Source organism: Leptolyngbya subtilissima AS-A7, from assembly GCF_039962255.1.
Classification (GTDB): Bacteria; Cyanobacteriota; Cyanobacteriia; order Phormidesmidales; family Phormidesmidaceae; genus Nodosilinea.
The window spans coordinates 285,873-480,466 of sequence record NZ_JAMPKY010000004.1; the positions used below are offsets into that span (position 1 = coordinate 285,873).

At 56.0% G+C, this 194,594-nt stretch carries 176 protein-coding genes and 1 riboswitch (1 of these 177 only partly in view); of the genes, 93 read left to right on the top strand and 83 right to left on the bottom strand.

Going from position 1 to position 194,594, the window contains the following annotated elements:
- Window positions 1–377, bottom strand: partial view of a sulfite reductase, ferredoxin dependent gene (gene sir / locus NC979_RS10935; protein WP_190520562.1) — the 5' end (the start) only. 1,564 nt of this gene lie to the left of the window's left edge; 377 of the gene's 1,941 nt are visible here — the first part of the coding sequence; it begins with the start codon at window positions 375–377; the stop codon falls past the left edge of the window.
- Window positions 378–703: 326 nt separating this feature from the next.
- Between sir and NC979_RS10940 the strand changes: the two genes are divergently transcribed.
- On the top strand, window positions 704–961 hold the full coding sequence (locus NC979_RS10940) for a CRR7 family NDH-1 assembly protein (protein ID WP_190520564.1): 258 nt from the start codon (window positions 704–706) through the stop codon (window positions 959–961).
- Window positions 962–1,170: 209 nt separating this feature from the next.
- Here the strand turns inward: NC979_RS10940 and NC979_RS10945 are convergent, their stop codons facing one another.
- Window positions 1,171–3,402, bottom strand: a complete 2,232-nt coding sequence (locus tag NC979_RS10945; protein ID WP_190520566.1) for a PhoX family protein — start codon at window positions 3,400–3,402, stop codon at window positions 1,171–1,173.
- Between the two features lie 410 nt (window positions 3,403–3,812).
- On the opposite strand from NC979_RS10945, the gene NC979_RS10950 reads away from it, so the two are divergent.
- Entirely contained in the window at window positions 3,813–4,835 is a 1,023-nt protein-coding gene (locus NC979_RS10950; RefSeq protein WP_190520568.1) for a cysteine hydrolase family protein, read from the top strand.
- 231 nt (window positions 4,836–5,066) lie between these two features.
- Here the strand turns inward: NC979_RS10950 and NC979_RS10955 are convergent, their stop codons facing one another.
- Complete coding sequence (locus NC979_RS10955; RefSeq protein ID WP_190520570.1) at window positions 5,067–5,675, bottom strand: cytochrome b/b6 domain-containing protein; 609 nt, start codon at window positions 5,673–5,675, stop codon at window positions 5,067–5,069.
- 415 nt (window positions 5,676–6,090) lie between these two features.
- Between NC979_RS10955 and NC979_RS10960 the strand changes: the two genes are divergently transcribed.
- Window positions 6,091–6,714, top strand: a complete 624-nt coding sequence (locus tag NC979_RS10960) for a TMEM165/GDT1 family protein (protein WP_190520571.1) — start codon at window positions 6,091–6,093, stop codon at window positions 6,712–6,714.
- 35 nt (window positions 6,715–6,749) lie between these two features.
- Here the strand turns inward: NC979_RS10960 and NC979_RS10965 are convergent, their stop codons facing one another.
- The 8 genes from NC979_RS10965 to NC979_RS11000 all read right to left on the bottom strand — a co-directional run bounded on the left by NC979_RS10965 (window position 6,750) and on the right by NC979_RS11000 (window position 13,755).
- Window positions 6,750–7,190 carry a YbjQ family protein gene (locus NC979_RS10965; RefSeq protein ID WP_190520573.1) on the bottom strand — a complete coding sequence of 147 codons (441 nt, stop codon included), beginning with the start codon at window positions 7,188–7,190 and terminating at the stop codon, window positions 6,750–6,752.
- Between the two features lie 2 nt (window positions 7,191–7,192).
- Window positions 7,193–7,540: a YbjQ family protein gene (locus tag NC979_RS10970; RefSeq protein WP_199308895.1), complete on the bottom strand. Its 348-nt coding sequence runs from the start codon at window positions 7,538–7,540 to the stop codon at window positions 7,193–7,195.
- A 265-nt stretch (window positions 7,541–7,805) separates the two neighbouring features.
- Window positions 7,806–8,084, bottom strand: a complete 279-nt coding sequence (locus NC979_RS10975; protein ID WP_190520908.1) for a GIY-YIG nuclease family protein — start codon at window positions 8,082–8,084, stop codon at window positions 7,806–7,808.
- Window positions 8,085–8,086: 2 nt separating this feature from the next.
- Entirely contained in the window at window positions 8,087–8,413 is a 327-nt protein-coding gene (locus tag NC979_RS10980; RefSeq protein ID WP_190520575.1) for a hypothetical protein, read from the bottom strand.
- Between the two features lie 9 nt (window positions 8,414–8,422).
- On the bottom strand, window positions 8,423–9,082 hold the full coding sequence (locus NC979_RS10985; RefSeq protein WP_190520577.1) for a hypothetical protein: 660 nt from the start codon (window positions 9,080–9,082) through the stop codon (window positions 8,423–8,425).
- A gap of 314 nt (window positions 9,083–9,396) precedes the next feature.
- The gene (ftsH3, locus tag NC979_RS10990; RefSeq protein ID WP_073610447.1) at window positions 9,397–11,238 is read right to left on the bottom strand and encodes an ATP-dependent zinc metalloprotease FtsH3; all 1,842 of its coding nucleotides are present in this window, start codon (window positions 11,236–11,238) and stop codon (window positions 9,397–9,399) included.
- Between the two features lie 165 nt (window positions 11,239–11,403).
- A complete protein-coding gene (locus NC979_RS10995; RefSeq protein WP_190520579.1) occupies window positions 11,404–12,204 on the bottom strand; it encodes an aminotransferase class IV in 801 nt (266 codons plus the stop codon).
- Between the two features lie 6 nt (window positions 12,205–12,210).
- Window positions 12,211–13,755, bottom strand: coding sequence for an N-acetylmuramoyl-L-alanine amidase (locus NC979_RS11000; protein ID WP_190520581.1), 1,545 nt, complete (start codon window positions 13,753–13,755; stop codon window positions 12,211–12,213).
- 139 nt (window positions 13,756–13,894) lie between these two features.
- Here NC979_RS11000 and NC979_RS11005 point away from each other — a divergent pair, with 139 nt between their 5' ends.
- Together NC979_RS11005 and NC979_RS11010 are read left to right on the top strand one after the other, a co-directional pair.
- A complete protein-coding gene (locus NC979_RS11005; protein WP_190520584.1) occupies window positions 13,895–15,112 on the top strand; it encodes a DNA double-strand break repair nuclease NurA in 1,218 nt (405 codons plus the stop codon).
- A 201-nt stretch (window positions 15,113–15,313) separates the two neighbouring features.
- Complete coding sequence (locus NC979_RS11010; RefSeq protein WP_190520586.1) at window positions 15,314–16,327, top strand: WD40 domain-containing protein; 1,014 nt, start codon at window positions 15,314–15,316, stop codon at window positions 16,325–16,327.
- Window positions 16,328–16,395: 68 nt separating this feature from the next.
- Here the strand turns inward: NC979_RS11010 and NC979_RS11015 are convergent, their stop codons facing one another.
- Window positions 16,396–17,139: a succinate dehydrogenase/fumarate reductase iron-sulfur subunit gene (locus tag NC979_RS11015; protein ID WP_190520588.1), complete on the bottom strand. Its 744-nt coding sequence runs from the start codon at window positions 17,137–17,139 to the stop codon at window positions 16,396–16,398.
- Window positions 17,140–17,379: 240 nt separating this feature from the next.
- Between NC979_RS11015 and NC979_RS11020 the strand changes: the two genes are divergently transcribed.
- Both NC979_RS11020 and NC979_RS11025 read left to right on the top strand, forming a co-directional pair.
- Complete coding sequence (locus NC979_RS11020) at window positions 17,380–17,724, top strand: translation initiation factor (RefSeq protein ID WP_190520590.1); 345 nt, start codon at window positions 17,380–17,382, stop codon at window positions 17,722–17,724.
- 5 nt (window positions 17,725–17,729) lie between these two features.
- Window positions 17,730–19,853 carry a glycoside hydrolase family 10-like protein gene (locus NC979_RS11025; RefSeq protein ID WP_190520592.1) on the top strand — a complete coding sequence of 708 codons (2,124 nt, stop codon included), beginning with the start codon at window positions 17,730–17,732 and terminating at the stop codon, window positions 19,851–19,853.
- A gap of 44 nt (window positions 19,854–19,897) precedes the next feature.
- On the opposite strand, the gene NC979_RS11030 is transcribed toward NC979_RS11025, so the two are convergent.
- Complete coding sequence (locus tag NC979_RS11030; protein WP_190520594.1) at window positions 19,898–20,308, bottom strand: cupin domain-containing protein; 411 nt, start codon at window positions 20,306–20,308, stop codon at window positions 19,898–19,900.
- Between the two features lie 216 nt (window positions 20,309–20,524).
- On the opposite strand from NC979_RS11030, the gene NC979_RS11035 reads away from it, so the two are divergent.
- The 3 genes from NC979_RS11035 (at window position 20,525) to NC979_RS11045 (ending at window position 22,832) form a co-directional block, all read left to right on the top strand.
- Window positions 20,525–21,142 carry a hypothetical protein gene (locus NC979_RS11035; RefSeq protein ID WP_190520596.1) on the top strand — a complete coding sequence of 206 codons (618 nt, stop codon included), beginning with the start codon at window positions 20,525–20,527 and terminating at the stop codon, window positions 21,140–21,142.
- Between the two features lie 136 nt (window positions 21,143–21,278).
- Window positions 21,279–21,563: a DUF3493 domain-containing protein gene (locus tag NC979_RS11040; protein ID WP_190520598.1), complete on the top strand. Its 285-nt coding sequence runs from the start codon at window positions 21,279–21,281 to the stop codon at window positions 21,561–21,563.
- A 276-nt stretch (window positions 21,564–21,839) separates the two neighbouring features.
- Window positions 21,840–22,832 (top strand): ligase-associated DNA damage response exonuclease, encoded by a 993-nt coding sequence (locus NC979_RS11045; protein ID WP_190520600.1) that lies wholly within the window; start codon window positions 21,840–21,842, stop codon window positions 22,830–22,832.
- 47 nt (window positions 22,833–22,879) lie between these two features.
- Here NC979_RS11045 and NC979_RS11050 read toward each other — a convergent pair whose 3' ends face one another.
- Window positions 22,880–23,494: a hypothetical protein gene (locus NC979_RS11050; protein WP_190520602.1), complete on the bottom strand. Its 615-nt coding sequence runs from the start codon at window positions 23,492–23,494 to the stop codon at window positions 22,880–22,882.
- A gap of 171 nt (window positions 23,495–23,665) precedes the next feature.
- The gene (locus tag NC979_RS11055) at window positions 23,666–24,322 is read right to left on the bottom strand and encodes a HupE/UreJ family protein (RefSeq protein ID WP_242024068.1); all 657 of its coding nucleotides are present in this window, start codon (window positions 24,320–24,322) and stop codon (window positions 23,666–23,668) included.
- 52 nt (window positions 24,323–24,374) lie between these two features.
- Window positions 24,375–24,546, bottom strand: a riboswitch (cobalamin riboswitch).
- Window positions 24,547–24,663: 117 nt separating this feature from the next.
- On the opposite strand from NC979_RS11055, the gene NC979_RS11060 reads away from it, so the two are divergent.
- Complete coding sequence (locus NC979_RS11060; RefSeq protein WP_190520606.1) at window positions 24,664–26,310, top strand: ABC1 kinase family protein; 1,647 nt, start codon at window positions 24,664–24,666, stop codon at window positions 26,308–26,310.
- 157 nt (window positions 26,311–26,467) lie between these two features.
- Here NC979_RS11060 and NC979_RS11065 read toward each other — a convergent pair whose 3' ends face one another.
- Entirely contained in the window at window positions 26,468–27,898 is a 1,431-nt protein-coding gene (locus tag NC979_RS11065; RefSeq protein ID WP_190520608.1) for an FAD-binding domain-containing protein, read from the bottom strand.
- A 122-nt stretch (window positions 27,899–28,020) separates the two neighbouring features.
- Between NC979_RS11065 and NC979_RS11070 the strand changes: the two genes are divergently transcribed.
- Together NC979_RS11070 and NC979_RS11075 are read left to right on the top strand one after the other, a co-directional pair.
- Window positions 28,021–28,185: a hypothetical protein gene (locus NC979_RS11070; protein WP_190520610.1), complete on the top strand. Its 165-nt coding sequence runs from the start codon at window positions 28,021–28,023 to the stop codon at window positions 28,183–28,185.
- A 512-nt stretch (window positions 28,186–28,697) separates the two neighbouring features.
- Window positions 28,698–28,997: a ferredoxin gene (locus NC979_RS11075; protein ID WP_035992149.1), complete on the top strand. Its 300-nt coding sequence runs from the start codon at window positions 28,698–28,700 to the stop codon at window positions 28,995–28,997.
- A gap of 125 nt (window positions 28,998–29,122) precedes the next feature.
- On the opposite strand, the gene NC979_RS11080 is transcribed toward NC979_RS11075, so the two are convergent.
- The 3 genes from NC979_RS11080 to NC979_RS11090 form a co-directional block, all read right to left on the bottom strand.
- Window positions 29,123–29,632: an inorganic diphosphatase gene (locus tag NC979_RS11080; protein ID WP_190520611.1), complete on the bottom strand. Its 510-nt coding sequence runs from the start codon at window positions 29,630–29,632 to the stop codon at window positions 29,123–29,125.
- Between the two features lie 248 nt (window positions 29,633–29,880).
- Entirely contained in the window at window positions 29,881–30,069 is a 189-nt protein-coding gene (locus NC979_RS11085) for a TLTLP motif-containing protein (RefSeq protein ID WP_190520614.1), read from the bottom strand.
- A 588-nt stretch (window positions 30,070–30,657) separates the two neighbouring features.
- Window positions 30,658–31,074, bottom strand: a complete 417-nt coding sequence (locus tag NC979_RS11090) for a resolvase (protein WP_242021595.1) — start codon at window positions 31,072–31,074, stop codon at window positions 30,658–30,660.
- A gap of 137 nt (window positions 31,075–31,211) precedes the next feature.
- Between NC979_RS11090 and NC979_RS11095 the strand changes: the two genes are divergently transcribed.
- The gene (locus tag NC979_RS11095; RefSeq protein WP_190520615.1) at window positions 31,212–33,167 is read left to right on the top strand and encodes an FAD-dependent oxidoreductase; all 1,956 of its coding nucleotides are present in this window, start codon (window positions 31,212–31,214) and stop codon (window positions 33,165–33,167) included.
- Between the two features lie 102 nt (window positions 33,168–33,269).
- Here NC979_RS11095 and NC979_RS11100 read toward each other — a convergent pair whose 3' ends face one another.
- Window positions 33,270–33,746: a hypothetical protein gene (locus tag NC979_RS11100; RefSeq protein ID WP_190520617.1), complete on the bottom strand. Its 477-nt coding sequence runs from the start codon at window positions 33,744–33,746 to the stop codon at window positions 33,270–33,272.
- A 111-nt stretch (window positions 33,747–33,857) separates the two neighbouring features.
- The gene (locus NC979_RS11105) at window positions 33,858–34,433 is read right to left on the bottom strand and encodes a hypothetical protein (RefSeq protein ID WP_190520619.1); all 576 of its coding nucleotides are present in this window, start codon (window positions 34,431–34,433) and stop codon (window positions 33,858–33,860) included.
- Between the two features lie 442 nt (window positions 34,434–34,875).
- On the opposite strand from NC979_RS11105, the gene NC979_RS11110 reads away from it, so the two are divergent.
- Together NC979_RS11110 and NC979_RS11115 are read left to right on the top strand one after the other, a co-directional pair.
- On the top strand, window positions 34,876–36,054 hold the full coding sequence (locus tag NC979_RS11110) for a histidine kinase (protein WP_190520621.1): 1,179 nt from the start codon (window positions 34,876–34,878) through the stop codon (window positions 36,052–36,054).
- A gap of 74 nt (window positions 36,055–36,128) precedes the next feature.
- Window positions 36,129–37,040 carry a YihY/virulence factor BrkB family protein gene (locus NC979_RS11115; protein WP_190520622.1) on the top strand — a complete coding sequence of 304 codons (912 nt, stop codon included), beginning with the start codon at window positions 36,129–36,131 and terminating at the stop codon, window positions 37,038–37,040.
- A gap of 162 nt (window positions 37,041–37,202) precedes the next feature.
- On the opposite strand, the gene NC979_RS11120 is transcribed toward NC979_RS11115, so the two are convergent.
- Window positions 37,203–37,331 carry a hypothetical protein gene (locus NC979_RS11120; RefSeq protein ID WP_255524838.1) on the bottom strand — a complete coding sequence of 43 codons (129 nt, stop codon included), beginning with the start codon at window positions 37,329–37,331 and terminating at the stop codon, window positions 37,203–37,205.
- Between the two features lie 357 nt (window positions 37,332–37,688).
- Here NC979_RS11120 and NC979_RS11125 point away from each other — a divergent pair, with 357 nt between their 5' ends.
- A complete protein-coding gene (locus NC979_RS11125) occupies window positions 37,689–38,276 on the top strand; it encodes an SRPBCC family protein (RefSeq protein ID WP_190520626.1) in 588 nt (195 codons plus the stop codon).
- A gap of 174 nt (window positions 38,277–38,450) precedes the next feature.
- On the opposite strand, the gene NC979_RS11130 is transcribed toward NC979_RS11125, so the two are convergent.
- Entirely contained in the window at window positions 38,451–38,642 is a 192-nt protein-coding gene (locus NC979_RS11130) for a hypothetical protein (RefSeq protein ID WP_190520628.1), read from the bottom strand.
- A gap of 165 nt (window positions 38,643–38,807) precedes the next feature.
- Between NC979_RS11130 and NC979_RS11135 the strand changes: the two genes are divergently transcribed.
- Window positions 38,808–39,473 (top strand): class I SAM-dependent methyltransferase, encoded by a 666-nt coding sequence (locus NC979_RS11135; protein ID WP_190520629.1) that lies wholly within the window; start codon window positions 38,808–38,810, stop codon window positions 39,471–39,473.
- Window positions 39,474–39,588: 115 nt separating this feature from the next.
- Here NC979_RS11135 and mnmE read toward each other — a convergent pair whose 3' ends face one another.
- Window positions 39,589–41,004: a tRNA uridine-5-carboxymethylaminomethyl(34) synthesis GTPase MnmE gene (gene mnmE / locus NC979_RS11140; protein WP_190520630.1), complete on the bottom strand. Its 1,416-nt coding sequence runs from the start codon at window positions 41,002–41,004 to the stop codon at window positions 39,589–39,591.
- Between the two features lie 245 nt (window positions 41,005–41,249).
- Between mnmE and NC979_RS11145 the strand changes: the two genes are divergently transcribed.
- Window positions 41,250–41,822 carry a DUF2062 domain-containing protein gene (locus NC979_RS11145; protein ID WP_242024069.1) on the top strand — a complete coding sequence of 191 codons (573 nt, stop codon included), beginning with the start codon at window positions 41,250–41,252 and terminating at the stop codon, window positions 41,820–41,822.
- Here NC979_RS11145 and dapB read toward each other — a convergent pair.
- Both dapB and ilvN read right to left on the bottom strand, forming a co-directional pair.
- Window positions 41,793–42,617 carry a 4-hydroxy-tetrahydrodipicolinate reductase gene (gene dapB, locus NC979_RS11150; protein WP_190520632.1) on the bottom strand — a complete coding sequence of 275 codons (825 nt, stop codon included), beginning with the start codon at window positions 42,615–42,617 and terminating at the stop codon, window positions 41,793–41,795. The two genes, NC979_RS11145 and dapB, sit on opposite strands and share 30 nt — an antisense overlap.
- Before the next feature lie 126 nt (window positions 42,618–42,743).
- Window positions 42,744–43,316 (bottom strand): acetolactate synthase small subunit, encoded by a 573-nt coding sequence (ilvN, locus tag NC979_RS11155; RefSeq protein ID WP_199289820.1) that lies wholly within the window; start codon window positions 43,314–43,316, stop codon window positions 42,744–42,746.
- Window positions 43,317–43,691: 375 nt separating this feature from the next.
- Between ilvN and NC979_RS11160 the strand changes: the two genes are divergently transcribed.
- The 5 genes from NC979_RS11160 to rpmB all read left to right on the top strand — a co-directional run bounded on the left by NC979_RS11160 (window position 43,692) and on the right by rpmB (window position 50,570).
- Complete coding sequence (locus tag NC979_RS11160) at window positions 43,692–46,697, top strand: HEAT repeat domain-containing protein (RefSeq protein ID WP_190520634.1); 3,006 nt, start codon at window positions 43,692–43,694, stop codon at window positions 46,695–46,697.
- Window positions 46,698–46,749: 52 nt separating this feature from the next.
- On the top strand, window positions 46,750–47,280 hold the full coding sequence (locus NC979_RS11165; protein WP_084173493.1) for a Crp/Fnr family transcriptional regulator: 531 nt from the start codon (window positions 46,750–46,752) through the stop codon (window positions 47,278–47,280).
- A 296-nt stretch (window positions 47,281–47,576) separates the two neighbouring features.
- Window positions 47,577–48,167 (top strand): LemA family protein, encoded by a 591-nt coding sequence (locus NC979_RS11170; RefSeq protein WP_190520636.1) that lies wholly within the window; start codon window positions 47,577–47,579, stop codon window positions 48,165–48,167.
- A 2-nt stretch (window positions 48,168–48,169) separates the two neighbouring features.
- Entirely contained in the window at window positions 48,170–50,104 is a 1,935-nt protein-coding gene (locus NC979_RS11175; protein ID WP_190520639.1) for a M48 family metallopeptidase, read from the top strand.
- A 229-nt stretch (window positions 50,105–50,333) separates the two neighbouring features.
- Window positions 50,334–50,570: a 50S ribosomal protein L28 gene (gene rpmB / locus NC979_RS11180; protein WP_190520641.1), complete on the top strand. Its 237-nt coding sequence runs from the start codon at window positions 50,334–50,336 to the stop codon at window positions 50,568–50,570.
- A 16-nt stretch (window positions 50,571–50,586) separates the two neighbouring features.
- On the opposite strand, the gene NC979_RS11185 is transcribed toward rpmB, so the two are convergent.
- Window positions 50,587–51,438 carry a PEP-CTERM sorting domain-containing protein gene (locus tag NC979_RS11185; RefSeq protein ID WP_190520643.1) on the bottom strand — a complete coding sequence of 284 codons (852 nt, stop codon included), beginning with the start codon at window positions 51,436–51,438 and terminating at the stop codon, window positions 50,587–50,589.
- A 341-nt stretch (window positions 51,439–51,779) separates the two neighbouring features.
- Between NC979_RS11185 and map the strand changes: the two genes are divergently transcribed.
- Window positions 51,780–52,634 carry a type I methionyl aminopeptidase gene (map, locus tag NC979_RS11190; protein ID WP_190520644.1) on the top strand — a complete coding sequence of 285 codons (855 nt, stop codon included), beginning with the start codon at window positions 51,780–51,782 and terminating at the stop codon, window positions 52,632–52,634.
- On the opposite strand, the gene NC979_RS11195 is transcribed toward map, so the two are convergent.
- The 4 genes from NC979_RS11195 to NC979_RS11210 form a co-directional block, all read right to left on the bottom strand.
- A complete protein-coding gene (locus NC979_RS11195) occupies window positions 52,631–53,623 on the bottom strand; it encodes an energy transducer TonB (RefSeq protein WP_190520646.1) in 993 nt (330 codons plus the stop codon). The two genes, map and NC979_RS11195, sit on opposite strands and share 4 nt — an antisense overlap.
- Window positions 53,624–53,735: 112 nt before the next feature.
- Entirely contained in the window at window positions 53,736–54,599 is an 864-nt protein-coding gene (locus tag NC979_RS11200; protein ID WP_190520648.1) for a hypothetical protein, read from the bottom strand.
- 162 nt (window positions 54,600–54,761) lie between these two features.
- Window positions 54,762–55,688 carry a PstS family phosphate ABC transporter substrate-binding protein gene (locus tag NC979_RS11205; RefSeq protein ID WP_190520649.1) on the bottom strand — a complete coding sequence of 309 codons (927 nt, stop codon included), beginning with the start codon at window positions 55,686–55,688 and terminating at the stop codon, window positions 54,762–54,764.
- Between the two features lie 345 nt (window positions 55,689–56,033).
- Window positions 56,034–56,426, bottom strand: a complete 393-nt coding sequence (locus tag NC979_RS11210; RefSeq protein ID WP_190520651.1) for a tetratricopeptide repeat protein — start codon at window positions 56,424–56,426, stop codon at window positions 56,034–56,036.
- A 128-nt stretch (window positions 56,427–56,554) separates the two neighbouring features.
- On the opposite strand from NC979_RS11210, the gene NC979_RS11215 reads away from it, so the two are divergent.
- The 7 genes from NC979_RS11215 (at window position 56,555) to NC979_RS11245 (ending at window position 61,045) form a co-directional block, all read left to right on the top strand.
- Window positions 56,555–57,196, top strand: coding sequence for an L-threonylcarbamoyladenylate synthase (locus NC979_RS11215; protein ID WP_190520653.1), 642 nt, complete (start codon window positions 56,555–56,557; stop codon window positions 57,194–57,196).
- 74 nt (window positions 57,197–57,270) lie between these two features.
- Entirely contained in the window at window positions 57,271–57,990 is a 720-nt protein-coding gene (locus NC979_RS11220) for a sensor histidine kinase (RefSeq protein ID WP_190520655.1), read from the top strand.
- Between the two features lie 185 nt (window positions 57,991–58,175).
- Window positions 58,176–58,364 (top strand): hypothetical protein, encoded by a 189-nt coding sequence (locus NC979_RS11225; RefSeq protein WP_190520657.1) that lies wholly within the window; start codon window positions 58,176–58,178, stop codon window positions 58,362–58,364.
- A 33-nt stretch (window positions 58,365–58,397) separates the two neighbouring features.
- Window positions 58,398–58,583 (top strand): chlorophyll a-b binding domain-containing protein, encoded by a 186-nt coding sequence (locus tag NC979_RS11230; protein WP_190520658.1) that lies wholly within the window; start codon window positions 58,398–58,400, stop codon window positions 58,581–58,583.
- An 82-nt stretch (window positions 58,584–58,665) separates the two neighbouring features.
- On the top strand, window positions 58,666–59,274 hold the full coding sequence (locus NC979_RS11235; RefSeq protein WP_347403948.1) for a DUF3318 domain-containing protein: 609 nt from the start codon (window positions 58,666–58,668) through the stop codon (window positions 59,272–59,274).
- A gap of 6 nt (window positions 59,275–59,280) precedes the next feature.
- The gene (locus NC979_RS11240) at window positions 59,281–60,141 is read left to right on the top strand and encodes an urease accessory protein UreD (protein WP_190520662.1); all 861 of its coding nucleotides are present in this window, start codon (window positions 59,281–59,283) and stop codon (window positions 60,139–60,141) included.
- A gap of 259 nt (window positions 60,142–60,400) precedes the next feature.
- Complete coding sequence (locus NC979_RS11245; RefSeq protein WP_190520664.1) at window positions 60,401–61,045, top strand: helix-turn-helix domain-containing protein; 645 nt, start codon at window positions 60,401–60,403, stop codon at window positions 61,043–61,045.
- Between the two features lie 12 nt (window positions 61,046–61,057).
- Here the strand turns inward: NC979_RS11245 and arsS are convergent, their stop codons facing one another.
- The gene (arsS, locus tag NC979_RS11250; RefSeq protein ID WP_190520666.1) at window positions 61,058–62,062 is read right to left on the bottom strand and encodes an arsenosugar biosynthesis radical SAM (seleno)protein ArsS; all 1,005 of its coding nucleotides are present in this window, start codon (window positions 62,060–62,062) and stop codon (window positions 61,058–61,060) included.
- Between the two features lie 283 nt (window positions 62,063–62,345).
- Window positions 62,346–64,367, bottom strand: a complete 2,022-nt coding sequence (locus NC979_RS11255; protein ID WP_190520668.1) for a sensor domain-containing diguanylate cyclase — start codon at window positions 64,365–64,367, stop codon at window positions 62,346–62,348.
- Between the two features lie 313 nt (window positions 64,368–64,680).
- On the opposite strand from NC979_RS11255, the gene NC979_RS11260 reads away from it, so the two are divergent.
- The 4 genes from NC979_RS11260 (at window position 64,681) to NC979_RS11275 (ending at window position 69,478) form a co-directional block, all read left to right on the top strand.
- Complete coding sequence (locus tag NC979_RS11260; RefSeq protein WP_190520922.1) at window positions 64,681–67,281, top strand: endonuclease MutS2; 2,601 nt, start codon at window positions 64,681–64,683, stop codon at window positions 67,279–67,281.
- A gap of 264 nt (window positions 67,282–67,545) precedes the next feature.
- The gene (locus NC979_RS11265) at window positions 67,546–68,289 is read left to right on the top strand and encodes an SIMPL domain-containing protein (protein WP_242024071.1); all 744 of its coding nucleotides are present in this window, start codon (window positions 67,546–67,548) and stop codon (window positions 68,287–68,289) included.
- 86 nt (window positions 68,290–68,375) lie between these two features.
- Entirely contained in the window at window positions 68,376–68,750 is a 375-nt protein-coding gene (locus NC979_RS11270; RefSeq protein ID WP_190520670.1) for a group I truncated hemoglobin, read from the top strand.
- 53 nt (window positions 68,751–68,803) lie between these two features.
- A complete protein-coding gene (locus NC979_RS11275; protein ID WP_190520673.1) occupies window positions 68,804–69,478 on the top strand; it encodes an MOSC domain-containing protein in 675 nt (224 codons plus the stop codon).
- Here NC979_RS11275 and NC979_RS11280 read toward each other — a convergent pair.
- The 4 genes from NC979_RS11280 to NC979_RS11295 form a co-directional block, all read right to left on the bottom strand.
- Window positions 69,456–69,722: a hypothetical protein gene (locus NC979_RS11280; RefSeq protein WP_190520675.1), complete on the bottom strand. Its 267-nt coding sequence runs from the start codon at window positions 69,720–69,722 to the stop codon at window positions 69,456–69,458. The genes NC979_RS11275 and NC979_RS11280 overlap by 23 nt on opposite strands.
- The gene (locus tag NC979_RS11285) at window positions 69,722–69,949 is read right to left on the bottom strand and encodes a hypothetical protein (protein WP_190520676.1); all 228 of its coding nucleotides are present in this window, start codon (window positions 69,947–69,949) and stop codon (window positions 69,722–69,724) included. The genes NC979_RS11280 and NC979_RS11285 overlap by 1 nt, the downstream gene beginning before the upstream one ends.
- 284 nt (window positions 69,950–70,233) lie before the next feature.
- Window positions 70,234–70,461, bottom strand: a complete 228-nt coding sequence (locus tag NC979_RS11290) for a PucR family transcriptional regulator (RefSeq protein ID WP_199308898.1) — start codon at window positions 70,459–70,461, stop codon at window positions 70,234–70,236.
- On the bottom strand, window positions 70,439–71,419 hold the full coding sequence (locus tag NC979_RS11295) for a PucR family transcriptional regulator (RefSeq protein ID WP_199308899.1): 981 nt from the start codon (window positions 71,417–71,419) through the stop codon (window positions 70,439–70,441). Before NC979_RS11295 ends, NC979_RS11290 begins: the two co-directional genes overlap by 23 nt.
- Before the next feature lie 553 nt (window positions 71,420–71,972).
- On the opposite strand from NC979_RS11295, the gene NC979_RS11300 reads away from it, so the two are divergent.
- From NC979_RS11300 to waaF, 8 genes are all read left to right on the top strand, one after another.
- Window positions 71,973–73,040, top strand: coding sequence for a glycosyltransferase family 9 protein (locus NC979_RS11300; RefSeq protein WP_190520678.1), 1,068 nt, complete (start codon window positions 71,973–71,975; stop codon window positions 73,038–73,040).
- Window positions 73,030–73,446: a glycosyltransferase family 9 protein gene (locus NC979_RS11305; protein WP_190520680.1), complete on the top strand. Its 417-nt coding sequence runs from the start codon at window positions 73,030–73,032 to the stop codon at window positions 73,444–73,446. Before NC979_RS11300 ends, NC979_RS11305 begins: the two co-directional genes overlap by 11 nt.
- A gap of 25 nt (window positions 73,447–73,471) precedes the next feature.
- On the top strand, window positions 73,472–74,458 hold the full coding sequence (locus NC979_RS11310) for a glycosyltransferase (protein WP_190520682.1): 987 nt from the start codon (window positions 73,472–73,474) through the stop codon (window positions 74,456–74,458).
- Window positions 74,459–74,592: 134 nt separating this feature from the next.
- Window positions 74,593–76,542: a glycosyltransferase gene (locus NC979_RS11315; protein ID WP_190520684.1), complete on the top strand. Its 1,950-nt coding sequence runs from the start codon at window positions 74,593–74,595 to the stop codon at window positions 76,540–76,542.
- Between the two features lie 49 nt (window positions 76,543–76,591).
- Complete coding sequence (locus tag NC979_RS11320; RefSeq protein ID WP_190520686.1) at window positions 76,592–77,347, top strand: SDR family oxidoreductase; 756 nt, start codon at window positions 76,592–76,594, stop codon at window positions 77,345–77,347.
- Window positions 77,348–77,573: 226 nt separating this feature from the next.
- On the top strand, window positions 77,574–78,158 hold the full coding sequence (locus NC979_RS11325) for a D-glycero-alpha-D-manno-heptose-1,7-bisphosphate 7-phosphatase (protein ID WP_190520688.1): 585 nt from the start codon (window positions 77,574–77,576) through the stop codon (window positions 78,156–78,158).
- Window positions 78,121–79,623, top strand: coding sequence for a D-glycero-beta-D-manno-heptose 1-phosphate adenylyltransferase (gene rfaE2 / locus NC979_RS11330; RefSeq protein ID WP_190520690.1), 1,503 nt, complete (start codon window positions 78,121–78,123; stop codon window positions 79,621–79,623). The genes NC979_RS11325 and rfaE2 overlap by 38 nt, the downstream gene beginning before the upstream one ends.
- Window positions 79,623–80,747 carry a lipopolysaccharide heptosyltransferase II gene (gene waaF / locus NC979_RS11335; protein ID WP_190520691.1) on the top strand — a complete coding sequence of 375 codons (1,125 nt, stop codon included), beginning with the start codon at window positions 79,623–79,625 and terminating at the stop codon, window positions 80,745–80,747. The genes rfaE2 and waaF overlap by 1 nt, the downstream gene beginning before the upstream one ends.
- Here waaF and NC979_RS11340 read toward each other — a convergent pair.
- Window positions 80,735–81,106 (bottom strand): sensory rhodopsin transducer, encoded by a 372-nt coding sequence (locus NC979_RS11340; RefSeq protein WP_190520693.1) that lies wholly within the window; start codon window positions 81,104–81,106, stop codon window positions 80,735–80,737. The genes waaF and NC979_RS11340 overlap by 13 nt on opposite strands.
- Window positions 81,107–81,357: 251 nt before the next feature.
- Here NC979_RS11340 and NC979_RS11345 point away from each other — a divergent pair, with 251 nt between their 5' ends.
- Window positions 81,358–82,236 carry an SDR family NAD(P)-dependent oxidoreductase gene (locus NC979_RS11345; protein ID WP_190520695.1) on the top strand — a complete coding sequence of 293 codons (879 nt, stop codon included), beginning with the start codon at window positions 81,358–81,360 and terminating at the stop codon, window positions 82,234–82,236.
- Between the two features lie 129 nt (window positions 82,237–82,365).
- A complete protein-coding gene (locus NC979_RS11350; protein WP_199308900.1) occupies window positions 82,366–83,214 on the top strand; it encodes a glycosyltransferase in 849 nt (282 codons plus the stop codon).
- A gap of 99 nt (window positions 83,215–83,313) precedes the next feature.
- Here NC979_RS11350 and NC979_RS11355 read toward each other — a convergent pair whose 3' ends face one another.
- The gene (locus NC979_RS11355) at window positions 83,314–84,420 is read right to left on the bottom strand and encodes a spore photoproduct lyase family protein (RefSeq protein WP_242024073.1); all 1,107 of its coding nucleotides are present in this window, start codon (window positions 84,418–84,420) and stop codon (window positions 83,314–83,316) included.
- A 293-nt stretch (window positions 84,421–84,713) separates the two neighbouring features.
- Here NC979_RS11355 and NC979_RS11360 point away from each other — a divergent pair, with 293 nt between their 5' ends.
- Window positions 84,714–87,005 (top strand): glycosyltransferase family 9 protein, encoded by a 2,292-nt coding sequence (locus NC979_RS11360; RefSeq protein ID WP_199308901.1) that lies wholly within the window; start codon window positions 84,714–84,716, stop codon window positions 87,003–87,005.
- A gap of 3 nt (window positions 87,006–87,008) precedes the next feature.
- On the top strand, window positions 87,009–88,229 hold the full coding sequence (locus NC979_RS11365; protein WP_190520697.1) for a glycosyltransferase family 4 protein: 1,221 nt from the start codon (window positions 87,009–87,011) through the stop codon (window positions 88,227–88,229).
- A gap of 90 nt (window positions 88,230–88,319) precedes the next feature.
- Here the strand turns inward: NC979_RS11365 and NC979_RS11370 are convergent, their stop codons facing one another.
- From NC979_RS11370 to NC979_RS11385, 4 genes are all read right to left on the bottom strand, one after another.
- On the bottom strand, window positions 88,320–88,901 hold the full coding sequence (locus NC979_RS11370) for a hypothetical protein (RefSeq protein ID WP_190520699.1): 582 nt from the start codon (window positions 88,899–88,901) through the stop codon (window positions 88,320–88,322).
- Window positions 88,902–89,064: 163 nt separating this feature from the next.
- The gene (locus NC979_RS11375; protein ID WP_190520700.1) at window positions 89,065–89,709 is read right to left on the bottom strand and encodes a response regulator transcription factor; all 645 of its coding nucleotides are present in this window, start codon (window positions 89,707–89,709) and stop codon (window positions 89,065–89,067) included.
- Window positions 89,706–90,539, bottom strand: coding sequence for a S1C family serine protease (locus tag NC979_RS11380; RefSeq protein WP_190520702.1), 834 nt, complete (start codon window positions 90,537–90,539; stop codon window positions 89,706–89,708). The genes NC979_RS11375 and NC979_RS11380 overlap by 4 nt, the downstream gene beginning before the upstream one ends.
- The gene (locus tag NC979_RS11385) at window positions 90,536–91,468 is read right to left on the bottom strand and encodes a S1C family serine protease (protein ID WP_190520704.1); all 933 of its coding nucleotides are present in this window, start codon (window positions 91,466–91,468) and stop codon (window positions 90,536–90,538) included. The genes NC979_RS11380 and NC979_RS11385 overlap by 4 nt, the downstream gene beginning before the upstream one ends.
- Window positions 91,469–91,570: 102 nt before the next feature.
- Here NC979_RS11385 and NC979_RS11390 point away from each other — a divergent pair, with 102 nt between their 5' ends.
- From NC979_RS11390 to NC979_RS11400, 3 genes are all read left to right on the top strand, one after another.
- Entirely contained in the window at window positions 91,571–91,720 is a 150-nt protein-coding gene (locus NC979_RS11390; RefSeq protein ID WP_190520706.1) for a hypothetical protein, read from the top strand.
- A gap of 277 nt (window positions 91,721–91,997) precedes the next feature.
- Window positions 91,998–92,483 (top strand): VOC family protein, encoded by a 486-nt coding sequence (locus NC979_RS11395; RefSeq protein WP_190520708.1) that lies wholly within the window; start codon window positions 91,998–92,000, stop codon window positions 92,481–92,483.
- Between the two features lie 116 nt (window positions 92,484–92,599).
- Entirely contained in the window at window positions 92,600–93,184 is a 585-nt protein-coding gene (locus NC979_RS11400) for a GNAT family N-acetyltransferase (RefSeq protein WP_190520710.1), read from the top strand.
- A gap of 88 nt (window positions 93,185–93,272) precedes the next feature.
- On the opposite strand, the gene NC979_RS11405 is transcribed toward NC979_RS11400, so the two are convergent.
- A complete protein-coding gene (locus tag NC979_RS11405; protein WP_242024074.1) occupies window positions 93,273–93,755 on the bottom strand; it encodes a nucleoside deaminase in 483 nt (160 codons plus the stop codon).
- Window positions 93,756–93,985: 230 nt separating this feature from the next.
- Between NC979_RS11405 and NC979_RS11410 the strand changes: the two genes are divergently transcribed.
- Window positions 93,986–94,297 (top strand): WGxxGxxG family protein, encoded by a 312-nt coding sequence (locus NC979_RS11410; RefSeq protein ID WP_190520712.1) that lies wholly within the window; start codon window positions 93,986–93,988, stop codon window positions 94,295–94,297.
- A 215-nt stretch (window positions 94,298–94,512) separates the two neighbouring features.
- Here NC979_RS11410 and NC979_RS11415 read toward each other — a convergent pair whose 3' ends face one another.
- From NC979_RS11415 to NC979_RS11425, 3 genes are all read right to left on the bottom strand, one after another.
- Window positions 94,513–95,205, bottom strand: a complete 693-nt coding sequence (locus NC979_RS11415; protein WP_190520714.1) for a manganese catalase family protein — start codon at window positions 95,203–95,205, stop codon at window positions 94,513–94,515.
- Window positions 95,206–95,803: 598 nt separating this feature from the next.
- Complete coding sequence (locus NC979_RS11420; RefSeq protein WP_190520716.1) at window positions 95,804–97,876, bottom strand: hypothetical protein; 2,073 nt, start codon at window positions 97,874–97,876, stop codon at window positions 95,804–95,806.
- Between the two features lie 462 nt (window positions 97,877–98,338).
- The gene (locus NC979_RS11425; protein WP_190520718.1) at window positions 98,339–98,827 is read right to left on the bottom strand and encodes a hypothetical protein; all 489 of its coding nucleotides are present in this window, start codon (window positions 98,825–98,827) and stop codon (window positions 98,339–98,341) included.
- Window positions 98,828–99,387: 560 nt separating this feature from the next.
- Between NC979_RS11425 and NC979_RS11430 the strand changes: the two genes are divergently transcribed.
- The gene (locus NC979_RS11430) at window positions 99,388–99,855 is read left to right on the top strand and encodes a WGxxGxxG family protein (protein WP_199308902.1); all 468 of its coding nucleotides are present in this window, start codon (window positions 99,388–99,390) and stop codon (window positions 99,853–99,855) included.
- A 473-nt stretch (window positions 99,856–100,328) separates the two neighbouring features.
- Here NC979_RS11430 and NC979_RS11435 read toward each other — a convergent pair whose 3' ends face one another.
- The 5 genes from NC979_RS11435 to NC979_RS11455 form a co-directional block, all read right to left on the bottom strand.
- Window positions 100,329–101,411, bottom strand: a complete 1,083-nt coding sequence (locus NC979_RS11435; protein WP_190520720.1) for an amidoligase family protein — start codon at window positions 101,409–101,411, stop codon at window positions 100,329–100,331.
- 3 nt (window positions 101,412–101,414) lie between these two features.
- Window positions 101,415–101,951: a hypothetical protein gene (locus tag NC979_RS11440; RefSeq protein WP_190520722.1), complete on the bottom strand. Its 537-nt coding sequence runs from the start codon at window positions 101,949–101,951 to the stop codon at window positions 101,415–101,417.
- 108 nt (window positions 101,952–102,059) lie between these two features.
- Window positions 102,060–102,959, bottom strand: a complete 900-nt coding sequence (locus tag NC979_RS11445; RefSeq protein ID WP_190520724.1) for a polysaccharide deacetylase family protein — start codon at window positions 102,957–102,959, stop codon at window positions 102,060–102,062.
- Between the two features lie 172 nt (window positions 102,960–103,131).
- Window positions 103,132–103,524, bottom strand: coding sequence for a hypothetical protein (locus NC979_RS11450; protein WP_190520726.1), 393 nt, complete (start codon window positions 103,522–103,524; stop codon window positions 103,132–103,134).
- 263 nt (window positions 103,525–103,787) lie between these two features.
- Window positions 103,788–104,132: a hypothetical protein gene (locus tag NC979_RS11455; RefSeq protein ID WP_190520728.1), complete on the bottom strand. Its 345-nt coding sequence runs from the start codon at window positions 104,130–104,132 to the stop codon at window positions 103,788–103,790.
- A gap of 1,402 nt (window positions 104,133–105,534) precedes the next feature.
- Between NC979_RS11455 and NC979_RS11460 the strand changes: the two genes are divergently transcribed.
- The gene (locus NC979_RS11460; RefSeq protein WP_190520730.1) at window positions 105,535–106,254 is read left to right on the top strand and encodes an endonuclease III domain-containing protein; all 720 of its coding nucleotides are present in this window, start codon (window positions 105,535–105,537) and stop codon (window positions 106,252–106,254) included.
- Window positions 106,255–106,271: 17 nt separating this feature from the next.
- Here the strand turns inward: NC979_RS11460 and NC979_RS11465 are convergent, their stop codons facing one another.
- A complete protein-coding gene (locus NC979_RS11465) occupies window positions 106,272–107,822 on the bottom strand; it encodes a GTP-binding protein (RefSeq protein WP_190520732.1) in 1,551 nt (516 codons plus the stop codon).
- 78 nt (window positions 107,823–107,900) lie between these two features.
- On the opposite strand from NC979_RS11465, the gene NC979_RS11470 reads away from it, so the two are divergent.
- Window positions 107,901–108,320 carry a hypothetical protein gene (locus NC979_RS11470; RefSeq protein WP_190520734.1) on the top strand — a complete coding sequence of 140 codons (420 nt, stop codon included), beginning with the start codon at window positions 107,901–107,903 and terminating at the stop codon, window positions 108,318–108,320.
- Between the two features lie 65 nt (window positions 108,321–108,385).
- On the opposite strand, the gene NC979_RS11475 is transcribed toward NC979_RS11470, so the two are convergent.
- Together NC979_RS11475 and NC979_RS11480 are read right to left on the bottom strand one after the other, a co-directional pair.
- Window positions 108,386–109,345: a 3'(2'),5'-bisphosphate nucleotidase gene (locus NC979_RS11475; RefSeq protein ID WP_190520736.1), complete on the bottom strand. Its 960-nt coding sequence runs from the start codon at window positions 109,343–109,345 to the stop codon at window positions 108,386–108,388.
- A gap of 57 nt (window positions 109,346–109,402) precedes the next feature.
- Window positions 109,403–110,314 carry a PfkB family carbohydrate kinase gene (locus NC979_RS11480; protein ID WP_348253598.1) on the bottom strand — a complete coding sequence of 304 codons (912 nt, stop codon included), beginning with the start codon at window positions 110,312–110,314 and terminating at the stop codon, window positions 109,403–109,405.
- 90 nt (window positions 110,315–110,404) lie between these two features.
- Between NC979_RS11480 and NC979_RS11485 the strand changes: the two genes are divergently transcribed.
- Window positions 110,405–110,590, top strand: coding sequence for a hypothetical protein (locus NC979_RS11485; RefSeq protein WP_190520740.1), 186 nt, complete (start codon window positions 110,405–110,407; stop codon window positions 110,588–110,590).
- The gene (locus NC979_RS11490; protein ID WP_431191055.1) at window positions 110,587–111,834 is read left to right on the top strand and encodes an MDR family MFS transporter; all 1,248 of its coding nucleotides are present in this window, start codon (window positions 110,587–110,589) and stop codon (window positions 111,832–111,834) included. Before NC979_RS11485 ends, NC979_RS11490 begins: the two co-directional genes overlap by 4 nt.
- Window positions 111,835–111,902: 68 nt before the next feature.
- On the opposite strand, the gene NC979_RS11495 is transcribed toward NC979_RS11490, so the two are convergent.
- From NC979_RS11495 to NC979_RS11505, 3 genes are all read right to left on the bottom strand, one after another.
- Window positions 111,903–112,244, bottom strand: a complete 342-nt coding sequence (locus NC979_RS11495; protein ID WP_190520748.1) for a type II toxin-antitoxin system PemK/MazF family toxin — start codon at window positions 112,242–112,244, stop codon at window positions 111,903–111,905.
- Between the two features lie 15 nt (window positions 112,245–112,259).
- Entirely contained in the window at window positions 112,260–112,511 is a 252-nt protein-coding gene (locus NC979_RS11500) for an AbrB/MazE/SpoVT family DNA-binding domain-containing protein (protein WP_190520750.1), read from the bottom strand.
- Between the two features lie 101 nt (window positions 112,512–112,612).
- Window positions 112,613–113,230: an Npun_F5749 family FMN-dependent PPOX-type flavoprotein gene (locus NC979_RS11505; RefSeq protein ID WP_190520752.1), complete on the bottom strand. Its 618-nt coding sequence runs from the start codon at window positions 113,228–113,230 to the stop codon at window positions 112,613–112,615.
- A gap of 151 nt (window positions 113,231–113,381) precedes the next feature.
- Here NC979_RS11505 and NC979_RS11510 point away from each other — a divergent pair, with 151 nt between their 5' ends.
- From NC979_RS11510 to NC979_RS11535, 6 genes are all read left to right on the top strand, one after another.
- Window positions 113,382–114,971, top strand: coding sequence for an Hsp70 family protein (locus tag NC979_RS11510; protein ID WP_190520753.1), 1,590 nt, complete (start codon window positions 113,382–113,384; stop codon window positions 114,969–114,971).
- Between the two features lie 20 nt (window positions 114,972–114,991).
- A complete protein-coding gene (gene pyrC / locus NC979_RS11515) occupies window positions 114,992–116,020 on the top strand; it encodes a dihydroorotase (protein ID WP_190520756.1) in 1,029 nt (342 codons plus the stop codon).
- 280 nt (window positions 116,021–116,300) lie between these two features.
- Window positions 116,301–116,822 (top strand): RusA family crossover junction endodeoxyribonuclease, encoded by a 522-nt coding sequence (locus NC979_RS11520; RefSeq protein ID WP_488656485.1) that lies wholly within the window; start codon window positions 116,301–116,303, stop codon window positions 116,820–116,822.
- Between the two features lie 282 nt (window positions 116,823–117,104).
- Complete coding sequence (gene trmFO, locus NC979_RS11525; protein ID WP_190520760.1) at window positions 117,105–118,490, top strand: FADH(2)-oxidizing methylenetetrahydrofolate--tRNA-(uracil(54)-C(5))-methyltransferase TrmFO; 1,386 nt, start codon at window positions 117,105–117,107, stop codon at window positions 118,488–118,490.
- Window positions 118,491–118,621: 131 nt separating this feature from the next.
- A complete protein-coding gene (locus NC979_RS11530) occupies window positions 118,622–118,870 on the top strand; it encodes a DUF7219 family protein (RefSeq protein WP_190520762.1) in 249 nt (82 codons plus the stop codon).
- Between the two features lie 326 nt (window positions 118,871–119,196).
- Window positions 119,197–119,886 (top strand): PD-(D/E)XK nuclease family protein, encoded by a 690-nt coding sequence (locus NC979_RS11535; RefSeq protein WP_199308904.1) that lies wholly within the window; start codon window positions 119,197–119,199, stop codon window positions 119,884–119,886.
- Window positions 119,887–119,915: 29 nt separating this feature from the next.
- On the opposite strand, the gene NC979_RS11540 is transcribed toward NC979_RS11535, so the two are convergent.
- Window positions 119,916–121,094: a benzoate/H(+) symporter BenE family transporter gene (locus NC979_RS11540; RefSeq protein ID WP_190520764.1), complete on the bottom strand. Its 1,179-nt coding sequence runs from the start codon at window positions 121,092–121,094 to the stop codon at window positions 119,916–119,918.
- Between the two features lie 141 nt (window positions 121,095–121,235).
- Window positions 121,236–122,090 carry a helix-turn-helix transcriptional regulator gene (locus NC979_RS11545; protein ID WP_190520766.1) on the bottom strand — a complete coding sequence of 285 codons (855 nt, stop codon included), beginning with the start codon at window positions 122,088–122,090 and terminating at the stop codon, window positions 121,236–121,238.
- On the opposite strand from NC979_RS11545, the gene NC979_RS11550 reads away from it, so the two are divergent.
- Complete coding sequence (locus NC979_RS11550) at window positions 122,089–122,382, top strand: hypothetical protein (RefSeq protein ID WP_190520768.1); 294 nt, start codon at window positions 122,089–122,091, stop codon at window positions 122,380–122,382. The two genes, NC979_RS11545 and NC979_RS11550, sit on opposite strands and share 2 nt — an antisense overlap.
- Window positions 122,383–122,443: 61 nt before the next feature.
- Here NC979_RS11550 and NC979_RS11555 read toward each other — a convergent pair whose 3' ends face one another.
- Both NC979_RS11555 and NC979_RS11560 read right to left on the bottom strand, forming a co-directional pair.
- Entirely contained in the window at window positions 122,444–125,989 is a 3,546-nt protein-coding gene (locus NC979_RS11555; RefSeq protein ID WP_190520769.1) for a hypothetical protein, read from the bottom strand.
- A gap of 367 nt (window positions 125,990–126,356) precedes the next feature.
- Window positions 126,357–126,743: an endonuclease domain-containing protein gene (locus tag NC979_RS11560; protein ID WP_190520771.1), complete on the bottom strand. Its 387-nt coding sequence runs from the start codon at window positions 126,741–126,743 to the stop codon at window positions 126,357–126,359.
- A gap of 397 nt (window positions 126,744–127,140) precedes the next feature.
- On the opposite strand from NC979_RS11560, the gene NC979_RS11565 reads away from it, so the two are divergent.
- Entirely contained in the window at window positions 127,141–128,472 is a 1,332-nt protein-coding gene (locus tag NC979_RS11565) for an MFS transporter (RefSeq protein ID WP_190520773.1), read from the top strand.
- A gap of 53 nt (window positions 128,473–128,525) precedes the next feature.
- On the opposite strand, the gene NC979_RS11570 is transcribed toward NC979_RS11565, so the two are convergent.
- The 4 genes from NC979_RS11570 to NC979_RS11585 all read right to left on the bottom strand — a co-directional run bounded on the left by NC979_RS11570 (window position 128,526) and on the right by NC979_RS11585 (window position 130,783).
- Window positions 128,526–128,840, bottom strand: coding sequence for a dienelactone hydrolase family protein (locus tag NC979_RS11570; protein WP_190520775.1), 315 nt, complete (start codon window positions 128,838–128,840; stop codon window positions 128,526–128,528).
- 100 nt (window positions 128,841–128,940) lie between these two features.
- A complete protein-coding gene (locus NC979_RS11575) occupies window positions 128,941–129,216 on the bottom strand; it encodes a CP12 domain-containing protein (protein WP_190520777.1) in 276 nt (91 codons plus the stop codon).
- 347 nt (window positions 129,217–129,563) lie between these two features.
- Entirely contained in the window at window positions 129,564–130,163 is a 600-nt protein-coding gene (locus tag NC979_RS11580) for a Uma2 family endonuclease (protein WP_190520779.1), read from the bottom strand.
- Between the two features lie 203 nt (window positions 130,164–130,366).
- Entirely contained in the window at window positions 130,367–130,783 is a 417-nt protein-coding gene (locus tag NC979_RS11585) for a YciI family protein (RefSeq protein ID WP_190520781.1), read from the bottom strand.
- Between the two features lie 712 nt (window positions 130,784–131,495).
- On the opposite strand from NC979_RS11585, the gene NC979_RS11590 reads away from it, so the two are divergent.
- The 3 genes from NC979_RS11590 (at window position 131,496) to NC979_RS11600 (ending at window position 137,128) form a co-directional block, all read left to right on the top strand.
- Window positions 131,496–132,359: a YMGG-like glycine zipper-containing protein gene (locus NC979_RS11590; protein WP_199308905.1), complete on the top strand. Its 864-nt coding sequence runs from the start codon at window positions 131,496–131,498 to the stop codon at window positions 132,357–132,359.
- Window positions 132,360–133,151: 792 nt separating this feature from the next.
- Window positions 133,152–134,534, top strand: coding sequence for a 3' terminal RNA ribose 2'-O-methyltransferase Hen1 (locus tag NC979_RS11595; RefSeq protein WP_190520783.1), 1,383 nt, complete (start codon window positions 133,152–133,154; stop codon window positions 134,532–134,534).
- Window positions 134,531–137,128: a polynucleotide kinase-phosphatase gene (locus NC979_RS11600; protein ID WP_190520785.1), complete on the top strand. Its 2,598-nt coding sequence runs from the start codon at window positions 134,531–134,533 to the stop codon at window positions 137,126–137,128. Before NC979_RS11595 ends, NC979_RS11600 begins: the two co-directional genes overlap by 4 nt.
- A 167-nt stretch (window positions 137,129–137,295) precedes the next feature.
- Here NC979_RS11600 and NC979_RS11605 read toward each other — a convergent pair whose 3' ends face one another.
- Entirely contained in the window at window positions 137,296–137,961 is a 666-nt protein-coding gene (locus NC979_RS11605) for a GIY-YIG nuclease family protein (RefSeq protein ID WP_242024075.1), read from the bottom strand.
- 295 nt (window positions 137,962–138,256) lie between these two features.
- Window positions 138,257–139,567 (bottom strand): FAD-dependent oxidoreductase, encoded by a 1,311-nt coding sequence (locus NC979_RS11610; RefSeq protein WP_190520787.1) that lies wholly within the window; start codon window positions 139,565–139,567, stop codon window positions 138,257–138,259.
- Window positions 139,568–139,853: 286 nt separating this feature from the next.
- Here NC979_RS11610 and NC979_RS11615 point away from each other — a divergent pair, with 286 nt between their 5' ends.
- The 5 genes from NC979_RS11615 to NC979_RS11635 all read left to right on the top strand — a co-directional run bounded on the left by NC979_RS11615 (window position 139,854) and on the right by NC979_RS11635 (window position 153,641).
- Window positions 139,854–143,804 (top strand): EAL domain-containing protein, encoded by a 3,951-nt coding sequence (locus NC979_RS11615; protein WP_190520789.1) that lies wholly within the window; start codon window positions 139,854–139,856, stop codon window positions 143,802–143,804.
- Window positions 143,805–145,311: 1,507 nt separating this feature from the next.
- Complete coding sequence (locus tag NC979_RS11620; protein WP_199308906.1) at window positions 145,312–147,366, top strand: AMP-dependent synthetase/ligase; 2,055 nt, start codon at window positions 145,312–145,314, stop codon at window positions 147,364–147,366.
- A gap of 157 nt (window positions 147,367–147,523) precedes the next feature.
- Entirely contained in the window at window positions 147,524–149,896 is a 2,373-nt protein-coding gene (locus NC979_RS11625) for a 3-hydroxyacyl-CoA dehydrogenase/enoyl-CoA hydratase family protein (RefSeq protein WP_190520791.1), read from the top strand.
- Between the two features lie 113 nt (window positions 149,897–150,009).
- A complete protein-coding gene (locus NC979_RS11630; protein WP_190520793.1) occupies window positions 150,010–151,194 on the top strand; it encodes a thiolase family protein in 1,185 nt (394 codons plus the stop codon).
- A 107-nt stretch (window positions 151,195–151,301) separates the two neighbouring features.
- On the top strand, window positions 151,302–153,641 hold the full coding sequence (locus NC979_RS11635) for an acyl-CoA dehydrogenase (RefSeq protein WP_190520795.1): 2,340 nt from the start codon (window positions 151,302–151,304) through the stop codon (window positions 153,639–153,641).
- 115 nt (window positions 153,642–153,756) lie between these two features.
- Here the strand turns inward: NC979_RS11635 and NC979_RS11640 are convergent, their stop codons facing one another.
- Window positions 153,757–154,821: a hypothetical protein gene (locus tag NC979_RS11640; RefSeq protein ID WP_190520797.1), complete on the bottom strand. Its 1,065-nt coding sequence runs from the start codon at window positions 154,819–154,821 to the stop codon at window positions 153,757–153,759.
- Window positions 154,822–155,271: 450 nt separating this feature from the next.
- Here NC979_RS11640 and NC979_RS11645 point away from each other — a divergent pair, with 450 nt between their 5' ends.
- A complete protein-coding gene (locus NC979_RS11645; RefSeq protein WP_190520799.1) occupies window positions 155,272–155,751 on the top strand; it encodes a hypothetical protein in 480 nt (159 codons plus the stop codon).
- A gap of 119 nt (window positions 155,752–155,870) precedes the next feature.
- Here the strand turns inward: NC979_RS11645 and NC979_RS11650 are convergent, their stop codons facing one another.
- Window positions 155,871–156,788 (bottom strand): HNH endonuclease, encoded by a 918-nt coding sequence (locus NC979_RS11650; RefSeq protein WP_190520801.1) that lies wholly within the window; start codon window positions 156,786–156,788, stop codon window positions 155,871–155,873.
- 293 nt (window positions 156,789–157,081) lie between these two features.
- Here NC979_RS11650 and NC979_RS11655 point away from each other — a divergent pair, with 293 nt between their 5' ends.
- Entirely contained in the window at window positions 157,082–158,299 is a 1,218-nt protein-coding gene (locus tag NC979_RS11655) for an ATP-dependent 6-phosphofructokinase (RefSeq protein ID WP_190520803.1), read from the top strand.
- Between the two features lie 117 nt (window positions 158,300–158,416).
- Here NC979_RS11655 and NC979_RS11660 read toward each other — a convergent pair whose 3' ends face one another.
- Both NC979_RS11660 and NC979_RS11665 read right to left on the bottom strand, forming a co-directional pair.
- Window positions 158,417–158,866, bottom strand: a complete 450-nt coding sequence (locus tag NC979_RS11660; RefSeq protein ID WP_190520805.1) for a hypothetical protein — start codon at window positions 158,864–158,866, stop codon at window positions 158,417–158,419.
- Window positions 158,859–159,545 (bottom strand): DUF5671 domain-containing protein, encoded by a 687-nt coding sequence (locus tag NC979_RS11665; protein ID WP_190520807.1) that lies wholly within the window; start codon window positions 159,543–159,545, stop codon window positions 158,859–158,861. Before NC979_RS11665 ends, NC979_RS11660 begins: the two co-directional genes overlap by 8 nt.
- A 221-nt stretch (window positions 159,546–159,766) precedes the next feature.
- On the opposite strand from NC979_RS11665, the gene NC979_RS11670 reads away from it, so the two are divergent.
- The gene (locus tag NC979_RS11670) at window positions 159,767–160,315 is read left to right on the top strand and encodes a transposase (protein ID WP_190520809.1); all 549 of its coding nucleotides are present in this window, start codon (window positions 159,767–159,769) and stop codon (window positions 160,313–160,315) included.
- A gap of 155 nt (window positions 160,316–160,470) precedes the next feature.
- On the opposite strand, the gene NC979_RS11675 is transcribed toward NC979_RS11670, so the two are convergent.
- On the bottom strand, window positions 160,471–162,528 hold the full coding sequence (locus tag NC979_RS11675; protein ID WP_190520811.1) for a prolyl oligopeptidase family serine peptidase: 2,058 nt from the start codon (window positions 162,526–162,528) through the stop codon (window positions 160,471–160,473).
- A 238-nt stretch (window positions 162,529–162,766) separates the two neighbouring features.
- Here NC979_RS11675 and ligA point away from each other — a divergent pair, with 238 nt between their 5' ends.
- Window positions 162,767–164,920 carry an NAD-dependent DNA ligase LigA gene (ligA, locus tag NC979_RS11680; protein WP_431191056.1) on the top strand — a complete coding sequence of 718 codons (2,154 nt, stop codon included), beginning with the start codon at window positions 162,767–162,769 and terminating at the stop codon, window positions 164,918–164,920.
- Window positions 164,921–165,430: 510 nt separating this feature from the next.
- Window positions 165,431–166,636, top strand: coding sequence for a sensor domain-containing phosphodiesterase (locus NC979_RS11685; protein ID WP_199308907.1), 1,206 nt, complete (start codon window positions 165,431–165,433; stop codon window positions 166,634–166,636).
- 115 nt (window positions 166,637–166,751) lie between these two features.
- Here NC979_RS11685 and NC979_RS11690 read toward each other — a convergent pair whose 3' ends face one another.
- Complete coding sequence (locus NC979_RS11690) at window positions 166,752–167,144, bottom strand: endonuclease domain-containing protein (protein ID WP_190520815.1); 393 nt, start codon at window positions 167,142–167,144, stop codon at window positions 166,752–166,754.
- A 284-nt stretch (window positions 167,145–167,428) separates the two neighbouring features.
- Here NC979_RS11690 and glmS point away from each other — a divergent pair, with 284 nt between their 5' ends.
- From glmS to NC979_RS11710, 4 genes are all read left to right on the top strand, one after another.
- Window positions 167,429–169,336, top strand: a complete 1,908-nt coding sequence (gene glmS, locus NC979_RS11695; protein WP_190520817.1) for a glutamine--fructose-6-phosphate transaminase (isomerizing) — start codon at window positions 167,429–167,431, stop codon at window positions 169,334–169,336.
- A gap of 220 nt (window positions 169,337–169,556) precedes the next feature.
- A complete protein-coding gene (locus NC979_RS11700; protein WP_190520948.1) occupies window positions 169,557–170,516 on the top strand; it encodes an HNH endonuclease in 960 nt (319 codons plus the stop codon).
- A gap of 48 nt (window positions 170,517–170,564) precedes the next feature.
- Complete coding sequence (locus NC979_RS11705; protein WP_190520819.1) at window positions 170,565–170,864, top strand: hypothetical protein; 300 nt, start codon at window positions 170,565–170,567, stop codon at window positions 170,862–170,864.
- A 273-nt stretch (window positions 170,865–171,137) separates the two neighbouring features.
- Complete coding sequence (locus NC979_RS11710; RefSeq protein ID WP_190520820.1) at window positions 171,138–172,310, top strand: AIPR family protein; 1,173 nt, start codon at window positions 171,138–171,140, stop codon at window positions 172,308–172,310.
- Window positions 172,311–172,598: 288 nt separating this feature from the next.
- On the opposite strand, the gene NC979_RS11715 is transcribed toward NC979_RS11710, so the two are convergent.
- Window positions 172,599–172,820, bottom strand: a complete 222-nt coding sequence (locus NC979_RS11715; protein WP_190520822.1) for a hypothetical protein — start codon at window positions 172,818–172,820, stop codon at window positions 172,599–172,601.
- Window positions 172,821–172,851: 31 nt separating this feature from the next.
- Window positions 172,852–173,088: a helix-turn-helix domain-containing protein gene (locus NC979_RS11720; protein WP_190520825.1), complete on the bottom strand. Its 237-nt coding sequence runs from the start codon at window positions 173,086–173,088 to the stop codon at window positions 172,852–172,854.
- A gap of 102 nt (window positions 173,089–173,190) precedes the next feature.
- On the opposite strand from NC979_RS11720, the gene NC979_RS11725 reads away from it, so the two are divergent.
- Together NC979_RS11725 and NC979_RS11730 are read left to right on the top strand one after the other, a co-directional pair.
- A complete protein-coding gene (locus tag NC979_RS11725; protein ID WP_190520826.1) occupies window positions 173,191–173,553 on the top strand; it encodes a hypothetical protein in 363 nt (120 codons plus the stop codon).
- Window positions 173,554–174,152: 599 nt separating this feature from the next.
- Entirely contained in the window at window positions 174,153–174,518 is a 366-nt protein-coding gene (locus NC979_RS11730; protein ID WP_190520829.1) for a hypothetical protein, read from the top strand.
- Window positions 174,519–174,538: 20 nt separating this feature from the next.
- Here NC979_RS11730 and NC979_RS11735 read toward each other — a convergent pair whose 3' ends face one another.
- The gene (locus NC979_RS11735; RefSeq protein ID WP_190520831.1) at window positions 174,539–174,712 is read right to left on the bottom strand and encodes a hypothetical protein; all 174 of its coding nucleotides are present in this window, start codon (window positions 174,710–174,712) and stop codon (window positions 174,539–174,541) included.
- A 94-nt stretch (window positions 174,713–174,806) separates the two neighbouring features.
- Window positions 174,807–176,732, bottom strand: coding sequence for a heavy metal translocating P-type ATPase (locus tag NC979_RS11740; protein ID WP_190520833.1), 1,926 nt, complete (start codon window positions 176,730–176,732; stop codon window positions 174,807–174,809).
- Window positions 176,733–176,813: 81 nt separating this feature from the next.
- Between NC979_RS11740 and NC979_RS11745 the strand changes: the two genes are divergently transcribed.
- Together NC979_RS11745 and NC979_RS11750 are read left to right on the top strand one after the other, a co-directional pair.
- Window positions 176,814–177,923 (top strand): precorrin-8X methylmutase, encoded by a 1,110-nt coding sequence (locus tag NC979_RS11745; protein ID WP_190520835.1) that lies wholly within the window; start codon window positions 176,814–176,816, stop codon window positions 177,921–177,923.
- 25 nt (window positions 177,924–177,948) lie between these two features.
- Window positions 177,949–178,455 (top strand): 2'-5' RNA ligase family protein, encoded by a 507-nt coding sequence (locus NC979_RS11750; protein ID WP_190520836.1) that lies wholly within the window; start codon window positions 177,949–177,951, stop codon window positions 178,453–178,455.
- Between the two features lie 166 nt (window positions 178,456–178,621).
- Here NC979_RS11750 and NC979_RS11755 read toward each other — a convergent pair whose 3' ends face one another.
- Both NC979_RS11755 and NC979_RS11760 read right to left on the bottom strand, forming a co-directional pair.
- The gene (locus tag NC979_RS11755; RefSeq protein ID WP_190520838.1) at window positions 178,622–179,215 is read right to left on the bottom strand and encodes a response regulator; all 594 of its coding nucleotides are present in this window, start codon (window positions 179,213–179,215) and stop codon (window positions 178,622–178,624) included.
- 117 nt (window positions 179,216–179,332) lie between these two features.
- Window positions 179,333–180,049: a Crp/Fnr family transcriptional regulator gene (locus NC979_RS11760; protein WP_190520840.1), complete on the bottom strand. Its 717-nt coding sequence runs from the start codon at window positions 180,047–180,049 to the stop codon at window positions 179,333–179,335.
- A gap of 397 nt (window positions 180,050–180,446) precedes the next feature.
- Here NC979_RS11760 and topA point away from each other — a divergent pair, with 397 nt between their 5' ends.
- Entirely contained in the window at window positions 180,447–182,633 is a 2,187-nt protein-coding gene (gene topA / locus NC979_RS11765) for a type I DNA topoisomerase (RefSeq protein WP_190520842.1), read from the top strand.
- A gap of 139 nt (window positions 182,634–182,772) precedes the next feature.
- On the opposite strand, the gene NC979_RS11770 is transcribed toward topA, so the two are convergent.
- Window positions 182,773–183,438 carry a DJ-1/PfpI family protein gene (locus tag NC979_RS11770; protein ID WP_190520844.1) on the bottom strand — a complete coding sequence of 222 codons (666 nt, stop codon included), beginning with the start codon at window positions 183,436–183,438 and terminating at the stop codon, window positions 182,773–182,775.
- Between the two features lie 99 nt (window positions 183,439–183,537).
- Between NC979_RS11770 and NC979_RS11775 the strand changes: the two genes are divergently transcribed.
- The 3 genes from NC979_RS11775 to NC979_RS11785 all read left to right on the top strand — a co-directional run bounded on the left by NC979_RS11775 (window position 183,538) and on the right by NC979_RS11785 (window position 188,729).
- Window positions 183,538–184,236, top strand: coding sequence for a LuxR C-terminal-related transcriptional regulator (locus NC979_RS11775; RefSeq protein ID WP_190520846.1), 699 nt, complete (start codon window positions 183,538–183,540; stop codon window positions 184,234–184,236).
- A gap of 496 nt (window positions 184,237–184,732) precedes the next feature.
- Window positions 184,733–184,900 carry a hypothetical protein gene (locus NC979_RS11780; RefSeq protein WP_190520848.1) on the top strand — a complete coding sequence of 56 codons (168 nt, stop codon included), beginning with the start codon at window positions 184,733–184,735 and terminating at the stop codon, window positions 184,898–184,900.
- Between the two features lie 979 nt (window positions 184,901–185,879).
- A complete protein-coding gene (locus NC979_RS11785) occupies window positions 185,880–188,729 on the top strand; it encodes a PAS domain S-box protein (protein ID WP_190520850.1) in 2,850 nt (949 codons plus the stop codon).
- A 352-nt stretch (window positions 188,730–189,081) separates the two neighbouring features.
- Here the strand turns inward: NC979_RS11785 and NC979_RS11790 are convergent, their stop codons facing one another.
- Together NC979_RS11790 and NC979_RS11795 are read right to left on the bottom strand one after the other, a co-directional pair.
- Window positions 189,082–189,399 (bottom strand): hypothetical protein, encoded by a 318-nt coding sequence (locus NC979_RS11790; RefSeq protein WP_190520853.1) that lies wholly within the window; start codon window positions 189,397–189,399, stop codon window positions 189,082–189,084.
- A gap of 569 nt (window positions 189,400–189,968) precedes the next feature.
- The gene (locus NC979_RS11795) at window positions 189,969–190,889 is read right to left on the bottom strand and encodes an AraC family transcriptional regulator (protein WP_190520855.1); all 921 of its coding nucleotides are present in this window, start codon (window positions 190,887–190,889) and stop codon (window positions 189,969–189,971) included.
- 660 nt (window positions 190,890–191,549) lie between these two features.
- Between NC979_RS11795 and NC979_RS11800 the strand changes: the two genes are divergently transcribed.
- The 3 genes from NC979_RS11800 (at window position 191,550) to NC979_RS11810 (ending at window position 194,592) form a co-directional block, all read left to right on the top strand.
- On the top strand, window positions 191,550–192,980 hold the full coding sequence (locus NC979_RS11800) for an FAD-binding oxidoreductase (RefSeq protein WP_190520857.1): 1,431 nt from the start codon (window positions 191,550–191,552) through the stop codon (window positions 192,978–192,980).
- A 31-nt stretch (window positions 192,981–193,011) separates the two neighbouring features.
- Complete coding sequence (locus NC979_RS11805) at window positions 193,012–193,512, top strand: cupin domain-containing protein (RefSeq protein WP_190520859.1); 501 nt, start codon at window positions 193,012–193,014, stop codon at window positions 193,510–193,512.
- A 249-nt stretch (window positions 193,513–193,761) separates the two neighbouring features.
- On the top strand, window positions 193,762–194,592 hold the full coding sequence (locus tag NC979_RS11810; RefSeq protein WP_190520860.1) for an oxidoreductase: 831 nt from the start codon (window positions 193,762–193,764) through the stop codon (window positions 194,590–194,592).
- Window positions 194,593–194,594: the final 2 nt, after the last annotated feature.

Below are 194,594 nucleotides of genomic sequence, written 5' to 3' on the forward strand. Positions count from 1 at the left end.
AGGTTTTGCTTCAGCACGCCGTGGAGCTGTATGCCCTGGCGGGTGGTGGCCCGCAGGGTGCCGTTGCCGTACTCATCGGACAGGCGATCGAGGGTGAGATAGAGCTCAGGAGAGAGGTACCCGCCGGGGTTGCGGGTGCGCAGCATCATCTGGTAGTCCTTCTCTTGGCCCTTGGCGCGGTTGTCGCGGTTGTCTTGCTGATACGAGCCGTGGAACTTGAGAATTTGAGTGGCTTGTTCGGAGAAGTGCGTGGTGTCTTGCAGCAGCTCGCTGGCTACGGGCTCGCGCAAAAAGCGGCTGTTCTCTTTAATGCCCTCCATCTTGGAGGGGGTAGGCCCAGGGGCGGCGGAGTTGGGTTTGATAGGAGTCTGAACCATAGCGGCAGGCAATAACCGTTAAAACAGAAAAATCCAGGCAATGGCACCGCAGAGCGGCCTATTCCCGGAAAGCTCGGACAGTGACAAAAGCGAAAATTCACCGGTAATCCGGTCGGGATTTCGGTGAATGCTTCATTATCCTACCATCGGATCCAAAGATTCGGGCGATTTACCCACGGAAGTTCACAGTTTCCTTTAGAACTCCTGTCCGCTTTTGAAGCGTTTGAGCTGAAAGGTTTAGGGAGGGGTGGACAAACGCGCTCGCCACCGCCGTTCAAGGGAGCCAATCCGTTTAGGATCAAACTAAATTCCCCAGGAGCAACACTATGCCCGATGTCATTATGTACCAGGAAGAGATGTTCGTCGTGCTGATGCCCGGTGACGCCGAAGAATTTCTCTCCCCCGAGGAGCTGCTAGAGCGGTTGACGGAGTTGCTGGGCGATCGCCAGCACGATTTACCCCGCGACCTTCAGCGCTTCACCACCGTTGCTGAGCAGGCTCTACACCTGCGCGATACCGCCTGCGAGCTAGAGCTCAGTCCCGGTGAAGCCATGCAGTGGTATGTCGTGCGTCTAGAGAAATAGAGTTTGTCAATCAGAAAACTCAGCTCAACGGTGGCAGGTATAAGGGCAAACGGCATTTGCCTATATGGATTTGAGCCCAAGTAAATAGGATTTGGCAAGACAATCTGCTGCGGAACAAAGGGGAACGTGGTGTTAGCCAGGCTCCCCTTTGCGCCATTACTGACCTGATACTGCTCTAACAGACAGCGTTAGAAATCAGCTAGCACTCGCTAAACAGCAATTTTGCCGCCGTCGTTGCGAGTGATTATCACCGTTGCTGAGCGAGGGCGAGCGGTGCCGCCATCGGGCCAGTGGCTCGTAAACTGCGCCGGGTCAGTGACTGACTCACTGCTCTCACCCGGATGCTGGATGTTGACGAAGATCACCTTGCCATCAGGTGACTCGGTAATGCCGGTGACTTCACAGTCGCGCGGCCCCACCAAAAAACGACTCAGCACCGTGGGGCTAGCCGCTTGGCCCACGTAGGTCTTGACCTGTTGGTCGGCATTGGCGTTGCTGGGCACCGCTTTGTTGGCCACCATCTTAGGCTCACCGTCGCCCACAGTTCCCGGCAGGGCGGCCAGCATCATGCAGTTGGTGGCATCGGTGTAGTAGCCGTCATCGGTTTGCACCCACAGCAGACCGGGGGTCGCCTGGCTAAACCAGATGCCGTCCGGGCTAGAGAAATCGTTCTCGGTGGTTAGTCCCGACAAATTGATATTCTCTCCCGCGTCGGCCTGGGCACCAAAGAGGTAGACATCCCAGTTAAAGGCCATGGCGGCGGGGGTGTTGTCCGACTCGCGCCAGCGAATGATATGGCCGTTGACGTTGCCCTGGCTGACGGTGGTTTCTTTTTCTTCGGCATAGTACCGGGGGTTAGCGGCATCTAGGGGAGTTTTGACACCCCGACCGTTGCTGCTCGACACGTTGTTGGTGAGGGTAATGTATACCTCACTAGTGGCCGGGTTGACCCCGCCCCACTCGGGCCGATCCATTTTCGTTGCTCCGGCGGCATCGGCGGCGATGCGGGCGTTGATCACTACATCGGCCTGGTCGGCAAAGTCGTAGCTGGCGTAGTTGGCAATATTGGGGTTATCCAAGGTGAGGGGCAGCCATTCGCCGGTGCCGTCATCGTTGAACTTCGCCGCGTACAGTGTGCCCTCGTCAAGATACTTGTCGCCCGCAGCGGCACCCCGATTGGCATCCCGGGGGTCCCAGGCGGCGGCGGTGACGAACTTGTAGATGTACTCGTTGCGGGCATCGTCGCCCATGTAGAACACCAGCGGTTGGCCAGCTACCGGTGTGGCTGACCAGCAACCTTCGTGGGCAAAACGCCCCAAGGCGGTGCGCTTTTTGGTGGTGGCGTTGGGGTTGAAGGGGTCAATTTCGACTACCCAACCGAAAGTGTTGGCGACGTTGCGAAAATCTTGCTCGGCCCGGCTGCCGGTTTTGCTAACATCCCAACGCTTGTAGAGGTCGGTGTTGCCAGTAGCGTCGGCCCGCGACCAGTTATAGCGACCCGAGGTAGCCCCACCAATGCCGTAGCGCTTGAAGGCGGCCACCTCCTTAGCGGTGCGGACAGCATCGTCTTCGCGCCGGTTGAAGTAGCCGGCCCAGTTTTCTTCGCCGCTGAGGAAGGTACCCCAGGGAGTGTAGCCGTGGCCGCAGTTGTTGAGGGTGCCACGGGTTTGCTGACCGCTGGGCGAAAAGGCCGTAGCCATCATGGGGCTGCGGCGAGCGGGGCCAGCGATATCAAACGTAGTGGTGGCAGTGATGCGGCGGTTGAAACGGGAGTCGCGGTTGAGATCGTAGGTAGACCCCTGCTTAGCGATTTCGACGATGGTGACTCCGTGGGCGGCAACTTCTTTGTCGATTTCAATAGCGGGGCGGGCCTCAGTGCTCTCGGGGCCGTAGTTGGTGGGGCCGCTGGGGTGCACAAAACCCAAGTCTTCGCAGACTTCGTTGTTGATGCAGAGCAGGGCACGATCGCTGCTGTTGGGGTCCCAGCCATTGCCGGCGCGGTTCATGCCGAAGTACTGCATGGCATCGTGGTGGTCGCCCGCCCGCACCTCAAAGTCGTTATCGGTGCCGTCGTTTTTGTAGGGGGTGACGTTGCTTTTAATCGGGTCGCCCGTGGCCAGCAGCACGCGAGCGGTGTAGCCTTCGGGCACAACCAGAGTGTCGGCGGTGCTTTTGGCCACGGGACTAAAGTTGAAGCGCAGATTGGTAGCGGCTTTGGCAGCTTTTTGAGTCTGCTTGGTGGAGTCGGCTGCTAAAGCTAAGCCTGTCCCCAGCATGGCGGCCGCGGCTAAGGATGAACTGCCCTTGAGAAATCCCCGGCGGCCTAGGCGGGCGCGGTCTAAAACCTGGTTGAAGGAGTCGTTGTTTGAGGGGTTGTGGTTTTCATCCTCAAAGTTGACCACTTTCTTAAGAATGGTGCGGATATCTTGCTTCTTTGCCATGGTCAGGGCTCCCAATCGGCTTTTTTGAGTAACGAGAAAATATTATGTGGCCCTGGTAACGACGAGTTTAACGAGTGTTTAGCGGTTATTTAAGAAATAGTGAAAGAAGAGTAATCAATTGGCTAGACAACACCTTAAAATAGATTTAAGAAAAGACTAAGAAAGTTCAAGTTTTTTGATTGTTGTTGCCATCCACAGAAAGCATAGCGTCAGGAAAAACGGCAGCTTGCCCCTATAAGAGACGCTGCAGTTTTATTCATACCTGCATCCAGCAACGCCTTTAACTAACCAGTGAGCCATGGCATGTATGAAGCTTAATAAGCCACAAGCCCCCACCCAGTGCCGCACCTCCGCTATTGAGCATAAAATTAGAGCATCTGACTTGTGATAGTTTGCGGAGCCCCAAGCCGATGACCGACTCAGCCCTGCTGCCAGTGCCTGATTTTTATAACCCTAGCCGGGTCGGTGAGGTGTGGTCGGTGCCCTATCAGCAGCGCGCCGCTGAGGCCAAAGCCTGGGCCAAAGCCCATCACATTGCCCCCGCTGCCGAGGATGATCGTCGCCTCTGCCTGCTGCTGATCGATGTACAAAATACCTTCTGCATTCCGGGCTTTGAGCTGTTTGTGGGTGGGCGATCGGGCCAGGGAGCTGTGGACGATAACCGCCGCCTAGGCGAGTTTATTTACCGCAATCTAGGGCAGATCACCACGATCACCGCCACCCTCGATACCCATCAGGCGATGCAGGTGTTTCATCCCCTATTTTGGGTCGACGCTGAGGGCGAAAATCCGCCGCCGATGACCATGATTCACTACGACGACGTGGTGCAGGGCAAATGGCGGGTCAACCCAGCGATCTCCGCCAATCTCACCGCCTCCCGCGACCTGCAAGAATACGCTCTGCACTACACCAAAACCCTGGATGACCGGGGTAAGTATCCCCTCACCGTTTGGCCCTACCACTCGATGCTGGGGGGCATTGGTCATGCGCTGGTGCCTGCGATCGAAGAGGCCTGTTTTTTCCACACCATTGCCCGCCAGAGCCAGACCCGCTTTGAGCTGAAGGGCAGCAATCCCCTCACGGAGAATTATTCGGTGCTCAGCCCCGAGGTGATAGAGGATAGTCAGGGACAGGCGATCGCTCAAAAAAATGCCCCCCTCATTCAAACCCTGCTGGAATTTGATGGGGTGATTGTCGCTGGTCAGGCCAAGAGCCACTGTGTCGCCTGGACGGTGGCTGACCTATTGAGCGACATTGAGGCTACTGACCCTGCCCTGGCCCAAAAGGTTTACCTGCTTGACGACTGTGCTTCCCCCGTAGTTGTCCCCGACGTGGTTGATTTTACTGATCAAGCCGAAGACACCTATCAGCGCTTTGCCGAGGCTGGTATGCACCGGGTGCAGTCAACCACGGCGATCGCAGACTGGCCATAGCCTGCGATCGATGCCATCGAGTCATGGATTAGTGAGTTTTGTGAGTAGTGGCGATCGCTAAATTTAGCCTGCTGCTCAGCAACTGCCTAGCCCCTACAGTTTAGCTAAATAGGCTAATAGCGGCAAAATAAATGCAGCAAAAATGCCACCAATGACTACCCATTCAACAACCTTCAATGGAGCGTTTGCTTTTTTCATAACTATCGATTTTTGAGAATTATCAATTAATAGCTAACGTCCAAATCGCTCGTGAAATTTTTCTCGAAGATATCCCATCCATAGGGACGGGGATTCCTCAGGACGGTACTTGGTTTGAACCATTGAAAGCAGCAAGGGCACTCCGCCGACCTTGAGGCCCATAGCAACATGGCCCAACAAAGTTATTAGCAGCACCAGCCACGCCGTCAAATGCAGCCTGTACCAAATGTGGTGCAGTTCGCCACCGGGCAACCAGGCCTCTTGCATCATTCTGCCGGTAACCACGGACAAGGTAGCGGCTAAGAGCATGGCGGTGTTTAAGAGGCGCTGAAGATTGACCCACCAGCCGGGCTTACCCACTTGATGGGTAAGTCGAGGCCAAAAGTCAGGAAACAATAATCGCCGATATCCCCAATGAAAGCTATAAATGGCGAGAGCGGGAAATATCAATAAAAAGAATAGGCCAAACGTACCATGAATGCCTTGAATGTCTGGTAGCAAGGGTAAAGGAATAGAGCCAAACCGACCGTCATAGGTGTTGTAAACCAGAAAGCCGGTAATCAAGGCACTAATTGCCAGCAAGCCAGCGATGCCGTGTAAAAGCCTTAAAACTAAAGGCTGATAGGGAATTAATTTAGACATTTCACTCGCCAACCGAGGTAATTTTATTCATTAGAGAAATATAATAGGTCAGAAAATACTTCTGTGGCAAACAGTAGAAGATGAACAAAAAGTGAAATAGAGTCACCTCAAAGATGATTAAATTATGAAATAAGAGTTTGTTTCTTGTGGTTTTAATCAGTATTTTTAATTAGGCTCAAATCCCCTGTTCGTGATATGGTTTAAGTCATGAAGGGGAGTAGCTTTGGGTTTTAACCCAATCATCTGAATCAACATACTGGCGATGAGCCTGGTTCAGATGGTGAATTAGCACTGTGAAGTAGAACTGTGCGTTCGCAAGCGAGACCTTCACTGAGTCCACAACTGATGTGGGCTTGGTGGAGTTCTTGTGAGCATCCATCATGCCCGCTCAGGCTTAATAATCCTGGAGACGAGCATGCATCCACTGACCGGATTTACCGCTGGCTTACTATTCATCACCCTATCCGAGTTAGGGGATAAAACCTTTTTTATCGGCATGATTTTAGCCACTCGGCACCCCCGTCGCTGGGTGTTTGTGGGGGTTACCGCCGCGCTATTTGTCATGACGGTTTTGTCGGTAGCGATCGGTCAGGCAGTCACTATTTTTCCTGAGCACTACGTTCAGGGGTTGACCGTAACCCTGTTTCTAGGATTTGGCCTCAAGCTGCTGTACGACGCTAGCCGCATGGTCGGGGGTGGTAGCTTAGCCGATGAGCAGGCCGAGGCCCTAGAGGCTGTCGAAGAAAGTGAGGCTGAGGTCAAAAAATGGTCGGTCAAAGCCGTGCTGATTCAATCCTTTAGTCTGACCTTTGTAGCGGAGTGGGGCGATCGCACTCAGTTTGCCACCATTGCCCTGGCGGCGGCTAACCATCCGGTGGGCGTGGTGCTGGGGTCAACCCTGGGACATGCGGTATGTGCTGCGATCGCCGTTGCCTGTGGCAAACTCGTTGCTGGCCGCATTTCAGAGCGCTGGCTGACGACCGTTGGCGGGCTGTTATTTGTCATCTTTGGCCTAGTTGCCGCCGTGGAGATGGTTTAGGGCAAGCTAGCGGTGAGGCCAACTTGTCCAGCAGGCTAGCGAACGCCTGTGCCGTAGGCAATCACCTCAATGGCAATAACGCCTTGGCCGTTGTTGCCGCTCAGCTCAGCGGTTTGAATGCGGATGTTGACCACCTGGTCTGCGCCCCAGCCCAGGGCTGACTCTTCCATCCGCAATATGGCTTCGCGGCGGCCCCTTTCAAGCAGGCTTTCGTAAACCGTGATGCGTCCGCCAAAGAAACTAAATACCCCCGCGATGAACGTCTTAAAAAAGTCGGATGATATGACTACGCTGCCGGTGAATAGTTGTGCCTGATGGGCTTTAGGCAGAGACACTTTAGCCCCAGCCGTGCTGAGCATCAGCCCTTGAATAGCCTGTTCTCGCTGTTGTAACTGACGAAAGTGCTGCTTTTCAGTTCGGGTACCAAAAAAGTAGCCGATCCCTAGCAATACCGCAAAAACAATTAGCTCCTCCATAGCTATTCAACCCGCACGGCGGTGCCGTATGCAAACAGTTCTGCTGCGCCCTGGGTCAGCGATGCAGTGGCAAAGCGGACGTTGACAATGGCATTCGCGCCCCGCTTTTGGGCCTCTTGCACCATGCGACTGGTGGCCTCTTCGCGGGCTTCTTGCAGCAGTTCGGTGTAGCCCTTGAGCTCGCCGCCTACGATATTTTTGAGTCCAGCAGCAATGTCGCGGCCGATGTGTTTGGCTCGCACGGAGCTGCCCTGTACCAAGCCCATGTGTTGTGTAATGGTTTTGCCAGGAACGGTTTCGATGTTGGTGAGAATAATGTTAGGTGCAGAAGATCGAGGTTGAACGGTCATCTCGCGGCCTGAGGCTCTATAAAACAACGACAACCCTAGCCTTTGCGATCAGCGGCGTCGATGTTTCCTAACGGTTTGCCCACTATTGCTTGCAAACCGTTACACATAGCCTTGATGAAAAGCCATAGTGCAAGCTATTAGCGAATCCAAAATTACAATACTGAAACCCGTGCTTAGCGCTTCTGAAAATTCAGATTGCTATTAGGAAAACAAAAAAATTATGTACTTGAGGAGAAAAATCTGCCATTCCCATGATGAGGAGTCGCTATACTATCGGAGGCGACTTCAAATTGAGAACAGGTTTATAAGAATCAAAAGCTGCGCTTTCAGCACGATTTAATAGCCATTCGGGTACTTCGACCCAGTGAATATAAATATCGTTGCCATAATTAGCTACAAGTTGAGCAAGCTTATGATGGCCTCCATTCCAACGCTGGTAAAGGTTTTTAGACTGGCCAACATACAAAACAGTACCATCCTGATGAAGAACCAGGTAGATGCCACTTGTTTTAGGCAGCAGTGATAGCTGGCTAAGAGAGATTATGACTACAACTCCTCAATATGAATATCTGCTATTTGAGCTTCTAGCTGAATCCGCTTCCAATCAATCTCTATCTCATCTTGCGTCAATCCAGCTATAGCACCAACCGTGAGTAGGGATCCTTTAAGCATTTTTTCGGACTCTTCTAACTCAGTCAGGCTTATGTCGGGCGTTTGTTTCAGAGCACGGACTTGCTCCAGAATTGTTACCCAATGAGCTTTGTATCGTAAGTCGCGTCCTTCTGTTAGTTCAGGATGCCCTTTTCTGAGTTCTTGAGTTGTTTCTGTCTTAGTCAGCTTGTAAACTTCTTGCTTAACCTCAAGCATTTTCATACTGCCCCTTTACAACTTGGTGTAGTGGACAACAGTTTTAACTAACTTTAAAATTTCAGACTTCTCGATATTAAATAGATCAGATCCCAAATCAATTGCCTTATTAGATGACTTTGTACTATAAATAAGCTTAACTTTTTCTTGAATTTCCTTTGAGGCATTTTCTTGCTTCAGTACAGCCTTCACTAATTCCCGCTGTACTCGGTAAGTATCATTCCAAGTTTGTAGAGAGCGCTGACTATTTTCTAAATGTCCAATCTGCTTGATCTTTTCAGACCACGAATCTAATAACTGAGATAGAGCCGATGCTGTACTGACTCCAGCCTTCTCAAACAGAGACTTAAGTACTTGCCCTTTCTTTTGGCTGTCCTGAATAACTTTGACGTGCTCATCACGATATTTTTGCAGAATATTTTCTGCCGCTGCTACCGCAACCTGCTTTTCTTGCCTGCCAGTGATCTGACCTTGCTGCTCTGAACGAATTTGATCTAACACCTGATCATAGTTCGTCATTCGATGGCGGTAGTGATTGAATAGCTGCCGACCATCCGCTAAATCATATGGTATTTGGGATCCATTTCCATCCTGAACATTGTAGAGCTGTTCAGGATTCGTTAGTTTCACGCGCTTGCGGAGACCAGCTTTATACTCATCGTTCTCAGTACCCAAGGCTCATTCCTCAACTCGAAATAGACATAGGCTTCTCTTTGTACTCTACCCATGAATCTTTTAGGATCAATATTCTTCGGTGGATCTTGATACAATCACCAAAAATTGAACATCGATATCTTGTGAGCTAGTCAAATCAGCAAAATGAAGCACCACACATAGCATTCAGCAGGTAGCTGGTTACTAAAGCATTGTTAGGTGGCCTGTTCGGGAATGAGTTAGTTGGCAATACCCAACGGCCTACAAGAGTCATATAAAAAGGGGATGCCCAGTGGACATCCCCTTTTTATGAACTACGCAAACTTCAACGTGATTTACACAATTGATGCCATGCTCACATCGTTGGTGGCAAGCAGCTGTTGTAGCTCTTCAGAATCCACAGTTTCCTTATCCACCAGCATTGTGGCCAGTTGGTCGAGCACGTGGCGGTTATTGGTCAGCACCTGCTTAGCGCGGGTGTAGGCCTGGTCAACCAAACCCCGCACTTCGGAGTCGATGGTGGCAGCGGTCTCTTCAGAGAAATCGCGCTCGGCGGCGATATCGCGACCCAGGAACATGTTGCCCTGTTGGCGACCGAGGGCGACGGGGCCGAGCTTGTCGCTCATGCCGAAGCGGGTCACCATCTGACGAGCAACGCGAGCCACCTGCTGCAGGTCGTTGGAAGCACCAGTGGTAACTTCCTCTTCACCAAAGATGATCTCTTCAGCGATGCGGCCACCGAGGGCCACAGCCATCTGGTTTTGCAGGTAGGAGCGGGAGTAAAGGCCCGACTCTAGACGATCTTCGCTGGGGGTGAACCAAGTCAGACCACCGGCGCGACCGCGGGGAATGATGCTGATTTTCTGCACAGGGTCGTAATCGGGCATCAGGGCACCGACTAGGGCGTGCCCAGCTTCGTGGTAGGCGACCAGCTCTTTGCGCTTTTCGCTCATGACGCGGTCTTTCTTCTCGGGGCCAGCGAGGACGCGATCGATCGCATCGTTAACCTCATCCATGGAGATTTCGGTCAAGTTGCGGCGGGCGGCGAGAATGGCGGCCTCGTTCAGCAGGTTCGACAGGTCGGCTCCAGTAAAGCCGGGGGTACGACGAGCGATCTTTTGCAGATCGACATCCTTGGAGAAGGTCTTGCCGCGGGCGTGGACGTTGAGGATTTCGAGGCGACCGGCGTAATCGGGGCGATCGACCACCACCTGGCGGTCAAAACGACCGGGGCGCAACAGGGCCGCATCGAGCACGTCGGGGCGGTTGGTAGCGGCAATGATGATGATGCCGGTGTTGCCCTCGAAACCATCCATCTCGGTGAGCAACTGGTTGAGGGTTTGCTCACGCTCGTCGTTGCCGCCGCCGAGGCCTGCGCCTCGCTGACGACCGACGGCGTCAATCTCGTCGATAAACACGATACAGGGAGCGTTGGCCTTGGCCTGCTCGAACAGGTCGCGGACGCGAGAGGCACCCACACCGACAAACATTTCGACGAACTCAGAACCGGATATGGAGAAGAAGGGCACGCCCGCTTCGCCCGCAACGGCCTTGGCCAGCAGAGTTTTACCAGTACCGGGAGGGCCCACCAGCAGCACACCCTTGGGAATCTTGGCACCGACGGCAGTGAAGCGATCGGCATTCTTGAGGAAATCAACGACCTCGGTCAGCTCTAGCTTGGCCTGCTCAATACCGGCTACATCGCCAAAGGTGACTTGGGTCTGAGGCTCCATCTGCACACGGGCTTTGGACTTGCCAAAGTTCATGGCCTGGTTGCCAGGACCACTCTGGGCGCGGCGCAGCACAAAGAACAGTACCCCCAGCAGCAAGATAGGAATCAGCAGGGTGCTAAAGGCGCGAACCCAGACGCTGTCATCGCTCTGGGGCATGACGACGATGTCGACATTGTTGGTTTCCAGGGTGCTGATTAGCTCCTGGTCGTTGGGCAGGTTAACGATGATCTGACCGTTACCCTCGGGGTCTGTGAAGCGAGCGCGGGTGCGATCGGCGCTGATGTTGACGCGCTCGATCTGGTTATTTTGCACCGCGTCTAAAAACTGGCTGTAACGCCAGGTCTGGGTTTCAGGGCCAGAGCCATCAAAAATTGCGGTCGCCAGGGCAATGACTACAACGACCAGCAGGGCATATAGACCTGCATTTCTCCACCGTTTGTTCACCGGGCTATTGCCTCCACTTACTTCTTGGGATGAACTGTTGCTTAGAAACCGTTTCTAATGAAACCAATTTGGGGCTAATGCTTAAATAAGCCGCAAGATTAGAGAGATATTAACTTATGTTAACGTCATCTGTGAGAATGGGCTAATCGATAATTGGGATAGGTGCTAATTTTCGCTAAAAGCAGCCCGCAAAGCCGCTAGGGCTGGGTGCTGTGGGTTAACCTCCAGTCTACTGCGATCGCCCAAAACTGTGTGAATAGGTACTACCTGCACCCCTGAGTTGCTATAGGCCAACGCCTCAAAGCGCTGAATCACCCCCGGCGGCCAGGGGGATTGGTTGACCTGTTCCCCTTGTCGCTTCAAATATTCAATGAGATGTGAACGAACAATTCCTGGCAGTAGGCCAGCTCCCAAGCCGGGCGTGTGCCACTGACCATTGGCCCAGCCCCAGAGGTTGCCGGTGCTAGTTTCTAGCCATTGGCCTCGGGCATTCACCAGGATGGCCTCGCGTGCACCGTGCCGCTGGGCAGCCTGTAGGGCCAGCCAGGCCCCGAGGTAATTGCCGGTTTTGTAGGCGGGCTGCGATCGCCCATACATCTCCCCCCGCGCCACCCAGGCGGCAATGCCCTGGGTCTGCATCGTCTCTAGGTCTAGAGGCAGACTGCGCCCAGTCACCAGCTCACGACCGTCGGGAAGGCAGGTAATCCGCAGAACAGGATGGTCCTCTAACAATGCCTCGGCCCCCTGCCGCACCCGATCCCATGAGGGGCTGGGCCAGCCAAAATCGGTCAGGCCATGAACTAGACGCTGCTGGTGGGCCGCCCAGTGGGTGAGGGGGTGGTCAAGGCTCTGGCCATAGATTCGCAGGGTGGTAAACACTGTGGCCCCGTAGATTAGGGTGGGGTCGTTGACGGCGAGGACAATATCGCTGCCCTGGCAGAGCTGCCCGTCGAACCAGTAGGCCATTTGCCGCTACAGCCCCTGCTGGATGTATTGCAGAATGCCGCGGGCGATCGCCTGGGCCATGGATTCGCGCCAGGCGGGGTCAGCTAGGCGGGGAGCATCTTGAGCGCCGGTAACAAAGCCAATTTCGAGTAGGGTGGCGGGCATGGTGCTTTGGCGCAGCACCGCAAAGCGGGCTTGCTTGACGCCGCGATCGCGCATGCCCGTCGCTGCTAGCATGCTGGCTTGGAGGGTAGCCGCCAACCTGCGCCCGGTTTCGGAGGAATAGTACGACTCAATACCGTTAACGTCAGGGCGACTGAGGCTGATGGCGTTGGCGTGAATGCTGACAAATAGATTTGCCTGGGCACGGTTAGCGATGTCGGCTCGGGCCTGTAAATCGACGGCAACGTCCTCGCGCCGAGTCATCACCACCACAACTCCCTGGCTTTCGAGCAGCTCAGCCACCCGCAGGGAGATGGGGAAAATCACCTGCTTTTCTTGCAGACCGCCAATGCCTACTGCCCCGGGGTCACGCCCGCCGTGGCCGGGGTCAATGGCTACGACCACTCGGCCGCTCGGCACTGAGGGCAGTGGCTCTGCGGAGCGCGTAGGTGGCGGTGTGGGATTGGGCGGTGGGGAACTGGGCGGAGTTTGGGCCTGGGGCGGAGGCGTTTGAGCTTGGGGCGTCTGAGCCTGAGGCGGCCTGGCTGGAACCGCCGCGAGGGGAGCCGGTTCGTCGGCAATACTGCTGATAGGCACGCCGCTGGGGGGCAGCACAATCACGCCGCTGTTGTTGCGCAGGGCGCGCCAGTCAGGACTGGTGGGGGCGAGCCGGAGCGTGATGCGGGTAGATGGAGGATTGGTGGGCTGCTGGGCAATATTCCAGGCGATGATGCTGTAGCGGTAATTGGGCAAGTCATCGGGGCGCAGGTTGCCCGCTACGGCAGTGTTAGGTAAATCAATGATGGCAAAGCGGTTGTCGGCATCGTCGCTGGTAATTTGCACCGTGGGGGTGGGCGCCGTGCCGCTGAGCCGAACCAGGAAGCCGTCGCCGGTAGTGACCACGCCACTGAGAATGGAGCCAGCGCCAGTGCCGGTGTTGCCCTGCACTCGATTGGCCGTGGCAGTGGGAGGTGGTAAAGCCCCCGAGGCTGGCGCCGCGCCCTGGTTGAGGGTGGGCAGCTGCACCGCCCACTGGTTGGGGCGAACCCCCTGAACCCGCACATCCTGAGGGTTCAGGCTGTAGCCGGTTGCAAGCTCGATGACTAGGCGGGTGGTTTGGCGATCGAACTGGCCCGCTCGCACTTCTCGCACGGCACCGCCGACGGACTGGCTGGCATTGGTGCTGCCCATCTGAGTGTTGGGCAGGTCAACCACGATGCGGGTGGGGTTAACCAGCAGTTGAGCCCGAGGCTGCACTTGGCCGTCGGTGGTGAATACCAGCTGATTGGTTTCAGCATTAAACCACCAATATTGCAGGGTTGCAGCCCTAACGGGGGCAGCCACAACTAGGGCACCCAGGGTTGCTAACGCTCCCGAGGTGAGCCCCAAGGTGAGCCATCTTGACTCCATAAGCACGACCAAAACACGACCAAGACCTAAGCCACCCGACAGTATAACGATGAGAACCGAAGTGGCATCCGTAGGCCATAGGTTCTAGCGAAAAATTTGAAAGGGGATGTTAGTATGAGCGTACCAAATTGACTCTGCCATGCTCGACCTGATGAAGCTGGCCCGGCAGATGCAGGGCATTAGCCAGCACCTTAGCCAGGAGGCTGCTGCCGCCCAGGAGCGCATAATGGCAGCCCGCCAGCTGTTGGCGATCGCCGCCACCCATCAGCCCGATTTGGTTGCCAAGGCCGAAATTTGGGGCGATCGCGCTCCCTTCACCGCTGCCCAGCCTACCGAATCCCTTACTATTCGCAGCGTCATCGCCGCCGCCCCCGAGGCCCACACCGTCATTGCTACCGACGGGTCGCAAATTTCGCCCAGCCACCACGAGATCGCCTACTGCTATTTGATTAATGTGGGCCGCGTCGTGCTCCACTATGGCCAGAGCCGATTCCCAATGCTCGACAGCCTGCCAGAGGTTGTGTACCGCGCCGAAGATCTCTACCTGTCGCGTCAGTGGGGCATTAGCACCGAAGAATGGATGGGCCATCGCCGCACCGTGGCCGAGGCCGTGGTGCTGGCCGAAGTGGGGGAAGCCGTTCACAATAGCCTAGTTGAAGCCAACCCTAAGGCAGACAGGGTGCCTGTGCTGGCCTTAGTCGATGGGTCGCTGATCTACTGGTTTTTGGAGGCGCTGCCCGGGGATGCGCGCGATCGCATCCTTCCTCCCATCCTTGACTCGTGGGAGCGGCTGCGGCGGCAAAACATTCCGCTGGTGGGCTATCTCAGCGCTAGCCGCAGCGGCGAAGCGATGAACTTTTTGCGATTTGCGGCCTGCCCGTTCCTGCAGCCCGACTGCCAAACCCATTGCAGCAGCGAGGAGGGCAATCAGGCTGACCGGGCCCCCTGCGGTCGGTTTTTGCCGCTGCGGGATGCGACGTTTTGGGCGACAGAATTAGCCCCTGGGGAACGCAGCCCCTTCTGGCGCAGCACCGCCAGCATTTTGGATCTCTACGGCGATCATCGAGTGTACTTTTGCTACCTCAATGTCGGCCCTGAAGTGGCGCGGGTGGAAGTGCCCCAGTGGGTGATGGCCGATGAAGTGCTGTGTGAAATGGCGCTCAGAATGGTGCTCACCCAGGTGCAAAAAGGGTATGGGTATCCGGTGACGCTAGCGGAAGCGCACAATCAGGCGGTGGTTAAGGGGGGCGATCGCAGCCGATTTTTTGCCCTGCTGGAGCAAGAAATGATTCGCGCTGGGCTCAAGAATGTTGGCACCTCCTACAAAGAGGCCCGCAAGCGTGGCAGCATTGCCTGAGCCTGACTATTCTAAAAACCATAAAAACCCATAACAAACCGATCGGTAAACCAATCGGTCAGAACCTATGTTAAGCAGTATTTCGGAATAGGATGCTGTCAGGGTGTAGTCGACGGTGAATTTGCAGGCTGGGGTCAGTCTGCGCCTGCGTTTGCCGTCGCTAACGACCGATAGAGCTCTATGCCGATGCGTACCCTTGCCATGCCCCCCCAGCCCCCCAACTCTCTCTCTCAGGGCGATCCGGATGGCGATCCCTCTGCCTTTGAACTGGTGGATATGGCCGCTGCCCTTGACCAGGGCACGGCCGCTGTGCCGCCGCGCCGGGCCACCAAATGGGTTTGTACGCGAGTGCTGACGGGCCACAGCAGCTGGGTGCGATCGGTAGCCGTGAGCTCTGACGGCAACTTTATCGTCAGCGGCGGCGGTGACAAAACCGTGCGGGTGTGGAACCTGGCCACGGGTCACACCATGCGGGTGATCGACAACCATCGGGCCTGGGTGCGGGCTGTCGCCGTGAGCCCCGATCGCACCTGCTTTGCCAGCGTCAGCAACGACAACACCATTCGACTATGGGATTTCACCACCGGAGAAGCCTGGGGCGAGATGGAGGGGCACACTAACTGGGTGCGGGCCGTCGCCTTTAGCCCCAACGGCAAGTACCTATTTAGCGGCGGCCAAGACCACAAAATTTGCGTTTGGCGGCTGCGCGATCGCACCCTCGTGCACCAATTCAACGGCCATACCCACTGGGTGCGCTCCATCGCCGTTAGCCACGATGGCACTACGGTGATTAGCGGCAGCCAAGATCAAACTATTCGCCTGTATCGCATTCAGGGTAAGGGGCACAACCACGTGCTCACGGGTCACACCGGCGAGGTGCTGGCGGTGGCGGCCAGCCCCAACAACTGGCTGCTGGCCAGCGCCAGCGCCGACTGCACCGTGCGTTTTTGGAAACTCAACAGCGGTCGCCAAACTACCTGCTTTAAGGCCCACCCGGCCCCGGTCAATAGCCTCGCCTTTAACCCTAATGGCAAGCTGCTGGCCACCGCCAGCAACGACAGCACCATTCGCCTGTGGAACATGGAGCAGGGCCGCCTAACGACCATTTTGCATGGCCACGAGGGCTGGGTTTGGGGAGTAGATTTTGCCCCCAACGGCAAAACCTTGGTCAGCGCCGGATGGGATGGCACCGTTCGTATTTGGCAAGAAGAGTGATGGTTTGAGAAGTTCTTAGTTTTGAGTGCGGCGCTTAACTCAACACTCAAAATTCAACACTCAAAACTCTAAAGGCCTACCGTCGCTCGCACATACTCTCGGCGCATGGAGGCGATCGCATCGATCGAGATTCCTTTAGGGCACACCGCCTGGCATTCGCCGTGGTTAGAGCAGTCGCCGAAGCCTTCGGCGGCCATCTGGTTGCTCATGGCTAGCACCCGCTGGTGACGTTCGGGATGACCCTGGGGCAACAGGGCCAAGTGGGCTACTTTGGCGGCCGTAAACAGGGATGCTGAGGCGTTGGGACAGGCCGCGATACAGGCCCCGCAGCTAATGCAGGCGGCGTAGTCAAAGGCGGCATCGGCGTTGGCCTTAGGGACAGGGATAGCGTTGGCCTCTGGAGCTGAGCCAGTTTTGACGGAGATGTAGCCCCCGGCCATAATGATGCGATCGAGCGCGGCTCGTTCTACAACCAGATCTTTAATGACGGGGAAGCCCTTGGCCCGCCAGGGTTCAACGGTGATTTCGTCGCCATCTTTAAAGTGGCGCAGGTAGAGCTGGCAGGTAGCGGTCTGGGGCAAACCACCGTGGGCTTTGCCATTAATCATCACGCCGCAGGAACCGCAGATGCCCTCGCGGCAGTCGTGGTCAAATTCCACCGGCACTTCGCCCGCGTGAATCAGCTGCTCGTTGAGCACGTCGAGCAGCTCTAAAAACGACATATCCGGGTGGGCATCGGCCACGGTGTAGGTGCGGAACTGGCCAGGAGTGCCGGCATCGGTCTGGCGCCAAACCTTGAGGTGAAGTTGCATGGGAAGGCTGCTGCGGGGGGAATAAGGCTGCTGATTCTAGTGTAGTCCTCCCATCGGGTGGACGCCTTGCTGAAGTTCGGTTAGGAGGTTACCGCCTGCGCGCTTCAAAGTTTGGGGATGGATCTAACAATTTTTGTGAGGCCACTGGTTCCGAATCCTTCTCCCTAGGAACTGGCCTACTGCAATGCCCCGAGTTGCCCCCGCCAGTGGTATAAATCATGCAGTTTTAACAAAGCGGCTATGGGCAAGAAGGCTGGCAATAGTTCTGGAAGTGACCGTCACGCCTATCGTGAGTTTGGCCCTGCCGACCCCATGGCGCGGGGCGTGCCCGATCGCGCCCCCAATCAGCAAACCGTGCGGGTGCAGGTCAGCCGCAAAGGGCGCGGCGGTAAAACCGTCACCATCATCAACGGGTTTCAGCATAGCCCCGACCAGCTCACGGCCCTGGCCAAGCAGCTCAAGGCTCAGTGTGGCACTGGCGGCACCGCCAAAGATGACACTATTGAAATTCAGGGCGACCATGCCCAAAAGCTAGTCGAACTCCTGGTAGCCAAAGGCTATCAGGCCAAACGGAGCGGAGGTTGAAGGGTATGGGCAGGATAGGTAGGGGGTGGCGGCGATCGCTGCTAAATTTCGGTGCAGCGCTAATTTTGGTGTTGGGCAGCTCAGGGTTACTGCCTCTGCTTCCCAACACAGCGGCAGCGATAGTTCCGGCTGAGGCAGTGGCTCAGGCTCCTCGCCCTAAGCAGGAGTTAGGTGACGAGACGGATCCTAGGCCCACCTTGCCGCGGCCCGCTCTCCCACGGCCCGTGATCCCCACTGATATTCAAAGCCACTGGGCAAAGGACTGCATCACGGCCCTGGCTGAACAGCGCCTGATTACCCCCGACGCCACGGGGCTGTTTTACCCAGATGACCCGATTCTCTGGGGCGACTACGTGACGCTGTTGAACCTGATTTCGCCCGCAGGGCCAGCTCAGGAATGGGCTAACCCGCTAGAGCGGGCACTGGGGGCTCAGACTGCGCCCACGGTGGCGGCCCACTACCCCGACGCTTACTTTCAGCGCGACCGCCCCCTGGTGCGTGCCGAGGGCATTATGGCCCTGGCTACCAAGCTGGGCGGCAGCTACCAAATTGCCGCCAACACAATCATCAACGCCAACCTAGAGGACGGCCGCCAGGTGCCCCCCTACGCCCGCGAAGGGGTGGCCGCTGCCCTCACCCAGGGCGTGGTGGTGAACTATCCCCAGGCCAACCGCATTAACCCCACCCAGCGGCTCACCCGCGGCGAAGCGGCAGCTCTGTTGTGCCGTGCCGCACCCAATCCTGCCCTGCGTCAGACGATTGACCCCGCCTGGGTGGCCCAGGCCCAGACCCCCGCTGTGGTTTCCCCTGCCCGTGAAACGCGCGGCGTGTGGCTGACCAATGTGGATAGCCAAGTGCTGTTTTCTACGGAGGCGCTGCAAGCAGCGGTAACCCGCCTGGCCGACCTCAACTTCAACACGATTTACCCGGTGGTGTGGAACTACGGCCACACCCTTTACCCCAGCGCCACCGCCCGACGCGAGTTGGGGGTGAGTCAGCACCTCTACGGCGACTTGCGCGCTCCCGGCCCCGCCAGCGAAAGCGATCGCGACATGATGCGCGAGGCGATCGCCATGGGCCACGCCCGGGGCATGGCCGTGGTGCCCTGGTTTGAGTTTGGCTTCATGGCCCCCGCCAACTACGAACTCTACCGCCGCCACCCCGACTGGTTTACCCAAAAGCGAGTTGAGCCAACACCCCCTGAGCCTGAGCCCCTTGCGCCCCGTGATTCCACGCGACCGGGGGATGTGCCCAAGCTGGCCGCTGGTCTAGACGCTAAACAGGCTGCCAAGCTAACTCCTGCTTTGGATGTCCCCAAGACGGGGGATCTGGCCCGCGAAAAGCAACGGGCCGACCAGTGGCTTGCCCAAGACGACTTTCTTCCTGACCCTGACGTAGTAAACGACCCCGGCATTTGGGTGGAGGGCAACGTGATTCCGCGCCGTTGGATGAACCCCTTCCATCCCCAGGTGCAGAAGTTTCAGCTAGAGCTGATTAACGAGCTGGTCTCGAACTACGAGGTGGATGGCTTTCAGTTCGACGACCACCTGGGCCTGCCGGTGGACTTTGGCTATGACCCTTTCACCATCAACCTGTACCGGGCTGAGCACAACGGTCAGGACCCGCCTAACGACCCTCAAAACGCCGAGTGGATGACCTGGCGGGCCAACAAAATTTCTGACTTCTTGGCCGAAGTTCACAAGCTGGTGAAGGCGCGGCGGCCCAACGCGGTGGTGTCGATTTCGCCCAACCCCTACCCGTTTGCCTTTACCAACTACCTGCAAGACTGGCCCACCTGGGTTAACCGAGGCATTGTCGATGAGCTGGTGATTCAGGTCTATCGCAGCGACCAAAACCGCTTTATGTGGGAGATGAACAAGCCCTCAATTCAGGCGGCGCGGCGCAGAATTCCGGTAAACATCGGCATTCTCAGCGGCCTGCGGGCGGCTCCGGTAAAGATGGACTTTATCACTGACCAGATGGCGGCGGTGCGCGATCGCGCCTACTCCGGCATGTCGTTCTTCTTCTACGAGTCGCTGTGGATTTCGCCACCGCCAGAGACCGCCGAGCAGCGGGTGGGCAAGCTCCAGCAGGCCTTTGCTACGCCGGCTGCTCGTCCTAGTCGGTAGAGAGTAGGAGGGTAGGGAGTGGGCGGGTAAAGGACGGTGAAATATCACGGGTTATAGAGCACTACGTTCTCCTGCTCGTTGGGGTCGTTGCGAGACACGATCGCCTGCGCCGGTTCACTGTCGCTCAAATTTGTCGGCTGGTGGGGCACCCCCGCCGGAATATAGAGAAAGTCGCCCGCCTCGTTGACAATGGTTTTCTTCAAACCCTCGCCGTAGGCTGTTTTGACCCGCCCTTGAAGAATGTAAATCGCGGTTTCGTAGTCTTTGTGGAAGTGGGGCTCTGCCGAGGCCCCAGGGGGAATAATCACCAAATTCATCGAAATGCCTTGCGAGCCCGCTGTAGCTTCAGAAATGCCGACAAAGTAGGGCAGCTTTTGCAGTGTTGCGGTGTCGTGCTGGGGGCGCACGGTGACAATTTCGGCATCGGCGGGAGTGAAAGCGGCTGAGTCAGCCATGGCGGTTTCCTCAAAAATGCGGTTTCAGAAGGGGTGGGTCAGGGGAGCGGGGCAATGAGACTTAACTTTCTCGTCACCCACCAACACGTATCCTGAGGTTGCGTGGGGTCTAAGCGCCCAACGCAGCTTGTTCAATGGGTAGACAGCAGCTAACTTCTGCGCAGACCCCTCTGCCTAAGCTCTATTTCCCAGTCATAACCCAAAATTCTTAGAGCTATGCCTAAAAAAAATCATTTTTCTCAAACCCTTGCGCTGCTGGGGCTGTCGTTACTTATTGCCGCCACTGCTTGCACTAGTGAGACTACCGCTCCAGCCCCAACTCCCCCTGACGTAGAAACCCCTGCCGAAACCTCTACCGAAACGCCTCAGTCTGAGGAAGTTGGCCTGACGCTGACAGATGAAGGGCTACAGGTGATAGATTTGCAAACGGGCTCGACCACCCCCCTGGCCTTTGACAGTGACATGGCCGTTACGCTAGATGCTGTGACCCAGATTTTGGGCGAACCTGAGGAAGTCGGCGAGAACAGCGAGTGTCCCTCTGGCCCGCTGACGATCGCTAGATGGTCTAATGGTTTGGCGTTAAATGCTGCTGACGATACCTTTGTGGGCTGGGCTATGCAGTCTGGTGACGATGACACCGCCCTGACCACCGTCTCAGGCATTGGCATTGGCTCCACCCGCCAGGAGCTAGAAGAGGCTTACACCGTCGAGGTGATGGACAGTTCTCTCGGGGTCGAGTTTTCGGCAGGGAATCTCTTTGGGCTACTCACCTCACCCGAACCCACCGGCACCATTACCAATCTGTGGGCTGGGGTAGCCTGCAATTTCCGGTAGCGCGACCCACCAGAAGCCAATTGGGGGGAGCAACTTCTAAGGTGACTGTCGAGGCGCAGGGCGGCTGACTCAGCCGTCACTGCGCAGGGAATGCCTTGTAGGATGACAGTATGCTCTCCTGATTAAGGCCCGATTGATGCGCCCTGAATATAGCCGCCCCGACCAACTGCCGGATAAGCCCCCTCCGGGCATGAGCCCTGAGAAATATGCCCGGCTCAAGGCCGAAGCTCAAGCGCCCTACAAAAGCTTGCGTAAGTTTGTCTATGTCGCTGTAGGGGCCTCTGGAGCGATCGGGGCGTTTGTCTTTTTTACCCAGCTGTTGGCCGGGCGCGATGTGGGCAATGCTCTGCCCAACCTGGGGGTGCAGCTTGGGGTGATTGGGATCGTAGTGCTGCTATTTCGCCTCGAGAAAAAGGATTAATACTCAACCAGGCTCGGTAGATCGAAAACAATCCTTTCTGACGAGATCTAGCCCTCTCCCTAAATCCCTCTCCCAGGTTGGGAGAGGAACTTTGAAAGGTCCGGATTCCCTCTCCCAGAGAGGAGAGGAGCTGGGGGAGAGGGCTAACAGGAACTTTGCGATCTACTGAAGCTGTTGTAACAAGCTCTAGCGGTCTAGGGTTCAGGGTTTAAGGCAAGTCGTGCACCTGAACCCTAGCCAACCTGTCAACCCCTATCCTGCCAATTTCTTTAACCAATGACATTGATTACCGTGCGCCCTGAGGGGCTCTACTGCGAAAAAGGCGGTTTCTATATCGACCCCTGGCGCGGGGTTGAGACAGCGCTGATTACCCATGCCCACAGTGATCATGCGCGATCGGGCTCGGCTCAGTATATTGCCACGGCTCAATCAGAGGGTATTTTGCGCCGGCGGCTGGGGGAAGACATTCAGCTCCAGGGAGTTGCCTATGGAGCACCGATTAAGCTGGGCGAAACTTGGGTGTCGTTTCACTCGGCGGGGCATGTGTTGGGCTCGGCTCAGATTCGCGTTGAGCATCAGGACGAAGTCTGGGTTGTGTCGGGCGACTACAAGCGCGGTGCCGACCCATCCTGCGCCCCTTTTGAGGTGGTGCCCTGCGACACGTTCATCACTGAGGCCACCTTTGGCTTGCCGATCTACCGGTGGGAGAGTGGCGCTGAAACCACACGCCAGATCTATGACTGGTGGCAAGGCGATCCTGAGCGGCCATCAATTTTGTTTTGCTATGCCTTTGGTAAGGCCCAGCGGGTGTTGAGTGAATTGACCCAGCTCACCGATCGCCCCGTCTACGTCCACGGTGCAATCCACGTGCTGACTGAGATTTACCGCGAGCAGGGCGTGGCCATGGTGCCTACCATCTGTACCTCAGAGATGCCCCGTACCCACAGCTTCACGGGCGAGCTGGTGCTGGCGCCGCCTTCGGGCCATCGCTCTAGCTGGATGAAGCGGTTTAAGCATCCCCAAACGGCCTTTGCTTCGGGGTGGATGGCGGTGCGGGGAGCGCGACGGCGACGGGGCTACGAGCGCGGTTTCGTGCTCTCTGACCACGCCGACTGGCCAGGGCTGATACAAACGGTGAAGGATACAGGAGCCAAAACGGTGTACGTCACCCACGGTCAGTCAGACGTGGTGTCGCGCTATCTGCAAGAATCGTTAAACCTAGAGGCTATGCCTCTGGAGACGCTGTTTGAGGGAGAAGGAGATATTTAATGGCCGCAACCCCTTGGCTGGACGGAGCGATGGGCGGGCTAGCGCTGCTAATTTTGCTGGGAGGTCTGTGGATGCTCTTGAGCGGCGTGGGAGACATGGACCGCTGAACCTGAGTGCAGGGCGGCGGTGACGTAGGCCACTAGTTTGCTGCCGCCGTAGAGCACGGTAATGGCAAACAAGCCTCCAGCTACCCAACCTTGGACCCGCTGGGCAATCCACACCAGGGCTAGGACGAGGGCGATCGCATCTAACCCAAGCACATCAAGACGCGATCGCCAGCCTGCGGGCTGAATCGGTTTCGGGCTAGCAGGCTCTAAGCGAATGGAGGCTGCCAGGTTAAACCCCAGCAGGCTGACCAAGATTAGCCCCATCCCCCAACCGAGATGGCCCAGGGCGGCTATGGAGAAGCCTGCCACTTGACCAGCTATTGTCAGCATGACCACACGACTAAAGTGGCCCAGGCGCGGATCGCGCGATCGCTGGCCCACTATATCTCCATGGCGCAGGTCTACCCGAGCCATATGGGCCTGCTCTAGACTCATCAACATCAGCGACAGAGCCAGCAGGCGATAGGGCCAGGGATGGGGCTGCAATGCCTGGTATAGCAGCCCAACCGTTGCGGGCATGAACAGGGCCGCGGCCCAAGTTGGAGATAGGGTCATAGGGAATGCACCGCTGGCTCAACCAAACGGATTAAGCATACCGCCAGACCGAGAAGTTAGACCTAGCTCTTGTGCCTATTTCGCAACAGGCTCAGCCTAAGAAAGGGAATTTGGCAGGATTTGGGAATGACAGACGCTCAACGGCGTTGTGCCAACTCCCGCCTCACGATCCTAGGTGGGCAGCAAACCGTTGAGGAGCGCGGTGGCAAGAAACGTGGCTCCAATACCGCAGATCACTAGACCGGCCCGCTGTACGAAAAGAGTTGTAGACCGTTGGGTGAGCTGTCGCCCGACCAAAAAGGCAGCGATCGCAAGCCCCATCTGCACTGCTGTAAACCCAGCGAGATAGGCCACCAACGGCATGGATTCTGCACCAAAAATGGCCTCGCCGTAGGCAAACCCATGGAACAGCCCAGCTAGCACTGCCAAGCCTGTGATGGCGCTACTTTGAGGACGGTTGCGTAGCGCAAGCAGCACCCCAAACCCAAGCACTGAGCCAGCAATCACAAACTCCACTGCCGGTAACGTTAGCTCTGCCAGGTGCAGCCCTGTGCCAACCATAGCCGCCAGCACAAAGGCAGCAGGAATGACGATTCCCCAGGTGCTAACGGCTGCCAGTAGGCCCACAGCAACCACAAAGGCCACATGGTCGAGGCCAATAATGGGGTGAGCCAGTCCCGACAAAAACCCCTCAGCAAAGTTAGCGGGCACTCGGCCCCCGAGCGGATGGTGGGCCAGGCTGGGCAGGGGCAGCAGCAGGGCGGCGATCGCGCCCCCGATGCTACGACCTATCCGCTTCTGCGAAAAACCAGTCTTAATTGATTCCAAAGCAGTAAAGCGATAATTCATCCGTACCTCGCAGACGAAGAAAGAACAGTGGAAAACAGACCTGCGATCGGCGGGCATTCTGGCTCAGCGTCTTGGTGTTGGGCGAATACCCCCTCAACACCAAAACAGCTTTACAGCTGCGGGACAGCGGCAGACTTGCACTGCACTTTCCCCCTTGCCTCCAGTGGCTGATCCCCACCGGAACCGACAACGCCCAAGCATCATAGCATCGGGTGAATCTGGCCCCGCCGCTGGTTTATCAATAGTCATCTGGCGCACCACACGCAGCCAACGCCTTACCTAGGTGCGCTAGCATCGAGCAAAACCTACCCCTGCCCCCAATGGTTTCATCGTCTCGTCTGGCTCGGCAAAAAGAAATTATTGAAGTGGTGCTCGGCAACGGCTGGGACTACATGCGGCAGCTATTGGTGGGAGGCAAAGCCGATGAGCCCGAGATTCCGCCCCCCGCGGTGCTGCGCAACATTCTCACTGACCTGGGGCCGGTCTACGTCAAGCTAGGGCAGTTGTTGAGCACCCGCCCCGACCTCATGCCCCCGGCCTACATTGAGGAGCTCAGCAGCCTACAAACCACCGTACCGCCGGTAGACCCTAAGGAGATCGAAGCTTACATTCGCCAGCACCTGGGCAAGCCTCCCGAGGAGCTGTTTGAACGGCTGGACTATCAAGCGATCGCCGCCGGTTCCATTGCCCAAACCCACAAGGCGCTGCTCAAAGATGGTCGGCAGGTCGCTGTGAAGGTGCAGCGCCCCGGCATCGAGCGCCAGGTCGAGCGCGATATGACCCTAATTCGCGACGTTGCCCGGCTGGTGTCGGCTACCCAGTTTGGCCAGCGCTACAACGTAGTCGATTTAGCTGAAGAGTTTGCCGATGCCATCAATGCTGAACTCGACTTCACCACGGAGGCGGGCTACACTGACCAGCTGCGCCGCAACCTGTCTAAAAGCGCCTGGTACGACGCCAACCAGCTGATCGTGCCACAGATCTACTGGGATCTGACCAACACAAAAATTATGACCATGGAGTGGCTGGAGGGCACCCCTCTGCTCAAGGCCGATTTGCTGGCCGAAGATGCCCACAGCGATGCCGTTGGTCTGCGATCGGCCGCTACCACGCTGCTGTTTCGAGCCTTCTTCAAACAGTATTTTGTGGACGGGTTTTTCCACGCCGATCCCCACCCTGGCAACATTTTTTACTTGGAAGATGGTCGCCTAGCCCTGCTCGACTGCGGCATGATGGGCCATTTGGATCCCCGTACCCGTAACACCATAACCGAGATGGTGCTGGCGATTGTTAACTGCGACGCCCAACGCTGCTGCCAACTCACCCTACAGCTGGCCGAACCCCTCAAACCCGTCAACCTGGCTCGCCTAGAGAGCGACTATACCCGTCTGCTAGGCCGCTATTACGGGCTCAGCCTAGAGCAGATCAACACCGCCGAAATTTTTGGCGAAATCTTGGCGGCGGGCATTCGCAACAACCTGCGCTGGCCCGCCAACGTGGGGTTGTTCACCAAATCCCTCGCTAACCTAGAGGGAGCGGTCCGGCAGTTCAATCCCGGCGTCAACCTGCTCGAGGAGGTGCGCCCGCTGATGGCCGATCTGTTTCGCCAGCAAATGGTGGGGGATGACCCCTTGCTGGCGCTGCTGCGCACGGGGCTAGAGTTTCGTAACCTGTCACTGAGTTCGCCGCGCCAGCTAGGCTTTTTGCTCGATCGCCTCAGTTCAGAGCAGCTCAAGTTTAGCCTCAGCATTCAGGGTGTAGACGACCTGCGCCGCAGCCTGGATGAATCTTCTAACCGCCATTCCTTTAGCACCGTAGTGGCAGCGCTGATCATTGGGGCGGCGATCGTGTCCACGGGGCAGCAGACATCCCAGGGGCAGATCTTGAGCATTATCTTGTTTGCGGCGGCTAGTTTCTTTGGGCTGTGGCTGCTGTTTAGCATTGTGCGACCGCGACGGCGACGTTAGGCCCGCTCAGCGGTTAAAGCGTCTGCGGTTATGAGTCTGCTAAGCCAAGATGACAGATCAGCGAAGGTTTAAGGTGTACGGTTCAAGGTAGGTCGTGAACCATACACCTTAAACCCTGAACCTATGTGGCTCCTGTCACAATCAACTTGGTCACGTGTTAAGCCCTCTGAGCTTTGTACTTATCTTTAAACAGCGCCTGCTGAATTTTGTGATCGACGATGGGGGCAGGGTAGTCGCCGCGATCGCGCTCCGCAATCTTTCCCATCACTAGTGCCCCCGTATCTAGCGACCTGAGCTCCGGCACCCATTGGCGAATGTACTCGGCTTCGGCATCAAACTTTTGGGCCTGGCTGGCGGGGTTAAAAATTCGCAGCGGTTTGGGATCCATGCCGCTAGAGGCGCTCCACTGCCAGCCGCCGTTGTTGGACGACAGGTCACCGTCCACCAAATGCTGCATAAAGTATTTCTCGCCCCACTGCCAATTGACAATCAGGTCTTTGGTGAGAAAGCTGGCCACAATCATACGGCAGCGGTTGTGCATCCAGCCCATTTCGTTGAGCTGGCGCATAGCGGCATCGACAATTGGATAGCCGGTGCGCCCCTCACACCAGGCGGCAAACTGCTCTTCATCGTTCACCCAGGGAAAGTCCTTCAACTGGGCTCGGTAGGGGCCCTTGGCCAGCTCCGGGAAAAAATACATCACGTGCTGGTAAAACTCGCGCCAGGCTAGCTCCTGCTGCCAGGTTTGCACGCCGCTACGGGTTTCATCGCTGCGACTTTGTTGGTAGGCGGCCTCGGTGGCGGCCCACACTGTGCGAATGCCCACGGCCCCAAACTTCAGCGCCGCGCTGAGCCGCGAGGTGCCATTTACAAAAGGAAAGTTGCGCTGCTCGTCATAGTCGTCAATAGCGCGGCTGCCATCGCAAAACTCCTCAAGCCGCTCCAGGGCACCCTGCTCCCCCGGTTCAACGGGAAAGCCATTTTCCCAGGTAAAGCCTAAATCTGCGGCGCTAGGCAGGTCGATACAGCCCGCTTTTTTGGCGGCATCTACTTGCTCGGCACTGAGAGGTTGCAGCCCCTCCGGTGCCGGCAGGGGCGCTGCCTTAGAGCGCTTCACCCAGTTGCGCCAGAAGGGGGTATAAACCGTGTAGGGTTCGCCTGCCCCAGTTTGAATGTCTCCAGGCTCGTGCAGCAGCTGATCCCAAAAGGTGGTGCGAAACTCAATGCCGGCTTCTTTGAGAGCCTCGACAACCGCCGTATCGCGCTGGCGTGAGTAGGGCTCTACATCACGGTTCCAGTGAACGGCATCGACTGCTAGCGCTTTGGCTAGAGCCGGAATCTGTTGGCGGGGATCGCCCTGAAGAATGAGCAGCTGGCCGCCTGCTTGGGCGTAGCTATCCCGCAACCGCTCTAGACAGCCAATCATGTAGGCTACCCGCGCCGGGGCGACATCACCGTTGTCGAGAATGCCGGGATCTAGGCAGAATACACCGACCACCTGGGGGGTGCGATCGCGGGCCGCTGCCAGTCCCACATTGTCCCCTAGGCGCAGATCGCGGCGGTGCCAAAACAACAGTAAATCGACCATGAATGCAGCTCACCCTTGCTCAGCAAACCGATTCAGTATAACGACATTAGCTCCTCGGGTTAGGCAGCTTTTATCATGGGGCAGCACCCGTTTGTAGGCGGCTCACTTTAAGGAGATTAACCATGCTGCAAAATAAGCAAATCATTATGCGCACCTTCAATGGCTACCTCGACTTTGTTACCGAGAGTCAGCCGGCCGTGTCGCCCGATGTGGCCTGTCAAGTGGCAGCCCTGCTGACCCAGGCCGAGTTCAATCTGCAAATGTCTGAAAATAGCCGCAAGTCTTAGGTCGTAGCAAAGAGGATTTTGACGGGTTTTGACGAGTTGGGTTTAGGGTCTAAGGTTCAGGGTTTAGGGCAGGTCATGCACCTTAAACCCTAAACCTTGCACCTTGAACCTCGACTGACCAGTCGTCTTTAACTTGACAGACTACTTCTTTGGCTAAGGGCATCGGTGTCACTGAGCTGCTGTTTGATTTCGCTGCTGGGGTGGCCCGAGCGTTGGGCTGCCCTACTTTTTGTGAACAGTTATTAGAAAAGCTATGCGCGTTTGATCGGGCGATCGCCACTGTCTGACGTTTGGGATCCTAACAGGGTATAAGCAAATCAACCCATTACTTATCGGTTTGATTACGAATCCCGTTCAACCAGGGGCGAAAAAGGCAAGACAGGCTTCAGGTTTTCCCGTAGTATCAAAGTTGTGTTAGGTCTGCTCAGAGCAAATCCTGGAAACCTTATCCGAAGGGTGTTCTGTAGCCTAAAGATCGATCTGCAATCTGTATTTGACGAGAGGATAGCACCATGGCAACCTACAAGGTTACGTTGATTAACGAGGCTGAAGGGCTCAACCAAACCATCGACGTCGATGACGATACTTACATTCTTGACGCTGCTGAAGAGCAGGGTCTAGACCTGCCCTACTCCTGCCGGGCTGGAGCTTGCTCCACCTGTGCTGGCAAAATCACCGCTGGCACCGTTGATCAATCTGATCAGTCCTTCCTGGATGATGACCAGATTGGCGCTGGGTACGTGTTGACCTGCGTTGCCTACCCCACCTCCGACTGCACCATCTTGACCCACCAAGAAGAAGAACTCTACTAGGTCTGAAGTGCCTAGCCTCGCGCGGCGGGGTTAGGCCTCCAAAGGGTTTTCCTAATTAAAGAGGGATGCTTCGTCGACGAAGCATCCCTCTTTTGTGTAATTGGTACTCTAGGCGGGTCGGAGGGTTACTTCGCCGCCGCGATACACTGCTCTACCAGAGCAGACACCTTATCGACATTCTGCCAGCCGAGAATTTCGGTCACCTTCTTCTCCAGATTTTTGTAGGAGCGGAAGAATTCAGCGATTTCGTCGAGGCGGTGGGGAGCCACATCGTCCAGCGATTTGACGCTGGTGTAGCGGGGATCGGCAGCGGGCACGCAGAGAATTTTCTCGTCGCGATCGCCGCCGTCAATCATCTCCAGCATGCCGATGGGCCGCGCTGCTATCACACAGCCGGGGAAAGTGGGCTCATCCATCAGCACCATGCCGTCGAGGGGGTCGCCATCGTCAGCTAGGGTATTGGGCACAAAGCCGTAGTCGTAGGGATATTTCACCGACGAAAATAATACCCGGTCGAGAATAAACGCGTTTAAGTCTTTATCAAACTCGTACTTGTTTTTGCTGCCGCCGGTAATCTCCACCAGCACGTTGATCAATCCAGGCTCAGGCTGAGCTGGAATACGAGATAGGTCCACAACACTACTCCAATCAATAAAAAGCTGAATGTACAGGACAGAAGAAGGCTCAAGCCTCCCCAGCGCACTGCTAAGTACGGTCGCCAGGCTTCCGCAAATGCCCTTCCGACATAGTATTTTACGGGGCAGTGGCCCCTTTTCCGCATGGTTTAGCCTACCGACCCCAAACAAATCAGCGGCTTTAACGGGAGCGACTCCCCTGCGTGAACGCCCCAACAGTGCGTCCTAACTATGCTCTGGGCATTGCCCTAGCGCCCCGCTGAGGCTGGTACCGAGAAGGTCGGGGGCTGTTCTAGTTCTGCCGTCGCCGCTGAAAAATGGGCGACTACAAACAGTGGCAGAGTTAGGGTTAGTACCGCAATTAAAACGCCCAACACGTTAGATGAAGGACTAGGAGGTTCCCCCGCAGGGGTATCCGGTTGACTGACAGAATCCATACAGTGAAATAACAGAATTCAACAAGGGATACAAATCTGAGGTCGAGGCCAAGGCCTAGAAAGCTCAGACCGTCCCATATATCCAACCCTCGTAGGTAGACTCGGTTGAGACTACCACCGGCGTGTACTCATCTTGGATGAGAGTATCGACGATCTCGAAGTGGAAAACGGTTCCATCGAAACTATATGCAAGGTTATAGCAATCGATCCATGACATTGATCACTCCAAAGGCTTAACCTTTGGCCAAACCAAGCCCACAGGTTTAAACCAATTCTGAATCTAGCATTCCCGACGGTTGAGGGAAATTACGGATATCCCTCTGAGGGTAGAGAGAGGGATGGGGGGATGAGGAGGGTAGGGGAGGTAAGGAGGACGAAGGCCAGGAGGTTAGAGGGTTTGAGTCAACAATGTAACGTTTTTGAAGAGGGGTCCAGATTGGGGAGAGCGTCCTACTTTTTATATAGATTTCATAGATAGGAACAGAAAACTTGAGCATTTGGTTATGACTTTAAGTTTTTAGACAACGCCAATTTACATAAATCCTAAATATTGAGCATTAAATTCAAAGGTTTAGCTGAACTAACCCCTTACTCCCCACTCCCCCGCTCCTCCAACAGCAGCCGAATCGCTCGCAGTTCCTGCAACATCTGCCGCATTAGGTCATGGGTCAACGTCTCCTCCGGAGGCTGCACTTGAATGGTGGGGTGCAGGCCCAGCACTTCTTCAGCGAAGCGGCGCACTTCCTGGGGGCGAAACTCGAGGGGATCGTCTTTGTCGCGGCGCACCTCAGGATTGAGCTTAGCTTTGTCGTAGGGGGGGTTGAGAGTTGCGGAATCGGTGTTGGCGTAGCGGTATACCGAAGCCCGCGATCGGTTGAGGTACTTTTGCACCGCGTCTACCGACAGCAGCGCCCCAGTGTCTTCGGCGGTTCCCGTCCATCCGTAGGCTGAAGCAGAGCTGGCACCGTCAGCAGAGTTGGAGACAAAGGGCGAATCGGGGATCATAGGGCAGAACGTAGCGGATCTGTGGCTACTGTATCAGGTTCATCCTGGTCTGGATTGCCTGTAACAGAGCATGCCAAGGGCGATCGCTGGTGGGAAAGGTGTGCTAAAACCTTGGCAGCGTTAACCAGGATTTAGGTGTGAAGGGCGATCGCAGGCAAACTCAGCGGCGAATCTGGCGACGGTGGCGGCATTTGCCAGGGCTGGCCGCTCTTATGTTTGGGGCGGGGGCGATCGCCGGGCTTACCGCATCGCGCTGGTCGCCCACTCCAGCACCGGGGGCTGGGGGCGACATTACCCCTGCCCTGCGGCTGCAGGGCATACCGCAGCCCATTGTGTTCAACGGTCGCCCGCGCATCGATCCGATGCCCCAATTCAAAGAGGTTTGGGAATGTCAGGTGGTGGTGGTGGGCGGTTCCCTCGGTGGAGTCGCCGCCGCTGGCCACGCTATGGCCAGCGGTGCCACTACCTGCCTAATCGAAGTTGCCCCTTGGTTGGGGGGACAGATTAGCTCCCAGGGTGTCTCTGCCCTTGATGAGTCGCTGCGCATGCGCCAGGCTAACAATCTGTCGCCCAGCTGGCAGCGGTTCCGACAGATTATTAAGCAGCAGGTGGTCAACTTACCAGCCTGGAGCCCAGGCGGTAGCCCGCGATCGGTGGCCGACATCAACAGCTGTTGGGTGGGCACCCTGTGCTTTCCGCCCCAGGCTGGGGCCAAAGCCGCCGAACAGTTTTTAGCCGACACTAACCCCGGCGCCCCAGCGAGCCGCTGGGCTGCGATGACAGCGTTCAAGGGGGCTGAGTTTGACGCCACGGGCCGCCGCATCACCGCAGTATACGGAGTACGGCGCATTCCTAAAGACCCTAGCTATCGGCCTATGGGGCGACTGTCGGCAGAGCTGGCAGACTGGTACAGCTGGTCGCCCACCGCCGAGTTTGAGCGAGTGCCCGTCAAGCTACAGCCGCCTCCCGGCCAGTCAATGATTGTGATTGACGCCACCGACACTGGCGAACTGGTGGCCTGGGCTAAGGTGCCCTATCGCGTGGGGTCCGAATCAAAGGCAACCACAGGGGAACCCAACGCCGCCGCCTTTGACAACCCTGACTGTACCCAGGCCTTTACCTACCCTTTTGCTCTCGGCATTCACAATGATGGGGGCGACAGTCTGGCCGCTCTGGCACGGCTTCAGCCCACCTACGGCATCCATGAGCACCAAGCCTCGTTTAATTTGGAGGGATTTCCGTTTTTTGCGGGCAAGAGCGTCTTTCATTACCGGCGCATCGTCAGCCAAAACCGGGGCAACCCCTACGTCGGCTCTCCCGTCGCTGGCGATATTTCTATGATCAACTGGAACCAGGGCAATGACTGGAACTGGATGGATCCACCGCTACTGCTCAAAGCCGCTGAGCTGGAGGCCGCTGGCCAGCACCAGAACTGGATGGGAGGCCTATCATCGTCAGCGCTGAAATTTGGCGAAGAGAACGCGCTGATGTTTGCTCGCTGGCTGCTTGAAACCCAGTCTGGCCCCAGCTATCCTCTAGCCTACCTCTACGGGGCTGATGGCCCTATGGGCACGCTGTCGGGCCTCAGCATGGTGCCCTACTTTCGCGAGGGGCGGCGGATTGTGGGCCGCGCCGCCTATGGCCAAGATGAGTTTATGATTCGCGAAAACGATCTGCGCTACGGTTTCCCCGGTCAGCGCGACTTTAGCCCTACCACTGTTGGGTTAACTCACTATGCAATCGATATCCACGGCTGCCGCTACCGCAACTGGCTGCCCTCAGGAGAAGCCGTTGCTGCTCCGGCCCAGGAACCTCGAGTCAAGCCTGTGCAGCTTCCGTTAGAAAGTTTAATTCCCCAAGGGGTCGACAATTTGCTGATGGGCGGTAAGGCCCTGGCGGCCACCCATATCGCTAGCGCCTCAACCCGCATCCATTACGGCGAGTGGCAGGTGGGAGCCGCCGCCGGGGTCACCGCAGGCTGGTTGGTGTCACCTGGCGCACCCGTCAATGACCCAGCTGACGTGATCCCTAGCGGTTCTATAGGATCGCTACAGGAGGTGATGCGGTTGCAAGGGCTGAAGACCCATTGGTAAACGATGGACTCAGGTATACGTCACGGCCTGTACAGGCTATGCCGCTTGAGTTGAGCTGCGATTGCCCCATCAATCTCCTAAAGACTCAGAACTAGCGATGCTCTAGAAGCAGTCTGGCTCAGAAGTAGTTGGAGAAGCGTTAAACAAGGCAAACACCTGCCGACAGCAACGCCTTAGCCGTTCGCGACAGGTGGGATCGGGAGTAACCTCGCCCGAAAATGCCCAGTTGTCGATAGTAGATAGGCTCCAGCGCTTGCCGCGGTGGTCAAACCCGGCAAGGTCAAGACCAATCACCCGGCATTTTTCCTGGGGCGACAGGTTTTGGTTGGCATCATTTTCAAAATCGCTGTGTAAGCGAATCTGCACCAGCAAACTGCGGCACTGAAACAACCGACTCACCCCAGGAAAATGGAACCCCACATCGATGGAGTCAGGGTCGACTAGGTCACGGGTGTCAGGGTCATTGGCCCAGGGCTTAAGGTCGGCTCGCAGATCGGGAAACTCGGTCTTGAAGAGACCCACTACGGCGGCAATTTTGCTGGCAAACTCAATGCTGCTGGCCTGTTCTGCTGCGTTCACGCGACCTACAACGATAATAGGGGAGCTTTAAGCATAAACTAGCGCTCCCCTTTCAACAGTTAACTGGGTAACGGCTGAACCAACTTTGGACAACTTCAACCTAGCTCGCAGTTACTGAGCTGAGCTGACAACCCCACTGCACATTTCGATCATGCGGTGGTCGTTTTCGCTCAGGTCGCCAATGGCGTGGAAACCATCGAGACCAAAGGGAACTAGCTCACCAGAGGCATTGCTAGACGCTACCGCTGAATCTCCAACCATGGCAAGGCTGTAGGGGTAGGTGTCGGCTTGGTCGTAGCTGTTAATGACAGTCATGGCGATCTCAGTACCCTGTACCTGACCTTCAAAGCAGTCGAAGGACGAGCTGGGGTAGTACAGCGCGCCATAAACGCGATTGCCCGTGCGCTCTAGCACCACATAGCCTTGACCAATTTGATCAGGCTCGGGAACTTGGCCAAATAGATAGCGCTCGCCCACGGGCTCTGCAGCCGTCTGAGCAACCGCTAGTGCCTCGGGGGAGATGTGACTATCTACAGTTTGAGCTTGAGCGGCAGTACCTAATGCCGCAACAGTAGCTGCACCTAACAACACGTAGGATAAAGAGCGGCGATCGCAACTCCGGCCCTGGCCTGCAACTCGGTTTACCAGGGAAGAAAATAGGGTGGATTGAAACGTTTTGATACCCATTTTATTGCCCCCTTTTGTTTAATCTTTATAAATAGCTAATCGATCATTGAGAAAACTCAGTTCTCGCTTTAGCTCAAAGCTTCAATGCGCCGCTCCATGCCCCTTTCGGGTTCTGTGACTTGAACTCAATGTAGTAGACCTCAGCAACCAGATTTTCACCCTAACGGCGAACCGTAACAACTCTTGTTAGTGGTGGTCATTTGTTTGCAATTGGTCCAATTTAGCTATGAGTTTCGCCATTCGCCGAGGAGCGATCGCGCTACACACAACTTGTCTTGCCACTGGGTATAGTTTCGGGCCAATTCCTCAATTAAACATCTGCCGATGGGCCAGCTTGGCAACTGGTCAGAATTGGTAGAGGTCCTCAGTTAGGCTGTAGAGACTTGAGAGTCAGGGTAAAATCGTAGGTAGAAACCGGTTTTCAGACTTGCAGGAGACAGCAATGGAGGGTTCCTCCACTTCCTTTGATGACATTCGAGTGCCCCTCAAACTGCTGTTATTTATTGACAAGCGGCCCAGCCTGGCTCGGCAAATGCGCCAGATTAAGCAGTATCTGAAAACCCTAGAGACTCATTTTGAGTTCAACCTCGATGTGGTTGACATCGGTGAACAGCCCTACCTCGCCGAGCACTACAAGCTGGTCGCCAGCCCTGCGCTGATCAAAATTTCCCCAGCACCCCAGCAGATGCTGGCTGGTAGCGACATTATCAATCAGCTAGAACGCTGGTGGCCTAAGTGGCAGCAAGAGCATCTCGATACCCTCAATTCGCTGGGAGTGGAGGCCGAAACAGCCCTACCAGCCGACCCCTTGGCACAGCAAGCCGATCTCTTGACCACCTCTGCCGAACTCATAAAACTCTCCGATGAGATTTTTCGGCTCAACCAGACCCGTGAAGAACTAGAGGCCCAGCTGCGCTTCAAAGATCGCATCATCGCCATGATGGCCCACGACCTGCGCAATCCCCTCACTGCCGCCTCCATTGCGGTTGAAACCCTGGAGTTGGGCTACGCCCCTAATCAAACCCGCAACATCACTTTGAGCCCTGAGCTCACAGGCCAGCTGCTAAAACACGCCAAGACTCAAATTCGAGCCATCAATCGGATGATTACCGATATTCTTAAGGCGGCTCGGGGGGCCTCTATGGAGCTTCAAATTGTGCCTCAGGAGCTCAACCTGCCTGCACTGTGTATGGAGGTGGTGGATGCTTTTCAAAACCGGCTTCAGGAAAAGCAGCAAAGTTTAACCACCGAAATTCCTCAAGATCTGCCCACGGTCTATGCCGACGGTGCTCAGGTCAAGCGCGTAGTCACCAACCTGCTTGACAACGCCATTAAATACACGCCTCAGGGGGGACAGGTCTCGATTATTGCGCTACATCGCACCACCCAAAAGGTACAGGTGGCTGTGGTAGATACCGGTCCTGGAATTCCGCCCGAAAACCGCGACAAAATTTTTGAGGAAAGCTACCGCCTCCAGCGTGACGTTACTCAGGATGGCTACGGGCTAGGGCTGGCTCTCTGCCAACGAATTGTGCGCGCTCACTACGGTCAAATTTGGGTTGACTCGGCCTCTGGGGCGGGCAGCTCTTTTTTCTTTACCCTGCCGGTCTATCGAGCCTAGATTGAATTGACCGATCGCCTGCCGCTAACTTCCTACGCGCCCTAAACACGGAGGCCTATGGCAAGATAGGGGCCATGATGAAGCGGTTTTTGCATTATCTAAGCCCTGCCCTCTGGGGCAGAACTCTTTCCCTCTACGGCAGCGGGAAACTCTGGCGTGAGGTGCGGCAACAGGCCGCCCGATCGCGCTGGGCGGAGGTCACCGCTGCGATCGCATTTCTCTGGCTGCTGGGCCTACTGGGATTCAGTTTTGTGCTGCTCCACAGCGAGCAAAGTCTATTGCTTCCCCTCGGTGCGCTGGCCCACGGCCTCAAAACCATGCTGGGGATGGCTGCTACCTCACCCACCCCTGCTCCTGGGCTCTGGGGTTTAGGTCTGGTTGGGTTGGGGGCTTGGCTTTGTCTAGTTGCCGGCACTCAAAAGCTGATGCAGCTGGTGGCAGTGGCCGCGGGCAGTAGTCTCACCCCCCTGGCTCGCTGGCGCGACCGACTGCTGCCCTGGGGAATCACTTTACTAGGTCTAGGAGTAGCGGGGCTAGTGTTTAGCTTAGTAGGCAGTACGGCCGACGCGGCAGCGGTTGCTAGCCGATGGAATGCCTTAACTTGGCTAGGGCGTTGGCTGTTAGCTGTTGGGGTTGAGGTCGCTGGTCTGGCGTTGGTATATAAACTTGTCCCGCAGCGCAGGCTACCCGGTCTAGGGCTATGGCCTGGCGTCAAGGTCGTCTTAGTCCTGGGTTTAGGGATTTTGGGGCTGCGGCACTGGGGACTAAGCTGGCTGAACCAACAGGCGATCGCCTACGACCTCCTATTAGTGCTTGGTCTCAACCTGGGGACGCTGTATGGGCTGATTCTGCTGGTGCCGGTAGGAGCTCAGGTCAACCTCAGCGTTCTGCGCCATCGGGGATTCGTTCATCGCCCTCGGGAGCGGTCTATACCCACACCGCCGCTACCATCTTTCGATTCCTTTAAAATCAAGCGTCGGAATTGAGCCATACCGATTCCGATGGGGGTGTGCCAGTTTGTTGGGAGAGCTGGACGTAATTTTTCGAGCTCCAGGCCTTTCGTTTATCTGTATTTTGATGCTTTGATTGCCAAATCTTTTCAGGCTTATATAAAGAGCCATGCGATCGCTACAACGCGCTGCTAGCCACTAACGAATTCGCTGAAGGCTGCTGACAATGCCTAGACCAAAGCACAGCAAAATTAGTAGCCAGATCACCAGACCCGGCAGAAAAGCCAGCAGCGACAGGCCCCGTAAAACCCATACAATGGCGGTCACGCCTAAGGCTGCTAAAAAGAGTTTAGTTAGAGGTTGTAGTGGGTAGCGACGACGGCCCATGGCGGCAATGTCTCCGTTTGTAAAGCTATGACTAGGCTACGGGGGAATACTGAGGGGCATTGGTAAAAGCCCCGTAATGATACTACCGTCCCCCCTACGCTACAAAACTGTCTGACCTTTAATAGGAAAGCAAGCGATACAGCGCTAGCATGGGCCAGATGCCGCAGCCCTTATTAGGGTAGCGGGCAGGACCGGGGTTTGCGATCGCTCCGGGTCAGACAGCCACCGACAGCCTATGCAGGCGCTCACAGGCTGTTGATATCAACACCAGATCGCATCGTTAGGAGGAATAGAGCAATGGTTACTAGCAAAGCTCAAGGTATCCACGAGGTCAGGCAGGATGGGTTTCTCGCCCAGTTTTCTCCCAGTGACCAAGTGGCGCTGCTTCGGGGAGACGTATTGCTCCAGTCGCCAATCGGCAATACCAGCGGCGCTGTCACCGCTCACATGTACGTGCCTTTAGCGCGCCCTCAGATTTGGCCTCAGGTAACCAACTACAGCTGCTGGACTCAATATTTTCCTAACATTGTGCACAGCGAAGTTCTAGAGACCGTAAAAACCGCCACCCAGCGCTATCGCCGTCTCTACCAAGTGGGACGCAAGGGGTTTATGCTGCTGACGGCCCAAGTCGAAATTTACCTTAAGGTAGTTGAAACGGCCTGCGAAGCTATTCAGTTTCGCCTAGAGCAGGGCACCTTTTCCCATTTCGCGGCGGATCTGCACCTGCAAGATTTTAACCAGGGCACTTTGCTGACCTACTCGGTGCAAGCCGCGCCGACGATTCCGGTACCAACATTTTTAATTGAGCAGGCAATTAAAACCGACCTACCGGGCAACATGCGGCAAATGAGACGGGTGCTATGTGCCCGCTACGGGGTGGCGTGAGCAGCAGTGGCGCAGAGATAGGGGGGAAGTTTGCGATCGCAGTAAATCTATCCTAAAAACCACCGCCTAAAACCTGCGGAATGGACATGACCTTCGCTTGCCGAGAGGTCGCGTCAGGGATTATTGCTCTCTAGCAAAATCCTGTGTCTGCCCAATGGGTTAAAGCTTGGTCTGCTAGCGGTAGCGCTCCACAAAGGATCGCCCGGCCGACATGGCTGCACTGCTGGTGGTGTAGAAAGTGCCGTCACTGAGCACATCCAGGTCAGGCTTCACAATCCAGCACTGGTAGCCTCGGTCTTTGTTGTGGCTGACGCCAATAATCCAGCCGGTCATGGCTGAAACTTGCACGACCGAATCCGCGTCCATCGCAGTATCCTCCCGTGGGCCTAGGACCTATCCCAACGTGAGGGCGAGGGCCAGAGCTGTGCGGTGCTATGGTAAATCAGATTGCGACCTGGGTTAACAAAACCCCTGACTTTCTTCTCAATTTCTCAGGTCGATGCTGTACTTTTGCGCCCCTGCCTAGTTGCTATGAGCAATCAAACTCTGCCCCTCGACGATCGCCTCTACCGCTACTTGATTGATCACTCGGTACATGAACCCGAAGTGCTCGTTGCTCTGCGCCAGGAAACCGCTCAGCACCCCATGGCCCAGATGCAGATTGCCCCCGAGCAGGGGCAGTTTATGGCGCTGCTAGTGCAGCTTTTGGGGGTAACCAAGGCGCTAGAAGTCGGCGTTTTTACGGGCTATAGCGCTCTGCGAGTGGCGCTGGCGATGCCTCCGGAAGGCAAGCTGGTGGCCTGTGATGTGAGTGAGGAGTACACAGCGATCGCCCGCCGCTACTGGGAAAAAGCTGGGGTCGCCCACAAAATTGACCTGCGCATTGCCCCCGCCACCGAAACTCTAGATCAGCTTATTCAAGCGGGCGAAACCAACAGCTTTGACTTTGCCTTTATCGACGCCGACAAAAGCGGCTACCCCACCTACTACGAGCAGGTGCTCCAGCTGGTGCGCCCCGGCGGCCTCATTGCACTGGACAATGTGCTGTGGTCGGGCCAGGTAGCCGACCCCGCTGTGCAGGACAGCCGCACTAACACCCTGCGCCGCCTCAATGAGGCGATCCACAACGATAATCGCGTCGTCGCCAGCTTAGTTCCCATCGCCGATGGTCTGACCCTGGCGATGAAAAGGCGGTAGGGCTTAATCCCGCAGGACTCGCTTGGGAAGCGTAGCTAACGCATTGAGCCAGGAGTAGCTGAGCGTAGGGACGACCGTGATAGCTATAACAGAATAATTCCTCAAGGTTACGGAATTACTTGCCAATGCAGAACCGGCTGAAGATTTCATCCAGCATAGATTCGGTAATTTCATCGCCGGTAATGCTACCTAGGGCCGCGATCGCAGTCCTTAAATCAATCGTCCAAAAATCTAGTGGTAGCTGATTCTCAATGGTTTGCTGCACCTGATGGAGCGCATTGCGGGCCGCAGTCAAGGCGGCTCCCTGGCGCTGGTTAATGGTGAACTCTAAATTGGATGTAGTGAGCTGGTCGGCGTGGATCGCGTTGAGAATTGCGCGTTCTAGGGCATCAATGCCCTGTTGCTGGGCTGCAGCGGTATGGACCACAGGCAAGTTCCCCGGAAAAACGAGATCTGTCACAACATCGGCAGTGACTAGATCTACTTTGTTAACAACCAGAATTAGAGAAGTTTTCTGTACCGACTCGTAGAGCTGTTGGTCGGCGCCCGTCCACCCGGCGGCAGCGTCGATGGTAAGCAGCACTAGATCTGCGCCCTGGGCCACCTGGCGCGATCGCGCAATACCCATTTGTTCTACTGGGTCGCTGGCCTCGCGAATGCCCGCCGTATCCAACACCTGAATGGGGATACCGCCCACCACTAGCTGCGACTCCACCACATCGCGGGTGGTGCCGGGCAGGTCGGTGACAATGGCACGATCGCAGCGGCTCCAGGCATTGAGCAGACTTGACTTGCCCACGTTGGGACGACCCACAATCGCTACCTTGAGCCCAGTACGCAGCAGTTCTCCCGATTCTGCTGTGGCCAGTATGCGCTCGATCTCTGCCAGCACGGCGGTTAACTGCGATCGCACCGTCTTCTCATCTAGCGGCGGCAGGTCGTCTTCAAAGTCGATGCGGGCCTCTACCTCGGCTAGCACGTCGAGGCAGGTCGAGCGCAGCTGGCAAATGGGCTGGGTGAGCTTGCCCTGCACTCCGGCCAGGGCTGTCTTCGCCGCCAGATTTGACTGGGCCGCCACCAGATCGGCTACCCCCTCTGCCTGAGTGAGATCGAGCCGCCCATTCAGAAACGCCCGCAGGGTAAATTCGCCCGGTTCTGCCAGCCTGGCCCCTTGGCTCAGACAGAGTTGGAGCACCTGCTGCACCGCCATCAACCCGCCGTGGCAGTGAAACTCCACCACATCCTCGCGGGTATAAGAACGAGGGGCCAGCATGAGCAGCAGCAGCGCTTCATCCACTGGCTGCCGAGTGCTGGGGTCGCGCACCTGGCCATAGAGAATGCGGTGGCTTTCCCAGGGTTGTTTGCCGGGGGCATGGAATAGTTCGCGGGCGATCGCCACGGCCTTTGCTCCAGACAGCCGCACAATGCCGACGCTGCCCTGCTGGGGGGCAATGGCAGTAGCGATCGCCGCGATTGTCTCGCCCTGAACTGTTGAGGGTAACGCCCTTTGCTGAGCGGCAGCGCCATTCATAGCATCTATCCTGCAAGGTGAAGTGATGTTGAAGCCTGGGGCGAGTCTGATAAAGCGCCGATCTACTGGGTAGAATAGAAAAGAATCTTTACGTGCCTCTAAGATTCTACCGCTGAGTTTTTCTGCTTACTAAGGGGTAGCCTACCAAGCCTTGAGGAATGGCTACCCACCTGACCGTTGAGCTGTCCCTATCTTTTTCTTCCCCTGGGTTCTTGGGGAATTTAGCCTCTGGTATACCCCCGTCTATGATCACTACGCCTACAACCGAATCGACCCCCGACCCCAAACCCGTGATGCGAAAAACGACTCAACCACAGTGGCGGCGGCAGCTCCGCTATCTATACCTGCGGTTTTTGCGGCTCCAGGGCACTTCCGAACAGCTGGCTCGGGGTATGGCCTCGGGAATATTTTCTGGCTGCTTTCCTCTATTTGGCTTTCAAATCCTCATTGGGGTGGCCGTAGCTACGGTGCTAAAGGGCAACCGCATGATGGCGGCAGCGGCCACCTGGATCAGCAACCCCTTCACCTACGTGCCTATTTTCGCTTTTAACTATCAGGTGGGGCTGTGGCTTCTGGGGGGCAGTGCCACCCAGGCTTTTGATGACCTCGACACCCTCAAAAGCTGGATGGATATGGGCACTGAAGTGTCGGCGCGGCTGATGTTGGGCAGCACAGTAGTGGGTTTAGTGGCGGGAGTGGCAAGCTATTTTGTGGGTCTGCCGCTGATTCAACGGGTGCGATCGCGCCAGAACGTCCGGCAGCAGCGCCAGCTAGCAAACCCCTCTGGGTTAGAGAACCTTGTCCAGCCCGTAGATTAGCGATTTTAAGGCGATTACTCGGCGAATACAGAGCAGCACACCGGGCATAAAACTGGCGCGATCGCTGGTGTCGTGGCGCAGAGTGTAGAGCTGCCCTGGGGAGCCAAACAAGATTTCCTGGTGGGCAATCAGCCCCGGCAGCCGCACGCTGTGGATGTTGATGCCCTCGGGAGTCGTGCCACCTCGGGCTCCGGGGATAGTCTCAGTTTCTTTAACCAACGGAGTGTTGAAGGTTTTTTGGGCCTCCGCCAGCATTTGGGCGGTCTGTACGGCAGTGCCGCTGGGGGCATCGGCCTTTTGGTTGTGGTGCAGCTCAATGATCTCAACATGGTCGAAGTACTGAGCGGCCTGCTGAGCGGCCTGCTGCATCAGCACCACCCCAATGGAAAAGTTGGGCACGATTAGGCAGCCAGTGCTGGCTTTGTCGGCAAACTCTGCCAGGTCGCGAATTTGCGCGTTGCTCAGGCCGGTGGTGCCAACGACAGGACGCACTCCGTAGGCGATCGCTGCCCGCACCGACTCATACACGCTATCGGGATGCGAGAGGTCAACCATCACCGCCAAGCCCTCGCTCTGAGCGGCAACCAGGGTTGCCTCCAGGTCATTCATGATCGGCACTTCTAGGGGCTTGTAACCAATTACTTCGCCAATGTCTTGGCCCATCAGCTCAGGATTTCTGCCGATCGCCCCCACCAGAGTGATGTCTGGGGCTTGATCAATAGCTTTGATGACCTCGCGGCCCATTTTGCCGTAGGCTCCGTTGACCACGACGGGAATAGCTGATTGGGTAGACATAGGAATTCGTTTGGCGAACAAGGGAACTAGCCGGTCAGCGAGTCTGACGGTCAATAAGCTACCAGTCATGAAGTTTTTAACGCTTCAACCTGCCGGCAGCTCAACCTTCAGACCCGCCTTACTTCACTACTGAAACTTTCGTTCCAAAGACTTGAGATACTCAGTGTTGACTCCCGACTCGCGGGGCAGAGAGATTTTGCCGGTGCGAGCAATTTCGCGAATGCCGAAGCGGTTGAGCACCTGCACGATCGCTACCATCTTGCCGGGGTCGCCCACCACCTCTAGGGTGAGAGAGTCTTCAGACACATCTACCACCCGCGCCCGAAAGATTTGGGCAAACTCAATGATCTCAGAGCGGCTGGTACTGGTCGCATTGACCTTGAGCAGCATCAGTTCCCGTTCAACGCAGGGCGTATCGGTGACATCATTGACCTTGAGCACGTTGATCAACTTGTAGAGCTGCTTGGTGAGCTGCTCAATTACCGCATCGTCGCCGGGCACCACCATGGTGATGCGAGAGATGCCTGAGGTTTCGGCCGGCCCCACCGCCAAGCTCTCAATGTTGAACCCGCGCCGGGCAAACAGACCGGCGATGCGGCTCAGCACCCCAGCCTCGTCTTCAACCAGTACAGAGAGGGTGTGTTTGATGGCCTGCTGAGGAGCCACAGCCGAACTGGGGAGAATAGAAGGGTTAACCATAGGGCCTGGGGATGTAAAAGGTTTCAGCACCAGCGCTGATTCGCGAGACTTTCAAAACTAACAAACCTCAATACTATCCCGAAAATCCCTGCCTTAAAAACATCCCTCCTGCACCTATCCACCCTTTCTCCTAACAAAACGCTGAGCTTCCTCACCCTTTTCTCTTTAGAGACGTTTTGCATAGGCGATCGCCTGGCTGAGAGGCAAACAACGCCGTTGCTCCTTTAGTGCCGATAATGCAAACAGGCACTGGCTCCCTCCGCCCATCTCATCCTTACATCTCTATTTAGCTTGGCTTCACAAACCCCCAAAGCCCGCCTACATCCCCCAGATTGGGTATCCTTGAGGCACTAGCCTACCGTCACTGCATTTGGCATGAGCTTATCTGGCCCCGCTAAAGAGATTCAGTCCCTAAAGGGGCGCTTTCTCGACCTGATCAACTTGCGCCCTGGGGAAGAAGAGCGCACGCTGCTCATGTTTGCCTTTTACACCGCCACCTCCATGGGCATTTTGTGGCTAGAGGTAAGTTCGGCAGCGTTATTTTTGGATGCCTATGGGGCAGCCAGTCTGCCGTGGATCTATATCTTTAGCGCTGGGGTGGGGCTAGGGCTAAGCGTGGTCTATTCCTGGCTACAGCGGTTGTTTCCGCTGCGCCGGGTAATTGTAATTATCGCCATGCTGATGGCCGTGCCAATTTTGGGGTTTCGCTGGGGGCTAACGGTGCCCTTGTTGGCAGCCCCCATGGTGTTTTCGATGCGGCTGTGGATTGAGGCTATCTATGGGCTTAACGACCTCAACCTATCAGTGACCGCCAACCAGCTGTTCAATATTCGCGAAATCAAGCGGGCGTATCCGATCATCAGCAGCGGCAACCTGGTGGCTGATGTCATTAGTGGTTTTTCGGTATACCTGCTGCTCAAGCTGATTGGGCTGCAAAACGTTATGCTGCTTGCTTTTGTGGTGATGGTGGCGGGGGCGGCTATTTTGTACCACCTCAGCCGCAGCTACGAGCACGCCTTTCCCGATTCACCCCGCCGTCAAGCAGAAGACGCTGAGTCAGTGGAGAGCTTCCGATCGCGTCAGCGGCTCCAGGGGCCAATCCAGCAGTACGTGGTGCTGCTGTTTTCGTTTTTTGTGTTGGCCCAGATGCTGCTGTTCTCCATTGAGTTTCAGTTCTTCAACCAGCTAGAAACCAGCCTCGATGTCGATGCGATCGCGGTCTTTTTGGGCTTCTTTAGCGGCCTGCTGGGGCTGATTGAGCTGTTCACCCAGTGGTTTACCTCCAGCCGATTGATCGAGCGGGAGGGGGTGTTTAAGGTGGCCCTGGTGCTGCCCTCGGTGATTGTAGCGATTGGCGTGACTACGCTGGTGGGCAGCTACCCTCTGCGGCTAGGCTTGGTGGTCATGTTTATCGGGCTGATCGTGCTGAAATTTTTTGATGAGTGGCTACGGTATACGTTGGTAGCTACCACACGCCCGATTCTGTTTCAGCCGATTCCTGACCAGGTGCGCAGCACGGTGCAGTCGTGGGTGGGTGGGATTGCTGAGCCGCTGGCGATGGGGGGCACGGGGGTGGCCATTTTGGTCACCATCGCCGTTTGCAATCGCGTTGGGCTGGTGGATACCCTAGTGCAGGCGCGGCTGTTTTTGCTGAGCACAGTGGTGGCGGCGCTGGTGTGGTTTGCGATTATGGTGATGCTGCGATCGCGCTACCTCAACCTGCTGGTGCGGGGAGCCGAGCGCGGCCTGCTGACCTTCTCTGACGCCAACCTGCGGGTGCTGAAGCGCGCCTTTATTGAACAGCTCGAAAAGCCTGGATTGGACGCCAACAAGCGATCGTGCATTGAGCTGCTAAGCCACATTGACCCCAAAAACGTGGGCGAGATCTTGGCGCCTCGCCTGGCCGAGTTACCTCCGGCCCTCCAACGCCAGAGCCTGGAAGCGATGCTGGAGTATCCCAACCCCGCCTACACCGTCCAGGTGCAGGAAATGCTAGAGGTGCCCAACCAGGCTCCCGAAATTTTGGCCCTGGCCCTGCGCTACGTGTGGCTGGCTCAGGAGCGCTTTGACATCAACGATCTGCGCCCCTACCTGCCGCCGGAGGTGGATGCGGTAGTGCGGGGCACGGCGGCCTCTCTCATGCTGCGGCGGGGCAACCTACAGGAGCGGGCCGAGGCCACCGCCACCCTGCGCAAAATGCTGGTGCACGACGAAGAGCGGGAGCGGGTAATGGGCTGCCGCGCCCTGGGTGAGGCCGACTATATGGAATCACTCAGCATTTATATTGACGATCTGCTGCAAGACTCCTCGCTGCGGGTGCGGCGGGCGATTTTGGAGGCGATCGCCGCTACCCAATACAAAAAATATTACCCCTCGCTGCTTAAGGCGCTCCAATACAAGTCAACCCGCGAAGCCGCTGTTACCGCCCTCACCCGCCTGGGCAACGAGGCTCTGCCCATGCTGCAAGAACTGGCCCTCGACAGCTACCGTCCCGAAATTCTGCGCAACCAGGCTTGGCAGGTAATTGGCAACATTGGCACCGTACCTGCCCTGGAATTTTTAATTCAAAACCTAGTCACCACCTGGGGCAGCACCCGCCGCCATATTCTGCGGATTTTGCTCAGCTTGTACCAGGAGTCTGGGGTGAAGCGATCGGCTCTGATCGACGAGGCGTTGGATCGCATGCTGGGCCGCAGCGGCATCGAAGAGCTGCTGAATACGGAGCTGGCCTTTGCCGGGCAGATGCTGGCTGCCAAGGTCGATTTGGCACCCAGCCGGGTTGAGGGGATTGAGGCTGACCTGCTGCGCAAGGCCCTCGACGGGCTGCAGGCCGATGCCACCGAGCGGCTATTTATGCTGCTGCGGTTTGTGTCGCCCGCCACTGCCATTCAAGCGGCCCAGGTAAGCCTCAGCGGGTCGGCTGCCCAATGGGCCAGGGGCATCGAAATTCTCGATAACGTGGTGGATGTGGCCAACAAACGGTCGATTCTGATCTTGCTCGATCGCCGTTTAGATGCCGACAAGCTGAAGCTGCTGGCCCTATCTACACCGCTGATAGCCTACGGGCCGATGCCGCCCCGCGATCGCTTGCGTCAGCTGCTCGACTTGCGCAACTTTTTGTCAGACTGGGCGATCGCCTGCTGCTTTCACCTGGCCCGCGTGCAGCGGTGGAATCTCACCGCCGAGCATACTCTGGCTTCGCTTCAGCACCCCACTGGCTTTGTGCGCGAGGCTGTGCTGACCTACTTAGCCGTGGCGTCGCCCCGCGCCCTGCGGGAGCTGCTGCCCCTGATGGAGCAAGACGCCGACCCGCTGGTGCTAGCTCAGGTCAAACAGCTGATCAATACTTATAATCTGGAGCCGAGCCCTTCCGCTAGCTGACGCATCCTGCCCCGTTCCCCCGCCGTCGCCCCCCTAGGTCAAGCAGCCCCGTATGTTAAACAGCGTCGAACGTCTCCTATTTATTCGCAACGTCCCCATGTTCAAGGAGCTGCGGGACGACTTTTTGGTGCGGCTGGCCTCGGTAATGGATGAGGTGTTCTACGACAGCAACTACACCATCATCACCGAAGGCCAGGAGGGGCGATCTATGTACATTGTGGTGTCGGGCCGCGTCAGTGTGCATATCGGCGGTCAGGAAGTAGCCCAGCTCAAAGAAGACGAGTGCTTTGGCGAAATGTCGGTGTTTGATGCCGAGCCGCGATCGGCCTCGGTTACCACCCTAGAGCCCTGCGCCTGCCTGGTGCTTACCCAGCAGCAGCTCTACGACGCCATCGACGAAACCCCCGGTATTGCAGTTAACGTGATTCGCCTGCTCTCGCGCCGCATTCGCGAGCTCAACCAAGACCTCAACCAGGTCAAACAGCAGCTGACGCAGCCTTCACCGTTCCCCCAAACCCGGCCCCAGTGGTATCGGCCGCTGCCATTTCCGCCGTCGGAACCCCTAGCGCGATCGGGCAGTTAGGAGCGAAGACGCTGGGGTGAAAGGTTCAAGGTTTAGGGCTAGAAAAATAATTTTGAGATGTTTCCAGGAAAGAGTGACTTCTGGGCGTCGGATGAGTTTATCGTCAGGCTTCTGTTGAATAGGTGCGCAAACTTTGCCCATTCAACTAGGGAGTGTTCTTGATTCAAAAATCACCTTCACCCTTGAGCCTAAAATCTTCAATTCATCCCTCTTAAACACAATTTTTCTTAACTCTGCGACGCGTCCTTAGGGCCTGGGCAAGCTAACGGTACGATGCCGTTTTTGAGGACTTGCCCATGGGGGTACTGATATTGCTGGTGACTGTCCTACTGATTGGGGCGGTCTTTTTTGTCAATCTCTATAACCGCTTGGTGACTGGGCGCAATCGCTACCAAAATGCCTATGCCCAAATCGATGTGCAGCTGCGCCGCCGCTACGATCTAATTCCTAACCTGGTGGAGAGCGTCAAGGGCTATATGTCCCACGAGAAAGAAACCCTGACGGCGGTCATCAACGCCCGCAACAGTGCTATGAGTGCCAGCCGTCAGGCAGCTCAGGCTCCCGGCGATCCGCAAGCGATGACTCAGCTGGCAGCAGCCGAGGGCATGCTCGACAGCACCCTGGGTCGATTTTTTGCGCTGTCGGAAGCCTACCCCGACCTCAAGGCCAACCAAAATATGGCCCAGCTAATCGAAGAACTGCGCTCCACTGAGAACCGCATCGCCTTTGCTCGCCAGGCGTTTAATGACGCTGTCACCCTCTACAACACCCAGCGGGAGATGTTTCCCGGCAATCTGATCGCGGGCAGCTTTAATTTCAACTCGGCTCAGCTGCTTGAAGAAAGCACTCCCGAAGTCAAAGAAGTCCCCCGCGTATCCTTTAGCTAGTCATGAATTTCTTTGAGCATCAAGACCAGGCCCGCCGCAACACCACCAAGCTGCTGCTGCTGTTTGGGCTATCAATCGCAGTGATGATCGCAGCATTTTATGTCGTTGCGATCGCGGTTCTATCCACCCAAGCCACCTCAGAGCTTGGTGGTTTATCGCTCTGGCAGCCCGGTATCTTGTTTTGGGTGACCAGCGGTACCCTGGCTTTTATGATGGTGGGCAGCTCGACTAAGATGGCCCAGCTCAGCCAGGGGGGCCACAGTCTGGCCAAAGGCTTGGGCGGGCGAGAGCTAAACCCCCTCACCGATGACCCTGATGAGCAGCGGTTGATCAATGTAGTCAGCGAGATGGCACTGGCCTCGGGCACCCCCATCCCCGCTGTGTACTTGCTGGATGACGAGCCGGGCATCAACGCCTTTGCGGCAGGTCACACCGCTGACAAAGCCGTGATTGGAGTGACCCGTGGCTGTCTCGACCAGCTCAACCGCGATGAGCTGCAAGGGGTGATTGGCCACGAGTTTAGCCACATTCTCAACGGCGACATGGGCCTCAACCTCAAGCTAATTGGGGTAATTCACGGTCTGCTGCTGATCTATATTGCTGGGCGGGTGGTGCTGCGCTTGAGCTGCTACTCCGACGGATCGTCGCGCCGATCAAAGGACGACAAAGGGGCAGGGGCGGTGTTGGCAGCGGCTCTGGCCATGGTGGTGATTGGCTACCTGGGGGTGCTGTGCGGACGGTTGATCAAAAGTGCTGTATCGCGGGAGCGAGAGTTTTTAGCCGATGCCTCAGCGGTGCAGTTTACCCGTAACCCTGAGGGTTTGACTGGGGCGCTGCGCAAAATTGGCCAGATTTCGGCGGGGTCAACGATGGTTTCCCCTATGGCCGAAACCACCAGCCACCTACTGTTTGGCGAGGCCAACGGCAACTTGTCGTTCTTGGGGGAGTGGTTTGCCACCCATCCGCCCCTGGGCGAGCGACTGCGACGCCTAGGCCAGGTACCGATCCCCCAGGGAAGTTCTCCCCTGGCCGCCGAGGCATCGGTTAGCTCCCCAGACGAATCGCTGGTGATGGGGCTGCATGGGGGCACAAGTACCGCCGTACAGCAAGGGATTGTTGCGATCGCCTCCCCCGCCCCCAGCCAGTTTATGACCGCCATTGGCACCACCGATGCCCGACGGTTGGAGCAGGTGCGATCGCTGCTAAGCGAGCTACCCGCCGAAGTCAAGGCGGCCCTGCAAAACCCTACTGCTGCTGCCGAGGTAGTTTATGCTCTGCTGGTGCGAACCAAGCCCGCCCTACAAACTCAGCAGCTCGAGTACCTGTCCAACACCTATGGCCCAGATTGCAGGGAACGAGTAGGACAGATTTACAATCGGGTTCGCGCCCTCAAGCCAGGGCAAGATTTGCTGTTGCTAGAGGCGTTAGTTCCTGCCCTCCAGCAGCTCGACTCCGAGGCGGGGCAAAAGTTTGTTCAAACGGCCCAAGCCCTGAGCCAGCCGGGGGGCCGCCTGCTGCTCTCGAACTATCCACTGCAGCTGATTCTGCGTAAACGGTTGTCGAGTCATTCAGCTCAACCTGCGACCATCACCGACATAAACGATCTCTGGAGTGACGCCCTTGTGGTGCTGGCCCTGCTGGCGCGGGTCGGCCACGCTCGCCCAGAGGATGCCATCTACGCTTTCAAGCTGGGTATTTCGCAAATGCCGGGGGCCAAAACGCAGACCTCGCCAAACCAACTGCCGCCGATTAACAGCGCTGATATCAACGCTAGCCTCAGCCGTCTAGAACAAGCTGCCCCCAAACTCAAACAGACCATTGTTGATGCCTGTGCCCATACGGTGCTGGCCGACAACGATGTTACTCCCGCCGAGATGGGGCTGCTGCGGGCGGTGGTGATTACCCTTGACTGCCCGGCCCCACCTTTTCTTACCTAGCACCTGACTGAGCTAGTTGTGGCAGGCTTGAAGAGCTAGGGTTCAAGGTATAAGGTGTAGGGCGGGTCGTGAACCTTGTACCTTCTTGTTGATTCACTGCGCTCAGAAAGCCTATTCGGTCGGCAGTTTCGGCAAAACTCGCTGCATTCTGAAGGTTGATTGCTCCAAGATTTCTGCTACAATTCAAAGTTGCGCTATTGTGCCGTTTGATTACCGTTGGAGAATATTCATGGCTCGTCATTGTCAACTCACCGGGAAGAAGGCCAACAACGCCTTTTCGATCTCTCACTCTCACCGCCGCACTAAGCGCCTGCAAGAGGCCAACCTGCAAGAAAAGCGCGTGTGGTGGCCCCAGGGCAAGCGTTGGGTCAAGCTGCGCCTGTCGACTAAAGCGATCAAAACCCTTCAAACCAAGGGGCTTGAAGCTATGGCCAAGGAAGTTGGCCTCAACCTGAACAAGTGCTAGTTTGGCTTCTGGTCAGCTAATTTCGGCGGCGCAGTAGCGCCAGCCCCGCCGCTACAATACCGATCGCAAAGGCCGTTCCTGGTTCGGGGACGGCCTTTGATGTTGTCTGGCGCTGCACTTCCATCACAAACTTAAACACCACCGATTCGCCGGGGGCCAGAGAGCGGTCAAACTGAACGGCGGCAGTGATATCAGCATCGACTAGGGGGCCGGGGGTATTTTGCAACCCCGTAGCTGGGACATTGTAGAGCTGAGCCAATAGCGGACCGTAGGGACTAATCTGCACTGCCGTTGGGGCCTGGTCGACGCTGAGAGTGGCCCGGGCACCGTTGGCGTCGGTTTGGGTAAGGGTATTGTTTGTAAAAAAAGCGGTGTTGTTGGTGAGCGCGCCGTCAAACTGAAGGTCGTAGTCGACGTACTTAAACAGGCTGACATCAAGCCAGTCGCTACCCGTGTTGGTTAGGGTCACGGTTTCGTGGCGAGCGGCGCGATAGCTGCCTGGGGCACCCCCTAACAGCACAGAATCGAGGGAAAAGGCCAGATTAGTCCCCAAGAAACTCGCGCTGAGGCGATCGGGGCTGGGTTGGCTAAATGCGGTGGGCTGAAAATCTTCGAGCCGCAGCTCCTGGGGGGCAGCTAGGTTGCTGAGGTTGAGAAAGTATAGGTCTGTGAACAGCGTTTCGATGCCGTCAACGAGCCAGGATTGCTCCTCGCTAAAACGCAGCAGATCGGCGCGGTAGGTTGAGTTGCCCTGGGTGAGTTCTAGTAGTCCGGAGGGCAAGGGGTCTGCAGCCGCAGCCAAACTAGGGCTGGCCAGAGCCAGGGCTAAACCCAGACATGGAACGGTAATGGCAGACCAATGTTTCATGAACTGTGATGATAGGGCAATAGGATACAGAGAATTGACTGCGGTAGAAGAAACGAGAAAGCCGATGGGGCGATGGCCCTCTGGACCGGTCTTTAACCATTGCACCATCAGTTAATCCTCACCCAGGTTAGCCGGGCAACCCCATCGCTGGAACCGGTCCCCTAGGTGTATTTACGGAATCCTTAAGCGAACTTTACGGACTTCGTAGAGCCGCCGCTGCTCCTAAGGAACCGAACACTCACCCGCTAGGCCATGACCGACCCCAGCGTAGGCAAAAGCGCTAGTTTCCCCATTACACTGAGTAAGGGGCTGAGGCCTCTAAATTCCGTCACCCATCACCTATGAACTTTTTGGCGAATCTGATTCCCGGTCGAGCTGACCAGGATACCCTGCCCAAGCGCAGCCGTCGGGTGCGGGGGGTAGAGCTGAAGACCGAGGCCGAGCTAGAGATTATGCGCGGAGCCGCCCGCATTGTGGCCACGGTGCTGAAAGAAATCGAGGCCCTGGTGCAGCCGGGGATGACCACCGCCGATCTAGACGCCCATGCCGAGAAGCGGATTCGCGAGCTGGGCGCAACGCCTAGTTTTAAGGGTTACCACGGCTTTCCGGCATCGATCTGTGCTTGTGTCAATGACCAGGTGGTGCACGGCATTCCCCACAAGCGTCAGGTAATTCGTCGGGGTGACCTGCTCAAGGTTGATACGGGGGCTTACTACAATGGCTTCCACGGCGACTCCTGCATCACCATTGCGGTGGGCGAGGTATCGGCACAGGCTCAGCAGTTGATGACGGCAGCGGAAGCAGCTCTCTATGCAGGCATTGCTCAAGTAAAGCCGGGAAATACGCTGCTAGACATCGCGGGAGCAATTGAAGACTGTATCACCAGTTCTGGCTTCACGGTGGTTGAAGATTTTACTGGCCACGGGGTGGGGCGTAACCTGCACGAGGCTCCGTCTGTGTTTAACTTTCGCACCCGTCAGCTGCCCAACATGAAGCTGCTACCAGGGATGACGCTGGCGATCGAGCCGATTTTAAACGCTGGGTCTAAGCAGACCCGCACCTTGAAAGATCAGTGGACGGTGGTGACGGTGGATCGATCGCTGTCAGCCCAGTTTGAGCACACGGTGCTGGTGAGCGAGACCGGCTATGAGATTTTGACCGATCGCAGCTCGATCCCAGTGGCCCTAGCTTCCTAAGGGACTGGATTGGGCTCTAGGCAAGGGCGATCGCCGTAGTCAACGCTGGTGTCGATGGTGAGCACGTAGGCTTTGATGCCTTCGGCCGGCGCAAAGCGGTGGCGCTGAATTTCTTGCAGGGCTTTGCGATCGAGGATGCCGTAGCCCGAGCTGCGCAACAAAGCAGGCTCACCTCGCCAAGACCCGTCGGGGTTCACCACAGCCCCAACGTTGATTTCGCCCGGTGAGTCCGCTAGGCACACTCGCTGGGGATATACCGTAGAAAACTCGGAACGATTGATTTCTGACAATAGATCTGCCTGGCCGGTCTCCTGCCGCAGAGTGCTGACCCAAGTACTCTGGTTCGCGTTGAAGGCGTCATTGGTGACGGCAGCGGCATTAAAGACAAACCGGTTTTGAATAGACTCTGCCGCCCGGTCAACCTTGGCTTGGGGCAGGTTGAGGGTGGACACGTAGGCCAACAGTTGTGGGCCTAGCTCGGCGTCAAACAGGGGTTGAGTGGATGGCGGAGCGGAAGGAGTGGCGGGCGTAGGGGTGACAGCACCCGCAGTCGGTGGGTTGGCAGGTGCGGGTGGGAGTTGAGTGGGCTGAGCACGCGTGGGTGAGGCAGTTTGGGAGCGGGGTTGCGACGGTGGGGTACCTGCTCTAGAGCGGGCTTGGGGGCGGGCCGACCGAACAACAGGATCATTCGCTCGAGCTACAGGTGCCACTGAGGCCGTTGAAGGCCGCTGCAGCGGCGTGGAGGGGGAGGCAATTGCGCCTGCGCCTGTGCCTGCGATCGCGGCTACGTTTGCCTCGCCTGCGGGGGGCACGCGGGTAATGGCCACGCTGTCTTGCTCCGGGTCCGGAGGGGGAACCGGGACATCATCGGTGCCCGTTGGCAGCAGCAGCAGCAGCCCGTGCAGGCCCAGGGATGCTAGCAGCATGGGGGCTAACAGCTTTTGCCACAGGGGCCTAGAACGCTCAGGGGGAGCAAAACGAGTCGTCATACCAAATCTACGAGGAGAACTATGCTACTGGCCTACGCTTTAAACTACCCGTTAACCACCTACTATGCAGCCATAGAACTGGGTTGCCGTGGCCAGTTCTCTAACTGGGTTGCTAGCGCGAGCGGGGGTCACTGGCCCAGATAATTACCAGTCCGGAGGCCTGTTGCCCAGGGGCTCCTACGCCAATGCCCACCAGGGAGATAAACAGGTAGGGCTGCCCTTCCTGAAACACCTCAAACAGCGGGCGATCGCAGTAGCCGTTGGCCACACGATTCACAGCATACTGCGGTGCTGGAAAGGTGCGGGGAATATCCTGCTCTTCGATGAACTGAACGTTGCGGGTCAGGTAGCGCAGCGACACCACGCTGGGCAGAGTGCTGTAGGTATCGGCATTAATTTGCGTAAAAAAGCAGGCCTGCTCCTGGGGCGACCAGGTCGCAATGCCCTGGGGGATCAGGTAAGCGATCGCCGGAAATGAGGTTTCAGTAGAGTCAAAATCGCTGTCGCCTGACCCACGGGTGAGGCGGGTAAAAATTTCGGCCACGGCCTCATTGGGCACTACGGCTGTAGCAGCTGCTGGCTCGGCGGCGGGCTCTGGCGGAGGTGGGCTATTGCTCGAGACCGGCTCGGCGATAGCTGGAGTGGGGGCGGGAGGCGGCGCGATCGCTTGGGTCGGCGGGGAGGCGGGGGCCAGAGGCGATGGGGCAGCTGCTGACGGGGTCGGGGCTGCCTCAGGCTTGGGGGTGTTGAGAGTGCCGATGCTCAGCAGATCGACAAACTCGTCTTCGGCAATCGCATCCTCAGCCTCGGGAATCGGTTGCGGCGAGGGGGCTGGGGCCAGCAGCACCAGCCCGTGAAGCACTAGCGATAGGCCGAACAGTGGCGCTAATAGTAGCTTGGCTCGATGCTGCCATGGCGTTGGTCGCTTCGGGGGCGATACCGGCCGAGGTGATGTTACAGATTCCCCAATGGTCATAGGTGCTAAGGATAGTGGCAGCGTTAAAACACTGATACAGGGTGAGTTAGCTTCAGTGGATAGGCGCAGCCAGCCCTCGGGAATGAACGGTCTCCCCGAGGGTTGGCTGCTCTAGTGGTCAGGCTCTGCCCGAGAGGGCGATCGCGTCAAGCTAAGCGCAACCTACAAACCTGATAGCTCAGCCAGAATGTCGGCGTAGCGCTGCTCAGACAGCGGCACATAACCCACTTCAGGCACAAGCTCAGGCCCGTTTTCGAGCATGAACTCGACAAAGGCGCGCACCTCGGGGCGGCTCTCTAGGCTGCTCTTCTTGACGTAGACAAAGATGGGCCGAGATAGAGGCGCGTAGGTGCCATTCTCGACATTCTCCGGAGTGGGCTCAACGCCGTTGACGGCGACTGCTTTGAGGGTGTCCTGGTTTTCGAGGTAGTAGGCCAGACCAAAGTAGCCAATGGCGTTGGGGTCGCGGCTGACGCCAATCACGAGAATGTTGTCGTCTTCGCTGGCGGTGTAATCGGCGCGGCTAGAACCTGCCTCACCCACGATCGTTTCAGTGAAGTAGTCGAAGGTGCCCGAATCGGTACCAGGGCCAAACAGCTCGATGGGCTCGTTGGGCCAGCTGGGGTCGATCTGATTCCAGCGGGTAACGGTGTCCTGGGATTCAGGGCTCCACAGCGTTTGCAGCTGCTCTACGGTCATTTCGTCGGCCCAATCGTTTTCGGGGTTAATGACCACCGTCAGCGCGTCGGTGGCGACGGGCACTTCAATGTATTCAATGCCAGCGGCGGCGCAGGCTTCGACTTCGGAGGCTTTGATGGGGCGCGAAGCACCGGTGATGTCGAGTTCGCCAGCGCAAAATTTGCTAAAACCGCCGCCAGTCCCCGACACGCCCACGGTTACCTGAGTGCCACGATTTGCGGCCATAAATTCTTCGGCCATGGCCTCAGATATGGGGTAGACAGTGCTAGACCCATCAATCTGAATAATGGAATTTTGAGAAACCGCGCTGGGGACGCCAATGCCTAGCGCTACTGCGGTGGTTACCGCTCCAGCTAGAATATAGCGATTAAATTTCTGTCTGCTCGTCATACAACACTCTCCATAGCGTCCTAAACATGGTCAAATCCGCCATGGTAAACGCTACAGACTCAACCCTAAGAAAGCCTAATGGCAACAATAAGCCTAGGGAGAAAATGAATTAAGAGTCCTTTAAGAAGCCAATAAACCTACTGTTCAAGGAATAGCTTAAATATCTTGGGCAGTAAGAAAAATTCAGCTTTTTGCAGTCTTAATTGCTCTAGGCTTAGGACATTAAAGCTCTTTGTGGATTAATAGTTTATCCGCAATTAAGACTGAGCAAACAACACCATCAACATGTCAACAGCGTCCTTAGCTCTGAATCTTTGATCTACTTAAAAGCACGTTGAATTATAGCTAAACCGTGGCAATCAACTGCTTTTTGACCCAAATGTCTTCTCTTGAGTGGATATAGACGGGATCGGCATGGAGAGCGATCGCCCGGTTATATGACTCCACCGCGTTGCCGTAGGCACCCATTTCAGCTAGCAGCTTGCCTCGGTTAAACCAGGCCTGGTGATACTGGGGGTTGAGGGCGACGGCTTTGTCATAGGCAGCTAGGGCTTCGGCCTGGCGATTAAGGCCACAGAGGGCATTGGCACGATTGTTCCAACCGGTGCAGTAGGTGCTGTCTAGGGCTAACGCCTGATCAAAGATCGCTAGCGCCTGAGCAAACTGGCTCTGTACGCAAAGGGTGCAGCCTTGGTCATTGAGGGCGGCGCTGTGGTCATGGCTGGAAATGGGATTCATGGGCGATCTCCTAGGCGACAGTTCCCATTGTGGAGTTGGCGAAGGTGAGGCGATCAGGGGGGGTGTCACCCGCTGGGGGTACGGGTTTACAATCCGTTGGGGAAAAGTTGATTAATTTAGTGCAGCCTATGCCACAGGTAGCGTTACGAGAACTGGTTGCAGCGGTGCAAGCGGGGGAACTGATCAGCTTTCCCACCGATACGGTGCCAGCGCTGGCGGCGTGGCCCGAGGCAGGCGATCGCATCTACACCGCCAAAGAGCGCAGCCCCGACAAGCCGCTGATTCTCATGGGGGCCAGCCTTGAGGATCTGCGGCCCTACGTTGACGGAACTGAGGATGAGTTAGCTCAGTGGAGTGCGATCGCAACTCAGTATTGGCCCGGCGCGCTAACCCTGGTGCTGCCCGCTAGCGATCGCTTGCCCCCGGCTATGAACCCTCAGCAGACAGGCACCGTGGGGCTGAGAGTTCCTAACCATCCCTTAGCGAGGCATCTGCTAGGCCACACCGGGCCGCTGGCCACCACCAGCGCCAACCGTTCGGGGGAGCCGCCCTTGGAGACCATGACGGCGATCGAGGCCAGCTTTCCCCAGGTGTTTACTCTAGATCAGGCGACCCAGGCTGAGATCTACGCCTTCCTCCAGGTTGAGGTTCCCCCCCCAAATCAGCCCCAGGGCTCAGGGCTGCCCTCGACCGTAGTGCGCTGGCAAGAGGGTGGCTGGACAGTGCTGCGATCGGGCGCAGTAGCTTTGCCTAAGGTCGAAACTGCTTAAAAGCGGTTTCGACCTGTCGCCCAGAGTTAGGCTAGCAGAGGCGAACTCATCTATCGCAATGGACAGCTGCCGCAATGGACTATCCCCAAGGTCAAGACTTTACCGATCTCGAAACGCTACAGCTGGCCTACGATCGCCTGCAACACCAAGCACAGCAGCAGGCGGCCTTCTTGGGTACGGCCTCCCACGAGCTCAGGTCACCCATTAACCAAATCATCAGCCTGCACCAACTAATTCTCGAAGACCTGTGCGAAAGCCCCGCCGAAGAGCGCGAGTTCATTGCCCAGGCCAATCAGGCCATTCAAACCGTGCTCAAGAATCTCGATCTGCTGATCACTCTCTCCAAATTCGATATTGGTGCTCTGCACCCCCGGCTCGCCACCACCTTGCTCCAGCCGCTGATCACCCGCGTACAGCGCATGATCGAAATGCAGTGCATCAACCGCCACTGCCGGTTAATTGTGGGGCCGGTAGAGGCCAATCTACAGGTTCAAGCTGATCCGGCATGGTTAGAGCAAGCCCTAGTCATGCTGATTGAAGCTGCCCTGGCCCAAGGAAGTCCGCAGATCAGCCTGACAGTGTCTGAAGACCCCACCACCGGTAACATTGCTTTGCATTTGGGGGCAAACCCTGGCGAGGCTCCACCGTCCGCCATGGCTGCCCTATCGCCTGAGTTTCGCTACCAGCTAGCTGCTCGTCTAGCGCTCCACCTAGGGGCCACCTTAGAGTTTTTAGGTGCCGCAGAAAATCCCAAAAGTCTTTTGTGCCTAAAGCTGTCGCGCCCTACTAACTAACGTTTAATTACCGCCATTTCATTGAACATTTGAATTAACCGTGCCGTTTCAGGATCTTTCGATATAGTTTGGGCAAATTGCTTCCGGAACTCAGCGCTGCTTCCCTGTAGCTAACTTAAACCCCCACTCTGTATGCATTGAAACGCAGCCTGCCGGATCCCTGAAACTAAGTCACCGAAACAATTATGGAATTTGTCATCGTGCTCATTCTGGTCTTCATTGTGTGGACCAATGAAGCCCTATTGGGGAAATCATTAATCAAAGAGCCTAAGCCCAAAACCGCAGAAGATAAGTTTACCGCTGCTCTAAAAGAGTATTTGGATAGTGGTATTCCTGTCCGCATTGTCGAGAAAAAAGACGGGGGAAAAAAGTAAGATGCTCTTACACAGACGTTACTTGCTCCAACCATGACTCACGACTCAAATCCTACTGTCCCTATTCCTGAGGCCGCTGCCGAGCCCGCGCCTGCCTTTGGTTGGAATCGTTATGCTGAGCGCATCAATGGCCGATTTGCCATGGTGGGCTTTGTGGCACTGCTGCTGCTAGAGCTGGTCACTGGCCAGACATTTTTTAGCTGGTTGGGCTGGCGCTGAACCCAGGCCCAACCCAGGCATGACGTGCGGTCTAGCCCTTAGAAGTGGTAGGCTTGGAGGTGATTTTTGGGATGGTGTGACTGTGGTTAACCCCAATGCAGAAATTGGTCGACTGCGGGAGCTGATGCCCGCCACCGCCCGCATGAAAACTAAGCTGATGCTCAGCGATCGCCAGCTGAACGTCATTAAGGCTGAGTTTCCGCGCCCTTGGCAGTCGGCTCACACCGTCTCAATCAACCTTGATTTGTGGCATCAGCTGGCCGTGGCCGAGCGCGATTTGCTGTTTTTGCGCACCGTGAGCTGGGTGACCATGACTAACGTGCTCAAGCCCAACTGGTATCAAGCCATGGCCGGGGCTGGACTAGTTGGCAGCGTGGTAGAGCTGCTCCAGGGCGACGCGGTGGGTGTAGTGGCCGCCGCTGGGGTCACAGCCCTGGCTAGCTGGCAAATTTGGCGTGGTGTCACTGGCCCCCAAATCGAGATTGCTGCCGATGATAAGGCGGTGCAGGTAGCCTTGCGGCGTGGCTACGACCAGGCCGACGCCGCTGCGGCTCTGATTCGTGCCATTGAAGCAGTGCCCCCCTTGGAGGGTCGGCGGGTGCTCACCGTTAACGAGTTGCTGCGCTGCCAGAACCTGCGCAGGCAGACCGGGCATTCAGAATTTTCGGTGCCCAAGAGCTACCGGCGTTAGAAATCTATGGTTCAGTCATCGGCTCAGACTTCTGAGGCTCACCCGGGCTGGCGAGGGTTAGCCCGGCTCAGCTATGCCATGGAGTCGGGTCGGTGTGTGCCGACCCAGACCTATACCCGTGCCCCCTTGCGAGTGCAGCGCCCCCTATATCCCGAAGGGGAAGGGCTGTGCCATACCGTGCTGGTACATACCGCTGGGGGCCTGGTGGGAGGCGACAGCCTGATGGTGGAATTGGCCGTCGCCCCGCGTGCCCAGGCGCTTATAACCACCGCCGCCGCCAGTAAGGTCTACGGCAGCGCAGACACCGCTAGCAGCAACCAGCAGGTAAACATCACCCTCGCGCCAGAGAGCTGTCTGGAATGGTTCCCCCAAGAAACCATTGTGTTTAACCAGGCTCACTACAGCCAAGCGCTGCGGGTTGACCTGGCCCCTGGAGCCATCTGGGCTGGTTGGGAGATCACCCGCTTTGGCCGTAGCGCCCGAGGAGAGACCTTTGAGCAGGGCCAGTGGCGATCGCGCCTCGAAGTCTGGCAAGCTGACCAGCCCCTATGGCTCGATCGCCAGCACTTAACCGGGGGCAGTGCGGCCCTTTACAGCGCTAACGGCTTGGCGGGGCACCCGGTGGTGGGGAGCTTTGCCGTGGTGGGGCACTCGTTTGACAGTGACGCTGTGGGTGCTCTGCGCCAGCTGTGGCCAATAGACCAACCTGGTGACATCGGCGTCACCCGGCTGCAATCGGGGTTGCTGTGTCGGTATCGAGGCCCGTCAAGTCAGACAGCGCGGCGATGGTTTGTGGCTGCCTGGCAGCACTTGCGTCCTCTCTACCTAGGGCGCTCGGCCACCGTGTCACGGCTGTGGCCTCGGTAAAGGTCGCAACTCGAGCAGAGATCCCTGGTTTTCTCGGAACCAGTCACGTCCCATGCTTAAGTGTTTCAAAATGTTGGGGCTCAGCATGCTGAGTTCCTAAAGGAACTGGCCTAGATATAGAGGTGATTGGAATAGAGAGCATCCTCTAGCCGTCGTCCTCTCTAGCAGGAATACCGTTAGGAGGACTTTAGCGCTCCTTCCGGATGAGGGTCTGACGCCAGCGAAAGGATAAAAATCATGAGACTTCTCAAAAGGTGCTATGAAGACTCCTCACTTTTCTGGCTCTAAGCTACCCCCTGCTTCAGAATACGCGCTGATTATTGGGGCCGGGGCGACGGCAGCCATGTCGATGGCGGCGCAACAGGTGGCAGTAGCAACTCTGCCCGTAACTACCCTGGTGGCCTTGGGCCTGCTCAATCGCTACCGGCTTGACCAGCGACTGCAAGACAGCGAGACCAGCGGACCTACCCAAGAAGAAGCTACCCATAAGCAGGCTCCAGCTGCACCCCAGCGAGTTACTGCTCAACCTCGACCAGACGCAATTTCGGCTCGGCCCCAGGTGGCAACCACGCCAACTACCTCAGCCCGTTTCTCTGAGCAGCGCGCCTACATTCACGAAACGTTAGCCAAAAAGATGCAGGCTAGGGCCGACTTTGCGTCGGTGCAGCAAGCCAGTTTGAAAAAGGTGGGGGCCTACCTCCAGCAGACTCGGCAAGAGAAGTCGCTGTCGCTGGAGGATGTTTACCAGCGGACGTTCATTCAAACTTATACCTTGAGGGCGCTCGAAACCGGCAATTTGAATCAGCTGCCAGAACCGTTTTATATTCGCGCCTTCATTCAGAAATATGCCTCAGCTCTGGGGTTAGAGGGGGCTGCTCTGGCGGCAGATTTCCCGATGCCCTAGTTCTCAAACCGCCTAGGTGAGAGCACCGCCACAGCTAGACCCGCTGCCGGCGGTGCAGCCATAGCAGTAGGGCCGGGTTTGCACGGTCTCGATCGCATCGAGGGAGTTAGCTGCAAGCAAGTCGGCCACGGTCAGCGGTTGACCACTGCGCCCCAGACTGGGCACGGCTTCCATTTGATTGAAGTCGCAGTCGTAGATGTGGCCTTCGTAGTCGATGGAAAGCTCTTGGCGACACATCAGATGGGGCACAGTGGCAGGGTTGTGATGGTGAGCCAAAAATTGCAGGTAGGGCACATAGAGATTTTTGCCCTCCAAATATTGCTTAACCCGGCCAATGGGCAAGTTGGTGATGGTGTAGAGCTGGTTAAAGGCGATGTCAAAGTGCGATCGCAGATAGGCTTCATAGTCACTCTGCAACACCGCCTGGCTGGGGGTCAGCGAAAACTCGGCACTTCGGGGCACGGGCGGATTGTAGACAAGGTCTAAGCGCAGGGCTGGGTCATGGCCGTAACCCAGCTGGTTGAGCCGCTGTAGGGCGCGGATAGACTCGGTGTAGACCCCAGAACCCCGCTGTTTATCGACGTTGTCTTCGAGATAGCAGGGCAGCGAAGCCACCACATGCAGCTGATGGCGAGCAAAATATTCTGGCAGGTCTTCAAGCTCAGGCACAAAGAAAATGGTCAGGTTCGATCGCACCATCACCGTTTTGCCCAGCTGCCGCGCCGCTTCCACTAGGGGGCGAAAGCCATAGTTCATTTCGGGGGCACCGCCGGTCAGATCAACGGTAGCAATCTGTGGAAACCGTTGGATCAGCTCGATTAACTGGTCGCAGACTTCGGGTGAAAGTTCTTCGGTGCGCTTGGGCCCAGCCTCCACGTGGCAGTGGGTACAAGCCAGGTTGCACTTGCGGCCCAGATTCACCTGCAACACGGTAATCGGCAGCTTGGTGAGAGGCTGCCCCAGCCGCTGAGCAAAGGGGGTAACGGCGATCGCTGGAGAGGGAGGAGACTGAACCATGGACCCTAGGTAGGTAAAACAGCATTCATCAATACGGTTGCCGAGGCAATTGAGTTGCCTCAGCTCAGGCTCAACACGCCTTGTTATTACAATCTACAACCCTGAAAATTTTCTGAGAGCGGGGAGCGGTCTAATTTTGAGGAAAGGTGGGCGGCTCGGGTGATTTTAACGAGTCATGGACGTTTGGGGTGCAAGGTTTAGGGTATAAGGTGCACAATTACCTTGAACCGAACCTTATAGTTAAAACTCTTTCCGCAACCTGTCGTCTTCGTTGGCTAGAGCTTTAGTGCGATCGCTTGGGAGAAGCTACTCTTACCTGGTCGCGCCCCTCATTTTTGGCCGTATAGAGGGCTTCGTCAGCCTGCTTAATCAGGTCGGCAGAGCTGCCGTCGCTGGCAGGTTGGGCGCTTGCCACCCCCAGGCTTAGGGTAACCACCCTGGCCACGACCGACTCCTCATGGGGAATGCGGTGACTACGAATCATCAGGCGAATGTCTTCAGCGACGGTTTCGGCTCCCTCAAGGTAAGTATTGGGCAGTACGATCACAAATTCTTCTCCCCCGTATCGGGCTACCAGGTCGCCGGGGCGCTTAGCGGCGCGGTTGAGGATGCGGGCTACCAGCCGCAGGCAGACATCTCCAGCCTGGTGCCCGTAGCGATCGTTATACCCTTTAAAGCAGTCAATATCGGCCATAATCAGTGCTATAGGCCCATTTTCTCGGCTCATGCGCCGCCATTCCTGATCTAGATACTGTTCTAGTCGACGGCGATTGGCTACCTGGGTCAACCCGTCGAGGTAGGCCATGCGCTGCAACCGCTGGTTGGCTAGGGTGAGCTCCTGGTGCATTTTGGCCTGCTGAATGGCAATCCCCACCTGGGTCGCTAGGTTTTGCAGCAGCCGGACATCGGCCATCCGCCAGGTTCGGGGTGCCTGGCACTGGTGGGCAATCAGTAAGCCCCACAGGGTTTGATCTTGCAGCAGGGGCACCACAATTTCGGCCTGAATTTGAAAGTATTCTAAAAACCCTAGCTGAGAGGCAGGCAAATTTTGGGTGTAGATATTCTCTACCGCTAGTCCCCGCCCGGCCCTGTAGTGAGCCAAAAACTTTTCGCCCACCGACCAGGGGTCGCGCATGGCCCAGCCCAGCATCGGCAGATAGGATGCCGAGCAGGCTTCTTGAATGACCTGACCGCTCATGTCGGACTCACACTGCACGACGATGACGCGATCGGCCTCGATAAACTCTTGCACTGAGGTAACGGTTTGCGCCAAAATGCTGTCCAAATCAAGCACGCGGCGAATGCGCTGGGCAATTTTGGCCACCAGCCGCTCTCGCTGCGACTGGAGTTTGATTTCAGCCTCAACTCGCTTTTGCTCAGAAATATCGAGGGTGACCCCAGCCAGTCGAGAGGTCTGCTCACTGTCCTTAAAGACTTGACCTCGAGATGACAACCAACGCGTGTTCCCGTCTTTATGGAGCACGCGAAACTCAATTCCGTAGTGCTGTCCTAACTGAATCGCCTGCTGTAGGGCCTGCTGCACCGTGGTCTGATCGTCTTTGTGCACGTAGGTGAACAGGGTCTCGTAGGTACCACTAAACTCGCCGGGAGCCAGCCCTAGCAAGCGCTCTTGTTCATCAGAGATCACTATCGTTCCCTGGGCTAGATCCCAGTCCCAGGTGCCCATTTGGGCGCCCTTGAGGGCCAGGGCTAGGCGCTCTTGCTGCTGCTGAAACAAAGCGACGGAGTAGTGACAGGCGGTAAGTTCAGCTTGGTCGGTAGCGGCCGCCGCAAAGCGGGGAAGCGTGTAGAATCCGTCGGGGGCCAGCAGCCCTAACCAGTGGTGAGCCTGGTCAACAACGGACAGATAAAGCTGCTCGGGATATAGCGCGCTCATGGCCAGCGGCCAAGCTAGGCACGGACCCAAGGGTTGCAACTGACTGAGGGGAGTCATCCATTGCTCAACTAAAACCTCGCTTAGGTCGGCTAACTCAGCCGTGGCCTGGGCAACATTAGCGTAGCCAAAGACCCCCACTAAAACTTCGCCGCTATATACCAGAGCGTAGGTTTTGACGGCCGTGGCCATGGCCGCCACCGTCTGCTGCACCGTGTCGCTTGTGTTTGCCCGCAGGGGAGACGGATCGATGCTGGCTGTGGGAGCGGTAGCGGTAGCGTTAACCAGGTCGTTTTCAGGCACAGATTCAGGGACGGTGAATAGATGGGACTGGATTGTGGGCAGATGAAGGTTATACCCCGCATAGTCGTCCTGGCAGCCGATCTGTTCTGTAGAGGCTACCGCAACCACCCTCGCCCACGGTGTCGTAACTGTATGGCAGCGGCAGCCGGTTTCATAGGATCTAGCATGCCCGGTAGGGGTATTGGGTGGTCATATATTGAGGGGGGCTTAACAACGGTTAGGACGTGTGGGCAGCGTGTTTTCTCGGTGATGCGGCATCTGAATTGATTTAAGCCGATGGCTTAGAACTGCGGGTTGAACTATATCAGACCGAGACAGGGGCAGGTCTATCGTGGGGCTGGGTTAGCTGTCTAAGCCAGGTGCGGCGGGAGTTCTCTATACTAAAAGGATGTCTTGAGCGAGCGTAATTCCCCTGTCTGAGCTGCCATTAATTCACCATGAAACCCTGGAGTTGCTGGAGTGGCCTCGGCTGTGCCAGCACTTATCTACCTTTGCCGCCACTAAGCGCGGCACCCTAGCGGCCCAGGCACTAGTCACCCCTGCAACCCAAGCAGCTAGCGTCAACCTGCTGACTCAGACCCAGGAGGCCGACTGGCTGGAGCAGCACAACAACGGCCTTAACTTTGGCGGCATTCGCGATATTGGGACGGCGGTGGAGCGAGCCTATCGCCAGGGGCTATTGAGCGGCGAGGAGCTGTTGGCCATTGCCACCACCCTACATGGAGCACGCCAGCTGCGGCGCACCATTGATGCTCAGCCGCCGGAGGATATACCGGTTTTGCAGGATTTGGTGGCCGACCTGAGCACCCATCCCGAGCTGGAACAGCAGATTTATCACTGCATTGACGATCGCGGCGATGTCACCGATCGGGCTAGCCCTAAGCTAGGGGAGGTGCGCGATCGCCTCAAATCGACCCGCCAAGACATTCAGCAGCGGCTCCAGCGGATTTTGCAGCGCCAGTCGGGGGCTATGCAGGAGCTATTGATTACCCAACGGGGCGATCGCTTTGTGCTGCCTGTCAAAGCGCCCCAAAAAGACGCGGTGCCCGGCATTGTGCACGATGCTTCAGCCAGCGGGGCCACCCTTTACATCGAGCCTCAGTCGGTAGTCGAACTGGGCAATCGTCTGCGCCAGCTGCTGCGTCAGGAAAAGACCGAGGAAGATATTGTTCTACGGCAGCTTAGCGACGCGGTGGCAGAGGTCTATGACGACCTAAGCCATTTGCTAGCAGTGGTCACCGAATTGGATCTAGCTCACGCCCGCGCTCGCTACTCGCTGTGGCTAGAGGCTAACCCGCCTCGGTTTATCGAACCCCAAGAGCAGACCACCCTGCGTCAGCTGCGCCACCCGTTACTGGTGTGGCAGCAGCGCCACGAGCAGGGGCCTGAGGTGGTGCCGATCAACCTGCTGATTCGCCCAGAGCTGCGGGTGGTGGCCATTACTGGCCCCAACACCGGCGGCAAAACCGTTACCCTCAAAACCCTGGGCCTAGCGGCGCTAATGGCCCGCGCGGGCCTCTACGTACCGGCCCGTGAACCTGTGGAAATTCCCTGGTTTGGGCAGGTGTTGGCCGACATTGGCGACGAGCAATCGATCGAGCAGAGCCTATCGACATTCTCGGGCCATATTCGCCGGATTGGGCGGATTTTGGCAGCGCTTAGTGGTGGGGCAGGTGAGGAAAGTAGGGGAGATAAGGAAAGTGGCGGAGATGAGGAAGAGCAACACGCCCTTGGGATAGGCTTCGCCAACTCTAGTAGACCTTCACCGACAAACGAATCGGAAGTGGAGGATTTATCAGAGTCTGCGGATGCTCCCATCCCCGCATCTCCCTATCCCCGCATCCCCCCATCCCCTCATCCACGCCTCCACCCCCCCACCTCAGCCAACGCCCTTGTACTGCTCGATGAAGTTGGCGCTGGTACCGACCCAACGGAGGGCACTGCCCTGGCCATTGCCCTGCTCAAGCACCTGGCCGAGCGGGCGCGGCTGACCATGGCCACAACCCATTACGGTGAGCTGAAGGCGCTGAAGTATCAGGACGCGCGGTTTGAAAACGCGTCGGTGGAGTTTAATGAGGCGACGCTGTCGCCGACCTATCGGCTGCTGTGGGGCATTCCGGGGCGATCGAATGCACTAGCTATTGCTCGCCGACTAGGGCTAAATGCTGGGGTAATTGATGCAGCGGCAACTCTGATGGCGACGGGGTCACAAGACGATGTTAACCAGGTGATTGCTGGGCTGGAGGCCCAGCGACGCCAGCAGGAGGAGCGATCGCAGGAGGCGGCCGAACTGCTGGCCGCTACCGAAAAACTGCACCGTGAGGTGCAGCACAAAGCCGACATGCTGCGCGATCGCGAGCAGGAACTCAAGCTCCAGCAGCAGGCGGCGGTGCAGCAGGCGATCGCCGACGCCAAGCGCGACATTGCCAAAGTAATTCGCCGGTTGCAGCAGGGCGATGCCACGGCGCAAGATGCCCAGCGAGCCACGGCAGCGGTGGATGCGATCGCCCAATCTCGTTTGCCTGCGGCTGCGCCGACTCCCGCGAAACCGGGTTACCGGCCGGCGGTGGGCGATCGCGTGCGCATTCCCAGCTTGGGTCAGACTGCGGAGGTGCTGACCGCCCCCGACGACGACCACCGCATCACCGTGCGCTTTGGGCTGATGAAAACCACCGTCAGCCTAGCCGATATCGAATCGCTGCGGGGTGAAAAGGCGGAGGTACCCGTTAAGACAAAGCCTATCGATACCGTACCCGCTGCCCAGGCTGCGCCCCCTGCTCCCGCCATTCGCACTAGCCGCAACACGATCGATCTGCGCGGCATGCGGGTGGCTGAGTCAGAGGCGGTGCTAGAGGAGGCGATCGCTCAGGGCAGTGGTGCTCTGTGGATTATCCACGGTCACGGCACTGGCAAGCTCAAGGCGGGGGTACATGAGTACCTCAAACGCCATCCGCAGATTCAACGGTTTGAGCCTGCGGCCCAGGCCGATGGTGGCACTGGGGTAACGGTGGCCTATCTGTAGAATCTAGGGTTTGATTGCCTCTATTCAGCTTTTACCTCAGCCCAGTGCAATAGCGAGCGGCTAAGGGCAGCTGGTCTTGCCAGCCGAGCCGTCAAGCTTCTTGAATGAGTTCTTGAAACGTCATTGTCAGTCGCTGCACTATAGCTCTGGATTACCGAACCTATTGGCCTCAGAACTCTGTATCTAAATTGGTAACAACGCCGCTGGGCTGAGATCGCCGTGGCACAGTGAATGGACAAACTTCTATAAATGAGTGTGAGGTCCATGAAAATTAAGTCTTTTACCCCCAGACGGATGGCGGCAGCGGCAGTGATGTCGGCGACCCTGATATCAGGGCTCGGTTTTGTGCCCGTTTTTACCCCAGCAGCGATCGCCCAGGAGGCGGCTATGAGAACGCTAACCGTAACTGGTCAGGGCGAGGAGTCGGTGCAGACGACCAAAACCCAGGTTGACCTAGGAGTAGACGTGCAAGGCACCGATGCCGAAGCGGTGCAGCGTGAGGTGGCCCAGCGCACGGCAGCAGTGGTTGAGTTGCTGCGATCGCGAGGGGTCGAAAAGCTTCAAACCACTGGCATTCAGCTCAGCCCCCGCTACAACTACGAAAATGGCCGCAACGATGTGATCGGCTACACCGGCAGCAACACCGTCAGCTTTCGCGTGCCCACCGAGAGCGCTGGCGCTTTGCTCGACGATGCCGTGGATGCCGGGGCTAACCAGATTCGCAGCGTTAGCTTTGTGGCCGAAGACGCGGCCCTAGAGACGGCTCGGCAGCAGGCGTTGCGTGAGGCGGTAGAAGATGCCCAATCCCAGGCGGGGGTGGTGCTGGGGAGTTTGAATCTGCGATCGCAGGAGATTGTCAGCGTTCAAATCAATGGGGCAGCTCCGCCTGTGCCAGTACCGATGATGCGGCAGGCCGAGTACGCTGGCATGTCGGCCGATGCCTCTACTCCAGTGGTAGGGGGAGAGCAAATCGTACAGGCCCAGGTGACGCTCCAGATTCGCTATTAAGAAACTTGGTTGGGGTGCCTAGAGTAAAGATGGTGTCGCTGGGGTAGGGCATTTTAAGAGCGCTACCCCTTATCCTGGAGCGGACTATGACAACTCTTTTTAACCAACTTGGCGGTACCCTTGCCGTTGACCTAGCGGTCGAAAAATTCTACGAGCGGGTCTTACAAGACGATCGCATCAAGCATTTCTTTGCCAACGTCAATATGACCAAGCAGCGGGGGCACCAAAAGGCTTTTTTGACCTATGCCTTTGGCGGCACCGATAAGTACGACGGTCGCTACATGCGCGAAGCCCACCAAGAGCTAGTCGCAAACCACGGCCTAAACAGCGAACACTTTGATGCCGTTGCCGAAGACCTGATGCTGACTTTAGAAGAAATGGGCGTACCTGAGGAACTCAGGTCGCAGGTGGCCGCGATTGCAGCAGCACCCCAGCACAAGCGGGATGTCCTGAACCAGTAAGCGTATCCTAGAGAGAGCGTGTCTTAGTAGGACACGCTCTTTTTTTGTCGCTCATGTTTGACACGATGCCTGAGATTGTCTCGATTCAGGTGGGCCTGCCCCAAACCCTGGGCACTGAAGCCGCCCCCAACCCCATGGATCAGCGCTGGACCACCGGCTTCTTCAAGCAGCCCATCAATGGTGAGGTGTGGTTGGGCTACACCAACTTAGCCGGGGATGGCCAAGCGGATTTGAAAAACCACGGCGGCGTTGATAAGGCCGTACTGGCCTACAGTGCCGAGCATTATCCTGAATGGCGATCGCACTTACACAACCCCGAGCTGCCCTACGGTGGCTTTGGCGAAAATTTCACCGTGGCGGGGCAGACCGAGGCCGAGGTTTGTATTGGCGACACCTACGCGATCGGCAGCGCCAAAGTCCAGGTATCGCAGCCCCGGCAGCCGTGCTGGAAACTGTCTCGCCGCTGGCGGGTGGAGGATCTGGCGCTACAGGTGAAAGCCAACGGCCGCAGCGGCTGGTATTTTCGGGTGCTGGAAGAAGGTGTGGTAGAGCCGGGGCTGGCGATGGTGCTGTGCGATCGCCCCTACCCCGAATGGACTGTAGCTCGCGCCAACAGCATCATGCACCATGGTTTGGGCGATCGCGTGGCGGCGATGGAGCTGGCGAGTTGCCCCCTGCTGTCGCGCAACTGGCAAGAAAAATTGCTCAAACGGGGTGCATCGTCCTAGGCGGGGGCGCAGTCGGCTCTAGAGCACAGACCCGAGCCGGCTGCCGAGACACAATCCGCAGCTCGTGGGGGTAGCGCGGACGGGGATCGTTCACCAGCCAGATCGGCGGCACCATAGTGGCTTCGTAGCCCTCAATTTCGTAGAGAATGCCGGGCTGGTCTACCTGCTCGACAAGGGTGCCGGGCAGGTAGTCAAATAGCTCATCCCAATCGATGGCTGACTCGGGCAGAGATTGGGGATGCATTAGGCGTAAAAGTGGCTTTTGTGCAGCACGGTTTCGCCGTGGTCGGGCACCCAGACGACCCAGGTATCGGGCGACTCTTGACACAGCAGCTTGGCTTCATCGGCGGCATAGGCGCTGAGCGGCTCGGCCAACTTGACCCAGGTGTCGCGGGTGTAGGTAATATGACAAACAGGCTGCCAGCCAGCAGCGGGCTTGCGGTCGGTTTGGGAATGAACTTGTGGAATCATGAGGTCGCCTCTGAGGAGTTAATGCGGGCGACAGACCGATCTTGAGTCGAAGGAAGCTTGGGCGAACAAGAAGCAGTCAGTCAGGCATTTCTGTAGTCATTTTTACAAAACGCCCGAGAAAATGGAACAACCGTGGGAGATAAATTCACAAACCCTGACTTAACAGCCGCTGGTTGGCCTATCTATGAGAAAGTGGATCCGCAGCGCTGAGCGATTGGCTCACCGCAAGTAGCTGAAAAGAGCGTGGCAGTATTTCTACCAAACGGCCACAATCAGCACCCTATTCAAATTCCCTGAAACTCCTGGAGCAGTAGCGCCAGACGAATCTGCACAGCCTCGTCAAACCGGCGAGGGTCAAGCCCTGTTAGGGAGGTGATCTTTTCCAGGCGGTAGGTGAGGGTGTTGCGGTGGATGCAAAGCCGCTTTGCCGTCGTGATTGGGGCGCAGTCTTCAGAAAAGAAAACCTTTAGAGTATTGATTAACTCGGGTTCATTGTCTAAAGGACTGAGCAAATGTAGGGCCAGGTCCTACCTTGGTGCGTTCGTCAGCAACACAGGCAAAGGCGGCAATACCCAAATCATCTAGACAGTAAACCCGGTTGTGACCGTCAAACTGCCGTCCTAGCCGCAGGGCAACCTGGGCATCTTGGTAGGAGCGCGCCAGGCCTAGCAAACCGGGATGATAGCGACCAATGCCAACGCTGAGGGTGGTGCCCGTTTCTTCTCGCAGCCGCATCAGGAGGGCATCGCCAGCCCGTTTGAGTGCCTCTAAGTTGGTCCAAGAGCAGCCTAAGCTATCGCCACGGGTGGCGGTGTCGTGACCGGCCCAGGGGCTCAGATTTTTGCTGTCGCTAGCTTTGAGCACAGCAAATTGGCCGCCCCCTAGATCGGCACAAATAGTTTCGTCGGGCAGGTTGAAGAATGTGACGATGCTGTTGACAATGGCTTGAGAGCAACGCTGCTGGCTGGGGTTAGCTTCGTCGAGGGCTCGGCTCATGGACAGCATGGCATCGGTAGCATCGACTAAAATCACGGCTCTAGGGGGAGTCAAATCAATACCCAACAGGTTGGCCTGCTGAAGAACCGTGTCTTCCTCAGTGATGCGGCCTTTGAGCAAGTTCGAAATGACTTGATTCTTATAAACTTGTTGCTGTGGGAAAGTAGCAGCAGCCAGTTGACTCACTAGCAAATCTAGAAAAGCGCGGGCATGCTTAGGGGAGAGCACTTCACCATCCATCCCCTGTTCAATCTTGACTTCCCCTACTTGGTCGTGTACGTAGAGCGGCAGACTTAAGTATTGATTAGATGAGGCCCGATCGCGGTGGCTTTTTCTATCAAAGCGATGGTGTCGATGGAACTGCCGACTGGCTACCAAGTTTTGATTTGAGTCACTAACAAAGACGGCTGTTTGCAGGAGCGACGACAGCTGTTTAGCAACTACATGGGCAACATGTTCAAATGTTTTTGACACAGCTAACGCAATGCGTAAGGTTCCTAGACGCTCTATCAACTGTACAAATATTGGCACCGCAAAACGGTTTGAGCACTCAGGCAATCAAACCTTCTGTTATTTCTGAAGTGAGAATTTTAACTACACGGCTGGCAATCACAAATCCCGGCTAGCCAAAAGTTTTTCATTCATTGCCTAATATTTCTCACTTCACAGGGCTGTTTAGCGATCGCTTTTTTGAAGCCGATCGCATCTTTAGAAATAATTAAATAGTTGGTCGTGAACATTAGCTAGCAGAATCGGCTCAGACCTAAAATTGATTGTAGTTAATACTTAGAGTCGTTTCAAGGTTCTGCTTTAGCATCTATCCAAAGGAATATTTCGAAAGATTGGTAAGAATATGTGTGCCTTAAAAAATATGGGGATTTGAAGATAACTGAAACTGCTTTGTTGACTGATTGTGCAAGTGCACAAAATGCCTAGCCTAGATACCAGAATTGTTTTGTCAAATGTCCAATGCGGTGATATTTGAACATCCCTAGCATGACTTTCATAGTTGTTAAGAGGTCGGCGCATGACCTGTCGCCTCCCAATACCGCTGACTGCTCACATTTTAGTCGTGCGTTCTTTACCCGGCCTGGGAGATCTGCTTTGTGCTGTGCCGGCACTGCGATCGCTGCGATCGGCATACCCATTTGCCAAAATCACCTGGCTGGGGTTACCCGGAACGGAATGGTTTAGCCAGCGATTTAACCATCTGATTGATCATTGGTTGCCGTTTCCAGGTTTCCCTGGCATTCCTGAGGGCTGGCAGAGCCCACAAAAGACAGTTGAATTTTTAGGGCAGATCCAGTGCCAGCACTACGATTTGGTGTTGCAACTCCACGGCAACGGCAGCTCGATTAATTCTTTTCTCGCGCTGCTGGGGGCCAGACAGCAGGCGGGGTTTTATCTGCCAGGTCAATTTTGTCCTGATCCCCGCTACTTTTTGCCCTATCCACAGCAGGGATCAGAGGCCGATCGGTTGCTGCGGCTGACGGAGTTTTTGGGCCTGCCGGAGCAGCGCCCAGAACTGGAGTTTCCGCTGTCAGAGGATGAGTATGAGGCGGGGCTACAGCTACTAAAGTCCCACGACCTGTCCTCAGGCCAATACATCTGCCTGCATCCGGGGGCAAATAGCGCAGATCGCCGCTGGTCGATTGACGGGTTCACTCAGGTCGCTCAATCGCTGGCGAACCAGGGCTACCGCATTGTGCTGACGGGCACCTATGCTGAGCGGGGGCTGACCGCACAGATCTGTGCCGCTGTAGGGGCTGTATCGCTTGATTTGGCTGGTTGTACAGCCCTGGGGGAGTTAGCAGTGCTGCTGCAGCAAGCGGCGCTACTGATCTGCAACGACACCGGCATTTCACACCTGGGGGCCGCGCTCAAGGTGCCGAGCGTGGTGGTGTTTAGCAACTCAGAGGTAGAGCGCTGGGCTCCCAGCAACAGCGCTTCAGGGAAGGGTTTGGAACAGGGCCGCCACCGTATCGTTGACAGCCGTCAGACTGGAGCGGCTACCGCTTGGGCGGTGCTGGCTCAGGCGCGATCGCTCCTCAACGCTCAGTCTCAACTCCTACCAGAGGTGTGCTATGCCCGCTAAAACAACCGCTCAACGGCAAAAGGTCCTGGTTCTCAACATTCGTGGGGGCAGTGCGCTGCTGGAGTTGCGAACCACGTTCCCCGAGGCCGAACTGACGGTGGTTGAATCTAGCCAAATCGCAAGCTGGTTGAGCGCCGATGAGGCGACGCTGGTGGACTGGCAGCAGGCGATTGGCTGGTTGCGCCAAGGTGGGTTTGACGCGGCCATAATTCTCACGGCACCGGGGCAGTCTCCCTACACCCTGGGCTACCTCTGCTATTTGGCGGGCATCCCGATTCGCATCGGCCGGTCTAGCGAGTTTGGGGGGCAGGTGCTGAACCGCTGTGCGACGCCAGACCAAGACGACGACGCTTTGGCGGTCCTGCTGAGGGGGAGCGGGCGATCGCTGGCCTCGGCACTCCGCTAATTCCTACAACACAAGTTTTCTTCCCATGCGACGACTGCGAATTCTCACCTGGCACGTACACGGTAGTTATCTCTACTACCTAACCCAGGCCCCCCACGACTTTTACTTGCCCACCAAACCGGGCTTTCCGGAGGGCTACGGCGGGCGGCTGCCGGGGTTTGACTGGGGCAGCAACGTCCACGATATTCCGGCCGAAGCTGTGCAGCACCAGGAGTTTGACTGCATTTTGTTTCAGTCGGCCCGCAACTACCAGGAAGATCAGTACGAGCTGCTCAGCCCAGAGCAACGGCAGCTGCCCCAGCTGTTTTTAGAGCACGACCCGCCTCGGCAGCAGCCCACAGACACTCGCCATGTGGTGGACGATCCTCACCTGCTGCTGGTGCATGTGACGGCCTTTAACCAGCTGATGTGGGACTGTGGCTCTACACCAACTCGGGTGGTTGAACATGGCGTGATGGTACCCGAGGGCGTGCGCTATTCGGGCGAGATTCCGAGGGGCATTGTGGTGGTTAACGGGCTGCGATCGCGCGGTCGCCGCCTGGGGGCCGATGTGTTTGAGCAGGTGCGTCAGCAGGTGCCTCTCGACTTGGTGGGCATGGATGCCGAGAGCTTGGGCGGTCTGGGCGAAGTGGACCATACCGCGCTGCCGGAGCTGGTGGCCCGCTATCGGTTCTTCTTTCACCCAATTCGCTATACCAGTTTGGGTCTGGCGGTGTGCGAAGCGATGTGCTTGGGGGTGCCGGTGGTAGGGCTCGCCACCACAGAGCTAGCCATGGTGGTTGAAAACGGCGTCTCGGGCTACATCGACACCAACCCGGCAGCCCTGGTGCCCCGCATGCAGCAGCTGATCGACGACCCGGCCCTGGCCCAGCGCCTGAGCCAGGGAGCCCAGCGGGCGGGCATGGCCCGGTTCAACATGCCGCGATTTGTGCAGGACTGGAATGCTGCCTTTGCTGAAGCGCTGGAGTTGGGGCGCGATCGCCAAAGCCACCGCGCCCCGGCCCTAATCTAGCCCCGCAAGCTAAGTGAAACGCCACATTAAACAACCCTCTCCCCTGCCATAGGAACGGTGGGCATTGCCCACCCTACCGCCCCCCTTTGCCTCTGCCTCGAACCCTAAATTCTTCACCCTCACTCTCAAACCCTATGACTAAGCGGATTGCCATCATCAGTGAACATGCCTCGCCCCTGGGCAGCTTTGGCGGCACCGACAGCGGTGGACAGAATGTCTATGTGGGTCAAACGGCCAAACAGCTGGCGGCCCTGGGCTACCAGGTGGATGTCTTCACCCGCCGCGATGACGCGGCCCTGCCGGAGCTGATGCTGTGGCACAACGGCATTCGCATTATCCATGTGCCGGCGGGGCCGCCGGAGCCGGTGCCTAAGGAAGACCTGCTGCCCCACATGGGAAGTTTTAGTCGCTACGTGCTAGCCTTTGCCCGGCGACAGCAGCGGCAGAATGAGGGCTACCACCTGATCCACGCCAATTTTTGGATGTCGGCCTTGGTGGCCAGCCAGGTGAAACAGCATCTGGGAATTCCGTTTGTGGTTACGTTTCACGCCCTGGGCAAGGTGCGGCGGCGGCACCAGGGGCAGGCCGACCGGTTTCCCAATGAGCGCTTCGCCGTTGAAGAGCAGGTGGTGGAAACAGCGGACGGCATTGTGGCCGAATGCCCCCAGGATCGCGACGACCTGATTCAGCTCTACGGCGCTAAGGCCGACAAAATTCACATCGTGCCCTGCGGCGTCGATCTGAGCGAGTTTTGGCCGGTTCCCAAAGCCCAGGCGCGGGCAACCCTGGGGCTGTCGATGCAGGAGCGGGTGGTGCTCCAGCTGGGCCGCATGGTGCCGCGCAAGGGGGTCGATACGGTGATTGAGGCGATCGCCATGCTGGCCCAGCAAGATCTGCCCACGCGGCTGGTGGTGGTGGGCGGCGAATCGCCGCTGCCTGACCCTGAAAAAACGCCCGAAATTGGCCGGTTGCAGGCGCTGACGGCAAAGCTGGGCCTCCAGGATCGAGTCACCTTTGTCGGCCAGCGGGAGCGAGAGGTGCTGAAGTATTTCTACAGCGCCGCCGATTTGTTTGTGACCACCCCCTGGTACGAACCCTTTGGCATCACTCCGCTGGAGGCGATGGCCTGCGGCACCCCCGTGATCGGCTCCAACGTGGGGGGGATCAAGTTCACCGTGCGGGATGGGGAGACGGGCTACCTGGTGTCGCCCAAGGCAGCGGGGGAGCTGTGCGATCGCATCGCCTTTCTCTACCGGCATCCCGACGTGCTCAACCTGTTTGGGCGGCAGGCCCTGCGCCACGTGACCCGCCAGTTCACCTGGCCTAAGGTGGCTAGCGCCCTAGCCTCGATCTACGAGTCTGTCCTGGCTAAAACCGCTGCCCCAGACGTTTCAGTAGACACCACCGAGGCCGATCTGGCTCAGATGGAAGCCCGCTTTGACGCCGCGATTTTGGCCCTGCGCCAGTCGCGCCGCTTGCTCAGCGGCGATATTTTGGCGGTGTCGCGTCGGCTCAGCCAGTGCTTTAGCCGCGGGGGCAAGGTGCTGGTGTGCGGCAACGGGGGCAGCGCTGCCGATGCCCAACACTTTGCCGCCGAGCTAGTGGGCCGCTTTCAGTGCCAGCAGCGGGCCGGGCTGCCGGTGATGGCCCTGACCGCCGACACCGCCCTGCTCACCGCCTGGGCCAACGACGTGGGCTATAACGACATCTTTGCCCGCCAGGTGTCTACCTTTGCCCAGCCTGAAGATGTGCTGGTGGTGATCAGCACCAGCGGCCGCTCCCGCAACTTAATCGAGGCGGTGGCTGCGGCCAAAACCCGCAACGTCCACTGCATTGGGCTGCTGGGCGGCAGTGGCGGTGACCTACTGCCTCTGGTAGATGAGGCGATCTGCGTACCCAGCCCCGATCCTCAACGCATTCAGGAGGTGCAGATTTTAACCCTGCACCTGATCTGCGAGTGGATTGAGGACGATTTGCGGCGATCGGACCGCCCTATCCAGCGATCGCTGGCGAGCGTCCCCCCCGCCAAGGCGATCGAGACCCCTCGTCCCACCGCGTCGGTCTCGGCCAGCCAGAGCGGCTGAGACCACCCAATTCCCTTTCCAACACAGTATTTTTTAACTAGGAATCAGCATGCAAACCCTGACTAAAACAGCCAATTCCATCCCTTCTCTAGACGGCAAAGTCGCGATCGTCACCGGCGGGGCGCGGGGCCTAGGAGCGGCCACCTGCCAATGCCTAGCCGCTGCCGGATTGAACGTGGTCGTCGCTGACCTGCGCCACGAGTTGGCCACCGGCCTTGCCCAGGAAATTGAGGCTTCTAGCGGTAGCGCTATGGCTCTCAACCTGGATGTCACCAGCCCTGCTAGCGCCGCCGCTCTGCTCGATCAGGTGCTCGATCGCTACGGCCGCATCGACGTGCTGATTAACAACGCTGGCATTGACGTCACCGAATCGGTAGAAGACCTGACCCACGACCAGTGGCAGCAGGTAATTAACGTCAACCTCAACGGCCCGTTTTATATGTCTAAAGCCGTTTTTCCTGCCATGCGCGAAAACGGAGGCGGCCACATTATCAATATTGTTTCCACTGCCGCCAAACGGGCCTGGGCCAACGCCTCCGCCTACCACGCCAGCAAATGGGGCCTGCTGGGCTTCTCTCAAGCGCTGCACGTGGAAGGACGACCTCACAACATCAAAGTTACCTCTCTGATTGCCGGCGGCATGCGCACCCCGTTTTTGCTAGAGCGCTTCCCCGACATCGACCAGACCACCCTACAAGACCCCGCCAATGTGGCTGAGACCATCCGCTACCTGCTGATGCAGCCCCCCGGCACGGTGATCTCGGAGATGATGGTGCTGCCGATGAAGGAGACTTCGTGGCCGTAGGGGAATAGGGGAGTGGGAGGGTAGGAGGGTGGATGAGTAGATGGGTAGGGGATAGGAGGGTGATGACTTTCGCAACGGCTTGCTCCCTATCTAGTTAGTCACCTTCTCTCTTATCGCCCTGCATCCACCCACTTCCTCACCTTTCTTATCTCCATTACTCTCCCACCCTCCCACTCCATCACTCATCCACCCTCCCACCCGCCTACCCATCCACCCCCCCCCTCCCATGCTCCCCGCGATTTTTCTTGACAAAGATGGCACCTTGCTCGAAGACGTGCCCTATAACGTTGACCCGGCGCAGATGCGGCTGTGTGCTGGGGTGGCGACTGGGGTGCAGCGGCTGCACGAGGCGGGGTTTGCCCTGGTGGTGGTAACTAATCAGTCGGGGGTGGCGCGGGGATATTTTGCGGAGGCGGCGATCGCCCCTATGGAGCGCCGCTTACGCCAGCTGTTGGGGGTGCCGATCGCGGGTTTCTATTACTGTCCTCACCATTCTCAAGGCAGTGTGGCGGGCTATGGAGTGAGCTGCAGCTGTCGAAAGCCTGAGCCGGGCATGCTGCTGCGGGCCCAAGCTGACCTGGGGCTTGACCTGGGCTGCTCCTGGATGGTGGGAGACATTCTCAACGATGTGGAAGCGGGGCGGCGGGCCGGGTGTCGCACCGTTTTAATTGACAACGGCAACGAGACCGAGTGGATATTGACGCCGGGGCGGGTGCCCCACCAGATTGCTCAGACCTTTGACCAAGCTGCCGACCTCATTCTTCAGCAGAGCTATGCCTACTCCAGACGTCCAGACCCAGTGTTTCCCTAGTTGGATCGATCGCTTTCCCCGCCTGCGGGTGCTGGTGATTGGCGATGCCATTCTCGACAGCTACCTGCAAGGGGCCACCACTCGCCTCTGCCGCGAGGGGCCAGTGCCAATTGTCGATGTGATGGAGGCCGAGCATGTGCCCGGTGGGGCGGCCAACGCGGCGGCCAATGTGGCCAGCCTGGGCGGCAACACCCACTTTCTGACGGTAATCGGGGATGACGCCCCGGGCGGCCAGCTCTGTGCGGAGCTGGAGCGGGTTGGGATGCAGCTCGAGGGCGTGGTGCGATCGCGCGATCGCCAGACCCTAGTTAAACAGCGCCTGCTGGCCGACAACCAGCTGCTGGTGCGCTTCGACCAGGGCAGCACGGCGGCAATTTCTCCCACTGAAGAAGATCGGCTGATCGAGCAGCTCAACCGGCAGTTTCCACTCTGCGATGCGGTGGTGATTTCGGACTACGCCTATGGGGTGCTCACGCCCCGGGTCATTCTCCATTTGCAGCGGCTGCAAGGGCGCTACACTCGCCTGCTGGTGGCCGACTCAAAGCGGCTGAAAACCTACGCAGCTCTGGGGGTGACGGCGGTCAAACCCAACTACGACGAGGCGATCGCTCTGCTCAATCTGCCCCGGCTATCTGGGGCGCAGCGGGTTGAGCAAATGACCCGCCATGGCCAGGGGGTGCTGGCGGCTACCGGGGCCAAAATGGCGGCCATCACGCTCGATCGCGACGGAGCCCTAATCTTTTTGCAGGATGACGCGGGAACGGTAGCTGACCCCGCTCGCACCTTTGCCAACCCGGCCCCCAGCGCCCACGCCACCGGGGCCGGTGACACCTACGTTGCCACCCTGGCCCTGGCCCTGGCCGCCGGAGCTGACCCCCACGGGGCGGCCTCGCTGGCGGCGACCGCCACGGGGATCATCGTTACCCAGCCAGGGACGACGCGTTGCGACCCCCTCACTCTGCGCCGCTCCCTGGCAGAGGGCAATAAGCGCATTGCCGACCCGGCGGAGCTGACCTCGGTGGTGGCCCAGCAGCGCGCCCTGGGTCGGCGAATTGTGTTCACCAACGGCTGCTTTGACATTTTGCACTCGGGTCACGTCACCTGCCTAGAGCAGGCCAAGGCCCTGGGAGACGTGCTAATCGTGGGGGTGAATACCGACGAGAGCATTCGCCAGCTCAAAGGGCCCTCTCGCCCGGTGAATGGGTTGGCCGACCGGCTGACTGTGCTGGCCGCCTTGGGCTGCGTCGACTATGTCGTCCCCTTTGCCGACCTGGCGCCTCGGGAACTGATTCGCCTGATTGGCCCCGATGTTTATGCCAAGGGCGGCGACTACACCCGTCACTCGCTGCCCGAAACTCCCCTGATTGAGGAGCTGGGCGGTGAGGTGGTGATTTTGCCTTACCTAGGCGATCGCTCTACCACGAACCTGATTCAGCAGATTCGCACCGCACCGAGGGAGGCTTGATGGACTGGAGTACGGCCCAAAACATTCTCTGCGTCCGCCTCGATAGCTTAGGGGACGTGCTGATGACCACCCCGGCCCTAGCGGCGATCAAGGCCACTCGGCCCGACAGCAAACTGACGCTGATGACCTCGGCGGCCGGGGCGGCCTTGGCTCCCCAGCTAGCGATGGTCGATGATGTCTGGGTCTACGATGCCCCCTGGCTCAAGGCTACGGCCCCGCGCCAAAATAGCCAGCCTGAGCAGGCAGTGATCGAGGAGCTGCGATCGCGCCAGTTCGACGCCGCCGTTATTTTCACTGTCTATAGCCAAAACCCTTTGCCCACGGCCTTTATGGCCTACATGGCCGACATTCCCCTGCGGCTGGCCCACTGCCGCGAAAACCCCTATCAGCTGCTCACCGACACCATTCGCGACCCCGAGCCTGAGCTAACTCGCCACGAGGTGCAGCGCCAGCTCGATCTCGTCGCCAGCGTGGGCTATCGCACGGCCGATGAACGATTGCAGATGACGGTGCCGAGGGCAGCTCACCAGCGAGTTTCTAACCTTTTAGAAAACCTGGGGCTAAGCCCTGCCAAGCCCTGGATTGTGGTGCACCCTGGGGTCTCGGCCCCCTCCCGGCGCTACCCGCCGGAGCTGTTTGCCGAGGTGGGGCGATCGCTCGTCAACCAGGGCATTGCCGTTATCTTTACCGGCACCGCTGACGAAGGGGAGCTGGTCGAAAGCATTCGCAGCCAGATGGTCGCCCCGTCTCACTCCCTGGTGGGGTTACTCACCCTGGCGGAGTTGTCGGCCCTGCTCGCCGCCGCGCCCCTGCTGCTCTCAAACAACACCGGCCCCGTCCACATTGCTGCCGCCGTGGGCACCCCCGTCGTGGATCTCTACGCCCTGACCAACCTGCAACACACTCCCTGGCAGGTGCCCCACCGGGTACTGTTTCACGATGTGCCCTGCCGCCTCTGCTACCGCAGCATTTGCCCCGAGGGGCACCACAACTGCTTGCGCCTGGTGGAACCGGCAGCGGTGGTGGCAGCGGTGCTAGATCTGCTGCCGCTGGGGACTCTGCCTAGCGAATCATTCCTCGGAGCCGGCCCAGCCCTAGCCCTAGCCGAGGTTCAACCCGCATAGGCTATGGTGCTGAGCAGCGCGATGTCTGACCGGCGAGAATCGAGCCGGCTATGCTGCACCACAATGGGCACATCTGAGGCGATCGTGCTGGCGTATTCGGTGCCCCGAGGCACCGCAGGGTCTTTCAGGTCATTGAACCGCACGTGCTTAGTACGCCGAGGAGCTACGACGATGTGGTAAGGGCCAACGGGTTCGCGATCGCTAAAATACAGCGTAATCTGCACATGGGCTTCCTGGTCAGAGGTATTGAGTAGGCAGGCGGTCTCATGGCTGACAAACTCGGGCGGCCGGTCGGTGTCATCAGGGGGGATGTAGCCCTCTGCGATCGCCCAGTAGGTCTTGCCGATGGGTTGTGCCATAGAAAATCTCCTGCATTTACTTTAGGAGATTAGCGATTTTGCCGAATGCCTACGTCTATCGAGGGAGCCAATTCAACGGATTTTGTCAGTTGGTTCAAAGGAAACGAGACCAACAAAATTGATTTGTTGAGGAATATTTTCAGTCTTCAAAATGAAAGAGCGGCAGCTGAATCTCACCTCTAACAGAGGGCAATCCGATCGGTTCTTTAAATCCTGAAGGAGTGCCCCCTACAGGATTTAAAGATTAACCCATGACAGGACGTCTAGACGGCAAAGTGGCCGTGATTACCGGAGCCGCTACCGGAATTGGCGAAGCGATCGCCTACAAATTTGCCCTCGAAGGGGCCAAGGTTTTAATCAACGGCCTGCCCGACGACCCGATTGAGGATGTTGCCCAAGCCATTCAGCAGCACGGTGCCGAGGTCGTGACCTACAAAGGCGATGTCTCCCAAACCGAAGAGGCTGAAGCTTGTGTGCAGGCGGCGATCGACGCTTTTGGCCAGCTCGATATTTTGGTCAACAACGCCGGGGTATTTTTAGTCACCGCTGAAACCCAAGACTATCCGGTCGATCTGTTCGATCGCACCATTCAGATGAATATTCGCTCGGCGTTTTTGATGACCAAATCTGCCCTGCCCTACCTGCAAGAGAGTCGCGGCAATATTGTGTCGGCGGGCTCAGAGGCCGGGTTTAACGGGCTGGCCCAAAACGCTGTCTACGGCGGCACCAAAGGCTGGGTGCACTCCTTTATGAAGGGTGTCGCGGTGGAGCAGGCCAAGCACGGCGTGCGGGCCAACTGCGTCTGCCCCGGTGCGATCGACACCGCCTGGACCCACAAAGAAACCGGCCCCATGGATGAGCAAATGGAGGAAACCCTGATTCAGGCAACCCCGATGGGGCGGCGGGGCACGGCAGAAGAAATGGCCAACGTCTACGCCTTTTTGGCATCGGATGAAGCCAGCTACGTTACCGGTGCGCTGTGGCTGGCCGACGGCGGTGTGACCGTCGCCAAAGGGCCCGTGGGCGATCAGGTTCCCGACGAACTCAAACGCGAGCCCGCCGGTCAATTGTCTGATCTACGCCACGGCCGCGAAGGACTCAAAAACAAGACCGTCAAGTCGATTAAGTAAGCCCTTGGGCGTACAGCGCTTAGGCATCGACTTCCCTTAGCGCTGTACACCCGCTCCAAGTTTTAGGTGGGCGATGCCCACCCTACGGCTGCAAAGCCTAAACCTGTATAACGCTCTATCTGGGGGATTTTGACCGACAAGTCCCCCTGCCCCCTCACCCCTACCCCTGCCATGCCCACCATCGACGTTCTGATTCCCACCTACAATCGACCAGATGCTCTGGCCGTTACCCTGACTAGCCTGTGCGCACAGACCTACAGAGATTTTCAGGTTATTGTGTCTGACCAGAGCGAAGATCACGATGTGGCTGACAACGGCACGCTGCAGGCGGTAGCGCGGGTGCTGGCGGCCCACCACACCCCAGTTCAGATTCTCAAACACTTGCCCCGGCGGGGCATTGCCGAACAGCGGCATTTCTTGCTGAACCAGGCGACGGCCCCCTACGTGCTGTTTCTCGACGACGATGTGTTGCTAGAGCCGTGGGTGCTCAAACTTCTGCTCAACACCATTGAGCGAGAGAGCTGTGGCTTTGTAGGCAACCCGCCAATCGGCCTAAGCTACATCGACGATGTGCGCCCCGATGAGCACCAGTCCCTAACTTTTTGGGAAGGTCCCGTACAGCCCGAAACCCTGCGCCAAGATACCCCCGAATGGGAACGCTGGCGGCTCCATAATGCCGCCAACCCCTACCACCTTCAGCAACGGTTTGGTCTAACTCCCCACCGCCCCAGCCCCTACCATGTGGCCTGGGTAGCGGGCTGCATATTATTTAACCGGGCTAAACTGCTGGCGACTGGGGGCTTTAGCTTTTGGCAAGACCTGCCCTCTGAGGCCTGTGGTGAAGATGTCTTGAGCCAGCAGCGGGTAATGCAGCGCTACGGCGGCTGTGGGGTGCTGCCTTCGGGGGCCTACCACCAGGAGTTGCCCACGACTTTACAGGATCGCAGCCAGAACGCCCCCAACCTGCTGCCGCTCTAAGGGTATAGGGTCCAGGGTGTAAGGCTCAAGGCAGGTCATGAGCCTTACACCCTGGACCCTATACCCCCACTAACCTTTCATCTTTGGCTTAGCAACCTACTAAGTCCAGTAGAGAATTTTGGCTTGGGGAAACCGCTGCGCGATCGCTCCTTCAAAAAAGGTGCGCAGCTCGGTCATGGTGTCGCGCTCGTAGACGTACTTGGTGCCGCCAAACTTGTTGCGCTTGGTGGTGCGGGTTGACTCGTCTAGGTCGAGCTTGCTGTTGGGGTACCACTGCTCTAGCACACCCTTAGAGCCGGGGGTAAACCGGTGAGAAATCAGCTCGAAGGTGAGGTCGCAGTCAAAGTCGAGGGCGTTGGCGGCGGCCTCGAGCAGCTGGCTATACTCGTCTTGCCAGTTCTCAGTGGGCATGATGGGGGCGATCACTAGCCCCACTGGGTAGCCGCCGCCACCCTGCTCTACCGGCAGAGCTAGCTTGCGAATGGCCTGCAACCGCTCGGTCACCGAGGCCGTGCCCCCCTCTAGCAGCCGGGAAACTGAGGCGGCGTTGATGCTGAAGCGGCAGCGGGTGTGGCCGTTGTGGGGCAGGGTGAGCAGGTCGTCTACCTGATCAAACTTGGAGACCCAGCGCAGGTGAGCGCGATCGCGGGTGCCAAAGTAGCGAATGCACTCCGCCAGGCTACCAGTGAGGTGCTCAATGCCTAGGGGGTCGGTGTAGCAGCTGACCTCGTAAGTGGTAGGGCGATCGGGGTTCTCGTAGTGCTTGAGGTTGTCTAAGATCTGCGGCAGGTTGGCATAGGCACGAATCACGGGCGGCCCCTGAAGGCTACCCGCTAGGTAGCAGTATTGGCAGTGGGCTGGGCAACCCTGGGCCAAATGAAACTGCCAGTCGGCTGAGGGCGGAATTGGCGTTAGCTTGAGCTGGCTAACTGGGGCGGTGACTACGGCCAGGGTGCGCTTTGCGATCGTATAGGTCTCGCGCTCGGTGTCTCCCCGCAGGCCGGTCAGACGGTTTTGCTTGAGATATTCCACGGGCAGATCGAGGGCCTGCACGCGCTCTAAAATCTGCTGTCCCCAAGGCTCGTCTAGGGCGGCGGGGGTGAATAAAACCTGCTCTGGCAGCCATCGACGGCGGCGAGAGGCGACGTCGATGGCTACCGGTTGGGTGCTCTCAACAGTGGGTGCGGTTATGATCGATTGGGTCAAAACAGTTCGGTAAGAACGACAGAGAATCACTAATCTCTCTTGATCGTAAAGACCCCGCTGAAGCAAAGCATCATTCAAATTACAGGTTCCGGATCGGATCCCCTACTCCCTTCTGCCCAGATACCCGTATGCCCATTTTTTCCTAGGCCCTCCCCTAGGAAAGATGCAGATTTTGACCTACGCCAATATTTTGTTGAAAAGATATTTCAACTCAGCCCAACTGGTTTTGCGTCTAGTCAGACACCGATTAGCGCCGCAACCCCAAGCCTTGCTCCACTCCTCGCCTTTTCTCCATGACCCAGATCCTCTTTATTGAGCTGCTTGGGGGCCTTGGCGATGTCTTAATTGCTCTGCCTGCTATTCAAGCGCTGACGGCATCTCACCCACAGGCCCACATGACGGTGCTGACCTTTGCGCCGGGGGACAGTTTGCTGCATCACCACCCCCAGGTGCATCGGGTTTTGCGGGCTCCAGCGGGCCAAGCGCGGCAGGCCGTGGCAGAGGCGCTGCGATCGCCCTACGACTTGGTGGTGACCGACACCACCTACGACGGCATTGCCGATCTGGTGTGCCAGAGTGGGGCACCGCAAACGGTGACGAACCTGTGGCGAAACCCACCGTCAGACCAAGGAGTGAGCGATCGCATGCTCCAGATCCTTCAGCACGAAGGCCTGATTACGGCCGCCGCTAGGGAACACCGCCATCCCCGTCTGTACCCTACTGCTGAGGAATGCGATCGGGTGCAGGCCCAGTTACGCTCCCTTAGGCATCCCCGAATTGCTCTCTACCCTGATGCGGGCATGGCCATCAAGCAGTGGTCACCCGATCAATTTGTGGCCCTGGGCCGGTTGCTGCACCAGCGCTATGGGGCCAGCCTGATTGTGCCAGCGGGCGCTGACCCCAAGCAGGCCCAGGCGATCGTCGATCAGCTTGAGGACGCGACCCTCTGGCCTAGGGGATCGCTGCGCGATCTGGCGGCGCTCTTTGCTCAGCTAGATTGCATAGTGGCCGTCGATACCGGCCCGGCCCGCATCGCTGCTGCCGTGGGCACTCCCACTGTCACTCTGTTTGGCCCGGCCTGGCAGGGTCGCTATGGTCAGCCTGCCCCTCACATCAATTTGCAGGGCTATTCCTCTTGTCCAGAACGCAACATCGCCAACTTTACCGAGCAGGCCTGCTGGTATAGCGGCACCTGTCCCTTTGTTTGGGATACCTGCGTCAATTTGATAGCTCCAGAGCAGGTTGCAGGGGCGATCGATGAAATTTTGGGACTCGGGAATGAGGGGGCGCGAAGTGCCGAGTTTGTCCTGGTTAAAGGGGGGAATGACTCAGTAAACGCTTCAGACCGGATAGGCTCCCCAAATCTCTCAGTGCAGAGGAACTTTGAAAACTGTAGCTCCTCGCAGACTATACCCAAGGCGTTGGGCGAGGTGGGGACCGGTGGCAACCACGTCGCCCAACGCCCAAACCTCAACGCTTCTCCTATAGATATGCTGCGCGTTGGCGAATCCAGTTGGCAGAATTCACCACCAGTCTCACTCCCTAACCCCCACCCCCTACCCTTCTCCCCCTGGCTGAACGCTCGCAACCTGCTCGTTCTCCGGCTCGACAACATTGGCGACGTGCTCATGACAGCGCCAGCGCTCCAGGCCATTAAGGAAACCAGTCCCTACACGCGCTTGACCCTAATGGCTAGCCCGGCTGGGGCAATGGCTGGGCCGCTGTTGCCCTGGGTCGATGACGTGCTGCCCTGGCGTGTTTTGTGGCAGGCGCTGGGCCAGCCCCCAGGGGATGTGGAGCAAGACTGGGCTCTGATCGACACCCTCAAGTCGCGTCAGTTTGACGGGGCAATTATTTTCACCAGTTTTAAGCAAAGCCCGCATCCGGCCGCCCTAATTTGCCAGATAGCGGGCATTCCTCTGCGGCTGGGCGCGTCGCAGGAAACGGGGGAATGTCTCACCCAACGCATTGCTGATCTTCCCAGCGACCTGCACCAAGTGGAGCGGAATTTGCGACTGGTGGAGACTGCTGGATTTGAGGTGCAAAATCGCCACCTTTCGATCGCCATTCCTCCGTCTGCCCGTGTCCCTGCCGTTCCCTACCTGCTGCTCAACCCTTGGGCCAGCTGCCCGTCGCGCATGTATGACCTAGAGCGGTTTGCGATCGCCGCCCGCACCCTGGCCGACAAAACTGGCTGGCCCGTAGTCGTCACCGGCACTGCCAAAGACCGCGCCGCTGCTGCCTCCCTACTCGACACCCTCGGCCCTCACGCCATCGACCTGATCGGCCAGACCTCCCTGGAGGATCTGGTGGCGCTGGTGGCCCAGGCCCGGCTGCTGCTCTCGAACAACACCTCGACTATGCACATTGCCGACGCCACCCAAACCCCCAGCGTGATTTTGTTTGCGGGCACTGAGCTTGAACGGCAGTGGCAGCCGCGACAGACCCGCGCCCAATTGCTGCGCCGCCCCACCCCCTGTAGCCCCTGCTATGCCTTTACCTGCCCCTACGAGCTGGAATGCCTGGATATTGCACCGGAGAATGTGGTGGCAGCGGGGCTGGCTTTGCTGAATCTTGACGTTTGAACTATGCACATTACCTTTGTTTCTGGCAGCTATCGCCCCGATCAGGATGGGGTGGCCGACTACTTGGCCAACCTGCGATCGCATCTCAATCAACGCCATGCGGCCAGTACCGTGCTCACGACCCACGACTCAGCGCTGGCCGTGGCCGATCCCGCCGTGCAGGGAGCGCTCACTCACTGGGGCCTGCCCCAGCTTTTGCCCCTGGTGCAAACAATTTTGTCTACCCCCACCGACATTCTGCACATTCAGCACGCGGCGGGCAGCTACCGGTTTGAGCGCCCGGTGTTTCTGCTGCCGCTGCTGCTGCGGCGAGCAGGTTACAGACGCCCCATCGTCACCACGGCCCACGAGTATGGATGGTGGGAGTGGCAGCCCAAGTGGTTTCCGGCGAGCTGGTTAGAGCGCGTCAAGGAGTGGGGGCAAAAACGCACTTGGTGGGACCGCGAAGACGGCTTTTTGCTCACCGGCAGCGATGCCATTATCACCACTAACCAGAATATTACCGGCATTATGCAGGAGCGCTTGCCGACGCTGCGCGATCGCATGGTCACAGTCCCTATCGCCGCCAACCTGACAGTGGCGCCGGTAGATCGGGCAATGGCGCGATCGCAGCTTCGGCACGAGCGCGACTGGCCTCAGGAAGCTCAGGTGATTGCTTTCTTTGGTTTTTTGCATCCGGTCAAAGGTTTGACCTACCTGCTCCAAGGCTTTCGGCAGGTGCGCGATCGCCATCCCCAGGCCCGGCTGCTGCTGATCGGCGGGGTAGAAACCCTCTCGCTTAACGGCCAAGACGCCGAAAATTTTTGGCAGCAGGTGCAAACTCAAATTCGTGACTTGCACCTCACCGACTTCGTGCACTGCACGGGCTATGTGGAGGCCGAAACCGCCTCCCGCCACCTCTCCGGGTCTGACCTGGGGGTGCTGCCCTTCACCCCCGGCATTACGCTCAAAAGTGGCTCGCTGCTGGCGATGCTGGCCCACCGACTGCCCACCATCGCCACCCGCACCGCTGAAACCGACGCCGTGCTGTGCGATCGCCGGATAATTGCCCCCGTCGTTCCGCGCAGCGGTGATGCCGTAGCCGAGGCTATTTCAACTCTGTTAAATAACCCCGCTGAGCAAGAGCGGTTGGCCGCCGCTGGCCATGAATTTGTGCAGGCGTTTACCTGGGAAGGCATTACCGATCGCCACTGCGATATTTACCAGCAGCTATTGGAGCGTTAGAACATTACTTAAGCCGCTTCGTCTACGGTTGATGGATCTCCCCTAATTGGTAGACTGAGGGCCATGCAAGACCTATCTTGGCAGGACAAATTATTGCTTCTTCATTTCAAATGTCAATTGAGATTCATAGGTGGTTTTAATCACTCCCTTAATCTCACTACTGCCGCATCTACCGAACCAAACTTCGGGTTCGGTAGGGTGATCCATAGTCATTTCAAATCCATCAAAACTGCCCGAAACCCGAAAAATAGATCCATCAGCTTTAGTAAGCTGATCGCCTTCCCATCTCTTTTCCTCAGCGTTTGCGCTCACAATTTGCAGCGTCCCGCTATTGTCAGCCTTACCAAGATTTCGTGTACTCCAAGTCAAAGTTTTACCCTGACTCAGTAGAGCCGCACAGCTTATAGGCGGGGGAGGCACTACTGAGGTAGCCGAGGGTGAAGATTCGTTACTAGAAGAGTTTGTCGTAGGGGGAGTATTTAAGGCAAGAACTAGTCCAGCCGCAAGCAGGGCAAGCCCTATGGGTGCTGACCACTTTTGCTGAGCGGGCTGCACCTCAATTACGCCACCCACTTTGCTGACAAAGGCAAGGAGTATAAAAAACAATCCGGCAAAAATTAAAATAGTCGGAATTGGGGTGTTTTTAAGCGCATCAATGATTTCGGCGCTCATGGTGCTCTCGCCAACTTAAATTGACGCAGAAAGGCTAGGTAAAAACCTTAGTTTCTAGAGCTACAGGGAAAGGCTGGTCTACTTACTAGTAAAGCACTTTGTTTAGGGCAATCGCCAAACTGTAAAAAGACGCAACGGGATGCATAATCTATCGTATTTTTGCCTACAAAAGAATGAACCCCGCCCGCGCTCCGGCGATCGCCGCTTCCGTCCTGCTCGACACGTTGAGCTTCGAAAAGATAGCGCTGGTGTGATATTTGATCGTGTGCTCTGATAGGTGCAGGCGGCGGGCGATCGCCTTATTGCTCAGCCCCTCTGCCAGCATCGTTAGCACTTCGACCTCCCGTGGGGTGAGGGCCTCAGTCTGGTGAGGGGGTGCGGTGGCTTGGAGCGACTCGGTTGACGCCAGCAGGCTGTCTAGCAAGCTGGGATGAACGGCAACTAGACCGGCCACCGCCGCATCCAAGGCCGCCACGATTTCGGCACCGCTGGCCTGCCCCGGCAATAGCCCTATCCGACCCTGCAAAAGTTCGAGCAGGGCAACATCGCTCCAGGCATCGATCAGGGCGACCACCGGCATTGCCAGGTCGTTGACCAGGTCTAGATCGCTCAGTCCGTCGCCAACCATGGGCCAGCTCACCAGGGCACAGTCGGCGGCCCATTCCCTAGAAAGAGGCTGAGCAGCGGCCCCTACAACCTGCCAGCGATTGGCAGAGCCATCGGTATCGGCGGCGCTCTCTTCAGCAATAATGGAGCTCAACCCCGCCTGGGTAATGGCCGATGGGCTGATAATCAGCACCCGCTTCATGCCGCCTGCTCCTGAACGGGTGGACGACCCACCGTGAGGGTACACACGATTGACTGCCCGCCTTGACTGACTTGGAGGGCCAGGGTTTGGTCGGGTACCAAACAATCTAGCCAATCGCGCAAGTCGCTGGGCTGTCGAAATAGCCGCCCATTGATGCCGAGGATGGTATCGCCCGCCACCAACCCCGAACGCGCCGCCGGACTGCCTGCCTCCACTTGGGCCACTGTCCAGCCCGCCGATTCTGAGTTGGGTTGGGCGGTGATGCCTAGGTAGGGTTGCTCCTGCTGAGAAGCTAAAAATTGTTGCACTAAAGCAGTGGGGATGGCGTAGCCTCGGCCTGCGGCAATTTGCGTATTGATGCCAACCACCTCCCCCGCCAGGGTCACCAGGGGGCCACCCGAGTAGCCCGGTGCCAGGGCAATATCGGCCTGTACCCAGCGCGGAATGGGTGGTTTGGCTGCCACAATGCCCAGAGATGTCGCTCCTACATGCCCCTCTGGATTGCCCACCGCCATGACCATTTGCCCCACCCGCAGTTTGCTGGCATTCCCCAAGTCGGCGGCTTGCAGGCCCGCTGATTCAACCTTGAGGGCGGCCAAATCTAGCTGTTTGCTGTGGCCGACTCGATGGGCCGTGAGCCGCTGACCCTCGGCCGTGGTAATCCAGGCTCGGCGCTGGTTCACCACATGGGCATTGGTGATGATCAGGCCCGACGCATCCCAAATCACCCCAGAGCCCAGCTCACCAGCGGGGCCTTGAATGAGCACGGTAGATTGTCTAACGCGGTGAGAGATGGCGGCCAAATTGTGATTTAGCAGGTTGGCAATCATCGCGCACCGCCCTGGGGCTGTTCCCCTACGGTGACGGTGAGTTCTGTTGGCTGGCCGCCGCGCAGCAGGTGCAGTGAGACCGCTTGACCAATGGCGCTGGCGTCTAGGTGACCATAGACCGCCTGTAAGTTGCTGACGGGCTGGCCGTTCACCGCCAGCAAAATATCGCCAATCAGCAGGCCCGCTTGGGCTGCTGGCCCTGGGGCATCGACGCTGACTACCAGCAAGCCGACATCCCCAGATAGCTGGTGGGTTTGCCGTAGGTTTTCGGGCAGAGCCACGGGTTGAAGCCCTACCCCCAGATAGCCTCGGCTGAGACTGCCGCGCTCTAGCAGGGTTTTGACGATGCGGGTCAGGTTAGCGGCGGGCAGCGTCACCACCCGATTGCGTGGGCCGTTGAGGTTAATGCCTAGCACTTCCCCTGCCGTATTCACCAGGGCACCGCCGAGCAGGTTGGGATAGAGGTTGACATCGGGGCGAATCAGGCGATCGATCGCCCGCCCCTGGGATGTTTGCCACGGGCCACCGAGGTTGCCCACTACCCCCAAGCTGGCGCTAACGCCGTAGTCCCACGACTGGCCGACGGCGAGCACCACATGGCCCACTTTGAGGGCGGCCCCGTCGCTAATGGTGGGCACGGGCAGGTCGGTGCGATCGAGTTGCACAATGGCCAGGTCGAGGGCGCGATCGCGGCCCGACACCTCAGCTTCGACCACGTTGCCGTCGGGCAGGGTGAGAGTGAGGCGGCTAGAGCGACCGAGGCCATAGTCGGCGGTGACAATCACCCCCGGCTGCCAGTGAATGCCGCTGTAGGCAAAGCGGCGGTGGCCTTTGACGGCGACGAGGGTAGGTGCGATCGCTGCCACCGCATCCGCTAGCCCAGCGGATAGGGCGCTAAGCGCTGTTGAATTTGCATCAGTAGTAGTCATGTCAGGCTCCGAGGGAGGGTGAATGCAAGGTTGCTATCTCCCACAATGCCGAAGCCGTTGCTGAATTAACCCCGGATGAATGGGTAGTCTGCCCCTGGATAAATGGGTAGCCCCGTTCCCCTACAACGCAGCGACCCAACCAACGTGCAGCCAGAATGTGCCACCTGCAATGAAGAATTGCTGAATTATCTGCACACTACCCCGTTGGAGATCTACCATGCAGAGCAAGATCTGTACGACGCCTTACTTTAGGAAGCTACACCGTACAGTTCTTAGCCTAGCGTCCCCCTCGAAGGCGGTTTTCAACTCAAGATTTGGCTAATCACTCTGACCAAGGGCGTTATGCGGAGTACGGAGAGCGCAGGCTAAATGCAAGTTATTCCGCCTGTGCGAAGCGCAGTGGAGCATCACTGAAATGGTATGAAATTGCCACCTATTGATGCGGAAATGTGAACCAAGCCAATGGCTCTCGGTGCGATCGCATCGTTTAACTCCGTTTTTGGGTGGTCCATCACGATGGAGAAGTGACATGGTAAAACCAGCAAAGAACACGATTTGCCTTTGGTACGATGGCGACGCCGAGGACGCGGCGCGGTTTTACGCCAAGACCTTTCCCGATTCATCCGTTGACGCGGTGCACCTCGCGCCGGGAGACTTTCCGTCCGGGAAAAAAGGGGATGTGTTGACGGTCGAATTTACGGTGATGGGAATCCCCTGCCTTGGGCTTAATGGCGGACCCGTGTTTAAGCACAACGAAGCATTTTCGTTTCAAGTCGCAACCGCTGACCAGGAAGAAACCGATCGCTATTGGAACGCGATCGTTGGCAATGGTGGCGAAGAGAGTGCATGTGGCTGGTGCAAGGATAAATGGGGATTGTCCTGGCAGATTACGCCGATCGCCTTGACCAAAGCGGTCACCGATGCCGATACCGATGCTGCCCAGCGCGCGTTCGCTGCAATGATGGAGATGAAAAAGATTAACATCGCTGCGATCGAGGCGGCGCACCGCGGTTAAGGCTGCATCTGCAAAGCCTGCCTTCTGAAAGCGCAAGGAAAACATGACGGGCGGCCCCGAACCCGCTCGATATTGAACCTGCGGTTTTCGACAGTTTTAATATTGGGTTCGCTGATATGGAAATCGTGACTAGAAGATTTCTGTTGCGTGATTTTGTTGAGTTAGATCGGCCTTCCTTTCTAAAGTATCAAGCCGATCCACGCAGCCAAGCATTTTACGAACCAAGTGACACTAGCGCCGAGCAGGCAACACGTTTGTTTGACACATTTCTGAGCTGGGCTGCCGATCGCCCCCGCACCAACTACCAACTCGCGATCGTGCAACAGCAAGAACCTAAAGCGCTCGTCGGCTGCTGCGGACTGCGGGGAGCACAGTGCCCCGCTGGTGAGATGGAACTGGGAATCGAACTTGCACCTAACTATTGGGGCCGCTACGCCTATGCAATTGAAGTGGGGCGTGCCCTGCTCAACTTTGGGTTTCAGGAATTAAAGCTGGATGTAATTTCTGGTTCTACCGTAAGCGCAAATCAGCGAATCGCTCGATTGGCAGAGTGGATGGGCGCAGAAGTCGTTGCTGTTCGTTCAGATTCCCCATGGATGTCGGAGCGAGGTTGGAATGAGGTAGATTGGCGCATTACGAAGGAGCAGTGGAGTTATCGCATCGCGCCGCTGTATAACAAACGAAGTGCAGCGGGCAGTTGAGACTGATCAACGCATTCTTCAGAGGTTTAACCTTAGAACCCAAATCTTGATTTTCTGTTCAGTCAAAATTTCTGCCAAAGCTATCGGGCTACTCATTCCAAAAGCCACGATGGAGGGCGACGATTTCTGCTTCTACTTCAGCGATTGGCCCCCAAACAGCGATCGCCTTTTGCCCCCGCTCAAATACATACCGACAGGGCATGTCCAGCGTGGGGTTTTCGGCATGGTTGCCCGTGAGTGCCAGCAGTTGCCTTTCTGTAATGCCATAGACTAACCGCCCCACATTGGCCCAATACTGTGCCCCAGCACACATCACACAGGGCTCGACGGTCGTGTAAAGCGTGCAGCCCCACAGAAAACCAGGTTCAAACTCAGCGTAGGCCAGCCGCATCAAGGTTAATTCGGCGTGGTTAACTGTGTCTATGTTGCCTTGCTCAAGCAGCACAGTGGCATGGTCTGGAGCCACCAAGATGGCCCCAAAGGGATGGTGCCCTTGGGCCACAGCCGCTTGAGCTACCTGGTTGGCCCGCTGTAGGTGCTGAACCATCTGTGTAGATGTGGGCTCTTCCATAGGTTTGACACCTAATTAACTATGAGTAAGGATAGAGCCCAAAACTATTAAACTATTGCCTTTTAAGTCAGAGTAAGTAGAGGCAATCTCCATCCAAAGGCAAGTAACAGGTTAGGAAGAAAAACATATCATAACAGTATAGGAAATTTAGATTAGGTATCAATCTATTGCGTTGATATCGAGTCTGCGTTGCTCCATTTCATTAACAGCTATTTCTTGAGGTTTCTTCCATGAAAAATAAATCCTTGGCTGCTTGGCTAGGTACTGGCGCTCTCGCCGTGAGCCTTGCCGTTCTGCCTTCTACCCTGCCCGCCTCTGCTCAAACTGGTCAAACTGGTACCGCAACCGGGACTGATGGAGTTGGTACCACAACCACAACCACTGAAGACTATGGTGACGACGGCTTTGATTGGGGCTGGTTGGGTCTTCTTGGTCTAGCAGGTCTAGCCGGTCTGAAAGGGAAAGATCGCGATCATGACACCCGGACCGCCTACGCCACCGATCGCACAACCACAAGTTCTACCAACAATCCTCGCTACTAAAGCAGAGATCGTCACGCTCTAATGCTCAACAAAATAGAAGGGGTCGCTGACTAGTGGCTCCTTTTGTTTTGTTGTATATCTAGCAAGAAAGTATGAAAAGGAAAAAATAACCTCCGGCGCTAGGTAAAGCACCGAAGATTATTTAGAAACATATTGAGTAGACTTATCGATTTTTACCTAAAGATGTAAACATCCCTAGGAAAATCAGTTCAGCCTTAGTTCCGAGACGCAACTGGGTCAGCAATGTATTTAAAGTCAGGCTCAGAGTTCCAAGGACCACGCTCATCTTTACCGCTGTCATCGGTAGAGAGATTATAGTAAAGTTCTACTGTGTCGTCGGGCTGAATGTTGCCAAACATCGGGTCAGTCAATTTGCCCATGGCGTCTAGAGCGTTCATGAACATTTTGGTGTGAGAAATTTCCCGAGTTAGCAGATGGGTGAGCGTTTTTTTGGTGCCCTCATCGGTAGCTAGTTTGATCAAGGATTCGTAGGTCTGGCGAGCGCCAGCTTCAGCCGCAATGTTAGCGCGTAGGTCTCTGACGACATCCCCACCTTCATTGATGTAGCTGGCTGTCCAGCTACTGCCCTGGCTGTCGAGAAAGTGAGGCCCAATGCCGCGTACAGCAAAGAGCGTGCTGTTGTAGGCCGGGGTTTGATCAGAATCTTTGGTATGAATCTCGATGAGCTTGCCCACCATTTCTAGGTGACCAAACTCTTCAATGGCGATGTCCTGAAGCATGTCTTTAATGCTGGGATCTTCGACATGGAAAGATTGTACCCAGTATTGAAGAGCAGCCGTGAGTTCGCCGGTAGCCCCGCCAAACTGCTCTAGCAGCAGTTGGGCAAATACAGGATCAGCCTCATTGACCTGAACGGTATGAACAGGATCTTTTTTGTGAAAAAACATAGGTTCCTTTGAGGTATTGGGGCAACTACAGGATTAAGCTCAATCTAAGATATAAACATTTCTGCTAAACCCTTGATTTTACTTTTGAAAGGGTATATACAGCGATATCAGATTAAATTGGAGCAGCATAATTTGGCTCAAGGGCTAGCTAATTACGACCAGCACCTAAGCAAGATTTTGCTCTTTAAAACTGATATTTTAGGCTTTGATTTTGCTGTCGAAATTCGACTTAGTCAAAGCTGCTTACACTTGCCTTTAATCACTGTGCTTGACTACACCTTAAGGCTAGACTCGTAAACCCTCCTCTATATATATAGGGAGAAGATTCGAGCCTAAATGTAGAGGAGATAATCATGTACCTTTAGATGACGTCTAAGGGTTTCATTTCCTGTGGCAAAAGTGAAAATTTTAGTATTACTGAGTTGAAGCATGAATTTGGGTAAGGACAAACGGCCGTTTGCTCCTATGAGAGGCATCCCAGTTTTAATTCACGCCTGTACTCAGCAACACCAAAACTTCCTAACCCTTTTTAGGTAGAGGGTTGAGCAGCCACTGAAGCTGTAGCAAATCGCTCTTCAGACACCCTCTTATATCGAAATTAAACAAAATTTGCGGCGGTGATATCGACCGCGTCGGTTAACAACAGCTTTGCCATAGCATCAAACGAGGTTGCATCTAAGACAAGCGTAGTGCGCGCCTCTACACCTGTACCCTGAGCAAAGATGACGTCAAAAAAGGCGGCGTTGGTGAATTTGTCAACCGACGGGTCAAAGTCCAGCACGGTGGTGATACCAGAGCCATCAAACAGACCAAAGGTGTCTATGCCATCCCCGCCGAAGGCTGTGTTGTTGCCTGCATCGCCATCGAGAAAATCATTGCCGCCAAAGCCGAACAGGGCATCGTCACCAGTGCCTCCCAACAGATTGTCATTGCCGTCAGACCCCTCAAAGATGTTCGTTCCGGCCAAGTTTCGCGTGTCGCCGCTGATGTGGGTAACGCCAGCAAACTCGCCGCTAAAGGTGTTGTTCTCAACGACAATATCGGCGAAGGCTTCAGTCGGCTCGCGATGGTCAAAGGCTACCGCTGAGGCTACGATCGCATCAAAACTGTTGCTGCTGATCTCAATATCAGACTGAGTGCCCTGGGCAGTTGTGCCCTCTGCGGCCGCCAAACGAATGCCATAAAACGCGTTTGAGAAGCTATTGTCAACAATATCGACCGCCGATAGATCGCGATCGTCTAGGGTAACGATGCCGTCGTAGGCCCCAGAAAATGTATTGTCGGCAATGGTGACATTAGCGGTGGAATTGGCAGAACCGTCAACATCTAGAGAAAGCTGGAGGTTGTAGCGGGCTGCGGTGAAGGCTGCTATTTCATTAGAAAAGTCTGCTACCCCCAAATCGACGACGTTGCTTAGAACTTTGACATTTTGAGAATTATCAATCTGAATGCCTCGCCGGCCCACAACACCGGCATTGTCATGAATTCCGACATTGTCGGCAATCAGCAAACCATCAACATTGTCAATCCGCATGATCGAGGCATCGTTGCCGGTGATGCCGTCGAAGTAATTGTCTGTAATTGACCAGTTAGAACCGCCAGATGGCGCTCCGCCAGTGCCAAAGCCGTTGGTAATAAAGGTTTGGTTGTTATCGGTTAGCCCAACAAAGTCGTTGAAGGCAATAGTAATGTTGTCGAAATTAACGCTGCCGTCACTGCCCCCGCGAATGGCAGCTGAGTTGTTGGTGAACTCAAAACCCAGAATAGAAATATTGTCGTCAGCTAGGGTAAACGAGCCCTCAAGAATCGATTCGGCACCGCGAGCTGCGTCGTTGCCAGCCAGGCCAAAATTGGCCCCAATCAAGGTTAGTGATTTGTCGAGGGTGACGTCTTCGCTGTAGGTGCCTGCCGCTGCCAGCAGAGTATAGCCATCGGCGGCGGCGTCAACTGCTGCCTGGATACTGCTGAAACCACCCACCAGGTTATTGTCAACATCAAACAGCTGTAGGGGTTTTAGCGCCGCGCCCGTGGTCAACCCGGCCACTAGGGTAATGTCTGGATCAGACTTACCGATCGACAGGGGGCGACCGAACAGGTTGCCAAGGAAGGGCAAATGGCTGGTCTCATTTAGAGTGACTACGCCCTGACCATCGGCGCTATCCACTGTGTCGTTGTTCAGTAGACTCACAATGCGGATGGCGTCAATAGCTTCTCCGGTCGCTAGGCCAAAGTCGCTCAGATCAAAGGCCGTAGCAAACAGCCCCGTGCCGTCTGCGGGGCCGTTGATGGCAGTTTCATCGTAGCTGTCAAAGAACTCGTAGCGAAACGGGGTGAATTGTCCGGTTGCGGTACTGCGTACGGCTACGGCGTAATCTTCAGGCACTCTAGCAAAACCGTTCTCATAGACGACCAAGTCGTCCCCCGCTTGGTTAACAGGGCCAGAGCCAGCATCCCAAGTTAGCTCAATGGTTGAGCGGTTGAAAAGATTGCCCAAGGCAATTGATTGCCCATTGCTACTGCCGACAAGTGAGCCAACTGTATTATCTGAAAGCTCTGGAAATTGCAGTCCAGACCCAAAGAAGAGCGTTCTGGATGCCCCATCGACGATTGAGCCATCGGTAACTAAGTCATTCTCGTCAAAGGTAAAGCCAGCGATAGTAAACGTAGCCATAGCATTCAGCTCCCTGTAAGCACACCTGCTTTTTATATTGAGGGATTATCAAGGCTTATGGGTAAAGAGAAGTAAAGAAATTGTGCGTGGCGATGGCTGATACGCCTAAAACACGAGTTACCGCCGCGGTAAAAAACTGAGGCAAGGATAGTTGTATCTACCGGAATCGAGCAAATTCCAGTAAGCTGATTGCGTGATTTGATGCAAGAATTTTGAAACCTAATATACATAGTTCTTGAATATTTATACTGAAAAATTTAACCCGTGGATTCAACAAAAAGTCTCCCAAGCCAGGTTTAGCCAGCTTAGGAGACTTTAAGGTTTAGTTGTTGCAGAATAGAAGGCTTTTTTGCGGAGCAAGCGGTAGCTTTACCAAAGTCACCTTACCATTCCAGTTGTTTAGCTCTGTTCCCTAAAGCATCCGTACCGAGGGAATGCTTGGAGGATGCTACGAACTCTGGCTTAAGCCGTTACGGGAGGTTGGCCAAGGGCCTGCTGAGCCTGGCGCACTTCGTCCTGGGTGCCTTCAACAATCAGCTTATATTCCCGAGGCAGGTTGGGATTGCCCTTCATTTGCTGGCGAGCTGGTTGGCGAGCCTTTAACGTGCGGCCGGCACCGGTACCAAACACACCGCCTGCGATCGCACTAGCAAACACCGCAATTCGGCTGGCAGCAGAATCGGGGTAATGACCTGTTAACTGAAAGACGACAATGATCGTGGCAATCAGCCCCAGAATGCCGCCTAGAGTAAATCCCATCAAAAGGCCTGCCTCTGGCCCCATGGTGATGCCTTGGGCGGCTAACTGGAGGTCAGCGGGAATACTGTCATCAATCAGTATTTTCTGCCCGTTGATGCCAGATGCCTGAACCGCCTGTTTAGCCTGATCGGCTTCTTGGCGGTTCTTAAATACCGCAACTATCTCTCGGTTTCGCGTTAGCTGTGCTGTCATAGGAATAACTCCTTAACTGTAGGTCTTAAGTCAAGCCAGAGCCCTGATTGCTTTGTCTGGTCTAGCCTTGGCTTTGTTCTTACCTCGTATGATGACGATCTCGGTGCTGGCTATGCTCTGTAAATAGATAGACTTAGTTGCTTTTGAGAGTTGTTATCAGAAGGATGTTAGTCCACTTGTGGTTTTAGCCGACACCGGCAAAAAAGGCGTCAAGAGGGGATCTCAGTTTTTGAGAAACCTGTGAAAAGCTCCACAACCTTGACTCATTGACCACAATCTAGTCAGTTCATTGCTGTCTACGAGGATTAGGTAAAGTCAAAAATGTTATTTCCCATTCTCTTTGAGCCTCAAAAGCTGCTGTGCAAAGAACCTTTCAGTCTTTTCGTCCCTTAGTAGAGGGCTGGCGAGTATAAACCTCTAACCAGAGGTGAATAACAGTTAGATAAAAACCGCTTAGGGTGTGGGCACAAGGATTTGCTCTGGCTTCAACAACCGTGGCGCTGCCAAAGTTTTGGCGTCAGGAGTAAATCAGGTGCCATTCGTTTTTAGGAATTTGGTTTATGAAAAACAACGTTGTGTCGAGATGGGTTGGTGGTAGTGCGCTGGCACTTGGTCTAGCGGTTTCGTCGTCTATGCTGCCCGCTTCTGCCCATACAACGACTGAGACCGTGGCGCAAACGGCTCCAGGCTCGGCAGACTCGGCAGACTCTGAAGGTGCAACTCCAGGGTCAACCGTGCCTGGTGAGACATCCCCTGACCCTGTGACTCCAGCCGCCCCAAGCAACTTCGACCAAACAGCTCCTGGCACGGTTTCTCCTGACGCAACAGCACCCAGTGAAACTTATACTGACCCAGCGGCTTCTGACACGACAGCGACAGCTGGTGAGGATGATGACTCAAGCTGGGGATGGTTGGGCCTTTTAGGACTGCTTGGTTTGAGTGGTTTGGCAAAGCGCAAGCGCTCAACGCCGGTTTACACCACCGAAGATCGTGTGGTTGACCATCCTTCTGCCGGTCCTCGTATTTAAGGTTTCAGGTCACTTGGTTGGCGTCAATGCAGCGATCGCCACTACGTTTAGGGCATAGGTTGCTGCCACTGGCAGAAAGTAAGGCGCCATCTGACATTTAAGGTAACGCAGAACGTTATAGCCGACTTGACCATGGTGACGGTGATAGTTTAACTGCTGATGGAGGGGTGCTAAACAGCACCCTTTTTTGTTAACCGCAGAAATTAGAGCGACAGAGCAATACATTGCAGTAGTTGGTTTAGTTGAGACGCTTTGACAGGCAAATTCTTTCGGTAGGGGCATTGCAGTGTAATGTCCCTACGCCAAATCTGTCTTAGCTCGAGGGACGTCTGCAATAGCAATAGCAGAGGTAAGGTTTGGGTTGGGACTACTCAAGATACCAGGATTCGAGCCTGGCGGTTTTTTCCATTTTCGCTTTTTTACTATTAGCTAAATATCCTTCTGCTGGGTTGTTCTGGGCCAATCTTTCATAGCTACAGCTGGCGCAAAAACTGTGATGATGGCAGAGCTTGACGTAGCGCGTTGACGCCGTCTGTCCCTACTGGCCAGGGGTCGTTTGGTGGCACGGGAGTTGGGTCGATGGCTCGGTTTATTAAATCAGCCATGAGATCAATCGTTTCTAGAAGCGGCGGCAGGGTTAGATAGACCGGCAAAATGCGCACTTCAAAGGTGTGTTTGCGGCGGGGGGCATAGACAATATTTTTGAGGTTAAAGTCACAGTATTTAGTGAGGGGCACGGTTTTTAGCCGTTCTCTAGCCTGGTCCCAGGGCAAGTTCCTCCAGTCTGGTGCTTGCACTAGGGTCAGCAGCTCGGAGGGCCAAAGCCCCAACCGTTGACACCGGGGGTTGCTGGCCACAAGCCACTTTAGGGTGAAGCCATGGGCCCATAGCAAGTTGACCAGGTTGCGAATTGCCGGGGCAGAACAGAGAGGAGCGGCGTCAAAATGCAGGTGGGTTGCCCCTTCCGCTGGAGCATAGAAATTGAGCTGACGAGCAATTTGAAGGTAGGTCTCCAACTGGGGGAGCTGAGCGTAGGTTAGGGGTGGGGTAATTAATTCACAGGGCCGTTCTCGCTCACCGGGTAGCGATGTGGCAATGGCAATGGGTGGCCCTAAGTCGTCAGCTAGTTTGACCATGCCCTTTGGCCCCTGCTGCACCTCTAGGCCCAGGGTCTTGGCGACCGGTTGCAACACCTCGGCGAGGGGCAGGTTGGCATCGCTCAAGCGACTAATGATCTGCATAAACCGGATGTCGTCGCCAACGATGCGGTACCAGCCGGGCTGAGGGGGGTAGGTGCGATCACAGTCGGCTTGCAGAGTCAGATCATCAACGCACCAGGCGATCGCCTGATGCTGGGCATCGCGCACCTCAAACCCCAGGGTGAGATTCTCTAGCACCGGGGTGCCGACGATCTGGCTATGCTCCGACTGGGGATAAAATATGCGGCTAACGCTGCCCCCGTAAGCGGCGGCGATCGCTTCGGCAAGGGCTTGGCGGCTAGACCCGCGCGGAGCCATCAGCTCAATTTCTAGGCCAACTCTGCCCACCAGGGTCATGGCTTAGGGCTGGGAGTTAGCCAATTCCAAAGCATATTCAACCTCGTCGGCATTGCCCATAATCAAGTTGCGCTCAATGCGGAGCTTGGCGTCGTAGGGGGTGGCGTCGCCCCAAAATTCGGCTAGGGCGGCGGCGTCATCGTAGGTGTAGCTGGTTTCGCTGTAGAAGCGCAGGTCGTCTACCGACTGAAGCGACTCTAGGCGGGCGTCGAGCAAAAACTGCTCAAGTAGGGCTACATCGGCAGGCCCCCAAAGAATTTTACGGCCAATGCGGGCCTTTGCCTCGTCAACATCTTGGCCCCAATAGCTGGCCAGCTGAGCGGCATCCCAATAGGTGTAGCCACTGCTAAAAAAGGTTTCTAGCTCTGTCTGGGCGTAGTTTTGGCTAATTTCATTGTCACACTTGAGCATGGCGTCAGCCCCAGCGCTGATTGGCGCTTGGAGTTGACCAGCAGAAGTGGCAGCCTGGGCGCTGCTGGCGGCGAGAACAGCGGCGATCGCCAGCAAAATAGACAGATGAAGCGTTTTAGAATTTTTCATAGCTTCCAGGCAGGATTTGCTCAATCATAGTTGGGGAATCTGGGCGTTTCGCTGGTTTGTAACGAATGCTGATTTACCCTTCATCAAACGATGCTTTGGGGATGGACGCTAGGGGATGGTGTCGGCCAACTCGTTGAGAATGTGGGCTGCGATCGCACCGGGATGAGTGAGCCACACCCGGTTGGGTTGGTTGCGCGCTACATTGGCAATGTGTTGCAGGGCGCGGCGCAGGTGCCGCAGTCGAAACGGCTGCCCAACCAGGTAAGGGTGCAGGGCAATGCCGTACACCAGCGGCTGCTGATGAGACTGCTCTAACATCTCATCAAAGTTGTCGATGATCATCTCGGCGAAGTCGTTAGCGCTCATCCGGCGCACTGCGATCGCCGGTATGTCATTAACTTCTTGGGGATAGGGCACTGAGAGAATGCGGCTGTGCCGGGTCTTAAACCAGATGGGCTGATCGTCCTGACACCAATCAAGCATGTATGTGTAGCCCGCCTCTTGGAGCAAGTCGGGGGTAACGATACTTTGAGCAATCCAGGGGCCAAGCCAGCCCTGGGGCGGCTGCCCTTCATGGTTGGCCAAAATGTGCGTTGTTTCAGCAATCAGAGCAGCTTCATCCGCTTCGCTCAAAATGCTCTGGCGTTCGGAGTTGGTGCGACCATGGGCGACAATTTCATCGTTGCGATCGCGAAAGGCCGCCACCACTTCTGGGCAATAGTCGTAGATCGCCGAGTTAACTAGCAGCGCCACCGGCAACTCTAGCTGATTAAACAGCTCCAGCAGTCGCCAGACCCCCACCCGGTTGCCATAGTCACGCCAGGCGTAGTTCAAAACATCAGGCTGAGGGCCACCAGGGGCCAGCTCGGCTCCCAATCCTTCACCAAAGGCAAAATGCTCTAGGTTGAGCGCTATATAAAAGGCTAACCGTCGTCCGCCCGGCCAACGGTAGTCGGCCCGCTGCGTGATGGCCGAATAGCTATAGCGTCCGTGGTGAGTTAGCGGCAAGGCTTAAGCTCCCATTCAAGGAAGGGCACGCCTGGAAGGTTACCAGAAACTGCCTAAAAGTGGGAAAGGGCAACGTGAAAAGCCGCTGAGGTTCTTGTGGGAGGGCAGGACTTTTAGATGAACTGCAAAAATAGGGAGTAAAGATAGTTTTGCAAACTTTCGAGCTTTAGAACTAAAGGTGAGCTTTGACCAACAGCAGTGCGCCCGATAAAATTCCTAGTGACAGCGAAGCAGAGCCTAGCCAGGTGAGCTGCATTTTTCGGCGCATAGCCCGGCTTTTGAATCTAGCAGAACCGTCAAACCCTTCGCGATCGGCGCTAGAGAGCGTGGTTAAAAAGCCCAAAGCATATAGGATAGAGGCGGCAAAGAATTCAAGGACTGGAGTCAGGATAAGCAATCCCCGCTCCACCCCAGCATCCATATCGTAGGGAGTAGCTAATATAAAAAGGCCTATATAAACAGGAATTGCGATTAGGCTGGCTTGCAGCATTAACCGGCAGAACAAGTGGTAAACCGTAAAAGAAGAATCTACGGTAGCTTCTGAAACTGTGCGAACAATAGTCATGAAATATCGATATTACTTCTTGTACGCTGCTGGCGGATATCTTAGTGAATAACGGCTACAACTCGGCGGCGGCGACCATAGCTTTACGCATATTTTAGCGACTCGTGTAGTAGATCCAAAGAGTTGCAAGATTTAAGGGGTATACCCCTGCACAGGCTATTGAAAACTTGCTGTCTAGGGAGCGATCGCCTCCTAGCCCATGGACTGGCTTCGTAACACCCGAATACTCTCTGGGCCACCGTAGGTCAAACTACTGCTGCGCCTCAAAACGGCATTCGTCCAGTAGCCAGGAGCTTGTACCCAAAAGTCATACCCAGCATTGAGACAAAGAAGTGCCAAAGACTAGTGGGGCTTAGCACAGCTCGACTGCTGACAAAAACGCAGAGGATGCCGCCTGCTACTAATACCCAGCCGAATTGCTTCATAAAGCCGAGGGGCATAAAGACCAACAAAAAAATGCCGCCAAACAAAAGAAAAATTGACAGGTCGGCGGCGATACCACGCCACCAGTAGGGGCTAACGTTAGTGGTAAAAAAGATATTTTTGCCCAAGAAATAGATGCCCAGCAGCATCAGGGCCAAACCGACGACTTGAATCAAAAATCGCATAGAGAGTTAGATAAATACTTCAGTTAACAAGTAGACTATGGCGGCTAAAGCCCTATGGTTAGGGGCGATGGACAAAGCCCGACTTTAGAGGTCAGCGCAACTCTGGAAGCGTTTTGCAATCCGCAGCGGCACCCCTAAACCCAAGCCTAGGTTACCCAAAAGCCACGCTGTAGAAACTTGGTCAGGTAGAGGAACACAATGCGTTCCAGAGGTGGTGGGCACTAGTACTAACAAAAAGGTCAATAGCTGGGTCAGTTGCTCTAAAAGCCACCAAAAGCCAACTCCGATGGCAACAAATAGCAATTTGTCCAGGGACGCGCCTATTCACAACTATCGGTAATTAGGAGACTCGTTCTTCTACAAACTGATTGGCGCTCATTCCGGATGCAGCCAAGGCCAATAGTGTCCGAAGGCCGCAATTTATCAAGAGGTAACTTTAGTCTGGCCGAGCAATATTCTTCTATTTGCGCCTTGTCAAGGAACTGTTAGGTTCACCTGACTAACCTGAGTAGATTCTCTACCTCATGGTCGATACGGCCTCTTTTATCGGCTTGATAGAGTAGGTGTGTACGCCCATTCTGTTGAAGGCTATGAGACTTAATCTTTTGAGCTACGCAGGTGGTTTAGGGCTAGTAGCCGGTGCGCTGATGTGGCCTGGCGTTAGTCACGCTCAAGGATTTTGCTATCTGATTAACTCTGAGGGCGAAGTCGTCAATCTAGATGACATGTGCCAGGAGAACGACGCCCCCGAGACTTCCCCAACGCCTGGGGCCAGCGACGCTTCAGCTGATCCCCAGGGCACCTCATCGTCTTCTGAGGTTATAAATACCACTACTACAAATCCGGCGGGGACAAACTCCACTGGAGCAAACCCGGCTGGGATAAACCCCGCAGGGACAGACTCTACCGGAACAAACCCAGCAGGAACAAGCCCAGCGGGGACGAACTCTACTGGCGGGACAAGTCCTGCTGTGAGTCCAGCGAGGACAAATCCTACTGTGGCGCCCGGCTCAAATGGAAATACCAACCGGGCTAACCCTAATAACGAAGACACCAACCGGGCTAACCCCAATACAGACGATTCGGAAGCCTCACCGGCTGGGACCGCATCGCCTCGGACACCAAACTCTGACACGTCAGACACACCTGACAATGCTACAGAGCGAGGAAATCGCAACACAGAGCTAGAAAACCGCAATCGAGAGCCACAAAACCGCAATACAGAGCCAGAGAACCGCTTAGACATTCCGGTTAGGGAGATCGAGAGGCCTGAAATTCCTGAGGTCCAAACTCCTCAACGATCAGATTTTACTGGGGATAACACCGATACATCTACATCTGGGAATGACACTGATACAGCCGGAGATGACACCGATACATCGCAATAGCTAGGCAGCAGATTTTGGCAGTTCAACCCATTGATCTAGACTTGCAGCGCCAGGCAGTCATTATTCATCAGCGTCTATGTGCCGAATATGATTGCCCAATTCCCTATTTTCATGCGCTCGATCCGCTGAGTGAGCTGGTTTCATCTCTGCTGTCTCACCGCACTAAAAATCGGGACTCGGGCCGCGCGTTTAAGCAGCTAGTGGCCCAGTTTCCCACCTGGGAAGCGGTGCGGGATGCGCCAACGGAGCTGGTAGAACAGGCGATCGCACCCTGCACCTGGCCCGAGCAAAAAGCGCCCCGCATTCAGCAAGTACTGCGGTTGGTTGGTGAGTTAACCAATGGTGAGTGGTCGCTCGACTTTTTGAAAGATATGTCGGTGGCGGAAGCTCGGGCTTGGCTAGAAGCACTGCCCGGAGTCGGGCCAAAGACCAGCGCGGCGGTGCTTTGCTTTAGTGAGTTGCGGGGTCGAGCACTGCCGGTGGATAGCCACCACCACCGGGTCGCCCAGCGATTGGGCCTAATTTCTTCAAAGATGGCAGTGGGGCCATCTCATGTTGCTCTAGAAGGGTTTTTGCCTGATGAGTGGGATGCCCAGCAGGTCTACGACCACCACGAAGTCATGATGCTGCACGGCCAGCGGTGTTGCTTTTACAAAAATCCGAGTTGCGATCGCTGCGTTGTGCTCGATCTATGTCCTTATGGGCAAGAAAGATGCGAAAAAACGAAGAGTTAAGAATGAAGAGGGATTGTCTAAGGGGCAATCTTGGCTCTGAGTTCGGCTTTGATGCGGTTCAAGATCGAGGTCTCGTCGAGGCCATCGAGAATTTCGCCAATCACAGCTTTGGGGCCGTTGGGTCCCCAGGTGGCACCGTTGGTGAGGTAGGTTTTGGTGATCTGGCCAATGCCATAGGTGGCCAAACCAGCGACACCGCCCTGGGCTAGGGCCACGGGAATGTAGGGGGCGATCGCCAGGCCGCCTGTTGCGATCGCCGACACCCCCAGCATGCCCTTGAGTGAGCTGAGCCCTAGGGTGATCACCAGCTCGCTAATCGTAATGCCGCCTAGACCTAGGGCAATCTGCTGGAGCAGCTTGAGGGCAGCGGGGCGGGTCATGGGCAGACCGTAGAGCCGCGACAAATTGAGAATCAACATGATATCAACGACAGTGCCGCCAATCAGATCCGCCACGGTGATCGGATTGAGGGCGACAGCGACGGCTTTGATCATGGTGGCGTTCCAGATGGTGTCGTCGGCGATGCGATCGCAGATCTGCCGCTTGCGCTCCAGAATTTCGGCGCTGATGCCTTCGGCATACATCAGGGTGTTAAGGGCCACCAGGGCCTTGCCTTCGCGGTGCAGAATGTCGAGAATTTTGAGCTTGAGATCATCGACCTGGGGCTGGGCGCGCACGGTTTTGTAGGTCGTTTCGCCATTAGGTTGGGCAACAGCCTGCACCGCTAAGGGGGAAGCCGCCGCCATAACAATTTCATCGGGGGAGATCAGGTCTTGGAGGCGGCGATCGCGCAGGGTTTCGTAGAGGGTCTGGCGATCGGCCTCCGGGAATTGGTCGATTTTGTTGAACACCAGCAGCATGGGCTTACTGGCCTGGCGCAGAGCTTTCAGCGCCTCATACTCGACGCGGGTAATGTCGCCCGCAATCACAAACAAAATCAGATCGACCTGCTCGGCGATGCGACGGGCCAAGTCGGCGCGGTCTTCGCCATCCACCTCGTCGAGGCCGGGAGTGTCGATCAGCTCGATGCGCGACTGGCCAACGCTTTTGAGCGAAACCCGCAGCAGATCGGGCAAGTCAGGAGTGAGAGCTTCTCGGTTGACGGCCCAGGCGCTGCCTTCGACCACTTGGGTGACGCCATGAGTGACGCCAGTGGCAAAGACATCCTGGCCCATCAGAGCATTGAGCAGCGACGATTTGCCGCGCCCCACCAGACCAAAAGCGGCAATATGCACCACCGTATTCTCGAGCTTGTCCTTTAGACCGCGCAGGTTTTGCAGAGCTTCTTCGACACCGGCCTGCTCGCGGGGGGTGAGGTTGAGGCGCTGCACTAGGCCGCCTAGAGCCTCCTGGGCGCGGCGGTAGTTGAGGTCGTCTTGCAGGTCTTGAAAGTCGAGCACCAGATCGCCCAGCTCTTGCTCCACGGCTTCCCAAGTGGCGGGGTCAGCGGCAGGGAGCGCTAGGGGAGCACCCTGCACGGTAGCGACGAGTTCCCCTAGTTCAGCTTCAACCTCTTCCCAGGTAATGTCTGGGTTTGGGGAAGTAGGCAAGGGGTCGTTAGCGGGCATGGGGTGGATATGAGGGAGGTGAGGGTGAGGAGGGTTACAAGGGGATACTTTAAGGATAGCGAATAGGATTTCTGTGGCATGACGATACTGCCCCCCAGTCAAGATATCGAGCGGCTCAAGGTGCTGGCGATGCTGCACTACGTGGTAGCGGGGTTGGTGCTGGCCTTTGCGATACTGCCGCTGGTGTTCGTGGCGCTTGGGGGGGTGGTGCTGCTGGCTCCCGAGAGTATGGTTAGCGGCGATAGTGAGCTGCCACCCTTCGCAGCGGGGCTAACTTTTCTAGCACTCGGGTTGGCGCTGTTTCTCTACGGGCTGGTGCTGGCGATCGCGCTGATTATCTCAGGCGGCTGTTTGCGACGACACAAGCACTACTGGTTTAGCTTTGTGGTGGCCTGCGGGGCGCTGCTGTTTACCCCTCTGGGTACGGTGCTGGGTGTGGCGACGCTGGTAGTGCTGCTGCAAGAGTCGGTGCGCGAGCTATACGGGGTTTCTTTCTAAAGGTCGGGTACCTGGGGTAAAGCCGGGATTATGACAGCACCCCAAAGGCACCCGATCCCTGCAACTCAGTTGAGGGCTTGGATCACCGCGTCATGGATCGCGCCATTGCTAGCGACGACGCCGGGGTTGTTAGGGAATCGGGCAGCACTAGCAAAGTCTAGGGGCTTGCCGTGCATGTCGGTGACGCGGCCTCCGGCTTCTTCGACCACCAACACCCCAGCGGCGTGGTCCCAGATTTTTTCCCGGTAGTCGGGGGTTTTGGGAGACGGCAAGCGCAGGTAGAGGGCAGCCTGCCCTGCTGCTACGGCGGCGTACTTAGCCTGACTATCCATGCGAATCGAGGGGGCGGTGATGCCCACAGCTTGAGCCACCTGGGCCTGCTGACTGAGATCGCCATGGCCCGACTCGACACTTTCGACCAGGCGCAGGCGGTCAACATCGTCGGCAGCGGTAACCTTCAGCGGCTGGGGATTACCGCCCGCTATGGGCATCATCACGGTGCCTTCACCACGCACGGCGGCGAAGAGTAGCCCGGTTTCACCACCGTCAAAGCTGAGGAAGGGGCAGCCGAGCACCCCTACTTTGATGTCGCCATCAACGACCAGAGCCAGGGCGATCGCATACTGGTCGCCGCGCAAAAAGCCCTTGGTGCCGTCGATGGGGTCGAGGGTCCAGTAGCGGGGGGCGACGGTGCCGTTGCCGTGGTCAATCCAGCTCAGCACATCGCTGTCGGTGGCGCTGGGGATGGCCTGCTGCACCTGTTCGGTGACGGCGGTGAGAACGTGGGCGGTTTCGGGCTGCCGCAGGTCGGTAGTGTCTTCTTCGCCTACAACTGGGTCGTTGGGGAAGGCTTCGGCCAGGGCTTTACAAATCAAGGCTTGAGCTCCGTAGTCGGCAATGGTGACGGGGCTCTTGTCATTCTTTTCAATGGCGGCAGGTACAAGGCCCTGGCGCACGGCTTCGCAGAGCTGGGCGGCCTGGATGACGGCGGCGATCGCGGTTTGTTTTTCCTGGTCGTAGGGCATGGGGGTGGGGGGGTAAGAGGGTGGGCGAGTGGATGGGTGGGGGATTACAAGAGAGCACTATAGCTGGTGGGGTGCATTCTCGATCCAGGCGCGGGGGCCGAAGTGTCGGCAGCTCTGGGTAGCGATTTGGGCGGCGTGGGTGAGGGCTTCTATGAAAGGAGCTTGTAGGCGGTAGTGGCAAAAGGCTCCGTGGAAAATGTCTCCGGCTCCTAGAGTGTCTTGAACGGGGACTTGGGGAACGGGTAAGGTGCCGACGGTGTCGCGATCGCGAAATTGAATCGGGCTGGGGCCGTGGGTGGTGGCGACTTCGGCAATGCCTAGGGCGCTGAGGGCTGCTAGGGTGTCGGCCCTGCCGGGTAGCTGAAATTTTGCGGCGGCGATGACGCTGGTGGCGAGGGGTAGGACACTGTCGAAGCCGGGTTTCCAACTGCCAGCGTCGATGACGATAGGGATAGCTGAGGACTGGGCGGCGATCGCGACGGCTTGACTGGCAGCCATCTGATGGCCGTCGATCAGCACGACATCGACATCGGTGAGTAGGCCTGGGGTGGCAGCAGGTGCGGCCTGTCGCCCAACGGCATTGCGGGAGACCACAGCGCGATTGCCCGTGGTAGCGGTAACAAGAATCGTCGAGAGCGGCGGCGGCGATCTCAGCTGAGGGGTGAGATCTACCATCTCAATGCCGTAGATTGCCAAGTCGGCTCGAATGAGATCAGCCAGGGGATGCTGGCCCAGGGCACCGGCTAGCCTGGCTCGATTGCCCAGGGCGGCAAAGGCGATCGCGGCGTTGGTAGCTGGCCCGCCCGCTACCAGCAAACTCTCCTCAGCGACAATTTTCTCATCGCTGCTGGGCACGTGATCGACGCGGTAAATGCAGTCGAGGGTGATCAGCCCCACAAAAAGTCCAGTGGCCACGGTGATATTTCTCTCGGCGGTTTCTAATTGGCGGCGGCAAGCCGTACCCTCCACAGCATAGGTCTAGCCCTGCGTGTAAGGTAAGTAATGCGATCGCCCCATCTTTCGCCCCTTCTGCTAATTTTTTCGCCGGGTTTCACCAAAATGGCTGATTCGTTACCGCTGGCCTACTTGCCGATGTTCTTGCACTGCGTGATTGGGCTGGTCGCCGCCCAGGTGGCCCAGCGCAAGGGCTATGACCTGGGCCTGTGGATGGTTTGGGGGATGGTGGGCGGCACGGTAGCCCTGGTAGATGCCTTGCGGCGACCCCGGCAGGCGCAGCCGCAATGATGGCATTCCTACAGCGCTGGCTCAAGGGATGGCTGCCTAACCTCGACCCCCGAGTATGGATCTTGGCGGGCGGGCGGCTGCTGTCGCAGGTGGGCATTGGCTTTACGCTATTCTACGCGCCAATTTTTTTTACTGAACAGGTGGGGCTGACGGCCACTCAGGTGGGCCTGGGCATTGGCCTGGGCTCAGCGGCGGGCATGGCTGGACGTTTTTTGGGCGGATCGCTGGCCGACTCACCCCGATGGGGGCGGCGACCGACGCTGCTGGCCTCAGCCCTAGTGTCGGCGGCAGCAGATGGGGTGCTGGTGCTGGCCAACGATTTTTGGATATTTTTGGCGGGCAATCTGCTGATGGGGTTTGGCGTTGGCCTCTACTGGCCGGCGGCGGAGTCGGTGGCGGCAGACATCACCCCCCCAGAGCAGCGTAACGAGGCCTACGCCCTGGTGCGCCTAGCCGACAACCTAGGCCTAGGGGTGGGGGTAATCGCTGGAGGGGCGCTAATTTCACTCACCGAAGCCTACCGAGCGCTATTTGCCATTGACGGCGTTACGTTTCTGCTATTTTTTGGCATTATCTACGCCGCCATTGCCGAGACGCGCCCGGTGGGGAATGGGGCGCGATCGCTCCTCCAGGGCTGGAGTCAGGCCCTCAGAGACACCACCCTGATGGTCTACGCTCTGGTCAACGTGCTGTTTACGGGCTATCTAGCGCAGATTCAAAGCACGCTGCCCCTGTATCTTAATCGGTTTGCGGGGGGCGAGCAGGGGGTCAGCGAGGGAACGCTGAGCCTGCTGTTTACAGGCCATGTGGTGCTGGCGGCGATCGCTCAGTTGCCCACGGCTCGCTGGCTTAACCACTATCGTCCGGCTCAGGGGTTAGTGGCGTCGGCGCTGCTGTGGGGTTTGGGGTTTGGCCTAGTGTGGCAGGCCGGGGTGGGGGCTCAGCCTCTAGTCTGGGCTGGGTTGAGTCTGGCCACGATGGCCCTGGCGATGGTGGCCTACACGCCCATTGCCTCGGCGCTGGTGGTGGCCTTGGCCCCGGAGTCACTACGTGGCGTCTACCTGTCGGTGAATTCAATGTGCTGGGCCGTAGGCTATCTGATCGGTCCACCTGTGGGCGGTTGGGCCCTCGACCAAGGGGATGCGGCCGCCCACGGCTTTTGGTTGGGGCTTATGGCGACGGTGCTGCCTGCCTTGGCGGTGTTAATGTGGCTCGATCGACGGTTGAGCCGCCAGACTAGCTAGGCGATTGCAACCACAAACGGAACAGCTCCCCAGCCCCTTCAATATTTCCTGGAGTTGGAGAGATTGGATTACCCACCAATGATTAGGTTCAGGGTTGCCACTACTTGGTCAACCACTAGAGACGGCAGACAGTCTTCGGTACTTCGCCACCAGCGCTGACTCAGATCTAACGTGCGCACTTGTTCCGCGATTATAGAGCCGCTGACCTTAAACCCTGGTGGTATCGAAATTAAGGTCTTAATCTCCGGTTTCACGGTGCTAGTAATCGGTGAGACAATGACGATGCCACCCCTAAAAGCATTAAAAACTGTCTGGCTTAAAACCAAACATGGGCGAGCGTCTCTCATTTGTTCTCGGCCCTGGGTGGGGTTCAAATTTACGCGAATTACTTCACCTCGGCGCAGCTGCATCAACGTTCTCCTTAGCTACAGCAGCTCTTGCCCTTGGGGAAAACCGTCGGCGAAGTCGTGAACATCACTGGGGTATCGAAAATCATCAGGAATACTGGCTAATAATTCATCCAGGGTCAGCGCTGTCGCCTTTTTGCGAATTATCAGCGCACCATCTACTTCTAAAATCTCCAATGTAGAGTTTTCGTTCCACCCAAAGCTTTCCGCCAGACGATGGGGAATACGCAAACCGAGACTATTGCCCCACTTCTTTAGCTGAATGTCCATCCTATCAGCCCAAAATTATACTTTGTATAACAGTCTAACGCTTCTCCAGCGGAGCAAATCTCCTGCATTGTTTTCAAGTGCCGATTAGGTCCGATGAGAGGTTAAGGATTCACCGTTTTGACTTGCCAGGTGCCGTCGGGTTGCTGGTCGTAAAGGGTACGGTTTTGGGGTTCGCCACGCAGCTCTAGGTGGTCAACATGGTCAGGCTCTAGCAGCACCAGACAAAACTCAGCGGGAGGCGTTGCCTGAATTTCCCTGGGCGAAAAGTCGGCCTCGGCGATGCGGTGCTGGGCTGGGTGGGGCCAGTAGAACTGCTGGCGAGCGTTATCGGAGAGAGCTTCCCAAGAATTTTGCCGAGCTGTTGAGAGGTTGGAGTCGGCATCGGCATCGTCAGCGGTTACTACTTGGATAGAGCCTGCCAAGCGAAACTGCTCGCGGGTATCGGTGAAGTACCAGCAGGCTTCAGCCCAAGGGTGAGCAGCGATGTCGGCAACCTTGGCACTGCGCTGGTCGGTGACTAGGGTGAGGGTGTTGCTGTCGGGCAGCCACCCGCGAAACACAACGGTGCGGTTGGCGGGTCGGCCAGTAAGGGTAATCGTGGCCAACTGAAAATAGCGACTGTAGGGGCGGCTGCGGTTGCGGTGCAGGGCACGGGCTAGGGCGCTGCGCCAGGGTGCCAGGGCCGAATTTTTTGATAAGGAGGAATCAGAATCAGACATACTTGAGAAACTGGCTTTTGGTTTGGGGTAGGCAGTCCTAACCCGAGGGGTAGGCCCTTCCAGTAGAACGTTTGCTGGGTGAGCCTGCAAGTAAGTATGACTGCCGCCATTCTCCCGGTAGGATGGGTAGCACCGTTTTCTTTCTGAAACTATGGCTATAGCGGTTGATTTTGGCACCAGCAATACCGTCATTGCCCGCTGGAACCCAGTTTCTGAAAGCCCGGAAACGGTGGCGTTGCCGGGGTTGAGCTTGAGCTTGGCGACGGTGCCACCGCTGGTGCCTAGTCTAGTTTATGTGGAGAAGCCCCAGGCTGATGGGGTCGTGGTGGGGCAGGCGGTGCGCGATCGCGGCCTCGACATCCCCACCGATCCTCGTTTTTTCGCTAACGTTAAGCGCGGTATTGGCACACCGCTGCAAGGGTTTTTGCCAGAGATTGATGGAGAATCGCTCTCCTTTGAGCAGCTGGGGGAGTGGTTTTTGCAATCGCTCTTGACCCAGGTGCGCGCCGTAGCCGGAGAGGACGACAGCTTGGTGCTGACGGTGCCGGTAGATAGCTTTGAGGCTTACCGCCTGTGGCTGGGAGATGTGGCCACCGCGCTGGACTTTAAAGAAGTGCGGCTGCTCGACGAGCCCACCGCCGCAGCGTTGGGCTACGGGCTGACGGGGGAGCAAACCCTGCTGGTGCTCGATTTTGGCGGCGGCACGCTGGATTGGTCGCTGGTGCGGCTGGTGGCCCCGGCTCAAAAGCAGCCGGTGGGTTTTTTGCTCAAGTGGCGGGGCCAGGGGGCGGAGCAGACCAGCGCCCAAAAGCCCGAGGTGGCGCGAGTGCTGGCTAAGGCAGGCGAAAACCTGGGCGGGGCCGACATTGACCAGTGGCTAGTGGAGCATTTTCAGACTCAGGGCATTGCCGGAGGGGCAGTGGTGCAGCGGTTGGCGGAGCGGCTCAAGATCGCACTGTCGGAGCAAACCGAGGCGGCAGAAGCCTACTTTGACGATGAGACCTTTGACACCTACGACTTAGCCCTAACTCGCGACCAGTTCGAGGAAATCCTTACCCAGAACCAGTTTTTTGAGCGATTGGAGAAGGGGCTGACCCAGGTGCTGCAGCAGGGTCAGCGCCAGGGCATCGATCTAGATGCGATCGACGCGGTGCTGCTGGTGGGAGGTACGGCGCAGATTCCGGCGGTGCAGCGGTGGGTGACAGAGCGGTTTGGGGCTGAGCGGGTGAGGTGCGATCGCCCCTTTGAGGCCGTGGCTCAAGGAGCCCTGCAAATTGCCCAGGGCCTAGCGGTCGAAGACTTTCTCTACCACAGCTACGGCATTCGCTATTGGGACCGACGCAACAATCGCCACAGCTGGCACCCCATTCTCAACCAAGGCCAGCCCTACCCTATGTCTGCCCCGGTCGAGATTACGCTGGGTGCCTCGGTGGAAAAGCAGCCCAGCATTGAGCTAATTTTGGGTGAGCTGGGATCGGCCAGCACCCAGACGGAGGTGTATTTTGAGAATGGTCGTCTGGTGACGCGCCAGCTTAGCGGTGATGCCCCCTCAGTGCAGCCGCTGAACGATCGCGAGGGGGCGCGCACCATTGCTCAGCTCAACCCGCTGGGGTTTCCGGGCAGCGATCGGGTGCGGGTGCTGTTTCGAGTCGATCGCGATCGGCTGCTGCGGATCACAGTCGAAGACATTCTCACGGGCAATACGCTACTGGACAATGAGGCTGTGGTGCGGTTGAGCTAGGTCTGTTCTAGGATGAGACGATGGAAACATTGACCCTGACTCGACCCGACGACTGGCACCTGCATCTGCGCGACGGCGAGGCGCTGAAGGCGGTGCTGCCCCACACGGTGCGGCAGTTTGCTCGGGCGATCGTGATGCCCAACTTAAAGCCCCCGGTGCGCACGGTGGACGAGGCGGCGGCTTACCGCGATCGCATTCTGGCGGCGGTGCCGGCGGGTCAGCAATTTGAGCCGCTGATGACCCTCTACCTCACCGACAACACTCGCCCCGAAGAGATCATGGCGGCCAAGGCGGCTCAGTTTGTCAAAGCGGTGAAGTACTACCCTGCTGGGGCGACAACGAACTCGGATGCTGGCGTCACCGAGATTGGCAAATGCGATCGCGTCTTTGAGGCGATGCAGCAGGTCAACATGCCGCTACTGCTCCATGGGGAGGTCACTGACTCAGCGGTTGATATGTTTGACCGCGAGAAAGTGTTTATTGAGAAACACTTGATTCCTTTAAAGCAGCGATTTCCTCAATTGCGCGTGGTGCTGGAGCACATTACCACCTCAGAGGTGGTAGAGTTTGTGCTGGCAACCGACAATATCGCGGCCACAATCACCCCCCAACATCTATTGTTTAACCGCAATAGTTTGTTTCAAGGGGGCCTGCGGCCCCACTACTACTGCCTGCCTATTTTGAAGCGAGAAACCCACCGGCAAGCGCTTTTGCAGGCGGCTACCTCGGGCAATCCTAAGTTCTTTTTGGGCACCGATAGCGCTCCCCACCCCCGCAATGGCAAAGAAAGTGCCTGTGGTTGTGCGGGGTGTTTTTCGGCGTTGCACGCTATGGAGCTGTATACAGAGGCGTTTGAGAGTGTTGATGCCCTAGACAAACTGGAGGCGTTTGCCAGCTTTTATGGGCCAGACTTTTATCAGCTTCCAAGGAATAGCGATCGCATTACCCTAAGCAAAACGACCTGGCGCATTCCCGATGAGTTGCCTTTTGTCGATGATGGACTGGTGCCATTACGGGCCGGGGAACAGATGACCTGGAAAATGGTCTGATGCTAAATTCTGCTTGACTACTCCCGATTCAACGGAGCAAATGCCATTTGCTCCTACAGTTTAGCCTTTATCGAATTGGGGGTATGTGATTTGGTATGGGTTCACCATTGAACATTAATTAGCTATGTCAAAAGAAAAATGGGATAGGAATAGGTCGTTTCTTTCCCCTGGCGAGCTAGAAATAGTTATTAATGAAAACCCGGTCTCGCTGCAAGCGAGCCGCAGGAAAAAGGATATTATAACGTCCGCAATTTGCAAAGTCACAAGTAAGTGTGAGTTCATGCTAACCGATGACGTTCAAATTTATATTGAATGGTGGATTCATGAGCAAGACAGATATGAAAGCGACTCATCAGCTGATGTGGATAATATAATAAAGCCCATACTAGATGCTATTTCTGGGCCAGATGGAATTCTTATAGATGACTGCCAAGTTCAAGCTGTTGATTGCAGGTGGCTAGATTTTTTCAATGCAGAACAAAAGATAAATATCAGAATAAAAATGCTTGACCATGATGGATGGCTATTAAAGGACGGGCTCTTTTTTGTCCATATGTGGAATGGTTTATGCTATCCCACATGGATGGATGAAGAAAACCCTGAAAATACCTTATCAATCGTTGAGCAAATGGAAAGAATGCTTATGTTGAGAGATGAAAGATTGAAGCAAAAAGGAGATTACTATTTAGCAAGAGGGCTAATGCCAGTTCAGAGAATATTCCATATTTCTCGGATAAAGGGTTTTCCAGTATTTAAAATTGAAGAGATAAAAGAGAAAATTAGAGCAATGTTAAAAAATTAAAGATAATTATAATTGTTGAGTGAATATCTGTGTATAGCAAGTTGTGGAGCTTCTTGCCTATAACTAAATCCCGCAATTTTATCTATCTTTTAGTCAAATCAAGATTCGGCACCCCAAAACTTGCGCTTGGCAGGCTCTATGAAAGGAACCTTTGTATTGTTGCTATTTGATACAAAGCAGTCATCCTCGTCCTTGCCTTCGCCTATATCTTAGAAGCACTTCAACACCTTCAAAAGGCTAGAACCCGTTATCCTAGAAAAGCTGAGTTTGAAGGGATACGTAGTGCAAACCCCAGACCCCATTCACGTAATCGGCGGCGGGCTGGCCGGTACCGAGGCCGCGTGGCAGATTGCCCAGGCCGGGGTGCCCGTGGTGCTGCACGAAATGCGCCCTCAGAAGAAATCCCCTGCGCACCACAGCGAGCATGTGGCCGAGCTGGTGTGCAGCAACTCCTTTGGGGCAATGGCGAGCGATCGCGCCTCGGGTCTGCTCCACGAGGAGCTGCGCCAGCTCGGCTCAGTGGTCATTGGCAAAGCCGACCAGCACCAGGTGCCAGCGGGGGGTGCCCTAGCGGTCGATCGCGGTATTTTTAGTCAAGACCTGACCGAAACCCTAGAGCGTCACCCGCTGATCGAGCTGCGGCGCGACGAGGTGACGAGCATCCCTGATGACGGCATTGTGGTGTTAACCACGGGCCCTCTGACGAGTGACGCGCTGTCGGTGGAGCTGGAGAGGTTTACTGGCCAGGGCTACATGAGCTTTTTTGACGCTGCTAGCCCGATTGTGGTGGGCGACAGTATTGACCAGTCGGTAGCGTTTATGGCCTCTCGCTACGACCGGGGCGAAGCGGCCTACCTCAACTGCCCGATGAACCGCGAGCAGTACCTCCACTTTTGGACTGAGCTGTGCAACGCTGAACAGGCCGAACTCAAAGATTTTGAGCGCGAAACGGCTAAATTTTTTGAGGCTTGCCTGCCTATCGAAGAAATGGCCCGCCGGGGTGAAGACACCATGCGCTACGGCCCGCTCAAGCCGGTCGGGCTGTTTGATGCGCGCCTGGGCGATTTCAAAGACCCTGAGAATAAGAGTAAGAAGCCCTACGCCGTGGTGCAGCTGCGCCAGGAAGACAAAAGCGGCCAGCTGTGGAATATGGTGGGCTTTCAAACCAACCTGCGCTGGGGCGAACAGGCGCGGGTGTTTCGGCTGATTCCTGGTTTAGAGAATGCCGAGTTTGTGCGCATGGGGGTGATGCACCGCAACACGTTTTTGAATTCGCCGGAGCTGCTGCACAACACGCTGCAGTTTAAGGCGCGGCCCACGCTGCTGGCGGCAGGGCAGTTGGTGGGCACTGAGGGCTACACGGCGGCGGTGGCTGGGGGCTGGCTGGCTGGGACGAATGCGGCCCGTCTGGCCTTAGGCCAAGAGCTGCTCGATTTGCCGGTGACGATGATGCTGGGGGCGCTGGTCGATTTCATTACCTCAGCGGAGCCGAAGCACTTTCAGCCAATGCCGCCCAACTTTGGCATTCTGCCGCCGCTGCCGGTGAAGGTGCGCAACAAGCGGGAACGCTATGGACAGTATCGCGATCGCGCCTTTAACGATCTCCATACCTGGGCCAGCCAGCACAAACTTGGTTTGGTTCAGAGCTCGCTGGTGGCTACAGCCTAGGCGAGACAGTGAGTCTAATTCCTAGGATAGATTTGCAATAATCTTCGTTGCAAAAACCTGAGGGACTGGGCTATCGTGTCTAAGATTAAAGGAAAGTTCAAATTTGTTTAAGAGAAGGTTATTTATGCCCTATGTCCTATTCTGGCTCCACTAACAATCGGCGCGATTTAGATCGATTCATTTCTCCCAAAAGCTCTTACTACGGCACATTCTCACCTCAACAGCTTGTGTTCAACGCCAACCTGCAAGAGTTTGCCAACCGAGTTGGCTACATTTCAGGGTTGCAGACTGGCGGCAAGCTCTCGCCCGACGAGGCTTTTGAGCAAATTAGTTCGCTATATAAGCAGCTTAAGCAAACCAAAAAAGGCCTCGAAATCTAATTGTCAGAGTTTGCATAAAGCCCTTGCTTAAGGATGCGTTTGAGTTGAGGCCATCGCTGCTGGCCTAACACAGGCGATCGCGTCGATGAACTGTGTGCGGGTGTCTCTAGCTTTGGAGACACCCATTTTTTTGAAGCGCTTGCGGCTTTGACGCCAATCTAGACCAAACTCATGTCTACTTGCCAATCCAGTATTACACCGTCTCATTTAGGACCAATTAAGCCTTTCTTTGGTCTTAAAGAAAGCGCTGTGAGACTTAATAAGGTATTGCGTTCTTAGGGAAAATGGGTGGTGGCTACAATTTCAGCGTCACTACTAAATGGACTATGGTGCATCAACTTCCTCGCTATGTGGCTAAACGGGTGCGCCGCGATCGCAAAATGCTCTACGAGATAGAGGGGCGCTGCTATCCCGGCGTAACCACGGTGCTGTCGGCCACTAAACCTCAGGAATCGCGAGATGCTCTGCAACGCTGGCGGCAACGGGTTGGGGTTGAAGCAGCCCAGCAGATTTCGGGCAAGGCGTCTTCGGCAGGTACGCGGCTGCACAAACAGATTGCGGCCTACCTCAACGGCGCAGCGGTGGAAATTCCGGCCGATTTGGCGGGCTATTGGCAGTCAATCTTGCCGGTGCTGGATCAGGTGGATGAGGTGCTGCTGGTGGAAGGGGCGGTGTGGCACCTAGCTGGGTTTGTGGGCATTCCAGATGCGCTAGTGGTGGTGAAGGGTGAACTGCACCTGTGCGATTGGAAAACGGCCCTGCGACCGAAGCAGCCCCAATGGCTAGGGGATTACTTTTTGCAGATTGCGGCTTATCGAGAGGCGGCGCATCAGGTCTATGCAAACGTTGGGTTGGTGGTGCAAAAGGGGCTAGTGGCGATCGCCCTGGCCGATCAGCCGGCTCAGCTGTTTGAGGTTTCGCTAGACGATATGGATGAGCATTGGCGGGAGTTTGAGGGACGGTTGAGGGAGTTTGAGCGGCGGCGAAGGTGGATGGGTGGGGGAGTGGATGGGTAGATGGGTGAATGGGTGGGGGAGGTTGGGAGTTAAGGGTGTTTGGTTGTGGTGAGGAGGAGAGCGAGGGTGCCGGCGATGAGGCCCCAGAAGGCGGAGCCGATGCCGAGGAGGGTGATGCCGGAGGCGGTGACGAGGAAGGTGATTAGGGCGGGTTCGCGATCGCTTTCGTTGCGTAGTGCGGTGAAGAGGCCGTTGCCGATGGTGCCAAGCAGGGCTAACCCGGCGATCGCCAGCACCAATTCTTCAGGGAAAGCGGCAAAGACGGCGGCAACGGTGGCACCAAAAAAGCCAATGAGGAGGTAGAAGAAACCAGCAGCGATCGCCGCTACATACCGCTTGTCAGGGTCTTCGTGGGCTTCGCGTCCCATGCAGATGGCAGCGGTGATGGCGGCTAGATTTAGCGCAAAGCCGCCAAAGGGTGCCAGGATTACGTTAGCGGCTCCCGTCCAGCCAATGATGGGGGAAATCGGCACGGAGGCATAGCCGGAGGCTTGTAGGACGGCAACACCCGGCACGTTCTGCGAGGCCATGGTGACCATAAACAGCGGCAGGGCGACGCCGATCAGGGCGCTCAGGGAAAACTGGGGGGCGATCAAGACGGGGTGGGCTAGTTGCAGGGTGACGGTGTCGAACTCGATCAGGTTTTGCAGGGCGGCGATCGCAATCCCCACCGCTAGCGCGCCCACCACGGCATAGCGCGGCTTTAGGCGGCGCATTGCCAGGTAGGTACAAAACATGGCGAAAGTCATCGCAAACTGGGTCTGCATAGCGGTGAACACATCCAGCCCAAAGCGCAGCAGCACCCCAGCTAGCATGCCTGCCGCTAGCGATAGGGGAATACGGTTCATCAGCCGCTCAAACCAGCCGGTGAACCCGGCCAGGGTAATCAGCACCCCAGAGATTAGAAAGGCCCCAATGGCTTCGGCCATGGGCACCCCTGCAGCGGAGGTGATCAGCAGGGCAGCGCCGGGGGTAGACCAGGCGGTGACGACAGGAGCGCGGTAGCGCAGGGAAAGGCCAATGCAGGTGAGGCCCATGCCTAGGCCCAAAGCCCACATCCAGGAGGCGATTTCTTCTGGAGTCGCATTCAACGCCTGGGCGGCCTGGAACACAATTACGGCTGAGCTGGTGAACCCCACCAGCACGGTGACGAAACCCGCGATGATTGCGGAGAAAGAGACGTCGTTGACTATGCCTTTAGCGGCCATATTTTTTGCCCAAAGGTAGATCTTTCGCCGAATTCTGTTTGCTATTCTTGTGTTTGTAGGGGTGCAGCGAGCTGTGCCCCTACAAGGTATTTACCCAAACTAAATCTTTGAACTTGGCTGACCTGACCAGATTACCGAGGCTCAGGAGCTACAGTCTTGGACAAAATTGCCCTGGCCATATTGGCCGGGGGTGACGCCAAAGGCCTGTTTAAAGGTGCGATTGAGGTGGCTTTGGTCGTAAAAGCCGTGGGCGATCGCAATATCGGCAATCGATTGGTCGTTGTGGAGCGATCGCTTGGCCTGCACGAGCTGCCAGTGGCGCTGATAGCTGTGGGGCGGCAACCCCACCTGCTGACGAAAGCTGCGAATTAAGTAGTAGGGGCTGAGGCCCACTTGCTGAGCTAGAGTTTCGATGGAGATGGATTCGGCGTAGTGGGTTTTGAGATAGGTTTGCGCTTGGGCGATGGCGCTGCTTTTGGGCTCTGGCCGCTGCCATCGGTGCTGTCTGTCGCCGTAGTGATCGATTAAATAGGCCATTAGCTCCAGCAGCAGAGAGTCTCGCTCTAGCTGAAGCGTGGGCTGACTAAGGGCGATAAACAATCGGCTAAACATCGCCTGTCCAACGGCGTCGGTGCTGGTCTGTAGGGCGATCGCAAAGTAGGGCAGCCCTGGCCCTGCCCCTGGCCACTCTAGCTGGGCCAGAATCTGCTGCATTTTTGGCACACTGATATAGAGGTTGCGAAAGCTCCATCCGGCCTCAGCCTGCACCTGCCCGGTGTGCACTTCGCCTGGATGGATCAGCTTAAAACTGCCGGGATTAGCATAGTGATGGCCACCCCGATAGAAAAAGCCACCCAGGCCCGCATAGGTGAAGCCGATGGTGTAGGCCTCGTGCATGTGCTTGGCAAAGGTGTGGTGGTAGAGCTGGGCGTTGAACAGCTCAATGCCTGGTAGGTTGGATTGCCACAGTTGGGCAGTGTCTGTTTGTGCGACCATGGCAATTTCTGGGGGGCAGGCTTCTCTATTTAAGCGCAGCGGCGATATTGCTCTTTGCCCTCTCCCCAAACCCCTCTCCCAAATTGGGAGAGGGGCTTTGAGCTTTGCGATTGTTTGCGGGTTCTACTCTATTGCGCTCGACGACATCTGCGATCGCAGGGGTGATTCCGACTGCGTAGGTGATGGCAAATGCCGTATGCCCCTAAAAGAGGGACGCTTCAGAAAAAAAGCGATGGCTGAATTGCCATCGCTATTCCTGGAGTTTAAGAATCTGCTCTTGTCCCTTTTGTAGGGTGCAGGGGGGATCAGCAGGTGTTGCATACCATGACGGAATCCCCAATCGGTTGTTTCGCCTATTGCCCTTGAATCAACTGAGTAGCGTGGACTTCGCCCAGGATACGCTCGATGCCGCTGACCTTGAGGGTGCCTGCGTCCTCTAGGTTGGGGGCGGTAAGCCGCATGCCCTGGGCCATGGGGACTGTGTACTGGCTGCGGAGGGGTTTGTCGTTGACGCGCCCTTCGTAGGTGACGGTGGCGTTAAAGGGGGCACCGTTGGAGACTACATCCATGGTGTTGAGGCCGGGCTGAAGGTTGATTTTCAGCTCCTGGTTGGCTTCGGCGGGCACATTCTCGACGGTGACTTTAACGAAGTCGCGCCCGGCCCCCAGCTTAGAAACCGCCGATAGGGTGTAGGCGTTGGCGTTTTGAGCTACGACTTTGAACTCGTTGTCAACGGCTTGCAGACGATTGGCCGACATGGTGAGCCGGTCATTGGCACGAATGGCACCTCCCACTTGCAGCGCCTGGAGAGGACGCTTTAAGTAGTACTGCAACCGGCCACCGCTAACGCCGCGCAGGGTGTGCACCCAGCTGTCGAGGTCGGTGGGCTGCTGGTTGCGCTGGATTGCGTCTAGAATGGCGCGATCGCGGAATCGAGCTCCCCCCAAATTCACATTCAGGTTGGGGTTGACGTTGGCAGATAGCGTCGGACCCAAGTTGCGGCGCAGGTCGGCGTTGATGCCCAGGTTGCTGACGTTGTTGAGCTGCACCGAATCGAGCAGCACGTTGTCGAGGGGGATAAAGCGCGATCGCTTCGGTCGCATACCCAGCAGCAGCTCGCCTTTGATCGGGTTGTTGCCCGAGAAGCCGGGGAAGGGCACAAACTTGCCGGCCAGGTTCTCGACCTTGCGGGAGGTGTCTTTAAAGGCGTTGAGGTTGTTGCCGTTTTCGTCGGTGAGGCTGAGGGTTTCGGCGCTGTCGCCCAAAATCAGCACCACGCCGCTCAGCAGCAGCATAATTGCATCCCATACAGGGGTGCGCTGGCGGTGGTTGAGCACCGAGAAGGGCATGTAGTGCAGGCGGCCACCGCTCCACTCCCCGCCTTCGTAGACGCGGCCATTCTCATAGCGGAAGGTGTTGCGGGCCGGGTCGATGACAATGCGCTGCACACTGCTGGCCGAGTTGGGGTCAAACACATCGATCTGCATTTCGCTGCCGGTGTTGCGCCAAGCGATGGGCATTATGCAGTGGGGCGCGCCGGTAAAGTCGTAGTTTTGCGACAGGCAAATCACCGGGTTGAGGCCCCGGTTGTGGGCATCCCAGGTGTCTCGAAAGACGCTGACCGGGTTGTGGGTTTTGCCGCTGAGAAACTGACCCACAAACCACCAGATCGCATCGGCCCCTACCTGGTAGGTTTGGCGCACGTTAAAGTCATTCTCGACCTCGGCCCAGTTGCCAAAGCGGTTGAGGGGGCGGCTGAGGCGGCTCATGTCTTTGTAGGCGTAGATGGCCTCGGTGGCCATGCCAAAGCAGTTGCCCCCGGCGGCGACGCCCTTGACCACCAGCTCGTAGAACAGCGCCTTAAGGCCGTCGTCGATCAGGCCAAAGTCAAACTCCCAATCGGGGTCAACATCGCCAAAGGCCGCGGCGTATTCACGAAAATCGACGGTGGGGGTGCCCTGGTTGATGGTCGAGAAAAAGTCGAAGGGCGTATTGGCCCCCAGTTGGGGCTTAATCGACCAGTCCATGAAGTTCATCCAGGGGCCAAAGTTGCTGGCCCTGAAAATGCCGTTGGCGTTGTCGCGCAGGCCCCAGGCGTTGCGAATGTTGAGGTCTTTGGTAAAGCGGCCCAGCAAGTCATCGTCGCCGCCGAACAGGTTGCCCGAGTCGCACTCCCAAATTTCGACCTGAAACTGCACGTTGAGGTTGGGGTCGCCGGGCAGCACGGCGTAGGGCACGTTGAAGTTGACGTCTTTGATGTTGGCGCTGCTGAAGTGCTTGTCGCCCTCGGGCAGTTTTTTGTCGTAGACGCGGTGGCCATTCACCGAGATGGCAATGCGGCAGTAGAGGTCGTTTTGGCCATCAACATCGAGAAAGTCGCGGTCTTCTTCTTTGGTGTCGACCCGGCCAATGAAGAACCGGAAGGGGTAGCAGACGTGGAGCTGGCCGTTAAACCAGAGAATGCTGCCCTGCTGGAAGGTGTTGTATCGGGCGGGGCCAGACACACCGGGAATGTCTTCTTCTGAACTGGTGGGGAAGCCCAGCGCCCCCTGGGGACCGCCGACTTCGAGGTATTTGCGGCGAATGTCGCCGTAGATAATGTGGGCGCCGGTAGCTCCGCTCCAGTAGATCGTGCAGCTCTCGAAGTGGCTAACTTTGCCGATTACCTGGCTGTCGCGGCGCACGTCGCTCTCGTGGCTGACGGGGAACCCCCAGCGGCTGACGCCCCCGGTGGCATCATACTTGCCGAGAATGGAGCCGTGCACTTCAAAGGCGTTGGAGGACCCGCTGCGGTAATACATGCGGCCCCCCTGAAACTGCTGCATGACGCCGCCAGGGATAGCGGTTTGAGCGGCGGTGGGCAGACCAATTGCACTGCCACCTTCGCCCAGCATTTCGTAGTCGAGGTAGAGGCGACCGAGGACGGGCACCGCGCCGGTCTGAGGCGACCAGTAAATGCAGCCCTGGGCAAAGACGCTCTTGCGCGACCCGGCCCGGCGACCGTTGATTTCATCGCTGGCGGGGGCACCGAGGCTGCGGCGCAGGTTTGAGTCGCCTTGGTAGAGGGCGTGGATAGAGCCATGCATTTCAAAGGCGACACCGTGGGTTTCGGTGTAGGAAATCAGGCCGCCCTCAAAGGGCTGCACGTAGCTGGAGATGGCGGTGTCGAAGTAAAAATCTGAGATCTTGTTGCCCAAGTTGAGCGTGGGGCGAATCGCGTTGTGTTTATGGGTGAGAAACCACTCGGGGGTAGAGCGCTTGGCGTCGAGGGCGGTTTCGAGGTCGGCCGGAATGTCGCTGTAGATTTGCAAGGCGGCGATGTCGCCTTTGAAGGGCCAGCGCAGGCCATCGACCCAGGAGCCAATCCACAGTTTGTCGCCGCTGCCCGCATTGAGGCCGCCGTTGGGGAAGGCGGTGACGGCGTGGACGGTGTCATCGACCATGAGGGCGAGGGTGTCGAGGTCGTAGACGAGGCTGACCACGTACCAGGTGTTGAAGGTGAGAGCGACGCGGTTGGTGGTGTGGGCGATCGCCCAGTCGACTCGGCTATTGGCCACGGCAACGACTAGGTTGAAGCAATCGTCAGTGCTGCCGGGCTCTAAAAACATGGCAAAGGGCAGGGCGGTACACTCGACCAGGTTTTGCCGAGTGGTGACGGGGCCGTTGGCCGAAAAGGCGACGCGAATGCAGAAGCGGTTAGGGGTGATAGCCCCCGGCGACAGGGTGGTTTGAATGGAGGCCCCGGTGTCGAAGTGGAGGGCTTTATCGAGGGAGCCTAGGGCAGTTGCGCCGGGTCCGGCAGCTTCGGTGCAGTTGGTGAGGATGGCGGGCAGGGTGCCGTCGGGGTTGGTGAGGGCGCTGGCGCTGGCGAGGGAGTAGTTGACGACGAGATCGGCCATGGAAAAATCTCCTTAGGAGGGCAGGTTCCCCGAGGACTTTCGCTGAGGGGAGAGGGGGAGAGCCGTTGGGGTGGGCTAGGGTTGTAGATGCAGAAATACTGGGCTAAGGCTGCCCTCAAGCAGGGAATGATGGCTTCTCTGCAGCATTTCATGACAAAATCCTAGGCTCTGCGGAGGAGCGTTGCTATTACCCGCGCGGGTAATCTTAGGCTCCCCTTCCTCCCAGCTTGGGAGGAAGGGGCTGGGGAATGGAGGGCGGAGGGTGGTGGTGGGGAACTTGTTCTCTGCCAGAGTTTCCCCTCTCCCTAAATCCCTCTCCCACCTTGGGAGAGGGACTTTGAAGTGCTTCCTTAGGGACTTTGAGGGGTTATGAAGATAGGGCTTTGACGGCGTTGTCGATGTCTGTGAGTACTGTGGAACAGTCGTGTTCAACGGCGTCGGTTTTGAACCGTAGTACGGTGAGGCCGAGTTCTTCGAGTAGGGTTTGTCTTTGGCGATCGCGATCTGCTCTATGGGCATGGCTTGGCCCATCGATCTCGATCACTAGCCGTACCTGAGAAATATAAAAATCAACCACAAATGGTCCGATCGGCTGCTGACGACGGACTTTGTAGCCCCGTTGTTTACGCCGGAGGTGTTGCCACAATAGGTTTTTGGTCAAGGTTTGCTCTTGCCTAAGCTGGCGAGCGACTTCGACCATGCGGCGGCGCAGGTCTTCGGGAATTTGCCATCGCTCTGTCGGTTGGGCAGGCATGTTTGAGGGCTCCTACTCCCCTTCCTCCCAAGTTGGGAGGAAGGGGTTGGGGGATGGAGGGCGAGGTTGGCGGGAGGTGGCTTGCTCTTTGCTGAAGTTTTTCTTCTCCCAAATACCTCTCCCAAATTGGGAGAGGGACTTTGGCACCCTTCCAACCTTTACTGGGGCGAAGAAATCTGCTGCACCGTCCTGTAGTATGTATACTACAAATCAGCTATTGATGCTTCATTAGATCCGCAAGACCCAGCTCAGGAGCGGTTTGATGCTACATCCAGGTTGATTACTTCGATACTCTTGGGCAAAGACCATCTGTCTCACCCCTTGTCTTATTCGAGCCAAACTCAAACGCAACTCTGACTGACACAATTTAGATCGTAGGTGGGGTGAAGAAGATTCAATGAAACCCGTTTTTTATGTCATTTTGGCCAACTCATTGGTGGCGATTCTAACCAATACCTTGGTCTGGTTTGGGGTCACGTTTTGGGTTTATCTGCAAACCCGGTCGGTGCTAGCGACCTCGGTGATGGCTGGCATATATTTAGTCACCGTCGCTGTTTCTGGCTTTTTCTTGGGTTCGCTGGTCGATCGCTACCGCAAAAAAAACGCCCTGCTGATCTCTAGCGTTGTTTCGCTAGTGATGTATGCGCTCGCCTACCTAATTTACGTCTCTACGCCAGCGGCTGTTTTTGCCGACGCGTCTAGCGCCATGCTCTGGGGGTTTATTGTTTTGACGCTGATGGGGGCGATCGCTGGCAACCTGCGCACCATCGCTCTGCCAACTCTGGTCACGATACTGATTGCTGAGGCAGAACGCGACAAAGCCAATGGCCTAGTCGGCACCATCAATGGCGTGGCTTTTTTGGGAGCCTCTGTTGTCAGCGGTCTGGCGATCGGTTTTTTGGGCATGTATTGGATGCTGGTGCTGGCGATCGCGCTCACCGTCTTGACCATTCTCCATTTGTGCACCATCGCTATTCCTGAAAAGCGCATTGTTCAGACCGGGGCGAAAACTGATCACATTGATATTCGAGGCACGATTCAGGTGATTCGTCTAGTGCCGGGTTTATTTGCGTTGATCTTTTTCAACTGCTTCAACAACTTTTTGGGCGGCGTCTTTATGTCGCTGATGGATGCTTACGGGCTCTCTTTGGTGTCGGTGCAGGTTTGGGGCATTGTGTGGGGAGTTTTGAGTTTGGGGTTTATTGTTGGCGGGCTGGGGGTGGCTCGATTTGGCTTGGGCAAAAGCCCTTTGCGCACCATGTTTTTATCCAACATTGTGATGTGGATAGTGGCGATGGGCTTCACGATTCAGCCGTCGATTATTTTGCTAGCGGTGGGGTTGTTAGTGTATCTATGCCTGATTCCTGTGGTTGAAGCTTCAGAACAGCTGATCTTGCAGACGATGATTCCGCTGGAGCGTCAGGGACGGGTGTTTGGCTTTGCCCAAAGTGTTGAGCAGGCGGCCTCTCCGCTCACGGCATTTATGATCGGCCCGATCGCTCAGTTTCTGTTTATTCCTTTTATGACGACTGGGGCTGGGGTTGACCTGATTGGCTCCTGGTTTGGCACCGGCACCGATCGCGGCATTGCCCTGTTGTTTACTTTGACGGGCTGCGTGGGGCTGGTGGTGACGGTGCTGGCGATGCGATCGCGCGCCTACCGCAATTTGTCGGCAGATTATCGGCGGCGTTACGCCGAGACTGTTCAACTTGAGGCTGGGAATTCGTGATGAGACGTTTGCAACGCAACCTGGGGGTCTCTTTTGAATTTGGGTTGCTCATTTCAGATTTTGTTTGAACACAGTTGTGTCGATAAATGCAGCTTGAAAAAGTTCATCAAGGTCTGCCAGGCGTGCTCGGCGGCGACGGGATGGTAGGACTCGCGCTCGTGGCAAAAAAAACCGTGGTCGGCATCTGGATACACCTGCACGGTGTAAGTTTTGCCGAGCTGCTGGAACCGAGTCTCGATTTGCTGCACGCGATCGCCCCCAATAAACGGATCTTGACCGCCAAAAAACAGCAGCATTGGCACAGTAATATCCTGCACCGCCTCGATCCACTCATCTAGCACCATGCCGCGTGCCCATTTGTTGCCCATAGCGATCGCCACAAAAAAAGCGGGAACCGTAGTTCCCGCTAAGTGCTGAGTATTGAGGGAAAAACACTGGAAGAAGGATCATCGTCTCGATGTTTAGAGGCTAGACATCATACATACGGGCCTCAGGTGCCTCGGGGTTGGCCAAACAGTACTGGGCAAAGGCCGACTGCGCGGTGGCCCGTTGCTGGCGCTGAGCCACTTGGAGTTCTTCGACGGCTTCCCAGGCGATCGCAACGTCACGGTTGCAGTGCCCATCCATAGCCGACAGCCGTCTGGCGTGCTCGAGGGCGGCCCGCAGTTGGCCCTCCAAAGATGCCTTGCGATCGACGGGGGTAGCGGTGTTGGTGGTGGTAAAAACAGCGGTGGTTGCACTCATGGCCTTGCTCTCCGTAGGGTTGCTTTCGAACTTGAATTCACTATATCCATAACTCAATCGGATGACTAGACCTAAAACATATAAGCTTCCTCTATCATTCATCAGGTTCTCTTACCAGTGCCTGAGCAGGCTATGGAGACCATAGAAAGACTTCGGCAATCTCAACGTTCTTTCCCAGAGTGTAGGTTGGGTAGAACGCAGTGTTCGCGTTCGCGTAGCGTGTGCTCTGCACTCAGGTCTCCAGCGGAGAAAACCCAACGCCAGACTAAGCTTTGTTGAGTTTTGCTAGCGCGCCACCCAACCTATCAATGCTTTGAAATCCACCCCATCGCACCTTAGGTGTGGTGTTAGTTGGCAGATGGCAGCTGAATATCTGACAAGTTAGCTAGCTCAATATCTTCATAAAGCTGCTCAATAGGAAACTGTAGGTCAACACTGCTGAGCTGAACAGTCTCCCCTTGGGCGTAGGGCGTTAGCTCCCATTTGCCGCGCTCATTGAGGCGAAAAATCTCAACCGTGATGCGATCGCTGCTAATTAATACGTATTCTTGCAAGTTCTCCAGACGGCGATATTGGGCAAACTTGCCGCCCCGGTCATAGGCCTCTGTCCCTAGGGAAAGCACCTCTGCAACCAGGCAGGGGTAGCGACAAAACTTGAGCGAGCCACGGTCTCGGCTGTCGCATGTAACGCTGCCATCGGCAAAGAAAAACGGGCCATTTTCGGTAATGCCAAGCTTGGCATCAGAGCCCAACACTCGACAGCCTTTTCCCCTGAGGTGATTTTTAAGCAGCGTCGTCAGGTTTACCGCAATTTCGCTATGGGGCAGCGTGCCCCCTGCCATAGCATAAACTTCGCCGTCGATGTACTCGTAGCGCAGCTCTTGCAGAGGCTCCCAATCTAAATAGTCTTGGGGGCTTAGGTAGGGTTGCTGAGTGCTGGAAACCATGATCACACTGCTCGACTCGATGACTAAGAGTGTAGGTTGGGTAGAACGCAGTGAAAACCCAACACCAGACCGAGCTTTGTTGAGTTTTGCAGGCGCGCCACCCAACCTACACAATGGCCACTGCGATCGCGAACCGCCCCCCCTAGGAGAAAACCCAACAAACCCTTGATTCTGTTGGATTTTCTCTTCATTGTGGAATGGGGTTAGTTTCCTATTTCTAACTCAGCTCGTATGCGGTCTTCCTGTTCCCGCAGCTCTGGGGTAAAGGCCTCGCCAAAGTCATCTGCCTCAAAGATCGGTCGAATCTCGATTTCGTCGTCCTGAAAAGGGCTGCGCTTAACCCAGTCAATCGCTTCAGCCATCGACTGCACTTGCCAGATCCAAAACCCAGCTAGCAGTTCTTTAGTCCCGGTGAACGGGCCATCGATGACAGTGCGAGTTTTGCCCGAGCAGGCTACCCTCACCCCCTTTGAACTCGGATGTAGTCCCTCGCCCGCCAGCATCACGCCAGCGTTAGCCAGTTCTTCGTTAAACTGTCCCATCTCAGCCAACATTGCTTCGCTGGGCATTACCCCTGCCTCCGAGTCGGCGTTGGCTTTGACTAAAACCATAACTTTCATGGTGAATCTCCTAATTAATCGATGTTTAGTTCTGAGATGTAGAAGAAGTGAACGCTTAAATCGGGCGTAAACCTCCATAGATGGTTTGTCAGCGGGCTAGGTCTCAACCCTTAACCCTCTCTATGCGAAGTAGTCGAACCAAGAGACGGCAGATCAACAGAGCGGCAATATTTTTTCCAAGATTTAAGCTGTTCAGGGAATGCCTCTGCCACCAGACAGGGCTTGTTGGGTTCTGCTAGGGTGCACTCAAGCTGCAAGCTTCATCTGCGCCCTCTACCGGCTTGGCAACTCATTCGTCACGTACGATTCACCCATAACCGCGATTTCGAACCGGCTATGGCATCAACTCGCCCCACTTGTAGCTCTGTATAAATAGTGGAGCCAAGCACGCGATCGCCCACTGCGGCCATCGCCACATTTATCCTGCTTTAATTAGCCCCAATTTCATTAAGAAAGCTTATTAGTTCTTAGGATTTTAGGTTCATCTGGCCTAATTCCTTCAGAATCCTTACTGCATCAATATCAGAAGCTATTGACATTGCCAATGGATAATTGCTTGAGCATTAAAAAGTTGGACCGGTAGCAAAGCCTATAACCATTGGCTGAAAAAGCTTCTAGAAAGACTAGTCCTTGAGACGATACACCACCTGATCTTGGTCAATACACTTTAAGTAGAAATAAGAGAAAGTTATCTTTCAGGAGAATTTGCTTTATGACGAGTACGAGCAGCAACCAACATCCATCTGGAATGCCTGAAGAAAGGATTGTAATTCAGGCTACCGACTTCCCTGCTGCCCAATCTGAGCAGACAGAAGAAACTGAAAAAAAACAAAGCGGTGAGCATACCGTAGCCAAAGCCGTTGGCGCTACCGGAGGTAGTGTTGCAGGCGCAGTAGTTGGTCGAATGGTCGGCGGTAAAGTGGGCGCAGCCATTGGCGCTGTAGGTGGCGCAATCGCAGGTGCAGCTATTGGTGATCAAGCCGCTTCAGGCATGGATCAGCAAGTAGAAAATGTGGCGGGCTCAATTAAAAGTGCAGCTGAAAGCGTTACCCATCAGGTAGAAGATACCCTTGATAGCGTTAAAGCAAAAATTGATGAAACCGATGTCAAAGGGCTAGCTGAGTCTGCAAAGCAGAAGATCAACGAAGCCGATGTCCGCGGTGTTAGTCAATCTATTCAAGGCAAGATTGATGAAGCCGATGTTCGCGGCGTAACCCAGTCGGTGCAAGGCAAAATTGACGAAGCGGATGTTCGCGGCGTGAGCCAGTCTATTCAGGGCAAGATTGATGAAGCAGATGTTCGTGGTGTAAGCCAGTCTGTAAAAGGCAAAATCGATGAAGCAGACGTTCGTGGAGTCACAGATTCTGCCAAGAGCACAATTAATAATGACGTAGCGCCTGCGATCAAAAACACCATCAACCAAACATCTCAGAAAGCCAAAAATGCTGCCAATAGCGCAGCTTCAGCGGCCAAGATGTCCCTAGAAGAATCCTCGTCTAATACGAATACGAATCCAGAGGACTGGAAAGATCCTCTGATTGAGCAAAAGCTTCACGATAATCAAGGTTATCTTTAGTTCTTCTGAAGCTTAGTAGCCTATAAAATTGGGGAGCACCTCTTCAGGTGCTCCCCAATTTTTGTATTTGTTCATTGCTTACTGAGTAGGCAGACGAAATTAAATGTAAGCACGACTGACCTTGTTAAGTGCCTGCTCTAGCAAAGTTAGGTTGGGTTGAACGCAAGGTCACCTCAGGATTGTTCCATTATTGAAAAGGAATAAGGAATATTGTCTGTATGAGCTTTGGCCCCCAAACCTGGGATTTGGGGGCTTCAGATCCCCCCAGAATTGAGAGGCCGAAGGGCAAGCTGTGACATGGTTTCCTCTCATGAACTTGAAACAGCCCTAAGGGTCGTCCGACGCAGAATGGGTTCTGTTATGTTCTGCTATCGCCACTCAACCCACACAACGTCTGCACTTCAGGGACTATGACTGGGTTTGCTCAGTTTGATTCGAGGCCAAAACCTCGGGGAATGTGCTGAGATGCGAGCGCACCTACCGCAATCCATCGGCAAACTATCAGAAGCGCTATGCCGATGCTGTTCAGCTCGAGGCTGAGCAGTCAGTATGAGCCATTGGCACAGCGTCCTGATCCTCAATCAACCCTAAACAGCCGTTGACCAGATTTCTGTCCAAACCTTAGGAGCCAACGGAGCAAAAAGGGGAATATTTTAGGTATTGAGGCCAGGGCTAAGATAGTTGACGACCTCAGGCTGGAGCCTATTTCGGCACTATCCTGGGCTAAAGAGTGTTGCTCCGGCCTGTGCTGTTTGAAGCGCGATCGCCCGCAACCCATTCAAAAGACCATTCATGCTGCTAACCCTGACAACAACCCATGGACCTGCGACCGATTTGGGTTATCTGCTCCACAAACACCCCGATCGCTGCCAAGCTTTTCCAATGTCATTTGGCCAGGCGTTTGTTTTTTATCCTGAGGCGCGGGCAGAGCGCTGCACTGCCGCTTTAATGCTAGACGTCGACCCGGTGACGCTAGTTCGGGGCAAGTCGACATCGCTAGAGCAGTACGTTAACGATCGCCCCTACGTGGCCTCCTCATTTTTGAGCGTAGCAATTGCCAAGGTGTTTGGCACCGCTCTGGCTGGACAGTGCAACCAACGCCCAGAACTGGCCGCTGAGGCTATTCCCCTGACCGTTAGCCTGCCGGTTTTGCCCTGTCGCGGCGGCGAGGCGGTTTTGCGACAGTTGTTTGAACCGCTGGGCTATGAGGTTACAGCCCAATCGCTACCGCTAGACGACCAGTTTCCCGATTGGGGAAACAGCCCCTATTTTGCAGTGAACCTGCACCATACCCTGCGCCTGGCCGAGCTGTTGAGTCATCTCTACGTACTGATTCCGGTGCTGGATGACGATAAGCACTACTGGGTTGGCGATGAGGAAGTCGAAAAGCTCCTGCGCCACGGCAGCGGCTGGCTCAGCCACCATCCGGCTCGCGAAACCATCACCCGACGCTATCTCAAGCAGCAGCGTCATCTAACTCAGCTGGCGCTAGAGCAGCTAGGCGAGGGCGATCGCCTTACTCCCGATGTAGCAGAGGCCGTTCAGGCCCAGGCAGAAGAAAACCTCGAACAACCGATCAGCCTCAATCAGCAGCGGCTGGCGACGGTGGTAGCGGCCCTCAAAGCGAGCGGTGCAAAACGAGTGGTCGATTTGGGCTGTGGCGAGGGCAAGCTACTGCGATCGCTGCTCAAAGAACCCAGCTTTGAGCACATTGCCGGAGTTGATGTTTCCCATCGAGCGCTGGAACGGGCCCAGGAACGATTAGAGCGAGTCTTATTTTCGCCTACGCAGCGATCGCGCCTGAACTTGTTTCAGGGTTCGCTGACCTATCGTGACGAACGCTTGAGCGGGTTTGATGCGGCCGCCGTCGTAGAGGTAATCGAGCATCTCGACCCTGATCGTCTGGCTTCGTTAGAACGGGTGTTGTTTGAGTTTGCGCGCCCCCAAACCGTGATTGTCACGACACCCAATATTGAGTACAACCCTCGGTTTTCCGGGCTGCCCGCTGGTAACCTGCGCCATTCAGACCATCGCTTTGAATGGACAAGGGCAGAATTTCAGACCTGGGCTACCCAGGTGGCCGAGCGGTTTGGGTACAGAGTCCAGTTTCACGGCATTGGCACCGAAGACCCCACCGTGGGCACCCCAACACAGATGGGAGTATTTGAGCGATGAACATCACAATTCCTGAACTGGCGCTGGTCGTGTTGGTGGGTGCCTCGGGGTCTGGTAAGTCGACCTTTGCCCGCAGCCACTTTTTAGCTACAGAAATTTTGTCCTCCGACACCTTTCGAGGGCTGGTCTCAGACGATGAAACCAACCAGGCTGCCAGTCGCGACGCCTTTGATGCGCTGCACTATATTGCCGCCAAACGGCTAGCGGCTGGTCGCCTAACGGTGATAGACGCCACCAACGTGCAGCCCCAGGATCGCAAACCCTTAATTGCCCTGGCGCGACAGCATCACTGCATTCCCGTTGCTATCGTGTTGAATTTGCCCGAGCGGGTGTGCAGCGATCGCAATCAGCAGCGCCCCGACCGACAGTTTGGGGCCCACGTGGTGCAGCGCCACGTACAAAGTCTGCGGCGATCGCTGCGATCGCTGAAGCGAGAGGGGTTTCGCTATGTTTACGAGCTAAATTCCCTAGACGATATCAACGCGGTAGCCGTTGAGCGGCAGCCCCTCTGGACAAACCGCAAAGCTGAACGGGGTCCGTTTGACATCATCGGCGATATTCACGGCTGCTGCGATGAACTAGAGCAGCTTTTAGACACCCTTGGGTATCGAGCAGGCGAGCCTGAGACAGCCAATTCTCCCTTCTGGCAGTTTCCCACCTATCGCCATCCCCAGGGGCGCAAAGCCGTCTTTTTGGGCGATCTGGTCGATCGCGGGCCGCGCAGCCTAGACACCCTGCGGCTGGTGCACAACATGGTCGCCGCAGACACGGCTCTCTGCGTACCGGGCAACCACGACATGAAACTGTTGCGCAAGCTGAAGGGCAAGAATGTCAAAGTCAACCACGGCCTTGAGCAAACTCTGGCAGAAATTGACGCCCTGCCCGCCGACAGTCGGGATGATGCGATCGCGGCCATGCGCCAATTTCTAGACACCCTGATCAGCCACTTTGTGCTCGACGACGGTAAGCTCGTCGTTGCCCACGCCGGTATGAAGGCCGAGTTGCAGGGACGTGGCTCGGGCTACGTGCGAGACTTTGCCCTCTATGGTGAAACCACGGGCGAAATCGACGAGTTTGGCCTGCCTGTTCGCTACAACTGGGCCGCAGAGTATCGGGGCCAGGCCATGGTTGTCTACGGGCACACTCCCGTCCCAACCGCCGAGTGGCTCAATCAAACCATCGATATTGATACTGGCTGCGTCTTCGGTGGTCATCTGACCGCCCTGCGCTATCCCGAAAGAAACCTAGTCAGCATACCGGCCCAGCGTGTCTACTGCGATCCGGTCAAGCCCCTGGCCGCATCCTCGGAAGGTGTCGTCGCTCCCCCGCTCACGGCTCAACAGCAGCACGATGATGTCCTCGACATTGCCGACGTGCTGGGCAAACGGCTAATTTCAACTCGCCTACAGCGGCAGGTCACGATTCGAGACGAAAATGCGATCGCTGCCCTGGAGGTGATGAGCCGCTTTGCCGTCAACCCCAAATGGCTGATCTATCTGCCGCCTACCATGTCTCCCGTAGCCACCTCTAAACAACCCGGCTACCTGGAGTACCCAACCGAGGCCTTTGCCTACTACCAGCAGGCGGGCATTACTTCTGTCGTCTGCGAAGAAAAGCACATGGGGTCACGAACGGTGGTAGTCGTCTGCCGTGATGAAACCGTGGCCCACCGTCGCTTTGGCATCTTAAATGAAGGCATCGGCATTTGCTACACCCGCACCGGCCGCCGGTTCTTTACCGACCCCGGCCTGGAAGCCGAGCTGCTAGCTCGAGTGAACGCCGCCCTGACGAACAGCGACCTTTGGGAGCGACTGCAAACCGACTGGGTCTGCCTCGACTGCGAACTCATGCCTTGGTCAGTAAAAGCCCAGGGACTGCTGCGCCAGCAGTATGCGGCGGTAGGAGCAGCGGCCAGCCAGGCTCTGAGCCAGGCGGTAGCTCAACTGCAGCAGGCCAGCGATCGCGGTGTCGATGTCAGTACCCTGCTGACTATGGGACAGCAGCGCCAGCAAATGGCTCAGCAATATATTGATGCTTATCGCCGCTACTGCTGGCCAGTCAACTCCATGGCCGATCTCAAACTCGCGCCCTTTCACATTTTGGCTACTGAGGGAGCGGTACATATCGACAAAACCCACACCTGGCACATGCAGCAAATCGCCCAAGTCTGCCAAAGCGACCCCGACCTGCTGCTAGCCACTCCGTACCACACAGTCGATCTAAACGATGCTGCCAGCCAGTCGAACAGCATTGACTGGTGGCGCGATCGCACCGCTAGCGGTGGCGAGGGCATGGTGGTCAAGCCTATGGAGTTCGTCAGCCACGCCGCCAAAGGGTTAGTACAACCGGCGGTAAAATGCCGGGGGCAGGACTACCTTCGCATCATCTACGGGCCCGAATATTCCAACCCCGAGAATTTGGAGCGCCTGCGGCAGCGGGGTTTGTCTAAGAAGCGATCGCTGGCACTCAAAGAGTTTGCCCTTGGCATCGAAGCCCTAGAGCGATTCGTTGCTCATGCCCCATTGCGCCAGGTTCACGAATGTGTTTTTGGGGTTTTAGCCTTGGAGAGCGAGCCAGTAGACCCCAGACTGTAGGGCTGCGATCAAACGTAAGTTGAATAGAGCTCAGGATCACCCAACACTAGACTGGGCTTGTTGGGTTTTGCTAAATACAACAACTCAAAGCCCCTCTCCCAATTTTGGGAGAGGGGTTTGGGGAGAGGGCATCATTTTCGATGTACCCAACGATCGAACCGCAAGGATTATGACTTGGTTTGCTCAGTTTGATCGCGAATTAGGGCACTCCAGTTGTCATCGTTCATAGCGGCAGCCAGGTCTGCTTTAGGGTCGGCGGCCTGGGCTGCATCCTGCTCTTTCGCCAACGAGCTATCGGCCATGGCGCGACGAAGCTTGAGCTTTTTAGCTTCGTAGGCTTCCCGTTCCGCAGCTGACATAGCCTGGGTAACGGCTTTGCCCACGGTGCCATCCCAGGTGCCATCGATATTGCCAGGTGGGGGGCTGGGCAGAGCCGCAATCCACTCATCCCGCAGGGCCGCCATCACCTCTCGGTTCGGGAAGCTAAAGGGTTCTACCGTTACCAAGGCACAGACTGCCTCTCCTTTTTCGAGCAGATGGCTACGCAACGATAGGGAGACGTTGCGAGAGATGCCAATAAACTGAGTCTGACCGTCGCGATCGAGCACGGCATAGACCCCGGTGACCTTGGCATCCTGGGTTTGCTCGCACCAGTCTGCAACGGGTAGGGGGCTATTGCCGGTAGAAGCCGTAGGTGGGGCGGTAGCTGTTTCAGCAGCATGTTCGTCGGCGGCGCTATACAAAAAGTCGTGGAGACTGCGATGCTCGACGGGGACATTCTGATGCTCGATCGCCTTTGGCGCATCTGGCGCGTCTGATTTTTCGGAGGTCACAGGCTTGCCTTGGTGGATAACTAGGCTTCATTATCACGTCAATTCCACCTCTTGTTCCCTCTCCCTTGGGGAGAGGGCTAGGGAGAGGGGCGATTGCCAGCAATTTAAACGCTAGTTTGGCCATACCTCAGAGGGTGTTTGGCAAGTGATTTTCTGTAGGTTTAGTCATCTGCTGATCCCCCCTGCTCCCCTTAAAAAGGGGGGTAAATGTCCCCTTTTTGTAGACGCTTGTGGCTTTTCGTAGAGTGGAAGGATTAAGGGAGATCTTTAGGTTTGCTACAGAAAATAGGACTGTTCAAACATTCTCCGGGGTGGTTTCAGCCATCGATCGCTTAACCTTGTTAATCCATCCTTCGCTGAGTCGCAACACCTCTGAATAATCCAAATCGGTATCTAAAACGAGGTCAAACACAAAGGGCGAAAACCGCTGGGGAAACCACTGGTGCAGCTTGCGGCCTACGGCAAGCCGCAGAAAAAACTCCAGCACTAACGATTTGCTGCGAGGAAAGGAATAGTCTGACAAATCGCGCAGGGCATGGGCCTCGACCACCCGCTGCTGAGAAAACTGGGGCAATACCCGCGACCAATCATCCTGATGTTGGTCGAGTAATTGGTTAAGCCAGGCCACATCTTGCAGAGCCGAGTTGCAGCCCTGGCCAATGGAGGGCGAAACAGCGTGGGCGGCGTCGCCCAAAATCAAGATGCGATCGCCCTGGTGAAAGCGATCGCAAGTTACCGTCGTTAAGCGGGCGGTGGGGCGTTGTAGCAGAGCCTCGGCCTCGGTCTCGCTGAGCAAGGGGCGAAAGGTAGGTATGTGGGTGGCAAAATAGTTGAGCACGTCGGCTTTGGTCTTTAGTCCGTCAAACGGGTTGTTCTTGGCATTAAAAATGAAGGCTCCGTGCATTTGGTCGCCCGGCTGCGGAGCCAGCAAAATACGCGTATCGCCCCCCACATTGCAGGCGTGGATAAAATCTGGGGCTAGCTCAACGCCCTGCTGCGGGTTGGTGCGGGCTAGAAAAATAGACTTGTAGGCATCGCGCACGTAGGTCTGTTGGCAATTGAGACCATGGTTGGCCACGAGCGCGGCTCTGACGCAAGACCTGGCTCCATCGGCACCAATCAGGCGATCGTAGTTGACAGTAAAGCTCTGGCCATCAGCAGACTGAAAGCTTACGGTTTGGGCCTGGCTATCGACCCCCTGACAGGTGCAGTCAAAGGTGAGGCTGAGCCGCTCCGGGTCAGGATAGCGAGCGACCAGCTGCTCTAACAGCACCAGCACCAGCCGATTGCGATCGACGGTGAGAATAGGGTGTTTGCGCGGAATGCGGCGAGCCTTGCCCTTGCGATGCAGGTAGGTACCTTGACACATCACGCTGTATTCCGCAATCGCCTCTTCTAAGCCTGGAATGCCTTGCAAGGCCCGCCGCCCCCGATATTGTAGAGAAATGGGAAAAGACCGCTGTTCGTCAGGGGCAACCTGGCGCGGATCGGGGCGGCGATCGTAGATCTCGACGCGATCGCCCCGGCGCAGCAGGTAGTGAGCCAGCAATAGCCCAGCCGGCCCAGCGCCAACAATCACAATAGTTTGAGATGAGGTGTCGACCATTCGCACTCACCCAGAACGGCAATGTTTCGCATGCTCTATTCTCGTGATGATACGTTACTAGAGGTGCCACCCAACCGGCAAGCTACGGTAGCAGATAGGGAATGGGCAATGGAGCTAATTTGCTCTGGCGCGGAGTCTAAATATCTGTGTTCAAAAGCAGATCGTAAGTACTGGGGCAGTTTCAGCCTGGGCAATATGGGGAAAGCTCTACTGCTAGGCCATTGGTTACGACAAACTCACCTACTCAATACCGCCAACCTTGATTCTCGCCCCTTGCAATGCCTCTATGCCACCCTTCGACTGCGCTGTTCTAGTCATCAGTGATGCAGATGTAACGGCGAGTTCACTTCAGAACCTGCTAGAGCAGGCTGATCAGGGTTTGGGGCAGGTGCTGGCTGTGGGCTACGACGGGCCAATTTTAGAGCTGTGCCATGCCCACAACCTGCGGCTGATTTTCTTAGACGCTGATCGGCCAGATACGCGGAAATTTGATTGCCTCAAACAGCTGAAAGCTCACCTCGGCGATCGCTGCCCGCCTATTGTGGCGATCGGCCCCAACGAGGCCGACACGGCAACCCAAGCTTTAAAGGCAGGGGCGACCGACTATTGGGTGCAAGAGCGACTTTCCCCGGCTCGTCTGCGCCAGACCCTAGAGGCTTTACCCTGGGCTGATCACCAGCCAGCGATCGCTGAGCTTGATGCCTTTCGGGTGACGCTCTCCGATGCGCTGCGATCGCTGGCCGACCCGATCGAGATTCAAGTCACGGCCAGCCGCATCCTCGGTGAATATCTCAATGCCAGCCGCACCCTATACTTTGAGTGCCGCAATGACATCTACTGTGTTGAACGGGATTACACCAGCGGTGTGGATACCATCGCGGGCTGCTATCCCGTCACTGCATTTGGTCTAACCATTTTTTCCGAATTCTGCGCCGGGCGATCGGTGGTGGTGGCCGATGTCGTCGCTGACCCTCGGCTCTCGCCTGCCGAGCGAGCCACCTATGCATCAGTTCAAATTCTCGCTTACATGGGTATCCCGCTGGTCAAAAATGGTAATTTTGTCGCCGGTTTGGCGGTTCACTCCTCGACGCCCCGCATCTGGACCCAGGCAGAGGTAAACCTGGCAGAAGAAACTGCTGAACGCACCTGGGCAGCGGTCGAACGGGCCCAGGCAGAAGTGGCTCTAAACCAGTCAGAAGAAAAATATCGCACCCTGTTTCAAAACATCGATCAGGGGTTTTGTCTGCTTGAGCTGATCTTTGACGAGCAGGGCCAGGCGGTGGACTTTCGGTGTTTAGAAACCAACCCGGCTTTTGTGAAACATGCAGGGCAGCCCATGGCGGGCAAACGCATTCGCGAGCTAGTGCCCGACTTTGAGCAGATCTGGATCGATACCTACGGGCAGGTTGCCCTGACCGGCAAACCGGTACGGCTCGAACATGTGGTGAAAGGGCTGGGCAACCAGTGGTTTGAGACCTCGGCATTTCGCTACGGTGGCGCAGGGAGTCGCATCGTCGCCGTCCTCTTCACCAACATCACCGATCGCAAACAGGCTGAACTGTCGTTGAAAGACAGTGAAGAGCAGTTTCGTCTGCTGTCAGAAATCAGCCCAGTAGGAATTTTTCGCAACGATATCCACGGGCAATGCACCTACGCCAACGCCAAAACCCTAGAAATTACCGGGCTCTTCCTAGAAGAAAACTTGGGTGGCGGGTGGGGAAAGTATTTACACCCCGACGATCGCGACTGGATGTATGCCGCCTGGTTAACGTTTGTCGAGCAAACTCGCCTGGGTCAACCTGCGACTTATTATGTTGAGCATCGCTTTCTCTATCAAGATGGTTCCCTCCGGTGGGTACTGGGCCAAGCGGTGCCCGAGCACAATGGCCAGGGCGAGCTGGTTGGGTTCATTGGCACCGTCACCGACATCACCGATCGCAAACAGGCTCAAGAAAAACTGACGCGGGAGCTAAACCGCAGTAAGGCGCTTTTGGAGGGCTCCTCCGATGGCATTGTGGTTTTAAACCTGCAGGGCTACGTGGTTGCGGCCAACGAAAGCTATGCCCGCATGCTGGGGCGTACCCTAGAAGACACGCTGACGCTCCACGTATCCGACTGGGATGCCCAATGGAGTCCGGCAGAACTCAACCGTATCGTAGCCTCGCGGCAGTTTGTGGGCCGCACCTTTGAGACCGTCCATCGCTGCCAAGATGGCTCCACCTACGATGTCGAAGTTACCGTCAGCGCAGTCGATACCGACGATGAGTTTTTGCATCTCTGCATTTGTCGAGATATCAGCGAGCGCAAACGCCACGAAGCAAACGCAGCTTTTTTGGTAGAAGTCACGAGCGATCTGTCTCGGCTGACTACCGCCGAAGAGATTATGCAAACCACCGGGGCCAAACTGGGGGCTTATCTACAGCTATCTGACTGTTCATTTGTTGTGCTCGATCATGTTGCTCAGGAAGCAACCATCACCTACGATTGGCACCTAGAGAATGGCATACCCCTGACTGGGGTCTACCGCCTCTCTGACTTTTTGACCCCCGACTTTTTGCGCGACACCCGCGACGGCAAACCCTTCGTAGTCTGCGACACGGAGACCGATCCGCGCACCAATGCTGCCAACTATGCCAGCCTCAATATTCACGCCTTCTGCACCGTGTCATTTCATCAAGATGGTCAGCTGCGATCGCTGCTGGCAGTTTACGATGCCAAACCCCGCCAGTGGCGCGCTGACGAAATCGAACTGGTGGGTGAACTGACCAATCAAATTTTTCCACGGCTAGAGCGCGCCCGGGCGGATGCAGCCCTGCAACGCTACAACGAGACCCTAGAAACGCGAGTGGCCGAGCGCACCGCCGAACTCTCCCAAAGCCTAGCCGCTCTGCAACAGTCTGAAGAACGACTGCACCACCTGGCCCACCACGACCCGCTCACCGGTTTGCCCAATCGGCTGTGGCTCAACCTTCACCTAGAGCAAAGTATTCAGCAGGCCACTCGGCAACAGACCAAGCTAGCGGTGTTGTTTGTCGATCTCGATCGCTTCAAGCACATCAACGACAGCCTGGGCCATCGGGCTGGGGATGGTCTGCTTCAGCAGCTGGGCGATCGCCTGCGCCAAGGCTTGCGGACCAACGACTGCATCGCCCGCATCAGCGGTGATGAGTTTGTCGTCGTCCTCGAAGATGTCAAAGATGTCGCCCACATTGGCACCGCGATTTCTCGACTAATGACGGTGTTTGAAGCGCCCTTCAAACTCGAAGGGCAGACCGTGCACATGACCTCTAGCATCGGCATCAGTCTGTTCCCTGATGACAGTAGCGAAGCGGCGACGCTGTTGCGCTATGCCGACACCGCCATGTACGAAGCCAAAGAAGAAGGCCGCAATACCTATCGGTTTTATGCCGAAGAAATGACCGCCACAGCCTTTGAGCATGTCTTGTTTGGCAATGCGCTGCGCAACGCCCTCCAGCAGCACGAGCTACACCTGGTATATCAGCCCCAAATTAATCTACAGTCGCAGCAATGGGTGGGGCTCGAGGTGCTGTTGCGCTGGCAACATCCAGAGCTGGGGGAGATCTCCCCTGCTCAATTTATCCCAATTGCCGAGCAAAGCGGCCTGATTCACGAGATTGGCACTTGGGTATTGCAGTCGGCCTGTTGCCAAGCCAAGACCTGGCTTGACAGCGGGTTAGACCTTGGCCGCATTGCCGTCAACGTAGCGGCCTCGCAACTCAACCACGAAAACTTTGTCCAGGTGGTTGAGGATGTGCTGCGCAAAAGCGGGTTGCCCCCCTGCCACCTAGAGCTAGAAGTGACAGAACGCCTGGTGATGCAGCGCACCGAGGCCAAAATTCAGCAGCTCAAACAGCTGCGGCAGCTGGGTATTCAAATTGCGATCGATGATTTTGGCACGGGCTATTCGTCGCTGAGCTACCTAAAACTGCTGCCCATCGATAAACTCAAAATTGATAAGTCTTTTGTCTGCGATATTCCTCACGATGCCAACGATATGGCGATCGCCGCAGCAGTAATCGCCCTGGGGCAGGCCCTAGGAATGACCATCATTGCCGAAGGCGTTGAGCAGGAAGCCCAAGTGGCTTTCCTAAAACTCAAGGGCTGCCACGAAGCCCAGGGATATCTCTATAGCCAACCGCTCAGACCAGAGATGGTTTCAGAAATTTGGAACCGCCACCATCCCCAAAACAATGGCGCCAATCTGCGGATTGAATAAGCAGCACTTAATCCATGAGCAGAAGTCTCTTCTTGAGACTCGGCCAAGCTTTTAAAGGACTAATAAAGAGAGTTTTGAGTCTTGCCTTAAGAACTAGCAAGGGGCAGCGCACCATCCTACCTCCTGAGCAGGGCCTAGAAGGGGATAGATATCTACCGTTCCGCAGCTGAGGCTGTCTACCCCAGACTATTCTTGAAGCTGGAATGGTGCAGCAGCTCTCAGGTCTGAATAGTTGCCTATCACGCAAACAATCAAACGCCTAAAACCTTTGCAGAAAAACGGTTTCGGGATCATCAAATTTTGAGAGGACTAAAATTGGACTAAAATTTTGAGCCTTTTTGGAACCCCATTGAGGCGTGTTGCTTCAGGTCATTGAGACCTAGGGGTGCTGCCTCGCCGCCACATAAGGATAGCTGACACGCCTCAACTCGACTCATGATGTCATTGCCAAAATCTGCAATAGACTCTATCTCACAGACGGTCTCTTAAGACTCTTAATGAGACCAGCAAAGAGATTCATAGGTCTTGCTACGAGACTATTTGGTTAGAGCCAGGCAGTTTAGCTAGAGCTAAGAGAAGTGTTGGTGATGTGAGCGCACTCTCAACCCCTCCTCCCTTTAGCACTCCTCACACACACCTAAAAGCAGCAACTCTCAAAGCCAAGTCTTTTTAGTCTTAAAATAAGACTAAATTCTGCACGTCAGAGTCTCAAAATGAGATTTAGGAAGAGCAAAATTACAAACTTGCCAAACCTAATTCCTTAGGTATAGGCAATTTATCCCAAAATCTGAAATTTGAGACGGCTACTCTTATCTATCACCTAGCCTAAAGACTGAGAGAGTAGTGTGGAAAATTGAACATTCCTATATTTTCCTCGTGATCCCAAAGGGTTTGGCAACGCATTCAAGAGCTAGCCTGGATGTTTGTGCAAACTCAAAATGCCTAATAGCCCAATCTTTACAAAAGTTATTTGCGATAGATTTCAATTATGGGTTGGGCAAATAGCGGAAAGCTATAATTAAATGAAATAATGGGTGTCTTCAAAAAAGTCAAAAGGCTTTTTGTGGCAATCCCTTAACAAAATATGGCTCCCTTGAGTCATTGACTAGACCGTCCAAAGTAATCAAATGACAAAAGCTCTTGCGCCAGTTTAAATTAGTTGTTGCCAGTAATCGATTAAAACCGATACTAAAATGATTGATTGAGGCTTAGAGTATTTAGATTTTGATTGCCGACTTCAAACCATCAGGTAATAGGCTGAGGGATCAATGCCCTAACGCATCAGGCCTAATCCTTTAGCTATCGCCCCCGCTTCAAGGCTATTAAAAACGGCAGTTGACTTGCCTAAGGTAAGTTGCTGCTAGTTTATCCATGCTTCTAGTTCCTCCGTCACTCACTGGCGAAGGAAAACGTTTGGCAGTTTCTCTCTTCTTGATTTAGTTACTCAAGTCACACAACGCGAACGGGTCACCGCTTTCGGTCTACATCCCCTCACTTCCCAGCCGCTATGACTACCCCAACTCTCTTCAATCTCGCGCTTCGCGAAGCGTATAGCCTGTGGCACCCCAAAAACGCGAACCAAATCGAACCGAGTATTCCTACAGGAGCTGCATGTCCCAGTCCCGCCATCCTTCACCGTACCCTGCCGTCTTTGCTCGATGGTGCTGATGGCTTAGCTATCATCAATGATCGCGCGCTCAATCAATGGCGCAAAGGGAGATGGCAGTCTTTTTCCACTGAAGCTTTTCGTCGGGCGGTAGAAGAATTTGCCCTGGGGTTAGAGACTTTTGGGTTGCAACGGGGCGATCGCGTTGCCCTAATGATGCACAGCGATGTGGGGTTTGCGATCGCCGACTTCGGCACCTTGCTGGCTGGGTTCGTCAACGTGCCCATCGACCTTACCCAGACCATCGAAAACATTCTGCTGATTTTGCAAGAGGTTGAAGCGCCGCTGCTGGTGATCTCTAACCCTGCCTTGCTCGAACAAATTCGCCCCTACTTGTGGGAAGTGCCCACCTTGAAAACCGTGATTGTGGCCGAGGTGCCTGACGGTTGGCAGGCTGAGCAGACCGGAGGCAGTGAGGTTTCAGCCTCGGATGCAGTGCTGCCGATACCAGCTTCTGAAACCTGTTTACAAATTCCCCATCTACTCTGTGAAACTCCTACTCAGCAGCCGTGTCTGCCAGTACCCCAGGCGCTGCGGGTGTGCTCTTTAGCCGAGGTGCGTGAGTGGGGACGACCGGGGTGGTCAACCGAGGCTATTCAGACTTTGGAAGATGCGATCGCCCCCGCCGATTTAGCCACCATCATCTACATTGCCAGCGAGACCAAGCGCCCTAAGGGGGTGATGCTCAGTCATGAGGCGATCGCCGCCAACGTGTTGGCTTCATTTTCTAGCTATCCCAACCTTCAAACCGGTCCCGACGAAGTCGCCCTGCTGTTTTTGCCCCTCAACCACATCTTTGCCCGCGTGTTTTTATATGGGCATTTGGCTTGGGGCCACAGCATTTATTTCTCAGACCCCAACCACCTAATCAAGCACTTGCGTCGAGTCAAGCCCACTCTTTTAATTACTGTGCCTCGGCTGTTAGAGAAAGTGCATGAGCGCATTCTCGACCAAGTTAACCACCTCAGCCATTTCGACCGCCGAGTGCTGCAATGGGCCATCAATCTCACAGCTCGGTTCGACCCTAGTCAGCCGCCCCAAAAGCTCTACCGTCTGCAAATGCAGCTGGCCGAACGGCTCGTGTTTGTCAAATGGCGTGAGGTGTTTGGCGGCCGGCTCAAAGCCTGTATCTGTGGTGGCGCCGCCCTATCTAGCAACCTCGTCAAGTTTTTCTCGGCGGCGGGGGTGCCCGTCTATCAAGGCTACGGCCTCACCGAAACCAGCGGCGTCCTCACCTATACTCGCGCTGGCCATAACCGCCCCGGCACCGTTGGCCTGCCTATTCCCGGCGTTGAGATTGCCCTCGCCGCCGACCAAGAAGTTTTGGTGCGCGCGCCCTTTCTCATGCAGGGCTACTACCACGACCCTGCTGCCACCGCCGTCGCCCTCACTCCCGATGGCTGGCTACACACCGGCGACTTCGGCACCCTCGATACCGATGGCTTTCTCACCATCACCGGGGTGAAGAAGGCCCTATTCAAACTCTGCACCGGCAAATATGTCTCCCCCCGCCCCCTAGAGCAAGAGCTAATGGCCTCCCCCTTGGTGGCCAAGGCCATCACCGTCGGTGCTAACCACAAGTTCTGCGCCATGGTGATCGTTCCTGACCTAGACGCCCTGCGCCACCAGGTCGAGCATTGGGACCTTGACCTCACCCAACCCGACTGGTGGCACCATCCCCGCATCACTGCCCTTTACCAAAGCCTGATCGACACCGCCAATTGCCATTTCCCCTACTGGTCCACCGTGCGCAAATTTGCCCTAGTTGATCAAAGCGAGGGGCTAGATGAGGTGGTGGAGCGGTTGTATGGGGACGGAGGAGTTAGGGGGGATGGAGGAGATGAAGGGGATGGGGAGGCTTGTCCGGTGTACGCGCGATCGCTAATGCGCTACTAGGAGGTTTGGGAGTGATGGAGTGATTAGGTAATGGAGTGATTGGGCTACAAGTCACCTCTCCCCCACCTTCCTCATCTCCCTCACCTCCTCATCCCCACTCCCTACTCCATCACTCCCCCACTCCATCACTGCCCACCCACCACACAAGGAGCCAGCTATGCAAACACCATTCCGCACCGCCGCTGTTCTCGGAGCCGGGGTCATGGGTACCCAAATTGCGGCTCACTTGGCCAATGCCGGGCTTACAGTTCACCTGTTAGAACTGCCCTCCCCAAAAGGCAGCAAAAACGACTTGGTAGAAGGAGCTTTCAAAAAAGCCTGTAAGCAGTCGCCGCCAATTTTCTACAGTCAGCAAGCGGTGAAGCGAGTCATTCTGGGCAACTACGAAGAACATTTCGAGCGCCTGTCTACGGTGGACTGGGTAATTGAGGCGGTGGTCGAAAATCTCGCCGTCAAGCAGGAGTTGTTTGCGCGGGTCGAGCGCACCGTTGGCCCAGACGCAGTAATTTCTACCAACACCAGCGGGCTGCTGATTCGTCAGGTAGCTGAGGGGCGATCGAAATCCTTCAGAAAGCGGTTTTTGGGCACCCACTTCTTTAACCCGCCTCGCTACTTGAAACTGCTCGAACTCATCCCCACCGCCGACACCGACCCCGCTGTGGTTGAGCGTGTGGCCGCCTTTGGCCGCGATCGCCTGGGTAAAGGCATCGTCGGGGCCAAAGACACCCCCAACTTCATTGCCAACCGCATCGGTGTCTTCGTGTCGATGCTGGGTCTGCGCTCCTTCATTCGGGGCGACTACACCATCGAAGAGATCGACACCCTCACCGGCACCCTGGTGGGGCGGCCCAAGTCGGCCACCTTCCGCACCGCCGATTTGGTGGGGCTCGACACGCTGCTCTATGTCGCCGATAACCTCTATCCCGCCATTCCCCACGACGAGCGGCGCGAGCTGTTTCAGCCCCCAGAGCTGATGCGCAAGCTAGTAGCCACCGGCACCTTAGGGGCCAAGTCGGGCCAGGGCTTTTACAAAAAAGTAGAGGGCGAAATTCGCTCGCTAAATCCCAAAACCTTTGGCTATGAATCACCGCGCCCGGTAAACCTAGGAAATTTGGAAGGGCTGAAAAAACACGATTTAGCTGAACGGCTGCGTCACTTATATAGAGATCGCAGCCGAGCCGGAGATTTCTTCCGCCAGACCATACTTGAAACCTTGGCCTACAGCGCCAACCGCATTCCCGAAATTGCCGACAGCCCCGCCGACATCGATCGCGCCATGACTTGGGGCTTTGGCTGGGAAATTGGCCCCTTCGCCATCTGGGATGCCTTAGGTTTTGACCGGGTAATTCAGGACATGACCCAGGCTGGGCTGACTCTGCCCCCCTGGCTAAAGCCCATGCAGGCGACTGGTGCCACGGGCTTCTATAGCTCCGACCCCGCCATCACCGCGCCCACCGTCTACGTGCCCGGCGAAAGCTATGTTGCTCTGGAAATCCCCAGCCATGAACTGCATCTAGTCGATTTAAAAGCCAAACCACCGCTCTGGCACAACAGCGAGGCCGCCCTGCTCGATGCTGGAGACGGAGTTGCTCTATTCGAGTTTCGCTCCAAGGCCAACACTCTCAGCACCAAAGTAGTTGAAGGCCTCGGTGCTGCCCTCGAATGGCTGGCCGCCCACGACAACTACCACGGCATGGTGATTGGCAACGAAGGCCCCAACTTCTGCGTCGGCATCAACCTGGCCGAGGTAGGCAAAATCGCCCAGTGGGAAAACCTCAACCCCCTCAACCGCAACCATCGCACCATCGCCAAGCTGCTCAATGACGTCCAGACCCTAGTGCAGCGCATCTACTACTTCCCCAAACCCGTAGTTGCCGCCATTCAGGGGCGGGCGCTGGGGGGCGGCTGCGAACTCGCCATGGCCTGCCCCCACGTAGTCGCCGATGCCGAAACCTACATCGGCCTGGTGGAACTTGGGGTTGGCCTCATCCCCGCCGGGGGCGGCCTCATGCGCCTCGCCCGCTGGGCTAGCCAGCGCGCCATCTCCGACGAACCCGCCGACATTTTGCCCTGGTTGAAGCAGGTGTTTCGCACCGTCGGCATGGCCCAGGTTTCTAACAGCGCCCACGAAGGCATCGAGCTAGGCTTTTTGCCTGCCACCACGCAGATCGTGATGAATGGCGATCGCCGCCTCTACGCCGCCAAGCAAGAAGTGCTTTGTCTCCACCGCATGGGCTACGCCCCCCCACCCCGCCAGCCCATCCCCGTGCTCGGCCAACCCGCCCGCGCCATGCTCGAACACATGGCCTACGTCATGCACGCTGGTAACTACATCAGCGACTACGATCGCAGCCTCGCCAACCGCCTCGCCTACGTCCTCACCGGCGGTGACCTCACCATCCCCGGCTCCGTAGAGGAGTCCTATCTCTTCAACTTAGAGCGCGACAACTTCCTCCCCCTCATCGACGAACCCAAGACCAAAGAACGCCTGCTGCACATGCTGAAGACAAAGAAACCGCTGAGGAACTAGGGAGTGATGGAGTAACGGGGTGATGGAGTGTTCGTGTAATCACTCCCCCACCCTCCTACCCATCCACCCTCCCACCCATCCATCCCCACTCCCCTCCACCGGAGCCTTCCGCTATGAACACCACCGCCTACATCGTCAGCACCGTCCGTACCGCCGTGGGCAAAGCGCCCCGCGGTACCCTCCGCCACACCAGCCCCGATGACATGGGAGCCGCCGCCGTTCGGGGTGCACTGGAGCACATTCCCGCCCTGGTCTCTGACCACATCGACGATGTGATCATGGGCTGCGCCATGCCTGAGGCCGAGCAAGGGTATAACCTAGGCCGGCTAATTGCCTTGCGAGCGGGTTTGCCCGACTCGGTCTCTGGTTGCACCGTCAACCGACTGTGCGCCTCAGGGCTGCAATCGATTGCCATGGCCACCCAGGCGATCGCCTGGGGCCAGTCCGACGTGATCGTGGCGGGCGGCGTTGAGTCTATGAGCATCATCCCCATGGGCGGGCACCAGTTCTCCCCCAGCACCGAGCTGTTTGCGGAGATGCCTGACGCCTACATTCCCATGGGTCTCACCGCCGAGAAAGTCGCCGATCGCTTCCAGGTTTCCCGCGCTGACCAAGATGCCTTTGCCCTGCGATCGCACCAAAAAGCCCTCGCCGCCCAGGCTGCCGGTCGGTTCAAAGCCGAAATTGTCCCCATCACCGTGCGCACCACCGAGTACATTGACGGCCACCCTCACACCCACGAACTCATCTTCGACACCGACGAAGGCCCCCGCGCCGACACCAGCCTCGAAGCCCTGAACCAGCTCAAACCCGTCTTCAAAGCCAACGGCACCGTCACCGCTGGCACATCCTCCCAAATGTCTGACGGAGCCGCCGCCACCGTCGTTGTGGGCGAAAATACCCTCCGCGAACTGGGCCTGCAACCCCTCGGTCGCCTACTCGGCTTCGCCGTCGCTGGAGTCCCCCCCGAAATCATGGGCATTGGCCCCATCGCCGCCATTCCCAAAGTGCTGAAGCAGGTCGGCCTCACCCTCGACGACATCGGCCTGATCGAACTCAACGAGGCCTTCGCCGCCCAATCCCTCGCCGTCATTCGCGAACTGGGCCTCAACGAAGACATTGTCAACGTCAACGGCGGTGCGATCGCCCTCGGCCACCCCCTTGGCTGCTCCGGTGCCAAACTCACCGCCACCCTACTCCACGAAATGCAACGACGCGGCACCCGCTATGGCCTAGTGACCATGTGCGTTGGCGGCGGCATGGGCGCGGCGGGGGTGTTTGAAAACTTGATGCGATGAGCTGAGAAAAAAAGTTTTGAGTTTTGAGAAATCGCTACTTCAAGCACTCAAAACTCAAAACTGAGAACTTAAAACTTTTCCCTCACCTCCTACTACCGAGGTCCACCATGCTCCACTACCTCCCCATCTCCCTGACCCTCCTCATCCTTCTCACCTTCCTCATCCCCCCCCTACGTCGCACCCTCATCTCCACCCCTTTTGGCAAAACAGCGATCAAACGCCTGCCCAGAATCTCTGATACCGAACGGGCTGCGATCGAGGCGGGCCAGGTTTGGGTCGAGGGTGAATTCTTCTCTGGAAAGCTCGATTGGTATCGGCTGCTCAACGAGCCTTACCCCGAGGTGCCGCCCGACGTGCAGGCTTTTCTCGATGGGCCGGTGGAGCAGGTTTGCCAGATGGCCACCGACTGGGAGATTTATCAGCGCAAAGACCTACCCCCAGCGGTGTGGAAGTTTCTCAAGCACGAAAAATTCTTCGGCATGATGATTCCCCAAGAGTTTGGCGGTCTGGGTTTCTCAAATTTGGCCTACAGCGCCGTCATGGTGAAGCTGGCCTCGCGTTCCTTTACCCACGTGGCCACTGTGGGAGTGACCAACTCCCTCGGCCCAGCCAAGCTGCTGCTGCGCTACGGCACCCCTGAGCAAAAGGCCCGCTACCTGCCGCGCTTGGCAATTGGTGAAGAAATTCCCTGCTTCGCCCTGACTGAGCCGCTGGCTGGGTCGGATGCGGCCAGCCTTACCTCGCGCGGCGAAGTATTTAAAGGAGACGACGGCCAGCTGTATCTGCGGTTGAACTGGAAGAAGCGGTATATCACCCTGGGGGCGATCGCAACGCTGATCGGCCTCGCCTTTCGCCTCTATGACCCCGACAACCTGCTGGGCCTGGGGCATGACGTGGGCATCACCTGCGTCCTGGTGCCGAGGGAAACCCCTGGCGTGGTCATCGATTATCGCCACGACCCCATGGGCGTCCCCTTCTTTAACTCCCCGGTTGAGGGCCACGACGTAGTGCTGCCCATCGACCAGATCATCGGCGGCGTGACCCAAGCGGGCCAGGGATGGAAGATGCTGATGCAGACCCTGGCGGCGGGGCGGGGTGTTAGCTTCCCTGCTACCTGCACCGGGGTGGCCAAGCTGGTATCGCGGGTGGCCAGTGCCCACAGCGTAGTGCGCCAGCAGTTTGGCTTGCCCATCGGTCGCTTCGAGGGGGTCGAAGAACCTCTCGCCCGCATTGCCGGGTTGACCTATGCAGTCGATGCCGCTCGTCTCTACACCTGCGGAGCAGTGGATAGCGGGGCGCAGCCGGCGGTGGTGAGCGCGATCGCAAAGTACCAAAGCACAGAGCTAGCCCGTGCGATCGTTAACGACGGCATGGATATCCTCGGCGGTTCCGGCATCTGCCGAGGGCCGCGCAACCTGTTGGCTAACGTTTATACCGCCATCCCCATCGCCGTCACCGTCGAGGGGGCCAACATTCTTACCCGCACCCTGATGATCTTTGGCCAGGGCGTCATCCGCTGCCACTCCTACCTCTACGCCGAGATTCAAGCCCTGTATGACGCGGACTGGGTCGCCTTTGACCGACTGCTGTGGGGTCACGTTGGCGCATCTATTCGCAACGTCGGTCGCTCCATCGGGCTGGGTCTCACCCAGGGGCGACTGGCCCAAGCCCCTGTCAGCGGCCCTACCGCCCCCTACTACCGCAAACTCTCCTGGGCCTCAGCCACCTTTGCCGTGCTCACAGATATCGCTCTCATCCGCTACGGCGGCAGCCTCAAGCGCCACGAAAACCTCACTGGCCGCTATGCCGATGCACTCTCCTGGTTATATCTGACCAGCGCTGTGCTGCGCCGGTTTGAGGCTGAAGGGCGACCCGACGCCGACCTGGCAACAGTGCAATGGGCTGCCCAATACGGCCTAGTTCAAATTCAAACCGCCTTTGAAGGCATTGTTAGCAACCTGTCTCTCCCCGTAGTTGGGCCGCCGTTGAAACCGTTGATGGGGCTGGGCCTGCGGCTAAATCCCCTAGCGACTTTGCCCACCGATGCCCTGGGTCACCAGGTCGCCAAGGATCTGCAAACGACTGGGGAAATGCGCGATCGCCTCACCGCAGGCATTTACCTGCCCACCGACCCTACCGATGCCCTGGGCCGCCTGGAGCAAGCCCATGCCCTCAGCCAGCAGGCCGACGCTATTCACCATCGCCTCAAAGACGCCGTCCGCAACGGGCAGCTATCCATCGATAGTCCCAATCAAACAGAATCCCTAGAAACCCTGGCCCATCGGGCGGGTCTGCTCACCCAGCTCGAATGGGATCTGCTGACGGCAGCGACCGAGGCCCGCAAAGATGCTATCCAGGTCGATGCCTTCACCTTTGAGGAATACGAGGCCGGCAGCACAGTAGATCTGGCTAACGCCCCTCAGCCGTTGCTATCTGATCGAGGATAAGCAATCTCATATCAAGACTCATAAAAGTTATACCTGGACTCCCTTAGACTCAAGAGAGTCCAAATATAAGACTGAGAGTCGGCTGGTGTCTTAGCGCCCATCAGCCGACTCTTATCTATAGCCCCGACAGCCGCACCTTGTAGGGAATTTCTTCGACTGGCACATCTTCAACATCCCAATCGTCGTAGCGCAGCTGAAGCCGCTTTTCTCCGGCGTATCCTACCAGCTTGCCCCCGTAGTGTTTGGCCTCAGTGCCCAGGCTCTGGATGCGCACCATACCGTTGAACACTGTCGCGCGGGCCAAGTAAATCACCAAGTCATCCCGAGAAGGGCGATTCACCGTTGTGCTGGCAGTCAAATGGCCCAGGCCGCGCTCATCCATTTCTTGCCCTAGGGCCAGCGCCGTGTTGCGAATGCCGCGAATCGCCACGATCGCCGCCGCCACCGCCATGGTGATATCAACCCCTTCATCGGTCAAAATTTCCTGGGTAGATAGAAACTGAAAATTGCGTTCGCCCAAATCGTTGCGAATGCGGCGGTGAATCAAATTCTCTGACTGATAGTTGGTCAGGGCACCAACGATCGCACCACAGGCTGCCCGAGGTTCTCGCCAGGGAGACTCACGGGTTTTGCCATAGACCTGCTTGCCATCTTCTTGAATGCGCCCTACGTGGGTTTTGAGATCGATCGCCACCAGAGAAATTGACTGCGGGTTGCCCTCATAAACTCGCCGCTTAAGCTTCTCATCCAGCTCGTGGGCAACCGTTACATGGGCTAGGGTAGCCCCATTGTCGGTGCCGCCCCCGGCGGGGAAAAACGCCTCCAGCTTGAGTTCGCCAATCTCCGACAGGGTCGCAAACCGGGAAGCCACCACATCGCGGTAACGCTTCGTCGCTTCACCCTGATGGATGCGATCGCCGCAGTTGGTGTAGGCCAGCGTTGTCACCGCGCTGGGTAAATTCATGTCGGCTCCGCAGGCCTGAATGTCCGTCGGGCTAGCCCCGGCAAATTGCAGCTCGTCGCGTAGCAGTTGCAGCCCCTTGATCAGCGCGTAGCGATCGCTGACGATCTCGTTGAGATAGTTGTGGTAGGCATTGCGCTCCATGCCGAAGCTGGCGGAAAGCTGCCAAAATCGCTCAATTCGCGCCTGGCTTGGGGCAGCGTCAAAGGGCAAAGTCATGGAAAGTAGACCCTTTTGGATGAGATAGCTGGTTTGAACTCATGCCATAGTAAGCGGTCTAGCTCAAAAATCATCCTTTGAGTGCCCCTAAACCGAGGCGGAACTTCTTTGCATCTTAACCGTCTTGTATCAAGTCCATTAAGTATCTAAATGAGACTAAGTAAAGGGCAGACTGGTCTCATCGTGAGACTTTGGCCTTCGGGGTTATTTGCGATGCGATCGCACCTTCCTACCCCAACACTTTGTAGGTTGGGCACCTTGCCTACCCTTGAACAGTCGAGACGGCTATCCTGCGTTATTTAATCCTTAATCCCTAACTCTCGTTACCAAAAGTTTTCGTCAGCAAAGGTTTCGGTAGTTAACAACAGCGTACGCAAAGCCGATATCGTCCTATATTTTCAGTATTTTGTTGTTCTAAATACATTACTAAGCCCTCACCGAGATAAAAGTATGCTTAAAACCTCTGTGCTTCCTGCCCTAGCCGCCAGTGCGCTGTTGATCACCTTAGCTGCTTGTCAGCCTACAGCCACTACCCCAGACACCAGTGGAAACACCACCACTGAAACTCCCGTCGCAGAGGCACCAGACAGCGATGCCGTTGTTGGCGATCGCGCCGACTACATCGAAGTGCCCCTGCCTGGGGGGGCCGTTGGGGAAGATCCCACCGAAGTTGCCCTGGCCGCCTTTGGCAGCACTGAGCCGGGGGAAGGCAACTTTGAAGAAGAGGTTGAACTAGTAGACCAAACCGAAGACCAGGCCCTAGTGATTCTCACTCAAACTGGCCTCGCTGACGACTCCGTCAACGGCACGCGCTATCGCCTGGAGTTTGTGCCCGAGGGCGACCAGTGGCGGCTCGATTGGGCCGGCAGCCAAGTGCGTTGCCAACTCGACCGGGGTTCTCAAGAGTGGTCCACCGATTTGTGCAAGTAAGCCAGCCCTAATGCTGTCAACCCCTTTCTTGGGCTTACCTCCTGGCCCAGTTAACCAGTCTGGGTTGGTAAGCCTGGCTAACATCCGTTCAGATAGAGCACCAGGTGTCTATAGGAGGTCTACGCTTCAGAAGCTATGAAACTATCTGGATCTTCTGCCTGTCCGTTGCTCTCAAAACCGCCTGCCTCTACGTGGCGCAGAATGGATTGCACGATCGGGAGCGCAATGCTAACCCCAAAAAGAGCATTAAAACCAGCGATCACAGCGGGCGCTGATAAAACGACCGCAATTTCTGGAAAAAGCGCGATCACAGTAATTAAAATTAGAAAGAAAATTGGGGTAGCAATGCCTGCACTAACAGCCGCTGCCACGATTTTGTCTCGAAATTCCTCTGCTGTAATGTCTCCACGGTGCAGATCTAGCGTATAGGCCACGGCTGTGACTACAGCCTGGGTTAATACGGCGGTGCCGGTAGCGGCTAGCCCCAGTTTGCCAATGGTCAACGAATTTTTGAGCACCGAGTCTACAGCGTTATAGAGCCGAATGTAGATCTGCTCTTGCCCCGTCATCATGTCGGCACCACGTCGCAGGTTATGCGTACCGACTTCCCAAACGATATTCTCAGCGCCGTTGCTGCCGCCTCGGGCATGGGGTCGAATGTGGCTGCCGTGCTTGTCGGAGAGAAACACCCGAATGTCGCGCTCGCTCGCCCCTAACTTAGAGGTACCCGGAATTTTATTAAATAGCGCCATAACATCGACTTCAGACCGGGGCGTGTCGCCAAGTCGTACGCCCGCTGTTTGCACTCGCCGCGCCAGCTTGGGCATTTCTGCGGCTAGCTCCTGAGCGGTGCGCGGCAGATCCTGCAATGCTTGAGCGATCGCAGCGCCGGAGGTTGCCGCACCAGCCAGGGTAGTTTGCACAGAGCTAACAGCAATTTTGGCTTCCGCAGCCGCAGTCTCAATGTGAGTGCCAAGCTGATGTGCGGCCTCAGCCGCTGTGTCAGAGAGAGCTTTGGCAGGGTTGAAAAAATTCATTAGGATTTAGCACTATCTCTCATCAGACGTAAGCGTACCCTTCACGCCCTAGGAAAATCTGCAATTGGCAGCGCTTCATAGAGCCTCGACCGTCTGGTCAAGACTTTGTTTGGGTGCTTCACCAAATCGTCAGGCGGCGAATGCAACTTTGGAAATTGTGCTGAAGTCGGCATAGCCATCATCGTTAACGAAGATTATTCTCCGTTAAGACTGTTGAAGACTGTTGAAGAAGGCAATCCCCAAGGCTCGATTGGCTTGAGGATTGATGAGATCAGCCCTTCGGATACCGTTCTATGACCTCCATTCAGCGCATTGGCATTCTCACCAGCGGCGGCGACTGCCCTGGCCTCAACGCCGTCATTCGAGCGGTGGTTAAATGCGCCAACCGGCGCGGGTGGGATGTCATTGGCATACCCTACAGCACCGACGGGTTTATGCAGGTGGCCGACGGTCAGTACGACCCAGAACACTTACTGCTCACCGACCACGGTTACGATATCCCTGGCATTTTGCAGGGGCTTGACGTGCTGCAATTTCTCAGCGGCACCATCCTGGGCTCGCTCAACAAAAGCCGCTTTGATGGGCCTGACCAGATCAGCAAAATTTTGGCGGGCTACGAAAAACTCAACCTCGACGCCCTGATTGCCATCGGCGGCGACGGCAGCCTCGATATCATCTATGACCTGGCCCAGCGCGGCGGCTGGAACCTGATTGGCATTCCCAAAACCATCGACAACGACGTACCGTTTACCGAAAAATCTATCGGTTTCAACACGGCGGTGCAGACGGTGAACAGCGCCCTCTACGACCTCACCTTTACCGCCGCCAGCCACGATCGCGTCATGGTAGTCGAGGTTATGGGTCGCGATGCGGGGCATTTGGCGCTCCACGGCGGCATTGCGGGCGGAGCCGACGTCATTCTCATTCCCGAACTGGTGCCTGACCTCAGCCCCCTGGTGGTCACTCAGATCTGCCAGCACATCGCCGATCTGCGCCAGCGGGGCCGCAAGTTTGCTCTGGTGGTGGTGGCCGAGGGCGTTCACGGCGAAGACGGCAAACCCAAGCACCTAATTGGCGAATCTTTGGCTACGGCGATCGCCGATCGTAGCCGCACCCTTTGCCAAACTGGCGATACCGCCTACTGCGACATGGACCGGGTTGAAACTCGTGCCATGGTGCTGGGCCACATTCAGCGCAGCGGCATCCCCACCGCCAGCGATCGCCTGCTGGCCTCGGCCTTTGGCCGCAAAGCCGTTGATCTGATCGCTGAAGGTCGCTACAACCGGCTAGTGGTTTGGGAAGCGGGCCGCGTCCGCTCCAAAGACCTGAGCGACGTGATTGCCACCGTGCGCGAGTGCCATCTACGCGGCACCTGCCCTAGCCCGGTAGAAACCGACAGCACCATGGTGAAAGTGGCCAGGTCGCTGGGCATCTACGTAGGTGATCCCGATACACTGCCCGACCCGAAAGCGGTGATGACAGAGATTCACGAGGTCTCTGCAATGGCCTAATCGACCCACCCGTAGGGAAAAATGCCATTTGCCCAGTCCTAACCCGATTGGCTACAGCAACAAATGCTGCATTGGGGCGCAAGCCTTGCGCCCCTACGGTTGCCGTTAGCCAGTCGATCAGTACACCAAGGTCGGATACTCCGCCACATCAAACTCAAAGCAGTGCCGCCCTTCGGGGTGCTGCCATCGCCCTGCATCAGGGTTTGACTCCTGAGGGCTGAGGCGGTGGGTGCTGCTGTCGGTGTCGAAGGTGGCGCAGAGGTTAAAGTCGCGATCGCCTAGCCGCTCATATTCATAGGGCTGGTTAGTCAGCGGGTCGTTGCGTAGTTCGAGCGCATCTAGGGTAGCGGGCAGCTCAAAGCTGTCGTCATCGGCCAGATATTGCTCGTGGAGGCGCTGGGCGATCGATGCCACATCCTGCAACCGCTGGCGATCGGCGGCGATTTCGCGCTGCCGTCCTGGTGTACCTAGCACCCAGAAGCCAGCAACGATCGCTAGCCCCACCGCCGCCGTGGCCACCGCTGCAAACGCCCGATCAAAAGTCCGATTGTCAAACGTCTTATTCATGGGCCAAATTTAGAACCTTAGGGGCAGGCTTGCGCCGAATCCAATCGAAGTAGTACCACAGCACCCCGCCGTCGAGCACCAGCACCACCAGCACCTTGAGCAAAAAGCGCGGCGTCAGCTCGCCCCGCAAAAACGAGGTCAAAAAGGCAATCACTGCGCCAATGGCAATGATGGTGGCGATCAGCAAGGTTAGATAGGTAAGCACCTTACGCACCTCCGAGAAATGCTTTTCGCGGTGGGCCGCCAAGTCGCGGTTGATCTGCCGCATCAGCCCTAGGTACACCGGGTAGGCCACTAGCAACCGCGCTAGGGCAAAGGCCACCTGCCAGGAGGGGTCGCCGTAATAGTTGTTCAAACTGTCGGGAATCAAGTGGTTGATGAAGATAAAGGCCATCTCACCGAGCGCTTGAATCCAGATGCCCAGGGTGACAAAGGCCAATAAATAGAAGAAGGCATCGCGCGCTAGCTCGCCCGAGCCGCCGCGCGGTGTGGGCAGTGGGCGACCCACCAACCCTTCGTACACTTCAAAAAAGGCGCGCTCTACCTCTCGCGAGGGCCAGCCGTAGTCGCGCAGCAGTCTGCTGATGAATTCGTCGGAGGAGCCGCGATCGCGCGCCAGCAAAATAAACTGCACTAGCTCGCTGCGACTGTCGGGGGTAGGAGGAAGATCTGTACTCATGGGCCTACGGTAATCCGCCATAGATATTCTAAAAAGAATGAGTGATCCACCTGTTTAACTGTCCTTTAAAACCCGAATCGGAGGCAGGCTCAATTTGCCATTGCCCTCTTGTAGGGGCATTGCAGTGCAATGCCCCACGCCGATCGCTGCAATAAACAGCAAACTTGCACCAGCACGGTTTCATCAGGGCATCCTCAAGGCACTGGCCGTCAACCCTGCTGATGAAGTACAACCCCGACAAACATCACCGTCGTTCCCTGCGCCTCAAGGAGTACGACTACTCATCCGCAGGGGCGTATTTCATCACGATCTGCACCTTTCAACGCCATTGCCTATTTGGACAGGTAGTCAATGGTGAAACGCAAATCAGTGAATTTGGTTCTATCGCAACAGAATGCTGGCAAGCGATTCCAGAGCATTTTCCACATATTGAACTTGACGGCTACATTGTGATGCCTAATCATGTCCATGGAATTTTGGTTGCCGAAGATCCCCGTAAGGGCTTTGCACTGCCATGCCCCTACGCCTCCGTATTTGGCAAGATGTCTTCCGGTTCAATTCCAACAGTTGTTCGTTCCTACAAATCTGCCACGACCAAACACATCAACACCCTGCGTGATGCAGCAGGCACACCGGTTTGGCAGCGCAACTATTACGACCACATTATTCGGAACGGGCGATCGCTCCAGCACATGCGTCACTACATCACAAACAATCCTGTATCCTGGGCCGACGACCAACTGCATCCATGCAACCCATCAAAATGGTGATGGCTACCTCAGTGGAGAGGGATGAAATTTTGGTTGCTGAAGACACCTGTAGGGGCATTGCACTGCAATGCTCCTACGCAAATCCTGGCAATACACTACAAACCCCTATACCTCGGCATTTAGCAGATGGCTTCGCCCTGCCGAATTGGAAATAGCTACATCCCCAAATTTGCCGCTAAAAACGCCCATTTATCCGACACTTCTTCGATCACCTTCGCCGTTGGTTTACCCGCCCCGTGCCCCGCCTTCGTCTCAATGCGAATGAGAACAGGAGCCTCTCCCTGATGAGCCGCTTGCAGTGCCGCCGCAAACTTAAAGCTGTGGGCCGGCACCACCCGATCGTCGTGGTCAGCAGTAGAAATCAGCGTCGCCGGGTAGGCCGTCCCCGGCTCCAGATTGTGCAGCGGCGAATAGCCGTAGAGCACCCTAAACTCCTCCTCATTCTGGGGCGAACCATAGTCCGACTCCCAGGCCCAGCCAATGGTGAACTGGTTAAACCGCAGCATATCCATCACCCCCACCGCTGGCAGCGCCGCCGCAAACAGATCGGGCCGCTGGGTCATGCAGGCCCCCACCAGCAGTCCCCCGTTGCTGCCACCCGCGATCGCCAGCTTTTCCGCCGACGTATAGCCCTCAGCGATCAACCACTCCGCTGCCGCAATAAAGTCATCAAACACGTTCTGCTTATTCAGCTTCGTGCCCGCTAAGTGCCACTCTTCGCCATACTCGCCGCCGCCGCGCAGGTTCGGCATCGCATAGACGCCGCCCATCTCCATCCACACCAGGTTGCTCACCGAAAACGACGGCGTCAGCGAAATGCTAAAGCCCCCATAGCCATAGAGCAGCGTTGGGTTCTGCCCATTCAGCTCAATCCCTTTCTTGTGGGTGATAAACATCGGCACCCGCGTACCGTCTTTGCTGGTATAAAACACCTGGGTCGTGGTGTAGGCACTCGGGTCAAAATCCACCTCGGGCTGGCGATAGAGGCTGCTCTCCCCCGTCACCATGTCATAGCGGTAAATCGTGGGCGGCACCGTAAAGCTGGTAAAGCTGTAGAAGGTTTCGGTATCTTCCCGCTTACCGTCAAAGCCTCCCGCCGACCCAATTCCCGGCAGCTCCACCTCCCGCACCAGTTCTCCGGTCAGCGAGAAGATGCGAATCGTGGTGTAGGCATCCTTCAAATAATCCGCCACAAACTGGTGATTGAGAATGCCGACGCCCTCTAAGGTGTCGTCGTTTTCGGGAATGATCTCTTGCCAGTGCGATCGCTCCGGCTGGGCAATATCGATCGCAATCAGCCGCCCCTTCGGCGCATCTAAATCGGTGCGAAACCAAAATAGCGTGCCGTCGTTATCCACAAAGCTGTAGCTGGCCTCAAACTCTGAGATCAGCTCTACCACAGGGCTTTCTGGGTCGTTCAGGTCTTTGTAAAACACCAGGTTGTTGGGGTCAGTCCCCTTCCACACCGAGATGATCAAATAGCGCCCGTCTTCGGTGACGCCACCGCCAAAGCCCCACTCTTTTTGATCGGGGCGCTCATACACCAGCACATCCTCGCTTTGGGGCGTGCCCAGGCGATGGTAGTAGAGCTTCTGGTAATAGTTAACTGCCTCTAGCTTGCTTGCCTCGTCCGGCTCATCGTAGCGACTGTAGAAAAAGCCCTGGTAGTCGTGACTCCACGATGCGCCCGAAAACTTCACCCACTTCAGCAAGTCGTCGGTGTCTGCGCCAGTCTCAATATCGCGCACGCGCCACTCAACCCAGTCTGACCCCGCGCTCGACAAACCATAGGCCATGTATGCCCCATTCTCACTCACCTCCATGCCGCTAAGCGACACCGTGCCATCCTCCGACAGCGTGTTGGGGTCGAGCAGCATGCGGGGCTCGGCCTCTAGGCTAGGCAGGGTGTAGAGAACGCTCTGGTTTTGCAGGCCGTCGTTTTTAAAGTAAAAATATCGCCCACCCCGCTTGAAAGGAGTGCTGTAGCGCTCATAGTTCCAGATTTGGGTGAGGCGATCGTTAATTTCCCCACGCCTCGACAGCGTTTGTAGATAGCTATCAGTAACCGCATTCTGGGCCTCAATCCACTCCTGGCTGGCAGGAGATTGCGGATCTTCGAGCCAGCGGTAGGGATCAGGTACCGCCACACCATGATAGGTATCGACCTGGTCGTGCTGGGGGCTAGGGGGGTAAGTGAGGAAGTTAGCAATCATAGGAGCTTGAGATAGACCAAGGGCTAGTAGTAACCCTAACAAGAACCGTAGAGAATCGCGCACGTAATCATGCCCTTCGTTAATTCAGGAATCCACGCCTAGGGCGGGCTATTTGCCTAGTTTTCTATAGCAGTGTTCGAATAGCTGCTAAAAACTTCTAAATTTATGGTCACAAGGCTTTGGAACCTATACATATTCTCTATTGACGAATGGCGGAAACTGAGCGGCACTGGGGGCATTGCAGCGCTACACTAGCCACCGGGCGATTTTAGGAAACCGAGCCATGGGCGACAACGGCAACGACGACACAGCAGCCAGGGTGCAGACGCTTAGGTCGCAGCTGCAAGCCGCCAGCTACGCCTACTACGTACTCGACGCCCCCGACCTGCCCGACGAGGTCTACGATCGCCTCTACCGCGAGCTGCAAGACCTCGAAGCCGCCCACCCCGTGCTGGTCACCCCTGATAGCCCCACCCAGCGCGTTGGCGAACGACCCTCCACCCAGTTCACCTCGGTTCGCCACAACATCCCCCTCTACAGCCTGGAGAATGCCTTTGACCTGGTCGAATTTCGCGCCTGGGAAGACCGCTGGCGCCGGCAGGCCCCCGACGTTGGAGCGGTAGAGTACGTCGCTGAACTGAAAATCGACGGCAACGCGATCGCCCTTACCTACGAAAATGGTCTGCTGGTGCGAGGTGCTACCCGAGGTGACGGCACCGCAGGTGAAGATATTACCCCCAACGTACGCACTATCCGCTCGGTGCCCCTGCGGCTGGCCATCGAGAACCCCCCAACCGTGGTTGAAGTGCGCGGCGAAGCCTTCCTACCGCTGGACGTGTTTGAGCAGATCAACCGCGATCGCACCGCCAAAGGCGAAGCCCTCTTCGCCAATCCCCGCAACGCCGCCGCTGGCACCCTACGCCAGCTCGACTCCCGCATTGTCGCGGCCCGCAAGCTCGACTTCTTTGCCTACACCGTTCACTGGGGAGAAGCCATGGATGAGACGGTGAGTGGAAGAGCTGACGACGATCAGCTGGCCCAAATCGAGGCCACGAGCCATGCCCCGACTCAGGCCCTCACCCACCCTCCCACGACCCAGTGGCAGGCCCTCGAATTTCTCAAGTCCCTCGGCTTTCGCGTCAACCCCAACCGCCAGCTCTGCCAATCTGCTGACGACGTGCAGGCCTACTACGATGATTGGGCTACCCGGCGTCTTCAGCTCTCTTACCTCACCGATGGCGTGGTGGTCAAGCTCAACGACTTTGCCTTGCAACAGCAGCTAGGCTTTACCCAGAAGTTTCCTCGCTGGGCGGTAGCGCTTAAATATCCCGCTGAAGAGGTGCCCACCATCCTCGAATCCGTCAGCTTTCAGGTGGGCCGCACCGGGGCAGTGACCCCCGTGGCCGAGCTGCGCCCGGTGCAGCTGGCGGGCACCACCGTCGCCCGCGCCACTCTGCACAACGCCGATCGCCTCGCCGAACTCGACATTCACCAGGGCGACACCGTGGTTGTGCGCAAAGCCGGAGAGATCATCCCCGAAGTGGTGCGAGTGCTGGCCGAGCTGCGAGCAGCGGGGGCGATCGCAATCGCCATGCCCACCCACTGCCCCCAGTGCAGTAGCGCCCTGGTCAAACCCGACGACGGGGCCGTTACGCGCTGCATCAATATCTCCTGCCCCGCGATCGTGCAGGGGGCAATCATCCACTGGACCCGGCGCGACGCCCTCGACATTGAGGGCCTGGGCGAAAAGTGGGTAAAACAGCTGGTGGAGCAGGGCCTGGTCCGATCCGTTGCCGATCTCTACAGCCTGACAGAAGAGGATCTAGCACCTCTCGATCGCATGGGCAAGCGACTGGCCGAAAAGCTGCTGGGGGCGATCGCCGCCTCCAAAGCCCGCCCCTGGGCCTCAGTGCTCTACGCCCTGGGCATTCGCCATGTGGGTGCCGTCAACGCCAAAACCCTGGCCCAGCATTTTTCCAGTGCCGCCGCTCTTGCCGCCGCTAGCCCTGAGGCGATCGCCTCCGTCCACAGCATCGGCCCCGAAATCGCTCAGGCCGTCTATGAATGGTTCCAGGTGCCTGCCAACCAAACCTTAATCGATCGCCTGCAACAGGCTGGTCTGCAACTTGCCTCCGCAGAATCCGCCGCCGCCCCAGCCGCTGGCCCCCTAGAAGGCAAAACCTTCGTGCTCACCGGTACCCTGCCCACCCTTACCCGCCAGCAGGCCACCGACATCATCGAAGCCGCCGGCGGCAAGGTCACCAGCAGCGTCAGCAAAGCCACCGACTATCTAGTGGCGGGTGAAAAAGCCGGCTCAAAACTCGTCAAAGCGGAAAGTCTGGGCGTTGCCATTCTCACCGAAGCAGACCTGTTAGCGCTGGGGAAAGAATAGTACTCGCCAAGCTAGTTGTGATTAGCCCTGGGAACCTAGAACTCAGGATCTCAGGCTTAAGACAAACCGTGAACCATACACCTTAAACCCCAAACCACTACCAACCCATCACTACTGACTCGACAATCTACTCAAATTAGTAATCTAATTTTCGCCTCTAGGGCGGGGCAGCGTTAGCATAGAAAAATCCATCCCTCCCTATAGAAAATTGGCTACCTAATAGGGTCGATAATAGTATCTGAGTGATACAAAATGAAGTAATCCCCTGATTTGCGGCCCTAGGGCTTGAGCCGAGAATATCGGTGATGCCAGGCCACAGAGCTGTTGTTAACCAAATATCCGTACTTATGCTCTTGGCCTGGCCAAATTATCGGGTTACGTCTAGAACCATCTGAAGCTGAAATCGTCTTAAGTACTGCTGCGGAATACTGTTTGGAGTACCGCTCAATGGTTGGACAACTGGGTCCGGACCCGATAGCTAACAAGCTATCGTTGCTCCCTTACGTCTTTTTGTCGGCATCTAGTGCTGAGGGAGAATCGATCGATGAGGTCGTGCTCGATGCCCTATGCGCCATTCGCCTCTACCTCGATATGGAGGTGGCGTTTATTGCTGAATTTTCGGGTGGTAGACGCCGATTTCGCTATGTCGATTCATCTTTAGAGCATCCACCGATCGCCGTGGGTGACTCAAACCCGCTCGAAGAGAGCTATTGCCAACGCGTTGTCGATGGTCGGCTGCCAGAGCTGATTCAAGATGCCTCAGCAATCCCGGCGGCGCTAGAACTACCGGTCACTATGGACCTGCCGGTGGGAGCCCACCTCAGCGTGCCCATCCGCTTGGGGAACGGGCAGCTCTACGGAACCTTCTGCTGCTTTAGCACTCGGCCCGACTTTACCCTGGGCAATCGCGACTTGTCTATCATGCGCGTGTTTGCCAATTTTGCTTCCCGCCAAATTGGCCGAGAGCTAGCCACCCAGCGCCAGTACCGAGAGATGCGCCAGCGCATTGTCTCAGTGCTAGAGTCTGAATCGTTTACCATCGTCTACCAGCCGATTGTTCACTTAGGAGACAACAAGATCATCGGCTTCGAGGCTCTGACCCGGTTTTGGTCTAGGCCCATTCGCAGCCCTGATGTGTGGTTTAACGAGGCGGCTGAAGTGGGTCTGAGCGAAGAGCTGGAGATGGCAGCGATCGCCAAGGCTCTCACGGGCTTCGACCAACTCCCCGACGATATCTATTTGTCTCTCAACGTCTCGCCCGACAACATCTTGAATGGCGCTATCCATCGAGCCCTCCACAATGCGCCGCTCGATCGCATTGTGCTGGAGGTCACTGAGCATGTGCCCATCCCCGACTATTCCCAGTTCGGCCAAGCCCTAGCACCCCTGCGCGATCGCGGCATTCGCCTCGCCGTCGACGATGCTGGCTCGGGCTACGCGAGTTTCCTGCACATTCTCAAGCTCAAGCCAGAAATCATCAAGCTCGACATCGGACTCATTCGCGATATTGATACCGACCTTAACCGCCGCGCCTTGACCGCTGCGCTAGTCGGGTTTGCCCAAGAAAGTGGCAGCCAACTCGTCGCCGAAGGGGTAGAGACAGCCCCAGAGTGCACTGCCCTAAAGCAGCTTTGCGTCAACAAAGCGCAGGGATATTTGCTCGGGCATCCCCTCCCGATTGGCGAAACCGCAGCGCTGTTTCAGGGCCAGGGCTAAGCAGTTTTGAAATTGATCTCCACTCCTCAAAGTCCCCCAGAATTGGGGGATTTAGGGGGCCGACAGCTCTGGGCAAGCCCCCAGAAACCCTTGTAACCCGCTATAGTTTGGCTTCCTAGCCCCTCAATTCTGAAGAGGACCGGGATTCTGCAACTTGAGCAATACGATCGAGAACAACGGCCAGATTGTCCGCGACCTCTGCATTTGAGAATCGCAAAACGCAATAACCGAAATCTTGAAGATGCTCTGTCCGCGCTTTGTCGTAGGCTTCTTGCTGGTTATGAACGCTACCATCAACTTCAATAACCAATTTGCAGGATGGGCAGTAAAAGTCAACAATGAATCGTCCCACAGGATGCTGACATCGGAACCTGAGTCCGTTCAACTGCCGTCCTCGCAATGCTTTCCACAGTCTTGTCTCAGCAGGGGTAAGGTTTTGCCTTAACTCTCGGGCAGCCTGCTCAATTGACCGAGTAGTACCACGAATCCTTGGAGAGTCCTTGGCCATTGATGGACAGTGATAGAATTTCCTCTATCAAGATTGCCCAGTGCCACTCAAAGTCCCCCAGAATTGGGGGATTTAGGGGGCAAGATAGCTCTTAGCAGACCGCTAAGTCTCTTCTGTAACCTGCCAAAGTTTTGCCCCCCTGCCCCCCAAAATTGGGGGGTTCTGACAGACCCTATCGATCTCACCCGCCGAGACAGCGTGTATTCTAGAGTGTCAGTCTGACCCGAGACACCCGCCCGTAACCCAGGCAGTTAACCCCCGGCAGTTACCCAAGGAGACAACGTATGTGTGGCATTGTGGGATACATTGGCACCCGGCCCGCCGCCGACATCCTCATGGATGGCCTGCGTAAACTTGAATATCGCGGCTACGACTCCGCTGGGCTCGCCACCGTGCTCGAAGGCGAGCTGCACTGCGTGCGCGCTAAGGGCAAGCTACAAAACCTGCAAGACAAGCTCGACGGCGAAGAGAACCCCGCTCGCCTGGGCATTGGCCACACCCGCTGGGCCACCCACGGCAAGCCTGAAGAATACAACGCCCACCCCCACCGCGACGGCAGCGGGCGATTGGCCGTAGTGCAAAATGGCATCGTTGAAAACTACCGCGAGCTGCGCGACACCCTCAAGGCCTTGGGCCACGAGTTTTCCTCCGACACCGACACTGAGGTGGTGCCCCACCTGATCGAGTCACACCTGAGCCAGCTCAACCCCGACGATACCCAGGGCCGCTCCATCCTACTAGAAGCCACCCGCCGTGCCTGTCAGCAGCTGCACGGGGCCTTTGCTCTGGCGATTGTCTCAGCCGACTATCCCGATGAGCTGGTGGTGGTGCGCCAGCAAGCCCCCCTGGTAATTGGCTTTGGCCAGGGCGAATTTTTCTGCGCTAGCGACACTCCGGCGATCGTGCCCCACACCCGCGCCGTGCTGCCGATGGAGAATGGCGAGCTAGCTAGCCTGACACCCCTAGGGGTAGAGGTGTATAACTTTGCGGGCGATCGCCAGCGCAAGCACCCCATTACCCTGAACTGGAACCCCATCATGGTGGAGAAGCAGGGGTTCAAGCACTTCATGCTCAAGGAGATCTACGAGCAGCCTGGCGTGGTGCGCACCGCCCTCGAAACCTACATCAACAGTGCTTGGACGGCGGATAGCGCCAATACTCCCCTGTCGCCCATTAGCCTCGGCCTGCCCGACGACTTGCTCAGCGGCCTAGAGCACCTGCAAATTGTGGCCTGCGGCACCAGTTGGCACGCCGCCCTAGTAGGCAAATACCTGATTGAAGAGCTGGCCAACCTGCCGGTGATGGTGCAATATGCCTCAGAGTTTCGCTACTCACCGACGCCGCTGATTCCCAACACCCTAACCATCGGCGTCACCCAGTCGGGCGAAACTGCCGATACCCTGGCCGCCCTGGAAATGGAGCAAGACCGCCGCGCTGCCCACCCCGACCCCCGTTTTGCCCCCCGCATGTTGGGCATCACCAACCGGCCCGAAAGCTCGCTATCGCGGCTGATACCCCACGTTATCGACACCCACGCGGGCATTGAGATTGGCGTCGCTGCCACCAAGACCTTCACTGCCCAGGTGATGGCCTTTTATTTCTTGGCGATCGATCTGGCCTACCGCCGCCAGACTTTGACGAGCGATCGCATCGAGGCCATTCTCAACGGGCTGCACCAGCTGCCCGCCTTCATTGAGCAGGTGCTCGAAAGCCAGGAGCGCTATATCGAAGAGCTGGCCCACGAGTTTAACGAAACCCAGGACTTTATCTTTTTGGGCCGGGGCATCAACTTCCCCATCGCCCTCGAAGGGGCGCTGAAGCTCAAGGAAATCAGCTACATTCACGCCGAGGGCTACCCAGCAGGCGAAATGAAGCACGGCCCGATCGCCCTGCTCGATGCCAAGGTGCCGGTGGTGGCGATCGCCATGCCCGGCAGCGTCTACGACAAGGTGCTCTCCAACGCTCAAGAGGCCAAGGCCCGCGACGCCCAACTGATTGGCGTGGTGCCCATGAATGACACCGACGCCCAGGAAACCTTCGATCGCCTGCTGCCGGTGCCGGTGGTGGATGAGCTGCTGTCGCCGATTGTGGCGGTGATACCGCTGCAACTGCTGGCCTACCATATCGCGGCCCGGCGCGGGCTGGACGTTGACCAGCCTCGTAATTTGGCCAAGAGCGTGACAGTAGAATAGGGGGTTTGCTCAGATATGGCAGGCGACTGGTCTTAGTCGCCTGCTAGCGCACCAGGGGGCTGTCTCGGTGAGTCGCTGGCTTCCTGGACAGTTGGCGGAAGTAAAGGAAATTTCATTGACCAATGAATTTCGAGACCGCTGGGCTATCTTAGAGAAGCCTAGGCTATATCTATGAAAGCCTTAAGTAAGCTTAGCGCTAGATGCCCCCTCTAGCTAAATGATGCTGAAAGACCTGTCATACTACGCCAAAAAGTTTGCGAAGCTGAACGTCAACAAACATCGAGAGCGAGGGGCTGCTCCTCATAAGCCTGTGCTCTTGATTTCAGTAATTGAATTGATTGAGCAGGGCAAGATTCGACTGAATCAGGTGCCACTGTCGCCAGAGCTAATTTCGACATTTCTGAAGTATTGGCGCAGTCTAGTAAGAACTGACCATCAATCAGATATTTCACTACCATTTGTGCATTTAACGGGGGATGAGTTTTGGCACCTAACGTTTTACCCTGATAGTGAAACGGCAACCCCGACGGGGTTGGGCCGCAAGGGCGTTACGGCTGTTAGACGGATTGTGCAGTATGCGTGGCTAGACCCAGAGCTATTTTCCATCTTGCAAGACCCAGGGCAGCGGGTGACTTTGCTGCGGGTGCTAATTGATAGCTGGTTCTCAGGGCGATCGAATGAGATTGAGCAGCTGTCACTCATCGATGAGTTTGAGTTGGTGAAAACCCAGCTCTTGCGAGAAGGCGGAGCGACTTACAACGTCGAAGACCTTAAAGATGAGGAAAACATTGTTGTCAGAAATGGGGCGTTTCGCAAAATTGTGGTGTCGCTATATGACCAGCGCTGTGCGTTTTGCAGGTTAAGGATTATTAGCGCGGATGGACAAGACATTGTGGATGGTGCCCACATTAAGCCGTTTGCTGAGTTTAGGGATGATCGCTTTGTGAACGGGCTAGCGCTCTGCAAGAACCATCACTGGGCGTTTGACCACGGCTGGTTTGGGGTGGATGACGACTACCGAATTGTGATTCCGCAGGAGCGGTTTATGGAGGAGCCAGCGGTGGAGAGTCGAGAGATGGTAGCGTTTGGGGGAGAGACGATTGGGCTGCCGGAGGAGCGAGAGTTTAGGCCGAGTTTGGAGGGGTTGAAGTGGCATAGAGAGAAGTGGCGTATCATGTAGAGAAGAATTTTAAATTGAGTTTTTATTTCCAGTATATTGAGTTTTGACATGACAGAAACACATCAGGCTGCTTTTCAAGCAAGAACAGATTTAGCTAGGTATGGCGACAATGCCTTACTACTATTTACATTGCAACTTCGATTTGATATTCAAGATATTGAATCTATAGCTAATGATTCGCTGACAGATGGATACGAAGACAAGAAATGTGATCTCGTTTACGTGGACAGAGAGAATGAGATAGCCGTTATTGCTCAAGGCTACTATTCTACAAGTGATAATACTAATCGTGATGCGCCTGCTAATAAAGCATCTGATCTAAACACTGCAGTGGCATGGCTTTTCTGAACTCCTGTCGAAGGTTTACCAGCTCGCATACAATCTGCTGCCTCTGAACTAAGAGATGCACTAGAAAAAAACGAAATACGAATCATTGAATTTTGGTATTCTCATAACTTACGTGAATCAAGAAATGTTCAAAACGAATTAGACGCTGTTTGTCGCAATGCCCAAAATACGATTAGGCAAGCATTTCCTAACAGACATAATATAACCATAATTGGCAGAGAGCTTGGCTATAGTTCTACAGAAGGGCTTTATCAAAGCTTGACTACACCGATCTTGGTTACTGAAGACCTTAAAGTTAAAGTCGAAAATGGCTTTGAAGAGTTCACAGAAAACTGGCGCTCTTTTATTACTACAATACCGGCAAATTGGCTTTACGAAAATTTTCAAACATATCAATCCAGGTTGTTCTCTGCTAATATCCGTGGCTATCTAGGAAGTCGTAACATAGATGCGAACATTAATAATGGAATAAAGAAAACAGTCTTGGAAGATCCAGGAAACTTTTGCGTCTTCAATAATGGGATAACAGCTATTACGAACCAGTTCACTTATGATGAAGAGGCCGGGGAGCTATCTTTGTCAGGGATTTCAATTGTTAACGGTGCTCAAACCACAGGTTCCATAGGCAATTTGGGGTCATCCCCTTCGTCTGGAGCAAAAATTCAAGCTCGATTTATAGTTTGTTCCTCAACTCAAATAATTGAATCGATTATACGTTTTAACAATAGTCAAAATAAAGTTGAAGCTCCTGACTTTCGAAGTAACGATAAAATTCAAACTAGGCTGGTTGATGAATTTAGTAGCATTCCTGACGCTGAATACTCAGGAGGGCGGCGAGGAGGTGCTGAGGATGTCATTAGGCGTAGACAAAATCTTCTGCCATCTAGCACTGTAGGGCAATCGCTCACAGCATTCCACGGAGATCCGCAAAATGCTTACAATAGAAAATCGGATATATGGAAATCGAATTCTTTATACTCAAAAGTCTTTCACGATAGAACAACAGCGAAACATATTATTTTTGTATATTCCCTGCACAAAGCGCTTGATTCATTCAAAAGGAATTTGATTCAAAAGTCTCGGCAAAATGGGTTAACCGAAGCTGAAGTTGATCAAATGAGCTTCTTTCAACATAGAGGCGCAAGTATGTTGGCAACTACAGCTATTGCACAATGCCTGGAAATTGTTTTGGAGCAACAGATTACAGACTTATTTAGTTTATCGTTTGGAAATATTAGTACAGAAGATGCGGTTAAGGTTTGGGAGGAAATACTAGAGCCGATGATTGCCTTGATTGATGCTTTGAGTCCTGCTGTTGAAAATGGTTTAAAGGGGCAAGACTTCACGGCTGATACTATCAAAACATTTAGGTCTTTAGTAAATGCGACTAAAAGTGCAAATAGACCAATTTACAACAATTTCAAAGCAAAAGTAGTTATACATTAGAAATAGTGGGCACTGCCCACCACCCAATACATTCACTGACAAAGGGCACAGTGCTGCCACTTTCAACCAAAAACTAGCCGGTTCTTGTAGACTGCAAAATCTTTGGGCATCAGAATGTCGACGGCTTCAAATTTGCTGAGCGTCAGCAGATCTTTATCACCCGTGATGATACAAGCGGCATTGCCAACGATCGCAGGGATGCATCCCAATACATAGCCAAGCCGCCTTAGATTCAATCGTTAAACCAACTGCGTTAAGCACCGAAATCAGCATACTTAGAGTTGGGAATTATTCCCTATCCAAATTCAGCGCTTGCTTCAAATCGATTGCCTCATTCAGGTTGGCCTCAGCACCTTGCCTCGCTTCAACAACATCCCTAAGCGCCAGCATAAACGCTGCTGTGTCGCCATCTCGCAACGTTTCCTCTAAAGACGCCTTCAAATAAAGTGCTGCATAATCTAGGTCAGCTAGCTGACCTAGTAAATCGGCCTGATAATCCCTCACTGGCATATTTCAACCATCTCCTGAGTGCAAACAGGTCTCAAACATCCTTTACCTCTTCGCCGAGGTAGCGCTCTACAAAAGTCTTGGCCGCTACAGGATGCAGCGTTTTTAAGGCTCTGACGATGTCTACAATCGTTTCGCCCGATGGGTCGCTCTTCTCATTCGCCCATCGGTACACACTGTTGCGTTCAATATCGAGAGCCGCCGCAAGGCTATATTGGCTCACCTCAAACTCCTCAAGCACTTGCCTGAGCACCTGTCCTGCTTTTCCCATGCCTTCATGGTGTCAGACCAGTACAAGCGAGTAAACAACTGATCTGTTGACGGCAACTGACTTGTTGACTATGATGCTAGTCATCGTTTCTGTTGACACACTATGCAAAACCACCCTTCGACAGGCTTAGGGCAAGACCCCTCTTCCGCCGCCCGCTACAGTGCCCGCATCAGCACTCCCGACCCTTCTCTAGGCCCAGAGTCAGTCGACCCTGGCCAAGTTCACCTTGAACTCACCCTCAAGCTTCACAGCTACCCAAACCCAGACCGTGAGCCAGTTAAAATACTCGTTATCGGCAGCAAGCGATCGGTTAGCTCTATCGTCGTCGCCCTTCACCAGCTCGGCTTTGCCGAAATCTTCGAGTGGACAGACTTTCTCAGCGCACCTAATGCTGATAAGCCGCTTCAGTTCCAGCCTGGCGAAGTTATGAAAGCACTGGTGAAATTCTTGCCCCGAGAAGAGTAGCGGGCAGAAATTAGGCTTGGCTGTCCCGATCAAGTAGCCAAGCCGACCACACAAAAACACTATAAACACGTTCGCCTTAGAGTCTCTGCCTCAGCACTCAGCCGTTGACCGCAACCGCTATCGCCCACTCCCCAGCCGCTAACGCTTATACCTCAAGGCTTAAAACATAAACCAACCAGATTAATGCCTTCTCTACAACAGCTCATGAGTTCTGCTTAAGCGTAAAGCAGTTCGACCTAACAAATAATGAGTTCTCTGTAGCAGTTAGTGAGTTCTGCCCAAGCGTAAAGTAGTTCGGCCTAGCAGTTAATGAGATCTCAGTAAGGCTTAGTCAGTACCCTACCCGCATTAATGTTTAGACATTAGAACCTGTAGCCCAAACAGGTAAAACTATTTTTTCTTTCTCAAGACATTAAGCGTAAGACTACAGAACTCCTTTTACTCCACTTAAAGAGTTTTTACCCCCTGCATAAAGCTTCCATATCCCTTCACCTCCCCTGGATGCTTCTGAAACGCAGGCGTCAACTCTGAACCCAAGCTGATCACCCAGTCAGCCCCTCCAACCCTCTAACTCAAACTCCCAAGGAGGGAGTACCACCATGGCACGAGCCAAACGCACATCTACCTCTCTACAAAAAGCAGAACGTCGCGCCTCCGCAATGGGTTCCATCGCCCGCAACCTCGACCTGGGCAACGGTATGACCCTCGCCTCATTCTGGGCCGACATTGAAGCCATGCGCGATCGCCAGAACAAGTACAACGAGATGCTTTCCACTGTCGATCAGCTCTACAACGAAATGATCGACGCCGAAAAAGCCCTAGCCGAAAAGTCCGAAAGAATGCTGAATGCCGTCGCCGTAGTCTATGGCCGCAAAAGTTCTGAGTATGAAATGGCTGGCGGCAAGCGGCGGCCCGAGCGGCGACGGTCTAGCCAGACTGCTCCCGTTCAGCAGTCAGTTGCTTAGACACTTAACCCAAAACCAAGTCAGTTTGAGGGGCGATCGCATGACAGTGTGCGATCGCTGATATCAAAGGCGCAGAAGATGCCGCTGCCAGTACACTCATCAAACTGTCCGCTTTTGTGAGTGAATTCTTTTTCATCGGGAATGCAAGCGCCCTTCGCCTTGACTTCAGCCGCATCCCCTCTGGGCCTGGGCAAACTGCCGAGCCAGCGAGCGGGGTTTAGTTAGCCACGATTAGCCTTTGATGAGGCGACCGCGCGATCGCATCCTCGACCTAGCCGACCACGCCGACTAATTTCTCAATAGCCGCAGCCCGCTCAGCGTCACGATTACCGTCGATCCTTCGTGCCCCAGCACGCCCAGGGGCAGCGTCAGATTGCCCGCAAAATTCGAAATCAGCAGAATCACGACAAATCCAAGGGCAAACACTATGTTTTGCTTGACCACATTCTGAGCCCGACGACCCAGCCAAATCGCGTGCTCTAGGTGCTCCAAGCGATCGGCCATCAGCACAACGTCTGCGGTTTCAAGTGCCGCGTCGCTGCCTGCGGTTCCCATCGCAATGCCCACCGATGCTTGTGCCAAGGCGGGCGCATCGTTGATGCCATCACCGACCATTGCCACCGTCTGATACTGTTTCTGCAAGCGCCGAATCACGTCTACCTTGTCTTCGGGCAGCAGCTCGGCATGGAACTGATCTACCCCGGTCTGCTGAGCAATGCTTTGAGCCGTTCGGGCATTGTCCCCTGTCAGCATGACAATCTGCTCAACCCCCAGCCGCTTGAGTTGGGCGATCGCCCGCGCTGCAGTCGGGCGCACGGTGTCGGCAACGGCGATAATGCCCAACACCTCACCGCCATGGGCCACCCACACCACCGTGTTGCCCTCAGCCTCCCACTGCTGACTGTGCTGAACCAGGGTTGGGGGAAGACTCTCGGCCTGGGATTGGACAAAGACCGCTTTGCCGACCACCGCTGTTTTGCGATCAATTTCTCCGGTAATCCCTTGCCCAGTCTGAGCTTGGCCATTAACCGCCTCCGTCCAGCTCAGGTTTTGCTGGCGGGCGGCCTGCACGATCGCTTCACCAATGGGGTGCTCAGACAGGCTTTCCAAGGCAGCGGCAACTTGAAGTAATGGCTGCGTAGATGGCTCAACGGCCCGCATGCCGACCACCTCAATCTTGCCCGTGGTCAGCGTGCCGGTTTTGTCGAATGCGATCGCTCTCACCCGCCCCATGCGCTCCAGATGCGCTCCATTCTTAAACAAAATCCCGCGCCGCGCGCCGTTGGCAATGCCCGACAGCAGCGCGGGCATAATCGAGGCCATCAGCGCACAGGGCGACGCCACGACCAAAAAAATCAAGGCCCGGTAAATGGTTTGCTCCCAGCTCCAGCCGAGTAAAAAGGGCGGCAGCACGCCCAGCAAAATTCCGGCCATCACAATGACCTTGGCATAGCCCCGCTCAAAGCGCTCGATAAACTGCTGGGAAGGTGGGGCCTCGGTTTGGGCCTGCTGCACCAGGCGAATGACTCGCTGAATCAAGCTGCTTTCGGGCGGCTGGTGAATTCTCAGCCGCAGGGCGCCGCTGCCGTTGATGGTGCCCGCAAAGACCTGATCGCCGATAGTCTTTTCTACCGGAATGGATTCTCCGGTAATTGGTGCCTGGTTTAGGGTGCTAACCCCTTCAATCACCAACCCATCGGTCGGCACCAGCTCTCCCGGCTTGACCAACACCTGCTCGCCAACGGCGATCGCTGAAATTGGCACAGTCTCTTCTCGCTCCCCTCGGATTACCCGTACCGTATCGGCGGTCAGGCTCATCAGCCCGCGAATACTGCGCTCTGTTCGCTGCATGGCGTACCCTTCCAGCGCCCCACTGATGGCGAAAATCAGGATCAAAACCGCGCCATCCACAATCAGGAAATACTCTCGCCGCCACAGGCCCAAACTGGCCGCCCCCAGGGCCGCCACGATCATCAGCAGGTCTACATCTAGCTCTTTCTCCTTGAATAGGGTGGTCAACCCTTCCCGCGCACTCTCAAACCCGCCAATCACGTAGGCCGCCGTCAAAATCAACATGGCCGCTCCAACCCAGCCCAGATGGAGCGATTGCCAGCCTAGGAGGACGAGAGCCGCACAGGCGAAGGCGGCGATCGCATCCGGGTGATCTTTAACCAGGCTAGAAAGCCGGGGCGTAGATGGGTTGGCAGAAACCATGCTGAGACCGTGAAGTAGAGACTTCCTCACCCTAGACATTGACACTAATGTCAATGTCAATGTTTTGAGTAAGCTAGAGGGATGAAGGCTCCATACCTAACCATCAAAGAACTCACAGACGCGGTTGGTGGCGTCACCCCCCGCATGGTGAGGCACTACCACACCCTGGGGTTGCTGCCGCCCGTGCAGCGCTCCGAGGGCAACTACCGCCTCTACACCCAGCAAGACGTGCAGCGCCTCCAGCGCGTGATTGCCCTCAAGCAGCAGGGGTTTCAGCTCTCGCACATTCGCCAGCTACTCGACAGCCAGTCCGAAGAACTCACCAATCCCACATTGATGACCCAGCTACAGCAGCAGTATCGCGCCGTGATTGAGCAAATCACTCGGCTGCGGCAGACGGCAACGGCGCTAGAGGGGCTGCTAGGGCGCGATCGCGATTGCCAGAGCACCCAGGCCGAGGTGCTGGCCCAGATCAAGCAGCTAGACGTGAATACCCAGGAGGAGCTCGGCAAACTCGACCAGATCTGGTCAAATCTAGATGCCGCCACAACAGCGCACCCAGAAGCATTTCAAGAGTCCCTACAACGGTTGCTCCCCGACCTGTCTGACTACTCTGAAGTCACAGTTCATTTGCTGCATCAGCTCGTGCTGGCCTGTGGCGACGTTAGCTTGATCAACTTTGTCAGCTTGAGCCCTAGTGCCGTTGCCTCTGCTCGCGAAGCGCTTAAAGCGAAGTGTTGTATTGTGACAGACTTGCCAAGCGTCGCCGCCACCCTCGATCGCACTCGGTTAGCGCATTTGGGATGTCCGATCGCAACCCTGATTGATGATCCTCACATTACGGGAGTCAGTGAAGCAGAGCAAACGTTTTACAACCATCCAGCTTGGCAAGAACGGCTACGGCAGATACCCAAGGGGTCTGTGCTGGTCATCGGATACGCCCCTTCAGTGCTGCTTGCGGCCTGCCAGCTGATTGAGCAGCAGCAAATCGAGCCCGCCCTCGTCATTGGCATGCCGATTGGGTTTAGCCATGCGCCAGCGGCAAAGCGGCGACTGGCGGAGACAAAAGTTGCTCACATCACGATTCAAGGCAGCTTCGGTGGTGGGCTTTTAGCATCAGTGACGTTAAATTCTTTAGTGGAAACGCTCATTGAAAAGCCAGATTGTCACTGTTACCTTACCCGTTCTTAGGCTCAATCCCTGTGTCGGTTAACCAATGAGTAATTCTCTAATTTTGACGCTGAAGTTAGACCAAACCACTTTCGAGCGAGCAAACACGTTACGCCAGCAGCACTTTCCCCCAGAGCGAAATGTCGTTCCGGCCCACATTATTTTGTTTCATCAGTTGCCGGGCGATCGCGAATCGGCTATTTCCCACAGCTTGGAAACCCTGTGCGCTCAGACAAAGCACTTTCCTTTTTCTTTGCCTTCGCCCAAGTTGCTTGGCAACGGCGTCGCTATCAGCGTTAGTTCTCCTGAGCTGATTCAGCTACACAAAGACCTAGCAACCGCCTGGGACGAATGGCTCATCCCCCAAGATCGCCAGGGCTACCGTCCGCACATCACCATTCAAAATAAGGTGGATTCCAATGCAGCCCGCCAGCTATATGAAGAACTGGAGGCACAATGGCAATCTATGACGGGTTGGGGAGAAGGCTTGTTGCTGTGGTACTACCAAAAAGGACCTTGGGAGTTAGCCCGGGAATTTTGCTTTGCCCAATAGCTCATATTCCAGGTTCCAAAAGGCGTAGCGGATGGGCGATACGCTATGAAACCACATACGCACAGTTAACTACGCTAGGAGCCGCAGCACTAGTGAGCATTGCGTGCCAAGGCTGGCTTGAATTCGAGGCTGGTGAATGTATGGTTCTGGGCGCTAACCCAATGGGTTAGCGCCATCGGTTTGGTTTAAGTCCTGTCAACTCCGCAACAGCAGCAACAAGTTCATAAACATCGGTTGGCTTGGGGAGATACTTCTGGAAGCTTTCCGATCGAAAATTCTGTGATAAAAGCTTTAGACAGTCCTGTTGTTTAAGCAGCGTTGTCACCGCAATGGCACACAAAAATTTGTCTGGGTCGGTCTGCAAACTTCTTAGCTCGTGAACTAGGGCATAGCCATCTTGACCTGGAAGGCTGATATCACAGATCAAAACATCGGGATACCAGTTAGTTGCCTTATCAATTGCTTCGGTGGTCGAAGTAGTTGCGAAGACCTCTGCTTCTCTTCCTTGCAGCACAAAACTAAAGATGTCTAAAGTATCGACATCTCCATCAACTATCAAAACCCGTAGGCCCTTTAGGGAAGATAGATTGCCATCAAAATTGATGTAGTTGTTTTGACATTCTTCTACTAGCAAATCGCCATGGTCTGCATCCATTTGCACTGCTTGAGGGCTGGCTAAATGCAACAAATAATCTAGACTTAGCCAGTCAGCACAGTTCGTTTCGTCGCCGTATCCGCATTGACGATATTCTGGCTGCATAATCACCCAAAACGAGATTGTGACCTAGGTAAGCCAGCTTTTCTAAGCCAAGGTCATCCTAAACCGCTCTAAACGGTCAAGTCGGTCGGGTTTTAAACATAGGGCAGGTTTTTTCTCCTATAGGGGACCTAGCAAATGGGCAAACTCCCTTTGAATAGCGCCATAGCATTCACAGGAACAGTTTTCTAAAGCTTCACCATCCAAAATCGTGACCCGACCACGGGTGTAGCGAATTACACTAGCCTGACTCAGGTTGCCAGCAGCTATCGTGACACTAGAACGGGGAACACCCAACATTTCCCCTATAAACTCTTGAGTCAGTATAAATGTATCGCTTTGCAAGCAGTCTCGCACTAGCAAGAGCCAGCGGGCCAGCCGCTCCTCAGTTGAGTGAAACCGATTACAGGCAACATACTGAGCCGCTTGGCTAAAAAGAGCCTGACAGTAGCGCAGCAGGATGCTTTGTAACGGTCCACCGCGATCGAACTCAGCCTTTAACGCTGCGGCACTCATGCGCATAGCCTGACCTGGATTCTGCACATAGGCTCGATGGGCCTTGGTTTTACCGCCCAAAATAGCCAAAATACCTGCCATTCCTTCCCGCCCTACTAAGCTAACCTCAATGGTAGAGCCATTTTCCATTGAGGTAACTAGGGAAATTAGTGAGTGGTGCGGAAAGTAAACATAGGAAACAGGTTCATCAACGTCGTAAATAGACTGATAGTTCGTCAGTGAAACCAGTTCTAAATGGGGAACTAGCCGTTCATATGCTTCCGTTGGTAAAACCGCAAGCAAATGATTTTTAGGGAGGTCGAATTTTTGAATGTTGGACATAATCTATCCTAGGGACAAGCCATGTTGAGAAAAACAACTACTGGCACTAGGAAGAAGGATTCAAATCTTATTCACAATGTCAAAAGAAATTAATCTAGCCGGGCAAGCCTTCTGGCGTTGCCTATCTGCACAATAACAAAAATTTAGCTAGCAATGGGGCTCCATTATGTCTTTGTAGCGTTAAGTTAGGTACACCTGTTGCTCTAAGCAAAAAATTGGACCTACTAACGATACCTAAAAGCTTAGCCAGTCCTTGTTTCCAGTCTGCTTGAGGGCCTGACAACTCTATAGAGTTAGTCCTACTGGCTTGGCGCAAGTCGAGATGCTGAAAATTTCTGAGTTCAAGTGTACTATTGAGTTAGTGCATTCAGACCTTTGATGGTCTATCGAGGCAACCATGGCCAATTTGCTGCTGATTGAAAGCCCTGGCAAGGTGAAGAAGCTCGGGCAAATTTTGGGTTCGGGCTGGGTGATCAAAGCCAGCATGGGCCACGTGCGCGAACTTGCCAATGACGGCGAAGATGCCCTCGGCTTTGATCTGGGGGCAGACTCTATTAACTGCCGCTACCAACCTCGTGATGACCGCGCCCAAAAGGTGTTGGCTGAGCTGCGCCAGGCGGTCAAAGCCGCCGCTTGCGTCTACATCGCCACAGACCCCGATCGCGAAGGCGAAACCATTGGCTGGCATTTGCAGCAGGCGCTCAACCTAAAGCACCCTCGGCGGGTGGTCTACAGCGAAATTACCTCCCAGGCGGTGAGAGCGGCGATCGCCCAGCCCCGCACCCTCAACCAGAGCCTAGTCGCTGCCGGACGCGCCCGCGACTGCCTTGATAAGCTGGTGGGCTACACCGGCAGTCGCCACGTAGTCTGGCCCCTAAACAACGGCGCAAAATCTATGGGTCGGGTGCAGAGCGCTACCCTGCACTTGCTCTGCGTCAGGGAGAGAGCCATTCAGGCCTTTGTCCCCCAAGACTACTGGAGCGTGTGGGTGACCTACGGCGAGGGGTTCAAAGCGTTTTATCGCACCAGCCCTAAGCCGCAGCGGCCGCCGGCCAAAGATGCGGAAGATAAGGGTGCTGAGCAGGAGTCTGAGCGGGTGACCTCCCAAGAGCGGGCCGATCAGCTGGTGGCGAGCGCTCAAACCCATCCCCATCATGTTCTACACATTGAAGGCAAACAGGCCACCCAATCGCCCCCGCCCCCCTTTGTTACCTCCACCTTGCAGCAGGCGGCTGGTTCCAAACTGCACTTCAGCCCCGAGCACACTATGAAGGTGGCCCAAGCGCTCTATGAAAAGGGCCACATCACCTACATGCGCACCGATTCGATTACACTCTCCGCCCCCTTTTGCGAGTCGGTGCGCCAGTACCTAGAGCAGCACGACCCCACTAACTTGCCGCGCAAAACCACCCAGCATCGCGCCATCAAAGGCTCCCAAGAAGCCCACGAAGCGATTCGCCCTACCGATGTCAATCACCTGCCCCAGCACCTTCAGCGAGAACTCTCTGCTGAGCAGGCTCGCCTCTACGAGCTGATCTGGAACCGGGCGGTGGCCTCGCAATGTGCCCCGGCGCGCCTGCGCAAAACTCGCATTGTCACTCAGTCGGGCGACGCCTACTGGGAAGCCCGCGGCCAGGTGCTCGAGTTTGCCGGCTACACCCGCTACTGGAACAACCTCAGCGCCGATGCAGTGCTGCCTGCCCTAACCCAGGGGCAACCCCTGCAACTCGCACAGGCCCAGGCGGATGCTAAGCAGACTCAGCCGCCGCCCCGCTACAGCGAGCCGAAGCTGGTGAAGCTAATGGAGCAAAAAGGGATTGGTCGCCCCAGCACCTACGCCCCAACCATCAAAACCCTCAGGCAGCGGGAGTATGTGGATCTGCTTCAGGGCAAGCTACAGCCCACCGCGTTGGGACTGGAGCTTGATGGAGCCCTGGAGAAGCTCCTGCCAGACCTGATTCAGCCAGAGTTTACGGCCCAGATGGAAACGGCCCTGGATGCGATCGCCACTGGCGATCAGGAGTGGCAGGCCTATCTGCTCAACTGGAACCGGAATTATTTTGCCCCGGCGATCGCCCAAGCCAAGTCCCAACTCCTTTCCCTACCGACCTTTGCCGAGCATCCCCCGGCACCGGGAGGGAAGTCTTCTGAGCGATCGTCAGTTACCAAGGCCAAGCCTGCTAATGGTCAACCGACCAAAACCAAATGCCCCACCTGCGGCGAGGCGATGACCAAACTTCCCTCCCGTTCTAAGAAGATGAAAGCGAAGCACTTTCTCAAATGCTCAGGCCCCGGCTGCAGCACCGTCATGTTTTGGAATGCTAAGGCCAAACGCTATGAGCTGCCCCAAGCCCAGCGCCAGGCTCTCAGTTCAGACCTGTTTACCGACCATCCCTGCCCTGTCTGCGGTGCTTTACTTGAGCGCTACGCCTACACCAAAGACGGGCAGGACAAAGTCATGCTGCGCTGCTCACTCCTAGAAAATCGCCGGGGCAAATGTAAGGAAGTCGCCTTCTTTCAGAGCCAAGGGGAGTTTTGGTCGCCCAAATTCGGCACCTTGAAGATATCGGCCCCTAGTCCTTAGGCTTTTTCTAGAAAAGACGTTCCCAGCCGTCAATGCCAACCGTTAAGACCTAAGCAATCATGCCGGTATTAAAGAGGATGAAAGTCGCATAAAGCTGGGTTTTACTCAGCTTGTATCAAAAATAGTTGTGTCAGCCTACTTATTTTGCTAGTTCTAAACTCGACATCTGCTGCATAAATAGCATCGCCTTATTGACCAATTTAGGACCCGCCTTTTCAGGGGAACCGGCATCAAATGGAGGGGCGGGATTGTACTCCAGCAATAATTGAACAATCTTGGCGGTTTCCTCACCGTAAAGAATACTCGCGATCGTCAACCCAAAATCAATTCCGGCTGTCACACCGCCACCCGTAATTCGATTGCGATCGACCACAACCCTCTCGGTGCCCACTTCAACGCCCAATGCAGCGAGCTGCTCGCGGGCAGCCCAGTGAGTAGCCGCCCGATAGCCTTCGAGCAATCCTGCTTTCGCCAAAAGTATCGATCCGCCGCAGACTGAGGTGATAAATTTAGCAGTGCTGCCTTGTTCACGGAGAAATGCTAATATCTCTGGATCGTCTTCTATCGCTGGCATTTCTAAGCCACCACCAACACAGATCACATCTAAGCGCGGGCAATTTTCAAACGTAGTATCGGGTAGAACCATCATTCCATCATCGGTTTTGACTGGATCAAGTGTTTTCCAGATCCGATGAATTTTGACACCAGGTAGCCCGCTAAAAACTTGCTGTGGGCCAAGAATATCCAGCGAAGTCATACCAGGATAAAAGACTAAACCAATGGTGTAATTTTGCAAGTTAGTCATGAATTTATCTCCCTGCGGCGATTGCAATTAAATCTATCCCTATACTAGGAATGGCGACCCATCGCGACTAGTCCTCGATCGAGTACTCTTTTCACCACCATGACCACTTCCTTGAAGCTTTTATTTGAAGGAATTCACCAAGCAGAGGATGAAGACAGCTTGCGATCGCAGCTTGCGCCACAACTTGGGGAGTACTTTGCTGCCAAGCGATCTGGAATCTTTTTCTTCGACCAGCTTTTAGTAGATCAAAAGTTTCAAACCGTTCTCAACCTTGCCCTATCTCTCGAACACAATCCTGTAGCGCGTTACATCGCGGAACGCCATACACCCGTTCACGAAGGATTGGTGACAACACCCAAGGCCTGGAAATTAATCTGTCCACGTCCGGATCACTGGCATGTAATGGCAGGTCCGATTGTTGATCGTGGTCAAGTCGTGGGTTCAGTGGGATGTACCCGCGAAAAATCGATGCCTGCTTTTGATACTCAAAATTTAGCCGATCTAAGTGCCGTCTGTTTGCACCTGTCTGCTTGGACTGCAAGTGTGAGACTTACCCGCAGCACGACTCCACAACCCCAACATCAATCGTTTAACACCAGCCGACTAACACCGCGTGAGTTACAAATTGCTGATTTGGTAGCTTTGGGGCGAACCAATGCAGAGATTGGGAATGAACTTTGGATTACCGAAAATTCTGTCAAGCAAGCTTTGAAGCGAATGTTCCGTAAGCTGAATGTTTCGTCGCGTGCAGAACTAGTTGCACAAATCTCCGCCATGCAACCCCATTTTTCTAAGTAACAAGCTATCTCTATCTAGTTTGGTCAAACTCTCACCAGTAGTCTTTCGCTTATTCCTTCACCAATCAACTAACCGCATAACTTGTTATTAGAAGGAAAATCGTTAGCCTAGGCATCCTGTAGTGGTGATTGCGTAGAAAAATTTGGTTGACCAGCCCTGCAAATCCGCAGCGATCGCACATTATCTTCAACCTTACTTCAAGGATCACGCGCGCCCGTCTGTGGATCCCAAGTGACGAGCAGTCCATCGGCATGTGTTCGCGGCGGTTAGGCTAGATGGCTTAGTTAGCGGCGTTTGCCTCCGCCCGATTCTGCTTCAGCTGCGCCAGCATATCCTCGTGGGTCATTCCTTCGTACTGGCCCTACCGCCAGCGCAATCAACACCACTAGCAAGACTTCTTGTGAAATCCACCGTTCGGTTGTGGCTCCTCAATAACTTTGAGTGTTACCCCGTAGACGGAGCAATCAACCTGACGCAGCACTAAGAAGGGTGGCAAATGATAGACAACGAATTTCGCATTGTGCTAGAGGCCTACACCCAAGCAACAAATGATGGGGACATAGGTACTGCTGAGGCGCTGCTCAGAGAACTAGATGACTTAGTTGTGTCATCCCAATACGATCGCGCTAAGGCAGAAAAAATTAAGGAATGGACGGTGGGCTAGTGCCGACGGAGATGTTAAACAAAAACCCCCACGGGCCAATAGTGCCGGTGGGGGTTAGTTCTCAGGATGCATCTACGTTTCAGGACTTCTGCCCGTTACTTGCCTATGATGCCCTTATCAATGAGGGCAGTAGCAGGGGTCGGCTATTTAGCGTAAATGGAATTTCACCTCTGCCCCTAGCGATCGCCGAGGGTTATTTTGTTGGACATTGTGAATCATCGGGCTGTCCCTGGCCGACCGGCCCTAGCGAAAAAAATGAGCTGGAGCAGTAGTCTGCACCTAGAGATGGCTTTAAAGTAGGCCTGCATTCCTGCATTGCTACGTCCTTGTTTGGAGAGAGCGACATAACCCTGGGCAAGTGAGCTTGAGTGAATAACCCCCCGATGCGCGGGGCACCAGGGGGCGAGTTTGTTATAAGAGTTCGGGTATATGGTGAAACGAGATGCAGTATGTCTGCTCTCAACTCCACAATGCCCTGCTCCGGCTATTTCCACCCCTTCATAGCTGGCATGTTTACAGGATGCTGGTCGAGCGCGTCGAACCCGTTAACGTTCATCGAAATGTAGCCAATTTGCTTTACTTTCTTGCCCAAGTCATGTTGTTTGCTGGGGAGCAGCCCACATCCGCTGCCTCAACACCGCCAGCGATATCGCTCCCGGACAGAGCACATCAGCAATCAGCAGGCTATTCCCAGAGTCCATAGCACCACCCATACGATGGTGCCCAAACAAAACCCCCAATGGCCAGCGGTGCCGTTGAGGGGTGCATCTACGGGACGTTTTCAGAAACTCACCGCCATGGACCTATAGTGCCCTTACCGATGGGGTGCGTTGCAGATAGATGGGGAGCGTCGGCCAGGTGGCTTAGTCAAGGAATCTGGAAGCGCTTACAGACATAAACATTACCTACTGAGTCCTGAGCGATCGGTATTATTTATTTGTGTCTCTGGGTATTAGCCATCCGATCTACTCCCGCTCCATTGCTCCGCGACGTGATTTCAACCAAGAGGATGCCAAATCTGATCCGCTCTCCACTATCGCGCTATGGCATCGCTGGTCTCAGCGTTTTACTAGCAACCCTGCTGATGTTATTGCTAGACCCTTTGCTGGGGATGACGCAGAGCCCTTTTCTGTTGTTCTTTGGCGCTGTCATGATCAGCGCTTGGTCTGGTGGCTTCGGCCCGGGACTGGTTGCCACTGCTTTATCCGGGCTCGTTAGCACCTACTACTTTATCCCGCCCTTTTATTCTCTCTCTCTTGACTGGGTCAGCGGCTCACGGCTGAGTTTATTTTTGCTAGAGGGTGTGCTCATCAGCGTCCTCGCTGGCGAACTGCGGGTGGCCAAGCAGCGGCTTGAGCGTACGTTGTCAAAGCTAAGGAGCAGTGAAGCAGACTATTGGCAACTGGCCATGCAGTCGCAGGACCAGGCGAAGACGTTAAAGGCAATTTTCTCCGCGTCCGTTGATCACATCTACGTTTTTGATCAAGAGGGGCGCTATGGCTATGTCAGCGATGGTGCGGCTCAGGTGCTCGGTTTTTCACCCGAAGCCTTGTTTGGCAAAACATGGCGAGACATTGGTCTACCAGCGGCGCTCATGGAACCAGTAGATGCCCAGCGAGAGAGAGTGATGTCTACCGGGCGATCGCTCAAAAGTGAAACTGATTTTGTCACAGACCATGGGGTGCGATCCTATGAATACATTCTCACGCCGCTGAGTACAGACTCATCAGCAAAAGCTGTAGTAGTCATTTCTCGGGATATTACTGAGCGCAAACAAGCAGAAGTCGAGCGTCATCAATCGCTGCTGCGAGAACAAGCGGCCCGAGCCGAAGCAGAGGTGCAGCGAAATCGTTTGCATACGCTCTTGGTTCAAGCACCAGCGCTTATCTGTATCGATCGCGGGCCTGAGCATGTCTTTGAGTTTGCCAATCCGCTCTACTCTCAATTGGCGGGGCATCGTGAATTAATTGGACTGACTGTGCGGGAAGCGTTTCCTGAGTTAGCAGGACAAGGTTTTTTTGAACTGCTGGATCAAGTGTTTGAAACCGGCCAACCGTTTGTGGGCAACGAAGTCGCTGCTCAGTTGGATCGACAAGGCAATGGCACGCTCGAGGAAGGGTTTTTCAACTTTGTCTATCAGCCGCTTTTCGACGTTAACGGTGCGGTAGAAGGGATCGTGACCTTTAGCTTTGAGGTCACCACTCAAGTTGTGGCCCGACGGCAAGCTGAAGCTTTAGCAGAAGACTTAAGAAACCAACAGATTGCGCTGAAGAAAAGTGAAGCCCGCTTCAGTCGCCTGGTAGAAACCAATATTATTGGTGTGCTGCTGGCGGGTCCTAACGGCGTAATTATAGAGGCAAATGATGCCTTCCTCAGAATGGTGGGCTATACCCGTGAAGACTTGCAAAATGGCTTGATGAACTGGGGTGAAATGACACCGCCAGAATACTTTGCACAAGACGAGCAGGTATTACAGGAACTTGCCAGCACCGGCAGTTGCGCCCCGTTTGAAAAAGTATATATCCGCAAGGACGGTAGCCATGTGCCTATTTTACTGGGAGCCGCACAGCTCGAAAGTGACGAACTTGCCTGGGTCTGTTTTGTTTTGGATCTCACGGAAAGTAAGCAGACTGAGGCTTTATTGCGTCAACAAGCGGAGGCCTTAGCCCAAGCCAATCGGCTGAAAGATGAGTTTCTCGCGACCGTTTCCCATGAATTGCGGACACCCCTGAATGCGATGTTGGGCTGGGCCACCATGCTGCGGGGGAAACAACTGGATGAAACCACCAAACAGAGAGCGATCGAGACGATCGAGCGCAATGCCAGAGCGCAAAATCAGTTGATTGATGACCTGCTAGATGTCTCTCGGATCATTACTGGCAAACTTCGCCTTGATGTTCGCCCGGTTGTGCTGGTTTCGGTGCTTGAGGCGGCGATCGATTCAATTCGACCGGCCGCAGAAGCCAAGGGTATTCGCCTGCAAAGTCTTTTAGATCCTGCGGCAGGACCTATTTCTGGCGACCCAGACCGGCTTCAGCAGGTGTTTTGGAATTTATTGTCCAATGCTGTGAAGTTCACACCGAAAGGGGGTCGCATTCAACTTCGCCTAGAGCGCATTAATTCCCACGTTGAGATCACCGTCAGCGATACCGGACAGGGCATCAGCCCCGAGTTTTTACCCTACGTGTTCGATCGCTTGCAGCAGGCAGATAGTACTACCACCAGAGCCCATGGTGGGTTGGGTCTTGGCCTAGCGATTGTGCGGCATTTAGTTGAACTCCATGGTGGACAGGTGCAGGCGGTAAGTGCGGGCGAGGGCAAGGGCACCACGTTCATGGTCAATTTACCCATTACGATCTTTCGCCCCGAACCAACCGCTCACGAACGAGTGCATCCGACCGTCAGCGATCGGGCTCCTTTCATAGATGCGCCAAGATTGGATGGGGTAAAGATCTTGATTGTCGATGACGAAACTGATGCCCGAGAGCTCTTGGCCACACTTCTGAGGCAAAGCGGGGCAGTGGTCACCGCCGTGGCATCGGCAAGGGAAGCGTTGGCTACCATTACCCAAAGCTCGCTGGAGCAAAGACCTGACCTCTTGGTGAGCGACATTGGCATGACAGGGGAAGATGGGTATATGCTGATGCGCCAGGTGCGTGCTTTGACGCCAGAACAGGGAGGCAGAATGCCAGCTATTGCCCTCACCGCTTATGCACGGACGGAAGACCGTATCAAAGCATTGGCGGCAGGCTTTCAATCCCATGTCCCCAAACCAGTGGAGCCCGCTGAATTTATTGCAGTCGTAGTCAACTTAAGTGAGCGCTTGTGAGCGTTGACCAATATTGGCCAGTAGGTCAGCACCGACCAAAACAAATCCCACCAGCCAGTGCAGCCAGTAGGAAATTCTCAGGGTGTATCACAAATATGCTGAGCCTAGGTTGCCCCAATCGGTCGAGGACCGCGCAGGGGTAAGCCGGATGGCTTCAGGCTTGCTACCGCCCCACTGTCACTTATCCGACTGTGGACTACGAAAACAGTTCAACCCGCCATTCTCTCCTTGACTGGTGCGATGACAGCAGCTGGCCTATCTGCCCGAGCAGGCAACTAGTCAATTTTTGAACAACTGGCACATCTTTTAATTGTCTAATTGCAGTCGAGAATTCCGGTTAACCCAATCAAGCTCACCTTCCCAGGGAAGGATCCGTCAACCGAGCACGTAAATACTCAATCTCCTTGAGGAGAGAAGAACGGTTGTGGGCTAGCTTCATCCACCGGGGTAGCCGAACGGCTACGCCATGATGATTGCCTTTACGCCCCTGCCGTTCCCGAATGTTGGCCTGCACGTAAGCCTCTAGAAATTCCAGGTGAGGCTCGTTATAGGCCCACAAAACATGTCCACAACAAGGCACCTGCAGCCAAAGCGGTAAACCAAAAACCGGATCTACCGCGCCCCCATGCTTTCGATACTCGGCCCACCAGCCGCCGGTCCACCAGGGCATTGGTTTTTGCTTGGCGCTTCGAGACGCCGTTTTGATGTAGCCACAGCCAGGGCAGGCAATCCGCCACGTCAGACGCTCATCCAAACAACGAGAAAGAACCGGACCACTGCACCGAGGACACTGAACCCAAACGGCTTGCTCGAACTCAGATAAGGCGCTCGTGTAGTTTCTAAATCGGAGGTCCATAGGGCAACTCAACTAACCCACTCAAGTCTGCCCTGACTGGCCTTCTACCGCCTCGAAAGTCCTCAAAGGTTAACTCAGCTGTCAGCCCTTGAACTTTGCGATCGCACTCAGCACGCCCATACCTGGAAGCGCGGTCATCCATGACGGGGTGGGGAGAGGGTTTGTTGCTGTGATACTACTAAAAAAGACCGTGGGAACCAGCCCAAGCATTTTGCTTTGCCTTAAGCGAGCTATGAGTCCATCAAGAGCTATGCCAATAGCGCAGCGGAGAAGTTGCATCGACTCCGGCAGCAGAACCTGGAAAATTAGGCCCTCACCGAGGGATCGGTTTGGATGGACCATCGTTGCAACGTGAATTTTAGCGATCGCTGAACAATCAATGCTCAAGCCACTCGTAAACGCTCAATATCCCTTTTTGGTGGGGTACCAAACATACGGGCATATTCGCGGCTGAACTGAGACGGGCTCTCATAGCCAACCTGATACGCCGCGTAGGTTGCATCCGCGTCTTCAGCCAGCATCAGACGACGGGCTTCCAATAACCTCAACTGCTTTTGATATTGCAGTGGACTCATCGAGGTCACGGCCTTGAAGTGTCGATGGAATGATGCCGAAGACATACTCGCTTGCTCTGCTAAGTCATCAACCCGCAATGTCTTTGCAAACTCAGCTTTGATCTGTTTAATCACCTCAGCAATGCGCTGCATATGGCTGCCGGAAGTCGCGATTTGCCAAACCGCTTCGCTTTGGTCGCCCATGAGAAGCCGGTAATAGATTTCGCGAATCATCATCGGTGCCAGGAATGGAATATCCTCAGGCGTATCTAGAAGCCGCGTCAGTCGGGTGGCACAATCGATCAACGGGACACTTGAATCGCTAACGAACAAGCCTCTCACTGAACTCTCTTGTTTGTCCGAACGGCGCTGGATCTGATCGATGATATCCCAAAGCTGAGTCGCGTCTAGGCTGAGCTTAAAGCATAGGTATGGCTTGTCCGGTGTCGCTTCAACAATAGTTCCATTGAGCGGCAAATCAACTGTGACAACAATGTATTGAGCAGCACCATAGTGGTAGGTTTCCTTACCCAATAAGGTCTCTTTTTTACCCTGGACAATAATGCAAAGCGTCGGTTCATACACTGAGCAGAGTGCTACAGGAGCCACAGATTCTCGCATCAGCTCCAGTTGAGCGATCGCCGTCGAATGAATGCCGTTTCCCCTGCCCTCCGTGTGACGGGCTACTAATTGCGTTAGCTCTTGACACGCATCAATTGCGATCGCGCGCGTTGGGGATTCATCTACCATATTGAGTTCTCCGCTTAGGGGCATATTGTTAGACCTCCTCCCATCGTTTCGCTGCACCTATTATAGAGGGTTCTTTTAAGCACTATTCTCTTGCTTGAGAAAATCAGGCAATGATCTGCGAGATTTATGTACTCAAGGCCCTTCTGCTGGAGCCTACTATGAATCCATGCCCAAAAGGCAATGAAAGGATAAGGCAATAAAGGAGGGCTACCGTGGCTCAGAAAGCAGGGCTTATTTCATGTGCTTATCGTGGAATTGAAGCCGGAATCATAACCATCATTTTGTCAGCAGCGCATTGGTTAACGGCGACTGCCTACGAACAGAATACTTTGCATCGATTCGAGTCAAGCCTCAACATAGCGAAGCTTAGCGTAGGCATCACCGTTAAAGCTCAGATGTAGGGGTTATTGCGGATTTTTTCGGCACTTCTAGTCTTTTACTGAACAAGCAATCACCACTGATAGCGGAGTTAAGCACGCCATAGCAAAGCATGGTGAAGGTGGAATGTGTTGGTGTGAATCAATGGCTTTTCATGACACAGCTTATTGATTAATAGGAGTGTTCTTACTGTCTCTAAACAATGCAGGGAATTAACTAATGTCAGAACAATACCAAGGAACTACTCAATACGAGCAAAATGGACAAACTCATGTTCAAAAAATGTCTCCAAAAGAGAGGCAGCATGACTACGGAGAAGCGATCGAGATACTTGCCTCGAAGATCCGGGGTGAACTAATCCTTCCTGGCCACCCTGCTTATGAAGCAGGGCGAAAAGTCTGGAACGGTAGCTTTGATCGCTATCCCGCTGCGATCGTGCGCTGCCTGGATGCGGAGGATGTCAGAACTGCCGTCAATGTTGCTCGTGAGCATGGGATGGCGCTCTCTGTGCGTAGCGGAGGACATAGTGCCGCCGGACATGGCACCAATACCGGTGGGATGGTGATCGATCTCTCTCAGATGAAGAAGATTACGATTGACTCGGTACACCACACAGCCCGTCTGGAACCCGGTCTGACCTGGGGTGAAGTTGCCGAAAAGCTCCAGCCTTTTGGATTGGCACTGACGGCAGGCGACGTTGCCTCTGTGGGTGTGGGTGGATTGCTGCTCGGCGGCGGCATCGGTTGGATGGTCCGTGCCTACGGTTTAACCATTGATCGCCTGCAAGCCGTGGAACTAGTCACAGCGGATGGTCAACTGCTGCGTGCCAGCGCTGATGAGCATCCCGAACTGTTTTGGGGACTGCGCGGCGGCGGTGGCAACTTCGGCATTGCAACGGCTTTCGAGGTAAACCTACACCCAGGTGGGACGATCTTGGGCGGTGCCGTCTTTTATGAGGCAACCGAGGCAGAGCGTATCCTGCAAGAGTACACCCGTCTAGCAGCGGCAGCACCCGATGAACTTTCCACTGAAGTTTTGGTCATGCTGGCACCGCCTGCCCCCTTCATTCCCCCCGATAAACAGGGAACCCCAGTCGTCGGGATTATGGTCTGCTACACCGGTGACATCAGCGAGGGTGAGCAGGTTGTCGCTCCCCTCCGTCAGCTTGCCACCCCAATCGCCGACCTGATCGCGCCCATGCCCTATTCAGCTATGTTTGCACTCACAGCCGTTGGTGAGATCCCTGGCTTTCAGCATCATTCGCGATCGCAATTCTTCGAGACCTTCTCAGACGAGATGATACACGCGTTCGTTGAAGCATCTCAGTCAATCGTGTCTCCCGAAATGCTAATCACCCTGCGGGTTCTAGGTGGCGCAATGAGTCGGGTCGCACCCAATGCGACAGCCTTTGCTCACCGCGATAAACAGGGCATGGTGCTAGTCAGTCATTTCGCACCGCTATCAGCGGATGCGGCCAGTCTCGGTGCTCGCACTCAGCGCGTCTTTCGAGCGCTCTTACCTTACGCTAACGGAGCATATGTGGGTTTCCTGGCAGACGAGGGAGAGCGGATTCATGAGGTCTACCCGCCTGACACCTATGCACGACTCGTGGCGCTCAAGAATCAGTATGACCCCACCAATCTGTTTGATCGCAACCAGAATATCAAGCCCACCGCTACCCAAGCGATGCTTGTTACCTCAGTGAATTCGTAGCGCTACCTTTACCCCTAAACAATCTAAAACAATGAGCACTCAATTCAATCAAAACAAAGCTGCAATTGTCGGACGAAGTGAGAACCTTGATTGGTTCGATACAATGCTCGACGAGCAGATGGCTATTCGCGTCCATAGCAAAGATGTCGGAGGGGCTTTTACCATCATCGAAGTGGATGTTCCACCGTTCTCAGGTCCTCCACTGCACTATCACGAAGATAGAGAAGAGATCTTTGAAGTTCTTGAAGGCAAATTTCGCTTTCACTGCGCAGGCGAAGAGTTTGAGGCCGGACCCGGAACATCAGTGGTTGTACCCCGCAACACCGTACATGGATGGGTGAATCTTGGACCCGGCAGGGCTCGGTTACTGGGCACCTTTGTTCCCGGTGGAATCGACGAATTCTTCCCTCTAATTGGTCAAACGCCACCTACAGGTTGGACAGATCTTGCCCGCCAGCACGACACATGGATCGTTGGAGCGCCCCTGTCCGTTGAAGCTCCATCTGCCAACGCTGCTGCTGAACCGGCATAGATTACACCCTTTAGGGTTCTCTATCTGCCATACCGGGTTCTCGTAACCGCTGAGCGGCGTGTCATCGACATCCTGCTCAGCGGTTGGCTGCCCCTACTCTAGAGGATGCTTCTGAGCGCCGCTCTCCTGCTTGAGAAAATTAGGCAATGATCTGCAAGGTCTGTGTATTTATAACCCTTGCCCCAAAACCTACTATGAACCCATGCCCGAAAGGCAATGAAAGGATAAGGCAATAAAGGAGATAGACCGATGACTCAAAAAACATGGTTCATTACCGGTGCGTCCCGTGGAATTGGGGCCGAAATCGCAAAAGCCGTTCTGGCTGCAGGCGACCAGTTGATTGCAACCGCCCGCAGAACGTCTGATCTGGATCAATTCGAGTCGAACCCCAATGCCTTGACGCTCAGCCTAGACATCACCGACGAGGCTCAAGTAGAGGCGGCCGTTGCAGCCGGACTAGAACGCTTTGGGCAGATCGATGTGTTAGTCAACAATGCTGGATTCGGCATCCTGGGCGGTATTGAAGAAACCAGCGCCCAAGAGGTTGAGCGAGTTTATCGCACGAATGTTTTCGGCTTGTTGAATATGACCCGTGCGGTATTGCCCAGCATGCGTGAGCGCCGCTCTGGGCACATCATCAACCTCTCGTCGATTGGGGGCTACCGCTCGACTCCGGGATGGGGCGTCTACTCCTCGACCAAGTTTGCCGTTGAAGGCATCACCGAAGCGCTGCACGATGAATTGGCGCCGCTGGGCATCCATGCCACGGTGGTCGAGCCGGGCTACTTCCGCACTAATTTCCTCGATGGCAGTTCGCTCCAGCGCACCGCTACCGAAATTCCCGATTACGCCGAGACGGTCGGTAAGGTTCGTCAAATCGCCTCCCAACTGAGCTACCAGCAACCAGGAGACCCGGTCAAGCTGGCCCAAGCCATGCTTCAGCTTGCCAATGCGGATACGCCACCGCTGCGGTTGCCGCTTGGCACCGACACCCTTCAAGCGATTGCTCAGAAAAACGCTTACGTCGAGCAAGAAACGGCGCAATGGCGTGCGCTAGCTGAATCGACTGATTATCGATAACA

What these genes read in the sequence shown, in the direction of transcription:
- NC979_RS11215 (WP_190520653.1), top strand. Translation starts at nt 56,555, where the DNA reads ATGCCACAGGTAGCGTTACGAGAACTGGTTGCAGCGGTGCAAGCGGGG.
- NC979_RS11230 (WP_190520658.1), top strand. Translation starts at nt 58,398, where the DNA reads ATGACTCACGACTCAAATCCTACTGTCCCTATTCCTGAGGCCGCTGCC.
- NC979_RS11210 (WP_190520651.1), bottom strand. Translation starts at nt 56,426, where the DNA reads ATGAATCCCATTTCCAGCCATGACCACAGCGCCGCCCTCAATGACCAA.
- NC979_RS11085 (WP_190520614.1), bottom strand. Translation starts at nt 30,069, where the DNA reads ATGGATTCTGTCAGTCAACCGGATACCCCTGCGGGGGAACCTCCTAGT.
- NC979_RS11590 (WP_199308905.1), top strand. Translation starts at nt 131,496, where the DNA reads ATGACGAGTACGAGCAGCAACCAACATCCATCTGGAATGCCTGAAGAA.
- NC979_RS11535 (WP_199308904.1), top strand. Translation starts at nt 119,197, where the DNA reads ATGGTGCATCAACTTCCTCGCTATGTGGCTAAACGGGTGCGCCGCGAT.
- NC979_RS11415 (WP_190520714.1), bottom strand. Translation starts at nt 95,205, where the DNA reads ATGTTTTTTCACAAAAAAGATCCTGTTCATACCGTTCAGGTCAATGAG.
- NC979_RS11720 (WP_190520825.1), bottom strand. Translation starts at nt 173,088, where the DNA reads ATGGGAAAAGCAGGACAGGTGCTCAGGCAAGTGCTTGAGGAGTTTGAG.
- NC979_RS11600 (WP_190520785.1), top strand. Translation starts at nt 134,531, where the DNA reads ATGAACATCACAATTCCTGAACTGGCGCTGGTCGTGTTGGTGGGTGCC.
- NC979_RS11660 (WP_190520805.1), bottom strand. Translation starts at nt 158,866, where the DNA reads ATGAATAAGACGTTTGACAATCGGACTTTTGATCGGGCGTTTGCAGCG.
- NC979_RS11265 (WP_242024071.1), top strand. Translation starts at nt 67,546, where the DNA reads ATGAAAATTAAGTCTTTTACCCCCAGACGGATGGCGGCAGCGGCAGTG.
- NC979_RS11395 (WP_190520708.1), top strand. Translation starts at nt 91,998, where the DNA reads ATGGTAAAACCAGCAAAGAACACGATTTGCCTTTGGTACGATGGCGAC.
- NC979_RS11740 (WP_190520833.1), bottom strand. Translation starts at nt 176,732, where the DNA reads ATGGTTTCTGCCAACCCATCTACGCCCCGGCTTTCTAGCCTGGTTAAA.
- NC979_RS11050 (WP_190520602.1), bottom strand. Translation starts at nt 23,494, where the DNA reads ATGACCCTATCTCCAACTTGGGCCGCGGCCCTGTTCATGCCCGCAACG.
- NC979_RS11035 (WP_190520596.1), top strand. Translation starts at nt 20,525, where the DNA reads ATGCCTAAAAAAAATCATTTTTCTCAAACCCTTGCGCTGCTGGGGCTG.
- NC979_RS11640 (WP_190520797.1), bottom strand. Translation starts at nt 154,821, where the DNA reads ATGACTTTGCCCTTTGACGCTGCCCCAAGCCAGGCGCGAATTGAGCGA.
- NC979_RS11430 (WP_199308902.1), top strand. Translation starts at nt 99,388, where the DNA reads ATGAAAAACAACGTTGTGTCGAGATGGGTTGGTGGTAGTGCGCTGGCA.
- NC979_RS11135 (WP_190520629.1), top strand. Translation starts at nt 38,808, where the DNA reads ATGAGCAATCAAACTCTGCCCCTCGACGATCGCCTCTACCGCTACTTG.
- NC979_RS11450 (WP_190520726.1), bottom strand. Translation starts at nt 103,524, where the DNA reads ATGACTATTGTTCGCACAGTTTCAGAAGCTACCGTAGATTCTTCTTTT.
- NC979_RS11240 (WP_190520662.1), top strand. Translation starts at nt 59,281, where the DNA reads ATGGTTCAGTCATCGGCTCAGACTTCTGAGGCTCACCCGGGCTGGCGA.
- NC979_RS11285 (WP_190520676.1), bottom strand. Translation starts at nt 69,949, where the DNA reads ATGATTCCACAAGTTCATTCCCAAACCGACCGCAAGCCCGCTGCTGGC.
- NC979_RS11195 (WP_190520646.1), bottom strand. Translation starts at nt 53,623, where the DNA reads ATGACGACTCGTTTTGCTCCCCCTGAGCGTTCTAGGCCCCTGTGGCAA.
- NC979_RS11005 (WP_190520584.1), top strand. Translation starts at nt 13,895, where the DNA reads ATGCTCGACCTGATGAAGCTGGCCCGGCAGATGCAGGGCATTAGCCAG.
- NC979_RS10960 (WP_190520571.1), top strand. Translation starts at nt 6,091, where the DNA reads ATGCATCCACTGACCGGATTTACCGCTGGCTTACTATTCATCACCCTA.
- NC979_RS10945 (WP_190520566.1), bottom strand. Translation starts at nt 3,402, where the DNA reads ATGGCAAAGAAGCAAGATATCCGCACCATTCTTAAGAAAGTGGTCAAC.
- NC979_RS11380 (WP_190520702.1), bottom strand. Translation starts at nt 90,539, where the DNA reads ATGATTGCCAACCTGCTAAATCACAATTTGGCCGCCATCTCTCACCGC.
- NC979_RS11400 (WP_190520710.1), top strand. Translation starts at nt 92,600, where the DNA reads ATGGAAATCGTGACTAGAAGATTTCTGTTGCGTGATTTTGTTGAGTTA.
- NC979_RS10950 (WP_190520568.1), top strand. Translation starts at nt 3,813, where the DNA reads ATGACCGACTCAGCCCTGCTGCCAGTGCCTGATTTTTATAACCCTAGC.
- NC979_RS11745 (WP_190520835.1), top strand. Translation starts at nt 176,814, where the DNA reads ATGAAGGCTCCATACCTAACCATCAAAGAACTCACAGACGCGGTTGGT.
- NC979_RS11530 (WP_190520762.1), top strand. Translation starts at nt 118,622, where the DNA reads ATGTCCTATTCTGGCTCCACTAACAATCGGCGCGATTTAGATCGATTC.
- NC979_RS11790 (WP_190520853.1), bottom strand. Translation starts at nt 189,399, where the DNA reads ATGCCCTGGTGGACCGGCGGCTGGTGGGCCGAGTATCGAAAGCATGGG.
- NC979_RS11725 (WP_190520826.1), top strand. Translation starts at nt 173,191, where the DNA reads ATGCAAAACCACCCTTCGACAGGCTTAGGGCAAGACCCCTCTTCCGCC.
- NC979_RS11015 (WP_190520588.1), bottom strand. Translation starts at nt 17,139, where the DNA reads ATGCAACTTCACCTCAAGGTTTGGCGCCAGACCGATGCCGGCACTCCT.
- map (WP_190520644.1), top strand. Translation starts at nt 51,780, where the DNA reads ATGAACTTTTTGGCGAATCTGATTCCCGGTCGAGCTGACCAGGATACC.
- NC979_RS11340 (WP_190520693.1), bottom strand. Translation starts at nt 81,106, where the DNA reads ATGGCACAACCCATCGGCAAGACCTACTGGGCGATCGCAGAGGGCTAC.
- NC979_RS11200 (WP_190520648.1), bottom strand. Translation starts at nt 54,599, where the DNA reads ATGACCATTGGGGAATCTGTAACATCACCTCGGCCGGTATCGCCCCCG.
- NC979_RS11125 (WP_190520626.1), top strand. Translation starts at nt 37,689, where the DNA reads ATGGTTACTAGCAAAGCTCAAGGTATCCACGAGGTCAGGCAGGATGGG.
- arsS (WP_190520666.1), bottom strand. Translation starts at nt 62,062, where the DNA reads ATGGTTCAGTCTCCTCCCTCTCCAGCGATCGCCGTTACCCCCTTTGCT.
- NC979_RS11365 (WP_190520697.1), top strand. Translation starts at nt 87,009, where the DNA reads ATGCACATTACCTTTGTTTCTGGCAGCTATCGCCCCGATCAGGATGGG.
- NC979_RS11020 (WP_190520590.1), top strand. Translation starts at nt 17,380, where the DNA reads ATGGGCAAGAAGGCTGGCAATAGTTCTGGAAGTGACCGTCACGCCTAT.
- NC979_RS11485 (WP_190520740.1), top strand. Translation starts at nt 110,405, where the DNA reads ATGGCTGATTCGTTACCGCTGGCCTACTTGCCGATGTTCTTGCACTGC.
- NC979_RS11440 (WP_190520722.1), bottom strand. Translation starts at nt 101,951, where the DNA reads ATGAAAAATTCTAAAACGCTTCATCTGTCTATTTTGCTGGCGATCGCC.
- NC979_RS11320 (WP_190520686.1), top strand. Translation starts at nt 76,592, where the DNA reads ATGCAAACCCTGACTAAAACAGCCAATTCCATCCCTTCTCTAGACGGC.
- glmS (WP_190520817.1), top strand. Translation starts at nt 167,429, where the DNA reads ATGTGTGGCATTGTGGGATACATTGGCACCCGGCCCGCCGCCGACATC.
- NC979_RS11060 (WP_190520606.1), top strand. Translation starts at nt 24,664, where the DNA reads ATGGTTTCATCGTCTCGTCTGGCTCGGCAAAAAGAAATTATTGAAGTG.
- NC979_RS11030 (WP_190520594.1), bottom strand. Translation starts at nt 20,308, where the DNA reads ATGGCTGACTCAGCCGCTTTCACTCCCGCCGATGCCGAAATTGTCACC.
- NC979_RS11565 (WP_190520773.1), top strand. Translation starts at nt 127,141, where the DNA reads ATGAAACCCGTTTTTTATGTCATTTTGGCCAACTCATTGGTGGCGATT.
- NC979_RS11620 (WP_199308906.1), top strand. Translation starts at nt 145,312, where the DNA reads ATGACTACCCCAACTCTCTTCAATCTCGCGCTTCGCGAAGCGTATAGC.
- NC979_RS11420 (WP_190520716.1), bottom strand. Translation starts at nt 97,876, where the DNA reads ATGGCTACGTTTACTATCGCTGGCTTTACCTTTGACGAGAATGACTTA.
- NC979_RS11715 (WP_190520822.1), bottom strand. Translation starts at nt 172,820, where the DNA reads ATGCCAGTGAGGGATTATCAGGCCGATTTACTAGGTCAGCTAGCTGAC.
- NC979_RS11280 (WP_190520675.1), bottom strand. Translation starts at nt 69,722, where the DNA reads ATGCATCCCCAATCTCTGCCCGAGTCAGCCATCGATTGGGATGAGCTA.
- NC979_RS11795 (WP_190520855.1), bottom strand. Translation starts at nt 190,889, where the DNA reads ATGGTAGATGAATCCCCAACGCGCGCGATCGCAATTGATGCGTGTCAA.
- NC979_RS11670 (WP_190520809.1), top strand. Translation starts at nt 159,767, where the DNA reads ATGAAGTACAACCCCGACAAACATCACCGTCGTTCCCTGCGCCTCAAG.
- rfaE2 (WP_190520690.1), top strand. Translation starts at nt 78,121, where the DNA reads ATGCCTACTCCAGACGTCCAGACCCAGTGTTTCCCTAGTTGGATCGAT.
- NC979_RS11405 (WP_242024074.1), bottom strand. Translation starts at nt 93,755, where the DNA reads ATGGAAGAGCCCACATCTACACAGATGGTTCAGCACCTACAGCGGGCC.
- rpmB (WP_190520641.1), top strand. Translation starts at nt 50,334, where the DNA reads ATGGCTCGTCATTGTCAACTCACCGGGAAGAAGGCCAACAACGCCTTT.
- NC979_RS11300 (WP_190520678.1), top strand. Translation starts at nt 71,973, where the DNA reads ATGACCTGTCGCCTCCCAATACCGCTGACTGCTCACATTTTAGTCGTG.
- NC979_RS10970 (WP_199308895.1), bottom strand. Translation starts at nt 7,540, where the DNA reads ATGACCGTTCAACCTCGATCTTCTGCACCTAACATTATTCTCACCAAC.
- NC979_RS11045 (WP_190520600.1), top strand. Translation starts at nt 21,840, where the DNA reads ATGACATTGATTACCGTGCGCCCTGAGGGGCTCTACTGCGAAAAAGGC.
- NC979_RS11490 (WP_431191055.1), top strand. Translation starts at nt 110,587, where the DNA reads ATGATGGCATTCCTACAGCGCTGGCTCAAGGGATGGCTGCCTAACCTC.
- NC979_RS11780 (WP_190520848.1), top strand. Translation starts at nt 184,733, where the DNA reads ATGATAGACAACGAATTTCGCATTGTGCTAGAGGCCTACACCCAAGCA.
- NC979_RS11520 (WP_488656485.1), top strand. Translation starts at nt 116,301, where the DNA reads ATGCTAACCGATGACGTTCAAATTTATATTGAATGGTGGATTCATGAG.
- NC979_RS11545 (WP_190520766.1), bottom strand. Translation starts at nt 122,090, where the DNA reads ATGGTCGCACAAACAGACACTGCCCAACTGTGGCAATCCAACCTACCA.
- NC979_RS11770 (WP_190520844.1), bottom strand. Translation starts at nt 183,438, where the DNA reads ATGACTAACTTGCAAAATTACACCATTGGTTTAGTCTTTTATCCTGGT.
- NC979_RS11175 (WP_190520639.1), top strand. Translation starts at nt 48,170, where the DNA reads ATGAATTTCTTTGAGCATCAAGACCAGGCCCGCCGCAACACCACCAAG.
- NC979_RS11700 (WP_190520948.1), top strand. Translation starts at nt 169,557, where the DNA reads ATGCTGAAAGACCTGTCATACTACGCCAAAAAGTTTGCGAAGCTGAAC.
- NC979_RS11225 (WP_190520657.1), top strand. Translation starts at nt 58,176, where the DNA reads ATGGAATTTGTCATCGTGCTCATTCTGGTCTTCATTGTGTGGACCAAT.
- NC979_RS11220 (WP_190520655.1), top strand. Translation starts at nt 57,271, where the DNA reads ATGGACTATCCCCAAGGTCAAGACTTTACCGATCTCGAAACGCTACAG.
- NC979_RS11315 (WP_190520684.1), top strand. Translation starts at nt 74,593, where the DNA reads ATGACTAAGCGGATTGCCATCATCAGTGAACATGCCTCGCCCCTGGGC.
- NC979_RS11455 (WP_190520728.1), bottom strand. Translation starts at nt 104,132, where the DNA reads ATGCGATTTTTGATTCAAGTCGTCGGTTTGGCCCTGATGCTGCTGGGC.
- NC979_RS11185 (WP_190520643.1), bottom strand. Translation starts at nt 51,438, where the DNA reads ATGAAACATTGGTCTGCCATTACCGTTCCATGTCTGGGTTTAGCCCTG.
- NC979_RS11105 (WP_190520619.1), bottom strand. Translation starts at nt 34,433, where the DNA reads ATGGGTATCAAAACGTTTCAATCCACCCTATTTTCTTCCCTGGTAAAC.
- NC979_RS11310 (WP_190520682.1), top strand. Translation starts at nt 73,472, where the DNA reads ATGCGACGACTGCGAATTCTCACCTGGCACGTACACGGTAGTTATCTC.
- NC979_RS11760 (WP_190520840.1), bottom strand. Translation starts at nt 180,049, where the DNA reads ATGTCCAACATTCAAAAATTCGACCTCCCTAAAAATCATTTGCTTGCG.
- NC979_RS11575 (WP_190520777.1), bottom strand. Translation starts at nt 129,216, where the DNA reads ATGAGTGCAACCACCGCTGTTTTTACCACCACCAACACCGCTACCCCC.
- NC979_RS11065 (WP_190520608.1), bottom strand. Translation starts at nt 27,898, where the DNA reads ATGGTCGATTTACTGTTGTTTTGGCACCGCCGCGATCTGCGCCTAGGG.
- NC979_RS10995 (WP_190520579.1), bottom strand. Translation starts at nt 12,204, where the DNA reads ATGGCCTACTGGTTCGACGGGCAGCTCTGCCAGGGCAGCGATATTGTC.
- NC979_RS11585 (WP_190520781.1), bottom strand. Translation starts at nt 130,783, where the DNA reads ATGAAAGTTATGGTTTTAGTCAAAGCCAACGCCGACTCGGAGGCAGGG.
- NC979_RS11110 (WP_190520621.1), top strand. Translation starts at nt 34,876, where the DNA reads ATGGAGGGTTCCTCCACTTCCTTTGATGACATTCGAGTGCCCCTCAAA.
- NC979_RS11645 (WP_190520799.1), top strand. Translation starts at nt 155,272, where the DNA reads ATGCTTAAAACCTCTGTGCTTCCTGCCCTAGCCGCCAGTGCGCTGTTG.
- NC979_RS11325 (WP_190520688.1), top strand. Translation starts at nt 77,574, where the DNA reads ATGCTCCCCGCGATTTTTCTTGACAAAGATGGCACCTTGCTCGAAGAC.
- NC979_RS11595 (WP_190520783.1), top strand. Translation starts at nt 133,152, where the DNA reads ATGCTGCTAACCCTGACAACAACCCATGGACCTGCGACCGATTTGGGT.
- mnmE (WP_190520630.1), bottom strand. Translation starts at nt 41,004, where the DNA reads ATGAATGGCGCTGCCGCTCAGCAAAGGGCGTTACCCTCAACAGTTCAG.
- NC979_RS11690 (WP_190520815.1), bottom strand. Translation starts at nt 167,144, where the DNA reads ATGGCCAAGGACTCTCCAAGGATTCGTGGTACTACTCGGTCAATTGAG.
- NC979_RS11160 (WP_190520634.1), top strand. Translation starts at nt 43,692, where the DNA reads ATGAGCTTATCTGGCCCCGCTAAAGAGATTCAGTCCCTAAAGGGGCGC.
- NC979_RS11010 (WP_190520586.1), top strand. Translation starts at nt 15,314, where the DNA reads ATGCCCCCCCAGCCCCCCAACTCTCTCTCTCAGGGCGATCCGGATGGC.
- NC979_RS11630 (WP_190520793.1), top strand. Translation starts at nt 150,010, where the DNA reads ATGAACACCACCGCCTACATCGTCAGCACCGTCCGTACCGCCGTGGGC.
- NC979_RS11505 (WP_190520752.1), bottom strand. Translation starts at nt 113,230, where the DNA reads ATGTCTGATTCTGATTCCTCCTTATCAAAAAATTCGGCCCTGGCACCC.
- NC979_RS11070 (WP_190520610.1), top strand. Translation starts at nt 28,021, where the DNA reads ATGCTGCAAAATAAGCAAATCATTATGCGCACCTTCAATGGCTACCTC.
- NC979_RS11675 (WP_190520811.1), bottom strand. Translation starts at nt 162,528, where the DNA reads ATGATTGCTAACTTCCTCACTTACCCCCCTAGCCCCCAGCACGACCAG.
- NC979_RS11510 (WP_190520753.1), top strand. Translation starts at nt 113,382, where the DNA reads ATGGCTATAGCGGTTGATTTTGGCACCAGCAATACCGTCATTGCCCGC.
- NC979_RS11705 (WP_190520819.1), top strand. Translation starts at nt 170,565, where the DNA reads ATGACAGAAACACATCAGGCTGCTTTTCAAGCAAGAACAGATTTAGCT.
- NC979_RS11500 (WP_190520750.1), bottom strand. Translation starts at nt 112,511, where the DNA reads ATGGACATTCAGCTAAAGAAGTGGGGCAATAGTCTCGGTTTGCGTATT.
- NC979_RS11205 (WP_190520649.1), bottom strand. Translation starts at nt 55,688, where the DNA reads ATGACGAGCAGACAGAAATTTAATCGCTATATTCTAGCTGGAGCGGTA.
- NC979_RS11425 (WP_190520718.1), bottom strand. Translation starts at nt 98,827, where the DNA reads ATGACAGCACAGCTAACGCGAAACCGAGAGATAGTTGCGGTATTTAAG.
- NC979_RS10965 (WP_190520573.1), bottom strand. Translation starts at nt 7,190, where the DNA reads ATGGAGGAGCTAATTGTTTTTGCGGTATTGCTAGGGATCGGCTACTTT.
- NC979_RS11390 (WP_190520706.1), top strand. Translation starts at nt 91,571, where the DNA reads ATGGGTAGCCCCGTTCCCCTACAACGCAGCGACCCAACCAACGTGCAG.
- NC979_RS11090 (WP_242021595.1), bottom strand. Translation starts at nt 31,074, where the DNA reads ATGATCCCCGATTCGCCCTTTGTCTCCAACTCTGCTGACGGTGCCAGC.
- NC979_RS11075 (WP_035992149.1), top strand. Translation starts at nt 28,698, where the DNA reads ATGGCAACCTACAAGGTTACGTTGATTAACGAGGCTGAAGGGCTCAAC.
- NC979_RS11755 (WP_190520838.1), bottom strand. Translation starts at nt 179,215, where the DNA reads ATGCAGCCAGAATATCGTCAATGCGGATACGGCGACGAAACGAACTGT.
- dapB (WP_190520632.1), bottom strand. Translation starts at nt 42,617, where the DNA reads ATGTCTACCCAATCAGCTATTCCCGTCGTGGTCAACGGAGCCTACGGC.
- NC979_RS11470 (WP_190520734.1), top strand. Translation starts at nt 107,901, where the DNA reads ATGACGATACTGCCCCCCAGTCAAGATATCGAGCGGCTCAAGGTGCTG.
- NC979_RS11345 (WP_190520695.1), top strand. Translation starts at nt 81,358, where the DNA reads ATGACAGGACGTCTAGACGGCAAAGTGGCCGTGATTACCGGAGCCGCT.
- NC979_RS10955 (WP_190520570.1), bottom strand. Translation starts at nt 5,675, where the DNA reads ATGTCTAAATTAATTCCCTATCAGCCTTTAGTTTTAAGGCTTTTACAC.
- NC979_RS11165 (WP_084173493.1), top strand. Translation starts at nt 46,750, where the DNA reads ATGTTAAACAGCGTCGAACGTCTCCTATTTATTCGCAACGTCCCCATG.
- NC979_RS11435 (WP_190520720.1), bottom strand. Translation starts at nt 101,411, where the DNA reads ATGACCCTGGTGGGCAGAGTTGGCCTAGAAATTGAGCTGATGGCTCCG.
- NC979_RS11550 (WP_190520768.1), top strand. Translation starts at nt 122,089, where the DNA reads ATGGCAATTTCTGGGGGGCAGGCTTCTCTATTTAAGCGCAGCGGCGAT.
- NC979_RS11810 (WP_190520860.1), top strand. Translation starts at nt 193,762, where the DNA reads ATGACTCAAAAAACATGGTTCATTACCGGTGCGTCCCGTGGAATTGGG.
- NC979_RS11115 (WP_190520622.1), top strand. Translation starts at nt 36,129, where the DNA reads ATGATGAAGCGGTTTTTGCATTATCTAAGCCCTGCCCTCTGGGGCAGA.
- NC979_RS11730 (WP_190520829.1), top strand. Translation starts at nt 174,153, where the DNA reads ATGGCACGAGCCAAACGCACATCTACCTCTCTACAAAAAGCAGAACGT.
- NC979_RS11540 (WP_190520764.1), bottom strand. Translation starts at nt 121,094, where the DNA reads ATGGCCGCTAAAGGCATAGTCAACGACGTCTCTTTCTCCGCAATCATC.
- NC979_RS11410 (WP_190520712.1), top strand. Translation starts at nt 93,986, where the DNA reads ATGAAAAATAAATCCTTGGCTGCTTGGCTAGGTACTGGCGCTCTCGCC.
- NC979_RS10980 (WP_190520575.1), bottom strand. Translation starts at nt 8,413, where the DNA reads ATGAAAATGCTTGAGGTTAAGCAAGAAGTTTACAAGCTGACTAAGACA.
- NC979_RS11360 (WP_199308901.1), top strand. Translation starts at nt 84,714, where the DNA reads ATGACCCAGATCCTCTTTATTGAGCTGCTTGGGGGCCTTGGCGATGTC.
- NC979_RS11170 (WP_190520636.1), top strand. Translation starts at nt 47,577, where the DNA reads ATGGGGGTACTGATATTGCTGGTGACTGTCCTACTGATTGGGGCGGTC.
- NC979_RS11145 (WP_242024069.1), top strand. Translation starts at nt 41,250, where the DNA reads ATGATCACTACGCCTACAACCGAATCGACCCCCGACCCCAAACCCGTG.
- NC979_RS11040 (WP_190520598.1), top strand. Translation starts at nt 21,279, where the DNA reads ATGCGCCCTGAATATAGCCGCCCCGACCAACTGCCGGATAAGCCCCCT.
- NC979_RS11495 (WP_190520748.1), bottom strand. Translation starts at nt 112,244, where the DNA reads ATGCAGCTGCGCCGAGGTGAAGTAATTCGCGTAAATTTGAACCCCACC.
- NC979_RS11385 (WP_190520704.1), bottom strand. Translation starts at nt 91,468, where the DNA reads ATGACTACTACTGATGCAAATTCAACAGCGCTTAGCGCCCTATCCGCT.
- NC979_RS11750 (WP_190520836.1), top strand. Translation starts at nt 177,949, where the DNA reads ATGAGTAATTCTCTAATTTTGACGCTGAAGTTAGACCAAACCACTTTC.
- NC979_RS11375 (WP_190520700.1), bottom strand. Translation starts at nt 89,709, where the DNA reads ATGAAGCGGGTGCTGATTATCAGCCCATCGGCCATTACCCAGGCGGGG.
- NC979_RS11305 (WP_190520680.1), top strand. Translation starts at nt 73,030, where the DNA reads ATGCCCGCTAAAACAACCGCTCAACGGCAAAAGGTCCTGGTTCTCAAC.
- NC979_RS11775 (WP_190520846.1), top strand. Translation starts at nt 183,538, where the DNA reads ATGACCACTTCCTTGAAGCTTTTATTTGAAGGAATTCACCAAGCAGAG.
- topA (WP_190520842.1), top strand. Translation starts at nt 180,447, where the DNA reads ATGGCCAATTTGCTGCTGATTGAAAGCCCTGGCAAGGTGAAGAAGCTC.
- NC979_RS10940 (WP_190520564.1), top strand. Translation starts at nt 704, where the DNA reads ATGCCCGATGTCATTATGTACCAGGAAGAGATGTTCGTCGTGCTGATG.
- ilvN (WP_199289820.1), bottom strand. Translation starts at nt 43,316, where the DNA reads ATGGTTAACCCTTCTATTCTCCCCAGTTCGGCTGTGGCTCCTCAGCAG.
- NC979_RS11615 (WP_190520789.1), top strand. Translation starts at nt 139,854, where the DNA reads ATGCCACCCTTCGACTGCGCTGTTCTAGTCATCAGTGATGCAGATGTA.
- NC979_RS11555 (WP_190520769.1), bottom strand. Translation starts at nt 125,989, where the DNA reads ATGGCCGATCTCGTCGTCAACTACTCCCTCGCCAGCGCCAGCGCCCTC.
- NC979_RS11650 (WP_190520801.1), bottom strand. Translation starts at nt 156,788, where the DNA reads ATGAATTTTTTCAACCCTGCCAAAGCTCTCTCTGACACAGCGGCTGAG.
- NC979_RS11805 (WP_190520859.1), top strand. Translation starts at nt 193,012, where the DNA reads ATGAGCACTCAATTCAATCAAAACAAAGCTGCAATTGTCGGACGAAGT.
- NC979_RS11130 (WP_190520628.1), bottom strand. Translation starts at nt 38,642, where the DNA reads ATGGACGCGGATTCGGTCGTGCAAGTTTCAGCCATGACCGGCTGGATT.
- NC979_RS11665 (WP_190520807.1), bottom strand. Translation starts at nt 159,545, where the DNA reads ATGAGTACAGATCTTCCTCCTACCCCCGACAGTCGCAGCGAGCTAGTG.
- NC979_RS11655 (WP_190520803.1), top strand. Translation starts at nt 157,082, where the DNA reads ATGACCTCCATTCAGCGCATTGGCATTCTCACCAGCGGCGGCGACTGC.
- NC979_RS11570 (WP_190520775.1), bottom strand. Translation starts at nt 128,840, where the DNA reads ATGGGCAACAAATGGGCACGCGGCATGGTGCTAGATGAGTGGATCGAG.
- NC979_RS11370 (WP_190520699.1), bottom strand. Translation starts at nt 88,901, where the DNA reads ATGAGCGCCGAAATCATTGATGCGCTTAAAAACACCCCAATTCCGACT.
- NC979_RS11000 (WP_190520581.1), bottom strand. Translation starts at nt 13,755, where the DNA reads ATGGAGTCAAGATGGCTCACCTTGGGGCTCACCTCGGGAGCGTTAGCA.
- NC979_RS11465 (WP_190520732.1), bottom strand. Translation starts at nt 107,822, where the DNA reads ATGCCCGCTAACGACCCCTTGCCTACTTCCCCAAACCCAGACATTACC.
- NC979_RS11560 (WP_190520771.1), bottom strand. Translation starts at nt 126,743, where the DNA reads ATGCCTGCCCAACCGACAGAGCGATGGCAAATTCCCGAAGACCTGCGC.
- NC979_RS11610 (WP_190520787.1), bottom strand. Translation starts at nt 139,567, where the DNA reads ATGGTCGACACCTCATCTCAAACTATTGTGATTGTTGGCGCTGGGCCG.
- NC979_RS11475 (WP_190520736.1), bottom strand. Translation starts at nt 109,345, where the DNA reads ATGCCCTACGACCAGGAAAAACAAACCGCGATCGCCGCCGTCATCCAG.
- NC979_RS11580 (WP_190520779.1), bottom strand. Translation starts at nt 130,163, where the DNA reads ATGGTTTCCAGCACTCAGCAACCCTACCTAAGCCCCCAAGACTATTTA.
- NC979_RS11800 (WP_190520857.1), top strand. Translation starts at nt 191,550, where the DNA reads ATGTCTCCAAAAGAGAGGCAGCATGACTACGGAGAAGCGATCGAGATA.
- waaF (WP_190520691.1), top strand. Translation starts at nt 79,623, where the DNA reads ATGGACTGGAGTACGGCCCAAAACATTCTCTGCGTCCGCCTCGATAGC.
- NC979_RS11245 (WP_190520664.1), top strand. Translation starts at nt 60,401, where the DNA reads ATGAAGACTCCTCACTTTTCTGGCTCTAAGCTACCCCCTGCTTCAGAA.
- NC979_RS11625 (WP_190520791.1), top strand. Translation starts at nt 147,524, where the DNA reads ATGCAAACACCATTCCGCACCGCCGCTGTTCTCGGAGCCGGGGTCATG.
- pyrC (WP_190520756.1), top strand. Translation starts at nt 114,992, where the DNA reads ATGGAAACATTGACCCTGACTCGACCCGACGACTGGCACCTGCATCTG.
- NC979_RS11025 (WP_190520592.1), top strand. Translation starts at nt 17,730, where the DNA reads ATGGGCAGGATAGGTAGGGGGTGGCGGCGATCGCTGCTAAATTTCGGT.
- NC979_RS11275 (WP_190520673.1), top strand. Translation starts at nt 68,804, where the DNA reads ATGTTTGACACGATGCCTGAGATTGTCTCGATTCAGGTGGGCCTGCCC.
- NC979_RS11270 (WP_190520670.1), top strand. Translation starts at nt 68,376, where the DNA reads ATGACAACTCTTTTTAACCAACTTGGCGGTACCCTTGCCGTTGACCTA.
- NC979_RS11635 (WP_190520795.1), top strand. Translation starts at nt 151,302, where the DNA reads ATGCTCCACTACCTCCCCATCTCCCTGACCCTCCTCATCCTTCTCACC.